Source organism: Nannocystis bainbridge, assembly GCF_028368995.1.
GTDB classification, from domain to species: Bacteria; Myxococcota_A; Polyangia; order Nannocystales; family Nannocystaceae; genus Nannocystis; species Nannocystis bainbridge.
In genome coordinates this window covers 3,219,481-3,450,166 of record NZ_JAQNDL010000001.1, presented here as the reverse complement: position 1 = coordinate 3,450,166, position 230,686 = coordinate 3,219,481, and the positions used below count along the sequence as shown (strand labels likewise).

183 protein-coding genes, 1 tRNA gene and 1 other RNA gene (2 of these 185 running past the window's edge) are annotated in these 230,686 nt (G+C 71.6%); 100 read left to right on the top strand and 85 right to left on the bottom strand.

Annotation, left to right across the window (positions count from 1 at the left end; genetic code table 11):
* A protein-coding gene (locus tag POL25_RS13525; RefSeq protein ID WP_272086402.1) for a TetR/AcrR family transcriptional regulator crosses the window boundary here: on the top strand, positions 1 to 586 show its 3' portion. It extends 170 nt beyond the left edge of the window; only the last 586 of its 756 coding nucleotides appear in the window; the start codon falls outside the window, past its left edge; it ends in the stop codon at positions 584 to 586.
* A gap of 203 nt (positions 587 to 789) precedes the next feature.
* On the opposite strand, the gene POL25_RS13520 is transcribed toward POL25_RS13525, so the two are convergent.
* Positions 790 to 1,188: a hypothetical protein gene (locus tag POL25_RS13520; protein ID WP_272086401.1), complete on the bottom strand. Its 399-nt coding sequence runs from the start codon at positions 1,186 to 1,188 to the stop codon at positions 790 to 792.
* Positions 1,189 to 1,306: 118 nt separating this feature from the next.
* Here POL25_RS13520 and POL25_RS13515 point away from each other — a divergent pair, with 118 nt between their 5' ends.
* Genes POL25_RS13515 through POL25_RS13505 form a run of 3 tightly spaced genes read left to right on the top strand, consistent with a single transcriptional unit; the run spans position 1,307 to position 4,970 of the window.
* Positions 1,307 to 3,265: a TonB-dependent receptor plug domain-containing protein gene (locus POL25_RS13515; protein WP_272086400.1), complete on the top strand. Its 1,959-nt coding sequence runs from the start codon at positions 1,307 to 1,309 to the stop codon at positions 3,263 to 3,265.
* Positions 3,262 to 3,876: an HmuY family protein gene (locus tag POL25_RS13510; RefSeq protein WP_272086399.1), complete on the top strand. Its 615-nt coding sequence runs from the start codon at positions 3,262 to 3,264 to the stop codon at positions 3,874 to 3,876. Before POL25_RS13515 ends, POL25_RS13510 begins: the two co-directional genes overlap by 4 nt.
* A 38-nt stretch (positions 3,877 to 3,914) precedes the next feature.
* Positions 3,915 to 4,970, top strand: a complete 1,056-nt coding sequence (locus POL25_RS13505; RefSeq protein ID WP_272086398.1) for a hemin-degrading factor — start codon at positions 3,915 to 3,917, stop codon at positions 4,968 to 4,970.
* 177 nt (positions 4,971 to 5,147) lie between these two features.
* Here POL25_RS13505 and POL25_RS13500 read toward each other — a convergent pair whose 3' ends face one another.
* The 3 genes from POL25_RS13500 to POL25_RS13490 all read right to left on the bottom strand — a co-directional run bounded on the left by POL25_RS13500 (position 5,148) and on the right by POL25_RS13490 (position 10,016).
* Entirely contained in the window at positions 5,148 to 6,296 is a 1,149-nt protein-coding gene (locus tag POL25_RS13500) for a hypothetical protein (protein WP_272086397.1), read from the bottom strand.
* Positions 6,297 to 6,493: 197 nt separating this feature from the next.
* The gene (locus tag POL25_RS13495; RefSeq protein ID WP_272086396.1) at positions 6,494 to 7,780 is read right to left on the bottom strand and encodes a hypothetical protein; all 1,287 of its coding nucleotides are present in this window, start codon (positions 7,778 to 7,780) and stop codon (positions 6,494 to 6,496) included.
* Positions 7,767 to 10,016 carry a type VI secretion system Vgr family protein gene (locus POL25_RS13490; RefSeq protein WP_272086395.1) on the bottom strand — a complete coding sequence of 750 codons (2,250 nt, stop codon included), beginning with the start codon at positions 10,014 to 10,016 and terminating at the stop codon, positions 7,767 to 7,769. The genes POL25_RS13495 and POL25_RS13490 overlap by 14 nt, the downstream gene beginning before the upstream one ends.
* A gap of 119 nt (positions 10,017 to 10,135) precedes the next feature.
* Here POL25_RS13490 and POL25_RS13485 point away from each other — a divergent pair, with 119 nt between their 5' ends.
* The 7 genes from POL25_RS13485 (at position 10,136) to POL25_RS13455 (ending at position 18,705) form a co-directional block, all read left to right on the top strand.
* Positions 10,136 to 10,675, top strand: a complete 540-nt coding sequence (locus POL25_RS13485) for a hypothetical protein (protein ID WP_272086394.1) — start codon at positions 10,136 to 10,138, stop codon at positions 10,673 to 10,675.
* A 302-nt stretch (positions 10,676 to 10,977) separates the two neighbouring features.
* Positions 10,978 to 11,613 carry a peptidoglycan-binding protein gene (locus tag POL25_RS13480; RefSeq protein WP_272086393.1) on the top strand — a complete coding sequence of 212 codons (636 nt, stop codon included), beginning with the start codon at positions 10,978 to 10,980 and terminating at the stop codon, positions 11,611 to 11,613.
* Between the two features lies 1 nt (position 11,614).
* A complete protein-coding gene (locus tag POL25_RS13475; protein ID WP_272086392.1) occupies positions 11,615 to 12,448 on the top strand; it encodes a hypothetical protein in 834 nt (277 codons plus the stop codon).
* A 9-nt stretch (positions 12,449 to 12,457) separates the two neighbouring features.
* On the top strand, positions 12,458 to 13,939 hold the full coding sequence (locus tag POL25_RS13470) for an esterase/lipase family protein (protein ID WP_272086391.1): 1,482 nt from the start codon (positions 12,458 to 12,460) through the stop codon (positions 13,937 to 13,939).
* Between the two features lie 111 nt (positions 13,940 to 14,050).
* A complete protein-coding gene (locus POL25_RS44300; protein ID WP_272086390.1) occupies positions 14,051 to 15,667 on the top strand; it encodes a bifunctional aminoglycoside phosphotransferase/ATP-binding protein in 1,617 nt (538 codons plus the stop codon).
* A gap of 89 nt (positions 15,668 to 15,756) precedes the next feature.
* Complete coding sequence (locus tag POL25_RS13460; protein ID WP_272086389.1) at positions 15,757 to 16,962, top strand: DUF4215 domain-containing protein; 1,206 nt, start codon at positions 15,757 to 15,759, stop codon at positions 16,960 to 16,962.
* 75 nt (positions 16,963 to 17,037) lie between these two features.
* A complete protein-coding gene (locus POL25_RS13455) occupies positions 17,038 to 18,705 on the top strand; it encodes a hypothetical protein (protein WP_272086388.1) in 1,668 nt (555 codons plus the stop codon).
* A 114-nt stretch (positions 18,706 to 18,819) separates the two neighbouring features.
* Here the strand turns inward: POL25_RS13455 and POL25_RS13450 are convergent, their stop codons facing one another.
* Positions 18,820 to 19,635: a DUF4198 domain-containing protein gene (locus tag POL25_RS13450; RefSeq protein ID WP_272086387.1), complete on the bottom strand. Its 816-nt coding sequence runs from the start codon at positions 19,633 to 19,635 to the stop codon at positions 18,820 to 18,822.
* Positions 19,636 to 19,830: 195 nt separating this feature from the next.
* The gene (locus POL25_RS13445) at positions 19,831 to 20,211 is read right to left on the bottom strand and encodes a hypothetical protein (protein WP_272086386.1); all 381 of its coding nucleotides are present in this window, start codon (positions 20,209 to 20,211) and stop codon (positions 19,831 to 19,833) included.
* Between the two features lie 234 nt (positions 20,212 to 20,445).
* Between POL25_RS13445 and POL25_RS13440 the strand changes: the two genes are divergently transcribed.
* Both POL25_RS13440 and POL25_RS13435 read left to right on the top strand, forming a co-directional pair.
* Positions 20,446 to 20,736, top strand: a complete 291-nt coding sequence (locus tag POL25_RS13440; RefSeq protein ID WP_272086385.1) for a hypothetical protein — start codon at positions 20,446 to 20,448, stop codon at positions 20,734 to 20,736.
* Complete coding sequence (locus POL25_RS13435; RefSeq protein ID WP_272086384.1) at positions 20,733 to 21,602, top strand: hypothetical protein; 870 nt, start codon at positions 20,733 to 20,735, stop codon at positions 21,600 to 21,602. The genes POL25_RS13440 and POL25_RS13435 overlap by 4 nt, the downstream gene beginning before the upstream one ends.
* Before the next feature lie 87 nt (positions 21,603 to 21,689).
* Here the strand turns inward: POL25_RS13435 and POL25_RS13430 are convergent, their stop codons facing one another.
* Positions 21,690 to 22,181, bottom strand: a complete 492-nt coding sequence (locus POL25_RS13430; protein ID WP_272086383.1) for an OmpA family protein — start codon at positions 22,179 to 22,181, stop codon at positions 21,690 to 21,692.
* Positions 22,182 to 22,259: 78 nt separating this feature from the next.
* On the opposite strand from POL25_RS13430, the gene POL25_RS13425 reads away from it, so the two are divergent.
* Positions 22,260 to 22,553 (top strand): hypothetical protein, encoded by a 294-nt coding sequence (locus POL25_RS13425; RefSeq protein ID WP_272086382.1) that lies wholly within the window; start codon positions 22,260 to 22,262, stop codon positions 22,551 to 22,553.
* Between the two features lie 92 nt (positions 22,554 to 22,645).
* Here the strand turns inward: POL25_RS13425 and POL25_RS13420 are convergent, their stop codons facing one another.
* The 12 genes from POL25_RS13420 to POL25_RS13365 all read right to left on the bottom strand — a co-directional run bounded on the left by POL25_RS13420 (position 22,646) and on the right by POL25_RS13365 (position 35,596).
* Positions 22,646 to 23,185 (bottom strand): hypothetical protein, encoded by a 540-nt coding sequence (locus tag POL25_RS13420; RefSeq protein WP_272086381.1) that lies wholly within the window; start codon positions 23,183 to 23,185, stop codon positions 22,646 to 22,648.
* The gene (locus tag POL25_RS44295) at positions 23,182 to 24,171 is read right to left on the bottom strand and encodes an AAA family ATPase (RefSeq protein ID WP_272086380.1); all 990 of its coding nucleotides are present in this window, start codon (positions 24,169 to 24,171) and stop codon (positions 23,182 to 23,184) included. The genes POL25_RS13420 and POL25_RS44295 overlap by 4 nt, the downstream gene beginning before the upstream one ends.
* Before the next feature lie 210 nt (positions 24,172 to 24,381).
* Complete coding sequence (locus tag POL25_RS13410; RefSeq protein ID WP_272086379.1) at positions 24,382 to 26,241, bottom strand: ATP-binding protein; 1,860 nt, start codon at positions 26,239 to 26,241, stop codon at positions 24,382 to 24,384.
* Positions 26,238 to 26,507: a hypothetical protein gene (locus POL25_RS13405; protein ID WP_272086378.1), complete on the bottom strand. Its 270-nt coding sequence runs from the start codon at positions 26,505 to 26,507 to the stop codon at positions 26,238 to 26,240. The genes POL25_RS13410 and POL25_RS13405 overlap by 4 nt, the downstream gene beginning before the upstream one ends.
* 8 nt (positions 26,508 to 26,515) lie before the next feature.
* Entirely contained in the window at positions 26,516 to 27,712 is a 1,197-nt protein-coding gene (locus tag POL25_RS13400) for a 4-vinyl reductase (protein WP_272086377.1), read from the bottom strand.
* A gap of 121 nt (positions 27,713 to 27,833) precedes the next feature.
* Positions 27,834 to 28,556, bottom strand: coding sequence for a hypothetical protein (locus tag POL25_RS13395; RefSeq protein WP_272086376.1), 723 nt, complete (start codon positions 28,554 to 28,556; stop codon positions 27,834 to 27,836).
* Positions 28,553 to 29,956 (bottom strand): selenium-binding protein SBP56-related protein, encoded by a 1,404-nt coding sequence (locus tag POL25_RS13390; protein ID WP_272086375.1) that lies wholly within the window; start codon positions 29,954 to 29,956, stop codon positions 28,553 to 28,555. The genes POL25_RS13395 and POL25_RS13390 overlap by 4 nt, the downstream gene beginning before the upstream one ends.
* A 471-nt stretch (positions 29,957 to 30,427) precedes the next feature.
* A complete protein-coding gene (locus POL25_RS13385) occupies positions 30,428 to 31,615 on the bottom strand; it encodes a DUF2271 domain-containing protein (protein ID WP_272086374.1) in 1,188 nt (395 codons plus the stop codon).
* Between the two features lie 71 nt (positions 31,616 to 31,686).
* Positions 31,687 to 32,550 carry a DUF4266 domain-containing protein gene (locus POL25_RS44290; protein WP_272086373.1) on the bottom strand — a complete coding sequence of 288 codons (864 nt, stop codon included), beginning with the start codon at positions 32,548 to 32,550 and terminating at the stop codon, positions 31,687 to 31,689.
* Between the two features lie 124 nt (positions 32,551 to 32,674).
* Positions 32,675 to 33,592 carry a hypothetical protein gene (locus tag POL25_RS13375; RefSeq protein ID WP_272086372.1) on the bottom strand — a complete coding sequence of 306 codons (918 nt, stop codon included), beginning with the start codon at positions 33,590 to 33,592 and terminating at the stop codon, positions 32,675 to 32,677.
* Positions 33,593 to 33,668: 76 nt separating this feature from the next.
* Complete coding sequence (locus POL25_RS13370) at positions 33,669 to 35,114, bottom strand: spermidine synthase (RefSeq protein WP_272086371.1); 1,446 nt, start codon at positions 35,112 to 35,114, stop codon at positions 33,669 to 33,671.
* A 47-nt stretch (positions 35,115 to 35,161) separates the two neighbouring features.
* Positions 35,162 to 35,596, bottom strand: a complete 435-nt coding sequence (locus POL25_RS13365; RefSeq protein WP_272086370.1) for a hypothetical protein — start codon at positions 35,594 to 35,596, stop codon at positions 35,162 to 35,164.
* 115 nt (positions 35,597 to 35,711) lie between these two features.
* Here POL25_RS13365 and POL25_RS13360 point away from each other — a divergent pair, with 115 nt between their 5' ends.
* The 6 genes from POL25_RS13360 (at position 35,712) to POL25_RS13335 (ending at position 44,384) form a co-directional block, all read left to right on the top strand.
* Positions 35,712 to 36,800, top strand: a complete 1,089-nt coding sequence (locus tag POL25_RS13360) for a DUF3570 domain-containing protein (protein WP_272086369.1) — start codon at positions 35,712 to 35,714, stop codon at positions 36,798 to 36,800.
* Between the two features lie 57 nt (positions 36,801 to 36,857).
* Entirely contained in the window at positions 36,858 to 37,349 is a 492-nt protein-coding gene (locus tag POL25_RS13355) for a TlpA family protein disulfide reductase (protein WP_272086368.1), read from the top strand.
* Between the two features lie 373 nt (positions 37,350 to 37,722).
* Complete coding sequence (locus POL25_RS13350) at positions 37,723 to 37,908, top strand: hypothetical protein (protein ID WP_272086367.1); 186 nt, start codon at positions 37,723 to 37,725, stop codon at positions 37,906 to 37,908.
* A 117-nt stretch (positions 37,909 to 38,025) separates the two neighbouring features.
* On the top strand, positions 38,026 to 39,789 hold the full coding sequence (locus POL25_RS13345; RefSeq protein ID WP_272086366.1) for a P-loop NTPase fold protein: 1,764 nt from the start codon (positions 38,026 to 38,028) through the stop codon (positions 39,787 to 39,789).
* Positions 39,790 to 40,232: 443 nt separating this feature from the next.
* Positions 40,233 to 42,695: a DEAD/DEAH box helicase gene (locus POL25_RS44285; RefSeq protein ID WP_272086365.1), complete on the top strand. Its 2,463-nt coding sequence runs from the start codon at positions 40,233 to 40,235 to the stop codon at positions 42,693 to 42,695.
* Between the two features lie 69 nt (positions 42,696 to 42,764).
* Complete coding sequence (locus POL25_RS13335; RefSeq protein ID WP_272086364.1) at positions 42,765 to 44,384, top strand: hypothetical protein; 1,620 nt, start codon at positions 42,765 to 42,767, stop codon at positions 44,382 to 44,384.
* Positions 44,385 to 44,440: 56 nt separating this feature from the next.
* Here the strand turns inward: POL25_RS13335 and POL25_RS13330 are convergent, their stop codons facing one another.
* The 3 genes from POL25_RS13330 to POL25_RS13320 all read right to left on the bottom strand — a co-directional run bounded on the left by POL25_RS13330 (position 44,441) and on the right by POL25_RS13320 (position 46,917).
* The gene (locus POL25_RS13330) at positions 44,441 to 45,604 is read right to left on the bottom strand and encodes an RtcB family protein (protein WP_272086363.1); all 1,164 of its coding nucleotides are present in this window, start codon (positions 45,602 to 45,604) and stop codon (positions 44,441 to 44,443) included.
* Positions 45,601 to 45,969, bottom strand: coding sequence for a ribosome-binding factor A (locus POL25_RS13325; RefSeq protein ID WP_272086362.1), 369 nt, complete (start codon positions 45,967 to 45,969; stop codon positions 45,601 to 45,603). The genes POL25_RS13330 and POL25_RS13325 overlap by 4 nt, the downstream gene beginning before the upstream one ends.
* 258 nt (positions 45,970 to 46,227) lie before the next feature.
* Positions 46,228 to 46,917 carry a hypothetical protein gene (locus POL25_RS13320; RefSeq protein ID WP_272086361.1) on the bottom strand — a complete coding sequence of 230 codons (690 nt, stop codon included), beginning with the start codon at positions 46,915 to 46,917 and terminating at the stop codon, positions 46,228 to 46,230.
* A gap of 308 nt (positions 46,918 to 47,225) precedes the next feature.
* Between POL25_RS13320 and POL25_RS13315 the strand changes: the two genes are divergently transcribed.
* The 4 genes from POL25_RS13315 (at position 47,226) to POL25_RS13300 (ending at position 51,509) form a co-directional block, all read left to right on the top strand.
* Entirely contained in the window at positions 47,226 to 48,032 is an 807-nt protein-coding gene (locus POL25_RS13315; RefSeq protein WP_272086360.1) for a class I SAM-dependent methyltransferase, read from the top strand.
* 133 nt (positions 48,033 to 48,165) lie between these two features.
* Complete coding sequence (locus tag POL25_RS13310; protein WP_272086359.1) at positions 48,166 to 49,452, top strand: GTP-binding protein; 1,287 nt, start codon at positions 48,166 to 48,168, stop codon at positions 49,450 to 49,452.
* Positions 49,453 to 50,466 carry a DUF2169 family type VI secretion system accessory protein gene (locus tag POL25_RS13305; protein WP_272086358.1) on the top strand — a complete coding sequence of 338 codons (1,014 nt, stop codon included), beginning with the start codon at positions 49,453 to 49,455 and terminating at the stop codon, positions 50,464 to 50,466. It abuts the gene before it with no gap.
* Positions 50,467 to 50,504: 38 nt separating this feature from the next.
* A complete protein-coding gene (locus POL25_RS13300; RefSeq protein ID WP_272086357.1) occupies positions 50,505 to 51,509 on the top strand; it encodes a beta-ketoacyl synthase N-terminal-like domain-containing protein in 1,005 nt (334 codons plus the stop codon).
* Here the strand turns inward: POL25_RS13300 and POL25_RS13295 are convergent.
* The 3 genes from POL25_RS13295 to POL25_RS13285 all read right to left on the bottom strand — a co-directional run bounded on the left by POL25_RS13295 (position 51,499) and on the right by POL25_RS13285 (position 53,943).
* Positions 51,499 to 52,305: a hypothetical protein gene (locus POL25_RS13295; RefSeq protein ID WP_272086356.1), complete on the bottom strand. Its 807-nt coding sequence runs from the start codon at positions 52,303 to 52,305 to the stop codon at positions 51,499 to 51,501. The genes POL25_RS13300 and POL25_RS13295 overlap by 11 nt on opposite strands.
* Before the next feature lie 101 nt (positions 52,306 to 52,406).
* Positions 52,407 to 53,552, bottom strand: coding sequence for a hypothetical protein (locus POL25_RS13290; RefSeq protein WP_272086355.1), 1,146 nt, complete (start codon positions 53,550 to 53,552; stop codon positions 52,407 to 52,409).
* Positions 53,553 to 53,562: 10 nt separating this feature from the next.
* Positions 53,563 to 53,943 carry a DUF4150 domain-containing protein gene (locus tag POL25_RS13285; protein WP_272086354.1) on the bottom strand — a complete coding sequence of 127 codons (381 nt, stop codon included), beginning with the start codon at positions 53,941 to 53,943 and terminating at the stop codon, positions 53,563 to 53,565.
* Between the two features lie 842 nt (positions 53,944 to 54,785).
* On the opposite strand from POL25_RS13285, the gene ltrA reads away from it, so the two are divergent.
* The 3 genes from ltrA (at position 54,786) to POL25_RS13270 (ending at position 58,696) form a co-directional block, all read left to right on the top strand.
* Entirely contained in the window at positions 54,786 to 56,135 is a 1,350-nt protein-coding gene (gene ltrA, locus POL25_RS13280; RefSeq protein ID WP_272087252.1) for a group II intron reverse transcriptase/maturase, read from the top strand.
* Positions 56,136 to 56,248: 113 nt separating this feature from the next.
* A complete protein-coding gene (locus tag POL25_RS13275) occupies positions 56,249 to 57,631 on the top strand; it encodes an FG-GAP repeat domain-containing protein (RefSeq protein WP_272086353.1) in 1,383 nt (460 codons plus the stop codon).
* Between the two features lie 3 nt (positions 57,632 to 57,634).
* Positions 57,635 to 58,696 (top strand): hypothetical protein, encoded by a 1,062-nt coding sequence (locus POL25_RS13270; RefSeq protein ID WP_272086352.1) that lies wholly within the window; start codon positions 57,635 to 57,637, stop codon positions 58,694 to 58,696.
* A gap of 45 nt (positions 58,697 to 58,741) precedes the next feature.
* Here POL25_RS13270 and POL25_RS13265 read toward each other — a convergent pair whose 3' ends face one another.
* Complete coding sequence (locus tag POL25_RS13265) at positions 58,742 to 60,832, bottom strand: SDR family NAD(P)-dependent oxidoreductase (RefSeq protein ID WP_272086351.1); 2,091 nt, start codon at positions 60,830 to 60,832, stop codon at positions 58,742 to 58,744.
* A 355-nt stretch (positions 60,833 to 61,187) separates the two neighbouring features.
* Between POL25_RS13265 and POL25_RS13260 the strand changes: the two genes are divergently transcribed.
* The 8 genes from POL25_RS13260 to POL25_RS13225 all read left to right on the top strand — a co-directional run bounded on the left by POL25_RS13260 (position 61,188) and on the right by POL25_RS13225 (position 71,856).
* Positions 61,188 to 61,781 (top strand): 4Fe-4S single cluster domain-containing protein, encoded by a 594-nt coding sequence (locus POL25_RS13260; protein ID WP_272086350.1) that lies wholly within the window; start codon positions 61,188 to 61,190, stop codon positions 61,779 to 61,781.
* Positions 61,778 to 62,884, top strand: coding sequence for a hypothetical protein (locus tag POL25_RS13255; RefSeq protein WP_272086349.1), 1,107 nt, complete (start codon positions 61,778 to 61,780; stop codon positions 62,882 to 62,884). The genes POL25_RS13260 and POL25_RS13255 overlap by 4 nt, the downstream gene beginning before the upstream one ends.
* 335 nt (positions 62,885 to 63,219) lie before the next feature.
* Positions 63,220 to 63,771, top strand: coding sequence for a hypothetical protein (locus tag POL25_RS13250; protein WP_272086348.1), 552 nt, complete (start codon positions 63,220 to 63,222; stop codon positions 63,769 to 63,771).
* 1 nt (position 63,772) lies between these two features.
* The gene (locus tag POL25_RS13245) at positions 63,773 to 65,887 is read left to right on the top strand and encodes an AAA family ATPase (protein WP_272086347.1); all 2,115 of its coding nucleotides are present in this window, start codon (positions 63,773 to 63,775) and stop codon (positions 65,885 to 65,887) included.
* Positions 65,880 to 66,143, top strand: a complete 264-nt coding sequence (locus tag POL25_RS13240) for a hypothetical protein (protein WP_272086346.1) — start codon at positions 65,880 to 65,882, stop codon at positions 66,141 to 66,143. Before POL25_RS13245 ends, POL25_RS13240 begins: the two co-directional genes overlap by 8 nt.
* A gap of 22 nt (positions 66,144 to 66,165) precedes the next feature.
* Positions 66,166 to 69,453: a DUF8586 domain-containing protein gene (locus tag POL25_RS13235; RefSeq protein WP_272086345.1), complete on the top strand. Its 3,288-nt coding sequence runs from the start codon at positions 66,166 to 66,168 to the stop codon at positions 69,451 to 69,453.
* Positions 69,441 to 70,427, top strand: coding sequence for an AAA family ATPase (locus POL25_RS13230; protein ID WP_272086344.1), 987 nt, complete (start codon positions 69,441 to 69,443; stop codon positions 70,425 to 70,427). Before POL25_RS13235 ends, POL25_RS13230 begins: the two co-directional genes overlap by 13 nt.
* A 4-nt stretch (positions 70,428 to 70,431) precedes the next feature.
* A complete protein-coding gene (locus tag POL25_RS13225; RefSeq protein ID WP_272086343.1) occupies positions 70,432 to 71,856 on the top strand; it encodes a hypothetical protein in 1,425 nt (474 codons plus the stop codon).
* On the opposite strand, the gene POL25_RS13220 is transcribed toward POL25_RS13225, so the two are convergent.
* From POL25_RS13220 to POL25_RS13200, 5 genes are all read right to left on the bottom strand, one after another.
* Entirely contained in the window at positions 71,853 to 72,812 is a 960-nt protein-coding gene (locus tag POL25_RS13220; protein WP_272086342.1) for a Rieske 2Fe-2S domain-containing protein, read from the bottom strand. The two genes, POL25_RS13225 and POL25_RS13220, sit on opposite strands and share 4 nt — an antisense overlap.
* A 614-nt stretch (positions 72,813 to 73,426) precedes the next feature.
* Entirely contained in the window at positions 73,427 to 75,049 is a 1,623-nt protein-coding gene (locus tag POL25_RS13215; RefSeq protein ID WP_272086341.1) for a leucine-rich repeat domain-containing protein, read from the bottom strand.
* A gap of 154 nt (positions 75,050 to 75,203) precedes the next feature.
* Positions 75,204 to 76,187 carry a cation efflux transmembrane domain-containing protein gene (locus POL25_RS13210; RefSeq protein WP_272086340.1) on the bottom strand — a complete coding sequence of 328 codons (984 nt, stop codon included), beginning with the start codon at positions 76,185 to 76,187 and terminating at the stop codon, positions 75,204 to 75,206.
* Positions 76,184 to 76,681, bottom strand: coding sequence for a type 2 periplasmic-binding domain-containing protein (locus POL25_RS13205; RefSeq protein WP_272086339.1), 498 nt, complete (start codon positions 76,679 to 76,681; stop codon positions 76,184 to 76,186). The genes POL25_RS13210 and POL25_RS13205 overlap by 4 nt, the downstream gene beginning before the upstream one ends.
* Positions 76,656 to 77,537, bottom strand: a complete 882-nt coding sequence (locus tag POL25_RS13200) for an SDR family oxidoreductase (protein ID WP_272086338.1) — start codon at positions 77,535 to 77,537, stop codon at positions 76,656 to 76,658. Before POL25_RS13200 ends, POL25_RS13205 begins: the two co-directional genes overlap by 26 nt.
* Before the next feature lie 424 nt (positions 77,538 to 77,961).
* Here POL25_RS13200 and POL25_RS13195 point away from each other — a divergent pair, with 424 nt between their 5' ends.
* The 4 genes from POL25_RS13195 to POL25_RS13180 all read left to right on the top strand — a co-directional run bounded on the left by POL25_RS13195 (position 77,962) and on the right by POL25_RS13180 (position 82,248).
* Positions 77,962 to 79,227 carry a hypothetical protein gene (locus POL25_RS13195; RefSeq protein WP_272086337.1) on the top strand — a complete coding sequence of 422 codons (1,266 nt, stop codon included), beginning with the start codon at positions 77,962 to 77,964 and terminating at the stop codon, positions 79,225 to 79,227.
* A 109-nt stretch (positions 79,228 to 79,336) separates the two neighbouring features.
* Positions 79,337 to 79,909, top strand: a complete 573-nt coding sequence (locus POL25_RS13190) for an RNA polymerase sigma factor (protein ID WP_272086336.1) — start codon at positions 79,337 to 79,339, stop codon at positions 79,907 to 79,909.
* The gene (locus POL25_RS13185) at positions 79,906 to 80,796 is read left to right on the top strand and encodes a hypothetical protein (protein WP_272086335.1); all 891 of its coding nucleotides are present in this window, start codon (positions 79,906 to 79,908) and stop codon (positions 80,794 to 80,796) included. The genes POL25_RS13190 and POL25_RS13185 overlap by 4 nt, the downstream gene beginning before the upstream one ends.
* Positions 80,797 to 80,865: 69 nt before the next feature.
* Positions 80,866 to 82,248: a WD40/YVTN/BNR-like repeat-containing protein gene (locus tag POL25_RS13180; protein WP_272086334.1), complete on the top strand. Its 1,383-nt coding sequence runs from the start codon at positions 80,866 to 80,868 to the stop codon at positions 82,246 to 82,248.
* Positions 82,249 to 82,302: 54 nt separating this feature from the next.
* Here POL25_RS13180 and POL25_RS13175 read toward each other — a convergent pair whose 3' ends face one another.
* Positions 82,303 to 82,851, bottom strand: a complete 549-nt coding sequence (locus POL25_RS13175; protein WP_272086333.1) for a hypothetical protein — start codon at positions 82,849 to 82,851, stop codon at positions 82,303 to 82,305.
* A gap of 244 nt (positions 82,852 to 83,095) precedes the next feature.
* On the opposite strand from POL25_RS13175, the gene POL25_RS13170 reads away from it, so the two are divergent.
* On the top strand, positions 83,096 to 83,833 hold the full coding sequence (locus POL25_RS13170) for a dienelactone hydrolase family protein (protein ID WP_272086332.1): 738 nt from the start codon (positions 83,096 to 83,098) through the stop codon (positions 83,831 to 83,833).
* Positions 83,834 to 83,870: 37 nt separating this feature from the next.
* Here POL25_RS13170 and POL25_RS13165 read toward each other — a convergent pair whose 3' ends face one another.
* From POL25_RS13165 to POL25_RS13155, 3 genes are all read right to left on the bottom strand, one after another.
* Entirely contained in the window at positions 83,871 to 84,692 is an 822-nt protein-coding gene (locus POL25_RS13165; RefSeq protein WP_272086331.1) for a PP2C family protein-serine/threonine phosphatase, read from the bottom strand.
* A 270-nt stretch (positions 84,693 to 84,962) separates the two neighbouring features.
* The gene (locus POL25_RS13160) at positions 84,963 to 85,556 is read right to left on the bottom strand and encodes a metalloregulator ArsR/SmtB family transcription factor (RefSeq protein ID WP_272086330.1); all 594 of its coding nucleotides are present in this window, start codon (positions 85,554 to 85,556) and stop codon (positions 84,963 to 84,965) included.
* A 204-nt stretch (positions 85,557 to 85,760) separates the two neighbouring features.
* Positions 85,761 to 86,015 carry a hypothetical protein gene (locus POL25_RS13155; protein WP_272086329.1) on the bottom strand — a complete coding sequence of 85 codons (255 nt, stop codon included), beginning with the start codon at positions 86,013 to 86,015 and terminating at the stop codon, positions 85,761 to 85,763.
* 573 nt (positions 86,016 to 86,588) lie between these two features.
* On the opposite strand from POL25_RS13155, the gene POL25_RS13150 reads away from it, so the two are divergent.
* From POL25_RS13150 to POL25_RS13130, 5 genes are all read left to right on the top strand, one after another.
* Positions 86,589 to 87,062, top strand: a complete 474-nt coding sequence (locus tag POL25_RS13150; RefSeq protein WP_272086328.1) for a nuclear transport factor 2 family protein — start codon at positions 86,589 to 86,591, stop codon at positions 87,060 to 87,062.
* A gap of 369 nt (positions 87,063 to 87,431) precedes the next feature.
* Complete coding sequence (locus POL25_RS13145; protein ID WP_272086327.1) at positions 87,432 to 88,313, top strand: universal stress protein; 882 nt, start codon at positions 87,432 to 87,434, stop codon at positions 88,311 to 88,313.
* Positions 88,314 to 88,366: 53 nt separating this feature from the next.
* A complete protein-coding gene (locus POL25_RS13140; protein ID WP_272086326.1) occupies positions 88,367 to 89,461 on the top strand; it encodes an FKBP-type peptidyl-prolyl cis-trans isomerase in 1,095 nt (364 codons plus the stop codon).
* A 260-nt stretch (positions 89,462 to 89,721) separates the two neighbouring features.
* Positions 89,722 to 90,675 carry a formylglycine-generating enzyme family protein gene (locus POL25_RS13135; protein ID WP_272086325.1) on the top strand — a complete coding sequence of 318 codons (954 nt, stop codon included), beginning with the start codon at positions 89,722 to 89,724 and terminating at the stop codon, positions 90,673 to 90,675.
* 140 nt (positions 90,676 to 90,815) lie between these two features.
* Positions 90,816 to 91,763, top strand: a complete 948-nt coding sequence (locus POL25_RS13130) for an STAS domain-containing protein (protein WP_272086324.1) — start codon at positions 90,816 to 90,818, stop codon at positions 91,761 to 91,763.
* A 65-nt stretch (positions 91,764 to 91,828) separates the two neighbouring features.
* On the opposite strand, the gene POL25_RS13125 is transcribed toward POL25_RS13130, so the two are convergent.
* On the bottom strand, positions 91,829 to 91,975 hold the full coding sequence (locus tag POL25_RS13125; RefSeq protein ID WP_272086323.1) for a hypothetical protein: 147 nt from the start codon (positions 91,973 to 91,975) through the stop codon (positions 91,829 to 91,831).
* Positions 91,976 to 92,568: 593 nt separating this feature from the next.
* On the opposite strand from POL25_RS13125, the gene POL25_RS13120 reads away from it, so the two are divergent.
* A complete protein-coding gene (locus POL25_RS13120) occupies positions 92,569 to 93,093 on the top strand; it encodes a DUF2505 domain-containing protein (protein ID WP_272086322.1) in 525 nt (174 codons plus the stop codon).
* 134 nt (positions 93,094 to 93,227) lie between these two features.
* Here POL25_RS13120 and POL25_RS13115 read toward each other — a convergent pair whose 3' ends face one another.
* Entirely contained in the window at positions 93,228 to 94,646 is a 1,419-nt protein-coding gene (locus tag POL25_RS13115; RefSeq protein WP_272086321.1) for an FG-GAP repeat domain-containing protein, read from the bottom strand.
* A 751-nt stretch (positions 94,647 to 95,397) separates the two neighbouring features.
* On the opposite strand from POL25_RS13115, the gene POL25_RS13110 reads away from it, so the two are divergent.
* The 3 genes from POL25_RS13110 (at position 95,398) to POL25_RS13100 (ending at position 99,088) form a co-directional block, all read left to right on the top strand.
* Positions 95,398 to 97,515 (top strand): permease, encoded by a 2,118-nt coding sequence (locus POL25_RS13110; protein WP_272086320.1) that lies wholly within the window; start codon positions 95,398 to 95,400, stop codon positions 97,513 to 97,515.
* A 160-nt stretch (positions 97,516 to 97,675) separates the two neighbouring features.
* Positions 97,676 to 98,095, top strand: coding sequence for a hypothetical protein (locus tag POL25_RS13105; protein WP_272086319.1), 420 nt, complete (start codon positions 97,676 to 97,678; stop codon positions 98,093 to 98,095).
* A gap of 549 nt (positions 98,096 to 98,644) precedes the next feature.
* Positions 98,645 to 99,088 carry a hypothetical protein gene (locus tag POL25_RS13100; RefSeq protein ID WP_272086318.1) on the top strand — a complete coding sequence of 148 codons (444 nt, stop codon included), beginning with the start codon at positions 98,645 to 98,647 and terminating at the stop codon, positions 99,086 to 99,088.
* 604 nt (positions 99,089 to 99,692) lie between these two features.
* On the opposite strand, the gene POL25_RS13095 is transcribed toward POL25_RS13100, so the two are convergent.
* The 4 genes from POL25_RS13095 to POL25_RS13080 form a co-directional block, all read right to left on the bottom strand.
* Positions 99,693 to 101,237: a hypothetical protein gene (locus POL25_RS13095; protein ID WP_272086317.1), complete on the bottom strand. Its 1,545-nt coding sequence runs from the start codon at positions 101,235 to 101,237 to the stop codon at positions 99,693 to 99,695.
* Positions 101,234 to 102,592 (bottom strand): peptidase M16 family protein, encoded by a 1,359-nt coding sequence (locus POL25_RS13090; protein WP_272086316.1) that lies wholly within the window; start codon positions 102,590 to 102,592, stop codon positions 101,234 to 101,236. Before POL25_RS13090 ends, POL25_RS13095 begins: the two co-directional genes overlap by 4 nt.
* 79 nt (positions 102,593 to 102,671) lie before the next feature.
* A complete protein-coding gene (locus tag POL25_RS13085; RefSeq protein ID WP_272086315.1) occupies positions 102,672 to 103,481 on the bottom strand; it encodes an ABC transporter substrate-binding protein in 810 nt (269 codons plus the stop codon).
* A 120-nt stretch (positions 103,482 to 103,601) separates the two neighbouring features.
* A complete protein-coding gene (locus tag POL25_RS13080; RefSeq protein ID WP_272086314.1) occupies positions 103,602 to 104,447 on the bottom strand; it encodes a hypothetical protein in 846 nt (281 codons plus the stop codon).
* A gap of 254 nt (positions 104,448 to 104,701) precedes the next feature.
* Between POL25_RS13080 and POL25_RS13075 the strand changes: the two genes are divergently transcribed.
* On the top strand, positions 104,702 to 105,625 hold the full coding sequence (locus tag POL25_RS13075) for a LysR family transcriptional regulator (protein ID WP_272086313.1): 924 nt from the start codon (positions 104,702 to 104,704) through the stop codon (positions 105,623 to 105,625).
* A gap of 109 nt (positions 105,626 to 105,734) precedes the next feature.
* Here POL25_RS13075 and eno read toward each other — a convergent pair whose 3' ends face one another.
* Positions 105,735 to 107,024, bottom strand: a complete 1,290-nt coding sequence (gene eno / locus POL25_RS13070; protein ID WP_272086312.1) for a phosphopyruvate hydratase — start codon at positions 107,022 to 107,024, stop codon at positions 105,735 to 105,737.
* Between the two features lie 203 nt (positions 107,025 to 107,227).
* Here eno and POL25_RS13065 point away from each other — a divergent pair, with 203 nt between their 5' ends.
* The 5 genes from POL25_RS13065 to POL25_RS13045 all read left to right on the top strand — a co-directional run bounded on the left by POL25_RS13065 (position 107,228) and on the right by POL25_RS13045 (position 112,436).
* Positions 107,228 to 108,823 (top strand): cellulase family glycosylhydrolase, encoded by a 1,596-nt coding sequence (locus POL25_RS13065; protein ID WP_272086311.1) that lies wholly within the window; start codon positions 107,228 to 107,230, stop codon positions 108,821 to 108,823.
* 154 nt (positions 108,824 to 108,977) lie between these two features.
* Entirely contained in the window at positions 108,978 to 110,216 is a 1,239-nt protein-coding gene (locus POL25_RS44280) for an adenylate/guanylate cyclase domain-containing protein (RefSeq protein WP_272086310.1), read from the top strand.
* Positions 110,213 to 111,409 (top strand): adenylate/guanylate cyclase domain-containing protein, encoded by a 1,197-nt coding sequence (locus tag POL25_RS44275; protein WP_272086309.1) that lies wholly within the window; start codon positions 110,213 to 110,215, stop codon positions 111,407 to 111,409. The genes POL25_RS44280 and POL25_RS44275 overlap by 4 nt, the downstream gene beginning before the upstream one ends.
* 74 nt (positions 111,410 to 111,483) lie before the next feature.
* Positions 111,484 to 111,903: a hypothetical protein gene (locus POL25_RS13050; RefSeq protein WP_272086308.1), complete on the top strand. Its 420-nt coding sequence runs from the start codon at positions 111,484 to 111,486 to the stop codon at positions 111,901 to 111,903.
* Positions 111,900 to 112,436, top strand: coding sequence for a hypothetical protein (locus tag POL25_RS13045; RefSeq protein ID WP_272086307.1), 537 nt, complete (start codon positions 111,900 to 111,902; stop codon positions 112,434 to 112,436). Before POL25_RS13050 ends, POL25_RS13045 begins: the two co-directional genes overlap by 4 nt.
* Positions 112,437 to 112,612: 176 nt before the next feature.
* Here the strand turns inward: POL25_RS13045 and POL25_RS13040 are convergent, their stop codons facing one another.
* The 3 genes from POL25_RS13040 to POL25_RS13030 form a co-directional block, all read right to left on the bottom strand.
* On the bottom strand, positions 112,613 to 113,338 hold the full coding sequence (locus POL25_RS13040) for a hypothetical protein (protein WP_272086306.1): 726 nt from the start codon (positions 113,336 to 113,338) through the stop codon (positions 112,613 to 112,615).
* A 17-nt stretch (positions 113,339 to 113,355) separates the two neighbouring features.
* Positions 113,356 to 113,937 (bottom strand): hypothetical protein, encoded by a 582-nt coding sequence (locus tag POL25_RS13035; protein ID WP_272086305.1) that lies wholly within the window; start codon positions 113,935 to 113,937, stop codon positions 113,356 to 113,358.
* A gap of 960 nt (positions 113,938 to 114,897) precedes the next feature.
* On the bottom strand, positions 114,898 to 116,148 hold the full coding sequence (locus POL25_RS13030; RefSeq protein ID WP_272086304.1) for an adenylate/guanylate cyclase domain-containing protein: 1,251 nt from the start codon (positions 116,146 to 116,148) through the stop codon (positions 114,898 to 114,900).
* Positions 116,149 to 116,692: 544 nt separating this feature from the next.
* On the opposite strand from POL25_RS13030, the gene POL25_RS13025 reads away from it, so the two are divergent.
* From POL25_RS13025 to pgeF, 3 genes are all read left to right on the top strand, one after another.
* Positions 116,693 to 116,962 (top strand): hypothetical protein, encoded by a 270-nt coding sequence (locus POL25_RS13025; RefSeq protein ID WP_096328116.1) that lies wholly within the window; start codon positions 116,693 to 116,695, stop codon positions 116,960 to 116,962.
* 9 nt (positions 116,963 to 116,971) lie between these two features.
* On the top strand, positions 116,972 to 117,937 hold the full coding sequence (locus POL25_RS13020) for an RluA family pseudouridine synthase (protein WP_276594037.1): 966 nt from the start codon (positions 116,972 to 116,974) through the stop codon (positions 117,935 to 117,937).
* A 213-nt stretch (positions 117,938 to 118,150) separates the two neighbouring features.
* Entirely contained in the window at positions 118,151 to 118,885 is a 735-nt protein-coding gene (pgeF, locus tag POL25_RS13015) for a peptidoglycan editing factor PgeF (RefSeq protein ID WP_272086303.1), read from the top strand.
* 21 nt (positions 118,886 to 118,906) lie between these two features.
* Here pgeF and POL25_RS13010 read toward each other — a convergent pair whose 3' ends face one another.
* From POL25_RS13010 to POL25_RS12975, 8 genes are all read right to left on the bottom strand, one after another.
* The gene (locus tag POL25_RS13010) at positions 118,907 to 119,158 is read right to left on the bottom strand and encodes a hypothetical protein (RefSeq protein ID WP_272086302.1); all 252 of its coding nucleotides are present in this window, start codon (positions 119,156 to 119,158) and stop codon (positions 118,907 to 118,909) included.
* Between the two features lie 614 nt (positions 119,159 to 119,772).
* The gene (locus POL25_RS13005; RefSeq protein ID WP_272086301.1) at positions 119,773 to 121,737 is read right to left on the bottom strand and encodes a TolC family protein; all 1,965 of its coding nucleotides are present in this window, start codon (positions 121,735 to 121,737) and stop codon (positions 119,773 to 119,775) included.
* A 211-nt stretch (positions 121,738 to 121,948) separates the two neighbouring features.
* A complete protein-coding gene (locus POL25_RS13000) occupies positions 121,949 to 123,337 on the bottom strand; it encodes a hypothetical protein (RefSeq protein WP_272086300.1) in 1,389 nt (462 codons plus the stop codon).
* 111 nt (positions 123,338 to 123,448) lie between these two features.
* Positions 123,449 to 124,249 (bottom strand): energy transducer TonB, encoded by an 801-nt coding sequence (locus POL25_RS12995; protein ID WP_272086299.1) that lies wholly within the window; start codon positions 124,247 to 124,249, stop codon positions 123,449 to 123,451.
* A gap of 12 nt (positions 124,250 to 124,261) precedes the next feature.
* The gene (locus tag POL25_RS12990) at positions 124,262 to 124,702 is read right to left on the bottom strand and encodes an ExbD/TolR family protein (protein WP_272086298.1); all 441 of its coding nucleotides are present in this window, start codon (positions 124,700 to 124,702) and stop codon (positions 124,262 to 124,264) included.
* Between the two features lie 28 nt (positions 124,703 to 124,730).
* On the bottom strand, positions 124,731 to 125,387 hold the full coding sequence (locus POL25_RS12985) for a MotA/TolQ/ExbB proton channel family protein (RefSeq protein WP_272086297.1): 657 nt from the start codon (positions 125,385 to 125,387) through the stop codon (positions 124,731 to 124,733).
* Between the two features lie 74 nt (positions 125,388 to 125,461).
* Positions 125,462 to 126,691 carry a tRNA pseudouridine(13) synthase TruD gene (gene truD / locus POL25_RS12980; RefSeq protein WP_272086296.1) on the bottom strand — a complete coding sequence of 410 codons (1,230 nt, stop codon included), beginning with the start codon at positions 126,689 to 126,691 and terminating at the stop codon, positions 125,462 to 125,464.
* Positions 126,688 to 127,617, bottom strand: coding sequence for an outer membrane protein assembly factor BamD (locus POL25_RS12975; protein WP_272086295.1), 930 nt, complete (start codon positions 127,615 to 127,617; stop codon positions 126,688 to 126,690). The genes truD and POL25_RS12975 overlap by 4 nt, the downstream gene beginning before the upstream one ends.
* Before the next feature lie 146 nt (positions 127,618 to 127,763).
* On the opposite strand from POL25_RS12975, the gene POL25_RS12970 reads away from it, so the two are divergent.
* The 4 genes from POL25_RS12970 (at position 127,764) to POL25_RS12955 (ending at position 132,616) form a co-directional block, all read left to right on the top strand.
* On the top strand, positions 127,764 to 129,113 hold the full coding sequence (locus POL25_RS12970) for an APC family permease (protein WP_272086294.1): 1,350 nt from the start codon (positions 127,764 to 127,766) through the stop codon (positions 129,111 to 129,113).
* A 10-nt stretch (positions 129,114 to 129,123) separates the two neighbouring features.
* Positions 129,124 to 129,909 (top strand): exodeoxyribonuclease III, encoded by a 786-nt coding sequence (gene xth, locus POL25_RS12965; protein ID WP_272086293.1) that lies wholly within the window; start codon positions 129,124 to 129,126, stop codon positions 129,907 to 129,909.
* A 39-nt stretch (positions 129,910 to 129,948) separates the two neighbouring features.
* Entirely contained in the window at positions 129,949 to 130,587 is a 639-nt protein-coding gene (locus POL25_RS12960) for a hypothetical protein (protein ID WP_272086292.1), read from the top strand.
* A gap of 181 nt (positions 130,588 to 130,768) precedes the next feature.
* Positions 130,769 to 132,616, top strand: a complete 1,848-nt coding sequence (locus POL25_RS12955; protein ID WP_272086291.1) for a sensor histidine kinase — start codon at positions 130,769 to 130,771, stop codon at positions 132,614 to 132,616.
* Positions 132,617 to 132,663: 47 nt separating this feature from the next.
* Here POL25_RS12955 and POL25_RS12950 read toward each other — a convergent pair whose 3' ends face one another.
* On the bottom strand, positions 132,664 to 134,715 hold the full coding sequence (locus POL25_RS12950; protein WP_272086290.1) for a PrkA family serine protein kinase: 2,052 nt from the start codon (positions 134,713 to 134,715) through the stop codon (positions 132,664 to 132,666).
* A gap of 167 nt (positions 134,716 to 134,882) precedes the next feature.
* Between POL25_RS12950 and POL25_RS12945 the strand changes: the two genes are divergently transcribed.
* From POL25_RS12945 to POL25_RS12920, 6 genes are all read left to right on the top strand, one after another.
* Positions 134,883 to 135,995, top strand: coding sequence for a DUF444 family protein (locus tag POL25_RS12945; RefSeq protein WP_272086289.1), 1,113 nt, complete (start codon positions 134,883 to 134,885; stop codon positions 135,993 to 135,995).
* Between the two features lie 2 nt (positions 135,996 to 135,997).
* The gene (locus tag POL25_RS12940) at positions 135,998 to 137,545 is read left to right on the top strand and encodes a SpoVR family protein (protein ID WP_272086288.1); all 1,548 of its coding nucleotides are present in this window, start codon (positions 135,998 to 136,000) and stop codon (positions 137,543 to 137,545) included.
* Between the two features lie 201 nt (positions 137,546 to 137,746).
* Entirely contained in the window at positions 137,747 to 138,565 is an 819-nt protein-coding gene (locus POL25_RS12935; RefSeq protein ID WP_272086287.1) for a PP2C family protein-serine/threonine phosphatase, read from the top strand.
* A 79-nt stretch (positions 138,566 to 138,644) separates the two neighbouring features.
* Positions 138,645 to 139,023: RNase P RNA component class A (gene rnpB / locus POL25_RS12930), an RNA gene on the top strand.
* A gap of 333 nt (positions 139,024 to 139,356) precedes the next feature.
* Positions 139,357 to 140,259: a helix-turn-helix transcriptional regulator gene (locus POL25_RS44270; RefSeq protein WP_272086286.1), complete on the top strand. Its 903-nt coding sequence runs from the start codon at positions 139,357 to 139,359 to the stop codon at positions 140,257 to 140,259.
* A gap of 87 nt (positions 140,260 to 140,346) precedes the next feature.
* Complete coding sequence (locus POL25_RS12920; protein WP_272086285.1) at positions 140,347 to 141,561, top strand: FAD-dependent monooxygenase; 1,215 nt, start codon at positions 140,347 to 140,349, stop codon at positions 141,559 to 141,561.
* A gap of 74 nt (positions 141,562 to 141,635) precedes the next feature.
* On the opposite strand, the gene POL25_RS12915 is transcribed toward POL25_RS12920, so the two are convergent.
* From POL25_RS12915 to POL25_RS44265, 4 genes are read right to left on the bottom strand one after another with little or no spacing between them, the layout of a single operon-like run.
* Positions 141,636 to 142,364, bottom strand: a complete 729-nt coding sequence (locus POL25_RS12915) for a hypothetical protein (RefSeq protein WP_272086284.1) — start codon at positions 142,362 to 142,364, stop codon at positions 141,636 to 141,638.
* Positions 142,365 to 142,403: 39 nt separating this feature from the next.
* Positions 142,404 to 143,273: a hypothetical protein gene (locus tag POL25_RS12910; protein ID WP_272086283.1), complete on the bottom strand. Its 870-nt coding sequence runs from the start codon at positions 143,271 to 143,273 to the stop codon at positions 142,404 to 142,406.
* On the bottom strand, positions 143,249 to 144,859 hold the full coding sequence (locus tag POL25_RS12905) for a serine/threonine-protein kinase (protein WP_272086282.1): 1,611 nt from the start codon (positions 144,857 to 144,859) through the stop codon (positions 143,249 to 143,251). Before POL25_RS12905 ends, POL25_RS12910 begins: the two co-directional genes overlap by 25 nt.
* Before the next feature lie 19 nt (positions 144,860 to 144,878).
* Positions 144,879 to 148,322, bottom strand: coding sequence for a sulfatase-like hydrolase/transferase (locus POL25_RS44265; RefSeq protein ID WP_272086281.1), 3,444 nt, complete (start codon positions 148,320 to 148,322; stop codon positions 144,879 to 144,881).
* A 237-nt stretch (positions 148,323 to 148,559) separates the two neighbouring features.
* Here POL25_RS44265 and POL25_RS12895 point away from each other — a divergent pair, with 237 nt between their 5' ends.
* Together POL25_RS12895 and POL25_RS12890 are read left to right on the top strand one after the other, a co-directional pair.
* Positions 148,560 to 149,381, top strand: a complete 822-nt coding sequence (locus POL25_RS12895) for a GNAT family N-acetyltransferase (protein WP_272086280.1) — start codon at positions 148,560 to 148,562, stop codon at positions 149,379 to 149,381.
* A 26-nt stretch (positions 149,382 to 149,407) separates the two neighbouring features.
* Positions 149,408 to 150,049 carry a DUF4291 domain-containing protein gene (locus tag POL25_RS12890; RefSeq protein WP_272086279.1) on the top strand — a complete coding sequence of 214 codons (642 nt, stop codon included), beginning with the start codon at positions 149,408 to 149,410 and terminating at the stop codon, positions 150,047 to 150,049.
* A 106-nt stretch (positions 150,050 to 150,155) separates the two neighbouring features.
* Here POL25_RS12890 and POL25_RS12885 read toward each other — a convergent pair whose 3' ends face one another.
* From POL25_RS12885 to POL25_RS12870, 4 genes are all read right to left on the bottom strand, one after another.
* Positions 150,156 to 150,929 (bottom strand): SDR family NAD(P)-dependent oxidoreductase, encoded by a 774-nt coding sequence (locus POL25_RS12885; RefSeq protein ID WP_272086278.1) that lies wholly within the window; start codon positions 150,927 to 150,929, stop codon positions 150,156 to 150,158.
* A 13-nt stretch (positions 150,930 to 150,942) separates the two neighbouring features.
* The gene (locus tag POL25_RS12880) at positions 150,943 to 152,583 is read right to left on the bottom strand and encodes a serine/threonine-protein kinase (RefSeq protein ID WP_272086277.1); all 1,641 of its coding nucleotides are present in this window, start codon (positions 152,581 to 152,583) and stop codon (positions 150,943 to 150,945) included.
* Positions 152,584 to 152,676: 93 nt separating this feature from the next.
* The gene (locus POL25_RS12875; RefSeq protein WP_272086276.1) at positions 152,677 to 153,621 is read right to left on the bottom strand and encodes a hypothetical protein; all 945 of its coding nucleotides are present in this window, start codon (positions 153,619 to 153,621) and stop codon (positions 152,677 to 152,679) included.
* A gap of 174 nt (positions 153,622 to 153,795) precedes the next feature.
* Positions 153,796 to 154,365, bottom strand: coding sequence for a toll/interleukin-1 receptor domain-containing protein (locus POL25_RS12870; RefSeq protein WP_272086275.1), 570 nt, complete (start codon positions 154,363 to 154,365; stop codon positions 153,796 to 153,798).
* A 39-nt stretch (positions 154,366 to 154,404) separates the two neighbouring features.
* On the opposite strand from POL25_RS12870, the gene POL25_RS12865 reads away from it, so the two are divergent.
* Positions 154,405 to 154,926: a hypothetical protein gene (locus tag POL25_RS12865; RefSeq protein WP_272086274.1), complete on the top strand. Its 522-nt coding sequence runs from the start codon at positions 154,405 to 154,407 to the stop codon at positions 154,924 to 154,926.
* A 430-nt stretch (positions 154,927 to 155,356) separates the two neighbouring features.
* Here POL25_RS12865 and POL25_RS12860 read toward each other — a convergent pair whose 3' ends face one another.
* Positions 155,357 to 156,301, bottom strand: a complete 945-nt coding sequence (locus tag POL25_RS12860) for a YkgJ family cysteine cluster protein (RefSeq protein WP_272086273.1) — start codon at positions 156,299 to 156,301, stop codon at positions 155,357 to 155,359.
* Between the two features lie 97 nt (positions 156,302 to 156,398).
* Between POL25_RS12860 and POL25_RS12855 the strand changes: the two genes are divergently transcribed.
* Together POL25_RS12855 and queC are read left to right on the top strand one after the other, a co-directional pair.
* Entirely contained in the window at positions 156,399 to 157,310 is a 912-nt protein-coding gene (locus tag POL25_RS12855) for a hypothetical protein (protein WP_272086272.1), read from the top strand.
* Between the two features lie 31 nt (positions 157,311 to 157,341).
* Positions 157,342 to 158,049, top strand: coding sequence for a 7-cyano-7-deazaguanine synthase QueC (queC, locus tag POL25_RS12850; RefSeq protein ID WP_272086271.1), 708 nt, complete (start codon positions 157,342 to 157,344; stop codon positions 158,047 to 158,049).
* 310 nt (positions 158,050 to 158,359) lie between these two features.
* Here queC and POL25_RS12845 read toward each other — a convergent pair whose 3' ends face one another.
* Both POL25_RS12845 and POL25_RS12840 read right to left on the bottom strand, forming a co-directional pair.
* On the bottom strand, positions 158,360 to 159,172 hold the full coding sequence (locus tag POL25_RS12845) for a zinc ribbon domain-containing protein (RefSeq protein WP_272086270.1): 813 nt from the start codon (positions 159,170 to 159,172) through the stop codon (positions 158,360 to 158,362).
* A 16-nt stretch (positions 159,173 to 159,188) separates the two neighbouring features.
* A tRNA-Ile gene (locus POL25_RS12840) sits at positions 159,189 to 159,262 on the bottom strand.
* Between the two features lie 170 nt (positions 159,263 to 159,432).
* Here POL25_RS12840 and POL25_RS12835 point away from each other — a divergent pair.
* A complete protein-coding gene (locus tag POL25_RS12835; protein ID WP_272086269.1) occupies positions 159,433 to 160,905 on the top strand; it encodes a lipopolysaccharide biosynthesis protein in 1,473 nt (490 codons plus the stop codon).
* A gap of 3 nt (positions 160,906 to 160,908) precedes the next feature.
* Entirely contained in the window at positions 160,909 to 162,012 is a 1,104-nt protein-coding gene (locus POL25_RS12830; RefSeq protein WP_272086268.1) for a glycosyltransferase, read from the top strand.
* A gap of 373 nt (positions 162,013 to 162,385) precedes the next feature.
* Here POL25_RS12830 and POL25_RS12825 read toward each other — a convergent pair whose 3' ends face one another.
* The 6 genes from POL25_RS12825 to POL25_RS12800 all read right to left on the bottom strand — a co-directional run bounded on the left by POL25_RS12825 (position 162,386) and on the right by POL25_RS12800 (position 167,635).
* Positions 162,386 to 163,111: an ABC transporter ATP-binding protein gene (locus POL25_RS12825; RefSeq protein WP_272086267.1), complete on the bottom strand. Its 726-nt coding sequence runs from the start codon at positions 163,109 to 163,111 to the stop codon at positions 162,386 to 162,388.
* Between the two features lie 66 nt (positions 163,112 to 163,177).
* Positions 163,178 to 163,978, bottom strand: a complete 801-nt coding sequence (locus tag POL25_RS12820) for an ABC transporter permease (RefSeq protein WP_272086266.1) — start codon at positions 163,976 to 163,978, stop codon at positions 163,178 to 163,180.
* 33 nt (positions 163,979 to 164,011) lie between these two features.
* Positions 164,012 to 164,776: a molybdate ABC transporter substrate-binding protein gene (modA, locus tag POL25_RS12815; RefSeq protein WP_272086265.1), complete on the bottom strand. Its 765-nt coding sequence runs from the start codon at positions 164,774 to 164,776 to the stop codon at positions 164,012 to 164,014.
* A 226-nt stretch (positions 164,777 to 165,002) separates the two neighbouring features.
* On the bottom strand, positions 165,003 to 166,199 hold the full coding sequence (locus POL25_RS12810) for an acyl-CoA dehydrogenase family protein (RefSeq protein WP_272086264.1): 1,197 nt from the start codon (positions 166,197 to 166,199) through the stop codon (positions 165,003 to 165,005).
* Positions 166,200 to 166,370: 171 nt separating this feature from the next.
* Positions 166,371 to 167,216: an enoyl-CoA hydratase family protein gene (locus POL25_RS12805; protein ID WP_272086263.1), complete on the bottom strand. Its 846-nt coding sequence runs from the start codon at positions 167,214 to 167,216 to the stop codon at positions 166,371 to 166,373.
* Positions 167,213 to 167,635, bottom strand: a complete 423-nt coding sequence (locus tag POL25_RS12800; RefSeq protein ID WP_272086262.1) for a RidA family protein — start codon at positions 167,633 to 167,635, stop codon at positions 167,213 to 167,215. Before POL25_RS12800 ends, POL25_RS12805 begins: the two co-directional genes overlap by 4 nt.
* Positions 167,636 to 167,717: 82 nt before the next feature.
* On the opposite strand from POL25_RS12800, the gene POL25_RS12795 reads away from it, so the two are divergent.
* The 4 genes from POL25_RS12795 to POL25_RS12780 all read left to right on the top strand — a co-directional run bounded on the left by POL25_RS12795 (position 167,718) and on the right by POL25_RS12780 (position 173,387).
* Entirely contained in the window at positions 167,718 to 168,416 is a 699-nt protein-coding gene (locus POL25_RS12795) for a response regulator transcription factor (protein WP_272086261.1), read from the top strand.
* On the top strand, positions 168,413 to 169,807 hold the full coding sequence (locus tag POL25_RS44260) for a sensor histidine kinase (RefSeq protein ID WP_272086260.1): 1,395 nt from the start codon (positions 168,413 to 168,415) through the stop codon (positions 169,805 to 169,807). Before POL25_RS12795 ends, POL25_RS44260 begins: the two co-directional genes overlap by 4 nt.
* 49 nt (positions 169,808 to 169,856) lie before the next feature.
* Positions 169,857 to 171,215, top strand: a complete 1,359-nt coding sequence (locus tag POL25_RS12785) for a monooxygenase (RefSeq protein WP_272086259.1) — start codon at positions 169,857 to 169,859, stop codon at positions 171,213 to 171,215.
* Between the two features lie 477 nt (positions 171,216 to 171,692).
* Entirely contained in the window at positions 171,693 to 173,387 is a 1,695-nt protein-coding gene (locus POL25_RS12780; protein WP_272086258.1) for a hypothetical protein, read from the top strand.
* Here POL25_RS12780 and POL25_RS12775 read toward each other — a convergent pair whose 3' ends face one another.
* Complete coding sequence (locus tag POL25_RS12775) at positions 173,388 to 174,476, bottom strand: hypothetical protein (protein ID WP_272086257.1); 1,089 nt, start codon at positions 174,474 to 174,476, stop codon at positions 173,388 to 173,390.
* Positions 174,477 to 174,820: 344 nt separating this feature from the next.
* On the opposite strand from POL25_RS12775, the gene POL25_RS12770 reads away from it, so the two are divergent.
* Both POL25_RS12770 and POL25_RS12765 read left to right on the top strand, forming a co-directional pair.
* On the top strand, positions 174,821 to 176,566 hold the full coding sequence (locus POL25_RS12770; RefSeq protein WP_272086256.1) for a WD40 repeat domain-containing protein: 1,746 nt from the start codon (positions 174,821 to 174,823) through the stop codon (positions 176,564 to 176,566).
* 109 nt (positions 176,567 to 176,675) lie between these two features.
* Complete coding sequence (locus tag POL25_RS12765) at positions 176,676 to 177,188, top strand: hypothetical protein (protein ID WP_272086255.1); 513 nt, start codon at positions 176,676 to 176,678, stop codon at positions 177,186 to 177,188.
* Positions 177,189 to 177,812: 624 nt separating this feature from the next.
* Here the strand turns inward: POL25_RS12765 and POL25_RS12760 are convergent.
* The 5 genes from POL25_RS12760 to POL25_RS12740 form a co-directional block, all read right to left on the bottom strand.
* Entirely contained in the window at positions 177,813 to 179,957 is a 2,145-nt protein-coding gene (locus POL25_RS12760; protein ID WP_272086254.1) for a hypothetical protein, read from the bottom strand.
* Positions 179,958 to 180,106: 149 nt separating this feature from the next.
* Positions 180,107 to 180,709: a hypothetical protein gene (locus POL25_RS12755; RefSeq protein ID WP_272086253.1), complete on the bottom strand. Its 603-nt coding sequence runs from the start codon at positions 180,707 to 180,709 to the stop codon at positions 180,107 to 180,109.
* Positions 180,706 to 181,932: an AAA family ATPase gene (locus tag POL25_RS12750; RefSeq protein WP_272086252.1), complete on the bottom strand. Its 1,227-nt coding sequence runs from the start codon at positions 181,930 to 181,932 to the stop codon at positions 180,706 to 180,708. Before POL25_RS12750 ends, POL25_RS12755 begins: the two co-directional genes overlap by 4 nt.
* A 106-nt stretch (positions 181,933 to 182,038) precedes the next feature.
* On the bottom strand, positions 182,039 to 182,551 hold the full coding sequence (locus POL25_RS12745; RefSeq protein ID WP_272086251.1) for a BPTI/Kunitz domain-containing protein: 513 nt from the start codon (positions 182,549 to 182,551) through the stop codon (positions 182,039 to 182,041).
* Positions 182,548 to 183,018, bottom strand: a complete 471-nt coding sequence (locus POL25_RS12740; protein WP_272086250.1) for an AgmX/PglI C-terminal domain-containing protein — start codon at positions 183,016 to 183,018, stop codon at positions 182,548 to 182,550. Before POL25_RS12740 ends, POL25_RS12745 begins: the two co-directional genes overlap by 4 nt.
* Before the next feature lie 218 nt (positions 183,019 to 183,236).
* Between POL25_RS12740 and POL25_RS12735 the strand changes: the two genes are divergently transcribed.
* From POL25_RS12735 to POL25_RS12720, 4 genes are read left to right on the top strand one after another with little or no spacing between them, the layout of a single operon-like run.
* Positions 183,237 to 186,515 carry a BRCT domain-containing protein gene (locus tag POL25_RS12735; RefSeq protein WP_272086249.1) on the top strand — a complete coding sequence of 1,093 codons (3,279 nt, stop codon included), beginning with the start codon at positions 183,237 to 183,239 and terminating at the stop codon, positions 186,513 to 186,515.
* Positions 186,515 to 193,207: a HEAT repeat domain-containing protein gene (locus tag POL25_RS12730; protein WP_272086248.1), complete on the top strand. Its 6,693-nt coding sequence runs from the start codon at positions 186,515 to 186,517 to the stop codon at positions 193,205 to 193,207. The genes POL25_RS12735 and POL25_RS12730 overlap by 1 nt, the downstream gene beginning before the upstream one ends.
* Positions 193,204 to 195,114, top strand: coding sequence for an SWIM zinc finger family protein (locus POL25_RS12725; RefSeq protein ID WP_272086247.1), 1,911 nt, complete (start codon positions 193,204 to 193,206; stop codon positions 195,112 to 195,114). The genes POL25_RS12730 and POL25_RS12725 overlap by 4 nt, the downstream gene beginning before the upstream one ends.
* Before the next feature lie 6 nt (positions 195,115 to 195,120).
* Positions 195,121 to 196,422 carry a reverse transcriptase family protein gene (locus tag POL25_RS12720; protein WP_272086246.1) on the top strand — a complete coding sequence of 434 codons (1,302 nt, stop codon included), beginning with the start codon at positions 195,121 to 195,123 and terminating at the stop codon, positions 196,420 to 196,422.
* 456 nt (positions 196,423 to 196,878) lie between these two features.
* Here POL25_RS12720 and POL25_RS12715 read toward each other — a convergent pair whose 3' ends face one another.
* Together POL25_RS12715 and POL25_RS12710 are read right to left on the bottom strand one after the other, a co-directional pair.
* Positions 196,879 to 200,100 carry a serine/threonine-protein kinase gene (locus POL25_RS12715; RefSeq protein ID WP_272086245.1) on the bottom strand — a complete coding sequence of 1,074 codons (3,222 nt, stop codon included), beginning with the start codon at positions 200,098 to 200,100 and terminating at the stop codon, positions 196,879 to 196,881.
* Positions 200,101 to 200,230: 130 nt separating this feature from the next.
* Positions 200,231 to 200,845 carry an RNA polymerase sigma factor gene (locus POL25_RS12710; RefSeq protein ID WP_272086244.1) on the bottom strand — a complete coding sequence of 205 codons (615 nt, stop codon included), beginning with the start codon at positions 200,843 to 200,845 and terminating at the stop codon, positions 200,231 to 200,233.
* 200 nt (positions 200,846 to 201,045) lie between these two features.
* On the opposite strand from POL25_RS12710, the gene POL25_RS12705 reads away from it, so the two are divergent.
* On the top strand, positions 201,046 to 202,056 hold the full coding sequence (locus tag POL25_RS12705; RefSeq protein ID WP_272086243.1) for an ADYC domain-containing protein: 1,011 nt from the start codon (positions 201,046 to 201,048) through the stop codon (positions 202,054 to 202,056).
* A 499-nt stretch (positions 202,057 to 202,555) separates the two neighbouring features.
* Here the strand turns inward: POL25_RS12705 and POL25_RS12700 are convergent, their stop codons facing one another.
* Positions 202,556 to 205,804 (bottom strand): serine/threonine-protein kinase, encoded by a 3,249-nt coding sequence (locus POL25_RS12700; RefSeq protein WP_272086242.1) that lies wholly within the window; start codon positions 205,802 to 205,804, stop codon positions 202,556 to 202,558.
* Between the two features lie 124 nt (positions 205,805 to 205,928).
* Between POL25_RS12700 and POL25_RS12695 the strand changes: the two genes are divergently transcribed.
* The 4 genes from POL25_RS12695 (at position 205,929) to POL25_RS12680 (ending at position 212,363) form a co-directional block, all read left to right on the top strand.
* Positions 205,929 to 206,654: a hypothetical protein gene (locus POL25_RS12695; protein ID WP_272086241.1), complete on the top strand. Its 726-nt coding sequence runs from the start codon at positions 205,929 to 205,931 to the stop codon at positions 206,652 to 206,654.
* A 261-nt stretch (positions 206,655 to 206,915) separates the two neighbouring features.
* Positions 206,916 to 208,379, top strand: coding sequence for an ABC transporter substrate-binding protein (locus tag POL25_RS12690; RefSeq protein WP_272086240.1), 1,464 nt, complete (start codon positions 206,916 to 206,918; stop codon positions 208,377 to 208,379).
* 180 nt (positions 208,380 to 208,559) lie between these two features.
* Positions 208,560 to 210,119: a serine/threonine protein kinase gene (locus POL25_RS12685; RefSeq protein ID WP_272086239.1), complete on the top strand. Its 1,560-nt coding sequence runs from the start codon at positions 208,560 to 208,562 to the stop codon at positions 210,117 to 210,119.
* 441 nt (positions 210,120 to 210,560) lie between these two features.
* Positions 210,561 to 212,363, top strand: coding sequence for a hypothetical protein (locus POL25_RS12680; protein WP_272086238.1), 1,803 nt, complete (start codon positions 210,561 to 210,563; stop codon positions 212,361 to 212,363).
* A gap of 347 nt (positions 212,364 to 212,710) precedes the next feature.
* Here POL25_RS12680 and POL25_RS12675 read toward each other — a convergent pair whose 3' ends face one another.
* Positions 212,711 to 213,232 (bottom strand): hypothetical protein, encoded by a 522-nt coding sequence (locus POL25_RS12675; protein ID WP_272086237.1) that lies wholly within the window; start codon positions 213,230 to 213,232, stop codon positions 212,711 to 212,713.
* Between POL25_RS12675 and POL25_RS12670 the strand changes: the two genes are divergently transcribed.
* Positions 213,210 to 214,667 carry a hypothetical protein gene (locus POL25_RS12670; RefSeq protein WP_272086236.1) on the top strand — a complete coding sequence of 486 codons (1,458 nt, stop codon included), beginning with the start codon at positions 213,210 to 213,212 and terminating at the stop codon, positions 214,665 to 214,667. The two genes, POL25_RS12675 and POL25_RS12670, sit on opposite strands and share 23 nt — an antisense overlap.
* A gap of 4 nt (positions 214,668 to 214,671) precedes the next feature.
* On the opposite strand, the gene POL25_RS12665 is transcribed toward POL25_RS12670, so the two are convergent.
* On the bottom strand, positions 214,672 to 215,757 hold the full coding sequence (locus POL25_RS12665; protein WP_272086235.1) for a hypothetical protein: 1,086 nt from the start codon (positions 215,755 to 215,757) through the stop codon (positions 214,672 to 214,674).
* A 795-nt stretch (positions 215,758 to 216,552) separates the two neighbouring features.
* On the opposite strand from POL25_RS12665, the gene POL25_RS12660 reads away from it, so the two are divergent.
* Both POL25_RS12660 and POL25_RS12655 read left to right on the top strand, forming a co-directional pair.
* Positions 216,553 to 217,827 carry a hypothetical protein gene (locus POL25_RS12660; RefSeq protein WP_272086234.1) on the top strand — a complete coding sequence of 425 codons (1,275 nt, stop codon included), beginning with the start codon at positions 216,553 to 216,555 and terminating at the stop codon, positions 217,825 to 217,827.
* Between the two features lie 46 nt (positions 217,828 to 217,873).
* Positions 217,874 to 218,965: a hypothetical protein gene (locus POL25_RS12655; RefSeq protein WP_272086233.1), complete on the top strand. Its 1,092-nt coding sequence runs from the start codon at positions 217,874 to 217,876 to the stop codon at positions 218,963 to 218,965.
* A gap of 48 nt (positions 218,966 to 219,013) precedes the next feature.
* Here POL25_RS12655 and POL25_RS12650 read toward each other — a convergent pair whose 3' ends face one another.
* The 3 genes from POL25_RS12650 to POL25_RS12640 are packed head-to-tail and all read right to left on the bottom strand — an operon-like array spanning position 219,014 to position 222,670.
* A complete protein-coding gene (locus POL25_RS12650; protein WP_272086232.1) occupies positions 219,014 to 219,880 on the bottom strand; it encodes a tetratricopeptide repeat protein in 867 nt (288 codons plus the stop codon).
* Between the two features lie 44 nt (positions 219,881 to 219,924).
* Positions 219,925 to 220,467, bottom strand: coding sequence for an SET domain-containing protein (locus POL25_RS12645; RefSeq protein ID WP_272086231.1), 543 nt, complete (start codon positions 220,465 to 220,467; stop codon positions 219,925 to 219,927).
* 28 nt (positions 220,468 to 220,495) lie between these two features.
* Complete coding sequence (locus POL25_RS12640) at positions 220,496 to 222,670, bottom strand: ABC transporter transmembrane domain-containing protein (RefSeq protein WP_272086230.1); 2,175 nt, start codon at positions 222,668 to 222,670, stop codon at positions 220,496 to 220,498.
* A gap of 136 nt (positions 222,671 to 222,806) precedes the next feature.
* On the opposite strand from POL25_RS12640, the gene POL25_RS12635 reads away from it, so the two are divergent.
* From POL25_RS12635 to POL25_RS12605, 7 genes are all read left to right on the top strand, one after another.
* Entirely contained in the window at positions 222,807 to 224,363 is a 1,557-nt protein-coding gene (locus tag POL25_RS12635; protein ID WP_272086229.1) for an aldo/keto reductase, read from the top strand.
* Positions 224,364 to 224,536: 173 nt separating this feature from the next.
* Positions 224,537 to 225,892 (top strand): AAA family ATPase, encoded by a 1,356-nt coding sequence (locus POL25_RS12630; protein WP_272086228.1) that lies wholly within the window; start codon positions 224,537 to 224,539, stop codon positions 225,890 to 225,892.
* Positions 225,889 to 226,539, top strand: coding sequence for an HNH endonuclease family protein (locus POL25_RS12625; RefSeq protein ID WP_272086227.1), 651 nt, complete (start codon positions 225,889 to 225,891; stop codon positions 226,537 to 226,539). The genes POL25_RS12630 and POL25_RS12625 overlap by 4 nt, the downstream gene beginning before the upstream one ends.
* Before the next feature lie 231 nt (positions 226,540 to 226,770).
* Positions 226,771 to 227,475 (top strand): glutathione S-transferase N-terminal domain-containing protein, encoded by a 705-nt coding sequence (locus tag POL25_RS12620; RefSeq protein ID WP_272086226.1) that lies wholly within the window; start codon positions 226,771 to 226,773, stop codon positions 227,473 to 227,475.
* A 162-nt stretch (positions 227,476 to 227,637) separates the two neighbouring features.
* Positions 227,638 to 228,750: an MBL fold metallo-hydrolase gene (locus POL25_RS12615; protein ID WP_272086225.1), complete on the top strand. Its 1,113-nt coding sequence runs from the start codon at positions 227,638 to 227,640 to the stop codon at positions 228,748 to 228,750.
* Between the two features lie 21 nt (positions 228,751 to 228,771).
* Positions 228,772 to 229,683: an alpha/beta hydrolase gene (locus tag POL25_RS12610; protein WP_272086224.1), complete on the top strand. Its 912-nt coding sequence runs from the start codon at positions 228,772 to 228,774 to the stop codon at positions 229,681 to 229,683.
* A gap of 228 nt (positions 229,684 to 229,911) precedes the next feature.
* Positions 229,912 to 230,686, top strand: partial view of a DNA-methyltransferase gene (locus tag POL25_RS12605; RefSeq protein WP_272086223.1) — the 5' portion only. Its footprint extends 179 nt past the window's final position; the window shows 775 of its 954 coding nt (coding positions 1–775); the start codon lies at positions 229,912 to 229,914; its stop codon lies off the right edge, out of view.

Here is a 230,686-nt window from a genome sequence, read left to right as displayed (position 1 = left end):
GCGCGTCGCGGCCGAGCTGGGCTACACGACGATGTCGCTCTACAACCACGTGCCGAGCAAGGACCTGCTGCTCGAGGCGATGGCGGACGCGGTCGTCGGCCAGCCGCCTGCCGATCGCGGCGAGGACTGGCGGGCCAGCGTGCTGGCGTGGGCGACCGACCTCTGGGGGGTGTTCGCGGCCCACCCGTGGCTGCTGCGCCTGCATTTCGACCACCCGCCGCTCGGCCCCAACCAGCTCGCCTGGCTCGAGCGGCTGCTGCGGGCGATGACCGCGGGCGGCCTCGACGGCCTCGAGGCGATGTCGGCCGCGATGTTCACCGTGTCCGCCGTGCGCGGCATGAGCCAGGCGCAGCAGGACATGTACCGCGGCGCCACCGACCCGGCCCGCGCCGAGGCCGAGTACCAGCGCATGGTCGTGTCGCTGGTCGACGTGTCGCGCTACCCGACGCTGGCGGCCGTGTTCGGCGGCCCCGTATTCGCGGCGGAGCCGGTCCAGGGCGGCCTCCCGCCCGAGATCGAGTTCGGCCTGCAGCGCCTGCTCGACGGCCTCGCGGCCCAGGTGCGCAGCCGCGGCCGGACCTGCTGACGAGCCGCGCCAGGGGCCGTCGCGAGCGACGCGACGCATGTCTCATGGGACATGTCGTAAAGACATCGCCGGGATTGGTATGGCTCACGGGACATGTCGCATCGACCATGTCGCCGTGGGTCAGCGCGCGATCGTCCACTCCGCCCGCGACAGCACCGCCAGCGCGCCGGATGCGTCGCGGCCCATCACCGTCGGCGTCACCGTCACGGCGGCGGCAGCGACGGGTCGTGGCGCAGCGCCCAGCGGACCACGCGCTGGACCTCGGCCGCGCTGGCGACCTCGCCGAGCACCTGCACGCTGGTCGGCTTGCGGCGGCCGTAGCCGTCACGACCGAGCGTGCGGACGGGCGGGTCGTGCCACTCCGGCACGTGCAGGCGCAGCGGCTCGAGCGGCGCCGGCGCTCCGCGAGGATCTCTCGCCTCGTAGACCGCCAGGCGGACGATTGCCCGCGAGAACATCGACGGCAGCGAGAGCGGATAAAGCTCGCGTACGATGGGCGGCACCAGCAGCAGCATCGCCACCAGGGCGAGCACGAAGCGTCGCTCCCGGCGCGCGCCCGCCTTCATCGCCGCTTCGCCGGCCGCGCGGGTTTTCTCGTGCAAATGATAATGATTATCAATGAGGAGAAACATCACGGCGCGCGGTCTTGACGCCCACGGCGTGGCTGTCGATCAATTTGAAATCAGTTTTCATTTTCCATCGGCGCTGCCGCTGCTCGCCATGCTGCTGACTGCGACCACCGCGACCCCCGTGCACGCGGCCCCGCCGCGACGGGAGCGGCCTGACGTGCGGCCGCCGAAGGAGAGCAAGACGGTGGTGGTCACCTCGGCGCGGACCGAGCAGGCGATCGGCGACGTCGCAGTGTCGACGCGGGTGGTCGACCGGGCCGCGATCGAGGCCTCGGGGGCGGAGACGCTGGCGGGCGTGCTCGAGGAGCAGCCGGGCCTGCAGATCATTCGCAGCTTCGCCGGCGCTGGCGGGGTCGGCATCCAGATGCAGGGCCTCGACTCCAAGTACGTGCTGATCCTCGTCGACGGTCAGCGCGCGACCGGCAGGGTCGGCGGCGTGCTCGACCTCTCGCGCTTCCCGGCCGAGGACATCGCCCAGGTCGAGATCGTCAAGGGCCCCGGCAGCTCGCTGTACGGCGCCGACGCGATCGCGGGCGTCATCAACATCATCACCCGCCGGGCCTCGCGGAAGCTCGAGGTCGACGCGCGGGCCCGCTACGGCAGCTTCCACACCTCCGACCTGAGCGCCACCATCGGCGGGGCGCGCGGGCGCTGGAGCACCCGCTGGAGCGCCGGCTGGCACTACACCGCCGGCTTCGACCGCGACCGCAGCACGCCCTCGACCACCGGCGCCCGCGGCCACTCCTTCAACGCCTCGCAGCGGACCGAGTTCCGCGTGCGCCGCGACGTCAACCTCGGCCTCATCGCCGACTACCAGCGGCGCGACCTCCACGGCATCGACAGCAACGCCGCCGGCGCGGTGTTCGACCGCAACAACCTGACCCAAACGACATCCGTCAGCTTCATCCCCGAGATCACCTGGGACGCGCCCGCGCGGCTGCGGCTGGTCGCCCACCTGGCCCACTTCGACGACAACTTCGTGCTCGACCAGCGCAAGTCCAGCGCGCTCGACCAGGCCCAGCGCACCAAGGACACGCTCGGCCAGTTCGGCGCCCAGTACGACCACATGATCGCCGGCCGTCACCTGTTCAGCGCCGGCATCGAGACCCAGCTCGAGTATCTCTCGACCCCGCGGCTCGCCACCGCCTCGTCCGACCGCCAGCGGTTCGCCCTCTACGCCCAGGACGAGTGGAAGATCGCCCTCAAGCCGCTGATCATCGTCGTGCCCGGCGTGCGCCTCGACCTCGACTCGCAGTTCGGCGGCTACGGCTCGCCGCGCCTGGCGTTCCGCATCGACCCGGCCGAGAGCTTCACGCTGCGGGCCAGCGCCGGCCTCGGCTTCCGCGCCCCGAGCTTCCGCGAGCTCTACCTCGCGTTCGCCAACCCGGCCGCCGGCTACCGCGTGACCGGCAACCCCGAGCTCAAGGCCGAGACGGCGCGCAGCGCCACCGCTGGCGTGGCCTGGCGGCTGTCGCCCGGCCGCACCCTGACCTTCGATTATTTCCACCACCGCCTCAAGGACCTGATCGCGCTCGACGCGACGACCTTGATGCTCGGCTCCGACAACGCGTTCCAGTACACCAACGTCGGCGCGGCGCGCAGCCAGGGCGTCGAGGCGGCGCTGGCGGTCAAGTTCACCGACATGGTCGACGCCGAGGTCAGCTACACGTTCACCGACGCCCGCGACCTCGAGCTGAAGCGGCGCCTGCCCGGCCGGCCGATGCACCACTCGAGCGCGCGCGTGCGCTGGAAGCACCCGCGCTGGGGCACCTCGGCCCAGGTCCGCACGGCGGTGTTCGGCAAGCAGTTCTACTACGGCGACAACGACGGCGACGGCGTCGAGGAGCCGCTGCGCGTGTCGCCGTACGCCAACCTCGACGTGCGCGTCGCCCAGGACATCCTCGGCGGCAAGCTGACCTTCTTCGCCGGCGTCGACAACCTGCTCAACGCCGGCGACGCCGCCTACTTGCCGCTGGTACCCCGCCTGTTCTACGGCGGGATCTCGGCCCGCATCCGCACCGACCTGCCCAAAAGGACACGTAAGCCATGACCCGCCCCCTGCTGCTCTCGTTGGCGCTCGCCGCCGCCGCCCTGCCCGCTTGCACCGAAAGCTCGGCCTCCGACACCACCGACGGCGACGAGCTGCCGACCGACGGCCCGGTCGTCACCGAGGACCTCGGCGACGGCAGCTACGAGTCGATCATCGACTCGACCAGCGAGGAGGCGTGGACGTACTTCGACTTCGAGTCGAAGGGCGCCGTGGAGCCGGCCGACGCCGACGACGACCAGGTGTGGGACCTGGCGGCGCTGCGCTTCAACGTCAAGTCGAACGGCGGCACCTCGGGCAAGGGCGGCGTCGAGGTCGCGATCCTCGACGGCACCAGCTTCGACGCCGTCACCGCCGTCCCGGCCGACGGCTGGATCGCCGACGAGGCCCAGGGCCCCGGCACCGGCGGCGAGATGGCCAACGTCGAGCCCGGCTACGCCTTCGACAACTGGTTCGACTACAACATCATGGACCACACGCTCGCGCCCAAGGCCGACCGCGTGTACGTGGTCCGCACGCCCGAGGGCAATCACTTCAAGCTCGAGATGCTGGGCTTCTACGACGAGGCCGGCACGCCCGGGTTCGTCAGCTTCCGCTGGGCAGCGCTGCCCTGATCCCGATCCATACTCTGAAAGCCGCGACGGACCCCGCCATGCAACCTGCCACCCCGACCCCCTCGAACAACCTCGCCCACGCCTGGCGTGACCTCCGCGCCAGCGAGCCGAAGCTGCGGATCCGCGACGCCGCCACCCGCCTCGGCGTCAGCGAGGCCGAGCTGCGCGCGACCGAGTGCGGCACCACCACCGTGCGCCTCATCGACGACTGGCCGGCCATCTTGCGCCGGCTGCCGCTGCTCGGCGAGGTCATGGCGCTCACCCGCAACGAGAGCGCCGTGCACGAGAAGACCGGCGAGTACACCGAGCCGGAGATCTCGGGCCCGCACGGGATCGTGCACGGCGACGGGCCGATCGATCTGCGGATCTTCCTGTCGCAGTGGGCCCACGGGTTCGCGGTCGACGAGGACGGCAAGCAGAGCCTGCATTTCTTCGACGCCCACGGCGACGCGGTCCACAAGATCTACGCCAAGGAGAAGACCGAGCTGGCCGAGTACCGCCAGCTCGTCGACATCTTCCGCGCGGAGCACCAGGAGCCGACGATCCGCCTGACCCCGCGGCCGCCCCGCAAGGCCGAGACGCCCGACGCCGAGGTCGACGTCGCGGCGTTTCAGGCCGGTTGGCGGGGCCTGCGCGACACCCACGAGTTCTTCGGCCTGCTGCGCAAGTCCGGGGTGGCGCGCCTGCAGGCGATGCGCCTCGCGCCCGAGGGCTTCGTCCGCCCGGTCGCCACGGACAGCATCGAGGCGGTCCTGAACAGCGCGGCCGCCAGCGAGCTGCCGATCATGATCTTCGTCGGCAGCCCCGGGTGCATCCAGATCCACACCGGCCCCGTGCGCAAGATCGTGCCGATGGGCCCGTGGATCAACGTGCTCGACCCGGGCTTCAACCTCCACCTCCGCCGCGACCTGGTCGCCAGCGCCTTTGTCGTCGACAAGCCGACCGACGACGGCGTCGTCACCTCGCTCGAGCTGTTCGACGCCGCGGGCGACAACATCGCCCTGCTGTTCGGCGAGCGCAAACCCGGCCGCCCCGAGCTGACCGCCTGGCGCGAACTGCTGAGCACGCTGCAGGCGGCTTCGAACCTGTCCTGAGGGCCAGGAGACGCGCGGCGCCGAGCCGCGCGTCCTCCGCCGTGAGCCTCCGGCACATGTCCGAAGGGACATGTGACGGGCCGAGCGGGCTATGCCCGAAGAGACATGTCTCCGGGCTCTGTCCGTGGTGACGTGTTCTTTATGACATGTCCGAATGGACATGTTTTTGAGAACACATCAACCGTCGAACGCGACGATCCACCAGTCGAACTGGCCGTTCTCGGCGATGAAGTCGTAGCCGGCGATCGTCACCCGGCCCGCGGCGTCGATCGCCAGCTCTCCGACGTGGGAGAGCTGGGTGCAAGCGCGGCGGCCGACCTCGGCGCCGTCGGGGCCGAAGGACACGACCACCTGCGGGCCGGTGTCCGGGAGGCCGAGCACGGCCAGCTGCCCGGCCTCGTTCATCACCAGCCCGTCGATCCGCAGCCCGAGCTCGGCCTCGGTCTTCTCCCACGCGAGCGCGCCGTCGCCGCTGAACCGCGCCAGGCCGTGGTGCTGCTCGCCGACGACGACGTCGCCGGCGCCGTCGAGCACGATGAAGCGATCGGCCAGCCCCTCCTGGCCCCATTCGGCCTGCCACAGCGGGATGCCGGCGGGATCGAGCACGCGCACGATCTTGGTCGCCAGCAACCATGCGACGCTGACGCCGGCCGCGTTGACCGCGAAGGGCTGCAGACCGTCGAGGTTGGCCTGCTCCCACACCGGCGAGCCGTCGGCGGCGAACTTGTGAAGGGAGCCCGAGCGCGAGACCAGCACCGAACCATCGGGGCCGGGCGCCGGACGGCCGACCGGGAACCCGTCGCTCTTCGCCGCGAACTCGACCTCCCACAGCAGCGCGCCGTCCAGCGAGAACTTGCGGACCCAGTCGCGGGGCCACTGCGGGCCGTCCTCTTGCACCTGCAGCACCACGTTGTCGTCGCCGTCGAGCCCGCCCCAGCGGACGAAAGCGTCGACGCTCGAGACCTCGAACGCGCCGACCTCGACGCCGCCGGTGTCGAGGTCGAGCACGCGAAACACCTCGGCGCCGCTCAGGGTGGCGCGCACGTGCCCGCGCGAGTCGACGGCCAGGTCGCTGATGGCCTGGAACTTGGCCACGTCGTAGGCCCAGCGCACGTCGGCGCAGCCGAGCGGCTCGCCCGGCTCGCCGGTGGTGGGCGTGGCCTCGGTCGTCGCCTCGGTGCCGGCGGTCGAGGCGTCCGTGCCGCTCGTCGTGGATGCGTCGGTGGAGGTCGTGGTCTCGCCGGCCGACGCCGAGGTCCCGCCTTGCTGCGGATCGCACGCCGAGAGAGCACCGAGACACAACGACAATCGCTTCGCCCAAGCCATGCCGCGACGATACGCGGCGACGCCACGCCGCGCAACACGACCTCACGGACCGGCGGCCGCATGCTGCCCCGAGCAACCTGTCTCGAAGGACATTTGCACCGAGGCGGCCCGCACGGGCGCGGAAAGGAGGGACGTTCGTCGCGGACCCGCCGCGCCGGGTCACGACAGGAGACCAGGCATGCCCGTGGCAGGGCGAATCACGGCACGGCGTCGGCCCAGTCGCAGCTGCACGCCCCGGGTGGGCTGTGGCAACTGGTGGGCACGGCGTGCGCGGCGACGAAGGCGGCGAACGCAGCCGGATCGAGCACGGGATTGTCGACGGCGATGACCTCGTCAGGGCCGGTGACGAGCGCGTCGAGGCCGGCGAGCGACTGCAACGCGGGGTTGTCGTCGAGGTGGATCGCGTGCAGCTCGGTCACCGCGTCGAGGCCGGCGAGATCGACGATCGGGAGGCCGCTGTCGGGCTCGCAGCGGCCGATCTGCAGGGTGCCGAGGCGCTCGAGGCCGGTCATGCCCGCCAACGACTTCAGGGCCGGGAGATCGTGGAGCTGCAGCTCTTCGACCGCGCGCAGGCCGGCGAGCGGCGCCAGCGAGTCGAGCTGCGGCAACGCGGACAGCTCGAGCGTGCCGGCGGCGGGCAGGGCCTCGAGGCCGGCGAGTGACCCGAGCTGCGGGAGGTCGTGCAAGATCAACATCGCGCTCGACAGATCGCCCGCGTCCCACAGCCCGCCGAGGCCGGCGATGCTGACGAGCCCGGACGAGCGCAGCAGCTGGATCACCAGGGGCGTGCCGCGGACGCCGGCCAAGGCGTCGAGGTCTTTCAGCGCGGGGCAATGTTCGACCGTCAGGCGGTCGAGCACGGTCCCGACCGGCAACGCGGGCAGCGTGGCGAGGACCGGGTCGGAGCGGAAGCTGAGCTGGCGGACGCCGGTGAGGTTCGCCAGCGGCGAGAGGTCGGCGAGGGCGTCGCACAGGTGCACGGCCAGGGACGTGGTCGCCTCCATGCCGGCGAGCGCAGCGACGTCGACCAGCGCGGGGTTCTCCTCGAGGAACAGGGCCTCGCTGCGGCGCAGGCACTCGAGCCCCGCGAGGTCGGCGAGGCCGTCGTTGGCGAACACGACCATGAATCCGCCGACCCGCTGGAGCGCGCGCAGCTGGGTCGGGAGCGGGCCGGTGAAGCCGGTCAGGTGGAGGTTGCCGGTGACCTCGCGCATGCACTCGAACTGCGCCGGGTCGAGCTCCGGGGTGATCGAGAGGTGGCCCTCGAAGGTCCAGGGCGCGTCGCACACGGCGTCGCAGTCGAGCGGCCCGCCGCCGGTGGTCGGCGCATCGCCGGAGGTGGTGACCACGGAGGTGGTGACCTCGGAGGTGGTGACCTCGGCGGTGGTGACCTCGGTGTCGGAGCCGCTGCTCTCGCCGGGCGCCGCGGGGCCGCAGGCGGCCATCCACGCGAGCGCGCAGGCGAGTCGGCTAAGTGTTGACATTGACCATGGCGCCGGTGATCGAGACGATCGCGCCGGCGGAGATCGTGACACCGCCCGGGCCGATGTCGATGGTCGAGCCGCCGGCCGAGAGCGTGATCGAGGCGGCGGTGATCTTCAGCGCGCCGGTGACGTTGAGGGTGTCGCCGCCGCCGATGTTGGTGGTCCGCGCGGCGCCGACGTTGAGGTCGTGGGCGGTGGAGAAGGTCATCGTGGTGGCGCCGCCGACGTTGGTGGTGCTGCTGCCGCCGACGCTGGTGGTGTCGTTGCCGCCGATCGTGGTGCTGCTGCTGCCGCCGATGCCGGTGGTGCTGCTGCCGCCGCCGGTCACGCTCATCGAGCCGCCGACGCTGAGGGTCATGCTGGCGCCGACGGTGGTCGACTGATTGGCGCCGATGGTCGAGCTCTGGTTGGCGCCGACGCTGATCGTCTGGTTGGCGCCGACAGTCTCGTTCTGCATCGAGCCGACAGTGAGGCTCTGGTTGACGCCGACGCTGATCGTCTGGTTGTTGCCGACAGTGAGCGACTGGTCGACGCCGACGGTCATGGTCTCGTTGTTGCCGACGCTGGCGGTGCGGTTGACCCCGACGGCGTCCTTCTGGTGGCGACCGACGTTGCTCGAGTCGTCGCGACCGCTCTTGCGCGTGGTGTCGCGGATGACGTCGGTGTTCATGTCGAGCTGACCGTGGATGAAGATCTCCTCGGCCCCGGCCGCGTCCTCGAAGCGGATCTCGTTCGAACCACCGCCGCCAGGGCTGGAGTCGGACTTCATCGTGCTCTTGGTCTTCTCCTGCGGCAGGTCGTAAGGCGGCCGGTTCTGGCCGTTGTAGACGCAACCGGTGACGACGGGGCGGTCGGGGTCGCCGTCGAGGAATTCGACGAGGACCTCCATGCCGACGCGCGGGATGAAGACGGCGCCCCACGATGGACCGGCCCACTTCTGGGCGACGCGGATCCAGCAAGAGGCAGTGTCGTCGAAGGGGGAGATCCGGTCCCAGTGAAAATGGACCTTGATGCGCCCGTGCTCGTCGGTGTGCACCTCTTCGCCGGCAGGGCCGACGACGATCGCGGTCTGCGGCCCATGAGCGCGCGGACGGGTGAGGGTGGGCTCGGGCCGCCACGGCACGTCGGCGGGGATGGCCTCGAACTCGTTGTCGTAGCGGGTCTCGCCGCGGGCGCTGGCGTACATGTCCTCCTCGGGCGCGGCGCCGCGGTGGCGCACGCGCACGAGCAGGTACTCGCGGTCGAGCTGCGGCTGCGGGTGACCCAGGAGGGTGAAGGTGTGGCCGGGCGCGAGCTCGGTGACGTCGCCTGTCCCGAGGTACACGCGGGTCTGGGCCGACTGCTGCTCGAGCTTGCGCTTGGCCCGCTTGACGCCGTCGTCGCGGTGGAGCCGCAGCTCGTCGTGGTCGTAGACCTCGCGGTCGCGGCCGCGAGGGTCCTTCGATCGCCGCTCGCGCTGGTACGGCGAGTCGCTGGGGTGCAGCCAGTCGAAGTCGCGCTGGACGATCGAGGTGGTCCGCAGCGACCAGGTCGGGGTCAGGCTGTCGATCGACTGACGCAGGGCGGTGCCGGTCTGCCGCGCGAGGTAGTCGATCTGCTCGCGCCCACCCTCGAGCGGCAGCGGCTTGCAACGGTCGCTGCCGCCGGCGAGCACGAGGACCTCGGGGCCGCCGTTCACCGGGTGCTCGAAGTAGTAGAGGATGCCCTCCTCCTGCATGAGCCGCGCGGCGAACTCGAGGTCGGTCTCGCGGAACTGGACGCAGTACTCGCGCGGCTCGTAAGCGGCGGCGTCGAGGTCGAGGCGCAGCCGCCGACCCTCGAGCTCGAGCCCGGGCTCCAACACCTGGCGCAGGATGTCGGGGACGTTCTGCTCCTGAAAGAAGCGGGTGTTGACGACCTGGCCGAGCAAGGCGAGCGCGGGCACGAGGTCGATACCGAGGACGAGGCGGTCGGTGACGACGCCGAGCTCCTGCATGCGGGCGACGACGCCGTAGACGGCCCGGGCGGCGACGTCGCGCTCGATGAAGAAGTCGCACTCGGCCCCGAGGAGGTCGCCCGGATCGACGGACAGGTCGTCGGTGAGGATCTCGAGGTGGAGGCGGTAGGGCTCGGACATCGATTCGACGAGGTCGAAGCGGCGGACGTGCCAGACGACGCCCTGGGTGCCCTTGCAGGTGAAGCTGTAGCGCGTGGCAGCGAGGAGGCCGCTGCGGTCGTCCGAGGCGTGATCGTTCATCGCGGCGCGGCAGCAGTGTTGCACGCGGGCGAGCGGCCGGCGAGTCGAAGTGAGGCGCGCGAGAGCGCGGCGCGGTCTCGATCGCGGCGGGCGCGAGGCGGCTGGTGTAGATTCGCGGCGTGGCCCGACGGGTGGCGATCGCAGGGCGCTTCGGCGAGCAATGGTGGTTCGCGGCCGGCCGCGGCGCGGGGCTGAGCCGCGAGGTCGCAGCGCGCACGATCGAGGCGCTGGCGCTGACGCCCGAGTCCGCTGCGGCGCTGCGCGGGCTGGTGTTCGCGGCGGCGGCGATCGATGCGTCGCGGCTGGAGCGGGCGGCGCTGCAGACGGTGCTGATCGATCTGCTGCGGCGCGGGCAGATCGTCCACGAGCGCGAGGCGCCGGCGCGCGAGTCCGGTCAGGCGGGCCGCAGCGCGGGCGAGCCGGCGGCCGAGGAGGGCGATACGAAGCTGGTCGAGACCGAGTGGATCGGGCTCGAGCTGGTCGACGATCACGGGGCACCAGTGGCGTGGGAGCCGTACGTGATCGAGCTGGCCGACGGCCGGCAGCTGCGCGGCTCGCTCGGCGTCGACGGCAAGGCGGTGGTGCGCGGGCTGCCGCCAGGGTCGTGCAAGGTCACGTTCCCGAAGCGCGGCGCGAGCATGTGGTCGGCCGCCGAGTGAGCGCGGGCGAGTTCGGGACCACGATCGTCGAGGTCGAATCAGCCCGCCGGTGTGGGCTGCGGGCGACGCTCGCAAGCCGCGCTGCAGCGGACGGCTGCTCTCGCTTCTGCCTTTGTGCAGCGGCGTGAGTCGGTCCGGCGAGATCTCGCAGGGCGTGATTATCGAATGTCCTCATGGACATGTCTGAAGGGACATATGATTTGCGTGCGCGGTTTCGCGGGGCGCGGAGGCGCCCCGGAGCGGGGGCGCGCGGCGGGTCCGGCTTGTCGGCGGGCGGGGCGGGCGGATACCGTGGCGGGGCGATGGCGAGTCACCGGGTGGCGCAGGGAGAGTGCGCGGGGAGCATCGCGGCGCGCCTCGGCGTCGACTGGCGCGAGCTGTGGGACCACCCGAACAACGCGGCGCTGCGCGAGCGGGCCCGCGATCCGAGCGCGCTGCTGCCGGGCGACGCGCTGTTCGTGCCGGAGCCGCCGCCGAAGTGGGAGACGCGGGCCACCGGGGCGTCGCACAGGTTCAAGCTGGCGCCGGCGGCCGCGGAGGTGCGGCTGCGGTTCGTCGAGGGCGATGCACCGGTGGCTGGCGCTTCGTACAGGTTCTTTGTGACAGGGATGGAAGAGCCCGTCCGCGAGGGCGTGACCGACGGCGACGGACGACTGGTCGAGCCGATCGGCAGCCAGGCGACCGAGGCGGTGGTCGAGTTCCCCGAGCGCAAGTTGATGTACCGGCTGCGACTCGGGCACCTCGACCCGGTGTCGGAGGTGTCGGGGGCGCAGGCGCGGCTGCGGCAGCTCGGCCTCTATCACGGGCGCGTCAGCGGCGATCTCGACGACGCGACGGCGCTGGCGCTGTGGGGCCTGCAGCTGCGCGAGGGGCTGCCGGCGAGCGGCGAGCTCGACGCGGCGACGCAGGCCAAGCTGCGCGAGCTGTACGGGATGTGAGGTGGAAGTGCTGCGACTGTGCGACCCGTACGCGGTGGACGTGCCCGACGAGCTGGAGGACCGCACCGGCTATGTGTTCGAGGAGGCCGGCGGCGGCGATGCGGACCGGCTGACGATCGAGACCGAGCTGCTGCCGGCCGACGTGCGCCCGGCCGACCTGATCGCGGCCAACCGCAGGAGCGCGGCGCGGGCCCTCGGCGGCGACCCGGGCTGGCCCGAAGGACAGGTCGAGACCGGGCTCGGGCCGGCCCACACGCTGGCGATCACCGACCCGGAGATCGTCGGCGGGGTGTGGGTGGCGGCCCTGCGCGACCCGCTGGGGCGGATGTGGACGCTGCGCTTCGAGAGCGCGCGCGAGTGGGCCGACACCGTGTTCATGGCCCTGGTCGCGGCCGTCGGCGGCGGCTCGCTGCCGCCGGGCTGGGCCGAGCGGCGGGCCTTCGGGGCCCCGCTGGCGCTGCCGACGTGGCTGCGGCCGCCGCGGGTGTACCGGTTCGCGGCCGCCGGCGAGCTCGTGATCTGTCTCTTGGACCAGGGCGCTTCGGACATGCCCGGGGCGCCCGAGTTCGAGGCGTGGGGCGGCGCCGGGCCGGACGAGCTGCTGGTGGTGGTGCCGCTGGCGGCCGGCGAGACGCTGCTGGCGAGCGCCGAGGCGGTGTGGGGCGCGTGGCGGCTCGACCGCTGCGACCCGTACGGGACGGTGCTGGGATCGACGTGGGCGCGGGTGGCCGCGGCGCCGGGGCTGTCGCTGCGGCTGGTGGTGGTCGAGCGCGAGCGCGAGGCGATCGGCGCGGCGGGGTTTTCGGCGATGGTCGCCAGCGTGGCGCGACACTGAGGAGCGGGGATGGCGGACGACCAGCTGACGGTGCGCGAGATCGAGGCGGCGCGGATCTTCGAGCAGGGCAAGGAGAACACGCTGCGCACCGGCAAGCCGCTGCCGATCGTGTTCGTGCCGGGGGTGATGGGCTCGCGCCTGCGCCTGACGGCGCACAACGAGCTGTGGGACCCGGACAGCAAGAAGAACCTGATCGGCTGGTCGATGCGCTCGGCCGAGCGGGCGGCCGAATTGCTCAGCGTGCACACCGGGATCGGCGAGGTCCTCAGCGACTCGATCGCGTGGGACAAGGAGCTCGAGAAGATCTGGCGCGCGGTCGATCCGAACGGCGACCCGGGCTTCTACGGCCGCCAGCGCGGCTGGGGCGGGGTGTCGCAGGGCTATTACTACGCGATCCTCAAGGCGCTCGAGGTCGCGTTCAACAGCGGGACCTACGCCGCCGGCGCGCACCCGGTGTACGCGTTCGGCTACGACTGGCGGCGCACGGTCTCGAACGGGGCGACGCTGCTGGCGCGGCGGATCCGCTATGTGCTCGACAAGCACGGCGTCGACAAGGTGGTGCTGGTGACGCACAGCATGGGCGGGCTGGTGGCCCGCTACGCCTGCGCGCCGGCCGGCTGCGGCGTCGCCAACCTGGTCAAGGGCGTGGTCCACGTGGTCCAGCCGTGCAACGGCGCGGTGGTGGCCTACCGCCGGTTCGTCGAGGGCCTCGGCAACGAGCGGGCGACCGGGCTCGAGGGCAAGATCTTCGCCGGGATCCTCGGCGGGACCTGGTGGGGCTACACGATGCTGATGAGCGGGACCGAGGGGCCGCTGCAGCTGATGCCGAACCAGGTCTACGAGGGTTGGCTCACCGGTCCTTCGGGACAGGTGGCCCCGGCGGCCGACATCTACGCCGAGTACCTGTCCGGCGGGCCGCGCAGCGTGGTGCCGGAGCTGCCGGCGGCCGACCTGCAGACGCTGCTCGGCGAGGGCCTCGGCGACGCGCCCGACGCGCTGACGCGGGCCTCGGAGGCGCGGCTCATCCAGCTCGACGACGAGTGGGACGGGCGCTTCCCCGAGTTCCACGAGATGCGGCTGCGGGCCGACCGGGCCCGCGCGGCCCGGGCGCTGGCGCGGTGGGACGTCTACCGGGCGACGCTGCGGGGCGGGGTCGGCTGCGCGCAAGCGCTGCACCGCATGCTGGCCGGCTACGCGCACCCGCGCACGTTCATGCTGTACGCCGGGGGCATGGCGACCGAGACGGCGTACCGCTGGGACCTGCCGCGGGGGCGCCGGGCGGTGCCGGTGGCCGGCGGGGGCGACGGCACGGTGCCGATCGTCAGCGCCCAGGGGCTCGACGCCGGCGTGAGCGGACACTGGGCCGGCGCGGCGCCGCCGCGGCTGGCGCTCGCCGAGGACGTCGGGGCGCACGAGCACTCGACCTGCTTCGTGCCCGACGTCAATCAACGGGTGGTCCGCCGGCTCGAGGCGCTGCGGCTGCTGCCGTGAGGTCGGCGTTCGCGGCGCCCGGCGAGCGCGTGAGGTCGCCGTCATCGGGCGATACGCGATCGCGGGAGCGTGCGATCGTGACACTCGCACATGGACGGGCGGGGGCCGGCCGTGGCAGCCTTCGAGGACGCCATGGAGCTCGCCGCGCTGATCGAAGCCCTCTCGGATCCCCGCGCCTTCGGGCGGGCCGAGGGGGTCCGCGTCGAGGTGGTCCAGACCCACGTCTCGGTGGTGTTCCTGGTCGAGGACGACGTCTACAAGCTGAAGAAGCCGGTCGACCTCGAGTTCCTCGACTACTCGACGCTGTCGCGCCGGCGCCACTTCTGTCAGCTCGAGGTCGAGCTCAACCGCCGGCTCGCGCCTGACGTGTACTTCGGGACATTGCCCGTCGTACAGATCGACGACGCGCTGAAGGTCGGCCGCGAGCTCGACGAGGGCGGCGACCTCGAGGTGGTCGACTGGGTGGTGCACATGCGGCGGCTGCCCGACGCGGCCCGGCTCGGCGCGCGCGTGGCCGCCGGCGAGGCCGACGCGGGGCTGATGCAGCGGCTCGGGGCGACGATCGCGGGCTTCCACGCGCGGGCGCGGCGCGGGCCGGCGGTGTCGGCGTGGGCGACGTTCGCGGCGGTGGCCGGCAACTGCCGCCAGAATTTCGTGCAGCTGGCGGGGCTCGGGGTGGTGACGGAGCAGCTGCTGACGCGGGTCGAGCGGGCCACGGAGGAGGCGCTGGCCCGCGGGCACGCGGCGATCGACGGGCGCGCGCGCCGGCACGTGCCGCGCGACACCCACGGCGATCTGCGGCTCGAGCACGTGTACTGGTCCCCGGAGCGCGAGGCGCCCGAAGACCTGCTGGTGATCGACTGCATCGAGTTCGGCGAGCAGTTCCGCTGCGCCGACCCGGTGGCCGATCTGGCGTTTTTGGTGATGGACCTGCGCGAGGTCGGCCGGCGCGACCTGGCCGACGCGCTGGCCGAGGGCTACTTCGCGGCGGCGCCCGAGGACGAGGCGAGCGAGGGGCGCGCGCTGCTGCCGCTGTACGTGGCCTACCGCGCGACGGTGCGGGCCAAGGTCGAGGCGTTCAAGGCCCGCGAGGCGGAGGTGCCCGAGGCGGAGGCGCGGGTGGCCGAGGCGCGAGCCCGCCGCTACCTGCTGCTGGCCCTGCGCGAGCTGCAGGCGCCGGCGCTGGCCCCGTGCCTGCTGCTGGTGATGGGCCTGCCCGGGACCGGCAAGTCGACGCTGGCGCGCGCGCTGGCCGGCGAGGGCTTCTCGTGGGTCCGCTCCGACGCGGTCCGCAAGCAGCTGGCGGGCCTGCCGAGCGAGGCCCCGGCCGACGCTTCGGTGTACACGCCGGCGTGGACCGAGCGCACCTACGAGGTCTGCCGCGAGCTGACCGAGGCCCGCCTGTCGGAGGGCGAGCGCGTGGTCGTCGACGCCAACTTCAAGCTCGACTCGCAGCGCGCCCCGTTCGTCGCGCTGGCCGAGGCGCTCGGGGTGCCGGCGCAGATCCTGGTGTGCACCGCCGACGAGGCGACGGTCCGCGAGCGCCTGTCCCGCAGGACAGGTGACGTGTCGGACGCGGACGTGACGGTGTACCTGCAGGCGCGGTCCGCGTGGCAGCCGCTGCGCCCCGAGCACGCGGCGATCGCCGCGGAGATCGACGGCGGGGGGCCGCCCGAAGAGGTGCTGCAGCGGGCGCTGCAGCAGCTGCGCGCGGCCGGGTTGTGGTAGCGCCTGTCCTTCGGGTCAGGCGATGGCGCGACCGCGCGCGCGCGGTCGCGAACGTTGTCAAGCCGGGCCTCGAATGGTCTAGTTGAAGCATGCGAAGGCTTTGGCTTGGGGCGCTGCTGGCCGGCGCGGCGGCGGGTGGGTGCGCGAAGGGGAGCGAGCTCGACACCGGCGCGGTCGGGACCGAGACGACGGCCCCGTCGACGACGACGACGACCACGGGCCCCGAGGTGACGACCACCGAGCCGCCCTCGACCTCGACGACGACCGGCAGCTCGACGACCGCGGACGAGACCGAGAGCACGAGCGAGGCGAGCGGCAGCCAGAACACCACCGGGGGGCCCAAGTGCGGCGACGGCCAGCTCGACCCGGGCGAGCTGTGCGACGACGGCAACGTGCTCAACAACGACGCCTGCACCAACTCGTGCAAGTTCGCGACCTGCGGCGACGGCTTCGTGCTGGCCGGCACCGAGGAGTGCGACGACGGCAACGGCATCGACGGCGACGACTGCACCAACATGTGCACCGGGGCCGAGTGCGGTGACGGGGTGGTCCACGTCGGCCTCGAGGCGTGCGACGACGGCAACGCCGACGACGCCGACGCGTGCACCAGCCTGTGCGCCCTGGCCGGCTGCGGCGACGGGATCGTGATGATGGGCGTCGAGGAGTGCGACGACGGCAACGCCGAGAACACCGACGCGTGCACGGCGAGCTGCAAGAACGCGGTGTGCGGCGACGGCATCCTGTGGCTCGGCACCGAGGAGTGCGAGGACGGCAACCAGGTCCCGGGCGACGGCTGCGAGCCCGACTGCAAGAAGACGGTGATCAACAAGTACAACGCGTTCGGGCCGCAGCAGAACGTGCAGTCGGCGTCGGTGGTCGGCTGGGAGGTCTGCTACGTCGACCAGTTCGGCCACAACGGCACGTCCATGCCGCAGATCCTCCAGCAGTGCGGCAAGGCCAACCTGATGCTGGCGTGCCGCCCGAGCGGCAGCGGGACGTACACGCTGCTGGCCCACGGGCCGCGCGCGCTGGTGACGGCCGACACCGGCCAGAGCAACACGCCGACGGTGGCCAACGGGACCGGCTGGTACTACAGCGACGCGTACTCGTGGGGCTTCGCGGTCGAGGGCGACCCGATCACGCGCAACAGCTGCGACACCGGCAACGTCAACCCGGAGCGGCGCCTGTGCTTCCACACCGGCGGCGGCACGATCAACGGCGGCTACCGCTGCGGGGCGACGCTCGCCCTCAACGGCAGCGTCGACTGGGAGCGCGTGGTGCTCCACGCCGATTAGTGCGCCCGCGCGCGCTTCGGGTCGCACGGCGCCGCGCGCGGACGAGATTTTTCGGTACGATGGGCGGGAGCGAAGATGCCAGCCCACCCCAGCCCGCGCCCAGCGCGAACCGCCCTGCTCGTCGCGCTCGCCCTGAGCGCGTGCGACACCCACGCGCCCGCGCCGGTCAAGACGGCCGCACCGACCAAGAGCCCGACCGTCGGCACCAAGCCCGACGCCGCCCTCGACGACGAGCCGATCGGCCCGCGCACGATCAAGGTCGAGCTGCAGCCCGTGGCCACCCGCCGCGGCCCGATCGGGCTGCACCGCCTCGGCGACGGCGAGGTCGTGCTGACCGGCGGCGTGCTGCTGGCCCGCGCCGCGTCCGACAACAACCTGGCCCAAGAGACATCCTGGCTCCACGGCCTGCAAGCGGCCGAGCCGGAGGCGAGCTGGCAGGTGCGCGCGATCGGCGGGCGCGACGACGACTTGTGGTTGACGGTCGCTCGCACCGGGGCCGATCCCGCGCACCGGGTGTATCGCCGGCGTGAGAATTCATGGGCGCCGCACGAGCCCGACCCGAGCGCCCCGGGGGCTTACTACATGGACTATGCGACGTGGCCCGATGGCGACGCCATCGCGCTGCTCGCGGGCGGCGACGGGGCACCGTCGCTGGTGGTGCTCGACGACGACGGCGCGCGCCCGGCCCGGCCGCGGCTCGAGGTGGCGAGCCTGCGCGAGGCGCCGCGGCCGTCGCGGGTGGCGGGGCTGCCGAGCGGCGAGCTGTTCGCGTCGGTGGCCGCCAGCCCGGCCGACGCTGGCGGGCTGCCGGGGATGTTGTCGGGGATGATGCGCTGGGGCCCGAGCGACACCACGGGGATCTTCGCGCCGCTGCCGGGGCTCGAGTCGCGGGCGCCGAAGCAGGTGGCGACGCTGGTCGAGAGCGGCGGGCAGGTGCTGGTGGGGGACGGGGTCGAGATCGGCGAAGAGATGGTGCCGTACGTGGCCCGCTTCGACGGCACGTCGTGGCACCTGCTCGACCCACCGCCGGTGCGCGGCTCGGTGGTGTCGCTGGTCGAGACGCCCGAGCCGGCGATCTTCGCCGTGGTCGACGAGAGCGGGCCCGCCGACAGTTTGTGGCGGATCCACGCCGGCGGCGATTGGGACACGTGGGAGCGCGTCGAGCTGGCGCCGGTGCAGCTGGCCTCGAGCTGGTTCTGGGACCAGACCGCCGGCACGTGGGCCTCCGATCCGGCGCCGGCCAGCGCGATGACGCCGTCGCCGCGGGCGATCGGCCGCGACGACGCCGGGTCGCTGTGGGTCAACGCCAACCTGCTGTTGGCCGATGGCACAGCTTCGCCGTACCACGCGGTCCTGCGCAGCGGCCCGGCGGCGACGGCCCCGCTGGCGCTGTACGACGACGGCCAGATCCACGCGGCCCAGCAGGACCTGCTGCCGCGCCGCAGCCCGCGGGCCGGCGACGAGACCTGCTCGCAGGTCTATGTCCAGCTCTACACGGTCGCGGAGGACAGCCCGGAGGTCGGCGCGCCCGAGCTGCGCACGGCCCTGGCCGGCGGCCTCGGCTCGCTGCTGCTCGGCGAGGTCCGCTCGCAGGGCGAGCGCCAGGTCGGGCTGCTGCTGGCGGCCGACGACTACGAGGCCCACAAGGCCGCGATCGCCGGGGTCGCCGGCAAGCTGCGCTACCGCTCGCGAGCCTCGTGCGGCCACCCGCCGCTGCTCCGCGGCTGGCGCGCCGAGGGCTGAGCGCGGGCCTTGCCATGGGGACATGTCCTTCGGGGCATGTCCCCGGCGACATGTTCACGGCGGCATGTCCCCCACGACATGTCCGTGTAGACATGGCGCGAGGTGAGGCGCCGCTCAGCGGACGGCGAAGCCGTAGGAGCTCCAGAAGCTCTCCCAGTCGGCGTCCTCGCAGCCGGCGCAGCGCTGCATGTGGACGGCGCGCAGCAGGCAGGGGCCGGCGGCGGTCACCTCGAAGCTGACGCGGCCGGCGGCGTCGGTGGTGGCGGCCTGGTCGGCGATCCGGCCGCCGGGATCGCGGGCGAACGCCTCGACCCGGGCGCCGGCCAGCGGGGCGCCGTCGAAGCGCAGCTGCACGCCGAGCCGATCGCCGGGGCGCAGGCCGGCGAGGTCGCGCTCGGGGACGAGCTCGAGGCGGTGGCCGAGGACGCGGGTCGAGACGCCGTCGATCGGGTCGCCGACGCGCACGAAGCTCTTGAGGTAGCGGGTGTATCGCTCGCGCCCGGGCCGCCAGCGCTCGCCGGCCCGCTTGCGCGCGGTGAAGGCGGCGGCGAAGCCCTCGTGGCGGAGGTAGCGGTTGAACTTGAGCGGCTTCAGCTCGATGCGCGAGGCGTCGCGCTCGAGGCCGAACAGGTAGCCGCCCTCGCCGCCGAGCCGCAGATCGAGGAACGGGGTGGCGCCGTCGCGCGCCTGGGCCAGCAGGTCGAGCTCACCGAGGGCGGTGACCTGCCGCAGCGAGACCAGCCGCCGCCGCTCCATGGCCTTCTGCGCCTCGGCGGTGAAGTCCTCGCCGACCCACAGGCTGAGCGCGAGCGCGTGCCCGGGCACGGGCGTCAGCGGCGAGAACTCGAGCCAGTAGTCGTGGGCGCGGGCAGGCGCGGCGAGGCAGAGCGCGGCGAGGAGGCCGAGAGCGAGGGCGCGGACGGACGGCACGGATCCGCAGCATACCGTGGATCGGTGACCGCCGCGATCTTCGCGCGAGCCCCGGCGCATGGCAGATGCGACTGCGGCGGCAGGACGGGTCGCGCACCGTCGGGTCGCGCCGCTCTGGCGGCACCGGAACGCCGGGCGCGAGGATCAGCATGAGCTGAAGGACATGTCTTTGAGGACATGTCCTTCAGGGCAAGATCAACCGGTCGAGGTCGTGGTGTCGGCGGTCGTGCCGGTGTGGTCGTGCTCGGTCTCGCCGTGCTCGGTGGTGGCCTCGGTCGGGCCGGTGCCGGAGCTCGTGCTGTCCGTCGAGTGGTCGTCGGTCTCGTGCGAGTGATCGTCGGTCTCGTGCGAGTGGTCGTCGGTGTCGGCGGTGTCGGCGGTCTCGCCATCGGTGCCGTGGCCGTGCGGCTCCTGGCAGGTGCCCTTGCCGTCGTGGAAGTCGCAGATCAGGCCGTCGCCGCACTGCTCGGCCTTGTCGCACGGGTTGCCGATGTTGCTCTGGCTGGTGCACCCGGCCGCGGCCGAAAGGAGCAGGACGGACAGCAGGGCGGAGAACGGGCGGGCGGCGCGGGTCATGGCGAGGATCGACACCATAGGCGCGATCTGGCGGACCTGTACATGCGTCGGCCTGTCGCACGCGGCGGCGGGCGCGGGCGATGCGACCCGATGTCGCAGGAGCCCCGTTTGCCCGCCGCGATGGCGCCGTGCGGGCGCTGGATCGGTTACACGGCGAGAGTGACGTCCCGCGGCAGACAGCGGCAGACAGCCGGCGCGAGCGGGCTCGGCGGAGTCGCCGCTGCCCTCCTCGTGGTGGCCGCCGTGGCGGGCGCGAGCGCCGGCTGCATCACCACCTTCGCCCCCAACATCCGCCGCGAGGAGCACCACGGGGCGATGAGCTCCCAGTCGACGCGCGGGTCGTGCCTCAAGTGCCACGAGCTCGAGTCGCACATGGCCAAGCGGATGTCCGGGATGGATCCCGCCATGCTCGAGCGCCACATGGTCGAGATGAACCAGGTCGTCCGCCCGCCGCTGGTGGCCGACTGGATGGCCAAGGACCGCCGCGGGTGCGTCGAGTGTCACGCGATCAAGGGGGAGCGGTGAGCGCTCGCCTGGCGGCGCGAATGCTGGCAGCGGCGCTGGCGCTGACCCCCGCGGCCGCGCGCGCCCACCACGTGCCCGGCCACGGCGCGTCCGAAGGGGTGCGCACGATCAACAGCCTCAACGGCGCCGGCGGGCGGGCCAACACCCGGCTGCTGCTGATCAACGAGTTCGTCTACACCGGCTTCGGCCTCAACCCGGGGACGATGGACTCGCTGTCGGTGGTCGGCGAGTACGCGCCGCGGCCGTGGCTGTCGATGGCCCTGCAGGCGCCGCTGCTGATGTTCCGCGCCGCCGACACGCAGGGCGAGACGCGCGTCGGCTACGGCGATACGCGGGTGCAGCTGCGCTTCACGCCGCACGCGGGCAAGCTGATCCACCGGGTGCTGACGGCGGGGCTCAACGCGTCGCTGCCGACGCGCACGGTGCGGTTCACCGTCGACCCGGGGCCGATCGTGGCGGTCGCGCCGTACGTGGTGTTCACGCGCACGTACATGACGTGGTACTGGCAGGTGCTGGCGATCGCGACGGTCGACATCCGCCGCGCAGGCGTGGCGGTCGACTTCGGCGCGAGCGGCCAGGTCGGGGCGCGGCTCGCCAATGGCAAGGTCAACCTCGGCGTGGGCCTGCTGCTCGACACCCGCCTGGCGGCCTTTTGCGCGCTGCCAGAGGGCGGCCGCGAGTTCTGCCCGGGCAACCGCGCGGGCGAGCTGTACCGCGACCTCGGCACGGCCCGCGGCACCGGCCTGATGGCGGTGGCTTACAATTTCCACCGCCGCGCCTCGCTGGTCGGCTCGCTCCAGGTGCCGTTCACGCGCCTGCGCGACTATACGATCGGCTGGAGCCTCGGGCTGCAGATCTTCTTCTGAAGTTTGGATGAATCTCGGGACATGCTCGAAGGAGCATGTCCGAAGGAGCATGCCCTACGGGGCATGCCCCTGGGGACAGGCGGAGATTCAGGGCTCCTCGCCCTCGATGATGATCGGGTCGGCGAAGCGCGACTTCAGCGGGGTGCCGTCGGGGTAATACAAGAAGAACTCGACGCGGCGGTTGGCGGCCCGGCCCTCATCGGTGTTGTTGTCGCCGGTCGGGTCGGCCGGGCCGCGCGAGCCGATGTGGACGCGGGCGGGGTCGAGCTTGCCGTCGGCCTTGAGGAGGATCGCCTCGCGCATCTCGCGGGCGCGCTGGAGGCCGAGCTCCATGTTCTGGTCGGCCTTGCCGCGCGAGTCGGTGCGGCCGATGAGCAGCAGGTGCAGGTCGCGGTTCTTCTGCAGCTCGGCGGCGGCCTGGTCGACCATGGGCCGGTCGTCGAAGGTCACGATGTTGGAGCCGGCGGCGAAGAAGGCAGGGGCGACCTCGGGCGGCGGCGGGCGCGAGGACGACAGGCCGGCACCGCCGTGCTTGCAGGCGAGGAGGAGCAGGACCAGCGCGAGAGCGGCGCGAGGCATGGCAGGGAGGGTAACACCGCGACCGCGAGGAGGTGGGTGCGCTTCCGCGCCGATCGGGCGTAGGCCAGGCTGGGCGCGGTGCTGGGCAGGTTCTGGGCGGGGCTGTTCGCGCGCGAGTCGGCGCTGTTTGCGACCGGACTGCGCGTGGCTGCTGTGCTGGCGACGACGGCGCTGGTGCTCGAGCTGGCGACGGTGCGGCTGGTGCCGCTGCCGCGCCTGCGACCGTGGCTGGCGCTGGGGCTGGTGGGGATGCACGTCGGGATCGATCGGGTGCTGCACATCGATTTCCGCCCGATGATCGCGCTGGTGCCGGTGGTGCTGCTGCCGTGGCCCGAATGGTGGGAGCGCCGGCGACGGGTGCACGAGACGTGAGATGGCCTCGAGGACATGTGTGGATGGACCCGAAGACGATGGTCGAATCCTGCGGGGGACTGAGCAGGGGGCAGGGTGTCGAGGCTCCGCGCTCAGGGCAGTCGGCGCAGCTCGAGCGCGGATTCTTCGATGGATGGCAGGTTCTTCGGCGCGTTGCTGCTGCCGTCGACCAGGCTCACGAGCGCCGCGACCGTGGGTTTCGCGGCTCTGGCCTCCTCGCCGCTGAACTTGGGATACCTCTCGGATTCGGTGACAGCGGGGCGATCGAGGAAGTGGTGGAGCCAGTTTTCGGTCTCCCAGCGCGGGACCACGAGGGCGACCGGCTCACCTGGCTGTCTGGGCGCAACCTCCTCGCGCGCGAGCGCGGCGGCGAGCTCTTGCTTGCGCTCGGCGACCGTGCGGTTGTCGGCGTCGGTGTGGACGACGAGGACGGAGGCGACCGCCTTGTCGCGCTGCTTGCGGAGCTCGCCGGGGAACCGCTCGCGCACGTACTGCGAGCCGCAACCCTCGCCGGCCGGCAGCGGCAGCACGATGACGTGTTTGAAGCGGCGCTCGTGCTTCAGGTATTGATAGAGCAGCGTGCTCGCCTGCTTGTCTTCGCAGAGGATGACCGCCGTCCGCTTGCGGTTCATTCGTCGGCCTCCTGCGAGAGGCCACCGCGGGCGATGATCTCCGAGGGAGCGAGCGCCTCGGCGGATCGGAACGGGCGGATCCTCGATGGACCGCCGCCGTCGCGCGAGATGATGAAGCCATCCTCCGGCGCGAGTTGGTCGATGTATTGGGCGTTGTGCGAGATGATGAAAAGCTGAGCCTCCGGACGATCCCGAACCCGACAGAGCGCCTCCATCAGGAATGGTTGGACTTCGTCCAGCGAGGTGTAGTTGTCCGGTTCGTCGAGAAGGACGGTCCGATCGCCGTCGATCTGGGTGTGGAGGACCACGTACAACACGATCAACGCGCGTTGTCCGTCGGACAGCTCGTCGAAGTCGAGCGCAATGTCTTTCTTTCGCCGGTTGGAGTCGGCGGGATCGGCGAAGGTCGCCCGCAGCCAGCCGATCCTGCGCTCGTCGACGCGGATCGCGAGCCCGGTGAAGCCGTCGAGGAGCTCGCTCAAATCGCGGAGCGCGGCGTTGACCTCTTGCGGGCGCTCCTGCCACATCGTGCGATACCAGCTGGCGAAGTTGTCACAACTCAGCGAGAGCGAGCGATCTTCCCGTTCGGCGCGGCCCTCGATGAGCGCCGGGTTCGGGCGCAGGACGACGAGCTCGCCGAGCCACCGCTTGAACCAGGTCAGGAGCTTGTTCGAGCTGCCCGGCACGACCGCGCCGAGACCGGAGCGGCGCACGTTGCCGGCGAAGGTGGGGCCAGGCTGTCCGTCGTCCTTGTAGAGCTGGACCTGCCCCTCGTTGAACGTGAAGAGGGGTTTGTCCGCGAGGTGCAGCGTCTCTTTGACGATGCGGCTCTCCTCGTCGTTGCTGTCGTGCTCGACGACGAGCCGATACTTGAAGAGCCCCTCAGGGCCCGCGACGTCGAGCTCGATGCGCTGCTCCTGGCGCAGATCCCAGCGCGTGCGGGTGGTGGACGGCATCGCCAGCGACAGGTTGACCTCGTCGATCACGAGGCCGCGCAGGAGGTACAACACCTCGAAGAGGGCGGACTTGCCAGTGCCATTGCGGCCGATGAGCAGCGCGACCGAACCAGGGCTCCACTCGAAGTTCTGAAAGGTCCTGAAGTTGTCGATGTAGAGCCGCTTGAGCATCGTGCACGGTCCCTGGCGCCGACCCCAGTGTAAGGGGGGAAGCACACCGAGGCCAGCGCCGCTCGGCGTTCACGTCGCGCGGACCTGGGCCAGCGCGGTGAGCAGCTGTTCGCGGTCGATTGGTTTGCCGACGTACGCCGAGGCGCCGAGCACGAGGGCGCGGGCCTGTTCGTCGAGCAGGGAGGCGACGATGACGGGGACGCTGCGCAGGCCGATGTCGCTGCGCAGCTGGACGAGGGCGTTCCAGGCGTCGTCGTCGGGGACGGCGATGCCGAGCACGATCGCCTGCGGGCGGACGGTCCGGGCCAGCGCGAGGCCCTGCGAGGCGCTGGTGCAGCTGATGACGGGGACGTGCTCGCCGACGAGGCTGCGCTGGACCTGCTCGAGGGTGGTGGGGTCGACGTCGATGACGAGGACGGGGCCCTGCGGCGGGGCGGCGGCGACGGGCGGCGGGGCGGCGACGTCGAGCTCGGTGGGGACGGTGACGGTGAAGGTCGAGCCCTCGCCGGGGACGCTGGTGGCGGTGATGTCACCGCCCATGAGGCGGCAGAACTCGCGGGCGATCGAGAGGCCGAGGCCGGCGCCGCCGTAGCGTCGCGTGGTCGAGGCGTCGGCCTGGGTGAACTCTTGAAACAGGCGCGGCAGGGCGTCGGCGGCGATGCCGATGCCGGAGTCGGTGACGGCGATCTCCAGCCAGTCGCGCTCGCCCCGGGTCGTGCGGCGCACGCCGACGCGGATGGTGCCGCGCTCGGTGAACTTGATGGCGTTGCCGACCAGGTTGAACAGCACCTGGCGCAGCTTGAGCATGTCGGTGACGACGAAGCCGACCTCGCGGGGGATCCGCAGCTCGATGCGGTTGCCGCGCTGCCCGGCGAGGGTCTCGAGCGCCGCGGTGACGCCCTGGACCAGGGCGCGGGCGCTGAAGCGCTCGGGCCACACCTCCATGCGCCCGGCCTCGATCTTGGTGAGGTCGAGGATGCTGCTGATGAGCTCGAGCAGGTGCACGCCGGCGATGCCGATCCGCTTGAGGTCGCCGACGCTCTCGTGGTCGCCGCGCGCCTCGGCTTCCTCGAGCAGGAGGTCGCTGTAGCCGATGATGGCGTTGAGCGGGGTCCGCAGCTCGTGGCTCATGTTGGCGAGGAAGCGGCTCTTGGCGATGCTGGCGGCCTCGGCGGCCTCTTTCTGGCGCAGGAGGATCTCGGCCTGGCGGCGCTCGGTGACGTCGCGCAGCGTGACGCACAGGCCGACGAAGCCGCGCACCGGGAGCTGCAGCGGGGTGACGGTGATGTCGAGCCAGCGGTCACCCCACGCGAGCTCGGCGGCGAAGCGGTCGCGCGCGGCTTCGGAGCTCTGCAGGTGCTCGGCCAGCGGGTCCAGGCCGGAGCCGTGGGCGGCGAGCAGCGGTCGCAGCGGCCGCCCGCGCAGCGCCTCCTCGCTGAGGATGACGCCGTGGGCCGAGCGGAAGCGCATGATCTCGAAGAAGGCGGCGTTGCTGTCGACGATCCGCCCCTCGGGGTCGAGCACGACCACGCCCTCGGTGCTGCGCTTGACGATGTGGGCCCACCGCTCCTGCGCCGAGTACAGCTGATAGACGAGGTTGCCGTCGGCGGTGAGCGGCTCGATGCGGGCAGCCCATTGCCGCTCGCGCGGGTACATCTGCAGGCGCGAGAGGACCTCCTGGCCGCCGATGTGGAGCGTGATGAGGAGGTCGAGGCCGGCCTCGTCGGCGCGGCTCAGGGCCTGGTAGAAGAGGCGCTGGCCCTTGCGGTCGCGCGGCGAGAACAGCTCGTCGAGGCCCTCGCCGATCAGCGCGGCGCTGTCGCAGCCGAGTCGGGCGCACAGCCGCGGGTCGACGCTGACGATCCGCAGCTCGGCGTCGAGCTCGAGCTCGTGGGCCCACGAGGTCGCGCCGACGAGGTCGCCCGTCATTCGCGGTACCCCAGGAGCGCGTGCAGCTCGGCGAGGTCGTCGGCGGTGCACTCGCGCTTGCGCAGGACGGTAATCGGGTTGCCGAGCACGGTGGCGCGCAAGGTGAACCGCGGCGCTGCGATCTCCATGGTGCGGAAGCCGGGGTTGTGGCGCGGCTCGCCCCAGCGCGCGGCCAGCTGCTGCCAGGTCGGGACGACGGCGTCGCGGTCGAGGAAGTACTTGTAGGTCTCCGGATGCACGCAGGCGGGGACCTTCTCGCGGTGCATGCGGGCGCCTACTCCACCTGCTCGACGGCGAAGTTGCACGAGGGCTCGCCGCAGCTGACGCAGCGGTCCTCGTGGGCGGCGAAGGTGCCGTAGCGGTCCTCGACGGTGCCCTCGCCGTAGACGAGCTCCATGACGCCGGCGGCGACGCCGGTGAGCATGGCGCACTGCGGGGTCGCGGCCAGGCCGCGGTACTCGCGGTAGCCGACGGCCTCGTAGCCGTAGCGCGACTCGAGCGCGAGCGAGCGCGGGGTGTGGGCGGTGACGTGCCAGTCGCCCCAGCCGAGCGCGTTGCTGATGGCGATGATGGCGTGCAGGGCGTCGGCCCGGTCGCGCACCATGGGGGCGATGAGGCCGTCCCACTCGGGCGAGTGCATGATGCCGCGGAAGGTGTTCATGCCGCAGTGCTCGGCGTCGGAGACCAGCAAGCGAATGGCGGCCTTGTCGCGCCCGAGGCCGCGCATGGCCTCGACGAAGCCGATGCAGATCCGGTTGTAGAAGTCGGCCGGCATGTTGGCGAGGTAGACGCTGAAGGCGGGGATGAGGCCGGCGTCGTCGCCGACCATCGGCATGCCGACGACGGCGTCGATGATGGCCTGCTCGTCGACGTTGGGCGAGCGCAGCCAGCCGGCGCCCGGCTCGCGCGGGGCGGCGATCGCCGGGTCCTTGCGATCGGCGGCGATCGGCTCGCGCGGGCCGTGGTCGACCTCGAAGCGGCAGCGCGCGGCGCCGCGGGCCATGCACTCGACCTCGCGCACGCGCACGGCGGCGCCGGTGACGGCGTGCACGGCCCCCTGGAGGTAGCCCTCGGTGAAGCTGCAGACGCTGCCGGCGGCGTCGCCGAGGCCGGCCAGCCAGCCCTCGACGAAGTGCGACGAATCGGCGGTGACGACGCCCGCGGCGATCTGCGACAGGTCGATGCGACCGAAGCCGAGGTGGCGGTAGAGCTGCTCGGCGACGGCCCAGCGGCGCGCTTCGTCGTCGCCCGCGCGCATGGCCTGGGCCAGCTGATCGGCGAACACGGTCTCGGCGGCGCCGACGAGGATGGCCTTGCCGTCGATGCCGCGCGCGCCCTCGATGGTCCGCTGCAGGCGCGCGTTGTAGTGATGACAGTGGATGATGACGTCGTGCCCGGCGATGCGTCGGCGATAGGTCGCGGGCTCGTACTGCATGGCCACCCGGGCGGCCAGGTCCGTGTCGATCGCCATTGTCATCCTCCTCGCGCGGTGCCCCGCGCGGCCGCCATCATACCCCGCCCGACCGCGCCGCCGCGACTCCACACGTGTGGGCAGCGGCGGGCGCGAGCAGGCTGAGGCGCAGGCGCGCGCATCACAGCGTCAGCGTGACGATGCCGGTGATCACGAGCGCCGCGGCCCACACCACGTCGAGGTTGAACCACGCCTTGCGGAGGATCGCCAGGCCGACCTTCTCGTAGACCACGACCGCGACGAGGCCCATCACCAGCAAGTAGCCGAGCGTGTGCAGGCCGGTGGCGGCCAGGCCGAGCAGCGGGGTCGAGGCGCCCAGCTCCGCGAGGTGCTGGGCGTGGCCGGCGTGACCGCCGGCGGCTTCGACGGCGTGCTGCGCGTGATGGCCCGCGTGATGCATGTGCTCGTGGTGGGTTGAAGCCTGTTCAACAGCCGGGCCGTCGCGCCAGCCGAGCAGCACCGGGGCGAGCATCAGGCCGGCGCCGTGGGCGGTGGCCATCAAGAAGCTCCACCACGTCAGGTCGAGCGAGCTGACGCGCATGCCGACCCATCGCGGGTGACGGCAGCGGACCAACTTGTAGAGGCCGAAGCCGGTGAGGCCGAGGCCGACCGGCCAGCGCACCCACGCGTCGGGCAGGACGTCCTTGAGCACGCCGATGACGAGCAGGACGACCGCGATCGACAGCGCGTGGCCGAGAGCGATCGGCAGCAGCGCGCGCAGGACGGCGGCGCGGCGCTGCTCCTGCAGGCCGAGCGCCACCGCGAACAGCCAGCCCATCCCCGGGTTGATGCCGTGGAAGGCGCCGAGGCCCAGGAGGGCCAGCCATGCCTGTGCGTCGCTCATGGGTAGCAGTAGGAGTCGGAGGAGGCGTCACCGCCCTGGAGGCGGATCTGGTGGCCGCGCAGGCCGGGCTCGAACTGCAGGAAGAAGTTCGGGTCGAGCGTCATGCCCTTGCCGCCTTCAGGGATGTCGAGCTTGACCATCCAGCCGTCGAAGCCGGCCGGGTAGAATTGCGCGTCCCACGGGGCGTACAGCGAATTGGTGAAGTAGACCCGGCGACCGTCGCGGCTGATCTCGACCATCTGCGGGCCGCCGCCGAGCTCGAGGTCGGGCCGGCTCGGGTGCGCGGCCTTGCGGACGATCCCGCCGAGGTGGACGCTGCCGGTCTTCTTGGGGTTGTGCGGGTCGGACACGTCGTACTGGAGGAACTCGCCGGTGCCCCAGCACGAGACGTAGAGGGTCTTGTCGTCGAGCGAGAGGTTGATGTCGGTGACGAGCGGGGGCACGGCGCCGAAGCCCTTGAGCAGCGGCGGCAGCAGGGCCGGGTCGGCCGGCTCGGCGGGGATCTCGATGACCTTCTTGATCTGCCACTTGCCGTTCTCGAGGAACCACAACCAGATCGAGGCCGAGAGGTCCTTGAGCGAGACGACCACGCCGACGAAGCCCCAAGGGCGGGTCGGGTTGTGGGCCGGGCGCAGCTCGAGGACCATCTGCTGCTCGGCGCCGAGCTCGAGCCGCTCGAGGTGCTTGCGCCGCCGCAGGTCCCAGATGTGCAGCGCGTGGCCGTACTTGCCGGCCAGCAGCGCCTCGGCGTCGAGGCCGTTGCGGACCATGCTCGGCGTGCCCCACTCGCTCGAGATCAGGGTGTCGTGGCCGAGGTGCCACCAGAAATCGTAGTGAAGCTCCTGCGGCCCGCGATCGATCTCCCAGCGGCCGCGGATGTCGAAGGTCTCGTGGTCGAGCATGAAGATGCCGCCCGGGCCGCCGCCGTCGGGCGCACCGAGGGCGCTGACGTAGATGCCCTCGGGCCCGCAGTGGGTCGTGTGCGGGCTGGCGTAGCCGGTCTTGCGGAACACCTCGTCGGGCTCGATGGTGCGGACGATGTGCGGCCGCTTGGGGTCGGGCTGGGTGTCGAGGATGTAGATCCGCGACGAGTTGATGCCAGGGACCACGAGGTAGCGGCGCTCGACGTGCGGGTGCGGGGCGTACGGGCACAGGCACGCGCTGCAGGCGTTCCAGCCGAAGTGGTGCAGCTCGTCGCCGATGTTCGGCATGTCGAGCTGGCCGACCACCTGGGCGAAGCTCTTCGAGGCCGGGTCGAGGTCGACCACCGCCATCGCGTCGGGCCGCTGCTTGCCGGTCGGGTCGAGCAGCACCACGTAGGCGAGCTGCTCCGGCGGGGCCTGCATCGCCATCGTCGGCGACGGATAGAAGGTCGGGTCGGGACGAAAGCGAGCGGCCATGTGTCCGGTCAGCCTGCCCCGCGCGGCCAGGCCCCGTCAAGGGCCACGGACCGCCGCGCACGCGGACTGTCGATATGTCCTTCGGGACATGTCCCCGACGCGCTTGCGAGCGCGGGGGCGGGCAAGATCGGCCGCGGGGGCGTCGGCGCCAGCGGACCGGGCCGCAGCGCAGGCGTGCAGGCAATACCTGTGCCCACATTGCTGCCACGTTGGTTACGCGGCGACCGCCGGGGATCGTCGCTCGAAACGGCGCGCCGCAGCGGGGCGCCGCGGGCGGCAGGATACAATGTCTTTTAGGACATGTCTGATCGGACAGCGACGCACTGCGTCGGATAGCGACTTGGCCTCAAAGACAGCTCGGGTGGGTCCGGCTCTGCGAAGCCGGTGGGCTTGACGAGGCCGCGCGCACGCTCGCTGTACCCGGGGCGACTCGGCGCATAGGTCCGGCTGATTGCAATCGCGGCCGTGGGGTCAGGGGACCACGAGCAGGCCGTCGGCGAATTGCGGGTGCGCGGGGACTTCGGTGAGGTGCGGGCCGCCGCCGAGGGTGAACGGGATCTCGAGCACCGGGCCGGGCGGCTGGCCCTCGTTGGAGTTGTCCTCGGTGAACTCGACCATCAGCTTGTAGTCCCCGGGCGCGGCTGGTTGGCCGAGCTGGTCCTTGAGGTCCCAAGAGAGGTCGGTGGTGCGGTGCGAGCCGCGGGTCGCCGACGTGATCGCGTCGGCGTTGTCGCCGCCCGACAGCGAGCGCCAGCGGATCAGGTGATTCTCGCGGACCTCGGCCCACACCGCCAGCGTGCGCACCAGGCCGCTGCCGCCCTGAATCCACGCGACGCCGACGTGCTCGTCGGCGTACTCGCCCCCGTAGGTCCGCGTGCGCACCTGGGCGGTCATGGTGTCGGCTGGCTCATAGGCCAGGTCCCAGACGTCGAGCTGGAGGTCGAAGCCGATGCCCGCGGCGCCCGATTGATAGCGGCGGACCTCGACGGCGACGACGTTGTCGCCGGCGAGCAGGCTGGCGTGCGGGGCGGCGAGCCGGACGTAGCGCAGCGGCTCGTTGCCCTTGAGGTCGGACTGGGCCCGGGTGTCGGCGGCCAGCGGGTCGGGCGGGAGGTTGGAGCGCAGCAGCGGGACGCCGTTGAGCCACACCGCGACGCCGTCGCCGCGGCGCAGGTAGGCGCGCAGCAGCAGGTCGTCGGCGGCCTCGGGCACGCTGAAGGTGTGGCGCAGGCGCAGGCCGAGCGGGGCGGTGGTTGCGTCGATCGGGGTGGCGTCGCCGGGGCCGTCGCCGAACGCAGCCTGTCCTTCGGACCAGGTCGCATCATCGAAGCCGACGACCTTCCAGTCGCCGGCGACGGCGGCCTGCAGCGGCTGCCAGCGCCAGGTGGCCTTGGCGGGGATCAGCGCCGCGGGGATCGGCCCGCCGCCGGTGTCGCTGTCGCTGCTGGTGGCGCCGCTCGGGTCGACGGTGGTGGGCAGCGGCGGCGGCAGGCCGGGGCCGCCGGAGGTCAGCGAGTCCTCGATCCCTCCGGTGGTGTAGGCAGTCGTCGAGGCGGTGCCGTCGCTGCCGCCGGCGCCGCTCACCGGGAACTCGAAGCGGGCCCCGCCGTCGGGCGCGCAGGCGAGGACGAGGGCGAGGACGGCGAGGCTTCGTGGCATGGCGTGACCGGGGTGGCAGGAGGCGCGAGGGATGTCGGCGTCGCAGGACGGGGGCGCGCGGCGAGGTTCGCTCAGTTGCATCCGCAACCTCCGCCGCCGCCGCCGAGGCCGCCGGCCGAGCCTTCGCGGTAGTCGAGGGCGTGTTCGGGGCCGGCGTCGAGGTCACCGTCGCCGTTGAGCTGCATGTCGGGCTGGGCCAGGCGGCCGCGCTCGTAGGGCTGGACGCGGGCGCAACCTGCCCCGAGAGACAGCACGCCGAGCAGCGCGGCGGCGCGGCGACGCCGGCGGGTCAGCAGCAGCAGGGCCCACCACGGCGGCGCGCCGCCGAGGTTGCAGCCGGTCGCGGCGGGGGGGCCGACCGGGAACTCCCAGAAGCCCGCGCCGTCGCCGGCCGGGGTGCCGTCATCGTCGGCCGCGACCGCGGCCATGTAGATCGCCCCGGGCAGGTGGGTGTCGGGGGCGGTCCACTGCACGCGCAGGCGGTGCGAGCCGCACACGTTGACCGCGACCGCCTGGCGCGCTTCGCCCTCGGCGAACTCGATCCACTCGGCCGCGCGCCCGCCCGGGCACAGCTCGTCGTCCTCGAGGATGTCGGCCGGCGGCAGGCGCAGGGTGCCGAGCGGGGCCCCGGCCGGGTCGGTCGCCTCGAGCACGATCCCGAACACGTCTTCGGGCCATGTCACTTCGAACATGTACGTCGCGCCAGGTTTGTAAGCGCCGTTCGGGCCGCCGCGGATCTCCGGGGTCGGCAGCGGGCCGCCGGTGTGGCAGACCCCGCAGGTGAAGCCGTCGCCGGGGCTGCCGCTGAAGATCCGTCCGCCCGCGCCTCCCGTGCGCGCGGGGTCGGCGGTGTACAGCGCGGGCGACGAGTAGGCGCTCGCGACGGCGGGCGCGAGGGCGACGAGGGCGGCGAGCAGCGGGGCGGGGCGGATCACCGGGTCACCTCCGGGCGCGCGGGGAGCGAGGGGATGGACAGGTCCGAGAGGACATGCTCTTTCAAGCATGTGCTTTGGGGCATGCCCTTCGGGGCATGTCGCATCGACCATGTGCTTCGAGCCATCACGGCGCCTCCGTGCCTGCGGCCCAGGCGGTGAGGATCGCCAGGCCGGGGGCGTCCGGGTCTTCATAGACGTTGCGGCCGTGCTCGTCACGGCCCTCGTGGGCGGCGCGCGGGCCGGGCTTGTGGAGCAGCGGCGGCGGCTCGTCGCCTTCGGCCAGCAGCCAGCCGCGGGCGCGGTCGTAGGCGAGGTCGACCTCGGCGCGGGTCGGGGCGTCGAGCGGCGACTCGGGCGTGCCGAGGCGGGTGCGGCCGGGGCCGGGGATGAACAGCGGGCGGCGTGGGTCGCCGTGGCAGGCCGGGAAGCTGCAGTCGCGCAGCAGCACCGGGTAGACCTCGGCGCCGAAGCGGGCGCGGTCGGGCGCGGGCACCACCCGCACCGGGTCGTCGCAGCCGAAGGACAGCAGGGCGAGGGCGGCGAGGGCGGCGCGCGGGCGCAGGGCGAGGGCGAGGGTACCTGTCACGAGGGGCATGTACAAAAGAGCAGGTCGTCCGAGGAACGCGTAGCCGGCGGCGGCCAGCAGGGTGCCGGCGAGGAAGCCCCAGGTCTCGCGCGCGAACACGCGGGCGGTCGCGGCCCCGCCGGCGACCGCGGCGGCGAAGTAGGTGCCCGAGGCGAGGCCGGCGGCGGCCACCGCCGGGGCGAACCACCACGGGCTGGCGGCGATGAAGTCGACGCTGCCGAGCGCCAGCGCGGCGCCGGCGTAGGCGACGAGCCCGAGCCCGAGCGCGCGCGGCAGGTCGCGGGCCGGCGCGCGCGACCACAAGCCGAGCGCCGAGCCGGCGAGCCACGCGGTCAGCACCAGCGCGTAGGTGGTGTGCGCGGCCGACAGCGCGCGCGACAGCGTCAGCAGCAGCCCGGCCTGCAGCAGCCCGAGGTGGACGCCGACGAGGAACGCGGAGGGCAGGGCGCGCGGCATGGCGGTCACGAGGTGCTGGCGTGCGCGACGCGGAGCGCGGGGCGAGCGGGCGTGGTGGCGGCGCGCGGCATGGCGGTCACAGGTAGCGCTCGCGCAGGCGTTCGGCGCCGCGGCGCAGCACGAGGTCGAGGTCGTCGAGGGTCAAGGGTACGGCGCCTTCGATGCGGCGGTCGAGCTCGGGGCCGGCGATCACGGCGAGCGCCCGCTCACCGGCGACCGCGACCGACTGCAGCGCCTCGGGCGTGAACGGCAGCGCGTCGGAGGCGTAGGCGAAGGCGCGGTCGGCCGTCTCGCTGTCGGCCACGACCACGGCCGGGAACTCGGCGCGCAGCGACGCGACCAGGCGGGCCGGGGTGCGGGTCGGGGCGCCGAGCGGGCCGCTCAGCTGGATCGCCAGGACCCCGCCCGAGTTGAGGCGCGCGCGGCACAGGGCGTAGAATTCGCGGGTGTGCAGATAGGCCTCGCCGAGCGTCAGCGGCGACGGCACGTCGACCGCGATCAGGTCGAAGCGCTGCTCGGTCGCGGCCAGGAATTGCTTGCCGTCGGCCAGCACCAGGCGCCAGTTGGCGAGCCGGGCCAGCGGCTCGCCCGGGGTGAAGAAGCGCGCCCCCGCGTCGACCACCGCCGGATCGATCTCCACCGTGGTCAGATGATCGGACAGGCGCGCCAGCTCGGGCACCATCGACAGCGTGCCGTTGCCGACCAGCAGCGCCTGCTTCGGCTGCACCAGCGTCGCCGGGGCGCGTGCGAGGTAGTGATTGAGCGCGCCGAGGTCGCGGTCGTCGAGGTCGCGCAGGCCGTCGAGGTAGAGCATGCGGCCGCGGCCCGGGGCGGTGACGACCTCGACCCGCTGGTACGGCGAATCGACCGACCACACCACCTCGGCGCCGGGCAGGCGGTGCTTGTGGCGATACACCAGATCGGCGCCGAGCCGCGACAGCGGGGCATGGGTGGCGCAGGCGAGGGCGGCGGCGACGGTGCAGGCGAGGGTGACGCGGCGGCGGTCGAGGCTGACGTGGACGAGGGCGACCAGGGCGGCGGCGAGCACGGCGAAGCGCAGGCCGGGGGCGCTGCCGAGGGCGAGGGCGGCGGTGCTGCCGAGGCCGAAGCCGATCAGCTCGGCGGTGTAGCCGCGACGCAGGGCGGCGAGGCGGTCCTCGGGCTGCTCGTGGCGGTCGAGCAGGGCCGGGACGATGGCGGTGAACGGGGCGGCGGCGGCGAATGTCAGCAGGGCGAGGACTACCAACAATTCGGGGCCGGAGTCGCCGCGCAGGAGGCACAGGCCGGCGACCGCGAATCGTGGCAGCGCGGGCGACAGCAGCAGCAGGGCGCCGCAGGTCAGCAGCAGGCCGGCGAGGGCCCGCGGGGACAGGCGCGCGCCGAGGCGGTAGCCAAGCGAGGCGGCCGCGAGCGCGGCGGCGGAGACGAACAGCAGCACCACCTCCTCGCCGTAGAGGAGGCTGACGAGCTCACGGACGACGAGCTGCTGGCTGGCGCCGAAGCACAGGCCAGCCAGCAGCAAGGTCGCGGCTTCGCGGACGGCCGAGGGGCGCGGTGAGGGCCCGGCGATCACAGCGGCGCGGGCAACGTGGTCGTGTCCACGTCCTTGTCCTTGTCGTCGTCCTTGTCCTTGTCTTTGTCCTTGTCCTTGTCGGTGTCGGTCTCGCCGGTGGTGAAGCTCGGCGGCAGGTCGAGCTTCGGCGCGCCGGTCGGGTCGGGCGCGGTCGTCGAGGTCGACGTGGAGGTCGAAGTCGTCGTGGTGCTGTCGGAGGTCGTCGGCTCGCCGGTGGTCGCGGTGTCGCTGGCCGAGGCGCCGGTGGTGGTCGTCGAAGGACCGCCAGGGACCACGTTGCCGCTGCCGCTGCCGCTGTCGCTCTCGCTGCCCATCCACGGCGGGACCGCCGTGGTGAAGTTGTTGTTGTCGCTGTCGCTCGGGTTTCCGAGCCCACCGCATGCGGCGAGTCCGAGGAGCAGAACGAGCGTGGGGCGTGCCTTACGGGCCATGGCGGAGACTCCAGAGTTGACGGAGAACGTCGCGGCGGATAGTCTCCGATCTGAAAATGGATTTCAAAATTAATTTCAGGGTGACGCGCGCTGTGCGCGTGATGATTCGCCGCCAATGAGGTGGATCCCCCTGAGTTTGGCTCTGGTCCAGGCGGCCGAGCCGGCCCCGATCGGGGGCCAGGTCCGTGGCGGCATCTACGTGCGCACGGACAGCGACCGGACGACGGTGATCTCGCCGCGGGCGCACCTGCGGCAGCAATTGGGCGGCCCGCAGACGCAGCTGGACATCAGCTACAGCCTCGACGCCTGGACCAGCGCGTCGGTGGACATCCGCACGGCCGCGACGCCGATCGTGCGCGAGAACCGTCACGAGGGGGTCGTCGGGGTCGAGCGTGAGCGCGGGATCACGGCGTGGTCGGCGTCGTATCGCTTTTCGCACGAGCCGGACTACCTGGCGAACAGCGCGACGCTCGGCGGCAAGGTCGACCTGGCGCAGCGCACGATCACGCTGGCCGGGCGGCTGTTCGGCGCGCTCGACCGCGTCGGCCGCTCGGGCGACCCGACGTTCCGCGAGCCGGTGCGCGCCGGCGGGGCGCTGGTCAGCGCGACGTTCGTGCTGACGAAGACGACGCTGCTGCAGCTGGCCTACGAGCTGCGCGGGGCGCTCGGCTACATGGCGAGCCCGTACCGGTTCGTGGCGGTCGGCGGCGACGGCGGGCTTTGCAACGAGACGACGCAGTTCTGCCTGCCCGAGGTCCACCCGCGCCGCCGCAACCGCCACGCGTGGGTGCTGCGGGCCCGCCAGGCGCTGCACCGCAAAGTGTCGATCGGGGCGACGTACCGCTTCTACTACGATTCGTGGCAGCTGCGCTCGCACACGGCGGCGGTCGACCTGTCGGTGGTGCCGGCCCGCGGGGCGACGCTGGCGCTCGAGTACCGCCATTACGCGCAGTCGGCGGCGTTCTTCTACCGCTCTCACTACATGGCCCCAGGGCCAGGTGGTTACTTCACCCGCGACCGCGAACTGTCGTCGCTCGGCAGCCAGCGCCTGGCGCTCCACAGCCTCTACGCCAAACCGCTGAAGCGCGGGGCGATCGAGGTCGGGGCGCTGGTCGCCGGCACGCGCATCGGCTACGACGACTTCGTCGGGCTGTCGCGGGTGTGGGCCCTCGAGCTGTCGGCCATGCTCGGCGGGCGCTACTGATACGGCCGGCTTTCTTCGGAGCACACACGCATGTTTTCACGACCTGTCCTCTTCGCCATGTTCCTCCTGTCGGCCTGCGAGCCGCAACCCGCGACGAAGGCGCCCGACGGCGGTGCGCCGGCGACGGCGGAGAGGCCGGCACCCGCGCTGGCCGGGCCGTCGTTGGCCGGGGCGGGGACGACGGTGGACCTGGCAACGATGCGCGGGAAGCTGGTGCTGGTCGACTTCTGGGCGTCGTGGTGCGAACCATGCCGCCGAGAGTTCCCGGAGCTCGAGGCGCTCTACAAGCGCCACCAGGCGAACGGGCTGGAGATGGTCGGAGTGAGCATGGACGAGCAACGCGAGGACGCGCAGGCGTTCCTCCGCGATGTGCCAGTGTCGTTCCCGATGATTTTCGATGAAGGACAGGCGCTGGCGAAGTCGTGGTCGCCGCCGAAGATGCCGACGCTGTACGTGGTCGATAAGGACGGGCAGATCGTGAAGGTGTTCGCGGGCGAGGTGAAGATCGCGGAGCTCGAGGCGGAAGTGACGCAGCGGCTCGGGGGGTGACGGGTTCTCGGCTTCGAGTCGAGTGGGCCGCGAGTGCGAGCCGGGCCGGGTGTCCTGCTTAGCGAATTGCCGACTGTGAATTCGGCTCAATTCCACGTATACGACAGAACCCGGGCTACTTACCAGCCAGTGCCAGGCGGTTGCCACGGACCGGCGGGGTCGGCCGCATCGGCACCACGGGTGCCAGCGTCGGGGGCGGGGCGGTTCCCGCCAGCATGTCCACCGCCTAGCGAGCCTTACGCAGCTTATCGAGGTGGATGTAGTACGTCATGGTCGTGGCCCTTGCCTTCGTCACCGCCGACGAAGACTCGGAAGGTACCCCCGCCGAGTGGCGCAAGCGGTGATCGAAGCCAAGCATGGCGATGGCGCGGCCGTGGTCGTGTTCAGTATCGCCAGCAAGTACGGCGGCGAGTGCAAGGACTACGACCACATTTGTCAATTTCGCGCGCTGTTCCCGTATATGTACTCGATCGGCTGGAGTGAGTCCGACTACGGGCCCGGGTTCGACGTCGCTACCAACCTCATCGGGACAGCCTGCTCGAAGTTTATTCCGCAGTAGGGCAGGTTTGGGTCAGCCCTCAACGCCGGCCTGTTGCCCCCGACTCCCTTGCCCCGGGCATGTCCCTTCGAATGGACGAGTTGACATTTGCTCGTGCAGTGGGCGATAATCCTATTCATGTCCGAGAATCCGAACCAGCACATCCTGTCATATCTCACCCACTATGCATGCTACACCACGCCGCCCCGCTACGCATTGATGATAACGGGTGAGTGGGGCACGGGCAAGACTTGGCTGATTCAACGCCACTCGTCCTCCGATAAACTCAACAAATATCTCTACATAAGCCTATACGGAGCCAAATCCGCCAATGATGTGGCCGAACGAATTTTTGCTGCACGCCATCCGTTTCTTGCATCGAAAGGAGCTGTCATTGCGGGGCGGCTGATCAAGGGGCTTGTGAAAATCTCGACAACCATCGATTTGAATGGCGACAACAAGGGGGACTTGCAAGTCAGCGCGGGGCTCCCCGGGGTCATGGATGAGGTAAAAAAGAATCCCTCAACCGACAAAGACATCCTAGTCTTCGACGACATTGAACGCTGCGCCGTTGCCGGAGACGAACTGTGGGGCCTCATCAACCAGTTGGTCGAACATGATGGCAAGAAGGTAATCCTGCTGTCAGCAGAGAATGAGATAGAGGGAAAGGACGGATCCTACCGGCGGACCAAGGAGAAAACCATCGGCATGACCCTCAAGGTGACCCCCGATGCGGCGGGCGCATTGGACTGCATGCTCAGTGAAGAAAGTGACATGTGCGCGACAGTCCTCAAGAGGCATCGAGGACGCGCGCTGCAGCTTTTTGAGCATTCCCAATGCACCAGCCTGCGTGTCCTCCGCTTTGCCATTCGCGACTTTTGCCGCATATTCACGGTGATTCCCAGCGATCTGCAGGACGAGCAGACATTGGCTTTGAGGTTGCTTGATTCCACACTGCCCCTGGCATTTGGGGTCTACTCCGGCGCATTGAAGCCCGATGAGATTGAGCCGCGCGTGGCGAATATTGTTTCGGGAAAACAGAGCGGCGATAGCTTGGATGATACTATTTACCGCCGATACTCGGCGCTCTCACTATCGCCACAGGTTCTCTCGCTGAATTGGTGGCGTGGCTTCTTTGCGCGTGGCGAGATCGAAGTAGCCGAACTCGCCTCCGAATGCAAACGCGTGGTGGAGGATGCTCAACCGCCGGACTGGCTGCGCTTGATCAACTTTGATAAGTTTTCAGACTCGGAGTTCAATGATCTTCTGGAAAATACATGGAAATCTCTGATTGATAAGAATCTTCACACTGCTGGTCAAATCTTACACGTCGCTGCTACTCATATGTGGGCGCAAGATGAGGGGGTGGTGTGTTCCGTGCGGAGCATAGCGAGCATTATCGATGCAGCAAAATGTGCAATTGCATCAATTAATCGTGACGCGGAGACTTGCGACGCCTGCTTTGTGTATCCGAAATCATACGCAGGAGTAGTGTATGCGGCCGTTGAAATGGCTGAATTTCAGGAGCTTGTGAAGTACGCTACCGAAAGCTCCAGGTCGAGCGAGCGGAGAATAATTCAGTTGGAGTCAGTGAAGCTTCTCAAAGCCTTGCGCCAAGGAGGACAAGCCTTCGCTGCTGCGCTTGGAGTCGACTTGCAGGACTGCTGGCGCCGTGAGGCGGCCGTGCCGCTCGGCGCTTTGCAAGAAGTCGACACTGATGATTTCGTCAAAATACTGCTCTCGCTTACCTACCATGATCAGATTCAGGTCGTGGAGCTGCTCCGGATCGGCGGTTCCGGAGACTGGGTCAAGCGCATGACTGCGAGACTCGAGCAACAGGCGCCGGGGCCAAGTCTGCAGAAAAAAATGCTCATCGTTCGGCTTAAGCAACTATACGGATGAGAGCGCCATGCGACGGTATCCCGGTCCGCTGTGTGCGGCAGTTGTGCATGAGCGTCGCCCTCAGGGGTCGACGAACGCGCCTCGTGCTCGGTTCGTCCGAGTCCGGCCATTCCGTCCGGGCTTCCGTCTGGCGCTTTCAGGCTGACGTTGAGCAGGGCAACGAAGTCACCTTGCGCACGCTCGAGGACCTTGATCTTGAACTTGGCGCCCGGGACTCGCAGGTTGCCGATTTCGTAGAGCCCGCAGACACGTTCGATGGCGCCGGCGCCGTAAAGATGGATGTCTCTCCAGGTCATGATGCCTCGGCTTCTCGAGCGCGATGATCGGCTGATTCGGCGAAGTTTCCCACGCTTCATTTCGAAGAGCGGACCGCGGTCGGCGCGAAGGTGTGCGCGAAAACGCGCGCTGACCTCCGAGACCGGGCGTGGTACAGCCTTGAACGCGTGTTTACCGAGGTCCTCGAACCTGTTCATCGGGCGGCGGCGCCGGCGGCGTGGCACCGGGGATTGAAGCTGGCGCGGCTGGGGGCGGCGCGGGTGCAGGCGTGCGACGCCTCAGGGTGGGTGTTTGCGATCGCGCGGCTGGCGGGCAGCGGGGTGCGGGCGGAGGTGCGGTGGGCGTGGGACGGGTGGCGCTGCGACTGCGGGGCGGGGCCGGCCGTCTGTGAGCATGTGGTGGCGGCGGCGCTGGTGCTGCACACTGCTGGCGGGCTGCTCGAGCAGATCGGGCCGCAGGTGGCGGCGGCGCTGCAGCTGGGGTACCGGCTGCAGAGCGCGGGCGACAAGCTGCAGCTGCGGGTGGTGGCGGTGAGCGCGGGCGGCGAGGCGGTGCAGGTGGGGGCGGTCGAGGCGGACGATCCGCTGCTGGCGGCGATGCCGGCAGGGGCGAAGGAGCTGATGATCTACCCGGACATCGCGGAGTTCGTGGTGGCGCGGCTGGTGCCGGCATTCGATGTGACGCTCGACGGGGCGCCGGTGGCGATCGAGGCGGCGCCGCTGCGGGTCCGGACGGCGGCGGCGATCGAGGGGCGCACGTTCGTCGGCGGGCGGCTGGCGTTGGTGGGGCAAGTGCTGCGATTCGTGGAGCGGATCGCGGTGAGCGAGGAGACTTCACAATCGCCGGAGGCAGGTTCGCCGGCGGAATCACCAGAGGCGCGCGAGCCGGAGAAGCGGACGCTCGAGCCGCAATGGACGGAGCCGGCGGCGGGCGCGGAGGCGGGCGAGCCGGAGGTGACGTTCAAGGCGCCGAGCGGGGCTTCTTCAAGCGGGGAGACGCAGGTCGACGCGGCGCGGGTGGTGCAGGCGTGGCGCTCGGGGCAATATGCGCTGCAGGCCGACGACGGCGGGCTGGTGTGGCTGCCGCGCGACTGGCTGGAGCGCTACGGGCCGATGCTCGAGCAATTCGTGGCGGCGCGCCGGGCCGACGGGAAGCGGCCGCGCTGGGCCCGGACGGCGGCGGCAGGGCTGTGCGAGGCGCTGCAGGTGCCGCCGCCGCCCGAGCTGGCAGGGCTGGCGGCGCTGTCGCGCGAGGAGATGTTCGCGACGTTGCCGGCGGCGACGCTGCCGGCGGACCTGACGGCGCAGCTGCGCGATTATCAGCGGCGCGGGGTCGATTGGTTGAGCGTGCTGCGCGATGCGGGGATCGGGGCGCTGCTTGCCGACGACATGGGGCTGGGGAAGACGCTGCAGACGCTGACTTCGGTGCGCGGGCGGACGCTGGTGGTGGCGCCGACTTCGACGCTGCACAACTGGCTGGCAGAGTGCCGCAGGTTCCGCCCGGGGCTGCGCGCGGCGCTGTATCACGGGCCGAAGCGCAACCTCGAGCCGACGGCCGACGTGACGATCACGAGCTACGCGGTGCTGCGGCTCGACCGTGAGAAGCTGTCCCGAGAGACTTGGGACACGGTGGTGCTCGACGAGGCGCACGCGATCAAGGAGCCGACGACGGCGACCGCGAGCGCGGCGTTCGGGCTGCGCGCGGGCTGGCGGGTGGCGCTCAGCGGGACGCCGGTGCAGAACCGCCTGACGGAGCTGTGGAGCCTGTCGCATTTCCTGAACCCGGGGCTGCTGGGGCAGCTGCGCGAGTTCGTGGCAGGCTACGGCAAGGCGGTCGAGCAGGGCCGGGCGGCCCGGACGGCGGAGCTGCAGGCGAAGCTGCGGCCGTTCATGCTGCGCCGGCGTAAGCAAGAGGTGGCGCCAGAGCTGCCGCCGTTGACGGAGATCGTGCTGCGCTGCCCGCTCGACGCGGAGGAGCGCCGGATCTACGACGGGCTGCGCGTGGCGGCCGAGCTCGAGCTGCCGAAGCTGCAGTCGGGCGGGGGGATGCTCGAGGCGCTCGAGCTGCTGCTGCGGCTGCGCCAGGCGGCGTGCCACACGGCGCTGGTACCGGGGCAGGAGGCGACGCGCTCGAGCAAGGTGGAGCTGCTGCTGGCGCAGCTGACCGAGGTGACGGCGGCGGGCCACCGGGCGCTGGTGTTCTCGCAGTGGACCAGCCTGCTGGATCTGGTCGAGGACGCGCTGACGGCGGCGGAGCTCGAGCACGTGCGGCTCGACGGGGCGACGGAGGATCGCGCAGGGGTGGTGGCGCGGTTCCAGGCGGAGGACGGGCCGCCGGTGATGCTGATCTCGCTCAAGGCGGGCGGGACGGGGCTGAACCTGACGGCTGCGGACTATGTGTATCTGCTGGACCCGTGGTGGAACCCGTCGATCGAGGATCAGGCCGGGGCGCGGGCCCACCGGATCGGGCAGTCGCGGCCGGTGTTCCTGCACCGGCTGATCGCGGAGGACACGGTGGAGGAGAAGATCCTCGAGCTGCACGCGCGCAAGCGGGCGCTGGCGCAGGCGACGGTCGACGAGGGCGATGTGTCGGGCCTGGGCCGCGAGGAGCTGCTCGAGCTGCTGCGGTGATCGTCGGCGCGCGCGCGAGGTCGGGTCGGCCCTGGCACCGACGCTCGCGCGCGGCAGTATGATCGCGGCATGACGCTTCGCTCGGCTTCTTGTGCGCTCTCCATCCCCCTGCTGTGTGTGACGCTCGCCGGCTGCGGCGACGCGGTGGCCACCACCGATACGCTCGGCGCGAGCACCAGCTCGTCGAGCACCACCGGCGAGCAGCCGACCACCGAGGTCGCGCCGACGACCTCGACGACGACCGGTGAGACGACGACCGGCGGGATGACAGGCACGTCGGATACTTCGGATACGACGACGACGAGCACGAGCACGAGCACGAGCACGAGCACGACGGCCGACACCGACACGGGCGTGAGCGCGACCTCGACGAGCACGACCGACGCGACGAGCACGACGACGACCGATGCGAGCACGACGAGCACGACCGACGCGACGAGCACGACGACCGGCGGCGTCGAGGTGCCGGAGACGTGCCTGACGGCCGATTTCCCGGTCAAGCAGCCGCTGTGCGGGGCCGGCGGGCCGGCCTGCGCGACGCTGCGCGACGAGGTGGTGAGCGCGAACAAGATGTTCCGCAACGACATGCCGGCCATCGCGCTGGACGGCGACTGCGAGCCGGTGGTGCTTTACTCGGAGGCGGTCAACGGGTTCCACGGGTTCTACGCCGAGCGCGTCGGGCCAGACACGTGGACGGCGACGCCGACGCCGATGGTGGTGGCGACCGGCTCGCTGGCGTCGGCGCCCGACGACGACACGGTGTTCGCGATGGTCGACAACGGGGCGTTCGGGACTTCGCTGTGGCGCCGGTTCGACGGTCAGTGGACGCAGGAGAGCTCGCTGGTCGGGATGAACCACGTGCGCGCGGCCCAGCTGGTCCACGGCAGCGCGGGGGCGCTGCACGTCGGCCACGTCGACAGCGACTTCGCGGTCCAGTACGAGGTGTTCGACGGGGCGTGGGCGAAGCAGCAGATGATCGCGGACTCGGAGATCCACGTGCGCATCGCCCTCGACGCCGGCGACGCGGCGCGGCTGACGGCGTGGGCGACCAGCGACGCGACCTGGAAGCTGCACTACTTCGCGCCGCCAGGGGTGGCGGAGGTGGTGACGCCGCTCGGCTCGAACGTGATCGAGCGCCAGCACCACGACCTGGCGCTGGCCGGGCCGGAGGCGACGCCGTGGGTGCTGCTGGCCAGGAAGCAGGCCGACCAGGTCCACCACGACATTGTCCTGGCCCATCGCACGGGTCCGGCGACGTGGGCGACAGAGACGCTGGCGGGCGAGGACTCGCCGGCGGACCAGACGTGCGGCGCGCCGCCGGCCCAGGCGGGGCTGGCGTGCGAGTTCGACTACCGGACGTATTACCCGCTGGCGCTGGTGGCGGCAGAGGACGAGGTGCGGGCGCTGTACCTGGCGATCCGTCACCAGGGGACGATGTTGTCGCAGTGCGAGCAGAACCCGCCGTTCTGCTACTGGAACGAGGTGGCCGAGGAGCGCAGCTCGGAGCTGCGGGTGGCGTGGCCCGGGAGCCAGCCCGAGGAGCATCAGGTCGCGGCGGTCGACGTGTTCACCGATCGCGCCACGGCCCGCCTCGATACGGCCGGACAGATCCACCTGACGTTCTACGACGATTCGAACGGGCTCGGCTTCGACCCGTGGGTGCGCTACTTGATGATCGGCGGCGCGTGAGGGCGAAACGATCGCGGCGCGCCCCGGGGTCGGAGCGCGCCGCGCGGGTGTGGTGATTACGCGGCCTTGAAGCTCAGCAGCGGCCGCAATCGGCGGACCACGCGGGTCAGGGCGCGCTGGGCTCGCATGACCGCGCCGATGTCCTTGTAGGCCGCCGGCGCCTCGTCGCGGAGGGCGTCGGCGGCCCGGTGGTCGAACCATACGCCGCGCATCTGGGCCACGACGTCACCGGCGCGGATGTGTCGGCGCGCTTCACCGCGGCTCATCGCGCGCCCGGCCCCGTGCGCGCTCGAGCACAGGCCCGCGACCTCGCCGCGGCCGCACGTGTGGTAGCTCGGCGCGCCCATCGAGCCGGGCACGATGCCCGGCTCGTCTGCCCGCGCCGACACGGCCCCCTTGCGGTGGACCCATAGCGATTCGTCGCCCAGCGGCTCGCGGCGGACGAAGTTGTGGTGGCAGGAGATCCACGTGTCCATGAGGACATGCGCTTTGAGACATGTCCCCAAGACCTCGGCGGCGCGAGCGGCCAGGGCGGCCCGGTTGGCCTCGGCGTAGTCGAGGGCCCACTGCATGTCGCCCAGGTAGGCCGCGCCCTCGGGGCTGGCAGCGACGAGCCCACGCAGGCCGGCGCCGACCGGGCTGGCGAGCGCGTCGTGGTGGTCGCGGATCGCCGTGCCCATCCCGCGCGAGCCGCTGTGCACCATCAACCACAGCCGGTCGTCTTCGTCGGCCTGCAGCTCGAGGAAGTGGTTGCCGCGACCGAGCGTGCCGAGCTGCAGGCCGGCCGTGCGCCGCTGCTCGGAGCGCAGCGACGGGGCGGACAGCGGGCGCCCGGCCAGCGCGGGCGGCAGCGGGTGCTGGCCGCCCGGGTGGCGCAGCGCCGGGATCGCGCGCTGGAGGCCGACCAGGACGGCGGCGGCGGTGTGGGCGTCGTCCAGCGCGCTGGCCTCGACGTCGCAGGCGACGGCCGCCATGCCGCAGCCGATGTCGCCGCCGACGGCCGCGGGCAACAGCAGGGTGCGGGTGGCGACGACGGTGCCGACGCACACGCCCTCGGCGAGGTGCACGTCGGGCATGACGGCGATGCGGGCGACGTCGCCGAGGTGACGCAGGCGTTCGAGCGCGTCGGTGACGGCGCGCGGCGGCGGCTCGGCGACGAAGCGGGTGAGGCTCGCCGGCGCGGCGCCCTCGCCGTTTGCGACGGTGGAGTTCGCCGTCATGGCTCCACCTCCTCGTCGCGGGCGAGCGGCGAAGGCACCAGCCGGAACACCAGGTTCGGGGTGCGCTTGCGGTGGATGGCGCCGGCGATCTCGGCGCGTAGGTAGGCGCGCAGGGCGTCGAGGCGGCGCATCACGACCTGCGCCTCGTCGCCGCCGGCGCCGACCGGCAGGGCCAGGACGACGACCAGGTTGCCGCTGCCGGGCTCGGGCTCGACGCCGAGCAGGGTCAGCGCCGCGACGTGCGGGTCGTCGATCTCGCCGGCGAGCACCAGCGAGAGGCGCTCCTCGACCTGCCGCGACAGCTGGTCGAGCTTGCGTCGCGCCTGCGACGGGAGGGCCGCGCCGAACAACACGGCGGGGTCCACGTCGCCCGGGAGCGAATGAGGAGACTGCGAATATTCAGTTGTGGCCGGCGCGCGACGGCGCCGGCGGTCTCGGTGACGATTCATGAGTGGCTCTTTGCGGACTCAATGCACACACACGGGACCGGACCGCCGAAGCGATCCGGAACTCAGGCTCGTGTATGTGGAGAGACACGCATGGGCCGACTCCGAGGCCACGAAGCTATGCGAACTCGTGGCCTCGCGCAAGCGGGCGTGGTCGCGCGGGGCGACCGTGCGCACTCAGGGCGCGGTGCAGATGCCGATCGGCATCGGCTGGTCCGGGACTTCCTTGCAGGTCGTGCCTTCGGGGCAGGCGTCGGCGTCACCGGGCGGGCAGAGGGCCGCGCAGTAGGTCGGGTCGCCCATGCCCATGCTCAGCACGCACTGGCCCTGCGCGTCGGCGCCGGTCGGCGGGCACGCCATGCCGTCGCACATCGGCGAGCAGAAGCTGCCCTCGATGCCCATCAGCTCGAGGCAGTCCGAACCCGCCGGGCACTCGCCCATCGCGCCGCAAGCCTGGTACTCGCCGCCGCCGCCGCCGGTGGTGTCGTCGGTGGTGCCTTCGGTGGTGGTCGTCTCCGGCTCGACGGTGGTCGAGGTGGTGGTCTCCGGCTCGACGGTGGTCTCGGAGGTGACGCTGGTCTCGGTCGTGGTGACCGGCTCCTCGGTCGTCGTCGGCGTGCTCGAGGCGGTCTCGGTCGCGGTGCTCTCGCTCGCGGTGCCGTCGGTCTCGGTGCCGTCGGTCTCGGTCGCCGTGGCGTCGGTGTCCGTGCTGTCGGTCGTGTTGTTGTTGGTCGTGTTGGTGGTGTTGGTGGTGCCGGGCGTGGTCGCCGTGGTGGCGGTCGTCAGGTTCGGCTTGCCATCATCACCGCAGGCCGCGAGGCCAAGCGCGAGGACCGACATCAGGGAGAAGGAAGTAAGCGTACGCATGGTCATGTTGTCTCCGCAGGGAAATTTCCGGGCGCAGCGTGCGACCCTGACCGCACGCTACACAACCGCGCGTCCTCGCGGAAGGCCGACTTGTCGTGCGTTGGCGGACGGGCAATCTCGAGCCGCGAGGCCGCGCGCCCCCGGTCAGGTGAAACCGGCGCGATAGCGCCCGAATTCTGCAGCGAGCGGGTCCGAGACCTGGGGTCGGAGGCGGAGCAAAGGTAAAGGGCTGTCCTCAAAGACAGATCGCAGCGACGAACCCGCGGCGCCCGCGAGACGGTCTAAATTTCGCCAGCGAGGAGACGGCGATGACGGGACAGGGCGTGCTGGGTCGACGACGACACGGGTTCGAGATCGAGGATCAGCCGTGGCTGCCGCGGGCGATCCGCGACGGCGTGACGGGCTACCTCAACTTCATCGGCAACCTCGATCCGCGGCCGTACCAGGGCTTCTGCGACGCCCTCGCGGCCGCGCTGCGCAGCACCGGGGAGCGCGAGCTGCTCGACCTGTGCTCGGGCTCGGCAGGGCCGCTGCCGACATTGATCAGCGAGCTCGACCGCCGCGGGGTGCCAGTGCGCGTGCGCCTCACCGACCTGTTCCCGAACGCGGAGGCGATGCTCGCAGCGGCCTCGACGGTGCCGGGGCGGATCGTGCACGAGCCGCGCCCGGTCGACGCGACGGCGGTCCCGGCCGAGCTCGCCGGGTTCCGCGTGCTGTGCAACGCCTTCCATCACTTCCGGCCGGCGCAGGCGCGGGCGATCCTCGCCGACGCGGTGGCGCAGCGGCGCGGGATCGCGGCGTTCGAGGGCGTCGGCAGATACCCGGCGTCGATCGCCACGTGCATGGTGACGAGCCTCGGGGTGCTGGCGACGTCGCCGTTCATCCGCCCGCTCCGCCTGTCGCGGCTGGCGTGGACGTGGCTGGTGCCGGCGATCCCGTTCGTGGCGACGTGGGACGGGGTGGTGTCGTGCCTGCGGGTGTACTCGCCCGACGAGCTGCGCGAGCTGCTGGCGACGGTGCCCGGAGCGGAGGACTACGCGTGGCAGATCGAGTCGGAGCCGCTCGGCCGCAGCCCGATGCGCGTGACGTGGCTGGTCGGCGCGCCGCGGGGGTGAGGGCGGAAAGTGGCGTAAAGTACATGTCCTCAGGGACATGTTCATGTCCTAAGGGACATGTTCGTTCGGACATGTCGCCGGGCGAAAATGACCGCGACGCCGGCGTGCTCCTGCGGCTATGATCGCGGGCCGTATGTCCGACGCTGCTCACGTCGCCCCGAACCGACCGACGCTCGCCGTCGGCACCATCGGCCATCATCAATGCGGCAAGACGTCGCTGACCTGCGCGATCACGGAGCTGCTGTCGCGCCGCACGCAGGGGGCGGTCAAGGCGGTGACGGTGCCCGAGCTCGACCGGCGCGGTGGGCTGTGGCGAGCGTGGCACGGCGACCATCACCGGGAGAAGGGCTGGCTCGAGACGCGGACGATCGCGGCGGGCGAGGTCCGCTACGCGACGGAGCACCGCGACTTCGTCCACGTCGACAGCCCCGGCTGGCGGCCGTGGCTGAAGAACGCGGCGCGGGCCCAGGCGCTGGTCGACGCGCTGATCCTGGTGGTGTCGGGGCCGAAGGGGGTGGAGCCGCAGACGCACGAGCACCTGCTGCTGGCGCGCGCGTTCGGGCTGTCGCAGATCGTGGTGTTCCTCAACAAGTGCGACCTCGTGGCCGACGCCGAGTGGCTCGACCTGGTCGAGCAGGACGTGCGCGAACTGCTGATCCGCTGCGGCTTCGACGGCGACGGGACCCGCATCATCCGCGGCGCCGCGGCGCCGCAGGCGGACGATCGCCAGCGCTGGGAGGGGTGCATCTCCGATCTGCTCGAGGTGCTCGAGCTGGAGCTGCAGGTCCCCGAACACACGGTGCAGGGCCCGCCGCTGCTGTACTTCGATCACGTGTATCCGCGCTGGTCCAACCACGAGGGGCTGGTGATCGACGGGCGGGTGCGTCGCGGGCAGGTGCGCCCGGGAGACACGCTGGTGGTCGCGGGCTTCGGCGAGCCGCTCGAGGTGCAGGTGTCGAAGCTCGAGATGAACCACCGCAAGGTCGAGCGCGCGCAGGCGGGCGAGTTCGTCGGGGTGCGACTGGTGCGGCCAGGGCAGGCGCTGAACGTCGGGCTGCTGCACTCGGGCCAGGCGCTGGTGAACCCGGGGACGAGGGCGGTGCGCTCGCTGACGGCGCACCTCGAGCTGCTGGCGACCGAGGAGCACGGCCGCCGTACTCCGATCCGCAGCGGCCACGTCGGGCTGCTGCTGTTCGGGACGACTGTGGTGGCGGGGCGCTTCGACGTGGTCGCGCAGGAGACGATCGCGCCGGGCGAGGGGGCGACGGTGACGGTCGAATTGGTGCATCCGGTGTACGTCGAGCGCGGGATGCCGTTCCTGCTGCGCGACGGCACTCAGGGGCCGCTGCTGCCGGCAGGCGAACGAGCGCGCTGGGCCGGGACGGCTGGGATGGGGCGCGTGCTCGACGTGCGGTCCTGAATGCTGCAGGTCACCAACAACACGCCGTTCAGCGCCGGGCTCGACGTCCTTCCGGATGTTCGCGGCGTCGATACGGTCTATGTGGCGGTGAAGGCGAGCTTCGAGCTCGGCAGCCCTTTGCGCGTCGCCGAGGAACAGGTACCGCTGCACGCCAGTGACGTGTATTGGGGCGAGCCCGGACAGTCGAGCATTCGCTATCCCGCAGATCGCCACCCCACCAAGCCATCCACGGACGTGCTCCTCGTCGGCCAAGCCCACGCGCCTCGCGGCGAGGCGGTGAGTGAACTGATGGTCGAATTCGCGGTCGCGGACGTTCGCCGAGCCGTCCGCGTGGTCGGCGACCGCTTCTGGACCGGGGCAGCCTCGCTGTCGCGGGCCACCACGCCGGTGCCCTTCGTCGCCATGCCGTTGGTTTACGAGCGTGCGTTCGGGGGCTGCTACGTGCCCGAGCAGGGCCCGCCGCGTGACGAGCCGCGAAACCCAGTCGGACGAGGATTCCGCGGGGCTCGCGGGCGGGCCATGAAGGGGTTGCTGCTGCCCAATTTGGAGGATCCTCGGTCGCCGGTATTGGGAGCCGGCGATGCCGCCATCCCGGCGTGTTTCGCACCCGTGGCCCCCGCCTGGTCGCCGCGGAGGGAGTGCGCAGGCACCTACGACGAGGCATGGCATCGTCACCGCGCCCCTTATCTCCCGCATGACTTCGACCCGCGGTTCTTCAACGTGGCGCCCGAGGTCCTCCGTGCCCCCGGATATCTGCGAGGCGGCGAGGCGGTGCGGCTCGAGAACGCCGCTGTGGAGGGACCGCTGCGTTGTCTCCTGCCGATCTGTCGCTTCTTCATCGAAGTGAGGATCGCTGGTGATAGGAGAACGTTGCGGCCGGAGCTCGAGACGGTGCTGATCGAGCCGGACGCGCGGCGATTGTGCATGGTCTGGCGAGCCGCGACATCGTGCGACAAGCGGGTGCTGCAGATCGAGCGAGCCACGCTGTGGCTGGAAGAGTTGAGGCTGGCATGACAGGCGCTTGGGTCCACCAAGTGGGTGTGATCACGGCCGTGGGACTCAAGGCCGCGGCGACAGCGGCGGCCGTGCGGGCGGGCATCAGCCGCCAGCGCGAGAGCTCGTTCTGGAACTCCAAGGGGGAGCCGATGATCGTCGCCTTCCTGGAGGACGAGCACCTTCCGCCGCTCGCTCCGGAGCTGGCGCGGAACAGGCGACTGTCGAGGCGACACCAGCGCATGCTGCGGCTGGCCACGCGCGCGCTCCGGGAGGCCGTGTCACCGGTCGCTCGAGTCGACACCATTCCTCTCCTGCTCGTCGGTCCCGAGCCCTACGCGGCAGAGGAAGCGGCGATCGGGGCGGAATTCTTGATGCAGCTCCGGGTCCAGACGAACGTGACATTCAGCCGCGAGCACAGCTCGACGGCCTTCCAGGGCCGTGCAGGGGGCATCGCCGTGTTGGAGCACGCCTCGCGGCTCCTGCACGAGCAGGGACAGCCCTACGTGCTCGTCGGCGGGGTGGACAGTCACGTCGATCCGGAGCTGCTGGGACTGCTGGATCGGGCGGGCCGGGTGCATGCCTGCGGGGTCACGGATGGCTTCGTGCCGGGCGAGGGGGCAGGGTTTCTGCTGCTCTCGGCGCAGCGGAGGACGCCGGAGTCGGTCGGCATCGCTCATGTCGCTGCGCCTGGCCTCGGCGAGGAGCGGGGCCATCGCCGCAGCGAGGAGCCGCATCTCGGCGACGGGCTCGCCGATGCTGTCCGTGCGGCGGTCGCGGGAGCGCCCGATGCCTCGATCAGCAGCGTATTCTGCAGCCTCAACGGCGAGAGCTTCGGCGCGAAGGAGTGGGGCGTGGCCGCGATTCGCTCGAGCTCGGCGTTCCGCGACGGCCTGCACCTGAGGCACCCCGCCGACTGCTTCGGCGACCTGGGCGCGGCGTCGGGCCCCGTGTTGTTGGGTCTCGCCGCGGTGGAGCTCATGCGGGGTGATAGCCCCGGTTCGAGCCTCGTCTGGTGCGCCTCGGAGGGAGCGCCCCGGGCGGCGGTCGTCGTCAGTCGTTAACCGGCGCCGGGGGCGTGACCTCGAAGATCACGCTGGCCCAGGTCGACAGCAAGGTACTCTTGTCGGCGACCATCATGGTCAGCTTCCGCGGCCCCGGCGTGTCGACGCTCAAGGTCGTGACGAGGCCCAGGTCGCCGGCGATCCGGAGCGTCGAGTTACGCTCCTTGATGGCGACCTGCAGCTCGCGGGGAGCATCCTCGCTTCGCATCCGGAGCCGAATCGTCAGTGGTGTACCGACCGGCACCTGCTTGAGTGACGGCTCCGCGTGCTCGATCTGCGGCGTCGCCCCCTTGACTCGTGGCACGACGTGACGGGCGAGGTGTTCTTGCATCGCTGCGGCGATGTTCGTCACATCGATGCCCGGTGCGTCCTGAGTCTTGATGGCGACGCAGACGTTCGTGTAAGCCCAGATCAGATGGGCGAAGGCGGGTGGGACGGCGAAGATCGTCGAGACATCGCCCAGATCTGCCGGACCACGGATGAAGGGTACGTCCGGGCGCATGTTCTCCGTGGCGAGCGTGACGAGTCGACGGCGCGCGACGAGTGGACCGTCGCTCGACACGAACACCGCGACGGTGAGGCGGGCGGCCCCGTCGCCCCAGATCCACTTGTGCATCGCTTCACCGGGCTCGACGGGGAGCGTGGTATCTCCCAGCAGCTCCCACTTCGCGCCCGGCAGGAAACCTCGCACCAGCGCGGTCGTCCACGCGAGTTCGACGCCTCGCGCGGGTTCGGTGAGCTCGACCTTGTCGAGCTCGAGCTTGCTCTTCAGTGTCTCGGCCTTGGGGTTCGTCATGATCGAGCGAGCTCCTCGACTGTCTTGCTGTGGATCGGGTCGATGAGGGGCGCCACATCCAGGCGCGAAGGCCAGCAGCACCAGCGCTGTGAGGCGGAGCGTCATACGATGCTGGTCACACCCGGGCAAATTTCCATGTCTGCGGCGGTGCCTGGATCGTACCCCTGCTCGCGTGTGGCGACCGCGTCGATCGTAGTTGCGACGTACTGGGGGCGCGACTCGGTCCCGATGTGCGGCCCGGCGCAGGCGTCATGGATCTTGCCGTGCTCGACGAAGGCGTGGTTGCCGAAAGCTGTCCTCTGCGGATCGTCGGGGGCGACGACCGGCTCGCTGCCGATAAAGGCGAAGAAGGGGTTGTTGCACCGCCCGACGCCCACGAGGTCCGTCGTGTGAATGCATCCGAACGGAGCGAGGTAGATCCAGGAGACGACGACACCGACCGCACCTGCGAGCGCCTGGACTGCGCCGGCCTGATCGTAACAGTTGAGGGTCGAGGTCGCCCTGGCCAGATAATTCGAGAGGTTGAACGCGCCGCCGTCGCCGGCGACATCGAAAGACGCGTCGCCGCCGAGCGTGTCGTATTTCATCTCGTGGTCCGAGTGGCAGTAGCGGGTGATGTTGGCGACCACCCTGGCTTCTTCGTCCGGTTTGAAACCGAGCACCGGCCCGCGGAGACAGACGAGTCGCAGCGCTTCGACCCATACCCCAGGTGTGTAAGCCGCGATCGGCCGGGCCAGGATGAAGAACAACTCGACCAGGCTGGCATTGAGCGCCCAGCAGCCGAACTTGTCCGCTTCCATTCCCCACTGGAGCAGGCCGCGGAGGTGGGCGATGGCTTCGGGAAGTTCCCGGATCTGCGCCTTGACCGTGTGTTGCCCGACCGCGAGCGGGCATTCGCCTTCGATGACGATGAGCCCGAGCGAGCCGACCAACTTCCCCATGCCGGAGATGTTGACGCACTTGCTGACCCGTACCTTGACCTCGACCTCTCTCGGGCCGCCAGCGCCCTCCACGAGATACACGGCGGCCTTCTTCGAGTAGGGGGCCTCGGGCAATCGGAGCGATTGGGTGAGCTTCCAGAGGTCGGACAAATCTTCGCCGATGCTCCAGTGGGGAGCTCGGATGGCAGCCTTGTCCCGCGCCGCCGCGATCCCGGAATTGAAGCTGACCTCGATCACCTCGGCCGCCCAGTCCGGGGGCGGACTGGAGGCTCCGGACACTCCCACGGGTTCACCGATCTGCACCATCTGTGCGACCTCACCCGCCGATGTTCCTCTTGTTGTGCAGCAGCGGATCGCCAAGACGGCAAACATTCTTGCCCGCGAACTTGACGTTGAAGGAGAAGTTCATGAACTCGCAGGGGCCTCGGTTGGTGCCCGAGATCACGCCCCCGGCAGTCCCCGGCTCGTCCCCGTACGAACGGCTGTATTGGGCGCCCTCGACCATCGGCATGCAACCGTCGACCGAGATGCTCTTCGGCCCTTTGGAAGTGTCCGAAGCCTTGCCCGTGTTGGGATACGGGATGGGCACCGGGCCGCCCGGCGTCGGCGTCTTGCACACGTCCGGGAACACCACGCTGACGCCTCCGCTCTGTCTGTGGACCACACCGCGCCCGTTGGCGAAGACCGTGCAAATCATGAGAACACCCTTCGTCGAGGTAGGCTATCACACGCCCCTCCGACCATCGCAAGGCCCGTCGCGCTCGAAGATGCGCCGAAGTGCACATCATGATGCGAGATCAGGCGCTGGGCCGGGATGGGGCGCGTGCTCGACGTGCGGTCCTGAGATAGCGAAGTGTGACGGATCGCTGCTGCGGTGGCGGCGAGGTGCGTAGCGCTGCAAGGAGGTTCCCGGGGCGTACTCGGGCATGGAGCCTCGTCGACGCTGCGCCCCTCGACCGCGCGGCCGGCGTCTGATAGCGTGGGGCGATGGTGCGTCCTGACGACGCGGACGAGCTCGGCCCCGGAGGGGGCGGCTCGGCCGCGTCATGCTGCACCGTTCCAGCGGGTGAAAGTCCCGCCCGGGTAGGCGCCGGAGCGCCCGGTAGCAGGCCCCAGGCGCGAGGAGAGATTCTCGCGGCCCGAGCGGGGCGTCAAGAGCCTCTGCGGAGGGAGCAAGAACGCGGGCCGCAACATCAAGTGAAGCCTGCAGCCTCGACAGATGAACAATGGGGGAGCCGAGCCGCTCATCTCACGGCGAAGGCCACGCCCACCGCGCAGTCATCCGGAGCAGAAAGCGCGATGGGTCCTCCCGGGGTATGGGGCGCAGCACGCGTTCAAGGAGCGATGCGGAACAGGAGAGGCCCGTCTGCACGGCCCGTGTCGGGGCGATGCGACTCGTATAAGCCGAAGGCGAAGTCGAGCGCTGTGCAGCGGGAGTCCGAGGGGGTCGTAGTACCGGCGATGGCGGCGCAGAACAACGCAGTCGGAGGGAAGGACCCCTGGGGTGGTCGTGTCGGAGAAGAAGGTAAGCGCGAGGGCATGGCCTGCAGGACAGGTCCCAACCACCCCACGCGGCGCAGGCCGCGTGACAAAGTGCGAGAACTTCGACGCCGACTGTGGGCCGCAGCCAAGCGGCAACCGGGTCGACGCTTCCATGCGCTGTACGACCGCATCTTCAGGCGTGACGTCCTGAAGGAAGCATGGAGGCGGGTGAAGAAGAACAGGGGGTCAGCGGGCGTCGATGCCCAGACGCTGGCCGAGGTGGAAGAGCTCGGCGTCGATCGCTTCCTCGAAGAGATCGCCGACGAACTCAAGGGCGGGACGTACCGACCGAGCGCGGTCATGCGGCGGTACATCCCGAAGGCGGACGGGAAGAAGCGGCCGCTGGGGATCCCGACAGTCCGGGACCGAGTGGTGCAGATGGCGGCGAAGCTGGTGCTGGAGCCGATCTTCGAGGCGGATTTCCTTCCGTGCTCGTACGGCTTCCGGCCGAAGCGCAGCGCGACGCAGGCGCTCGAGCGACTGCGCGTGCTGGGAGCTCGAGGTGGGAACCATGTGCTCGACGCTGACATCCGCGACTACTTCGGCAGCATCGATCACGAGCGACTGATGAAGCTCGTCGAGATGCGGATCTCGGATCGAAGGGTCCTCAAGCTGGTGCGGCAATGGCTCGAAGCCGGCGTGATGGAAGACGGCCAGGTGACGGCGATGCTCTCGGGGACACCCCAGGGCGGCGTGATCTCACCGCTGCTGTCGAACATCTACCTCGGTGTCCTCGACAAGCTGTGGCAGCGACGGCACGCCCATCTGGGCGAGCTCGTGCGCTACTGCGACGACTTCGTGATCCTGTGCGGGACCAGGAAGGCGTGCGAGGAGGCCGAGGTCAGGGTCCGCGAGATCCTGCGGCGTCTCAAGCTGGAACTGCATCCCGAGAAGACGAGGCGAGTCGAGCTGAGCTGGGGACGGCAAGGCTTCGACTTCCTCGGCTGCCACCTGCGCAAGCGCATGTCCGGGCCGATCTGGGAGAAGGAACATCGCAGGGTGTACTTCCTCCAGCGCTGGCCCTCGACGCGTAGCATGACGCGGGCACGGCAGCGCGTGAAGGAGCTGACCGGCTCGAACCGCAACGGGGCCAAAGATGTGCGGGTGATCATCCGTGACATCAACCCGGTGCTGCGTGGCTGGGGTAACTACTTCCGCACCGGGAACGCCGCCGTGAAATTCAACCGGATCGACACCTACGTGTGGTCTCGCCTTCGTCGCTTCATGATGAGGCGCAAGGGCCGGCACCTCCGCGCAGGTGAGGTCGAGAGCTGGACGCGCGACTTCTTCCACAACCACGGTCTCCACCGTCTACGGGGGACCGTGCAGTACCCGGAGGCCGCGTAATGCGGCGGCTCGAGAGACCACCGGTAAGCCGTGTGCGGGAAATCCGCATGCACGGTTTGAACGGGGGTCCTGCCCTTCCTCCGGCTCAAGCAGAGGAAGGGTAGGATCTACCAATGATCGTTCGTGATTGCTTCGCGCTCGCGCTCGCCGCGGGGCTCGCCTGTACGCCCGACCCCGTCGGGAGCGAGACCGAGGGCGAGACATCGAGCGACACTTCGAGCGCCGCGACGTCCACCAGCGACGGCGTCAGCGCTTCTTCGACAGGAGGCCCGACGTCGACCACAGCGCCGACGACGACCGCGGGCACGACGACGAGCGACGGGACGAGCACCGGCACGACCAGCACCACCGGCGATCCTGTCGAGGCCGGCTGTGGCGACGGCGTGGCGACGCCCGGTGAGCTGTGTTTCGCGGCGATCGAGCTCGATTTCCTCGACTTCATCTCGAACGTCACGTTCGTCGACTTCGACGGCGACGGTCACCTCGACATGTTCACCCTCGAGGCGCTCCCGTTGCCGATCGTTCCGGCGCCGAATCCGAGCGAGCCGCTGCCGCTGGGAGCGTCCGCCGAGGTGGCGACGATGTCGGCCATGAGCTACATCGTCCAGCTGGGCGACGGGCAGGGCGGCTTCACCCCCGGGCCCACGTGGAAGCCGCTCGGGTTCCCCGACGAGATGAGCTTCGCCGACTTCACCGGCGACGGCGTGGCCGACCTGTTCGCCTGCGGCGTCAACTCCGATCCTGAGCTGTCTCTGGGGACAGGTATGGGCGCCTTCGGTCCGGCGAGCACGATCGGCTTGCCGGTGCAGGCGCGCGGCTGCGACCACGGCGACATCGACGGCGACGGCGACCTCGATGTGGTCGCCGTCGACAACGGAGGCATCGCGGTCGCGCTGAACGACGGCCTCGGTGGGTTCACCTCGAACTTGTTCCCCGCGCCGATGATCGTGCGAGATGGCGTGGTCCTGTTCGACCTCGACGAGGACGGCAACCTCGACCTGGTGATCAAGCGCTGGCAGACCGAGGAGGATGCGATCGAGACGATGTTCGGCGCCGGGGACGGGACCTTCGCTCCGGGCCAGTTGCTGACCGGGAGCGGGGAGATCGGGCCGGTGTTGGTCGTCGATCCGGCCGATGGCGAACGGCCCGCGCTGGTGGTGCTGGTTCAGGAGGACGCGCAGGCGGTGCTGCGCTCGTTCACCGTCGAAGACGATGGCACGCTGGCCGAGCCGGAGGCGGTGCTGACCGGCGACAAGTACTCGCTCATCGTGCGCGGACGCTTCGATGGCGACGACCGCCTCGACGTGGCGCTCGGGGGCGTGTCCGGCTTCACGGCGGCGCTGGGCCAGGATCCGTGGCCGCCCGCCCCGTTGCCCCTCTCGCGTGCGGGCGTCGACACGCCGACGTACACCGCGGTCGGCGACGTCAACGGCGACGGCGTCGACGACCTGCTCTTCGGCGGCTTCCCCAACCTGCTCCTGCTCTCGGATCCGTGAGCGATGGGAGCGTTCGACATCTACTCCGGCGAAGCGAGCTGTCCGCGCTGCGGGGACCGCTTCTGGCTCGACGGACAGACGAAATTCTTCGGGCCGGAGTTCTACGGGCTGTGCAACCGGTGGTTCAGGTCTGGCGATCCTCAGCCGCTCGAGCCCGGCAGCGAGGCGATCGGGACGGCGCGAGCGTGGGAGGGGTCGTGGTGGCGGGTGCGCGAGCCGGTCGATCCGACGGTGGTGCAGCTGCTGGTCGACGAGGACGAATGGTTCGGCTGCGACTGCGGGGCTCGCTTCGCGGTGATCCTGCGGCTGCGGGTCGGCGAGGGGCCGTCGACGACGCTCGAGAGCATCTTGTTGGGGGATGCGTACGATCGCGAGGTCGCGGGCGAGGTCGACTTCGCGAACGGAGAGTCGATGCTGTGGGCCGGCGATCACGCGGCGTTCGTGGCGGCGCTGCAGGCGGTCGCCGCGGAGCCGCCGGAGGCCCGTGCCGCGAGACTTTGCGCGTTCATGACGGAGTCGTGGGACCGCCGATGCGCGTCGGAACCGGAGGACGGGTCGTCGCCGTGGACCCACGTCGCAGGCGAGTTCCAATGCGAAGCGTGCGGAGACCGGCGCGAGCGCTCGGAGATGTTGCTGCTGTCGCACCCGGACTATGCGCAGTCGTTCTTCGGGTCGGCATGGACCGGCGGGACGCTGCGGCCGGGCTGCCGGATCGCGGGCGAGGTCGCGTGGCTGGAAGAGGACGTCGACCGCGGCTACTACACGCGGCTGCGCCATCCGGTGACGCGGGGCGGGCTGACGCTGATCGGTCGGCGCGGCGATCGTGGCTGTCGCTGCGGGGCGGGCCGGGCGGCGCCGGTGCTGCGGTTCGTCCGCGATGCGGGCGGGCTGACGCTGGCGGCGCTGTCGCTGCGGGTGGTGGCGAGCGAGGCGGACCTCGACGATGTCGATTTCGCCGAGGCGCCGCACTCGACGCGCGACAGGGCGGCGAACGCTCCGCCGTTGCGAGAGGCGTGGGACCGCGCGCAGGTGCGGCGCGCGGTGTTCAAGCAGTTCATATGCTGAAAGCGGCCGAAGGAATGCTAATATGTCCCGAAGGACATATTATCATTACCAGCTGATCGGCTCGAAATCCTTTAAAAATACGCCGCGCAGGAATTCGCCGTCGCGGAGGCCGCGGACGATTGGGTCGCAGACGCGGGCGGCGGCGTCGACGAGGTCGAGGGGGGGCATGAAGCCGCGGTCGCGCATGGCGTCGGCGATCGGCGCGGGGTTTTCGTTGGAGGCCCAGCCGGTGTCGACGCTGGTCATGAAGATGCGGTCAGTCGCGTAGTCGTCGGCGGCGGTGCGCGTCATCATGTTGAGGGCGGCCTTGGCCATGTTGGTGTGCGGGTGGAAGGGGGCCTTCCAGTCGCGGTCGAACCGGCCCTCGGGGGCGCTGACGTTGACGACGAAGGCGGCCCGGTCGGCGCGGGCCATGGTGTGCCGCAGGCGGGCGTTGAGGACGAAGGGGGCGACGGCGTTGATCAGCTGGACCTCGACCATCTCGAGGGTGCCGACCTCGTCGAGGCGGAGGCGCCAGCTGTTGCGCTCGCGCAGGTCGAGCGGCTGGCCGAAGCCGTCGTCGCTGCGCTGGGGGAACAGCGGGTGTTCGGGGAGTGAGATGTCCCCGGGGACATGTGGTTCGGCGAGCAAGGACTGCAGGGCCGGCGGCAGGGCCTCGGGGCGGGCCTCGTCGGCGAGCAGGGCGGCGTAGAACTCGGGCGGGCGGTGGATGGTCTGGGCGGCGTTGTTGACGAGGATGTCGAGGGCGGGCAGCTCGGCGTCGAGCCTGGCGGCGAAGGCCTCGACGCGGGGGATCTGCCGCAGATCGAGGGCGATGATCTCGAGGCGATCGCGGAAGGCTTCGAAGTCGGGCTGGTCGGCGAAGCGACGGGCGGTGTCGCGGGCGAAGCGCGAGGTGACGAGGACGCGCGCGCCCCAGCGCAGGAGACGGAGGGCGACCTGGTGACCGATCTTGATGCGGCCGCCAGTGACGAGGGCGATCCGTCCGCGCAGGTCGACAGCATCACCGCGGCGGGCGTAGCTGCGGGCGGCGCAGGCGGGGCACAGGCGGTCGTAGAAGAAATGCAGGCGGGTGTAGGGCTGCTTGCACACGTAGCAGGGGCGCGGGGCGTGCAACTCGTGGACGGTGGGCTCGGGCGGGGGCTCGGGGGTGGCGGCGACGCCGAGGTGGCGCTTGCGAATGGCGGCCGCTTCGGCGCGCTGGCGATCTTCGGCCTCCTGGGCGTCGCGCCGCTGACGATCGCGGCGCCGCTCGCTGCGGGCGTGGCGGCGATCGTCGCGGTGAAAGTTGTAAATAGCCTGACGCAGGGCGACGAGCCGGGGGTGGTCGCCACGGAGGAGAGATGGCCGAAGGGACAGGTGCGAGAGGAGGCGGAGGGCGATGTCGAGGTCGGGCTCGGTGAGCGGGGGCGGGAGGTCGGAGGCGGGCGCGAGGGGCGGGAGGGCGCGGCGCAGGCGGGCGAGGTCGGGGACGGGCCGGCGCGTGGGGTTGCGGTTGGCGTTGCGGGCGAGGCGGGCGAGGAGGTCGGCGCGCAGGTCGGGGGCGAGGCCCTCGAGGTCGAGGACGCAGAGGCGGGAGTTGGTTTCGAGGGCGGCGAGCAGCGGGCGCGCTTCGAGGGCGGCGGGGAGGGCGAGGCGGTGCCAGCGACCTCGCGCGAGCAGCCCGGCCCACTCGGCGATCGCGGGGCCGTCGAGGGGGATGGGGCCGTCGAGGCGGAGGTCGTCGATGTCCTTGAGGGCATGTCCGATGCGACATGTCTCGTGAGGCATGAGGCCCGTGTGGCCGAGGTCGAGGCTGCGCAGCGCGGGGTGGGCGGCGAGCGCGGGCAGGAGGTCGGAGAGCGAGCGGGGGCCGAGTGGGGTCTTGCGCAGGGAGAGGTGCCCGAGGTTCGGGTGACGGGCGAGCAAGGCGGCGAGCGTCCGGGCGGCGTCGGGGCCGAGGTCGCAGCCGCCGAGCCACAGGCCGCGCAGGGCGGGGAGGTCGAGCGCGGGGAGGAGGTCGGCGAGCGCGAGGCCCTCGAGATCGAGGTGAGCGCCGGGCAGGACTGCGCCGTGAATCAGGCGCCGCGGTCGCGCGAGCTCGCGGTCGTTGCAGAGGTCGGCGAGCAGGCTCGCGCGGTCGATCGGCGTGGCCATGGACGAGCGCGGCAGCGCGCGGCGAGGATGATACACCAGGGCGCTCGCGCGTCCTCGATGCTCGCGGTCGGAGGCACGATCGCGTGGCGCGGGCCGGCAGTGCGCGGCGAGGATGCCAGGTGCTGGCGCGTCCTCGATGCTCGCGGTCGGAGGCACGATCGCGTGGCGTGGGCCGGCAGCGCGCGGCGAGGATGATACACCAGGGCGTTGGCGCGTCCTCGACGCTTGCGGTCGGCGGTGTGATCGCGAGGGCCGACCGCGCGCGGCGACGGGGATAGAGGCGCTCGTGGTCGGCGGCGTGGAGCGTGTGACGCGGGTCGGCCGCGTGTGAGGTCGTGATACGCTGGGCGCGGCGATGGCGGACGAGGCGACGATCGAGGTGGCGATGATCGTGCCGCGTACCGAGGCGGAGGGGCCGGGGGTGCGCTATGCGGTGTGGGTGCAGGGTTGTGCGCTGCGCTGCGTCGGCTGCTGCAACCCGGAGATGCTCGAGTTCGGCGGCGAGGGGGCGACGCGGCGGCGCGTGGTGGACCTGGTCGAAGAGGCATGTGATTCGGGGGCCGAGGGGGTGTCGCTGCTCGGCGGCGAGCCGTTCGCGCAGGCGGAGGGGCTGGCGCCGCTGGCCGAGGGGGTGCGGGCGCGCGGGCTGTCGGTGATGATCTTCTCGGGCTACACGCTGGCGGAGCTGCAGGCGCGCGGACCGGCGGCGGCGCGGCTGCTGGCGGCGACCGACCTGCTGGTCGACGGGCGCTTCGAGGCCAAGGCGCGCTCGCAGACGCGGCGCTTCATCGGCTCGGACAACCAGGTGCTGCATTTCTTGAGCGATCGTTATGCGCAGGACGATCCGAAGTTCGCGGGCGGCAATACGGTGGAGCTGCGGATCCGCGGCGGCGAGATCACGCTCAATGGTTGGCCGCTGCTGGGGCCGCGCACGCGGGTGACGCGATGAGCCTGTCCGTCAGCGTCGACGAGGGGCACGCGCTCGAGGTGCTCGACATGCTGATCCGCGGGCGGCCGGTCCGGATCGTGCCGACGCATCCGGTGTCGCAGCCGCGCGCGGAGGTGGCCGAGGTGGCGGGGCGAAGGATCGCGGTGACGTGCCTGCGCCTGCTGGTCGAGTCGGGTCGGCGCGAGCGCGTGGTGCTGCGCCGCGGTCGTCGCGTGCGCGGACGGATCTGGGACGCGGCCCGCAGCGAGGGCTTTCGCCTGCGCTTCACCGAGGCGACATACGAGCTGTGGGTGCAGGCGACGCAGCGGCTGGCGGAGATCGCCCGGCCCACCGAGGTGGTGGAGGGCGAGGGCAGCTCGCGGCGGGCGCGGCGGCAGATCAAGCGCATCATCAAGATCGCGGGGACCGACACCGGTGATTGGCTGGTCTACGCATTGGCGGTGCGCCACCTGGCGCGCGCCAACATGCCGCGGGAGATCCGCGAAGACCTGGGGCGCCGGCTGTGTCTGGGTTCGCCGCTGGCGACGTTGTTCGCGCTCGAGGACTGGTCGCGCCAGGTCGACGGCGAGGAGTCGGCGGGCAAGCCGGCGCTGCTGCTCGAGGGGCCGCAGGTGGTGCTGCTCGAGTGCCTCGACGACGTGCTGGCGGACCAGTGGGCGGAGCAGATCGGTCGCTGCATGCGCTGGTCGCCGGGCGAGGAGCGGGCCGAGCGGCTGCTGACGGCCGCGCGGGTGCTCGAGGAATTCGTGCACGCGATCGACTTTCGCGCGCGGCTCGACCTGGCGCGGCCGCTGGTGGTGGCGCTGGGCCGCCTGGCGACCGGCGAGTGGGCCGATCCGCCGGCGATGGTGGCGGCGCGGCTGGTCGTCGATTCGGGGCTGGCGCTGCGCTCGCAACAGGACGCGCTGCGGCGCGCCCTGGCGCGCATCGTCGGGCTGGGCGAGCGGCTGGCAGGGCTGCGCGAGGCGATGACGCGGCACGCGTTCGGCGATCGCCGCTACGAAGAATCACAGGTGTATCTCGAGCTCCACGATTCGCTGCTGCGGCCGCACCTGGGGCGCCTCGACGCGCTGTCGCGGGCGCTGACGGGGCGGCTCGGGTGAACGAGCGGTCATGTGACAAGCCCGATGAGACATGTCGCAAGGGACAGCTTTCGACGAGGCGGGCGTGAGGCGGTGCGATCCGCGAGGGGCGCGTGATGGCTTGCTCTGCGGTCCGCGAGCGAGGTCTGTCGCGGGGCGTGCGAAGGATGCGGGTGGACCCGCATCGAGGATCCCGGGGCGCGCTGGCGACGCGTCGAGCTGAGTCGCCGGCCGCCTGATGTGACGTGCGCGGTGGTGTCGGCCAGGTCGTGGTCGCTGGCGCGCGTCGATGCTGGCGTTTGGCCTCGCCAGGGCGCGCGCGGGTCGGTTAGGATGAGCGACCGCGAGGAGGCAGCGTGAGCCGAGGGTACCGCATTCGCATCAGCGATCCGAACTGGCGACCGGTCACGTATCACGACGCCTCGCGACAGGTCGAGACGACCGACGCGATCGAGATGGACGTCGGGATGCTCGAGATCCTGCCCGAGGGGGCGATGACGGCGCTGCTGCGCGAGCAGCTGGCGGCGGCCGGCTGGTCCGAGGAGCAGGACAATTCGATGGCGCGCCAGTTCGGCGAGGTCGCGGTGACGCTTTCGCCCGACGGCCGCACGGTGACGGTGCGCGCGGCGGCGTCGAAGCAGGTGACGACGCGGGCGACCAGCGAGGCGCAGGCGGCGTCGAAGCTGGACGCGGCGGGCAAGCGAGCGGAGCGCGACCTGGCGCAGGAGGTCGCGCGGCGGCTCGGCGCGCACGAGGGCGAGATCCGCGGCGAGCTGCAGGCGGCGCTGCAGAAGGTCTACGCCGAGGCGCTGCGCCAGAAGGCGGCGTCGATGGGCCAGATCGAGAGCGTGCACGAGGGCCGCGGGGCCGACGGCGAGCTCGAGCTGACGATCAAGGTGCGGGTCTAGCGTGCGCCGCACGGAGCCGATCGAGGGCCTGCCGGGCGAGGTGCGGGTCGAGGACGCGGTCGAGATGGCATGCGCGCAGGACGTGACGTTCATCGAGGAGCGGCTGCGTCGCGGGATGAGCGTGCTGGTCGAGTGCGACAAGGAGCTGGCGCTGCACGTGTATCTGGCCGTGCGCGCGCGGCTGCGCGGCGGGGCGGGCAGGGAGCGCGGGCCGCAGATCGTGATCGTCGACGGGCGCCCGCGCGAGGGCGAGGAGAGCCGCGGCAACCTGGCGGTGATGCTGACGCAGCTGACGACGGCGATCCGCGGCAGCGTCGAGCGCACGATCATCGTGCTGCTGCACCTCGACGTGCTGACGACGACGCACACGAGCCTGACGATGGAGGCGCGCGAGGCGATCCCGCTGCTGTACGAGAACCCGGAGGCGGTGCTGCTGGGCTTCCGCGACCCGAGCTTCCCGCTGCCGCGGGTGATCGAGGGGGTGTTCGCGGTCCGCCGCGAGATCGTCGGGGTGCCGCGCGATTCGCTGGCCAAGATCGTGACCCAGCGCGAGGCCAGGGCGATCGACGCCGACAAGTTCGATCCGTTCGCGCTCTACAAGTATGTCTCGGGGCTCAACCCGGTGCGGCTGCGGCGGCTCATGCAAGCGGTCGGGCTGCGGCGCGAAGCGATGCCGGGCCGCTCGCAGGCGGCGCAGGTGTACCGCGAGCTGCGGCGACAGACGGTCAGCGAGGACGTCGAGCTGCCCAACGTCGACCTCGAGCGCGACATCGGCGGCTATCCGGAGGTCAAGCTGCGGCTGCGCGAGGAGCTGCTCGACCTGCTGAGGCGCAAGGACAGCCTCGGCAGCGAGGGCGAGATCCAGGCGCTCGAGGGGCTGCTGCCGCGCGGGATCATCTTTCACGGGCCGCCCGGGACCGGCAAGACGTACTTCGCCAAGGCGATGGCGACGGCGATGGACGCGACGGTCATCATCGTGTCGGGGCCGGAGCTGAAGTCGAAGTGGGTCGGCGAGAGCGAGGAGAACCTGCGCCGGGTGTTCCGCCAGGCCCGCCGCAGCGCGCCGGCGGTGATCGTGTTCGACGAGATCGACGCGTTCGCCCACGCGCGCGGGACGTACGAGGGCTCGGGGGTCGAGCACTCGATGGTGAATCAATTGCTGACCGAGATGGACGGGTTCCGCGGCAGCGAGAGCGTGTTCGTGGTCGGGACGACGAACTTCTTGGAGAGCCTCGACGGGGCGCTGCTGCGGCCGGGGCGGTTCGAGTTCCTCATCGAGATCCCGGCGCCGGGGGTGCAGGACCGGCGCGAGATCGTGGAGATCTACGACCGCAAGCTCGAGCTGGGGCTGTCGCGCGAACTGCAGGAGCACCTGGTGCGGCGCACCGAGGGGCTGGCGGAGCGGGCGCGTGGGCTGCCGTTCACGGGCGATCACATCTACGCGGTGTGCCGGGCGCTGAAGCGGCAGGCGATCCGCACCGGCGAGAAGAAGTTCGCGCCGGAGGACATCGACCGCGCGCTGCAACGCAAGACGCGGGCGGTGGTGGTGCTGAGCCCGTCGGAGGAGCGGGTGGTGGCGATCCACGAGGCCGGGCACGCGCTGCTGGCGATGCTGGTCGAACACGCGACGCCGCCGGAGCGGATCTCGATCGCGGCCGACATGGAAGGGGCGCTCGGCTACGTGCTGCGCGCGGCGCGGGCGCGGCCGTACGCGATCACGGCGGCCGACATGCGCGCCGACATCTGCGTCGGGCTCGGGGGCATGTGCGCGGAGCGGCTGGTGTTCGGCGAGGTGTCGATCGGGGCGCATACCGATCTGCAGCAGGTCAACCGCATCGCGCGGGCGATGGTCGAGGAGTACGGGATGGGCGCGAGCACGGGGGTGCTGGTGCGCCTCGACGATACGCCGCGCCACGGGACGCCGATGTCGGAGCGCCGCCGCGAGCGGGTCGACGCCGAGGTGACGGAGATCCTCGAGAAGGAGCTGGCGCGGGCGCAGGCGCTGCTGACCGGCAACCGGGGGCTGCTCGAGGCGCTGGCGGAGACGCTGCTGACGCGCAAGGTGCTCGACCGCGCCGAGCTGAGCGCGCTGACGAAGGGAGAGAGCCATGGCTGAGGTGACGATCCGTCTGCGCCACAACCCGCGCACGGGCGAGCGCGAGGTGGTGATCCACTACGAGTCGGACAGCGACGCGCTGCCGCACGAGCACGAGCGCGACCACCGGGCGCTGGCAGAGCGGCTGATCGGTCGGCCGCTCGAGCAGGTGCTCGGCGGGATGACGGTCGACCGGGTGGTGGTCGAGAAGGCGCCGAAGGCCGGCGCGGCGGCCAGCGACGAGGCGGCGCGCGACAAGGCCAAGGCGCGCGGCTGAGGCGAGACGGGCGAGCGCGATCGTGCGGTACTGCCTGCTGCTGACAGGGACGGCGAGCGACGGGGCGACGCTGGCGGTGCTGCTCGAGGCGGCGCCGTTCCTGGCCGAAAGGACATGGTCGGTGATGCTCGACATGTCGGGGCCGGGCAGCGCGATCGCCTGTGAGGCGCTCGATGCTGTCCTCGCGGACAGGTTGATGCCGCGCGGGCTGCCGCTGGCGACGGCGGCGGAGGAGGACGAGACGCTGGTGCTCCGGCCGCTGCGCGGCGAGGGGCAGGTGCGCTGGAGCTGGTGGAAGCAGCGCAGCGCGCCGCGATTGGTGGAGGCGCTGCGATTGCGGCGGGTGCCGGGCGAGCCGCTGGTCGAGGAGGCGCTGTTCGTGATGCGCAGCGACTCGGAGGCGCCGCGGCGGCTGCTGGAGCGGCTGCTCTTGCTGGGGCGCTCGGACGCGCAGGTGGTGAGCTTCGTCGACGAGGCGGGCGCGGGCCGCTTCGCGGTCAAGGTCAAGGCGCCGCCGATCTACTTGATGATGGCGGCGCGCGACGGCGGCGACGAGGTCGCGGTGTACGGACGCAATGGTGGCAGTCCGCTATGGGTCGCCTGGTCCTTCGAACATGCGAGCCCGGGGCCGGCGGCGGCCTCGCTGGCGCGGACGAACCAGGCGGCGCTGGTCGACCGCGACGGCGCGTGGCTGCGTACTTCGGCGGAGTGGCGGGTGCGGGCGATCCTCGACGCGGTGGCGCCGGAGCTGGAGGCGCCGCGGGTGGCGCTGACTTCGATCGCGTCGGAGGTGCGGTTCCGGGTGCCGATCCGGCTGGCGCCGGCGGCGATGGTCGATCCGGATCTGTGGCTGCTGACGTCTGAGCAGCTGCTCGAGCTCGAGCCGCTGATCGAGGTGAGCACGAGCGACGAGCTGTCGCGGCTGACGGTGGGGCGACTGACGGGCGCGGACGGGACGGTGTACCTGCTGCGCGAGCGGGTGCGGCCGGGGGTGCCGCGCATGGCGGGGCGGGTCAGCGATACGCTCGGGGTACCGGGTTACTCGCAGGTGGCGGGGGCCGACAATCTTTATGTGCCGACGGGGCGGCGGCTGATGCCGGTGCTGCGGCGCGACGATCTGCGGGCGCTGCTGGGGCTCGAGCGGGCGCACGCGGTGGTGATCACGGAGGACCGCGACGGGCCGCGGGTGGTGACGATCGCGGCGGTCGACGAGCAGCCGCTGCAGCGGTGGATCGACTACGTGGCGACCGACCGCCGGCTCGAGCTCGACAAGCTGCTCGAGCGCAGCGTGTTCGAGTTCCCGGAGGTGACGATCGAGTGGCCGAAGGAGGTGCGGCAGCCGGCGCCGAAGAAGCCGGGGCCGCGCGAGGCGCCGATCAAGCGGGCGCCGCCGCCGAAGCCGAAGGTGGTCGAGGAGGTGGCGAGCGCTGTCGACTTCGACGCGGCGGCGCACCTGCGGGCGCTGCGAGAGCAGGTGCGCACGCTCGAGCGGCGGGTGGTCGCGGGCGGCTGCGACGAGCCCGAGGTGTGGCAGGAGCTGGGCGAGATCAAGGCGGAGCTCGGCGAGGGCGACGAGGCGGCCGATTGCTTCGAGATGGCGCTGCTGCACGCGGGGCCGCCGTACGACGCGCGGCTGGCCGAGCGATTGATGGTCGCGATCCGCGGCAGTGATTCGGACGACGCGTTGACGGAGTGGGTGGTGGCCGACCGGCGCACGCCGGCGGAGGCGAGCCGGCTGGGCGCGTCGCTGGTGGCCCGGGTGGCGGCGCAGCGGTTCCCGGCCGACGAGTTGATGCAGCTGGCGCTGCCGATCTTCGCCGACCCGCGGCTGCCGGTGTCGCGCCGGCTGGCGTGGGCGGTGCTGGCAGGATGGCACCGGCACGCGCGCGACCGCCTCGGGGTCACGCGGGCGAAGGAGGCGATCCTCGGCGGGATCAACGAGCGCGGGCTGAGCGAGCTGCACGACCTGCCGCGGTTCGTGCGCCACGCGCTGGCGCGCGAGGGGGAAGACGCGAGCGAGGAGACCAGCGAGGCCCGGGCCGACCGCCTGCAGCAGGGCCAGCTGATCGCGCTCGAGGCGATGTGGCACGAGGCGGTGCACGCGGGGCTGCCCGACATGGACGCGCCGACGGCCTTCTTGCGGCTGATCTTCGCCGTCGGGTTCGCGCGGCTCGGGGCCCGCGGGCTGGCGCACGAGCTGGTGGCGCCGGTCGAGCTCGAGCTCGACGTGCACGAGATCCCCAACCGCGCGCTGTTCCGGCTGTACATGGCGCGGCTGGCCCACGAGAGCTCGGGCGGCAGCGCGGAGGTGTGGGCGGCCGAGGTGGCGCGGACCGTCGAGGGCATCCGCGAGCCGCGGGCCCAGCAGGCGGTGCTGTGGCTGCAGAAGCGGTCGATGTGGCTGCGCACGGGCCCCGTGGAGGAGGCGGCGGCGAGCCGGGCGACGCGCTTCAAGCTGCCGCCGGGGGTCGACGTGAGTGGGCTGGCGGAGGTGGTGGCGCGCGAGGTGTCGGCCGGGGCGCGGTCGTTCGATTACTTGATCGCGGAGGCGGTCGACGTGTGCGTGCGCCGGGCGCTGGCGAGCGGCAGCGACGCGGTGGTGGCGGAGGTGCTCGCGAACGCGGAGCCGGGCCTCGCCAACATCCAGATCTTGAGCCACCGCGCGGAGGCGGTGGCGGCGTGCATCCACGGGGCGGCGAGCCTGGGCGACGACGCGATGCTCGGGCGCCTGCTCGAGGCGCTGGTGAACATCGCCCGCAGCGACAAGCTGGGGTCGGCGCGCGAGCTGGTGCGGGCGACGCAGCGCGGGCTGGCGGCGCTGCGGCGGTTCGGCGGGCTCGAGCCGGCGCGGGCGCTGCTCGAGGCGCTGGCGCGGGTGCACGCGTACACGTCGGGCGACCAGATCGCGCTGTCGGCGACGGTGGCGACCGGGTTCGTGCAGATCGGCGAGGAGCGGGTCGCGGACGAGGTGCTCGACACGCTCTGCACGCAGGTGCTCGGCAACGGGCTAGACTACGTGACGCGGGCCCAGGGCGGGCTGGCGGTGGCGCAGGCGCTGCGGCACTGGCCCAACTCGCCGCGGGTCGAGCGGTTCCGCCGGTTCGTCGCCAAGCTGCCGGTGTTCCGCGACACCTTCACCACCAGCCGCTATTACGATACGCACAAGATCCTGATCTTGGAGTCTGTCGTCGACAGCCTGGCCGACAGCCGCACTCGCCACAGCGACCGCGTGCAGGGGTTCCTCGACCAGGAGGAGCACGCGCTGCGGCGGCGCATCGTCACCGACTGGAGCGCAGTATGTGGACGCTAGAGGAGCTCGAGCCCGAGATCGACGACATCCGCACGCGGATCCAGCAGCACCGCCGCGGGCTGAAGGAGTACTTCGTGGCCCGCGACGAGGAGATCGATCTGGCGATCCTGTGCGCGGTGGCCCAGGAGCCGCTGCTGCTGGTGGGGCCGCCGGGCACGGCGAAGAGCGACTTGGTGGTCAAGCTGACCGAGAGCCTGGGGCTCGGGGCCGGTGATTACTTCGAGTACATGCTGACGAAGTTCACCGAACCGAGCGAGATCCTCGGGCCGATCGACATCGCAGTGCTCAAGGAGGGCCGCTACCTCCGGCGCACCCGCGGGATGCTGCCCGACTGCCGGGTGGCGTTCCTCGACGAGATCTTCAAGTCGAACTCGGCGATCCTCAACACGCTGCTGACGATCCTCAACGAGCGCAAGTTCTACCAGGACGGGCAGCCGACGCCGGTGCGGCTGGTGATGCTGTTCGCGGCGACCAACGACATCCCCGACCAGAGCGAGCTCGAGGCGATGGCCGACCGCTTCATCCTCAAGATCGAGACGAAGCCGGTGAAGGACCGCCACTTCGAGGAGCTGATCGACGCGGGGGTGATGAACGAGTCGTACCGGGCGAGCGGGCACAAGCCGTGGACCCGCGGGGCGGCGTCGCTCGACGATTTCCTCAAGCTCAAGCGGTTCATGGACCTGAGCTTCGGGATGGGCCGCGAGCCGGGCCGCGACCGGGCGCAGTGGTTCCCGCGACCGGTGTTCGCGGAGATGCGGCGGATCGTGCGGGCGCTCGAGACGGAGGACAAGGTGATGGTCAGCGACCGCAAGCTGGTCAAGCTCTACAAAGTCATTCGCACGCAGGCGTTCCTCAATCACGGCGGGGCGGTGCAGACTTCGGACCTGAACCTGCTGGCGTACGTGGGCAACCGCCGCGACGAGATCCCGGTGGTGGCGAGCAAGGTCAAGGCGCTGCTGGGGCTCGGCGGGTGACGGCGTGGGCCGGCGACTGAGCCGCGAAGAACTGCTGCCGGCGCTGAAGGCGTGGGCCTACGTGAGCGGCTACGGCGGCTCGCGGGCAGAGTCGCTGCCGCCGGCGCTCGGCTGGCTGCGCGCGCTGTGGGAGGAGGGCCACGACGCGCTGCCGCTCGACCTCGTGCACGACCTCGGGACGCTGCTGGTGGAGGGCCGGGCGTTCGCGTTCGCGTCGAGCCGCGACCTGGCCGACTGGCCGGAGGAGGAGCGAGCGGAGCGACTGGCGTACGAGGATCGGGTGCTCGGCAGGTGGGTGCTCGATGCGAGCGTGGGCGACGCGCACGTGGCGATCGCGGCGCTGTCGGGCGAGCTGCAGCCGCGGGCGCTGGCGCACGCGATCGGCCTGGCCCTCGGGACAGCCGCGCGAGACGCCGAGCTCGACGCGGGCAACCCGGCGATCCTGCGCTCGTCGTGGCGCGAGGCGCTGGCGCTGGTCGAGTCGTGGCCGGCGCGCCACGGGGCGTGGCAGGAGCCGCCGGTCGATGCGAACTGGCGCGGCTGGGCGCTGGCGATCCGGGCGGCGATCGTGGGCCGGCTCGGCGAGGGCAAGCTGTTCTCGCCGGAGGACCTGTGGGAGCTGGCGCATCTGGCCGACCTTCCCAACGAGTCGAGCCGGCTGGCGCTGCGCGAGCTGCATCGGGCGACGGCGGCGATCGGCGGGGTGAGCCCGGGGATCGCGATGGCGGTGCGCCGGCGGGCGCAGGAGGTGGCGGTCGAGGAGGAGGACGCGAGCCACTACCCGGCCGGCGGCTTCGATGCGCTGAGCACCCGCGGGCGGTTTGAAAATCTGGTGCGCAGCGAGGTGGCGTATGTCGATTCGGGGCGCGAGGAATTGGGGGAGATCGATCTCTTCGACGTGCGGTTCGCTCAGGGCGAGCTGCTGTTCTACACCCGGGATGAGAGCCCGCTGTTCGATCAACGGCGGCGCGTGACCGTGGTCGTCGAGCGGCCGCTCGACCAGCGTCACAAGCACCCGGAGCTCGACGCGCAGACGCTGGTGCTGGTCGACGCGGCGGTGCTGCGGCTGCAGGCTGACATGATGCAGGTGTTCGGGCCGGCGGGGGCGGAGCTGCACCTGCGCTGGCGCGCGAGCGGCAAGGCCGACGCGGAGGCGGCCGAGGAGGAGGCGCGGCTGATGGCGATGACGCTGGCCGACGAGCTGGCGCACCGACGGGTGACGCTGGCGACGGTGAGCGACTGGCAAGAGACGCCGCCGCGCGGGCTGGTGGTGTTCGCGGCCCATCAAGAGGATCCACGCGCGGGCGCGCGAGCATGGGTGCGGGTCGGCGAGCCGCGCTGGGCGCTGGACGGCGAGAGCTTCGCGGTCGGCGAGCCGGGCGGGCTGCGAGCGCTGCTCGACGCGCTGCTGCTGCGGCTGTTCGCCTAACGATCCGACTCGCCGGCGAACGAGCCCATCAGGCGGTCGCGGTAGAGCTTGCGGAACCGCAGGGTCGGCTCGTCGGTGCGGACCGAACGCTCTTCGCCGACGGGCGGGACCTCTCGCGGCAGCGAGGTCTCGATGACGACTCGATCCTCGCCGCCGATCTTCCGGCTGGCGAGGGCAAAGTAGCGATCGAACAGGCGCGACCGCAGGTAGTCGCGGATCGTCACCATGATCATGTGGGTGGTCGTGTCGTCGACGGGGAGCACGCTCAAGATCAGCTCGAAGATGCGTCTGCCGGAGGGGACGTGCAGATGCATCGTGTTGGGGAAGCGATAGTCGAGGGTGATCGGCTGGGCGACGCCGTCGATCGCGGTCGCTGTCCGACCGCCCCACGGCCGATCCTCCCAGGAGATGTCGAGCCGCGAGCCGGGACGGAGCGGCAGGGCGTCGCGGAGCGTCCGCCGGTGGACGAACGGGAGGTGCGGCCAGTCGAGCGAGTTTTCCATGACGCGCGTCCAGTGGACGGCGAACGGCATGGTGACGCTGTTGAGTGCGAGGCCGTCGCGCTGCAGCACGTCGGGGACGTCGGGCTCCGACGGCGCCGCGAGCCCGGGGGCCGTGTACAACCACAGGAGCCCGCCGCGCTCTAGCACGGGCAACGGCGTCGCGCCGAGTCGCTCGCGCCTGGCGTCCGGGTTCCACGGGACGAGCTGGTTGCTACCGTCGCCAGCGAAGCGCCAGCCGTGGAACGGGCACTCGAGGCATCCGCCCTCGACCTTGCCGAGCGACAGCCGCACGCCACGATGCGGGCAGCGATCGACGAGCGCGCAGGCCCGCCCCTCTCCGTCCCGGAACAGCACTACCCGTTCCTCGGCGACCTGCAGCGGGAGCGGCGCGCGGCGCTTCAGGTCCCGGGCGAGGCCGACGATCGTCCAGACATGTGCGAAGCCGCGGAACATGCTGACCTCCTGTCTCTTCTTTCTCGCCGCTTCAGCAGGCGCGCCCGACGACCGCGTGCGGTGATTGTTGGGCCCGAGGAGCGCGAGCCCGGACGAAAGCGCGCCAGCGCGGCGAAGCCGGCGCAGCCGAAGGACGAGGACGGCTTCGGCCGCCGATTCCGTGCGGTCGACAGCGCGGGCTGCGGCGATGCGCGGCGGGGACGGTCTGGCATTCGACCCCGCCCGCCGGCTGGCGAACGCCGCCGAGGAGCTATCCATCGAGGCGGCCCCGGGCGCGTCGTTCGAGCGGAGCTTCGAAGTGCGCCGAAAGAATTTTCGGACGCCCACGAAATTGCGACGGCCGGGAAATTACCTGTTCGATGTCATCCACACGTGCTGCGAAGCTCTATTTCCATCTCGTACTCATCACCTCGTTCGTGGGAGCCACGGGCTGTCCCATGCAGGCGACCCAGGAGTCTATACCGATTCGAACCCGGGGCCGGGGCCGGGAACCGAATCCGACACGACCCCGGTCACCGGCGACGCACCGACGACGGAAGGTGCGACGGAGCCCGGCACCTCGACGACGACGGAAGGTCTAGGCGCGCGGTCCAAGTCATCTTCGGCGCGCGGGCTCAGTTGTGATCGAAGCAGTCCCAGCACGGGTCGAGGCCGGTGACCTGGACGTCGACCGGGAACTCGCACAGCTGGGGGACCGTGGTCGAGAGGGTGAAGGCGTCGAGCGGGTTGCCCTCGATGCGGACGGAGTCGCATGTGCTGAGCCATGGGTCGTCGAGGATCGACGCCAGGCCGGTGATGCTGTTGCCGGCGAGGTCGATGTAGCCGAGCGATTGATAGGCAGCCAGCGGGGCGAGGTCGACGATCGCGTTGCCCGCGAGGGAGAGGTAGAAGAGCCCGGCGGTGGCGAACTCGGGCACCGCGAAGAGACCGGCGTCGTCGGCCAGGACGGACTGCAGCGCCGGGTGCGAGGCCAGGCTGTTCAGGCTGGGGGAGAACGGGTTGCGCGAGACATCGAGACTGTCGAGCACGGGCGCGCCGAGCAGCGGGGCGAGGTCGACGATCTGGTTGTCGGAGAGGTCGAGGTCGGTGAGCGCGGGCAAGGCGAGCGCGGTGACCTCGACGATGTGGTTCAAGTCGAGATCGAGGTCGGTGAGCGCGTGAAGGCCGGCGAGCGGGGTGAGGTCGACGATCTCGTTGTTCGAGAGCTCGAGGTCGACGAGCGCGGTCAGGCCGGCGAGCGGGGCGAGGTCGGCGATGAGGTTGTTCTCGGCCCGGAGCACGGTGAGAGCGCCGAGGTCGGCGAGCGGGGCGAGGTCGGCGACGAGGTTCTTTCTCAGGTCGAGGAGCTGCAGGGCGGCCATGTCGGCGAGGGCGGCGAGGTCGGCGAGCTTGTTGTCCTGCAGGTTGAGCTGCTGCAGCGTGGTGAGGCCGGCGAGCGGCGAGATGTCGGTGAGGTCGTTGGCGTAGAGGGCGAGGGTTTGGAGGTTGACGAGCGGGGCGAGCTCGCCGAGGTCGGTCAATGCGGCGCCGCCGAGGTTGAGCTCTTCGAGCGTGACGATCTTCCCGAGGCCGGTGAGGTCGGGGCCCGGCAGGCCGGCGCCGCTCAGGCTCTTGAGCGGCAGGCCGGCGAGCGGGGCGAGTGAGGCGATCGGGTTGCCGGAGATGTTGAGGGATTCGAGCTGGAAGAGGCCGGCGAGAGGGGCCAGGTCGGTGACCTGGGCGCTCGAGACCTGCAGGTGGGTGAGGTTGGTGAGGCCGGCGAGCGGGCCGAGGTCGGCGATGTCGGAGGAGTAGAAGGTGACCTCGACGAGGCCGGTGAAGCACTCGATGCCGGCCAGCGAGGCGACCTTGCTGCTGACCCCGATGCTGTCGAGCGCTGCGGCGAGGTCGACCGGGATCGGGCCCTCGGGGACTTCGAGGCGCAGGCGCATGTACTGCTCGAGCAACGGGTCGGCGAGCGCGATCTCGGTGCATTCCACGACGGGCGGGGCCGTGGTGCTGGTGGCGGGGTCGTCGGTGGTGAGGTCGGTGGTGGTGGCGGCGGTCGTGGTGGTGGCGGCGGTCGTCGTCATCGGCGAGGCGTCGGTGGTGCCGTCGTCGGTGGTGCCGTGGCCGTCGGTGCTGTCGCCGCCGCTGGTGGTGCCGGGCTCGCCGGTGCCGGCGGTCTCGCTGTCACTGGCAGTATCGGGGCCGCAGGCGAGGGCGAGGGCGAGGACGAACGGGGAGCCGCGACGCATGTTTGTCAGGATGGCGGGTGCGGCGAAATCTTGCATGCGCCACGGCGGCCGACGAATCACGACGGGGGCCGCCACGGAACGGCGGGATGCTGGCCAGGGACGGGAGAAGCCGCGCCGGATGGCGCTCGCGGCCCGTGCCGATGTCGAGGCGCGGTCAGGCTTCGCAGTCGTCGTCGTCGTCGCGGGTCAAGGCGGGGACGAGCTGGACGGTGAGGTCGGTGAGGCGCCAGTCGAGGGCGCGGGCGACGGCGCCGATTTGTAGGGTGCGCGCCAGCGGGTCGGCCTCGTCGGCGGGCACGACGAAGGCCTCGCCGACGAGGACGTGGCCGTGCTCGCGCAGGCGGACGGAGGCGCTGCGGACCCACGGGAGGGCGAGCAACGCGCCGGTGATGCGTTCGGGCAAGGGGTCGTCGCAGCGGCAGGCGACGTCGCGCGGGCGACGGTCCATGAGGTCGGCGAAGGCGGCAGCGAGGTTGCGGACACCGTCGCGGGTGATGTCGAGGGCGATCGCGCAGGCGGCCGCGGCGTCGGCCCACCACAGCCCGAGGCCGATGCCGATGACGCCGAGGATGCCGGCGGCGCCGGTCATCCAGTCGGCCTTGTTCATGAGGGCGTCGGTGTAGAGCGCCTTGTCGTGCAGCTCCTCGGCGAGGCGGAGCTTGATGCGCCCGAGGATCCGCGTCGGCACGGCGCTCCAGGCCAGGGCGGCGAGCATGAGCCAGCCGAGCCAGAGGTCGCGGCCGAACACGGTGACGGTGCCGATGGTCGGCCGCTCGGCGCGGATGAGGGTGTAGAGGCCCTCGGCGAGCAGGTAGAGGCCGAAGCCGAGGAGGGCCACGGCGGCGACCAAAAAGGCGATGGTGACGGCGCGGTGATAGCCGTAGCGGTAGGCGTCGGTGGCCTCGCGCCGGCGCAGGCGAGCGGCGATCAACACGGCGATCGGCGGGACCACGCCGAGGATGTCGTCGATCCACACCGACTTCATGGCCTGCGACTCGCCCATGACGACGGCGGTGAAGCCGATCGCGGTGGCGAAATAAATCAGCGAGACGACCTCGACCCGCACGGCGCGGCGCATCGCCGGCTCGCGGGCGGGCGAGAGCTCGTGCGCCGGGGTCCGGTCCCAGCGCTCGCTCACGTGGCCTCGCAGTCGGCCCGGCCGCGAGCGAGCGCGGCGTCGACGTCGGCGCCGGCGAGGAAGGCCTCGAGCTGCATGGTCCAGGCGTTCTCGCCCGGCGGGACGGCCAGCACGTGGTCACCGTCGTCGGCCTCGTGATAGCCGCGGGTGAAGCCGACGGTGGCGGCGTAAGGGCTGTCGGCGAGCAGGCCGCCGATCACGAGGTCGAGCTCGAAGCGGCGCAGGGCGGCGAGCAGGCGGGTCTCGCCGCCGCGCGTGAAGGTGATGTCCAGGCCGCGCATGCGGGCGAATCGACGCACGAGCTCGACCTCGGCGCCGGCCAGCGAATCGACGCCGAGCCGACAGGCCCACGGCGCTTCGAGCACGACGCCGACGCGGAGGCCGTGGGCGGCGACGCGCTCGGCGGTGCGCTCGGGATCGCGGGGCAGGCCGCAGGCGCAGGCGAGCGCGAGGGCAGCCGCGAGCCGCTCAGCCGTTGACGATCGCGCCGCCATTCGGGTGGAGAACCTGGCCGGTCATGTACGAGGCGTCGGCGCTGGCGAGGAAGACGAAGCAGGTGGCGCACTCCTCGGGCTCGCCGGCGCGGCCGAGCGGGCTGTCGCTGCCGAACGAGGCGACCTTCTCGGGCTCGAAGGTGGAAGGAATCAGCGGGGTCCAGATCGGGCCAGGCGCGACGGCATTGACGCGGATACCCTCCTTGGCGAGGTTGGCGGCGAGCGAGCGGGTGAAGGCGACGATCGCCCCCTTGGTGGCGCTGTAGTCGAGCAGGCCGCCGCTGCCGCGGTAGGCGGTGACGGAGGTGGTGTTGAGGACGCAGGCGCCGTCTTGCTCGCGCAGGTGCGGCAGCGCGGCCCGGGTCAGGAAGAACATCGAGAAGATGTTGGTGCGGAAGGTCTTCTCGAGCTGGGCGTCGTCGATGTCCTCGAGCTTGTCCTGGGGGTGCTGCTCGGCGGCGTTGTTGACGAGGATGTCGAGGCGACCGAAGCGGTCGGTGACCTGGCGGACGACGTGGTCGCAGAACTTGGAGTCGCCGATGTCGCCGCGGATCGACAGGCAGACGCGGCCCTCTTTTTCGACCTGGGCGGCGGTCTCGCGGGCGTCGGCGTCCTCGCTCAAATAGACGATGGCGACGTCGGCGCCCTCGCGGGCGAACAGCACGGCGGTGGCGCGGCCGATGCCGCTGTCGCCGCCCGTGACGAGCGCGACGCGACCCTCGAGCTTGCCGCTGCCGCGGTACTCGGGCCGGCGGAACTTGGGCCGCGGGTCCATGGCGGACTCCTTGCCCGGCGGCTTCTGGGTCTGCTCCGGCCGCTGTTCGGTCTTCTCGTCGCGCTTCGATGCGTTGGCCATGGTCTTCTCCGCGGAACTCGTGGCACACGCGCCGAGCCTGTCAATGCGCGGACGAGGAGGCGAGCGCGCGGGCAGTCGCGAGCGGCAGGGCTCGCTGCGCCGCGAGATCGGCGCGAGCTTGCGGACGACGGCGGCGCAATTGGCGCGAATGCGCGCGCGGGGAGGCTTCACGTCATGGTGGAGCTATCGGGGTCGCGGATCGGCGGTGCGCTCGAATCGGGCGAGATGATCGGTATGGCGATAGGCTCGATTGGCGTGAGTCGGAAATCGATGGTCTTCGCTTTTGTCGCCGGTCGCGAGTGCCATGATTCGCGGGTCGCCGGGCGACATGCGCGGGGTGTCGGCGGATGCGGTGATTCTCGGGCGCGCGTCGCGACTCGGCGCCGGGCGCTGGCCCGGCGCAGGTGGTACACCGCGGACGAGCGTGCGCAGCCCGCAGCAGCCCAGGAGTCGTGATCGCGCGCGTCGCGGCCGGATCGCGGCGCTGGCCGGGCTGCTCGGGCTGCTGCCGGCGCGGGCGGTGGCGATGCCGACGATCGGCTGGGAGGCGCCGGCGGGCTGCCCCTCGGCGGAGCGGGTGGCGCGGCGGATCGGCGAGGTGGTGGGCGCGCGGCCGGTGTCGCCCGCGGTGACGGCCGTGCGCGCGCGGGTCGAGAAGCAGGGCGCGGGCTGGCTGCTGGTGGTGGTGTTCTCGGGCCGCGACGGGGCGACGGAGCGCCGGCTGACGCTTCACGACTGCGAGGCGACGGCGAACGCGACGGCGCTGCTGGTCGGCATCGCGTTGGTGGGGCCGCCCGCGGGGCCGGAGGGCATGCCGCAAGCGGTGCCGGTGCCGGTGCGCGAGGGGGAGGGGGAGGGCGAGGCGGGAGACGAGGGGCGCGGGCGCGCAGCGGGGGACGGCGGCGCAGGGAGCGAGGGGCGCGGGCGCGCGGCGCAGGGGGACGAGAGGGCGAGCTATGGGCGCGAGGATGCGGCGGGGATGGGCGTGGGCGAATCGGGCGGGCGCGAGCGCGCGGCGGGGTTCGAGGCGAGGGGGCGCGAGCGCGCGGCAGGTGCAGCGACGGGCGGGCGCGAGGCGGGGGCTGACGGCGCGACGGAGAGCGATGGGCACGGGCGCGCGGGGCAGGGGAGTGAGCGCGGGGCCGACGGTGGGCCGCGTTCGGCGGCGGTGCGGGTGCGCGCCTTCGTGCACGTCGGGCCGGCGCTGGCGGTGGGTGTGCTGCCGCGGGCGACGGCGGGGCTGACGGCGGCGGTGGGCGTGGCGTGGCCGCGGCTGCGGGTGGCGCTGGGCTACGCGCGGTGGTTTCGCAGCCCGGCGCGCTGGGCCGAGGAGCGGCAGATCGGCGCCGACCTGTCGCTGCACGTCGCGTCGCTGCGGGCGGGGCCAGTGCGGCGGGTCGGGCCGGTCGAGCTGCAGGCGGGGCTCGGCCTCGAGTTCGGGGCGCTGCGGGCGGCGGGGTTCGGCAGCGAGGTCGATCTCGAGAGGAGAACCTGGTGGGGCGGGGCGCTGGTCGGCGGGGCGCTGGCCTGGGCCCCGCGGGCGCTGCGAGGCCGCGGAGCGCTGCAGGTCCACGCGGAGCTGGTGGTGCCGCTGCACCGGCCGAACCTCCTCTACAACCGCGAGCCGATCTTCCGCCTCGGCGCCGTGGGCATGCGCGCCGGGCTGCAGCTGGAGGCCCGCCTCTTTTGAAGAGGAAGGCGAGGACAGAGCGCCGCGCCTGCGCGAGGTCGCGCTGCATTCTCATTTATATTTATAATTATATTAATGGCAGCGCCGGCCGGCGGGAAAGCAGGCGCGCATGATGCCCCTGGCCGAGCCGCCTGCCGCCGACGCGCCCGAGTCGGCAGAGGCGCGCGCGCCGGCGCTGATGGAGATCTATCGCGCGCACGTGGACTACGTGTGGCGGATCGCGCGGAGCCTGGGGATCCCCGCCGACGCCGCGGAGGACGTCACGCAGGAGGTGTTCCTCTGCGTGCACCACCGACTGGCGACATTCCGGCCGGGGTCGTCGGTGCGGGCGTGGCTGTTCGGCATCACCCGCAACCTGGTGTTGCACGACAAGCGCAGCTACGCCCGCCGCGAGCGCCGGCTGGCGGCGTTGCCGGAGCCGCAGGCGACGCCGCGCGAGCCCGACGCGACGGTGCGGGTGCACCAGGCGGCCGAATTGATGCAGGCGTTCCTCGACGAGCTCGATCTCGAGAAGCGCCTGGTGTTTCAGATGACGGAGATCGAGGAGATGACCGCCGAAGAGATCGCCGAGGCGCTGGCGGTCCCGCTGGGCACGGTGTATTCGCGGCTGCGCGCGGCGCGGGCCAAACTCGAGCGATTCCGGCTGCGGCTGCACGCGCGCGACCAACGGAGGCCCGCATGAGCGACGAATGGACCACGCCCGAGCTCGTCGCCGCGTATCGCGACCGCGAGCGCCCGGCCGAGGCGGCCCGCGAGCGCATGGCCGCAGCCTTGATGGCAGCGGCGGCGGAGCGCTCGGCCACGGTGATCCCGCTGCGCCCGCCGGCACGGCGTGGTCGTACGATTCGATCTGGATGGTTGGCGGTCGCGGCGGCGTTGGCGTTGATCGGCACGTCCTCCTATTGGCTGGTCGGCGCGCGGCATCAGGCGGCGCGCGGGCCCGCCGATATGTTGATGGATCCGCAGCGCTCCGAGCCAGCGCAGGGGGTCGTCGCACCGATGGCGAACGAGCAGCACGTGCGGGCCGCGAGTGACTCGGGCGAGCGGGCCGCGAGTGACTCGAGCGAGCAGCAGGCCGCGAGTGACTCGAGCGAGCAGGCCGCGCGTGACTCGGGCGAGCGGGCCGCGGGTGACTCGCGCGAGCAGCAGGCCGCGGGTGACTCGCGCGAGCAGCAGGCCGCAGGATTGGCGGATCCGGCGCCGCGGCGGTCGGCGCGGGACAGGCGGCCCGTCGCGGCGGACCACCCGCCGGCCCGCGGGGAGCAGGGCGATCCGGTGCTCGAGGAATTGATGTTGATCCAGCGGATCAAGGACGCCCTCGACGCCGATCGGCCTGGCGAAGCGCTGGCGGCGATCGAGGCGCACGCGCGGGAGTTCGCGCGCGGCAGCCTGGTCGAGGAGCGCGAGGCGCTGCGCGTGGTGGGGCTGTGCGGCACCGGCGAGCGCGAGCGAGGTGAGCGCGCGCAGCAGGCGTTCGTGCGCGCCTACCCGCGCTCGGCCTACCGCGAGCGGGTCCGCGCGGCGTGCCCGGTGGCTGCATCGCCGGAGGGGTCGGCGACGATCGATTAATGGCAGCCGGCGCGGGCGGGAAACACACTCGCAACGAGAGACCCCGTCATGACTTACTCGCCCGTAACTTTGAACTCCCTGCGACTCCTGCTGCTGACCGGCCCCGCGTGCTTGCTCGCGGCGTGCACCTCCGACCTTCCGGTCGGCCAGTCCGGCAGCGACACCGATCCGACCACCACCACGACCATGGGGGCCAGCGAGACATCGCAGGAGCCGACCACCGCGACCACCGAAGCGACGACCGAGGCGCCGACCAGCACGACGACGACCTCGGTCGAGCCGACCGGCACGGAGACCTCGGTGGAGCCGACGACGGTGAGCACGGCGGTCGACACGACCGCGACGACCGAAGACAGCACCAGCACCAGCGATACCAGCACCAGCAATACCAGCACCAGCGACACCGGCGATTCGACGACCGGGCCGGGCGAGGGCTGGCAGCCGCCGAATTGTGATTCGGTGACCGGGACCGGCGCGGTGACCTTCAGCTCCGACCAGGGCGCCACCCTGGCGCCGATGGATCAGCAGATCAAGCCGGTGACCTACACCTTCGGGCTGGTCGCGCTCGGCAAGCCGGGGGCGATGCTGGCCGGCTCGGGCCAGCAGATCCTGGCGTCGAGCGACGCCGGCTGCTCGTGGCATTCGATCGGCGCGGCCGGCAACCCGAACGCGCCGGCGGTGCGGCTGCACGCGGCTGGCGAGACCCGGGCCTATGCGTACGGCGACAACAACGACGCGATCGTGCGGGTCGACGACGAGGTGATCCAAAAGCTGAGCTCCCCCGCGGGGCAGGAGGGGATCGTCGGCCTCGGCGTCGATCCGAGCGACCCCGATCATGTGCGGATCGGCGACTCGGCCGGGCGCGTGTGGGACTCGGTCGACGCCGGCATGACCTGGGCGCCGCAGGGGATCCCGGCGTTCGCCGGCTCGCTGGCGTACCGCGCCGCGTTCGACCCCAACGACCTCGACCACGTGCTGTTCGGCGCGCTCGCCGAGGGCGTGCTGGTCTCGCACGACGGCGGCGAGGGCTGGCAGAGCGCGACCGGGCTCAGCCCCGGCGCGGCCAACGGCTTCAACCTGGTGGTGTCGCCGGCCCAGGGCGACATCGTGTGGGTCGAGGGCCTCGACCTCGAGGACCCCGATGCCCAGACCCATCGCCACGTGTATCGCTCGGAGGACGGCGGCAAGACGTTCACCGCGGTGATCGACGCCGACGAGGCCACGCTCTACAACGGCAACCACCTGTTCGCCCACCCGACCGACCCCGACGTGCTCTACTTCGTGTTCGGCTCCAACTTCCAGGGCTATGGGACCGACCTCTACCGCTACGACCACGCCGAGGACGCGATCACGCTGACGCACAACATGTGGCACGACACGGTGATCACGTTCCTGCCGGGCGACCCGTCGGTGATCTACCTCGGGCTGTCGATCGAGCCGGGCGGCGGGTGATCGGCGTGGATGGCTCTCGGGGTATGTCTGAAAGGGCATGTCCCGAGAGACATGTCACTGCGCCGGCGGCTGGGGCGGGGCGACGGCCAGCGCCCGCTCGTCGAACACCAGATCGTTGGGGTCGTCGGGGTTGACGCCGATGGTCAGCCACGAGCCCGGCTGCACGCGCGACATCCACTCGAGGCCGAGATCGTGGGTGAGCGAGCCGGTGTAGGGCGCGGCGCCCTCGCGGTGGACCTCGAGCTCGAACCGGAGGCAGCGGCTGCGCTCGGTGCCGATCAGGCAGTCGCCGTCCTCCATGCGCTTGACCAGGGCGACGGCCGGGACGCTGCGCTCGAGCGCGGCCTGCTGCTGGCGCTCGGAGAAGTAGATGCTGCCGAGCACGAAGGCGACGAACAGGAGGATGGCGCCCCAGATCCACAGGCCGAGGCGGCTCGGGGTGACGAGGCTGCGCAGCAGGCCCTCGATGGACCGCCGCTCGTCGGCCGTCGGCGCGGCAGCGTGCTTGGCGTACAGCTTGTCGATGAGCTCGCGCGCGGCCGGCTTCTTGACGACGAACGCCTCCACTCTGGCGCGCAGCTCGGGCGGTATCGCTTCGGACATGGCGGCGCCACGGTACCACGCCGACGGCGGCCGCCACGGGCGCGAAGGCGAGCCGCGAGCATGACGCGCGCGCAAGCCGAGCGCATTTTTTATGTCTATAAAGACATGTCGTGAGAGACATGTCGAGACCAGGGCCGCGGCCTCTCGCAAGCTCGAGCTCGCCGGCGACCACGCTCGCGGGCCCTCATGGGCGGCGGGCACGCCCGGCTTGTCGCGCGGCCGCGCTTTCGGCTAGCGTGCGTGCGTGACCCATACGCAGATCCAGCTCCCGACCCAGGACGGTGTCTGTCCCGCGCACGTGTACACGCCGGAGGTGCCCGGGCCGTGGCCGGCGGTGCTCGTGTTCATGGACGGCCTCGGCATCCGGCCGACGCTCGTCGAGCACTGCCAGCGCCTCGCCGACGCCGGCTACTTCACCCTCTTGCCGGATCTGTTCTGGCGCTCCGGGACCTACGAGCCGGTCGACGGCCAGGCCTTCTTCGCCGAGCCCGGCGTTCGCCAGGCGTGGTTCGCCCGCCACTCGGCCACCACCAACAGCGCCGCCGTCATGCGCGACACCCGGGCCTTCCTCGACTACATCGCTGCCCAGCCCGAGGTGCGCCCGGGGCCGGTCGGCGCGGTCGGTTACTGCATGGGCGGGCGCATGGCCCTGACCGCCGCCGGTCACTACCCGGACCGCTTCGCCGCGGTCGCGGCGTATCACCCCGGCAACCTGGCCGACGGCAGCGCCGACAGCCCGCACCTGCTCGCCGCCCAGATCTCCGCCGAGGTCTACGTCGCCGCCGCGACCGACGACACCAGCCTGCCCGAAGAGCAGCAGCAGCGGCTGCGCGACGCGCTGACCGCCGCGGGCGTGACCTTCACGCTCGAGACCTACCCGGCGCGGCACGGCTGGGTGTTCGCCGACATCCCGGTGTACGACGCGGCCGGCAACGCGCGCCACTGGAGCACCCTGCTCGAGCTGCTGGCGCGGCCGCGCTGACGGGATCTTTCGAACATGTCCCGGAGGACATGTCCGTTCAGCGACCGGCCTCGATCTCGACGAACAGGGCGGTGATGTTGTCCTTGCCGCCGCACAGGTTGGCGTAGCGGATCGCGGCCGGGGCAGCGACGCGCGGATGCAGGCGGAACAGGTCGATCAGGGTCTCGGCGGCCTGGTCGAGGTACTCGTGGAGGCCGTCGGAGCACAGCAGCAGGCGGTCGCCGGTCTGCAGCGGGAAGGCGGTGATGTCGACCTCGACGAACTCGCGCAGGCCGATCGCGCGGGTGATCTGGCTCTTGCGCCCGCGGGCCTTGTCGGCGCTGGCCAGGCCCTGCTTGACCTGCATGTTGAGCAGCGTGTGGTCCTCGGTGAGCTGGCGGACTTCGTCGCCGCGGGCCATGTAGACCCGCGAATCGCCGACCTGGCCGACGATCGCCAGCTCGCCGGCGACCAGCACGACCGAGGCTGTGGTGCTCATGCCGGTGTAGCGGGCGTCGACCTCGGCCATGCCGTGGACCAGGTAGCAGGCGTTCTGCAGCGCGTTGCGGACCAGCCCGACGAGCCGCGCGACGGTGTCGGGGCCGACGCGGAGCTGCGGCTCGACGACCGGCGGGCCGTGCACGACGCGCCGCTGCGCCAGCCGGGCCTCCTCGTGGGCCTGCTGGATCAGCTCGGCCTCGCGTTCGACCCACTCGTGGATCAGGTGGACCGTGGTCTGCGACGCGACCTCGCCGCACGCGCGGCCGCCGACGCCGTCGCACACCACGAACAGGCCGAGCTCGTCGCTGGCGACGAACGCGTCCTCGTTCTGGCTGCGACGCCGGCCGACGTCGGTGTCGCCGTGATGTCGGGTGCGCACGGGGCGACGAACATACAGCATGCGCGGCGCGCGAGCGTCGCCGCCGACGGCGCGGTGCGGCGATTGTGGCGAGTACGGGCGCGAAGAGGTGCTTCGATCGGGGGCGGCAGCTCCCACGCGACGTCGTGCGGTGTCGCCGCGCTCTGCGATTCCGAGCGGAATCGCGCGTCAAACTGCGGCGCAGGCGCTGTTTGGCGGCGAATTCGAAATTGGCCGGTGCGCCGTGACGTGAATGATCGCGCCTTACTCCTATGATAGGAGCGCGGTGGTTCAGGCGACGCCGAGCACGGTGCGCCCGCGGGCCGCGAGCTTGTAGACGCCGGCCTCGCGCTCCATGTATCCGCCGGTGATCCACTCGCGGCGGATCGTGCAGTAGTCGGGGTGGACGACCTCGATGAAGCGGTTGAGGTCGGGCTCGCGGTACTCGCGGCGGCGCGGCAGGCGACGCAGCAGCTCCTCGAGCACGATCTCCTTCTTGCGGCGCTGGGCCGGCAGCGCGAGCAGGCGCGGGCCGTCGAAGAACGCTCGCAGCACGTCGCGTGTGTCGGCGTCGCGCGGCCCGCCGCCGAGCTCGCGCACCCGCTTGGGCGTCGAGACCGCCTTGACCGCGCCCTGCAGCACCTCGAGGTCGAGCTGAAAGAAGGTGTAGGGCGGCTGCCGGGTCTCGCGCAGCAGGCCGGCCTCGGTCAGCACGCGCAGGTGATGCGAGACGGTCGCAGGCGTGACACCGACCTCGGCCGCGAGGTCCTGGCCGCACCGCGGGCGGTCGACCATGGCCGCGATCATCCGCAGGCGGGTCGGATCGGCGAGGCCCTTGAACAGCTGGACGAGCGTCGGCTTGAGCTCCGGGTCGGCGGCGGACATGCGGCGACGATACTTGCCGATTTGATGGGTGTCAAATTGACAGGCGTCAATTTTATGGATACCTCGCAAGGGCGGGCGCCCGCGCGCCCCGATACCAGGGGAGGACGCCGACGCTCGGCCCCGCGAGGCGCCGCATCACGCCGGCTCACGCCATGGGCGCGCGACCGGGTCGCGCGCCCATGGCATGAGCCGGGCAGGAGCTCGTCACAGGGTGCCGGCGACGTAGCAGAGCGACTCGACCTCGTCGTAGACGATGTCGCCGGCGACCGGGGCGTCGGCCTCGGCCTCGTCGTCGACGCAGGTGGGGGTGCAATTGTTGCAGTACGCCGGCGGATTCTCGGCCTGGCACGGCTTGGCGCTGCAGCAGATGGCGGCGTTGGCGGTGCTCGAGCCGCCGAGAGCGATGGCACCGAACGAGAGGGCGACAGCGGCGAGAGAGAATGAACGAATGAAGCGCATGATGACTCCTTGACTCGATGTATCGAGGTGACGCACGGCCCGCGGCCGTGGCATGACGTGGGTGGATTGGACCGGGTGCCTTATCGGCGCCCTTGCCCGGTGAGTGCCCTTCGCCCGGCGATCAATTGCGCCGTCGCAAAAAAACTCGAGGCGGTCGGGCAAGCCCCCGAAGCGCCGCGAATTGGCCGGTCCCGCCGGACGTGGGGGCTTGCGACGACGTGGGCACAGGGGCGCGGGTCCGCAGGCGTTCCGATCGCGTCGGCCCTCGCGCGGGTAGGCGAGGCGGGAGAGGTCGATTGCGAATGGCGCGAGCTTCGAGCGTCATGCCATTTCGGCGCGACCCGATTGGGTCGTCTGCCAAACGTGCACGCGCCAGAGTCGGGGCGGTCACCAGCGCGGGGCGAATCGTCGCGGGAGAACGCGGGGAAGTTTTCAACAGCGGGGCATGGGGCGTCGGCCGGCCGGCGGTCGCCAGCGCCAGGAGCGCTCGCGCTGTCCGCGACATGACGCTTCGGACATTTTTTTGCGGAACCGATCGGGCCCGGGCCGGGGTCTCACCGTCCCGATATGCCCATGCCCGCGCTCGCCCTCGCCTTGCTCCTCGCCTCCGCCGCCGCGCCCCAGGCCGCAGCTCCGCCGCCGACGCCGGTGCAGCTGAACCCGATCGAGGCGAAGACCCGGGCGGCGATCGAGGCGGTCGCGTTCGACTACCTCGACGGCCAGCTGGAGGGCGACGCCGCGCGGGTGGCCCGGGCGCTGCACCCGGACCTGGCCAAGCGGGCGGTGGTGGGCGCCGGGCCGAACGCGCGCGAGGTGTTCCCGCTGCGCCGCATGAGCGCGGACGAGCTGATCGAGCTGACGCGACAGGGCGCCCTGAAGACGCCGCGCGAGCAGTGGAAGCGCTCGGTGCTGGTGCTCGACGTGACCGGCAACGCGGCGGTGGTGCGCGTCGAGACCCCATGGTTCGTCGACTATTTTCATATGGGGCGCTTCGGCGAGCGGTGGCTGATCGTCAATGCGCTGTGGTTTAATAAGGCGGGGGCGTGACCGCGATTCTCACCGGCCAGTCGCTTCGTAGGCTGCCGAGCTCGCGCCCGGCAGCTTTCGTGAGGTACCGAAGTTGACGTGTCCCGAAGGACAGGATCTCGGCGGGCGGTGTGACATGTCCCGAGAGACAGGCGTGCATGAAGGACATGTCTCGAGAGACATGTTTCTTCGTGCCGGCGAGCGGGCGGGGGCCGAAGACCTCGCGGAGCGGGATCGGCGCGAAGCGGGCGACGGGGGCCTGGGGCCGCCCGGGTGGCGCCGGCGCGCAAGGACGGGGCGCGGGCGGGCGGCCAGGCCGGGCCCGGGGTGGATGAGATCGGCGGGCCGGGCGGGCGTTGCCGGGGCCGAAAGCGCGGTCATCGTTGCGGCATGAACACGTGGATCGTCGGGGTCGATCTTCGCCACCGCAGCGACGGCGCGGTGCGCTTCGGGGCGTGGTTGCGCGAGCAGACGGGCGGGGCGATCGAGCTGGTGGGGATCCACGCCGCGCCGACCGCGGTGGTGGATCAGCTCGACCAGTTCGAGGGGCGCGTGCGGGTGCACGAGCGGCTCAAGACCGAGGCGGAGCTGGCGATGGACCGGGCGGGCGTGCGCAACGCGTTCGCGGAGGTCGAGCTGGTCGAGGCGGAAGAGCCGGCGGAGACGCTGGCGACCGCGCGGGCGGCCCGGTCGGCGGTCGGGATGATCGTCGGGCGCAAGGCGGCCACCGACGGGCGCGACCTGGTGCGGCTCGGAAGCGTGGCGCGGCGGCTGCTGCAGCGGCTGGTGGTGCCGACGTTCGTGGTGCCGCCGGACCTCGCGCCCGACACGTTGGGCAGCGGGCCGATCGTGGTGGCGGTGACGCCGGCCGACGCGAGCTCGGGGGCGGTCGAGGTCGGGGCGGGGCTGGCCAAGGCGCTGGGCCGGCCGCTGCTGTTCGTGCGCGTGGTCAGCGTGCCGGAGGAGTACACGCAGATCTACTGGTCGACCGACGCGCTGGCGCAGTTCAAGGGCCAGACCGTGGCGGCCGCCAAGGACCGGACCGCCGAGTGGCTGGCCGACCAGGCGCGCAGCGAGCCGGTGGTGGTCCGCTACGGCGATACGATCAGCGAGATCCTCGCGGTCGCCACCGAGCAGGGCGCGCCGTTCCTGGTGTGCGGCTCGCGACTGCTCAGTCGGGTGGAGCGGGTCATCGCCCTCAGCACCTCGAGCGAGCTGGCAGCCCGGGCGACGATCCCCGTGCTGGTGGTCCCGCCGGACGCGCGGCCGTGACGGGTCCGCCGGGGCGTGCGCCGGCCGCGAAAGTGGGATATAGACGCCGCGCCATGCACGTCCGCGCTCCGTTCGCGCTCCTCATCGCCTCCGCCCTGGTCGCCTGCACGGCCGGCGAGGCCCCCAAGACTGAACCCACCAAGGCCGAGCCGGCCAAGGCGGAGCCCGCGAAGGCCGAAGTCAAGGCCGAGCCCGCGAAGCCCGAGGGACCGCCGCTGCCGCTCGAGCCGAGCGCGGACATCAAGTACGACGCGCCGTTCGACGGCAAGCCGCTCAGCAGCAACAAGACCGAGAGCGGGCTGACGGTCGAGGAGTTCGTGCTCGGCGACGGCGCCGAGGCGGTCAAGGGCGGCGAGGTCGAGGTCCACTACACCGGCTACCTGACCGACGGCGTCATCTTCGACACCTCGAAGAAGCGCAACCGGGCGTTCACGTTCCCGCTCGGCGAGGGCCGGGTGATCAAGGGCTGGGACGAGGGCGTGGCCGGGATGAAGGTCGGCGGCAAGCGGCGCCTGATCGTGCCGGCGGCGCTGGGCTACGGCGACCGCCGGGCCGGGAAGATCCCACCGGGCGCGACGCTGGTGTTCACCATCGAGCTGCTGGCCTTCACGCCGCCGCCGCCGCCGCCGCAGCCGCTCACGGCGTTCGAGGCCAAGCCGCTGTCGACCAAGACGCTGGCCGACGGGGTCAAGAGCACGGAGTACAAGGTCGGCGAGGGGCCCGAGGCCAAGGCCGGCGACATGGTCGGGGTGCACTACCGCGGCACGCTCAAGGACGGGACCGAGTTCGACTCGTCGCTGACCCGCAAGCCGATCGTGTTCCCGCTCGGCCAGGGCCGGGTGATCAAGGGCTGGGACATCGGCATCGCCGGCATGAAGGTCGGGACGCTGCGCAAGCTCGAGATCCCGGCGAATGTGGCGTATGGCGAGCGGGCCAAGGGACGGATCCCGCCGAACTCGGACCTGACGTTCACGGTCGAGCTGATGTCGATCAAGCCGGCCCCGACGCCGCCGGCCGGCGCCACGGCGCCCGGTCAGGCCGCCCCCGGCGGGGCCCAGCCGGCCACGCCCGCGGGCGCGCAGCCGACCGCGACCGGCGACGGCAAGGCCGACGTGAAGGCGCCGGCGACGGAGAAGAAGGCCGGGTGAGGCCGTCCGCGGCGATCGTGGCGCTGGCGATCGGTCTGTCCTGTCGGACAGGTCCTTCGGAGCAGGCGCCCGGCGCCGCGGTGCCCGCTGCGTCTGGCTCTTCGGACATGTCCGCGGGGGCAGGCGCCGAGTCGGGGCGGGTCGCGCCCGGCGCTGAGCTGTCCTCAGGGGCCGGCACCGCGAGCGCGGGGTCATCTGCGGGCGGCCACGAAGCTGGGCTGTCCGCAGGGACAGGTGGTAGCGAAGCGGCGAGCGCCGGGATGTCCGCGAGGACAGGCGGAAACGGGGCGTCCGCAGAGACAGGTGGCACCGGGCTGTCCGCAGGGGCAGGTGGCATCGGGCTGTCCGCAGGGACAGGTGGTGCGAGCGCCGGCGATCCGCCGCCGCCCGGGGCGCCTGCGCCGCTCGCTTGCCTCGAGCCGCCGCCGCCGGGCATGGCGTGCGTCCCGGCCGGGTGGTTCGTGCGCGGCACCGACACCGGGCCGGAGCAGGCGCGGCCGCAGGCGCGGGTGTGGCTGCAGACGTATTACCTCGACGTCCACGAGGTCACGTACGCGGAGTACAAGGCGTGCGTGAAGGCCAAGCAGTGCGACCCGAAGGGCGGGCCGGCCTACTCCGACTTCGACCGGCCGAAGCAGCCGATCAACGGGGTGTCGTGGTTCCACGCCGACGGCTATTGCAAGGCGCAGGGCAAGCGGCTGCCGAGCGAGGCGCAGTGGGAGAAGGGGGCGCGCGGGCCCGACGGGGCGCTGCACCCGTGGGGCGACGAGCCGGCGACCTGCGAGCGGGCGATCCTGAAGGACGAGACCGGGCGCGGCTGCGGGGTCAAGAAGCAGGGCAGCAAGCCGGACACGGGGAGGCCGTGGGAGATCGGGTCGCGCCCGCCGGGCCGATATGGCCTTTACGACATGTCCGGAAATTCGTGGGAGTGGGTGGCCGACTGGTTCACCCGCAGCTACGCGGAGTGCGGGGCCGAGTGCGAGGGGGTCGACCCACTCGGGCCGTGCGCGAAGGACGGCGAGGTCGCCCGCGAGTGCCCGGGCAAGCTGCGCAAGATCGTCCGCGGCGGGTCGTGGTACTGGGACGCGTCGTACGCGACCGGGGTGTGGCGCCGGCCGCACTTCCCGAGCAACCAGCCGTTCCATCACTTCGGGTTTCGCTGCGCGGCGCGGGCAGACGAGGCGGCGGCGCTGCAGCGCGCGGCGAAGCCCTGAGGCCGGCGCGCCCGTGATGTAGGTGGCGCGCCGCGCGTCCCGCCGCGGACGCGAGTCGTCGATGCTGACGCTCGCCTTCGCGGGCGCCGTCATGGCATCCTCGCCGCGAGCGCCTGCGCGTCGGGCTGCGGGAGACATCGATGAATACGGACCATGAGCTCACCCAGCTGCGTCAGCGCGTGACGGAGCTCGAGCGCAGCGAGGCTCGTTACCGCAACATCTTCGAGAGCTCACCGATCTCGCTCTGGGAGGAGGACTGGTCCGCGGTCAAGCAGCACCTCGACCGGCTGCTCGCCACTGGCGTCGATCTCGACGCGCACCTCCGGCACCACGTCGACGACGTCTTGGCGTGCCTGGAGGTAGTGCGGATCCTCGATGTCAACCGGGCCACGCTCGAGCTGTGCCAGGCTCCGGACAAGGATCAACTGCTGCGGGCGCTGTCCGTCGTGTTCAACGAGAAATCGCTCGACACGTTCCGGCGCGAGCTGGTCGCGCTCGGGAGCGGGGCGATGTCGTACGAGGAAGAGACGGTCATCTCCACGCTCCTCGGCGAGGACAGGAACATCATGTTCCGCGTCGTCGTCGGCGCGGACTGCGAGCAGACGTGGGAGCGGTGCTTCGTGTCGCTCGTCGACATCACGGACCGCAAGCGGGCGGAGGAGGCGCTGCGCCTGAGCAAGGAGGAGACGATCCAGGCGCAGCGCGAGCTGCTGGCGAGGTTGTCCGCGCCGGTGATCCCGATCAGCGACGAGATCATCGTCATGCCGTTCGTCGGCCAGCTCGACCAGACGCGCATGCAGCAGGCGCTGAGCGTGCTCCTCGACGAGGTGCAGCGGCTGCGAGTGACGACCGCCATCCTCGACATCACGGGGGTCCCGGAGATCGACGCCGAGGGCACCCAGGGGCTCGTCCAGGCCGCGCAGGCGGTGCGGCTGCTGGGCGCGCAGGTGGTGCTGACGGGCATCCGGCCCGCGATCGCGCAGGGCCTGGTCTCGGGCGGCTTCAACCTCGACGAGCTCGTCACGCGCGGGACCCTGCAGACAGGGATCGCGTTCGCCATGCAGAGCGGTCGCACGCGGCGAGTCTGAAGGACGAGACGGGGCGCGGCTGCGGGGTCAAGAAGCAGGGCAGCAAAGCCGGACACGGGGAGGCCTCACCGGTAGAGCCGCGGGTGGCGGCGCTCGGACGCGGCGAGGGCCGCGGCCACCGGCGGGAGAGGCGTGTGCGCGAGCTCGATCGACCGCTCGGGCGCGAGGTCGCGGGCGGACGCGTCGGCGATCAGCTGCGAGACATCCTGCATGTTGGTGCTGCCTTCAGCTCAATGGGGTATCACATCGCGGGGGATGGCGAGCCGGTCTGCGGCGAGCTGACGATACGCAGGGAGCGCGGGAGATGCATTCGTGGCAGGTCCTTCGCGAATCCGCCGACCGTCGCTGACGGCATGTCTCATGCGACATGATGCGGACGCGATCGCTCCGAGAGGCGTGGCCACCGTGACGAGAGCTGCTCGTCCGCTGGCCCCTCGACCTGCGCCAGCCCTCGACTCAAGCCGGCCGTGGGTCGAAGCGAGATCGCGAGTTGGGAGGCCATTCGCGGAGCACGATGCAGCGGCGCGGTCGGCCGCTCGAGTCGCGAGCGTCATGGCGGTGGCTCGGGGCGCACGAATTCGTCGACGCGGGGTGGTGTCGCGCGGGTCGCCGAGTCGGCGCGCGTGAGGGCGATGACTCGGGCAGCACGCACGAATTCGTCGACGCGGGGTGGTGTCGCGCGGGTTGCGCGACACCAGGTCCGCGGACTCCGCTGCGGACGGCGTCCGCGGGCGCGTGGAGGCCCGGGCACGCGCGGGGGCCCGGCGGTTGACGCGGGGGCGGGCGCGTGAAAAAACCGCGGGCGATGAAGTTCACGATCAGGCACCCGTACGCGATCGAGCCGGAGCCGTTCTGGCGCGAGGTGTTCTTCGACCACGATTACAACGAGAAGTTGTACAAGAAGGGCCTCGAGTTCGAGGCGTTCGACGTCGTCGAGGAGACGAGCCCGCCGGACGGCCGCAAGACGCGGAAGGTGCGGGTGACGCCGAAGATCGACGCGCCGGCGGCGATCCGCAAGGTGCTCGGCGACTCGGTGTCGTACGTCGAGGAGGGCCGCCTCGAGGTCAGCGGGCCGAACACGCCGAAGTGGTTCGCCAGGGTGCTGCCGTCGAAGCTGGCCGACAAGACGACGATCAAGGCCGAGATGTGGCTCGAGCGCACGGGGCCCGGTCAGTCGGACCGCGTCGCCGAGTTCGAGATCGAGGTCAAGATGTTCGGCGTCGGCGGGATGGTCGAGAAGTTCCTCGAGAAGACGATGCGCGAGTCGTATCAAAAGGCGGCCGAGTACACGAACCAGTGGCTGCGCGCCAACGGCAAGGCCGGTAGCTGAGCGCCGGCCCGGGCCGCCCGTCGTGACGGCAGGTGGCGCGAAGGACATGTTTCAAGGGGCATGCTTTGATGAGCATGTCCCTTGAGTCATGTACGAAGGGACATCCGGTCGGGCAGCCCGGGTCGCTGCGGTCGTCAGGGGTTGGCGACGAGGACGCTGACGGTGCTGTCGCCGTTGTTGGCGGTGACGAGGTCGATCGCGCCATCTTTATTAAAATCGCCGGCGGCGACCACATACGGGGCGATGCCGACGGGGAACGATTCGGGGGCCCCGAAGCCGCCCTTACCGTTGCCGCGCAGGACGCTGACGGTGTTGCCGCCGCGGTTGGCGACGACGATGTCGGTGTCGCCGTCGTTGGAGACGTCGAGGAGGAGGATGCCGATGGGGTCGACGCCGCAGGGGTAGGGGATCGCGCCGCCGAAGCCGCCGAGGCCGTTGCCCTGAAGCACGAACACCTGGCCGGCAGCAGGGACGGTGACGACGGCGTCGGTGTCGCCGTCGCCGTCGAGGTCGGCGACGCCGACTGCGTAGATCTGGCCGCCGGCGGGCGAGGCGGTCGGCGGGCCGAAGTTGCCGAGGCCGTTGCCGAGCGCGACGCTGAGGGTGCTGGCGCCGTAGTCGGCGCTGACGAGGTCCTGGGTGCCGTCGCCGTTCATGTCGCCGACCGCGACCCAGGTCGGACCGGCGCCGACGGCGATGCCGGCAGGCGCGGGGAAGCCGACGCCGTCGCCGAGCAGCACGGTGAGGGTGTTGTCCATGTAGTTGGCGACCACGAGGTCGTCGAATTCGTCGCCGTTGAGCCTGGCAGCGACGACGTGGCGGGCCTGGGCGCCGACAGGGACGGCCGCCTGCGGGGCCAGGGTGCCGCCGCCGTTGAGGAACACGGAGAGGTCGTTGCTGGTGATGTTGGCGGTGACGAGGTCGGGCGCGCCGTCGGCGTTGAGGTCGGGCGCGGCGGCGGCGTACGGGCCCATGCCGACGCCGAGAGCGTTGAGGGCATTGAAGGCGCCGTCGCCCTTGCCGGTCCTCACGGTCACGTTATTGGTCATGTTGTTGGCGCAGGCGATGTCGTCGTTGCCGTCGGCGTTGAAGTCGGCGACGACGACGGAGACAGGTCCCGAGCCCATGCCGAGCGGGGCGAAGGGCTTGAAGCAGACCTCGCCGGGGCCGGCTTCACCGTCGCCGCAGATGATCGGCGGACCGTCGGTGGTGGCCTCGGGGCCGAAGCAGAAGTTGTCGATGCACTGAAGCCCGGGGAAGCAGGTGGCGAGCGGGAGGCAAGGACAGCCCTCCTCGCCGTCGGCGCACATCACCGCGGTGGTGCTGCCGGTGACGGAGGTGGCGGTGGTCGGCTCGAGGGTGGTGGCCGGGCCGCCCGTGGTGCTGGCAGTGCCGTCTTCCCCTTCGGTGGTGGCGGCGCTCATGGTGGCCGCGGAGGCCATCGTCATGGTCGAGGCGAGGGTGGTGCTGGTCGCGCCCGTGTCGTCGCCGTCGCCGCCGCCGCACGCCGCCAGGGTCGACAGCGCGAGGAGATACCGTGTCCAAAAGGCCATGGCCGGAGAATGGCGGGCGCCGCCACGAGCCGTCAACGCGCAGCGTCGCTCGTCCGGGCCGCCGCGAACGGCAAAGGCGGAAGGCTCCACGAGGTCGAATTGCGCGTGTGGCGCGGTCGGCAGGTTCGGGTGCGAAGGGACATGGCGCTTGGGTCATGTCTTTTTAGACAGGTTGTCGCATTGGCAGGGCCATGGCCGGTGAACGGCGGCAGCCACGGTGAGGCCCCGAGCGCGGCGAGGACGGACCCCGACCGCGCGAGGTCGAAGGGACGAGGATTCCCGGGGCGCGGCGTGGTGGCCGAGATTGCGGTCGAGAGGGAGGGAGGCGTGATGCGAGGGCGGATCTGCGGGGAGCCGCGGTGGTGAGGGCGAGTGGACGGCGGCGCAGGTCGATGCCGTGGAGATGTGTGTCTGCGAGTGCGGCGTCGGTCGGCACGACCGGGGGACGGCTGCAGCGGGGCTTGTCGATGCTGCGAGGGGGCGTCGCAGCGGGTGGTGGGCGTGGGTGGATGCGGTAGCCGAGGCACCTGCGAAGGTGCGTCGCAGGCGGGCAGCGGAGGAACTGTGGCGAGTGACTGCGATGGCGGGGCGGCGGCAGCGACGCGGACGGGCAGGGCGTGCGGCCGGGTGACGCGGGTGCAGGCCGTCCGCCGGGTCGGTCGACTCGCCCGGAGGGGGCCAGGGGAGGGCTGAAAACGGCGTCCGGTCCGGTGCCGCCGCGCGGTGATTTCAGGCTATGGTCCCGCCCGCGATGAGCGGCGACTCCCACGGCACCTGGACCCTGGCGATCAGCGTGGCGGCGCTGGTGCTCGGCCCGGTGCTGCACGCGGCGGCCCGGCGCGAGCGGGGGACGATGGCGGCGCTCGACAGCTTCGTGCTGGTGGCGGTCAGCGGGCTGGTGGCGCTCGAGATCGTGCCGCGCGCGCTGGCGATGGCGGGCTGGCCGGCGTTCCTGGCGCTGCTGGCCGGGCTGGCAGGGCCGGCGATCGCCGAGGGGCCGCTGCGGCTGGCGGCCCGCGGGACGCACCGCGCGGCGCTGCTGCTGGCGATCGCCGGCATGGCGCTGCACGCGTTCACCGACGGGCTGGCGCTGGCGCTGGCGCACTTCGAGGAGGGCGATTCGCACGGGCTCGAGGTGGCGGTGATCGCCCATCAGCTGCCGGTGGCGGTCGGGGTGTGGTGGCTGCTGTCGCCGAGCGGGTTCGTGGTGGCGGCGGGGTCGCTGCTGCTGCTGGGGGCGGCGACGGTGGCCGGTTATGTGTTCGCCGACGCGTCGTTCGCGGCGCTCGACGCCAGCTGGCTGGGGCTGTTCCACGCGGTGGTCGGCGGGCTGTTGTTGCATGTCGTGGGGCACAGGTCCCAGGAGACAGGTAGCCGCGGGGCCCGCATCGGCGCGGTGGTCGGCGGGCTGATGGGGCTGGGGGTGCTGGTGGCGCTGGCCGCCGAGACGCACGGCGAGGCGGACCCGCTGGCGCGCACGCTGGCGTCGCTGGGCGGGCTGGTGCGAGAGAGCGCGCCGGCGCTGCTGCTGGCGTACGCGCTGGCGGGGCTGGTGTCGGGGCTGATGCCGGAGGCGCCGGTGCGGTGGCTGCGACGCGGAGGGCCGGCCGGGCAAGCGCTGCGCGGGATGGTGGTCGGGCTGCCGCTGCCGCTGTGCTCGTGCGGGGTGGTGCCGGTGTACCGCAGCCTGCTGCAGCGCGGGGTGCCGGCGGCGGCGGCGATGGCGTTCTTCATCGCCACGCCGGAGCTGGGGGTCGACGCGATCTTGCTGTCGTGGCCGCTGCTCGGGGCCGAGATGACGGTGCTGCGGGTGCTGGCGGCGGCGCTGGTGGCGTGGCTGGTCGGCTGGTGGGTCGGCGGGCAGGCGCGGCGGCTCGGCGGGAGCGTCGAGGCGGAGGCGGGGCCGCGCGGGCCGGCGATGGTGCGGCTGCTGCAAGGGCTGCGCACGGGGTTCGGCGAGCTGGTGGACACGACGGCGCCGTGGATCGGGCTGGGACTGCTGGTGGCGGCGCTGATCGAGCCGTGGATCGATCCGTCGGCGTTGACGGCGATCCCGGGGCCGCTGCAGGTGCTGCTGTTCGCGGCGCTGGGGGTGCCGATCTATGTGTGCGCGTCGGGAGCGACGCCGCTGGTGGCGGCGCTGCTGGCGAAGGGGCTGTCGCCAGGGGCCGCGCTGGCGTTCTTGCTGACGGGACCGGCGACGAACGCGACGACGTTCGGGGTGCTGGCGCAGGAGCACGGGCGCGCGACGGCAGCCCGCTTCGCAGCGGCGATGCTGGTGCTGGCGGCCGGGCTGGGGATGCTGGTCGACCTGACGCTGCCGGACCTGCGCGGAGTGGCGGGGGTGCAGCCGGATGCCGGGCACGGGCCGCTGGCAGAGGTGGCCGCGTGGGCGCTCGGCGGGCTGTTCTTGTTGTCGTTCGTGCGCCAGGGGCCGCAGGCGTTCTTCGCGAGGTTGTGGGAGCGCGAGGGGCATTCGCATGATCATGGGCATGATCATGGGCATGATCATGGGCATGGGCATGATCATTCGCATGTGCACTCACATTCGTACGACGATGCGCATGTGCACTCGCGAGCGCATGAGCACGAGCATTCACACGAGCATTCACACGAGCACGGGCACACGCATGGGCACGGGCACGGGCACGGGCATGCGCACGGGCACGGGCACGAGGACTTGCACGGGCATGGGCATTCGCACGAGCATCATGCGGATGAGCATCACTCGCACGAGCATCATGCGGATGAGCATCATGCGGATGAGCATCATTCGCACGAGCATCATGCGGATGAACGTCATTCGCACGAGCATCATTCGCATGAGCATCATGCGGATGAGCACGGTAAGGGAAGAAATCGCGGCTGACGATCGCTGCGGGGCGGCTTGGTCCGCGGCGCCGGGAGTGAAGTGGGCTCTCGGGGTGGGCGGCGAGGCTGGGGACGGACCGATCGGGGGGCGAGGGGGAGGTGGCCTCCTCCGATAGGGGCGCTGCCGATCGGCGTCGCGCCGGGCTAGACTTTTTGCCGTGGCGGACCTCCTGGGCGACTTCGCGGAGAGCACCGAGCGCCGAACCGACGAGGCATGGCTCGCGCATCAGCAGCGCCTGGCGCACCTCGCGGAGGTGGCACAGGGCCTCGGGCCCGAGCGTGGGGCTGAATTGCTGCGGCGCGTGTGGGCGGCCGCGGAGTACCGCGATGTCTTTTGGCGGATCGCCAGGCTCGTCGTGGCGTGGGGCGCGGGCGGCGTGGCCGTCTTGCGCACCAAGCTCGTCGAAGATCCCTCGCGCACGATCGGCGTCGTCGTGCAGGCGAAATCTTACGGCGCGGAGGGGCTCGACGCGCTGCTGCCCGAGCTTCGTGCGCTCGCCTCGGACAACGACCCGGAGCTGGCGGACGCTGCGGCCAGCGCGTGCGACTGGCTCGACGGCGCCCGCGACGAGGACTGACTGCCGGGGCGCGGCGGCGCGAACTCGCGAGACCGGGTGCCAGGCGCCCCTCTACACATTCTCGTCATGTCGACCGTGGGCCGGGGGTGCAACACCGCGGCTTCCGCTCGGATGATTTTGCCGTGTCGGGCCGCGTTCGAGCTCGCCGTGGCTTCGCGGACCCGGGTGATTCGAGCGCGCGCGCCTGGAGCCGCACGCACGCGCGGGCCGGCAATGGATGTGGGGGACGTGAACACGGTGAGGCGGGTGAGCGCGTGGGCCAGATCGCGGGCGTGAGTGTGGCGGGTGGCACTTTTGGCGCGCGGCGGGGCAGGCGGGCGCTCCGGAGCGGGCTGGGGCGGGCTGGCGATCGCCTGCGGACCGGTGTTCTGCAGCGCACGCTCGCCGGGCGGTCGCGGATCAGGGGGGTGCGTCACAGATGCGACCGTGTGCCGAATGTCAACATTCGGCGATTGACGGTACCGCGGTGTGCAGCAGAGTTTCACACGACGACGGGGGCGGACGGACGTACGGCCCGACCCGGCTCAGCGTCGAGGAGAAGAGAGAGTCATGCTATTTCAATCTACGAGCGTCCTCGCGGCGAGCCTGGTGTTCGCCATTCCTTTCATTCAAGACTGCGATCTGGGGCCGTCGGGCGGCGGCGAGACCGACGAAGACGACGACAACGACGAAGACGACGAAGACGACGACAACGACGACTGGGAGCCGGGCAACGAGTGCGAGCCGGAGGAGGACGACTCGGAGTGCCGCTCGTGCCTGCGGAGCTCCTGCTGCGACGGGGTCCAGGCCTGCGACGACGACCGCTCGTGCAGCTGCGTGCTCGGTTGTATGTCCGACGACTCCGCCGGCCTCGCCGTGTGCGCCCGGAGCCGTTGCGAGGTCACGGACATCACGGCCGCGCTCGAGCCGTTGACCCGGTACTGCGCCGTCGACGAGTCGTGCGGGGGGCGGTGGGGCTGCGAGGGCACCCTGGGGCTGCCGAAGCCGCAGTGAGCCGAGCTCGGTGCATTCTTCGGTATGATGAATGCACCGAGGGGCATGTTCGGCGGGGAGAACAGGCGGTGGATCGAGACGCCCTGACGGACAGGCTCGGCGCTGCGGAGTCGTCGACAGAGTGGTGAAGCAAAGCCCTCGGGACGGGCTGGTCACTCGGTGGGGCTGTCCTTCGGGACAGGCTCGTCGCCCGGTGACGCGGTCTCGCGGCAGGCTGGTCACCCGGATGGGCTGTCCCTCGGGACAGGCTGGTCACTCGGATGACGCGGTCCTGCGGGGTGAGCTGGTCACTCGAGGCGGGCAGTGCTTCGGGATGGGCTCGTCACTCGGAGGGAGGCTCTCCCGAAGGAGGGCGCGTCACTCGAGGCGGGCAGTGCTGCGGGATGGGCTCGTCACTCGGAGGCAGGCAGTGCTTCGGGATGGGCTCGTCACTCGGAGGCAGGCTCTCCCGAAGGAGGGCGCGTCACTCGGGGCGGGCTGTCCTGCGGGGTGGGCTCGTCACTCGGAGGGAGGCTCTCCCGAAGGAGGGCGCGTCACTCGAGGCGGGCTGTGCTGCGGGTTGGGCTCGTCGCCGGTGACGGGGCTGTCCTTCGGGACAGGCGCGTCACTCGGGCGGTGGGTCGAACTGGATGCCCTTGCTCTCGGCGGCGATGATGCCCTTGAGGTCGGCTTCGCTGCCGACCGCGACCCAGGCCCAGCCGGGCTCGCTCTTCTCGAGGTCGAGCCAGCGGGTGATGAAGGCGGCGGCCTCGTCGGGGGTGGCGGCGAGCATGGTCTCGGCGTCGCGGGCGAGGGCGGCGACGATCTCGCCGTCGGCGACGGAGAGGTCGAGGGCCTCGCTCCACAGCGCGGTCCAGTCCTCGCCGTCGACGCTGGCGGCGACCATGCGCGCGCCGAGCCACAGCTGGGCGGCGCCGATGAGGTCCTGGGCGAGGGGGCGCTCGCGCAGGTAGTCGCGGATGACGGTGAGCTCGCGGCGGAGGCGGCGGTTCAGCGGGTCGGCCTCGGAGGGGTCGGCGGCCTCGTCGGCGGCCTCGACCTCCTCGAGCGGGTCGGTGGCCGGCTTGCCGCGTCCGGCGGCGCCGAGCGGCACGTGGATCGTGAAGAGGCCGACGTCGCCGGTGATGCTGAGGCGGATGTCGAGCTCGGCCTGCAGGTGGCGCTGGACCAGGCGGGCGAGGCTCCGGTCGCGCACGCTGGCGAGGGGCAGCGAGCGGCCGAGGACCAGCAGGCTGCGGCTGCTGCGGGTCGTGCTGGGGGGCGGCGGGTCGACGCGCTCGAGCGGGGCGATCGGCGGGCGCTTGAGGTGAAGAGCCGGCGGGGCGGCCGGGCGCGGGCCCTGGCGCAGGCGCACCAGCGCCTCCTCGGCGGGGCCGCGGGCGGCGAGCAGCTTGGTCCGCGGCTTCCAGCGGCCGGCCAGGTCGGACAGGCCGCCGTCGTGGCCGGCGAGGGTGTCGCCGGCGTGCACGATCAAGAGGGCGCTGCGCGGGTCGGTGAGGGCCTCCCAGGCGTCGCGCAAGGCGGTCTCGGAGGCCTCTTGCACGGCGTTGGCGGTGATGAGCTCGCCGGCCGCGACGTCACCGAGCAGGCGGGTGGTGAGGGCCCCGAGCGCGCGGGCTTCGGCGTCGGGCGGGCGCAGGTCGTGGGCGACCTGCTTGCGGGCGCGCACCAGCGGGCCCTCGAGCGCGGGGGCGGAGAAGATGTCGCCGAGGCCGGCGAGGATCGCCGGGAGCTCGGCGTCGACGCCGTGCACGGAGACCTCGTAGCGACCGGCGCGCGGGGTGAACTCGACCCGCAGCGACAGGCGGGCCGCCAGGGCCTCGAGCTCGAGGGCGACGCTGCGGGCGGCGATCAACGCCGGCGCGCCCTGGAGCGCGGGCTTGAGGTCGCCGGTCGGAAAGACCAGGCGCAGGTGGACCGCGGGGGTGCCCTCCTCGCGCAGCCAGTGGACCAGGAGGCCGTCGGCGAGCACGACCCGCTCGGGCGCGGGCCAGGGCGGGGCCAGGGCGCCGAGCGCCTCGGTCAGCGCCGGCGGCGGGGCGTCGTCGAAGATCTCGACCTTGACGGTGTCCTTGCGCTTGCAACCTGCCCCGAGAGACAGGAGCAGGCCGCTCAGCAGGCAGGCGGGCAGCCGGGGGCGTCGGGTCACGGCTTGGGCTCCGCGGCGCCGAGGAGGAGCGCGTCCTCGACGGTGAGGTTGAGGCCGGGGCGACCGGCGAGGCTGGTGAGGCCGAGCAGGTCGTCGCGGCGGCGGGGCACCGGGCTGTCCACCGGGACAGGTCCGGGGTAGCGCGCCGGCGAGCCGGCCAGCAGGCGGGCCAGGCCGAGCGCGGTGCGGGCGTAGAGGCGGGTCGCCTGGGCCATGAACTGGGCCTGGGCGGTGAGCAGCGGCGCGTCGGGGCCGCCGAGGCGGGCCAGGCGGGCGCGCAACAAGCCGGCCGGGTCCTCGGTGCCGACGGCCCGCATCACCAGGGCAGCGCGGCGCGGGTCGGGGTCGAAGTCGCAGCCGATCCGCGACTTGCGGGGCTCCTCAGCGGCCGGCTTCTGGCGGTTGAGGGCGCGGCAGATCGCCCCGGCCCAGGCCGAAGCGGCGCCGTCGGCCGGGATCGGCCAGGCGAACAGCGGCGGCTTGCCGGAAGCGGCAGGCGGGGCGGTCGGGAGGGCGGCCCTCGCCGGCGGCGGCGAGCGGACCGGCAAGGCGCGGGTGGCCGGGGGCAGGTCCTGGAAGCGCGCGCGGACCTGCTCGAGGATCGTCTCCGGCGGCTCGGGGGCGACGACGATCAAGGTGGCGCGGGCGTAGTTGAACTTGGCCGCCAGGACCGCGGCGAGGGCCGCCGGGGTGATGTCGGCGAGCGAGCGGTCGACGGCGCGGCCGTCGTGGCCGAGGCCGGGGGCGCCGTGCAGGGCGGCGAGGTCGGCCGGGCGCATGCCGGCGGGGCTGCGGGCGTCGCTGCCGGCCCAGCCGAGGCTGATGTCCCAGCGGCGCTTGTCGACGGTGGGGAAGCGCAGGCGCTGCGATTCGGCGAACAGGACCTCGTCGAGGCGGGAGATCGGGACCAGCGACTCGAACCGGGTCTGGCCGGCGCCGGTGGCCAGGAGGTGCACGCCGCCGGCGTCCTGGGCGGCGGCGATCGCCTCGCCGGGGCGCAGCTCGCGGTTGCCCTGGTGGAGGTGGTAGGCGAGGGCGTGCATCAGGCCCGGATGCTCGGGCGGGTCGTCCTCGCTGCCGGTCTCGACGGCGAGCACGACGGCGGCGACCGGGAGGCTGAGATCGCGGGCCGCGAGCACGCGCAGGCCGCTCGGCAGGACGATGTCGAGGACGGTGTCGGCGGCCGGGCTGTCCTTGGGGGCAGGTTCGGCGGGGGCCGGCGCGGGCTGGGTCGCAGCGGGGGCAGGCGCAGGGGCCGGAGCGGCCGGGGCGGCGCGGGCCGAGGGCTCACCGACGCCGAGCCCGAGCAGGGCGAGCGCCGCGCCGAGGGCGCGGGGGCGGCGAGGGACGAGCATGCTGGATGGTGGTATCCGCTGGCGCCGAGGAGGGCAAGGATCTGTTCGCCTCGGGCCGGCCCGGGGCGCCTGTCGGCCCTCACTGGACCGGAGTGAACAGCGGCTCGCCGAGGGTGTCGACGCCGAAGCCGCCGATCAGGCGCCGGCCGGCAGGGGAGCGCAGGAATTCGGCGAAGGCGCGCGCGCCCTCGATGTCGCCGCCGCGCTCCGGAGCGGGCTCGAGCACGGCGTGGACGTTGTCGAGGTCGGAGCCGCCCTGAAACAGGATGGCGAGCCCGAGATCGCCGCGGCGGGCGAGGAAGGTGGCACGGTCGCTGAGGGTGAAGGCGTGCTCGCGCGCGGCCTGGCGCAGCGCCTCGGCCATGCTGCCCTGGAACGGGAGGATGAAGGCGCTCTCGCCCGGGATGCCGGCGGCGGCCCACAGCTGCAGCTCGCGCTGGTAGGTGCCGGAGTCGTCGCCGCGCGAGACGAAGCGGCGGCCGGAGCCGGCGACGGCCCGCAGGGCGCCGCGCATGTCGGCCGCGCCGGCGACGATGCCGGCGTACTCGACCGGGCCGACGAGCACGTAGGCGTTGCGCATGACCGGGGTGCGCCCGCCGATCCGCCCGCTCGCCAGGGCCTGGGCCTCCTCGACCGGGCTGTGGGTGAGGGCGACGTCGGCCCGACCGGTGGCGAGCAGGTCGATGGCCCGCCGCGAGCCGACGGCGAGGACCTCGAGCGGGCGGCCGTGCGCGGCCGAGAAGGCCGGGCCGAGGACCGCGAGCAGGCCGCTGTCGTGGACGCTGGAGGTGGCGGCCAGCCGCAACGGCCGGGCCCGCTCGCGGCCGCCGCAGGCGAGCCAGGCGCCCAGCGGCAAGACGAGGCGCGCGACGGCCCGGCGGGTCCACATGCGGGCAGCATGATCGCCGTCGGGCGGGGAGACAAGCATGCGCGGCCGGAGGCGGTCTTTATGGCCTCATGGACATGTTTTTAAAGACATGTCCATGAGGCCATGTTGTTGGGCGCGCTGTCACTCCTCGACGTCGGCGACCATGCGGAAGTGGAACCGGCGCGTGCCGCCGGCGTCGACCCAGACGTTGACCCACTTGCAGCCCAAGGCTTCGTCGGCGGGGTCGTCCACGATGCAGCCGTAATTGGTGTAGACGAACGATTGATGGGTGTTGTGCTTGACGAACCACGAGCCGTCGCCGCCCGAGCCCGTCTTCAGGCGCAGGACCACGTCGCCGCGGTTGGGACAGACCGTGCCGCGGGTCTGGAAGGCGTCGTCGACCCATCCGTTGGCGCTGGTCGCGTGGTCGAGGCAGAGCTTGAAGTCGGTGTCGAGGCCGCCGCCGACCTCGCAGGCCGACTCCGCCTGTTTGTAAAAGGTCGTGTCGCAATAGCCCGAGAGCGCGGGCGAGGGGGCCGGCGCGGCGGCGAGCGGCAGGTCGCCGCGTCGGGCGCCGAGCGGCTGGTCGCCGAGGGCCTGCGCGACCTCGGCCAGGGCCGGGGGCATCGGCGCGTCGGCGGCCGCGTCGGCCCACACGGCCGACAGCGAGCGGCCGGCGAGCGCGTCGGGGCCGAACTTCGGACCGCTGGCCGGGGCTCCGGCGCTGGCGATCACGAGCTCGCCGGGCGATGGTGCGTAGATCTCGAGCAGCTCGTCGGGCTGGACTTCGACGCGGGCCAGCAGGCGCATGGTGTGGTCGCGGTCGGCGTTGGCCTCGACGATGCTGCGGGACAGCGGGCCGAGCGGCCTGCCGAGCGAGTCGAGCGCCTCGGCGGCGTCGAGGCCCGCGGCGTCGGGCTCGTCGGCGAGATCGCAGCCGAGGGAGGCCAATGTCAGTACCACGAACGCGTTGAGCACAATGCGCATGTCGACTCCGGAGCGGCGCTGGGCCGGAGGGGAAGATCGTCGAAGCGCGCCGTCGTGCGGCGCTTGCGAGGGACGCTTCGAAGTAGTCCCCGCCGAACCGCGAACGATTGGTCGGACCGGTGTTTTTTCGCCGGCTGCGGGCCACGGGCCGCCGGACTGGCGTCGGACCTGCGGGCAGCGCGGCGCGTCTGGTTGCCAGACACGTGGAAGGACCCGGACCGCGTGAAGAGAAACGGCCTTATCATCCCGGGGCCATGAACCGGCGCTTCACGATCAAGCCGACCGACCTGCCGGCGATCGCGGCCTTCGAGTGCGTCGCGCGGCACTGCAGCTTCACCCGCGCGGCCGACGAGCTGGGGGTGTCGACGTCGGCGCTGTCGCAGACGGTGCGCAAGCTCGAGCGCCACCTCGGGGTGCTCCTGCTGCGCCGCACGACCCGCAGCGTGAGCCCGACCGATGCGGGGGCGCGCTTCCTCGCCGGGATCGCGCCCGGGCTGGCGCAGCTTCACGAGGCCTGCGAGGCGCTCGAGGGCGAGGGCGAGGCGCCGCGCGGGCTGGTCCGGGTGGCGCTGTCGCGGGTCACGTACACGCTGTTCATCGCCCCGCACCTGGCCCGCTTCGGCCGCGAACACCCGCACGTCCGGCTCGAGTTCGGGCTCAGCGACGGGCTCAGCGAGGTCGTCGGCGAGGGCTTCGACGTCGGCATCCGCCTCGGCGAGGCCATCCCGCGCGACATGATCACGGCGCCGCTCGGCGGGCCGCAGCGGCTGGTGGTCGTCGGCGCGCCGGAGTATTTCGCCAGCCGGCCGCGGCCGACCGCGCCGCGCGACCTGCTCGACCACGACTGCATCCGCCTGCGCTTCGTCACCAGCGGCCGGCTGCTGCGCTGGTGGCTCGGTACCGGCGAGGACGAGGTCGAGCTCGACGTCGACGGCCGCATCATCCTCAACGACATGGTGGCGATCGCCGAGGCGGCGACCGCCGGGCTCGGGCTGGCGCAGGTGTTCGCCGGGCTGGTGCGCGCGCCGCTGGCCGAGAAGCGGCTGGTCCACGTGCTGCAGCGGCACTGCGCCGAGTTCCCGGGGTTCTCGTTCTATTACCCGAACCGCGCGCACATGCCGGTCAAGCTGCGCTGCTTCCTCGACTTCTTCCGCGCGGCCAACCGGCCGCGCGGGTGAGGACATGATTTAATAGACATGGCCTCGCGGGCGTGCGCGAAGGGGCATGTCCTCGCGGACATGCCCCTCAGAACATGCGCGATCGGGCAGGCCCGATCGGACAGGCGGCTCAGCGGCGGCCGAACAGGGTCCGGCCGGGGTACTGGGCCGACTCGCCGAGCTGCTCCTCGATGCGGAGCAGCTGGTTGTACTTCTCGACGCGGTCGGAGCGGGAGGCCGAGCCGGTCTTGATCTGGCCGGCGGCGGTGGCGACCGCGAGGTCGGCGATGAAGGTGTCGCCGGTCTCGCCGCTGCGGTGGGAGATGACGGCGCGGTAGCGGTTGTGCTGGGCCAGGCGGACGGCCTGGAGGGTCTCGCTGAGGCTGCCGATCTGGTTGACCTTGACGAGGATGCTGTTGGCGATCCCGCCGTCGATGCCGCGCTGCAGGCGCTCGGGGTTGGTGACGAACAGGTCGTCGCCGACGAGCTGGAGCTGGCCGCCGAGGCGCTCGGTGAGCAGGCGCCAGCCGGTCCAGTCGTCCTCGGCCATGCCGTCCTCGATCGAGACCAGCGGGTACTTGGCGGCCAGGTCGGCGTAGAGGCCGACCAGCGCGGCGCCGTCGAGCTCGCGCCCGCCCTCGCCGGCGAGCACGTAGACGCCCTTCTTCTTGTCGTAGAACTCGGAGGCGGCGACGTCGAGGGCGAGGCTGACCTGCTCGCCCGGCTTGTAACCGGCGGCCTCGATCGCCTGCACGAGCACCGCCAGCGCCTCGCCGTTGCTGGCCATGTCGGGCGCGAAGCCACCCTCGTCGCCGACGGCGGTGACCTTCTTCTGCGAGCGCAGGATCTTCTTGAGGTTGTGGAAGATCTCCACGCCGGCCCGCAGCGCCTCCGAGAAGCTGTCGAAGCCGTGCGGGACGAGCATCGTCTCCTGGAAATCGAGGTTGTTGTCGGCGTGCGCGCCACCGTTGATGACGTTCATCAGCGGGACCGGCAAGACGTTGGCGAGCGGGCCGCCGAGGTAGCGGTAGAGCGGCAGCTCGGCGTCGAAGGAGGCGGCGCGAGCGACCGCCAGCGAGACGCCGAGCACGGCGTTGGCCCCGAGCTTGGACTTGTTGGCGGTGCCGTCGGCGGCGAGGAGGGCCTGGTCGACCCCGAGCTGGTCGAGCGCGTCGAAGCCGACGACGGCGTCGGCCAGCGGGCCGTTGACGTGCTCGACGGCCTTCTGCACGCCCTTGCCGAGGTAACGCTTGGCGTCGCCGTCGCGCAGCTCGTGGGCCTCGTGCTCGCCGGTGCTGGCCCCCGAGGGGACGGCGAAGCGGCCGATGCTGCCCTGGTCGGTGACGACCTCGACCTCGATGGTGGGGTTGCCGCGCGAATCGAGGAGCTCCCGCCCGTGGACGCTGAGGATGACGCTCATGCGCGCGAAGGTAGCGCGCCCGCGAGGCCGCCGGCCAGGGGCGATCGCCATGCGAGGCGCTGAACGAATTGGCAGACGGGCGCACCGGCGGGGCGAAAACGCGGAGGTTTGCCGGAGAGGTCGCGCGGCTGCTCACTCGCAGAGACTTCGAGATCGCCCGCGGGCGGGCGAGCGAGGACCGCCGGGACCGCCTACGATGCGGCATGCGCAGAGCGCTTGTACTGTTGACGGCGGCGATCGGCTGCGGCGGAGATCCGTCTCCGAGCACCGGCGCGAGCGAGGCGACGACGACGACGACGGGGACCGCGGGGACGGAGGCGACGGCGCCGACCGAGCCGACCGGGACCTCGACGGCGGCGCCGACGACCACGGGGGCGCCGCTGCTCCCGGGCGAGTGCACGAGCCCGATCGAACCTGTGCTGTTGACCAGCGGGCGCGTGAGCCTCGATCCGAGCGGGCGGATGCTCGACGAGCACGGGCGCGATGTGCTGCTGCGCGGGGTCAACACCGGCGGGCGCTCGAAGTGGGCGCCGTTCGTGCCGTTCCCGATCGCGGCGGAGATCGATCCGGCGGGGTTCGCCGCCGAGGCGGAGCAGTTCTTCGCCCGGCTGCCGAGCTGGGGCATCAACGTGGTGCGGCTGCTGTTCTCGTGGGAGGCGCTCGAGCCAGCGCCGGGCGAGTACGACGCGCGCTACCTCGACCGCTACGCGGCGATGGTCGACGCGGCGTGGGCCCACGGGCTGCGGGTCGTGGTCGATTTCCATCAGGACGTGTACACGTCGACGTTCTGCGGCGACGGCTTCCCGCCGTGGACGTTGCAGCAAGACCCGATGCCAGCGCCGCACGAGTGCCCGGACGCCGACTGGGGCCTCAAGTACGTGCTCGACGGCGACGTGCGGTCCGCGTTCGACCGCTTCTGGGCCGACGAGGACGAGCTGCACGCCAAGTTCTTCGCGATGTGGGGCCAGATGATCGCGCGCATCGGCGACCACCCCGGGGTGGTCGGGCTCGAGATCGTCAACGAGCCGGGCTCGGGCACCGCGAACGACGTGCCGGCGTGGAAGCACGAGGTCCTCAATCCGTTCCACACCGAGGCGGTGGCCCAGCTGCGGGCGCTGGCCGGCGACGAGCTGCTGATCCTGTTCGACAACCCGGGCACCGACGCGGTCGGGTTCCAGCCGGTCGAGCACGTGCGGCCCGAGGGCTCGGGGCTCGTGTACGCCGCGCACATGTACGACGCGGGGCTGGTGAAGGGGCTGCCCTCGATCGGGATGATGCCGGAGCCGTACCTCGACGACGTCGCCGACTTCGCGGCAGCGGAGGGGCTGGGCGTGCTGATCGGCGAGTTCGGCTACGGGCACGGGGCGCCGGGCGCGGAGGAGTGGTTGGCCCGCGCGCTCGACCGCATGGACGCGCGCCGGCTGTCGGCCACGCTGTGGGAGTGCTCGCAGAACGAGGTCGACTGGAACGCGGAGGACCTGTCGGTGCTCGCGGCCGACGGCAGCGAGCGCGACTCGCTCGACGTGTTCGTCCGCCCGTACCTGCGCGCGGTGGCCGGCTCGGACAGCGCGTTCGCGTGGGACCAGACGACGGTCACGGCGAGCTGGACCGCGGACGGCGGGGTCAGCGAGATCGCCCTGCCGCCGCGCCGGTTCGACGGCGCGTCGCTCGACATCGAACTGGCGACGCGGACCGGCCCGGAGGGCGCATGCTGGACGCTCGACCGGGACCGCGGCGAGCTGCGTGTGCAGGCCCCGGACGGTGCGCAGGTCGAGGTGACGCTGAAGCTCGCCGACTGAGCCGTGACGACGCGCGTCGGCGAACGCGTGTCCGTATGGCTTTTGCGACATGTCCTTTCGGGCATGTGACGGCTGCGGGCGGCTCGTTTCCGCGCCAGCCGCCGGTCGGGCCCGGCGGGACGCTGGCGGGGGTTTCCGGTAAGGTGCCGGGGAAGTGACGAACGCGGGCCTGCGGGTGCGAGCGGCGCTGTCGCGGGCCGTCGCGGCGGGTGTCCGCGAGGACATGTCCCGAGAGGATGGTCAGCGGATCCGCCTGCTCAACGGGCTGGCGCTGCTCGGGATCGTGATGGCCTGCGCGGGTCACATGGGCACCGGCCGGCCGCTCGACCCGGCGCTCCTGGCCCACCTCGGGCTCACGGTCGGCGGCCTGGGAGCCGTGTTCGCGCTGCACGCCCGCGGCCGCCCGCGCGACGCGGCGCTGGTGTTCCACGTCGCGGTGATGACTTCGATCGTGGTCGGCTCGTGGACCCTCGGGCTCGACTACGGCAACTTCTTCATGCTGATCCTGGTGGCGGCGCTGCCGTTCCTGCTGTTCCCCAGCCGCGAGCCGACAGCGGCGCTGGCCACGGCGCTGGCAGCTTCGACGTGCCTGGCAGTGCTGGTCTACGGTTGGGACCTCGACGGCGACCTGGCCCGGCGCGTGGCCCAGTACGGGCCCAACCAGTACCTGCATCAGGGGCTGCTGGTGGCGATCACGCTGCTGGTCGGCTACGGCTCGCGCTCGTTCAACGCGATGGCCGCGGCAGACCTCGAGCACGAGCGGGCGAAGTCGGAGCGGCTGCTCCGCAGCGTGTTCCCGGAGGAGATCGGGCTGCGCCTGCAAGCGGGCGAGCAGGAGATCGCGGAGCGCCAGGGCGACGCGTCGGTGCTGTTCTGCCGGGTGATCGGGCTCGACCGCCCGGCCGAGGGCCAGACGCCAGAGGCGTACCTGGCCCGGCTCCACGCGGTGTTCGCCGCGATCGACCGCCGCTGCGCCGAGTTCGGGGCGGAGAAGATCAAGACGACGGGGACCAGCTTCGTCGCGGCGGCCGGGCTGCCGGTGTACCGCCCGGACCACGCGGAGGTGCTGGTGGCGCTGGGGCTGGCGCTGCGCGACGAGTTCGCGGCGACGCCGGGGATCGCGGTGCGCATCGGGGTCAACTCGGGGCCGGTGGTCGCAGGGGTGATCGGGCAGGTGCGACCGACGTACGACCTGTGGGGCGATACGGTCAACACGGCCCAGCGGATGGAGATGCACGGGCTGGCAGGCGAGGTCCACGTGTCGCCGCTGACGTTCGCGAAGATCAACCATCGCTTCGAGTGCAGCGGGCGCGAAGGGGTGGAGATCAAGGGCAAGGGGGCGATGAAGACGTACTTCGTCCGCGGAGCACGCAAGGCAGGGCGCGCGCCGTGAGCCTCCGGCGACTGCTGCGCCAGGGCCTGGCCCCGCACGCGGCGCCGCTCGAGCGCCAGCACGTGGTGTTCCTCCACGGGCTGTGCCTGCTGGCGATCGGCTTCACGGCGATCACGGTGCTGCTGAGCTCGATCTACGCGGCGGGCTCGCTGACAGGAGTGGTGTACGGGCTGTCGGCGGGGATCGGGCCGCCGATGTTCTCGCTGTGGCTGTCGACGAAGGGCCGTCACGCAGCAGCGGCGGTGATCTTCGCGCTGTACACGCTGCTCTCGACGGCCGGCGCGGTGTCGCTGTTCGGGCCGATCTACGGGCTGCAGTACTGGTACATGCCGGTGATCGTGCTGACGTTCATGCTGTTCCCGAGCGAGCGGCGGCGGACGGCGCTGGCAGTGGCAGGTCTCAACGCGGCGGCGTTCCTCGGCTTCTGCTTCGCGTTCGCGGTGGTGCCGGCGATGGGGGCGGCGCCCGAGGACGTGCGCAGCAACTTCCAGATCAACATGTCGCTGGTGGCGGCGGCGATGGCGGTGGCGACGTACTACGCGCAGCGGGTGACGGCGCGGACGCGCGACGAGCTGCGAGCGCTGCGCGGCCGCACGGACGCGCTGCTGGGGACGGTGCTGCCGGCCGAGTTCGTGGCGACGCTGCGCGAGGGCGGCGAAGGGGTGGGGCGACGTCACCCGCAGGTGAGCATCGTGGTGTGCGACATCGCCGGGTTCACGCGCCTGGCCGAAGAGGCAGCCGCGGAGGACATCGTCCGTGTGCTCAACGCGACGTTCAGCGCGTTCGATGCGGTCTGCAAGGAGCGTGGCGCGGACAAGGTGAAGACGGTCGGCGATGCGTATGTGGCGGCGGTCGGGCTGTCAGGCCGCGAGCCGTCAGCCCGCGCGGCGGTCGACCTGGCGCTGCGCATGCGCGCGGCAGTCGAGCGCGCAGAGGCCTGCCAGGCGCGCGCAATCCGGGTGCGCATCGGGGTCGGGACCGGCGAGGTGATCGCTGGGGTGGTGGGGACGAACAAGCTGGCCTACGACATGTGGGGGGCGGCGATCGAGGCGGCGTTCGCAATGGAAGAGCGAGCGACGCCGGAGCAAGTCGTGGTGGACGCGGCGACGTGGGCGGAGCTGACGGCGGAGGAGCGAGCTGCGGTGGTGCGCGGGGAGCCGGAGGGGTACCGCAGCCCGGCGACGGTGGGCTGAGAGGTCTGCTGGACAATCGAAAGGCCGCGAAGGTCGGGAGTCCTCGAGAAGGATCATAACGTGTCCCAAGGGACATGTTATTTCGACGGGTCTCGTGGTCGTCGAGTCCATGCGCGAATGCTGAGATCCGCAGCGTTCATCGCTCGTTCATCGGCCGCGTGTACGTGCTCCTGGTGGTGATGACGGCGCTCCTGTTCGAGCGCGGGCAATTTTTAGCGACGCCGTATCCGAGCGCTTCGCGCGAGCTCGCGGCGGGCTTCGAGGCGGCCGATGCAGACGAGGCGGTCGAGGATGACGACGTCCCGCCGACGGCGCACCAGGTTGCCGCGCTGCGTGACGCTCTCGCCGCGGTCGCGAGCGCTCGCTTCGCCGACGCTGCAGGGATGTTCGCCGCGTTCGCTGCGGCCGAACCGGGCGCGCCGGAGGCCGGGTGGCCCAGGTCGCTCCGAAGCGCCGGGGTGCGCTGCGCTCGGCGCTCGGGCAGGCGGCGATGATCGCCGCGGACGAGGCCATCGAGCGGCTCATCGCGCTCGAGTTCCCGGCCGACCTCGATTTCTTCGTCGAGGCGTGGAAGCGCAGCTCCGGTGTTGCGCGCTGGAAGGCGGAGTACCGCGAGCAGGTCCGCCGGCGCTCGCGGTCGGAGCGGTTGCTCCGCCGTTACTGGCGGGCATCTGCGAGCCGTCTCGAGCGGGCCCACGAGCGCACGCTCGCGGTCGCCAGACACGGCAGCGCGCCGGCGATCGTCGCGGTGTCGCTACACTTCGCGGTCGCGCTGGCGAAGCTGCAGGACGATCGCAGGTCCGAGGTCGATGTGCCCGCCGGGTTCGCAGCTTTTCCGGCGTGCATAGAAGACCTCGCGGATCCATGGGTCGAAGAGGTGCTGGCGCTGCTCGCCGGGTGTGCCCGGATGGCCCGCGCGCGTGGTGGCTCATCTCCCGAAGTTCACGCTTGCTTCGACGGCATCGGCGACTACGACCCCGCCCCGAACGACTCGCCCGTGGCCGAGCTCTTCGAGCCGCTCGGCTGAGGGTTGCATCTGGGGAATTGAGCGCTCACGAGCGACCAGCGCGGTTGCGGCGGGACGGCCTAAGGACTGACGAATTTGTGGTGATCGACAGCCGGGGGGCGAGACCGTCGCCAAGACCCACGGCGGCGACGCCGCTATGCGCAAGGTCGAGTTAGATCGGTTCCGACAGGCCGAGCTCACTCATGCGGCAGCGCCCCGGGCGAGCGCCCTGCCGTGTTGGAACCGGCGCCGCCCAACTCTGCGTTCGGCGCCCCCGCGCCGGTTTCCAGTGCCTCGGGGGGTACTTCCCCACCGGCCGGCATCGCCCTCCGGCGTTGCCACAACCCGAGGCCAAGCGAAGTAACGAGCAGAGCCAGGAATGCCAGGAGCTTGACCGGCCAGCTCGGGTAGAAGATCGCCAGCCCGAAAGCGACATTGGACACGAGCTGGGCGACGGCTGCGCCGCGCCCGAACAGCCTCTCGTACCCGTCGTCCCAGGTTTCGGCCGTCGCCACGAGCGACGGCTCTGGCCGTGGCTCGCGTGATGGCACGAGGGCGCGTGACGACGCGTCAGGAGGCTCCGGGAGGGCCCTCGATGTAGTCTCGGCGGCTGCATCCGCGGGACCTTCTGGTGGATCGGTTCGGGGGCCGGCGAGCGCCCGCACCCGCTGGCGAGCCAGGTATTTCCTGGAGTACCGCTCCACCAGCCCGCCCCAGACCCCGTAGAACGCCAGGAATCCCAGCGCCTGCTGCCACCACACGAGGGCGAAGAGGTCGAAGAGGCTGAAGAAGACCGCGGCGCCGGCCCAGAAGACGATGGAGATGGGCGTCAGCCACGCGCGAGACCAGAACTGGTTCGTCGCCAGGAAACCCCACCGCTGCGGCGGCAGGGGTCTGTACGGCGTAATTCGCTGCGAGTCCAAAGCCCCCTCCTCCTTGCTCACCCGTTCTGCGCGCCGTTGCACTTGTTCGAAATATAGTGCGAAACGGCCCCGTAGGCGCTCCCCCCGGCCTTGCCGCACGTCACCGGATTCTTGATGAAGATGCCGCAGGTCGCGCCGATCAAGATGCCTGCCGTGGCGCCGGCGATCCCGGCGGCAGCCGTGCACTTGAGGCTCCGGTCTTCGGTCGGCTCGGTGGGCGCGGCGGCGAGCGCTTCCGCGACCTCATCCTCGCGCCAGACCTGCAGGATGCTCGCCGCGACCGCTTCCACCTGCTCCGGGCGGAAGCCAGCGAGGTCGACTGTCTCCCAGACGACCGTGTCGCCTGCGAGCTCGAACTCCGCGACGACGGCGGCGCCTACGAGCACGAGCCCGTGACCGGAGCCATCGTCGTCTTCATGCGCGGCGATGGTGACCGCACCGACGCTGCTCAGATTGAAGTTGACCTCGAGGTCCACGCCGTCGTTCAGGTCGACGACGGCCGCGACTTCCTCGAGCACCACGGGCATCGCCTCCAGACGGGCGAGAAGATCGTACGCGCTGGGCGTCGTCGGGGTGGTCGTCGTGGCGAGTGCGAACATGGTAGCGATGAGAGACATTGTATCCTCCTTACAGGGTGAAGACTCAGAGAGTGAGAGTGAGCGAGTCGTTCATCACGACACGCGCTCGTCCTGAGAGTGACGCGACGATGCCTCGCGGATCATGAGCCGTAGCGCCTTAAACCGTGTGTTTTGACCGCCAAACACGCTTGGCGCCCCCCAAGCGTACTTGGTGTCCCAAAAGACAGCTCGCCAGAGATCATCCTTTACGGCCTGCGCACGCCGGTGTGGCGCAGCGCTACCCCGTTGCCGGCGAGCCCGCCAGCAAGACACAGCGCCATCACTTCCGCCGGCTCGGGAACCAAGTCGTCGTCCCGCTCGTATTTCCCGGTTATCGCCGCTCGCGGGCGGCCGCGGATCACGTCGCGCTGATAGACGCGTACACGTGGCGATGCGGCGCAACATTGCCGTCTTGGGCGTGTCGCCCTCGCCGGCGCCGTCGGCAGGCGTGGTGATGCGCCGTGCACGAGGCCCTGGCTGGCCATCGGGACCTTGGCTCCCCCGGGCCAGTGGGGATGCGCCCTCCTGGTCCTTGACGACCCAATGGGGATGCGCCCTCCTTCGACGACATCCGCAGGCACCCCGAGCGGGCTCCCCCGGGCCAGCGGGGATGCGCCGTACGAGCTCAAGAGCCGCGGGGTGGAGATCCCAGCTCCCCCGCGCCAGAAGGGCACCCTCTCCCAGCTCTCCGTTGGTGCGGGCTTCCCCGCGCCAGCGAGGATGCGCCGCCGCGCCAGCGGGGATGCGCCCCTCTGCCACGCGCCGGACGGCAGCGCAGTCAGGGCTCTCCCGCGCCAGCGGGGATGCGCCCGCCCGGAGGTTCGCCGCGACGAGGTTGCCGCCGGCCCCGCGCGCCAGCGGGGATGCGCCCTTGGCCTGGAAGATGAGGGGGTCTTGGACGATGGCTCCCCCGTGCCAGCGGGGATGCGCCGCCGCAGCCCGTCAAGCTCGGCCGTCGCGGGCTCCGAGGACGTGCCACACGTGCATTTCGCCAGTGCCCTTGACATTGACGACACCGCCGGACACGCACGCGAAATCGTCCTCGATCAGCGCATGAGTCGAGTCGGTGATCTGAACGACTCCGCCGCTCCCCTGCGATTCCATTCGGCTAGCGACATTCACCGTGTGGCCCCACAGGTCGTAGACGAACTTCTTGCGGCCGATCACGCCAGCAGTCACCGGCCCGGAGTTGATCCCTATGCGCAGCGCCAGGCGCCGTCCCTCGAACCGGTACTCCGTCATGAACGCCTGCATAGCCAGCGCTAGCCGCGTCAGTGCGTGGGCATGGTCATCGGTGGGCCTGGGGACCCCGGCGGCCGCCATGTAGCAGTCGCCGATGGTCTTGATCTTTTCCACGCCGAGCCGCTCGGCCATCCGATCGAACTCGGAGAACAGCTCGTTCAAGAGGTCGACGACGGCGCCGGGCGAGAGCTTCGCCGCTAGTGGTGTGAACCCGACGAGGTCCGCGAACAGAATGCTGGCGCTCTCGAGGTGTTCCGCGATGGTTCGCTCGGACTCTTTGAGCGTATCGGCGATCTCTCGCGGCAAGACGTTGAGGAGCAAGCGCTCCGACTTGACCTTCTCGGCCTCCAGCTTCCTCTCTGCGGCGAGGTTGAGGCGCTGAAAATAGACGAACGAGGAGACAAAAATCAGGCAACTCACCGCCGCGTTGATCGTGACGGAGAGCGAGCCCTCGAGCGGGTTTGCGTCTAATCCCGAAAGCTTCGGGATGATCGGCATCATCGTGTCCATCCCGACGAGACAGACGGCGACCCACACGATGCCGGCGATCATTTTCCGCGGCTCTTCGATGCCGAACACGAGGAGCGGCCCGGCGATAACCGACAGCAGCGCGAACTTGAAGCTGAGGAGCGGAGTGTCGCTGATGATGCCAGCCGCCGCGACGATGAAGATCGGCGGAAGAACGGTCAGCACGCCGCGCGAGAGGTCGTACCGACGCGCGCGGTTGATCAAGGGGATCGAGGCATAGGCGAGGGCCGCTGCGAACAAGACGAGGACCATGCGAACGTCGGCGCCGAGGACCCCCCAGAACAGCGAATTTCCCGTGAACACCAGGACGCCCGCAGTGAAGCCGAGCTTGTTCGTCAGCTCGACCTTTCGCCGCAGATGTTCGTCCAAGCCGGAGTCGACGCCGGCCCGGGATATCCTGCGCCAAAGGTGGACCCGCGCCATGCCAACGCTGAACGTACCATGATGATCGCGCGCGCCGGCCCGGGCGTCGACGAGCAGCCGTAGCGAGCTTCACCGCGCAGGGCTATCGTAAGCCCTCGCTGTGTACAGTGCCGCCCGAGCCGTCAGCGTCGGGAGGTCGCCAGCAGGGATGCGCCGGCGCTGCAAGTTTCCCCCTGCCGACGGGAAGCGCCCATGTAGCCCGACCCGACAGCGAGTCCATGCGCGGCTCCCCGCTCCAGTGGAGATGCGCCGTGTGTGACCGCGGGTAGGTCCACGATGAGTTGACGGCTCACCTGCGCCAGCGGAGGATGCGCCGCGGCAGGGCCACAAACTTGGTGGCATTTTGGTGGCCCTGGCGGGCCGAGCGGGCGAGCGCGTCGGGTCGCCCGCCGATGACGGCGGTCCGCCCGCGGCGCTGGCCAGGGCGGCCGGCCCGCGCAGGGGAGATCCGCCGCGTATCACGGACAAAGGGCGCTTTTACGAGGCCGTCCGGCGAAATTGCGGCGACTTGGCGGGGGCCGCGGCGCTGTGGCATCCTCGCGGGATGGCAGCCACGCCCATCGACAACGACGCCCGCGCGCAACAGCTCGCCCGCGCGATCGCCTCGGACATCCAGCTCTACAACAAGCAGAAGATCGAGGAGGCGCTGATCAACGACAACTTCTTCGATGCCCTCGGCGAGGAGATCATGGAAGGTCGTGACCTGTTCCGCGGCCGCGTGACGCCCGAGCTGTTCCGCAAGAACTACTACGACCGCGCCATCGTCGACCGCGTGATCAAGCCGATGGCGAGCCTCAAGACCCACATCTGGTAGGCTCCGGGCCTGCGACTCCACCTCGGAAACGACGCCATCGGGCGTCGCCTCGACCAGGCCCTCGTCGCCGAACTCGCCCGCCAAGGGAGCCCTTGTACGCGCTCCCAGCTGGCCCGCGCGTTCGCGGCGGGGAAGGTGTGCGCGGCCGATGGGGCGGCGCTGAAGGCGTCCCGCGTGGTCGATGCCGAGGTCGAGGTGGAGCTCGAGCTGCAAGCGCCCGAGCCGCTGCACGCGACGCCCGAGGCGCTGCCGCTCACGGTGGTGTTCGAGGACGAACACCTGCTGGTGATCGACAAGCCGGCCGGGATGGTGGTCCACGCGGGTCCCGGGCACTCGCACGGGACGCTGGTCAACGCGGTGCTGCACCACCTGGGGATCGGGGCCGAGTCGCTGCCGGTGCTGCCCGGCAACGACGCGACCCGGCCGGGGATCGTGCACCGCCTGGACCGCGATACGAGCGGGCTGCTGGTGGTGGCGAAGCACATGCGGGCGCAAGAGGGGCTGGCGGCGCAGTTCCGCCGGCATTCGCTGCGCCGCCGCTATCTCGGGGTGGTCCGCGATGCGCCGACGTTCGCCGAGAAGACGCTGCGCACGGGCCACGCGCGCGATCCGATCGATCGCCGCCGCTTCACGTGGGAGGCGCGCGACGGCCGACGCGCCGTGACGCACGTGCGCACGCTGCAGCGATTGACCGGCGCGGCGGTGCTCGAGTTCCGGCTCGAGACGGGACGGACGCACCAGATCCGGATGCACTGCCGCATGCTCGGTCATCCGATCGTCGGCGACGTGCTGTACGGCGGGCTCGGCGGGCCTGCTGCGATCCGTGGGCTGGCGGAGGGGCTCGGACGCCACGCGCTGCACGCGGCGGTGCTCGGGTTCCAGCACCCGATGTCAGGGGATGAGCTCGACTTCGAGAGCCGGCTGCCGCCCGAACTGCGCGCGCTGATCGTGGCGCTCGGCGGCGCAGAGCCGTGAGGCTCGTTCGCCAGAGGTGCCGGTCGGCGGCAGGGTGAGGCTCGCAGGACGCGACCTCGAGGAGCGCTCGAGGGCCGAGCCCACGCCGAGCGTCGCGCTCGCCGGGGCGGGAGCAGGGAGAATCAACGGGCTCGAAGTGGCGAGGCACATGCATCGAGCCGCGCGACCGCCCGGATTGTTGCGCTCGACGGCGGGGGACCCTAAGAGGTCTGGGTGCTCGCCCGCGCCGCGCTGTTCGCCTCCCCACGCCTCGTCCACGGCTTCACCGATCGCAACGGCGGCGTCAGTCGCGGGCGCTTCGAGAGCCTCAACCTCGGTCGTCGCTGGGGCGACGAGCCGGGCAACGTCGACGAGAACCTGCGCCGGGTGGCGGCGGCCGGTGACTTCGCGCCGGAGCAGCTGCGGCTGGTGCGGCAGGTCCACGGGGCGACGGCGTGGCGCGCGTCGGCGTTGACGACCGGCGCGGAGGGCGACGCGCTGTGGGCCCGCGCGGGCGACGGGCCGCTCGTGGTCGGGGTGATGACGGCCGACTGCGTGCCGGTGCTGCTGGCCGATCGCGCGGCGACGGCAGTGGCAGCGATCCACAGCGGCTGGCGCGGGACGGTGGCGAACGTGGTCGGGGCGACGGTGGCGGCGCTGAAAGACGATGGGGTCGAGCCGTCACAGCTGATCGCGGCGATCGGTCCGTGCATCGAGGTCGAGGCGTTCGAGGTCGGCGAGGAGGTCGCGGACCAATTCGCAGCGGAGCACGTACGCCGAGAGCCCGGAGCGCGGCCACACGTCGATCTGGTGGCGGCAGTCCGGGCTCAGCTGGTGGCGGCAGGTGTCCCGAAGGACAGCATCGAACGCGTCGGCGGGTGCACCTGCCAGCACCCGGAGCAGTACTTCAGCTATCGCCGCGACGGCGCGGGCATCGGGCAGATGCTCGCGTTCATCGGCATTCGCTAGGCGCCGGTCGGCGCCCGGAAGCTACTCGGCGGCGGGCGCCGGTGCGGGCGCCGGCTCCTTCTTCTTGCCGTCGACGGTCAGGTTTCCGTACTGATCGGCGAGGCTCTCGCGCTTGCTGCCGAAGATGCCCTGGAAGGTGAACAACATCATCCAGGCGAACATCAGGGTGAAAGCCCCGACGACGACGATTTGGAGGATGCCTCCGACGTCGGAGACCGGGGGCTTGGAAGCTTCGAGCTCCCACTTGTTGTCGGCGATTTCAGTAGCGGACATGGCTGCTCTCCAGGCGCCCGTGGGCGAGCACGCAGCAACCTAGCACGAGCGGCGCCGACGAAACAAGCCGAGCGCACGCCCCAGAGCCGGCGGACGCCGCGCCTGGGCGGCCCGGGCGCGGCGAGCCGGAGATCTCGCAGGCCCAGGTCCAGCGAGAGGCCAGGCCGCGGGAGATCGGACAGCGGCGAGCGCGGGGCCGGCGCTGCGCGTCTTCGCCAGCCGGCCAGCCGCCCGGGGAGGGCTCTGGAGCCCAGGCCCGCGGTCGCTGCTCCGGGACGGTTCGGGGCGACCGTCACCCGCGGGAGAGAGGTCGCAGTGTCGTCTGTCCGAAGAGACATGTGACTGTAGCGACCGTGTGCGAGGAGGCGGGGCGATTCGCTTCGCCTGTTCGAAAGACGCGGCCGCAGCCATCCTCGTCGAGGGGGATGACCGCCAGCGGTCGCGGCTCGCCGGGCCTGTCGGAAGGGACAGAGTGGACGACCGCGCGAGGCGGTGGCGGCTCGCGCGGTCTGTCCGAAGGGACGGTCGCGCGAGGCGGAGATGGTTCTCCGGTCTGTCCGAAGAGACAGGTTTTTCTGCGGCCAGTGCGCCTGTTCGAAGGGACAGGCGGAGACTCAGCGGTAGCGGCCGCCGGTGGGGCTGGAGCTCTGGCGCGGGGCGGCGGCGCCGGACAGCTCGAGGCCGTAGGACGGGAGCAGCTGGCCGGTGAGGGTCTGCAGCTCGACGGTCGCGCGCAGGTAGTCGATCTGGGCCGAGAGGGCGTTGAACTGGGCCAGGGCGAGCTCGTCCTGGCGGAACAGCACGTCGTAGCTGGTCGAGCGGCCGACGCGGAAGCGGGCCTCCTCGGCGCGCAGGTTCGACTCGGCCAGGCGCACGGCCTCGCTCGTGATCGTGAGGCGCGCGCTGGCGGTCCGCATGGCGTTGACCGAGCGGATGACCGACATCGAGATCTGCTGCTGCGACTTTTGCAGGTTGTACTCGGCCTTGCGGATCTCGAGGACCACGCGCTCGTGGTTGGCCTTCGGGGTGCGGCCCTGGATGTCGAAGTTGAAGTTGAGCGAGCCGCTGATGTTGAAGTCGGCGAACGGGCCGGTGTTGAAGTTGACCTTGGCGACGTCGGTGGCGGTGAAGAAGTTCTGGAACGCCTCGGGCCACGAGGCCCGCTTGGCGGAGATGCCGGTGTCGACGTTGGCGATCTGGTCGATGCTGCGGCCCTGGGGGGCGAACTGGAACCGGAAGTCGAGGATCGGCAGGCGAGCGTTGGCGGCCACGAGCTCGTCGACGCGGCGGCTGGCGATGCCGATCTCGAGCGAGCGCAGCTGCGGGTTGGCCTGGAACGCCTTCTTGATCTCGCCCTCGAGGTCGATCTCCCGCGGCGCGAGGGCCTGCGGGTCGGTCTGCGGCAGCACGCCGAGGACCTTGCGGCCCGAGAAGTCCTGGCCCATGAACTGCCGCAGGGTCAGGCTGCGGTCGAGCAGGGTGTTCTCGGCCAGCACGACCTCGTTCTCGCGCGCGACGAGAGACTGATAGATGGTGTCGAGGTCGAGCTGCGACTTGCGACCGGCCGCGACCTCGGCCTTGACGCGGCGGTGCTGCTCGGAGGTGGTGGAGGCGCTGCGGCGCTTGTTCTCGAGGTCGCGCGAGGCGAACAGGACATCCCAGTAGGCGAGGATGATGTCGTGGATGGCCGTCTGCGCCATCTGCAGCTGGTTGGCCTCCATCTGCGTGCGCGCGATCCGGGCCCGGTCGATGTCGGCCCGGTTGACCCGCACGCCGGCGTTGCGCAGCAGCGGATGGGTCAGCGTCAGGCTCGGCGAGACGAAGTACGCGTTGAGCGAGCGGACGCCGGCGGCCGCGTTCTGGATGTTGAGCGGCTGCAGGGTCGAGCTGCGGGTGGTCGTGACGGTGAAGTTGACCGTGCCGCCCGACTCGAGCTTGCGCTCGAAGCCGAAGTTGCCGGACAGCTGCTGCTGGCCGACGTTGAAGGTCAGCTGCGAACCACGCTGAGGCGTGACGGCCTTGCTGGCGGTCGCGCCGGCGAGGAAGAACACGTCGTAGGCGCCGAGCGCGGCGGTGATCTGCTTCTCGGTGATGGCGATGTCGATCGCGCTGTTGCGCAGGTCGATGTTGCCGTCGAGGGCGCTCTTCAGCACGTCGCTGAGCGACAGCGACTCGGCCGCGAACGACAGCGGGTAGAGGCTGGCCGGGTCGGGGGCAGGCGCGCTGGGCTGCGTCGCCTGGTCCGAAGGACCTGTCCCCGGGGGCATGTTCGTCGGGGCAGCCTCGGGCCGCGGCCGCATCAACGGGGTGCGCGGGGCGCTGGGATCGGAGGAGGTCGGGGGCCGGGTCGCCGGCGGCGTGACGCTGGTGGGCGACTGGCCGAAGTTGACGCCGGGCGCCGGACGGGCCTCGACCGGCGGCGGGTTGGCCCGCTGCTGAACATCCACGGGCATGCCGGTGTTCGGGTCGAGGGTGCCCGGCGCGGGGGCGTCGAGCAGGGCGGCGAGCACGGTTACGGTGAGGCCCAGCACGGATCCAGAGGGGAAGTAACGCCCGGGGCCGGCGGGGTCAAGCGGCACCTCCCGGGTCGGTGGCCGGGCTGGAGCCCCGCGCAGCCGTCGGCGCAGGGCCTGGCCAGGAGGCTCCTGCGGAGCCGGGCCGCAGGCGGGACGGCGGGCTGAAACTATCGGGCGCGACAGGGGGTCGCCGCGAGCGCGTGAGCCAGGTCCAGGCCGCGTGGCCGTCGATCGCGGGCCCGGACCCGGTCGGCGCCTTTCGCGGGGTCGCGGCTCAGGGCTCGACCTCGACCTCGAGCCACCACCAGTCGACGCCGAGTCGGCTGTCCCTCAGGACATAAAACAGGGTGGCGCGGCCGTCGGGCGGGAGCTCGCCCTCGTCCTGCTCGCCCTTGCGCATGGTCCATTGATTGAAAGCGACGCGGTCGTCGCTGCCGCCGGCGAGCAGGGTGCCCCAGGTGCGGTACCAGGAGCCGTCGATGCGCTCGGTCTGGATCTCGCTGCCGGTGCCGCCGACGCCGGCGTTGATCGGGACAGTATAGGTCTGGAGGTCGTGGGCCGGGGTCTCGGTGTCGACCTGGATGGTCTGGCCGCGCCTTATCGGGACGGTGGCGCCGCGCGGGAGCTCGCCGAGATCGGTGGCCTCGTCGGTGTCGGGGTCGAGGACGGTGACGCGGAAGCTGGCGATCCGCGGGTTGCGGTCGCCGTCGGGGATGTCCTTCGGGTCAGGGACCTCGCCGAGCTCGGGCGGGAGGTCGAAGCCGAACATGCCGGCGAACGCGAGCAGCTTCTCGATCGGGCCGACCGAGACGCGGGTGACGGCGTAGATGCACGCGTTCGGCAGGTCCGCGGCCTTGCTCAGCATGGCCACGGCGCACTCGCGGGTGCTCGGCGATCCAGGGGCGCGGCTGATCATGGTCAGCTCGAGGTCGCCGCCGAGCAGGAGGTTGGCGGCGAACGGGGCGACGAACTCGATGCTGCCGGGGGCGCCGCCGTCGTCGGGGAGGCGACACGGGCTCGGGTACTGCGGCAGCTCGGTGGCGTTCGGGTCGAGGTCGGCGAAGCTGGGGACGGGGCACTCCTCGAGGTCGTCGAGGTCGAGCGGGACGGCGGCGCGCAGGCAGGCGAACAGACCCTGGGCCGGACCGAGCTGGCAGGCGATCCAGATCGGGTCGAAGTCCGGGCCGGCGATGTCGAGGACGCCGGTCGGCTCGACCATGAAGGGGGTGACGCGCACCTTCTCGAACGGCAGGGCCTCGCAGCGGGCGCCCGCGTCGGCGGGCTCGTCGTCAGGGAACAGCGGGGTGACGACCTCGCTGCGCAGGGCGAGGATGCGCGGGCCGGCGACCCGCTGGCCGACGGGCAGGTCGGAGGCGCAGGCCAGTCCGAAGAGACATGTCCCGAGAGCCAGGATAAAGGGGAGCCGGGCCCGAGCGGACGCGCCGGAGGGACATGTCCGGAGGGACATGTGAGAGACCGGGGCGTGCCCGGCAGCGGCGGGCGGGCCGGAGAGACATGTCCCGAGGGACAGGCGGGAGAGCCGGGCGCGGCGGGCCGCAGCGGACGGACCGAGGTCGTGAGGACGGAGCGCGCGCGGCACGGCGGCCCGGACGATAGCGCCGATCGCCGGCGAGGAGCAATCGGCGGCCGCGAGCGCGCGCATGGCCGGGTCCAGGACGCGGCTGCGAGGACGTGCGATCGCCGGCGGGCGCGGGTCCCCAGGTCGATGCGGCCGAATCACTCGCGCCGCGGGGATGCGCGAGTCGCCGGCGGCTCAGTCGCCGAGCTGGAACTCGTATTCGTAGCGCAGCTCGAAGTCGGCGGGCTGGCCGTTGGTGGCGAGCGCGGGCCGGAATTTGGCCTTGCGCAGGGCCTTGGCGGCGATCTTGCCGCAGCCGTGGCCGATGTCCTTGGCGACCTTGACGTCCTTGACCGAGCCGTCGCGGCGGACCTGGACGGTGAGGATGACGACGCCCTCGATGCCGAGCTCCTGGACGGCCGGGCACTGCTCCTGCGGCACGTTGATGACGGCCGGCAGCTCGCGGATGTAGAGCTCGCCGCGCGGCTCCCAGGTCGGGCCGCCGTCGCCGGTGCCGCCGGGGGTGCCCTTGGGGCTGCCGCCCTTGCCCTTGGAGTCGGGGCTGCCGGTGCCGCCGGGGGTGCCGCCGGGGGTGCCGACGCCGATCTTCACGCCGCTGTTGCCGGTGGTGGTGGTCTGGCTGGCGTCCATGCGCAGCGGCGGCGGGGCCTCGTCGGCCTCGGCCTGCGGCTGCGGGTCGGCCTTGGCCTTGGGCCGCGGCTTGGGCGGGGGCTCGTCCTTGCGGACCTCGGGCACCGGCTGCGGCTCGGGCGGGGTCTCCTGCGGCTTCTCGGGCTCGGGCTCAGGCTCGGGCTCGGGCTCCGGTTCGGGCTCGGGCTCGGGGATCTCGAACTCGACGATGTCGATGCGCGGCTCCTCGGGCAGCGGCGGCTCGACCGACAGATACGACAGCAGCAGCGCCAGCACGGCGTGGAGCCCGAGCGAGCCGAACGCACCGGAGCCGGACCGAGACAGGAGGCTGCCGCCGAGGCGCATCGCAGTGCTCGCTCAGGACGGGGCGGGAGCGGCCTTGGGCTTCTCCGTGGCGATGGCGTACTTCTTGACGCCGGCGTCGCGCAGCAGGTCGACGAGGTGGATCATCGACTTGACTTGGGCCTCCTCGTCGCACTGGATGACGCCCTGGAGGTCGCGGCCCTCGGCCAGCTTGCGCGTGATCGCTTCCTTGATCGCGGCGTCGCCGTCGACCGGCTTGTGGTCGACCTCGAGCCGGCCGTCCTTCGCGCAGGTCAGCAGGATGTGGTGCTGCTTGGGCTCGAGCTTCTGCCCGGTCTGCGCGTCGGGCTTGTCGATCGACAGCGCCTCGGACTCCTGGATCTTCGTGGTGGTGACCATGAAGATGATCAGCAGCACGAGCATGACGTCGACCAGCGGGGTGACGTTGATGCTGTTGATGCCCTCTTCGTCGTCCTGATTGGTGTCGGCGGCCACGGCGTGGAGTCCCCCTGCGAAGCCCGGCTCAGTGGGCGCGCTTGGTGTCGTCGCCCGAGCCCGACAGCGACAGCACCATGTTGGTGAGCGCGTCGGCCTCGCCCAGCAGCGCCTTGACGCGGCGCTGGAAGAAGTTGAAGGCGATGACGGCCGGGATGGCGACGATGAGGCCGACGGCGGTGGCGACCAGCGCCTCGTAGATGCCGGCCATGACCGCGTTCGAGTACTCGGCGCTGCCCATCACGCCCGAGCGCTCGATGGCGCGGAAGGTCTCGATGATGCCGAGCACCGTGCCGAGCAGGCCGATGAACGGCGAGTTCGAGCCGACGGTGCCGAGGAAGTTGAGGTTGCGCTCGAGCCGGAGCTTCTCGCCGGGGCGCAGCGCGGCCATGATCGCGGCCATCGAGCCGGTGCCGCGCTGGCTGGTCTCGAGCATCTGCGCGGCGATCCGGGCCCCCGGGCCGTTGGCGCCGCGCAGCAGCTCCTGCGCCTTGGCGAGGTCGCGGTCGGCCAGCGCGGCGTGGAGCGCCCGGACCAGCGCCGAGTCGCGCCCCTGGACGCCCGAGTAAAAGATCAGGCGCTCGATCATCACGGCCACGCTCACGACGGAGAGCCCGACGAGGATCCAGAGGATCCACTCGGAGCCGACAGCCGAGAGCTCGAGGAATTTTTCCGAGAGCTTCATTGGTGGGCCGGCGAACCGTAGCCCAGCCGGCGCGAAACGGCCAGTGTTCACCGGCGACGCGGGCGCACGCGTGCTCAGACCGGGCGCTGAAGCTCGCGCAGGAGGGCCGTCGCGTAGCTCCCGGAGGGCAGCTCGAAGCTGAGGGAGATCCCGGGGCCGAAGTCGTCGCGCGCGACCTCGATGTCGACCGCGAGCGGCGCGATCTGCAGCGGCCGCCGCGTCCCCTCGAGCGTGTGACCCAAGGCTTGCAGCGTCGTCAGGTCGATCTCCGCGCGCGCCAGGATCTCCGCCTCCAGGGCGCCGGAGGGGGTGTCCGGGCCCGGCGCGCGCATCTTGCTGCCGAACATCGGCCCGGTGATGCCGAGTTCTCCGGCATCGAGCCGGGCCTTGTCGGTGGCCGGGTCGGTGCACTCGAACAGGCCGCCGGTGGCGGTCTTCTTCAGGATGTCGCCGCGCAGGACCTCGCGCATGAGGCCGCGGGCGCGCCGCTCGAGCAGGTAGAGGTTGAACAGCGCCGACTGGCCGGCGCTGAGCAGGAAGTCGGCGCGACCGCGCCGGCGCCCGCGCGCCAGAGCGGCGAGGCCTCGCGCCAAATTGTCACTGCCGAACCGCTGCTCGCCGTAGAGATTGTCGAGCCCGCCGAGCGCGCGCAGGCGCTCGACCTTGGCCTGGCAGCGGGCCAGCGCCTCGTCGACGGGTACGGCCAGGTCGCGCACGACGATGGTGAAGCGATTGCCGCGCAGGTGGCCGCGGCGCAGCTTGTTGCCGTGCGGGTGAGCTGTCCCGAGGGATATGTCCGAATGGACGAATTGCTCGAGGCGCGCGGCGGCGGCGGCCGGCAGGGAGATCCACTGCTCGGTGACCGCGTCCTTGTCCTTGAGCCCGGCGAGCCCGAGCTCGGCGCGGGGGATCGCCAGCTGGCGCGCGACCTCGGCGATCGCGTCCTCGCTGCCGACGCCGCGCTTGGTCAGCAGCAGCAGCACGTGCGCGTTCGGCCGGCCGTCGGGGTCGTAGGCCGGGACCTCGCGGACGTGAAAGTCCTCGGGCCGCGAGCGGATGGCGCCGCCGACGCCGGGCAGGTCGGCGGTCTGCAGCGGGGGTTCGCGCAGGAGCTCGAGGTCGGCCTCGGACAGGCCGCGGCGGGCCGGGGCTTCGCCTTCGCGGCGCCGGTCGGCCCGCTCGGGTCGGCTGTCCTCGGAGACAGGAGACTCCCCGCTGTCCTCGGAGACAGATGAGCTGTCCTTCGAGACAGCCGGCTCGTGGCTGTCCGCGGGGACAGGTGCGTCGTCGGGCTCGCGGCTCACAGCGAACCCGTGCGGCCCTCGAGGGCCGCCTTCGGCTTGCCGCCCTTGGCCTCGGTGTCGTCGACCTGCTTGGGCCGCGGCGGGGCGACCGGGCGCGGCGGGCTGCGGTCGGGGCGCTTGCGGCTGGCGTCGGCCGGGCCGTAGGTGTCCTGGATGTACTTGAGGTAGAGGCGGGCCTGGCGGCCGTGGTGGTGCTTCGGGTGCTGCGACTGCAGCTCGGCGAAGGTCGTCCGCGACAGCTCGATCTCGTCCATCTTCAGGTACGTCAGCGCCAGCAGGAACAGCACCTCGGCGTCGAGGCCGATGCCCGAGTACGACTTGTGGGCCGTCTCGAGCCGGCCGATCGCGGCCTCGGGGCGGTCGCGGTCGAGGTAGAACTTGGCGACGTAGAGCTCGTGCTCGAGCAGGCGGCGGCGGACCTCGTCCTGCAGCTTGAGCGCCAGCGGGTGCATCGGGCTGCTCGGGTAGTGGTCGAAGAAGTAGGCCAGCTCGACCAGAGCGTCCTGCAGCTGGTCCTGGTCGCGCTGGTAGTGCGGGGGCATCAGGAAGAAGCCCTCGGGCGCGTTCATGTAGGCCGAGACCGCCGCCATGTACGCGCACCAGCCGTTGAGCACGTGCTTGTGCGTCGGGTGCAGCTTGTAGAACTGCTTGAACTGGTCCTGCGAGGTCGTGTAGTTGCCCTGGGCGAACTCGGCGCGGGCGATCAGCAGCTCGGCCTCGACGGCGTAGCGGCTGAACGGGAAGCGAATCCGGACGAAGTCGGCGTACTGGATCGCCTCTTCGTAGTCCTTGTCGGTGAACTCACCGATCGCGAGCTCGTAGTTCTCGCGCGCAGTTTGACCGTAGTCCGTACTGAGGTTGGGACCCGTCTTGCAGGCCGCAAGGCAGAGCCCCACCGCCAGCGCCGCGCTGCAGAGCCGCCGCATGCCGAGGCGCGAAGCTAGCCGCGGCCCGGCCCGCTGTCAAAGGCCAAAGTTCGGGCTGCGCCGGTTATCTGCGGGCGGCTCGCGCGACGGGCCGGGTTTTTTGCCTCCGGACGACCGGACCCCCATCATCGGTTAGGCTGCGCCGGATGGAGACGCGACACCTCGGCCCCTGGGCGGCGCAAGCGCTGGTCGCGGGCTCGATGCTCGGCATCGGCATCTTCATCGCCCCGCCGGTGGTCGCCAGCCACGTGCAGAGCCCGTTGTGGTTCCTGCTGATGTGGGTCGCCGGCGGGCTGGCGGCGCTGTGCGGGGCGCTGTGCGTGGCCGAGCTCGGAGCGATGATGCCGCGGGCGGGCGGCGAGTACCCGTACCTGCGCGCGGCCTACGGGCCGGGCATCGCGTTCGCCACGGGTTGGCTGCAGCTGCTGGCGACGTTCCCGGGCTCGCTCGCGACCATGGCCGTCGGGACAGCCGCGTTCCAGCTGCCGGTGCTGCTCGGGCCGAGCTTCGCCGCGCCGGTCGACCTCGGGCTGGTGACGCTGGCCGGCCCGACGTTCTGGGCGATCGCGCTGGTGGTCGCGCTCACGGGGCTCAATCACATCGGCATCGTGCTGTCCGGGCGCGTGCAGCTGGTGCTGACGATGGTGCCGCTGGCGGTGCTGCTGGCGGTCAGTCTGTTCGTGGTCGGCGACATCGGCACCGTCGAGGTCTCGGCCGAGGCGCTGCGGTCGGGGCTCGACCCCAGCCCTTCGGCCTCCGCCGTGGCCCAGGCATACCTGTCGATCTACTTCGCTTATTCCGGGTGGAACGCGGCGATCTACATCGGCGGGGAGATCGCCGACCCCGGGCGCAACCTGCCGCGCGCGGTGGTCGGCGGGACGCTCATGGTCGCGATCCTCTACTTCGTGCTGTGCGCCGGCTACCTCTCGGTGTTCGAGATCGACAAGCTGGCCGGGGTCGGCGAGGCCGGCACCGCGGCCGCCGGGGCGCTGTTCGGCCACGCGGGCGTGATCGTGGTGACGCTGATGATCCTGCTGGCGATGCTCGGCTCGATCAACGGCACCGTCATGACCGGCTCACGGATCGCCTACGCGATGGCCGAGGAAGGCCACTGCTTCCCCGCGGCGGGCCGGCTGTCCGCCCGCTTCGGCACCCCGATGGTCGCGCTGTGGTTGCAGGCGGTCCTGGCGATCGCGCTGATCCTCAGCCATCGCTTCGAGCAGCTGATGGACTACGCGGCGGCGGCGATGCTCATCTCGGGCTCGCTCGCGGTCGCCAGCGTGGTCTCCTTGCGGCGCAAGGATCCAGACCACCCGCGGCCGTATCGCGTCGGCTTCTACCCGTGGGCGCCGATCATCTACGTAGGCTCGAGCGTGTTCGTGCTGGTCGCGCTGGCGGCCAAGGGCGACCTCTCGGTGTTGATGGCGGCGGGGTGGTTCGCGCTGGCGCTGCTGCTGCACGCCCTCGTCGTCGCGCCGCGGCTGCGCTTGCGCTAAGGTTCGCGCCATGAACCGGCCCTTCACGCTGCTGACGTGGAACGTCAACGGGATCCGCGCGCGCCTCGACGACGTGCTCAGCTTCCTCGCCGAGAAGAGCCCCGACGTCGCCTGCCTGCAGGAGACCAAATGCGAGGACAAGGTGTTCCCGCGGGTACCGTTCGCGGAGCTCGGTTACACCGTCCACATCCACGGGGCCAAGGGCTACGCCGGCGTGGCCACGCTCTCGAAGGTCAAGCCGACCGAGGTCGTGCTCGGCTTCCGCGGCGGCGACGCCGACTCCGCCTGCCGGATCTTGAACACCGAGATCGACGGCCTCCGCCTCTACAACCTCTACGTCCCCAACGGCACCGCGCTCGGCACCGAGGCCTTCACCTACAAGCTGGCGTGGCTGGCCAGGCTCAAGGCCGAGCTCGCCGAGCACTGCTCGCCCGCGGCGCCGGTGATCCTGTGCGGCGACTTCAACATCGCCCCCGACGAGCGCGACGTGGTCGACCCGCGCGCGCTCGTCGGCTCCACCCACTTCTCGCCGGAGGAGCACGCGGCCCTGCGCGAGCTGCTGGCTTTCGGCCTGCAGGACTGCTTCCGCAAGCACGACGACCGCCCCGGCCAGTACACCTGGTGGGACTACCGCCGCGCCGACTTCGACCGCAACCGCGGCATGCGCATCGACCACGTCTACGCCAGCGCGCCGCTGTACGCCCGCTGCGAGTCGGTGGTCCACGACAAGACCCCGCGCGGCTGGGACGCGCCGTCCGACCACATCCCGGTGATCGCGAGCTTCGGCGGGCCATGAGCTTGACGGCCGGCGCGCCGCGCGGTGAACTTGGGGCTCGTGTCGATCGGCCGCTCCGCCTGGTGGGTAGTGATGCTGTCTCTCGAGACAGGTTGTGAGCGACCCTCGCCGCCGCCGGTCCAGACGCCGCCGCCGGCCTCGCCGCCCGAGTCGCCGCCGCCGGAGGTCGACCCGGCGGCGCTGCCGGTGTGCGGCAAGGACATGATCGCGGAGCCGCTCGCGGCGATCTGCGCGCTGTCGCGGCCGGCCGCCGACGTGGCGATCGGCTGCGCCGAGCCCGAGCGGATGATGTGGTGCTCGGCGACCCGGCCGGGCTACACCAAGTGGGGCTGCAGCTTCCCGCTGCAGGAGCTGCCGGCGACGGTGGTCTTGCTGCAGACGGCGACGGAGGGCGAGCCACCGCCGCTGAACGCGATCATCGAGCCGAAGCCGATCTCCGGCAGCGTGGCGGCGGCGGAGGCCAGCATCGCGGCCGCCGATGGGGCCGCCGGGACCGCGCGGGTGGCCGACTGGCGGGCCCAGCTCGAGCGGTGGGGCTGCGTGGCGGTCGGCGAGCCGAGCCCGGAGTGGGTCGAGCTGCAGTGCGGGCGCTTCGAGGTGCTGCTCGACTACCTCGACGTCACGCGCCGCGCCTACGTCAAGGCGACGCTGCCCGGCGTGGCCCGTTGCTGGCAGTGACGGCGGAGCAGGCGTGCGGACGCCGGCATCGCCCGCCTGCCGATGAGGCCGTCCGCGCGCGGCCGCCCCGGCGCATGACTCCGCCGCGAGGGCGCGCCGGTGGCTGCGGCAGAGGGCGTCGGGGCGTCCCGGCAGTCAGCCGCGCCGCGGCGCGCCGCGGTACTCTAGTCGTCGCGCCGCCATGACCGCGACCGACGCCACCGCCCTGGAGATGATCGGCGCCCGCGACCTGTTGGAGGCGCTGCCGCAGGCGGCCTACGTCTGCGACGCGCACGGTCAGGTCGTCGCCTTCAACGCCGACGCCGCGGCGCTGCTGCGGCTGACGCCGGACGCCTCGCCGCCGTACTGCCCTGCGGACGAGCTGGCCACCCTGGCGGGCGCGCCGCTGGGGCGCGAGGACACGGCGGTCGCGGTCGCCCTGCGCACGCGCGCGAGGGCCTCGGGCCACAGCTACGCGCTCGGCTGGCGCGACGGCCGGCAGCTGCGCGTGCGGGAGAGCGCGCGGCCGGTGCTGACGCCCGACGGCCGCTTGCTCGGGGCCGTGTGCGTGGTCGAGAACCTGCGCGAGACGGCGGTCTACGAGGCGGCCAAGGCGGGCGGGCTGGCGCAGCTGGTCGGCATGTTCGTCAGCGACATGCACGGGCAGCTGGTCGAGGCCACCGACGAGTACCTGCGGATCCTCGGCTACACCCACGACGAGATCGACCTGAGGGTATTCCGCTGGGACCGCTGCACCGCGCCCGAGCACCTCATGCGCGACCACCAGGGCATGGAGGAGGCGCTGCGCACCGGCCGGTGCCGCCCGTACGAGAAGGACTACGTGCGCAAGGACGGCAGCCGCGTGCCGGTGTTGATCGGCTACGCGCTGGTGCGGCCGCGGCAGAACCAGTTCATCGGCTACGTCGTCGACCTCAGCACCCGGCTGCGCGAGTACAGCCGCATCAACGAGGCCATGCGCGCGGCCGAGACGGGCATCTGGGACTGGGACCTGCTCACCGGGCAGGTCATCTGGTCGGACACCACCAAGGCCCTGCTCGGCATGTCGCCCGACGATCAGCCGCACGGCGTCGAGGATTTCCTGCGGCTCATCCACCGCGAGGACCGCGATCGCGTCGGCAAGGCGCTCGCCGACGCGATGGCCGCCCGCTCGACCTTCCGCTCCGATTTCCGCCTGCGCGATCCCCAGGTGCCCGAACGCTGGCTGTTCTCCCAGGGCGGCGTGTTCTGCGACTACGCCGGCGAGGGCGTGCGGATGTCGGGCACGCTGGTCGACATCTCGGCGCGCAAGCAGGCCGAGCAGGTGCTGCGCGACGCGATCGGCGTGCGCGACGAATTCCTCTCCGTCGCCAGCCACGAGCTCCGCACCCCTATCACCTCGATCCTGCTGCGCGCCGAATCCTTGCTGCGCCGGCTGCCGCCGAGCTCCGACCCGACCCTCAAGGAGCCGCTGGTCGCCGCGCTGCAGCTCATCATCCGCCAGGCCCGCAAGATCGACTCGCTGGTCGCCGACATGCTCGACGCCACCCGGCTGTCGCACAAGAAGCTGTTCCTCGAGCCGCAGGAGCTCGAAGTCGCCGAGCTGCTGACGACCTTCTGCACCCAGCTGTGCGAGCACGACGCCCGCGCGCGCGCCGACCTGTCCCTCGAGCTGCCGCCGCCGGGCTCGCCGCCGCTCGTGGCCACGTGGGACCGGCGGCGCGTCGAGCAGGTGCTCGACAACCTGGTCAGCAACGCGTTCAAGTACGGCGCGAACCGGCCGGTCACGGTGCGGCTGACGTCGCCGTCCCCGGACACCGCCCGCATCGAGGTCGAGGACCACGGCATCGGCATCGACCCCGAGGCCCGCGCCAAGCTGTTCCAGCCGTTCGAGCGGGCCCACCGCGTCGGCTCGTTCAGCGGGCTCGGGCTCGGCCTCTACATCGCCCGCGAGATCGTCCAGGCCCACCACGGGACGATCACCCTCGACTCCGAGCCGAACGTCGGCTCGACCTTCCGCGTCGACCTGCCGCTCGGACCCGCGACGTCGTAGCGGGGGCGCGAAGGCCCCCGCTCGCGCGCATCACCCGTTCGGCGGGCCTACTTCATCTCGCCGCGGGCGAAGATCGAGGCGACGTAGGTGAGCACGTCGGAGGCGCTGATCTCGTCGTAGCCGTAGTTGCGGATGAGCCGCTGCTTGACCACGTCGATCTTCTCCTGCGCCTCGCGGTCGACCACCTGCGAGACCAGGCTGGTGAGCTTGATGCTGTCCTTCTGGTCTTCGAACAGCTTGAGCTCGAGCGCCTTGTAGAGCCGCTCGTTGGTGCGGTAGTCGAACTGCTTGCCCTCGATGGCGAGCGCGCCGATGTAGTTCATGATCTCGCGGCGGAAGTCGTCCTTGCGCGACTCGGGGATGTCGATCTTGGTCTCGATCGACCGCATCAGCCGCTCGTCGGGCTCCTCGTCCTGGCCGGTGTACGGGTTCTTGACCTTCTCGCGCTGGGTGTACGCCTTGACGTTGTCGATGTAGTTGCCGCAGAGGCGCGCGATGGCGTCGGCGTCGGCGCTGATGGCCCGCTGGACCTCGTTCTTGACGATGTCCTCGTACTCCTGTTTGACGACCGCGAGCAGCTCGGTGTAGCGCTTGCGCTGGTCGTCGTTGTTGATGAGGCTGTGGCTGCGCAGGCCGCCCTCGAGCTCGTTCAAGACCATGAACGGGTTGATGCTCATCTGCCCGCGCTCGGACACCAGGCAGTTGGCGATCTTGTCCTGGATGTAGCGCGGCGAGATGCCCTCCATGCCCTCGCGGATGGCCTCTTTGCGCAGCTCCTTGACCGAGTCCTGGGTGAACCCGGGCAGGGTCTTGCCGTCGAACAGCTTGAGCTTCTGCAGCAGCGACAGCTGGTGCTTCTTCGGGTCTTCGAGGCGGGTGAGGATCGCCCACATCGCCGCCATCTCGAGCGTGTGCGGGGCGATGAAGCGGCCGCGGACCTTCTTCGGGTTGTAGTCCTTGGCGTAGATCTTGATCTCTTCGCTGAGCTTCGTGATGTACGGGACGTCGATCTTGACCGTACGGTCGCGCAGCGCCTCCATGAACTTGTTCTCGAGCAGGCGGTTGTACTCGGCCTCGTTGGTGTGGCCGATGATCACCTCGTCGATGTCCGTCTGCGCGAACTTCTTCGGCTTGATCTTCTGCTCCTGGGTGGCGCCGAGCAGGTCGTAGAGGAAGGCGACGTCGAGCTTGAGGATCTCGACGAACTCGATCACGCCGCGGTTGGCGACGTTGAACTCGCCGTCGAAGTTGAAGGCGCGCGGGTCGGTGTCGCTGCCGTACTCGGCGATCCGGCGGTAGTTGATGTCGCCGGTCAGCTCGGTCGAGTCCTGGTTCTTCTCGTCCTTGGGCTGGAAGGTGCCGATGCCGATGCGGTCCTCCTCGGACAGCAGCAGCCGCTTGACCCGCACGTGGCGGACGACCTTCGACCAGTCGCCCTTGTAGTGCAGCATCAGCTCGCGGAAGATGAAGCGGCAGGCAGGATTGAGGTTGCCGCGGATGTAGGGGCGGAAGCCGTCGCGCTCCAATCCGAGCGACGTAATCGCCTGCTCGCGGACGTCGGACGGGATGAGCTTCAGCGGCTCCTCGTTCATCGGCGACGAGAAGCTCTCCTGACCGGCCGTCAGGTAGCGCAGCCCCTCGGGCAGGGTCCACTCGTAGGTATAGAGCGCGCCCTCGGGCGAGCGGCTGTACTCCTCGATGCCCTTCTTCAGCAGGCGCGCGATCGTGCTCTTGGACGAGCCGACCGGGCCGTGGAGCAGGATGATGCGCCGCTCGGTCCCGTAGCGCAGGGCCGCCGCCTTGAGCACGCTGACGAGCCGCATCAGCGGGATGTCGAGGCCGAAGATCGCGTCGCGTCCCTCGTGCACCTCGTCCTGGAAGAACCGGTAACGGGTGATCTTCTTCTTGCTGTCGACGTACTCCTCGGTCCCGTGCGACAGCACCATGTCATAGAGGCGCTCGTAGGCGGTCCGGGCGACCCGCGGGTTCTTGCGCACGAGGTCGAGGTACTCCTCGAACGTGCCGCTCCAGTGCAGGTCTTCGTAGCGCTTTTGGTCCTGGAGGGCGGCGACGCGGTCGACGAGCGAGACTGATGACATCGTAACCGAGACTGTACACGAGGGTCGCGGAAGCGGCCACCGCGGAAGCGACGCGCGGGCAGGCACGTCGGCGCGCACCGCGGCCAGATTCGCGTTTACGCCGCTGCGCGCGCGTAGCCTCGCATCCGCCTCGCTTCTGCCGCACACCTCGCATACTCTGGTTGTCCATGATTTCGCGCATCGAGCAGGACCACAGCCGCTTCCGAGAGATCATTCGCGGCAAAATTCGGCAGAACTTGCGCAAATACATCTCTCGCGGCGACATGGTGGCGCCAAAGGGCCAGGGCACCGTCGCCATCCCGATGCCGCAGATCAACATCCCGCGGTTCGTGCACGGCGACAACAGCGGCCAGGGCGTCGGCCAGGGCGACGGCGAGCCCTGCGACCCGGTCGGCGGCTCGGGCAAGGACGGCCCGGGCGGCGCGGGCAAGGCCGGCGAGCAGGAGGGCGGCAAGTCGCTCGAGGTCGAGGTCACGCTCGAAGAGCTCGCTCAAATCATGGGAGAAGAGCTCGGTCTGCCCAACATCCAGCCCAAGGGCACGCATTCGTTAGAGACCCGCAAAGACCGCTATGTCGGCCTGCGCAACACCGGCCCCGAGTCGCTGCGCAACTTCAAGGCGACCTACAAGCGCGCGCTCCGCCGCCAGGTGGCGATGGGCTCGTACGACCCGGCGCGCCCGGTGATCGTGCCGATCCGCGAGGACCGCCGCTATCGCTCGTGGCGCACCGACCCGCGCCCGCAGACCAATGCGGTGATCATCTACATGATGGACGTGTCGGGCTCGATGGGCGACGAGCAGAAAGAGATCGTCCGCATCGAGTCGTTCTGGATCGATACGTGGCTGCGCAGCCAGTACAAGGGGCTGGAGTCGCGCTACATCATCCACGACGCGACCGCGCGGGTGGTCGAGCGCGACGTCTTCTTCCGCACCCGCGAGTCGGGCGGGACGATGATCAGCTCGGCCTACAAGCTGTGCGCCGAGCTGATCGACGCCGAGTTCAGCCCCGAGCAGTGGAACATCTACGCGTTCCACTTCAGCGACGGCGACAACTGGTCGGTCGACGACACCGCGACCTGCATCCAGCTGGTCAAGCAGCAGCTGCTGCCCAAGTGCAACCAGTTCGGCTACGGCCAGGTCGAGTCGCCCTACGGCTCGGGCCAGTTCATCAAGGACCTGCGGTCCGCGTTCGCCAAGAACATCGCCCTCGTGACCTCCGAGATCAAGAGCAAGGACGACATCATGGACTCGATCCGCGAATTCCTGAAGGGGGGCCGCTAGCCATGTCACGGTCGCTCTACAGCCCTTCGGGCACGCTCCCGCCGGCGCTCCGCGATCTCCAGACGGAGATCAAGTCGTACGCCGACGAGTTCGGCCTCGACACGTTCCCGGTCGTGTTCGAGACCATCGATTATCGCCACATGTGCGAGATCGCGGCCTACGGCGGGTTCCCGGTCCGCTACCCCCACTGGCGCTTCGGCATGGAGTACGACCACATGCTCAAGAGCCACACGTACGGTCTCTCGAAGATCTACGAGCTCGTCATCAACACCAACCCCTGCTACGCGTACCTGCTCGAGGGCAACTCGTTCGTCGACCAGAAGCTGGTGATGGCCCACGTCTACGGCCACTGCGACTTCTTCAAGAACAACCACTTCTTCTCGCACACCGACCGCCGGATGATCGACGGGATGGCCAACAACGCCTCCCGCGTGCGCCGCTACATGGACCGCCAGGGCGTGGCCAACGTCGAGACGTTCGTCGACACCTGCCTGTCGGTCGACAACCTCATCGACCCGTGGCTGCCGTTCCGCCGCAAGGAGACCCGCCGCGCGCCCGAGCCCGCCCCGCCGGCCGAGGGCGGCGTCGAGCAGGTCGGGCCCGAGCCCGGTCGGCTCCACAACACCCGCAGCTACCTCGAGGGCTACATCAACCCGCCCGAGCTGCTGGCGGCGCAGAAGGCCAAGAAGAAGCAGGCCGACGAGGCCCAGAAGCGCAAGAACCCGCCGCACCCCGAGCGCGACGTGCTCGGCTTCCTCATGCAGTACGCGCCGCTCGAGGCGTGGGAGGCCGACGTGCTCGGCATCATCCGCGAGGAGGCCTACTACTTCCTGCCGCAGATGCAGACGAAGATCATGAACGAGGGCTGGGCCACCTACTGGCACTCGCGCATCATGACGACTCGGGCGCTGCGCGACGACGAGCTCATCGACTACGCCGACGCGGCCAGCGGCGTGACGGCGATGGGCCCCGGCCAGCTGAACCCGTACAAGCTCGGCGTCGAGCTCTACCGCCACATCGAGGACCGCTGGAACACCGGCCGCTTCGGCAAGGAGTACGACGAGTGCACGTCGCTGCAGCAGCGCGCGGCGTGGGACAAGAAGCTCGGCCTCGGGCGCGAGAAGCTCTACGAGGTCCGGCGCATGCACAACGACGTGACGTTCCTCGACGAGTTCTTCACCGAGGATTTCTGCCGCGAGCAGAAGTTCTTCACGTTCAAGGAGAACCGCCGCACCGGTCGGCTCGAGATCGAGGGCCGCGAGTTCAGCAAGATCAAGCAGCAGATCCTCCAGCAGCTGTCGAACTTCGGCCAGCCGTTCATCTACGTGGTCGACGCCAACTACCTCAACCGCAGCGAGCTGCTGCTCGGCCACCGCCACGAGGGGGTCGACCTCAAGCTGGATTACGCCCGCGACACCCTCCGCAACGTCGAGCGGATCTGGCGGCGCCCGGTCTCCATCCTCACGATCCTCGACGACAAGCCCAAGCGGATCCGCTTCGACGGCGCGGAGATCTCCATGTCCGACGAGCCGGCGGCCTTCCGCGTGTGACCCGGGCCCGAGCGGGCCCCAGCCGCACCTGGCCCCGAGGACTGGCTCCGTTGCCGCACCGCCCGCCGGAGCGGCCCGGAGCCGTCGGTTTACTCACGCATCGCCAGCGCCGCCGCATCTGCGCCGCCGGCCCCCTTCGCGGGCCCGGGCCGTCGCACGGAAGGGTCTCGATTCGCGGCCGTACATGGTATCGTCCAGGCTGTGCGCTTGATCGCGTGGGCATCCACCGACGTCGGCCGCGTCCGCATGGCGAACGAGGATAGCTTCCTCGTCGACAGCTCGCTCGGGCTGTACCTCGTCGCCGACGGCATGGGTGGCCACGCCGGCGGGGCGCATGCCAGTGCGATGTGCGCCGACGTCGTCAACAAGGTCGTACGGCGGGGGATGGCGCGTCTCCACGGCATGCCGCAACAGGCGTGGTCGGAGGCGATCGCGGAGATCCTGCAAGCCTCGGCGTCGGAGGCGAGCGCCCGGATCTACGACCAGGCGCAGCAGGACCGCTCGCTCCACGGGATGGGTACCACGCTCACCGGGATACTGTTCCACGGCGACCGCGGCTACGTGGTCCACGTCGGCGACAGCCGGGCCTATCTGCTGCGCTCGGCGATGGCCTGTCAGCTGACGACCGACCACTCGTGGCTCAACGAGCAGGTGCTGGCCGGCCTCATCACCGAAGAAGAGGCGCAGGAGTCCGACCTCAAGCACATCATCACCCGCTCGGTCGGCTTCGAGCGGCTGGTCGAGGCCGACATCGTGCCGGTCAACGTCAACCTCGGCGACGTGTACCTGCTGTGTTCGGACGGGTTCGCCAACTACGTGTCGCTCGACGAGCTGGCGGCGCTGGCCCGCGACCACCTGTACTCGGATCTGCCGCAGGTCTGTACCGAGCTGGCGCTCGAGCGCGGCGGCGACGACAACATCACGGTGGTGGTGGTGCTCGCCTGCAACGACCACGACGAGCGCCACGCGGTCCGTCAGCTCAGCAAGACCGCGACCGATACGCTGCCGTCGCTGCCCTGAACCCGCGCCGCTCCGCGCGCCGCGCCCGCTTGGCCGGGGCGGCCCCGCGTGCTACACCGCCCGCGGGAAGAGGAGCGGCCGAGGGGGACAAGGCGTTCGCGGGTGACAGGCCCTCACGGGCTGAAGCACTCGAGGAAAGTCCGGGCTCCGCAGGGCAGGGTGCTGGCGCAGGCCAGTCGGGGCGACCCGAAGGAAAGTGCCACAGAAAATAAAACCGCCCGCGTCCGCGCGGGTAAGGGTGAAAAGGTGCGGTAAGAGCGCACCGGGGACCTGGCGACAGGGACCGCACGGTAAACCCCACCCGGAGCAAGGCCAAACAGGGGCACGGCTGGCTTCCGCAAGGAAGTCACCAGGGGCTGCCCGTCCCGTCCCGGGTAGTGCCGCGTAGAAGAATGACCGCCACCTGGGCAAGGCGACGAACCCAGGGACAAAACCCGGCTTACGACCCCGCTCGTCCGCTCCTCCTCCCGCTTTTTGGACGTCGCGTGGGGCATGTCCTCGCGGGCATGTCGAATTGGGCATGTCGCTCTGGATATGTCTCTCTGGACATGTCGCTCGGGACATGAAGGCATCGCGCGGCTGCGCACGCGGCCAGGCGACCCGGGCGCTCGTCGACGCGCGGACTCCCGAGCCGTGGCGCGCGGCCGCTTGGCGGCGCGGTGGACAGCGCGCCGCGGGTCAGCGACAACCAAGAGTGTGTCGGGCCCGACCGGAGCAGACGAGCCGCAGGCGGACCTGCCGGTTCGGCCGACCCGCCGGGCTCCGTCGTGCTCGCGCGGCGGTGTCGCCCCGTGACGCGGGCCCCCGGGCGTGCTCCGCCGCAGGTGGTCACCCTCGACGAGATGGGGGCCGGCGGCATGCGCCTGCACGTCGCGTACGTCCCGGAGCAGGGGCCGCTGCCGCCCCGGCCGCTGGTATCGACCTTCTTTACGATCTTCGGCTTCACCGCGGGCAGCGGGCGGGGACGACACCTCGAGCCGGTCGACCTGCGCGCCGGCGACATCCACCTCGTCCCGGCAGGCGTGGAGCACCAACCGCTCGACATCGGCGATCTTCAGGGGTGGATCGTGGGCGTCGATCCGCTGCTGCTGCGCGCCCTCGGGCCGCCGCGGCTGCCGGGGCAGTCGCGGATCCACGGGGAGCCGGGGCTGACGCCGGCGCGCAGCCTGCTGGTGCGCGGGCTGCTGCGGCTGCGACCGGGGCCGGCGCGGCTGCGGCGGATCGATCAGCTGGTGGGCGAGATGGACGCGGAGCTGCGCGGGCGCCAATGGGGGGCGGAGACCGCCGCGCACGCGCTGCTCGCCCTGCTGCTGACGGAGCTGATGCGCGAGCTGCAGGAGCACGCGCCCACGACGTCGCCGCTGCTCGGCGGGCTCGTGCGTGACGCGCTGAGCTTCATCGAGGCGCGTTGCCTGGGGCCGCTGTCGCTCAAGGACGTGGCCGTGGCGGTCGGCCGCACGCCGTCGCACCTGGCCAACGCGATCCGCCAGGAGACCGGCCTGACCGTCGGCGACTGGCTGCGGGAGCATCGAATGTCCGAGGCGCGACGGCGCCTGCGCGAGACCGACGAGAGCGTCGAGAGCGTCGCCGATCAGGTCGGCTACGCCGATACCACCCACTTCATCCGCACCTTCCGCCGCGCCCACGGGATGACGCCGCGCGACTGGCGAGAGCGGCACCGCGCCGCGTCGTGAGCCCCGGCCTCATCGCCCCCAATCCGCGCCGATCATCGCCTCAATCCACGCTCTACCGGCGGCGTGGTCGATCACTAGGCTCGGGGCATGATGAAGCATGCAACGACGGGACGGCGCCGCGTCCTGGTGGTCGGCCTCGGGATCAGCGGCATCACCACCGCCCTGCGCCTGCAACGGCTCGGCTGGGAGCCCGTGATCCTCGAGCGCGCCGCGGGCCGGCGCCGCGGCGGTTATGCGGTCGCCCTGTTCGGCACCGGGGTCGCGTCCGCGACCCGACTCGGCGTGCTCGATGCGGTGGGCAACCGCCTCGGCCCGCCGATCCGGACCTTCGAGGTCGATCGCAGCGGTCGTCGGCGCGAGGGCATGGGCGTGCCGGATCTGCCTGGCGGTCCGCGCCTGGTGCTGCGCGGCGACATCGAGAACGCGCTGTTCTCCGCGCTCCCGCCGGCGGTGGAGATCCGCTTCGCGACCAGCCCCGTGGCGATCGACCAGGACGAACACGGGGTCGACGTGACGATGCTCGACGCGGCCACCGGCGCGACCGCGCGGGAGCGCTTCGACCTGGTCATCGGCGCCGACGGCCTGCGCTCGACCGTGCGGCGGCTGGTCTTCGGCCCGCACGCGGCGTTCTTGCGGCCGATGCACTACATGATCGGCGCCTGCGTGCTGCGCGGCGCCCTCGACGGCCACGCGACCAGCGACGGGCTCGTCATGGCCGAGGCCGGGCGCTCGGCCTGGGTGTTCCCGTTCGTCGATCACGCCCCCACGGTGCTGTTCTCGTACCGCGTCGAAGACGTGGCGGCGCAGCTCCGGCGTCCGGCGATCGAGTCGGTGCGCGCGGCGTTCGGGCCGGCGCCCGCGGGGCCGATCCTGAGCCGGCTGTTCGCCGACTACGCGGCGGCGGACGAACGCCTGTTCGACTCGGTCGAGCAGGTCTGCATGGATCGCTGGCACCGGGGGCGGGTGGTGCTGCTCGGCGACGCGGCGTGGTGCTTGACGCTCTACTCGGGGATGGGCGCCTCGACCGGGATGGCCGGCGGCGAGCTGCTGGGTGACATGCTGGCGCGTCACCCCGACGACCTACCGCGGGCGTTGGCCGCGTGGGAGGCGAAGCTGCGCCCGTTCGTCGTCAGCCTGCAGCGGTCGGCGACGACGATGCGGCAGTTCTTCACGCCGAGCGGAGAGCTGCCGCGGCTGCTCCGCGCCGCCTTCGTCCGCCTGAGCAGCAGCCCGCTCGCGCCGGTCCTGCAGCGGCTGCTCCGGCCCGGTGGCCTGACGGAGCGCGACATCGTCGCGGCCTGAGGGAGTCTGACCGTCTGACGATCATGTCTCGAAGGACATGTCCTCACGGGCATGTCTTCGGGGACATCCATCGCTCAGTAGCAGGTGAACAGGCAGTTGCCGCTGCAGCACTCGCCGCCGCCGCCGCAGCTCTTGCCGTCCAGCTTGCAGCATTTGCTGAAGTCGTAGGCCTTGCAGGTGCCGAGGCACTTCAGGTCGCCGCCGCCGTAGTTGCTGGGGAAGTCGGTGCAGTCCTTGCCCTTGAGGTCGGCGCCGTCGCAGGTCTCGCCGGGCTCGGCGACGCCGTCGCCGCAGGTCGGCCCGGGCATCGTCGTCGTGTCGGTCGTCGTCTCGCTGGTCGCCTCGGTCAGCGTGTCGGTCAGCGTGTCGGTCAGCGTGTCGGGCAGCGTGTCGAGCGTCGTCGTGCTCGTGGTCGTCGTCGTGTCGTCGGTCGTGCTGGTGCTGGTCGACGTGCTGGTGCTGGTCGACGTGCTCGTGCTCGTCGTCGTCGTCGTCTCGGTGGTCGGGTCGACCGTCGTCGAGGTCGAGGTCGTGGTCGTCGGCGTGCCGGTCGTCGGCTGCGTCGTCGTCGTCGCCTCCGAGGTGGTCGCCGGGCCGCTGTCGGACTCGCGCCGGCAGGCATCGATCGTCACCGGCTCGGCCACGCAGCCGTCGTTGCTCGCCTCGCACAGGTTGCAGAACGGGCGGGTCGCGTCGCGCTGGGCGCACGTGGAGTCGCCCGACTGGTTGCCGCAGTGGCTCACGTTGGGGACCGAGCACCCGGCGAAGAAGGCGAGCCCGACTGCGAATGTTCTCCAGGACATGTTCCGAATAACCTGTCTCTTAGATCTAGTGAAAATCGATCAGAACGACCCGCTCAGCAGCAGCCCGGCGCTGCCGCGGCCGACGCTGGGCTGCCACGACACCCGGCGCTTGGCGGCCTTGCGGTCGAGCGCGAGCAGGACCGCGCCGGTGACGACGGCGGCGAGGCCGATGCCGAGGGTGGCGATGCCGGCGGGGCGGGTGGAGATCTCGTAGAGCGGCATGTCGGGGTCGGGGCGCGGCTGGCGGACCGCGAGGCCGAGGCCGACGAAGAAGCCGACGCCGCCGACGGCGAGCAGCGCCACCCCGGCCTTGCCGCGGCCGCCGAGGCCCTTCGGGGGCGGCGGCTCGACCGGCTTCGGCGGCTCGGGCGGCGGCGTCGCGGCCTTGGCCCGGGCCTCGCGCTCGGCCTCCGCGAAATCGCGGACGAACGGGACCAGGCGCTCGATCTCCGAGGTCCCGCGCTCGACCGCCTCGCCCTCCGTGCACAGCCGGCACTCCGTCTCGTGCACGCTGTCGCCGACCGGGTCGTTGCCGACGTAGAGGCCCGAGAGGATCACGTAGCCCGGCTCTTCGCCTGGCACGGCGCGCACCGTCAGGCGGATCCACGGGTCCCGCGGGCCGCGGCCGGGCAGCACCTCGGCGCGGCGCAGCTGACGGTTGCCGACCTCGTCGAGGCGCTCGTGGATCACCGGCCCTGCGGGTCCGGCCCCGTTGGTGTCGATCGCCAGGCTCGCGCGGGCGATCGTCTCGCCGTTGAAGGATGGCCCGGTCGGGCTCTTCGCGGGCGAAGGCGCGGGCGTCGGGCTCGCGGCGGGTGGATCCGCGGGTGCGGCGAGGGCCGGCGCGGCCGGGACCGCGGCGACGAACAGGGCGCACACGAGGCTCAGCCCCCGACGCGTTTTTGGCACAGCTTGAGCCAACCTTGAGCCTCCTGGTCCTTGAGACCTTTTCCTACGGACATGCATCCTGTGAAGTCCCCGAGCTCCATCAGCGCCTTGGTCTCGAGCTTGCGGGCCTCGGCGGACGAGGCCCAGCACTCGCGCTGACGGCTATAGTCTCGCAAGATCGCCCAGCGCTGGCTCCGGCGGGCGTCCTCCGCCGACGTGCGGACTCGCTGGCAGCGCGGGGCGAGGTGAGCGTCGCCGCCCGGGCGCGCGCTCGTCTTCGGGTTCGGGCGCGCGGTCGTGGCCTCGGGGGGCGGGCCCGGCTCGGTCGGCGGCGGCGGCGGCTCGACCGTCGGCTCGACCGGCGGGGCGATCGCCGGCGGCGGCGGTGAGCTGTCCTTCGGGACAGGTGCCGGCTCGACCGCGGCGGGCGGGACCACGGCGGCGAGCTCGGGCGGCGGCGGCGTCGGCTCGGGCCCGGCGCGCAGCAGCCACACCACGAGCCCGAGGCCCAGCGCGGCCAGCAGCGCCAGCGCCACCGACGCCGCCCGATAGGCCGGCGCCTCGCGGCGCGTCGGCACCAGCGTGGTCCCCGGGGTCGGCTTGGCGCCCGCCATCGACGCCGAGGCCCGCATCGCCGTGAGCGTCGGCTGCAGCGAGATGGCCTCCACGCCGGGGTTGGTCGCCATCGTCCGGCGGGTCCGCAGCTCCTGCAAGATCGGCTCGAGCCGGGCCGCGACCGCGTCGCCGTCGGCCGGGCGGTCGGCGGCGTCGATCGTCAGGCAGTCGGAGATCAGCCGCACGAGGGCCGGCGGCAGGCCGGCGCGGCGGGTCTCGATCGAGGGCGCGGGGCGGTTGAGCTTGAAGGCCAGCAGCTCGAACGCGTTGCTGGCCGAGAACGGGATGTCGCCGGTCAACATCTCGAACAGCATCACGCCCATCGCGTAGACATCGAAGGTCGGGCGGGCCGGCATGTTGGTGGCCTGCTCGGGCGCCATGTACTCGGGCGTGCCCATGAGCGAGCCGGGGCTGGTGATGCGCTCGGCGCCGGCGACGATGAGGCCCGAGTTGGCGGCGATGCCGAAGTCGAGCACCTTGACGGCCTCGCCGTCGGGCATGGGCACGAGCATGATGTTGCTCGGCTTGAGGTCGCGGTGGACGATGCCGGCGCGGTGGCCTGCCCCGAGGGCCAGGGCGATCTGGCGCATGATGGTGCACGCGCGGCGGATCTCGACGCAGGTGTTCTCGATCAGCTCGGCCTCGAGGTCGCGGCCGGCCAGGTGCTCCATCACCAGGAACAGGCGGCGGTCGGGCAGGGTGCCGGCGTCGAACACTTGAACGATGTTCGGATGGCCGATCGTGCTGGCGGTGCGGGCCTCGGCGCGGAACCTGCGGACGATCGACTCGGTCTGGCTCCACTGTGGCAGCAGGACCTTGATGGCGACCTTGCGGCCGACCTCGACGTGCTCGGCCAGGTAGACCGAGCCCATGCCGCCGCGGCCGAGCACTTGCAGCACCTGATAGCGCTCGACCAGGATCGTCCCCGGGGGGAAGTCGCCCTCGGGTCCGGCGACCTCCGGCTCGGTGTCGATGGCGAGGTCGAAGCTCACGGCGCTGCGCCTCAGGCTATCACGGACCCGGCTCCGTCCTCGAAGGGAGCGCCCGCGCGAGGTCGTGATCGGCGATCGCCCGCGACACCGCCAGCGCGCGGCGGGCCCGCTGCACCAGGTCGGCGCAGGCCTCCCGCTCGGTCCGGGCGCCCGCGGCCGTGAAACAGGCCCCGCCGGGTGGGATGTCGCGCCCGGCGACCGCGAACAGGCGATCGTCGGCCACGGCCGAGCCGTCGGGGAGGGCGGCCACCCCCGGGCCGGCCCGAGCCGGGACCAGCGGTCGGCCGACAAAGGCGGGCGGCGCCGGCACGCCGAGGTAGTGCAGCCAGGTCGGCGCCAGGTCGACGTGGCTGCCGACGGCGTCGACCTCGCCGAGGACCTGTCCCTTGGGCAAGACCAGGAACCCGGGCACCCGCTCGAGCCGGAGCGGCAGCGACGGCGACCCGGCCGGCTCGCCGGCGAGCGCCGCGATCTCCGGCGTCACCCCGAGCCGCGCGTCGTGGTCGCCGTAGATCGCCACCGCCGTGCTGTCCGCGAGGCCAGCCGCCTCGAGCCCGGCGAACAGCTCGGCCAGGGCCGCGTCGAGGTGGTGGATCCCGTGGAGGTAGTTGCCGAGGTTCGTGCCCTCGAGCGGGCCCAGCTGTAGCCGGCGCAGGCCCGGCGGGAACTCGTCGTACGGGTGGTGCAGGCTCAGCGTCACCAGGAACGCGAAGAACGGCTTCGGCGCGGCCGCCAGCTCCGGCAGCATGCGGGCGAAGAACGCCTCGTCGGCCAGGCCCCAGCCGATCGTCGGCCCCGGGCCGAGCTCGCGGTCGAACAGCGAGCGCTCGAAGCCGTAGCGCGGGTGCAGCGTGGCCCGGTTCCAGAACCCGCGCTTGAACGGGTGGGCCGACAGCGTCGCGTAGCCGGCCGCCTGGAGCGCGTGGGCGACCGTCTCGAACCGGTTGCCGGCGCGCAGGAACGCCACGGCGCCCTGGCCCAGCGGGTACTGCGAATTGAGGATCGCATACTCCGCGTCCGAGGTCATGCCCTGGCCGGTGATGTCGACCACCGCCGCGTAGTAGAGCGCACGCCGGCGCAGGCGGTTCAAAAACGGCGTGATCTCCTGGCCCGCCACGCTGGCGCCGATCGTCCAGCCCTGCAGCGCCTCGGCCTGGATCACCAGCAAGTTGGCCCCGCGCGCCGCGCCGAAGCCCGGGGCGCGCGACGGCTCGCGGGCGGCGAAGAACGCCGCGATCTCGGCCTGCTCCTCGGCCGTCAATGCGCGCTGGCCGACGGCGCCGGCGAGCGTGCGGACCACGTCGAACAGGTGCGCCCCGAGCACGCCGAAGCGGCCGGCGTTGTGTTGCTCGGAGAACACGCGCGAGCCGAGGCCGCTGCGCATCGCCCCGCCGAGGCTCACCGCGATCGGCAGCGACGCCAGCGACATCGTCAGCAGGCCCGCGAGCGTCGCTCGCCTGCGGGCCCGCGCGCTCGCTCGCTCTGGTCCGCGCGCCCGCGGCCACGCGCCCGCGAGGATCAGCCCGGCCAGCGGCGCCGCGGCCAGCCAGGCGTACTCGGGCCGCAGCAGCGCCTTGACGCTGGCGCCGATGTCCCCGACCAGGTGCGCCCCGGCCAGCGCCTGCACCGGCACGATCGCCCCGAGCACGTGCATGTAAAGCAGGTCGGCCAGCAGCAGCACGGCTGTCCCGAGAGCCAGCAAGAACGCCAGCCACGGCCGCAGCCGGCCCGGCGCCAGCAGCACGATGAGCCCCGGCACCGCCGCCGCCCCGATCGCCGCCGCGCGGCCGCCCTGCCACAGCTCGATCGCCGCCAGCTCGTGGAACGTCGCCCCGAGGCTCGCCATGGCCGCCCACAGCCACAGCGCCGGCACCAGCTCGAGCGCCGCCCACCGCCACGACCCCGGCTGCGGCCGCCGGCGCCGGGCCGCCAGCACCATCACCAACGTCACCAGCACCAGCGCCGACTGCCACCAGGCCGCGCGCAACGTGACCTTCAGGACATGTTCCGAAGGACCGCCGGTCGGCGGCGGGAACCACCGCACCTGCTCGCGCACCATCGCCAGCGCCAGGGTGTAGCTGCCCGCGCGCGGCGGCCCGGCCACGCGGACCTGCACGGTCGCCGTCTCGCCCGGCGCGACCGGGTGCGGCAGCTCGGTGCGCATGCCCTCGTGCTGCAGCGGCGCGCCGTCCTCGGTGCGCCAGCGGTACGACAGGCGATCGCCCGCGGCCGGCGACCACGGCTCGGCGCCGGTGTTGCGGACCGTGACCGCGAACGCGTCGGTGCCGGTCGCCGCCAGCCGGGCCGGCCACGCGGCCTCGACCACCTGCCACGCCAGCGCCGGCGGACCGATGACCGCCGCGGCCGCCAGCTCGCGCTCGGGCGCGATCCACCCCTCGCCCTCGCGGACCAGCCGCGGCGCCAGCACGTGGGCGCCGGGGGCGTCGGGCGGGCGCACCCGCAGCTCGAGCTCGACGACCTCGCCCGGCTCGACCGCTTCGGCCAGCTCGGTGCGGATGCCCTCGAGGACATGTCCTTCGGGACCTGTCCAAACATAACTGACCTTGAGGGCATGTCCCGGGAGCCAGGTGTCCTCGCCGCGGTTCTCGAGCGTCAGCTGGCCGAGCGCCGGCAGCCCGGCCTGCAGCGGCGGCAGGCTCAGCGACAGCGCCGCGAACGCGTCGCGCGGGGCGCCGACCCGCACCGCCGCCGCGGCCTCGCCGGCGCCGGGTCCGTACCAGGCCACGCCCTCGCGGACGGGCTGCCACACCAGCGTGTACGGGCCCGGCAGCGCCGGCGCGCGCAGCTCGGCGGGCAGGACCACGCAGCCGCCCGGCTCCACCGCGGCCGGCAGGGCGGTGCGCACGCCCTCGAGCCGCTGACCCTCGGCGCCGAGCCAGTGGTAGCCGAGCGCGTCGCCGAGCTCGGCTCGCCACGCGTTCGCGCCGGTGTTGCACAGCCGGACCCGCGCAGTCGCCCGCGCCCCGGCGGCGACCTCCGCCGGCGCCTCCATCGGCTCGATCGACCAGGTCCCGGGCGCGGGCCCGACGTCGACCGCGACCGCGTCGCCGCCCCCGACCGGCGGGTCGTACCAGAACGCGTTCTCGCGCACGAGCGCCCAGCGCAGCACGTAGCGGCCGGCGCTCGCCGGCGCGGCCAGAGTCGCCGCCAGCGCGACGGTCTCGCCCGGTCCGACGGCGAAGGGCAGCCGCGTGCGCGCCCCGTCGCGCTCGAGAATCGCGCCGGCCGGGTCCTCCCAGTGATAGGAGAGGTGGTCCTGCTGGCCTTCGGACCATGTCTCTCGGCTCAGGTTCGTCACCGCCACGCGCACGGTGACCCGCTGCCCGGGCGCGAGCGCCTTCGGGGTCGCGGCCCCGTCGAGGCGCCACGCCGGGGCCGCCCGCGCCTCGCCGGCCGCGCCCGCGACCAGACCGATCGCCAGCAGGAGAGCGCGCGCCGACACGACGCGGGACCGTAGTGCCGCGGGCGGTGAAATTCAACCGCTCCGGAGCGGCGCAGCAAGACTTCGCCGAGGCCGAGCGCAGGAGGCATCCCCGCGTCGCGAGCACGCTCTCCCGCGAGCCTTCCCGGCGGACGCACCGACGAGCGCCTCGAGTGCTTTCGAGCGCGAGCGACGGCCACGCTGGCGCGTCGCCCGGCGGTCGCGTCCGCGGGCGCGCGACCTGCTACCCTCGCGGTCATGGTCCTCGCGCACCGTCTCGCGGGCGGCGACGACTACCCCGCGTTCGCCCGCCTCTTCCCCGAACTCGACACCGGCGACCCGGTCCCCTCGCCCGCGCACTGGGCCGCCGAGATCGCCCCCAACACCTGGTTCTTCGACCAGCACGGCGTCGCGGTCGGTTACCTGTTCTTCGAGCGCCTGGCCGGCGTCGGCTACATCCGCCACGTCATCGTCGCGGCCGGGCACCGCGGCCGCGGCCTCGGCCTCGCCATGTTGCGGGCCGTCGCCGCCGAGCTGCGCGCGACCGGCTGCGCGACCTGGTGCCTCAACGTCAAGCCCGGCAACCTGCCCGCCGTCGGTCTCTATCAGCGCCTCGGCATGCGCGAGGCCTATCGCTCGACCGCGCTGCGCTTCACGTGGGCCCAGACCGAGGCGCTGCCGGCTCCGCGCAAGCTGCTCACCACGCGGGCGATCGAGCCGCTCGAGGAGCCGGTGATCGAGGCCGCGTTCGCGCTGCCGGGCGGGCAACTCGCCGGGGGCCGCGAGGCCGGACGCGTCTTGATGCGCCTCGTCGACCCCGCCGAGCCGGCGGCGGTGCACCTCGGGTTCGCGTCGTTCAACCCCGACTTCCCCGGCGCCTTTCCGTTCCGCGTCGCCGAGCCGGCCTTCGCGGCGCCGCTGCTCGCCGGCCTGCGCCCGCACGCGCGGCCAGATCTGCCAGGCATGGGCATCGTCGCCGAGGCCGACCCGAACCTCACCGCGCACATGCTGGCGATCGGCGCGACCATCCACCTCGAATTTTGCCACTTCAAGGGACCTGTCCCCGACGACATGTCCTGAAAGACTTTTTTAATAAGAATATGACCATGAAGCTGATCACTGAACCTTACAACTTGCAACGCGACCGCTGGCCACGATCGGGCCGCCACATCCTGGCCCAGTTCGACGCCGAGACGATCGTGGTGTACCAGGCGTACCGCCCGGAGATCGGGCACTGGGCGGCCCAGCACCAGCGCTTCGGCGGGCCCTTCAGCCTCGAGCGCATGTCGTGGGTGAAGCCCAATTTTTTGTGGATGATGTACAGATCGGGCTGGGGCACGAAGGAGGGCCAGGAGGTGACGCTGGCCGTCCGCATCCGCCGCGAAGCCTTTAATAAAATTCTCGCGCAGGCGATCCACTCGTCCCACGAGCCCGGGGTCTACGCCGATCGGCAGGCGTGGGAGCGGCTCGGCAAGAGCTCCGACGTGCGCCTGCAGTGGGACCCGGACCACGGGCCCTCGGGCGACAAGCAGGAGCGGCGGGCGATCCAGCTCGGCCTGCGCGGCCCTACGCTCGCCGCCTACGCGCACGAGTGGCTGGTCGAGATCGAAGACATCTCGGCGTTCGTGGCCAGGCAGCGCCGGGAGTGGTTCGAGGGCGACCGCGAGGCGCTGGTCACCCCGCGCGAAGAGGTCTATCCGGTCGAGGACCCGGCGGTCGCAGCCAGGCTCGGCATCGACAAGCCCTGAGGACATGTCCCGAAGGACATGTCTTCGCGGGCATGTTCAGTGAGACATGTCCCGAGGGACATTAGCGAGGCGTCATAGCTGATGGGCCCGGCTCGCGGCTCAGCGCTCAGCGCAGCGAGGTCAGGGTGCGGCCGCCGTCGATCGTGTGCAGGCCGCCGGTGATCCAGCCGGCCTCGTCGCTGACGAGGAACGCCGCCAGGGCGGCGATCTCGTCCGGCTGGCCGGGGCGGCCGAGCGGGTGGGTCGACTTGGCGCGCTCGAGGAACGCCGCGTAGTCGGCGACCGCGCCGGTGGCGGTGTGCAGCTCGCTGACGACCACGCCCGGGCAGATCGCGTTGACCCGGACCCCGCGCGGCGCCAGCTCGAGCGCGAGGCACTGGGTCAGCATGTCGAGCGCGGCCTTGCTGACGCAGTAGGCCAGGATCGTCGGGTAGGGGCGCAGGCCGGCGATGCTCGACAGGTTGATGATCGAAGGATTGCGGCCAAGGGCCAGCGACGGGGCTGCCCTTCGGGTCAGGTCGTAGACCGCCTCGAGGTTGCAGTCCATGATCCGCCGCCACTCGTCGGGCTTCGGGCTGTCGAGCAGCGAGTCGTTGCCGATCACCCCGGCGGCGTTGACCAGCACGTCGAGGCCGCCGAGGCCCCGCAGCGCCTCGTCGACGACGCGCTCGTTGTCCTCGCCGCGGGTGTGCTCGGCGGCGATCGCCACCACCTCGGCGCCGGCCGCCCGCGCCCGCTCGGCGGTCTCGGTCAGCCGCTCGAGCCGCCGCCCGGTGATCGCCAGGCTCGCGCCCTCCTCCGCGAACCGCAGCGCGATGGCCCGACCGATCCCGCTGGTCGCGCCGGTGACCAGCGCCCGCTTGCCCGTGAGTCGCTTCATCGCCGCGACGCTATCACATCGTGAACGTGTGCCGATGCGTCGACTTGGCCCGCGTCGCCCGCAGCAGCGCCGTCTTGACCACCCGCGCCACGCAGTTGCCGAGCGTGCTGCCCGCCTGCGAACCGGTCGGCGCCGCGCTCTTGACGGTGCCGTCGGCCCCGACGATCACCTGCACCGTCACCTCCATCTTGCGCAGCGAGAACCGCGAGCACTCGAGCTTGACCCGCGCGCCCACCTTGGTCATCGCCGCCGTGAACTCGCCGGCCGTCAGCGGCCCCGGCCCGCTGCGCGGACCCTTCGGCGCGGCGGTCGGACCTCGCGGCGGCTCGGGCGCGGCGTCGGTGTCGCTCTCGGCAGCGGCGACCGAATCGACCGGCTCGACCGCCTCGACGTCGGGCACTGCGACCTCCACGGCCGCGGGCGTGGGAGCCTCGGGCGCGGGGGCCTCGAGCTTCGCCGGCGCGACGGCCGGCGCGACGGGCAGCGGCGCCTCGTTGATCACTGGTGCGGGGTTGAACGCCGGCGCCGCGACGTTCGGCGCCGAGACGACCGCGGCGGCCTCGACCTGGTCCTTCGTATAGAACCTCTTGGCCATGGTCCAAAGGACAGCCGAGAACACGACCAGGAGCGCCACGCCGGCCGCGATCGCCACGCGCGGGTGGATCCCGCGCTTCTCGGGCACGGGCGGGGGCGGCAGCGGCGGGGGCGGCGGCGCCAGGGCGGCGTCGGCCTCGGCGATCGCGGCGCGCAGGGCCGTCGAGAACTCGCCGATCGTCGCGTAGCGCTGGTCGCGGTCCTTGGCCAGCGCGCGCAGGACCACGGTGTCGACCGCCTCTGGGATCTCCGCCGCCGGTCGGGCCTGCGACGGCGGCTGCGGCAGCTGCATCAGATGGGCGGTGAGCGTCGACATGAAGCTCTCGCCGGCGAACGGCAGCCGGCCGACCATCAGGTCGTAGAACATCACCCCGACCGCGTAGATGTCGACGCGTGCGTCCGGCTTGAGCCCGCGGATCAGCTCCGGCGCCAGGTACTCCGGCGTGCCGAGCAGCCCGCTGCTCGCGCTCGACGGGTGCTCGACGTCGCTGTCTTCGAGCATCTTGGCGATCCCGAAGTCGAGCACCTTGATGAAGTCCGGGTCGTTGCCGCGGCGGATCCGGAAGCAGTTCTCCGGCTTCATGTCGCGGTGCACGATCCCCTGCGCGTGTGCGGCCTCCAGCGCCGCGGCGATCTGCAGCACGATCGCCGCCGCCCGCCGCCACGGCAGCGCCCCCTCGCGATCGCCGGTGCTCGCCAGGTCCTCGCCTTCGAGGTACTCCATCACCAGGAACACCAGGCCGTCGTCGGTCGAGCCGAAGTCGGTGATGTCGACCACGTGCTCGTGGCGGATCTTCGAGGCCGCGCGCGCCTCGTTGAGGAAGCGTTCGACCTCGCGGCGGCGCTCGCTGTGGGCCGCGTCGAGCACCTTGACCGCGACCGGCTTGCGGATCACGACGTGCTCGGCGCGGTAGACCGTGCCCATCCCGCCGTGGCCGATCGCCCGCTCGAGCTTGTAGCGGTCGGCCAGGGTGTGGCCGAGCAACGGGTCCGCTTCGGCGGGCCACATCCCGGCCCCGGGGCCGCTCGACCTGCGCGGGCCGGAAGAACGCGAACGCATCGGGCCGCCCCAGCATAGCGGAAGTCGCTGCCCCGATCCTCGCGGCCGGCGCATGAAGCGAGGATCATCTGTCCCGAGAGACAGCCGGGCGCGTCAGAACCGCCAGCGCAGGGCCGCGCCGCCGCCCGCGGGCGAGGCCACCGGCCACACGGCGACCGGCGCCGGCTCGGCCGCCCGTCCGGACGCCTTCTTGGCCCGCGCGCCGATCACCAGCAGGGCCACCCCGGCGCCGAGCGCCAGCGAGCCGAACACCCCGCCGATCACCGCCATCGCGTTGTCGCCGTGACCGCGCCGCTCGAGCTCGGCCAGCTGCGGGTCGTCAGGCGAAAGCCCCGGCATCCCCTGCACCAGCGCCGCGCCGCGGGCCTCGGTGCGCTGGCCGCGGACCAGGCCACCGACCATCAGCCCGAGCAGCGCCAGCCCGACCCCGGCCGTCACCCCGCCGGCGATCAGCAGCTTGTCGGGGTCGCGCGGCTGGCGGGGCGCCTCGCTCGGCGGCGGGGGCAGGGCCTCCTGCTTCTCGACCACCCGCGGCAGCTCGAGCGCGGCGCAGTCGAGGTCGGCCTCGCGGGCCTTGGCGGTCATGAAGTCCTTCCGGACCTCCTCACGCAGCCCGGTCGCCTTGACCATGTCGGGCGACTTGCGGCCGCGCTTGCGCTCCTGCTCGGTCTCGATGAAGTCGGCCAGGGCCCGGTCGGCGGCGCACAGGTGCGCGGCCGGGTGCTCGTTGCCGCGGCGCTCGCCGCCGGCCGTGTAGGCGCCGCGGTGGGCGTCGACGAGGTCGAACAGCACGGCGGCCCGCAGCTCGCGCTGGCTGACGGAGATCTGCGCGTAGGCGGCCGCGAACTCGCGCGCGGCCGTGGGGAACCGGCCGGCGTCGCGCTCGGCCAGGCCGCGGTCGTAGGCGCTCTGGGCGGCCTCGGAGATCGGCGCCGGCTCGGGGGCCGCTGCGACCTTCGTCGGCCCCGCCAGCGCCGCGGCGACGACCACCCCGCACCAGCGGGCGCGCGAACACGAGGTCGCCAGCGAGTTCAGCATGGAGCGGAAACGCCCGGACGGACGCGGCGAGGCGAGGATAGATCGTCGCCCGCAGGCGACACAAGCCGGGCCGCACCGCCGGCGAGCCGACCGTCGCCCGGTTCGCCGGCGCCGCCCGGGCAATGCCGCCCCGGGGCCGCCCCCGATCCTGTCCCTGGGGACATGTGATTCGGGTCAGGCCTCGAGGCTCGTCACCGGCGCGCGGTGGGCGGCGCGGATGATCTCTTCGGCCGCGTTGGCGAGGATCTCGGCGCGGCCGCGGCGGTCGAACGCGGCCACCGGCTTCATCGGGTCGTTGAGGCCGTAGAAGCTCGAGATCCGGACGCTGCGGGCCTGGTGGGTCCGCGGGTCGGCGAACGTGAACTCGACGAACGCGTCCATCGCCGGGCGCATGTAGAGGCACTGGACCGCGGCGCGCGGGTGCGGCTGCGCGGCCAGCAGCATCGGCAGGCGGTGCTCGGTGATGAACTCCGAGGCCAGGAAGCCCGGCGAGATCAGCAGCACCGTCACGCGCGCGGTCGCGAGGGCCCGCCGCAGCTCGGGGGCCGCCCCGGCGACGCGCACGTCGTCCCAGAGGTCGAGCATCCACTGCTTTTGCAGCGGCTTCAGGTGCACCTGCAGCTCGCCGAGCAGATCGCGCTCGCGATGGTTGTAACAGACGACGACCCCGTGGCGCACCGGCTGCGCCTGCTCGCGGGGCGACGACGACGGCGAAGTGGCAGTGACCGACGGCCCGCTCCTCATACCGGCTCCCTCCTGACAGTTTCCGCTACACTTTCGCGCATGCCCCTTCGGTCCGTGCCACGCGCCCTGTCCGTCTTGACCCTCGCGCTCGTCGCTTGTGGTCCCTCGCCCGAAGCAGCGCCGGCGAAGCCGACCGCCGAGCCCGTGAAGTCGACGACACCCGCGGCAGCGCCGACGCCGGCCCCGGCGGGGGGGGTGCAGCTCTCGACCAATGCACCGGCCTCGTCCGTGGCCGACCCGTCATGGTTCTCGCCGGCGTTGCTGCCGGGCGCGAGCGTGACGAAGAAGGGGCGCTCGCCCACCGATGACCAGGGCCGCTTCACGTCGCAAATTCTGTTCGCCTTTCCGGCCGGCGCCACCTTGAAAGACTGCGTCGACCCACTGGCCGCGGCGCTGGCGAAGATCGTGCCCACCGTGCAGCGCGAGGAGAAGGACGGCCGCGTGACGCTGACCGGCGACACCGCCGAGCAGCACGTCATGTTCATGTGCGGCGACGCCAACGGCACGCTCACGTCCTTCGTCAGCTACCGCTGGACGCAACCTCCGCCGGCCGCGCCCTAGGGCCGCATCGTCGGCGGAGGTCGAGAGCCCGCGAGCGCGGGGTCGACGTGCCCCGGTGCGGGGCCCGCATCCTTCTTCCAGCAGTTGGCTGGCGCCTCGCGCGGGCGAGCACTCGCGGGCCCGCGGGCCTCGCATCATCTTCGAGGTCGCGCGCTCTCACGCGAGCAAGGACCGAGGGCCTCGCATCGACTTCGCAGCCGCGCCGCGCTCACGCGAGCGAGGGACGCGGGCCTCGCGTCGACTTCGCAGCCGCGCCGCGCTCACGCGAGCGAGCGACGCGGTCTTCGCATCGACTTCGCAGCCGCGTCGCACCACGCGAGACCGCGGGGCTTCGCAACTTCGGCGCGCCGCGCTCGCGCGAGGCCGCGGGCCTCGCATCGACTTCGCAGCCGTGACGCACCCGCGCGACCGAGCGCCCGCCTGCGGGCCCTCACTTCTTCTTGCTGGGCGCGCGCCGCTGCTCTCGCGCGCGCTCCTTCTGAAATTTCTTGGCGGCCGGATTGTTGCGGTTGGCCTTCGGCGCGGGCTGGCCGTCGGGGGCGAACCGCGGCGCCGTCTCGCCGACTTCGGGGATCGTCTGCCCCTCGCAGAACTGCAGCATCTGCAGCAGGCCCGCGTTGAGGAACGGCGCCACGCCGAGCATCATCCGCTTCTCGATCTGCATCAACGCCACCTGCTGGCGCACCGGCAGGCGGATGTTGCGGGCTTGCACCTTGGCGAACCCCGGGCTGCGCGGGTCCGCGGCTTCGGGGTCGCCGACCACGAAGTGCATGCGGCACACGTTGGGTCGCACGTCCCAGACGCGGCAGCGGTGGGTCTGCGGGTCGAGCAGCGGGCACAGGTCGCCGCGCTGGGCGAACGCCAGCCGGCCCTGCTCGACCGCCGTGTCCGTCATCGCGATCTTCTCCGGGTCCTTGCCGGTGTGACGCTGCTGGATCTCCTTGAACTGCGCCTCACCGAGCTCGGCCAGGCGCTTGGCCACCTCAGCGAAGTCACGCCACGGGCGGATCGTGCGGTAGATCAGCAGCGCCTCGACCCCGCTGACGCCGACCGGCTGCTCGTGGCAGCAGCGGAACCCCTCCGGCGTGCCGGGGCGGGCGGCTGACCCGAGGTTCATGTGCTTCGAGACAGCCTCGACGTAGGCGTCGTAGGCGGCGACGAAGCGGGCGGCGGCCGCGTAGAAGCCCTTGGGGGCGCGCTTGTTCAGGGCGATGTCGGCGAGCCCCGGCAGCGCGGCGAGCTCGTCGAGGGCGGCCTGGATGGCGGCGACCTGCGGCTCGGTGGCCTTGCGGACTGCCCGTGGGATGCGGGTGATCTGGTCGCGCGGCATTGTCGGCCGGCGGCCGAGGAGGCGCTTGAAGAGAGCCAGGACCATGGGCGGCGACTTCTTAGCAGAGGGGCAGAGCTTTTTCACGGGCGTGCGCCTGCGGCCCGGTTGCACGGCCTGGCTCGCGCGGTTAGCGTTGCCGCCGATGTCGACCTCACGCACCCTCCTCGGCCGCCGTCCTGCGGTCTTCGCCCTGTTCGTCGCGCTCGCCTCGTCCCCGCTCGCCTGCAAGAAGGGCGCCGACTCGGCCGGTCCGGACGGGGCGGGCGGCTCCGGCGAAGTGGCCAAGGGGGGCACCGAGCTGCGCTACAAGGCCGGCCCGGTCAAGCTGCGGGCCGACGTCAAGTTCAGCTTCAAGGCGACCTCGCCCCAGGGCGTCAACGAGGCCTCGGGCGACCTGTCCGGCCTGCTCGACGTGAGCGACGCCGGCGGCGGCAAGCTCAAGGTCGGCCTGACCGTGGCCGAGGTCCGCGAGTTCGTGCTCGGCAAGGACATGTTGCCGCCGCCCAAGGAGGGTGAGACGCCGGTCGACCCCAAGGCCGCGGTCCAGAGCTTCACCGGCGCCTTCGTCGCCGACAACCGCGGCGAGCTCGACGAGGCCGGGACCAAGGCGCTGCCGGAGACGGCGGCCGCCAAGGAGAAGAAGGGCGTCGAGGCCGCGGTCGGCGGCTTCGCCACCGGCGTGCTCGGCCTGCCGGAGCTGCCGAAGGCCGCGCTGGTCGAGGGCAAGACGGTGGAGACCACCGAGCGCAAGGACGAGAACCTGCAGGGTCTGGTGATCCCGGTCGACACCACCAGCAAGTTCACGCTGGTCAAGATCGACAGCTCCTCGGGCAAGCGCATCGCCGAGGTCAAGTACGAGTCCGAGTCGTCCGGCGCGGTCGAGCAGGGCAAGCAGATGATCACCCTCGACGTCGCCGCCGAGGGCACCGTCCTGTTCAACCTCGACGAGCAGCTGCCGGTCCGCCGCACCTCGTCGTCGACCACCAACATCTCGGCCGGGCAGATGAACGTCGAGATCGTCAACTCCATCGACTCGACCTTCACGCCCGCGTGAGGTCGGCGGTCCTCCGCCCCTCGAGGTCGCCATGACCGAACCAGTGCGCGCCGTCGTCCTCCTCAGCGGCGGCCTCGACTCGACGACCGTGCTGGCGCTCGCCGCCAGCGAGGGGCGCGAGACCTACGCGCTCAGCTTCCGCTACGGCCAGCGCCACGAGGTCGAGCTCGAGAGCGCCGCGCGCCAGGCGGCCCGCTTCGGCGCGCGCGCCCACGAGGTCGTCGACCTGGCCCACCTCGGCCGCCTCGTCGCCGCCGGCACCTCGCTGCTGCAGGCCAGCAGCGCAGCTGTCCCCAAGGACAGCCAGCCCGTCGCCGGCGAGATCCCCAGCACCTACGTCCCCGCCCGCAACACCCTCTTCCTCGCCTACGCGCTCGGCTGGGCCGAGGTCCTCGGCGCTGGCGAGATCTGGGTCGGCGTCAACGCGGTCGACTACTCCGGCTACCCCGACTGCCGCCCCGAGTTCCTGGCCGCGTTCGAGCGCCTCGCCGCCGAGGCCACCCGCGCCGGGGTCGAGGGCAAGCCGCTGCGCGTGCGCGCGCCGCTGATCGACTGGTCCAAGCGCCAGATCATCGAAGCGGGCCAGGCCGCCGGGGTCGACTACGCCGACACGGTGTCCTGCTACGACCCGCGGGTCGAAGACGACCGCCCGCGCGCCTGCGGCCGCTGCGAAAGCTGCCGCCTGCGCCGCGACGGCTTCGTCGCCGCCGGCGTGGAAGACCCGACGCGCTACGTGTGAGGCGATCTGTCCGCACGGACAGGTCCCTTCGCGCCACCGTATCAGCCTGTCCCGAAAGACGTGTCGCTCGCTCGCAGCGAGCCGACCTGTCCGCATGGACAGGTTCGCACGTCTCAGCCTGTTACGACAGACAGGTCGGTCGCCCCGCCGGAACGACTCGAGCCGTCCTCGCGGACCTGCCTGCCCGTCTCAGCCTGTCCCGACGGACAGGCCGCCGAGCGAGTCGCTCAGCCCACGCGGACCGGCTCATGCGGCCGCGGGCTTCGACCGAGCGCTCGCGCGGCCGGGCTCCCGGCCGCGCCGGCGGCGATCAGAACTCGCGCACGCCGGGGATCACGTCCGCGGCGGGCTTCGGCTTGCTGGTGTCTTCTTCTTTCTTCGCCTCGAAGGTGTTGTGGTCCTCGGGGAAGTGGCCTGACCAGTAGAGCAGGCGGCCGCAGGACTCGCAGGCGGGGATCTCCCGGCCCTTGAGCAGGCGGGTGTACATGATGTGCGGGATGACCATCTTGCAGGCGGTGCAGCGCTCGCGGTGGGCGGCGACGAACGCCACGCCGCCGAGGCGCCTGCGGATCCGCTCGTAGGAGGCCAGCGTCTCGCGGTCGATGTCCTTGACCAGGCGGGTGCGGACCTTCTTGGCCTTGTCGATCGACTCGTTCAGGCGGCCCTGCTCCTCGCCGAGCTTGGTCTTCTCGGCATCGGCGGTCTGGCGCAGCGCCTGCAGCGCGGCGTCCATCTTGGCGATCTGGGCCTCGGTCTTGTGGACCGCCTCCTGCAGCTTGCCGATCTCGCCGGTGCGGGTCTGGACCATGCGGCGGGTCGTCTCGAGCTCGCGCTGCTGGGCGTTGAGCTCGCGGGCGGTCTTGATCGCGCCGAGCTTGGCCTTGCTGCTGCGGATCAGGTCCTCTTCGTCGTGGAGCTGCATCTCCTGCCGCTGCTGGAACGAGCGCGTGTCGTCGAGCTTGCTGCGCTCGCTGGAGAGCATCTGCTCGAGCTTGTGCAGGTCGGTGTCGAGGGTGACGATCCGGCTGGGGATCTCGCTCAGGCGCCGCTCCATCAGGGTGAGGCGACGGTCCTGACGTTGCAGCGTACGAAGGGCGGGGATTTGCGGGTGGATATCTGTCATGGGGGACGCCTGTGGGTGGGCCCACCTGGGCTTGAACCAGGGACCAACCGGTTATGAGCCGGCCGCTCTGACCGACTGAGCTATGGGCCCGTGCGACGCTGGGGGGATCGTCATCGCCAGAGTAGGTAACGGAGGGCGTGGACGTCAAACTCGACGCCATTGCGCATTCGCCGCGGGCGCGCCTTCCGCTGCTCGTCGCGGCCGCCCAGGTGGCCCGCGCTGCCGTTGCTCGGTGTGCATCGTGATAGTGTGCGCGACCCGTGGCCACAGACGCCAGCGAACTCAGCAAGGGCGGCCTTTCTCTCGGCTTTGCCAAGCTCTTCTTCCTGCTCGCCGGCTACGCCGTTTCGATCGCCCTGACGCGCCTCGTGCCTCCAGGCACGTTCGGCGATTACACGGTCGTCAGCCAGATCATCGCCATCCCGAACATGGTGCTGATCCAGACGCTGCTGTTCGCGGTCAGTCGTCCGATGTCGGCCGAGTTCGACGCCGGCCTGCCGTCCTACGACGAGCTCCGGCGGCGGGGCTTCCGCCTGGCCGGCGTGCTCGGCGGTCTGGTCGCCCTCGTCTTCATCCTCGGCGCCGACCTGCTCGCCACCCACGCGCTGCGCGACCCGTCGCTGGCCGGCGCGCTGCGTGTGGTCGGCATCATCCCGCTGATCTACGCCGCCTACGCGGTCAACGTCGGCACGCTCAACGCCGTCCGCAAATTCCAGTTCCAGGCCGGCCTCGACATCTTCATGGCGATGACGAAGACGACGCTGATCGTCGGCGCCGCGGCCATGGGCTTCGGGCTGGCCGAGATCCTCGGCGGCTTCACCTTCGCGTCGCTGCTGGCCTTCGGCCTGTCGATCGTGTTCGTCAGCCGCAGCCGCCCGCGCGCCGCCGGCGGCGCCGCCGGCCCGCTGCCGGCGATGGCCGAGTTCACCGGCCTCCTGCTGGTGTTCACCGCCGGCGTCAACCTGCTGCAGGCGCTCGACCTGGTGCTGCTCAAGCAGTTCACCACCTCGCAGGCGCAGAAGGACGCCGTCGGCTTCTACTCGAGCGCCAACCTGGTCGCGCGCGTGCCCTACAGCATGATGAACGCGGTCAGCCTGGTGATGTTCCCGCTGATCGCGACGCTGCAGGCGCAGAGCGACCGGGCCCAGATCGAGCGCTACGTCACCGCGACCGCCAAGATCAGCGTGTTCCTGCTGTGCTTCATGAGCAGCGTCGGCGCCGGCGCGGCGCCCGAGGTCCAGCGGCTGCTGTTCCCGGCCGCCTACGGCGAGGCCGCGGGCGAGCTGCGGCTCCTGGTGTGGGGCATGTCGGGCTACTCGCTCACGGTCACGGCGGCGTGGATCTTCAACAGCACCCGCCGCTCGCGGCTGGCGCTGCTGCTGATCGCGGTGCCGCTGCTGGTCGTCGGCGCGGCCGGCCTCGTGCTGGTGCCGCAGAGCTTCACCTCGGGCGCGGCCACGGCGGTGGCGATCGGCGGGGCCGCCGGCGCGGTCGTCAGCCTGATCGCGCTGGCCCGCAGCCTCGGGGCGGCGCTCTCGCCGGTCTACCTGCTCAAGCTGCTGGCGGCCGTCGCCCTGGTCGAGGCCGCGTCGCGGGCGTGGGCGCCGACCAGCAAGCTCCTCATCATCGTCAAGCTGGCGCTGCTCGCCGCCGTGTTCCTCGGCGCCGTCGCCGTCACCCGCGCCGTCACGCCGGCGGAGCTCCGCGAGCTCCGCAAGAAGCGTGCTCCTTAGGACATGTCCCAAAAGCCCTGGCTCATCATCTCCAAGCCGCTGCGGACGCCGTTCCGCGACGGCAGCACCGTGCTGCTGCGCGACCTGGTGCAGCACATGCCGGAGAGCCGGCAGCTGGCCTATCTCGGCGACCCGGCGGCGCCGCTGCGGCCCACAGGCGACCGGGTGATCGGCGCGCCGCCGGCCGGCTACGCGCCGACGATGACCGACAAGCTGCGGGCGCTGGCGGCGATGCTGCGCCACCCGGGCATGCCGGTGCACCTGTCCTTTACGCCAGGCAAGGCGACGGCGGCGGTGGTGTCGCTGCTGCGCCGGCTGCAGCCGCGGCGGCTGTTCGTGCAGAGCTTGATGTCGTCGCACGAGGCCGAGGCCTGGACCCCGCTGCTGCGCCCGCTCGACGCGGTGGTCGCCCTGTCCCACGGGACAGCCCGGCGCCTGCGCGACGCCGGCGTGCCCGAGAACAAGATCGCCACGATCCGCCCGGCCGTGGCCGCCACCGCGGCCGACCACCCGACCGAGGTCGCCGGCCGCAAGCGCCTGCTCTACGCCGGTGACCTCGATCGCGACATCGCCGCGCGCCTGGTGGCGCTGGCCCGCGCGACCGCGGCGAGCGGCTGGTCGCTGACGATCGCGTGCCGACCGAAAGCAGAGGGCGACGCGGAGGCGCGCGCAGGGATCCAGCGCGACCTGGCCGGCGAGCTGGCGTCGGGCCGGGTGGAGCTGCTGGCCGAGGTGGCCGACATGGACGCGCTGTACCGCCGCAGCGCGCTGCAGCTGTTCGCGGCCACGCACACGCGCAAGAAGGTCGATCTGCCGCTGGCGCTGCTCGAGGGCCTGGCCCGCGGGGTGCCGGCCGCGATCGTCGATGTCTCGCCGGCGGCGGAGCTGCTGCACGTGGGCCACGGCGCGGGCCTGCGCGCGGGCCTGGCCGCGCCGGCCGAGCCCGACGCGTTCGCCCGCGCGATCGCGGAGGTGGTCCACGGCGACCACGTCGCCTCGTGGTCCGAAGCCGCCGCGACCCTGGCGGCCCGCGAGTTCTCGCTGACACAGATGGCGAGCCGCTACGACGCGCTCTACAGCGATCTCGAGCAGAAGCGCCGCAAGTGAGCCGGTGATAGCGAGGCACGGCGGCCCGAGTGCTCGCGGGGATCCGCGCCTTCTTGAATCACGCCGGTATCATGAACATGTCCCCGGGGACAGGCTGATTCGGCCCGGTCGATGCCCCGCGAGCATCTCATCGATGCGCCACGCGGTCGCTGCGTTGTGCTTATGGACATGTCCTCGGGGACAGGTCTGGTTCGAGGTCCCGCGGGCAGGTTCCTCGCCACGGGTCGCCGGTGCTCACTCGCGCCACGCGATCATCGCTAGGCACGTATGGACATGTCCTCGGGGACATGTTGTGGGATGGTTCGAGGTCTCGCTGCCAGGTTGATCGCAGCGGTCCGCCGGCACGCGCCACGCGATCGCCGCGACGCACGCATCAACCTTCGCCGAGCACCGCCGCGACGTAGTCCGTCGGCGGCCGCGCGCGCAGCTCGTCCGCGGTGCCGCGGGCCGTGAGGCGGCCGGCCTCGACCACCAGCAGCTCGTCGGCGAGGGCGATCGCGTCGCGCACGTCGTGGCTGACGATCACGCAGATAGCAGCGGCCTCGGCCAGCCAGCCGGCCAGCAGCCTGCGGGCCTGCGCGCGCGCCGAGACGTCGAGCGCGGCCAGCGGCTCGTCGAGCAGGAGCAGGGCAGGGCGGCAGATCATCGCCCGCGCCAACGCGACCCGCTGGGCCTGCCCGCCCGACAGCGCGGCCGGCCGCAGGTCGCCGACCTCGCCGACGCCGAGCCGCTCGAGCCACGCCTGCGCCTCGGCCCGCGCCCGCGCCCGCGCGACCCCACGCGCTCGCGGTCCGTAGGCGACGTTGTCGCGCGCGCTCAGATGTCCGAACAGACAGTACCCTTGGAACATGACCCCGAGGCCACGTTCCTGCGGCGACAGGCGCACGCGCGCCGCCGGCCGCTCGAGCGTGCGCCCTGCGAGCACGACCTCGCCGCGCGCGAGCGGCACCAGCCCGGCGAGCGCTTCGACGAGGGTCGACTTGCCGGCCCCGTTGGGCCCGAGCACCGCGACCGTGGCGCCCGGCGCCAGCGCGAACTGCAGCTCGAGCGCGAACCCGCCGCGCCGCACCGCGATGTCGGCGACCAGGCCTGCTGTCATCGCCGAGGTGCTTCGTGATGCGCGGTCGGGTCGAGCGCGATCGCTGTGTTCCGAGTCCCGCATCGCTCACCCCCCTTTAAAAAAATGGCCGCGCAGGGCCGCGAGGAGGGCCAGCGACACCGCCAGCAGGATCAGGCTGAGGGCGACCGCGCCGTCGGGGCTGGTATGCAGGGCCTCGTAGACCGCGAGCGGCATCGTCTGCGTGCGGCCCTGCAGGTTGCCGGCGAACGTGATCGTCGCCCCGAACTCGCCGAGCGCGCGGGCCCAGCACAGCGCCAGGCCGGCGACCAGGCTCGGGCGGATCGCCGGCAGCACCACCGTGGCGACGATGCGCAGCCGGCTCGCGCCCAGCGTCGCCGCCGCTTGCTCGAGCCGTGGGTCGAGCCCTCGCAGCGCGCCCTCGACGGTGATCACCAAAAACGGCGCCGCCACGAACGTGGCCGCCAGCACCGCCGCGCCGGTCGTGTACGGCAAGATGACCCCGAGGCCATGTTCCAGCGGACCGCCGAGCAGGCCGCGGCGGCCGAACGCCGCCAGCAGCGCCGTGCCGCCGACCACCGGCGGCAGCACCATCGGCAGCGTCACCAGCGCCCGCGCCAGCCCGCGGCCCGGGAACGGCAGCCGCGCCAGCGCGTACGCCAGCGGCAGCCCGAGCAGCAGCGACAGCCCGGCCGCGGTCAGCGACACCGTCAGCGACAGCCGCAGCGCCGTCTGCACCGCCGGCGCCGTCAGCTGCCGCCACACCTCGGCGGGCGCGACCCGGACCAGCAGGCCGACCAGCGGCAGCGCGAAGAACACCACCGCCGCGCCGGCGAGCAGGCCGATCGCCAGGTTCGCGTGCCCGGGGCGACCGGGCTTCAAGGACATGTCGTCCAAGACAGGTACCTCGGGACAGCCCGATCACGGCGGGAGGAAGCCGCGCTTGCCGAGCGCCGCGGCCCCGGCCGGGCCGGCGACCAGGTCGACGAACGCGGCGGCGAGCTCGGGCTGCCGGCTGTCGGCGAGGGCCGCGATCTCGTACGCCGGCACGACGTCGTCGGCGCCGGCCAGGGTCACGGTGCGCAGCTTGTCCGCCAGCTCCGCGGTGACGTCGGTGGCGTAGACGATGCCCGCGTCGGCCTCGCCGGTGGCGACCTTGCCGACCACCCCGCGCACGTTCTCCTCGTTGGACACGACGTTGGCGAGGGCCGCTTCGCGCACCCCGAGGCGGTTCAGGGCCTCGCGCGCGTAGGCGCCGACCGGCACGGTCTCGCCGGCGAGGATCAGCCGCAGGCCGGCGCGCGACAGGTCGGCCGGCCCCTGGATCGACGGATCGTTCGCCGGCGTGACGATCACCAGCTTGTTCCTGGCGAACACCCGCGCCGGCTGCATCCGGCTCGACGCGGCCGCGCGCTCCATCTGCGCCCGGTCGGCCGAGGCGAACACGTCCGCCGGCGCGCCGGCGACGATCTGCGCGGCCAGGGTCTGCGAGCCGGCGAAGTTGAAGACCACGTCGACGCCCGGGTGCTGCGCCTCGAAGCCGGCCTCGAGGTCGGTGAAGGCCTCCTTCAGGGACATGGCCGCGGCGACATGCACCACGCGCTCGGCGGGCGCGCCCGAGCAGCCGCCCAGCGTCAGCGCCCCGAGCAGGACGACGCGGCGCGCGGCGCTTCGGGGCCTGGTCATGCCGCGAAGCGTAGCGAGGCCGCGCGCCGGCCGGCAAGCGCTTTGTCGCGCGCTCACGCGGCCGCCCGGCCGCCCGACGGCGCGACGCGCTGCGGCAGCCCGCCTGGCACACGGCTGCCGCGGCCTCGCTGTCGCATGGCGTCGAGCTCGGCCGATGCGCAGCAGCCCAGGCCGCACTGGCGGAGCCGACCTCGGCTGCCGCGACGGCCACGATCGCCGAACGGCCTCAGCCGCGCTCGTCCAGCAGCGCGCGGGCGATCACCAGCTTCTGCACCTCGGTCGCGCCCTCGTAGATCCGCAGGGCGCGGATCTCCCGGTAGAGCCGCTCCGGCACCTCGCCCACCGTCACGCCGAGGCCGCCGAAGCTCTGCACCGCGCGATCGATCGCTCGCTGCGCCGACTCCGTCGCGTGCATCTTCGCCATCGCCGCCATGTCGGACGTCGCGTGTCCGGCGTCGCGGGCTCCGGCCGCGCGGTACACCAGCAGCTGCGCCGCCAGCTGATCGGTCGCCAGGTCGGCGAGCGCGAACTGCAGGCCCTGCTGCTCCGCCAGCGGCTTGCCGAACTGGACCCGGCGCTTGAGGTGGGCCACCGTCTCGGCCAGCGCGCGGTCGGCCAGGCCGAGGGCCGCCGCGCCGACGCTGACGCGGAACACGTCGAGGTTGCCGAGCGCCAGCTTGAGGCCCGCGCCGGGCTCGCCGACGCGGTGGGCCGCGGGCACGAACACCCGCTCGAGCTTGACCGTGCCGATCGGGTGCGGCGCCAGCACGCGCGTGCGGATGACCGAAAGGCCAGGTGCGTCGCCGGCCACGAAGAACGCCGAGAAGCGCGGCTTGCCCTCGCCGGCCTCGCGGGCGAACACCACGTAGCTGTCGGCCAGCCCGGCGTTGCTGATGAAGCACTTGCTGCCGTCGAGCACCACCCCGCCGTCGACCGTGGTCGCCAGCGTGCGCAGGTTCTTGACGTCGGACCCGGCCTCCGGCTCGGTCAGGGCGAACGCGCAGATCGTCGCGCCGCTGGCCACGCGCGGCAGCACGTAGCGGCGCAGCGACTCGTCGGCGGCCAGCGCCAGCGGGAACGAGCCCAGGCCCTGCATGACGAAGGCGGTGTCGAGCGCCCCGCTCTCGCGCGCGAGCCACTGGCGGATCAGGCAGATGGCGGTCGACGACAGCGCCGACGCCCGGGCCTCGCCCTCGCCGAGCTCGGCGCCGCCCCAGGCCGCCGGCACCACCCACTCGAGCAGCCCGGCCGTCGCCAGCCGCTTGAGGTACACGCGCGCGGCGGCGTCCTCGCCGGCCTCCTCGTCGACCGGCCGGGCCCGCAGGTCGGTTACGAAGACCGCCAGCGCGTCCTCGAGCGGCCGCCAGCGCGCCGCGTCCAGCAGCCCGAGCGCCCGCTCGGTCACGTAGGGCGTGTGCAACATGTTCATCGGGACAGGCTCCTCGAGGCGGACAGGATGATGCCGGCGTGCGGGTGAAGGCGGTTCATCGGGGCGGGCTCCTCAGGACATCGGGCGTCGGCGCGGGGTGGGCTCGTCTCTCGGGACATGCTCTCGGGGACATGCTCTCGAAGACATGCTCTCGAAGACATGCTCTCAGCGCCAGGTCGGCGGGCGCTTGGCCTGGCGGGCCTGGTCGGCCTCGGCGAAGTCGGGGTGTTGCATGCACAGGGTCTGGGCCTGGGCCTCGGCCTCGATCGCCGCGGTGAAGTCCATGTCGAGCTCCTGCTGCAGCATCGTCTTGGTCATGCGGGCGGCGAAGTGGGGCCCGTCGGCCACCCGCTTGGCCAGCGCGAACGCGGCCCGGTCGACCGCGTCGCGGTCGGGCTCGTCCTCGACCACCTGGGTGGCCAGCCCGATCTGCGCGCAGCGGTCGGCCGTCACCCGGTCGCCGAGCAGCAGGATCTCGCTCGCGTGGCCGAGGCCGACCACCCGCGGCAGCAGCCAGCTCGCGCCCATGTCGGCGCCCGACAGCCCGACCTGCGGGAACAGGAACGAGAAGAAGGAGCCCTTGCCCATCACCCGCAGGTCGCTCGCCAGGGCCATCACCGCGCCGGCGCCGGCGGCCACGCGCTTGACGCTGGCGACGATCGGCAGCTTGCAGCGGCGCATCGCGTGGATCAGCTCCCCCGTCATCCGCGTGAACCGCAGCAGCGCCTCGGCGTCGCGCTCGAACAGCCGGGTGATGATGTCGTCGACGTCGCCGCCGCCGCAGAACGCCCGCCCCGCGCCCTGCAGCACCAGCGCCCGCGCCCCGCCCTCGGCGTGGGCCCGGCGGTCGATCACCGTGAACAGGTCGGTCAGCTCGCGGTAGACCTGGAACGTCAGCGCGTTGAAGCGATCGGGCCGCGTCAGGGTGATGACCCCGACGCGCTCGCGCTCCTCGTACGAAAAGCTCTCGGGGCGCGGCAGCGGCAGGGCACGCAGGTCGGGGTCGGTCACGCCCGATCTGGTAGCACGGCGAGCCCCTGGATCTCCACCTTCGCCCGCGGCTCGAGCAGCCCCGCCACCTCGACCAGCGCCATCGCCGGATAGTGGCGCCCCATCAGCTCGCGGTACGCGGCGCCCACCGCGGCCAGCTCGGCGATGTACTCGCGCTTGTCGGTGACGTAGACCGTCAGCGAGATCACGTGCTCCGGCCGCCCGCCCGCCGCGGTCACCACCGCCACCACGTTGGCCAGCGCCTGGCGGAATTGCGCCGCGAACTCGTCCGACACGAGCTGCTCGCGCGCGTCCCAGGCGATCATGCCGGCGATCGCCAGCAGCTCGCCGCGCGCCGCCATGCCGTTGCTGTAGCCGCGCGGCCGCTGCCAGCCGTCGGGGAGGATCGAGCGCGCATGCTCCGGGCCGCCTGAGGTCATCGCCGACGAGCTTCGCACGGGCTCGACAAATCCTCCACACTTCGCCGCGAGCGCGCTGCTACCGTCGAACGAGAGCCCGCGTATGTCGCCTCGTGAACGCACCAGCCCGGCGATCCTCGTCATCGAAGACGACCCCGCGATCGCGGCGGGCGTCGTGCGGGGGCTCAAGGGCGCCGGCTTCGAAGTCGAGCTCGCCCACGACGGCAGCCGCGGGGCCGAGCAGGCGCTGGCGCGCCCGTTCGACCTCGTCATCCTCGACCTCATGCTGCCCGAGCTCGGCGGCTTCGAGGTGCTCGAGCTGTGGCGCGGCCGGCTGTCGACCCCGGTGATCGTCCTCAGCGCCCGCACCGAGCTCGAGGCCCGCCTGCAGGCCTTCGCCGGCGGCGCCGTCGACTACCTGCCCAAGCCGTTCTGGTTCGAGGAGCTGCTGGCCCGCGTGCGCGCCCGCCTGCGCCTGCCCGACGCGGGCGGGCCGACCCGCCGCCTGGCCTGGGACGACGCCGTCCTCGACCTCGACGCTCGCAGCGTCACCCTCGCCGGCGAGCCGCTCGGCCTCACCGCCCACGAGTTCAACGTCCTCGCGTACCTGGTCGAAAGGCCATCTCGCGCGATCACCCGGCGACAGCTGGCCGAGGCCGCGCTGCCGGCCGGGGGCGACCGCAGCGAGCGCACCGTCGACTCGCACGTCGCCCGCATCCGTCGCAAGCTCGGCGCCGCCGGCGGGCGGATCGCCACGGTGTGGGGCATCGGCTACCGCTTCGACGCCCCGGAGGCGAAGTGAGCCGGATCCTCCGCGGCCTGTCCGGGCGGGTGTTCCTGGCCGCGGCGATCTGCGCCGGCCTCAGCGTCGCCGTGGTCGCGGTGGTGATGCCGTCGCTGTTCATCGAGCAGGCGATCCGGCGCATCGGCGTGCTGACGCCGCAGCTCGACGCGATCTCGCTGGCGCAGTGCGAGCGCGACCCGGGCCGCTTCATCGCGCAGCACGGTCCGGAGCTCGACCTCGTCGTCTACGACGAAGACCTGCGGCCCGCGGTCGCCGGCACCGAACCGATCGATCTGCAGCTGTTCGCGCGCCTGCAAGCCGGCGAGACCGCGCCGGCGCGCATGTATTTCTTCCAGCCGTGGGGCGGCGCCAGTCTGCGCCGCGCCGCCGACCACGGCCCGTGCGCTCTGGTCCAGCTGCGCTGGCGGCTCAGCCCGTCCGAGCGGCGGTTCGCCCTGCTCATCATCTTCGGCCTGCTCGCCTTCAGCGTCGCCGCGGCGGTCGGCCTCGCCAGCTTCTTCGCCGTGCGGCCGATGGCCCTGCGGCTCGAGAAGCTGCGCCGCGCCACCGAGCAGGTCGGGCAGGCCGCCGGCTACGCGTCCGCCGGCGACCCCGCGCGCGACGACCTCGGCCAATTGTCGGCCCTGCTCGACCAGGCCCACGCGCGCATCGCCGCCGACGCCGCCCGCATGGAGGCCCGCCACCGCGCGCTCGAGCAGCACCTCGCCAACATCGCCCACGACCTGCGCACCCCGCTGGCCTCGCTGCAGATCGCGCTCGAGCAGGTGGCCGCCGACGCGCGCCCGGCCGAGGATCAGGGCCTCGTCCGCGGGGCGATCGGCGATGTCGTTTACATGGGCTCGCTCATCGACAACCTCTACCTGGCGTGCCGCCTGCAAGAGGGCGCCGACCCGCTCCACGGCGACCTCCGCGTGGACCTTTGCGCCCTCGTCGACCGCGTCGCCCGCCGCTTCGCCGCGCTCGGACGCACCCGCGGCATCGAGGTCCACGACGCCCGCCCCGACGCCGCGCTGTGGGCCCGCTGCAACCCGGCGATGGCCGAGCAAGCGCTGGCCAACCTCGTGCACAACGCGGTCGCCCACGGCGAGCCCGGCGGCCACGTGGCGATCCTGCTCGAAGAGACGGGTGATTCCGGGGCCGAGTTCACGCTCACGGTCGTCGACGACGGCCCCGGCGTGCCCCCGGCCGACCTGCCGAAGATCGGCGACCGCACCTTCCGCACCGACGAGGCCCGCCGCCGCGACCCGAAGGGCGGCGGCCTCGGCCTGGCGATCTCGCAAGAGGTGTGCAGCCGCGCCGGCTTCACGCTGACGCTCGCGGGTGAGCTGCCCCGCGGCCTGCGAGCGACGCTCCGCGGCCCCATCAGCGGCCCGCCGCAGTCGTCGTAGCGCGGCGCCTCCACACACTCTCCATACCTCGCGTGCTGAACTCGAGGTCATGCAGCGCATCACCGCCATCCTCCCGCTCGGCCTCCTCCTCGTCGCTTGCGGCGACGCCCCGGGCGACGGCTCCGACACTGCCGTCGACGCCGCGAGCACCTCGACCACCGGCGAGGCCGCGGCCGTCACCTACTGGCGCGACGTCAAGGCGATCCTCGACGCCAAGTGCGTCGGCTGTCACAGCCCCGGCAACCTCGCCCCGTTCTCGCTCGCGTCGTACGCCGAAGCCAGCGCCGTCGCCAGCGCGCTGCCGGCCTCGCTCATGACCGGGACCATGCCGCCGTGGCCGCCCGACGCCGCCTGCGGCACCTATCTCCACGACCGCTCGATCGACGACGAAGCGCGCCAGACCCTGCTCGACTGGGTCGAGCTCGGCGCACCCGAGGGCGACCCAGCCGACGCTCCCGCGCCCGCGCAGGCGCCCGAGCCGATCGAGTTCGACATCGACCTCCAGTTGCCCGAGCCCTACACCCCGACGATCGCGCCCGATGAGTACCGCTGCTTCCTGCTGCCCTGGCCCGAAGACGAGGAGACCTTCATCACCGCGCTCAGCGTGACTCCGGGCGAGCGGCAGATCGTGCATCACGTGATCGCCTTCGCCGTCCCGCCCGAGCAGGCTGAGACCTATCGCGCGCTCGACGACGCCGACCCCGATCCCGGCTATCTCTGCTACGGCGGCCCGGGCGGCGATCAGGTCGGCGGACGGATCCCCTGGCTCGGCGCCTGGGTGCCCGGAGGTGACCCCGGGGACATGCCCGAAGGGACAGGAATCAAAGTGCAGCCGGGTTCGCTCGTCGCGGTGCAGATGCACTACCACACCTACCCGGGCGCCAAGCCCGATCAGTCGCGGATCCAGATCCGCACCGCCGCGAGCGTCGACAAGGTCGCGGTGATGATGCCGTTCACCAACCCTGCGTGGGTCCAGGGCAGCGAGCCGATGCTGATCCCCGCCGGCGAGGCCGGCGTCGTCCACAGCTTCACCGCCGACGTCAGCAACTACCTCCCGCTGCTGTTCCCCGACGGCGGGCTGCAGGCGGGCGATCCCTTCGTCGTCCACGCCGCCGCGCTGCACATGCACACCCGCGGCGTGCGCGGCTCGCTGGCCGTCACCGGCGGGCAAAACAGTTGTTTGCTGGACATCCCGCGCTGGGACTTCAACTGGCAGGGCAGCTACCAGCTCACCGCCCCCGTGACCGTCCGTCCCGGCGATCAGCTGCGCCTCGAGTGCGAGTGGGACAACACGGCCGCCAACCAGCCGGTCGAAAACGGCGTGCAGATGCAGCCCAAGGACATCCTATGGGGCGAGGGCACCGGCGACGAGATGTGCCTCGGCATCGTCTACGTCACCGGCGTGTGAGGCGTGACGAATTGACCTGATTTCCAGGTCGCAGCGTTCGATTTCCTTGCTGCGAGATCCTCCGCGCGGGCGGACCTGCCCGATCGCACCACCGAGCGCGCCGATGCCTCGGCGCGTCGGCGGGTGGCGAATCGACCTGGCCTTGCCGCCAGGTCGCAGCCTTCTATTCCCTTGCTGCGAGCACCGGCGGACCTGCCGATCGCGCAGGATTGACTTCGCCAGGAAGCGACCGAGCGCCCGATGCCTCGGCGCCGGCGGGCGCCGAATCAACCTGGCCTTTCCACCAGGTCGCCGCGGTCGATTCCCTTGCTGCGAAGACCCGGCCGACCTGCCTGATCGCACATGCGAGAATGTTCAGGTGGGGCCGTCGCAGGAGGGGACGAGCGCCTGCTGTCGGTTCGGCCCGGGCGGGCGCGAGGCGGCCGTCCCTGGGCTTTTCGTTCGCCGATCGAAATCGCGCATGGTACCCTGGCGGGGATGTTGCGCCTCGCGCCTGTCGTCCTCGGCCTGGGTCCGCTGATCGCCCTCGCCGGTTGTACGCTCGACTGGGATCGGGTCTCGCAGCAAGGCCACGATCTGCCGTCCCTGACGACCGGCTCGACCGGCGACGGGGCCACGACGCCGGACGCGAGCACGAGCGCCGACGCGAGCACGGCCGACGACGGCACCACATCCGGCGCGGCGACGACGGTCAGCACGGCGACGAGCGGCGGGAGTGCGAGCGACGGCGCGACCGGAACCACCGGCGACGACGACGGCAAGGCGGTACCGGTCGAGGTCGAGGTCATTCTAAATTCCCCGTCGCCGATGCTCCACGTCGGTGAGGTGCAGGTCTCGGTGTGGACGTCGCGGCCGGTCGCGTCCATCGATGTCTTCGATGGTGATGTGCCGCTGGTGCTCGGCGCAGCGCCGGCGAATCCCGTGCACGTGTTCGAGGTGACCTCGGACGTCGTCCCCGGCGACGGCACGCATACGCTCCGCGCCGTCGCCCACGCGGCCGACGGCGTCAGCGGCGAGGGCATGGAGGAGTTGATGATCGACGTCCAGCCCGGCGGCAGCGACGTCTGGCCGCCCTACGTCAAGGCCGGGCCGATCAACGGTTTTACCAGCGCGGCGATGCTCGGCAACGGGATCGCGGTGGCGGGCTTCTTCGAGACGAACGACGACCTCGAGGCCGTGGCGGTGCGCGTCGACGGCACGAAGGGCCAGCCGGAGGGCAGCCCGATCCACCTCGGCCCGGTCGCGGTGTCCGGCGGCGGGCGTGGGCCGGCGATCGCGGTCGGCGACGACGACGCGGCGTTCGTGGCGTGGACGTTCCCCGACAAGGGCTCGACGCGCTGGGCGGTGTCGCGGGTGAAGTTCGGCGAGCCGAAGGAGCAGACGTGGATCGGTCTGCTCGGGACTTCGGTAAATGCCCTGATCGTGGTGGATGACTCGCTGGTCCTCGTCGGCGCGGACGAGGTCAAGCCGGGCACGCACGACCTCAAGGTCTGGTGGGTCTCGGCCACGGGCGGCGAACAGCAGGACGAACGGACGTTCGCAGCCTCACCCGCGGAGGACAAGCTCAACGATTGGGACGAGGTCGCTCGCGGCGTGGCGCTCGTCGGCGACGAGATCGTCGTGGTCGGTGAACGAATGACCAAGAACGAGGACGACGTCGAGGTCCAACGGACCGTGGTGTTGCGCTACGGCCTGGACGGCGCGTCGCTCGGCGCGTGGACCTCGCCCGGCGAGCTGATGGACGAGGACGTGGCAATGGCCGTGGCGCCGCTGCGCGAGGGGGGGTTCGTGGTCACGGGCTGGGGTCGTGACCTCGGTTTCAAAAACCGGCTCTTGCTGACGCGCTGGTTCACGGCCGCGGGCGCGCCCGGGCCCGTGCGCATCGAGCCGTCGTCGAGTGACTCGGTCGGCTACGCTGTCGGCGAGGATCGCGAGGGCAAGATCATCGTCGCCGGCGCGGCGGTGAAGCCCCTGCAAGACGCCGACTCGTGGATCCTCGCCATCCCTGGCCCGGCGGGCGCGCCCGCATGGGAGGTGGTCCGCAGCGGGCCAGGCCAGGGACCCGACGAGGCCGCGGGCCTTGCGATCGACAGCTGGGGTTACGTGTATGTCGCCGGCAGCGAGTTCGGCGGGCTCCAGCCGCAGGCGTTCGCGCTGCGCCTGTACCCGTAGCTACTGCGGCGCGAACACTTCGCACTGCTCCGTGATTTTCGCGGCGGCGGCGGCGAAGTAGTCGCCGTAGCCCTCGGCGCAGATCGAGCCGAACACGGAGTGCGGCATGAGTGTGGTCCAGGTTCGAAGGTTGTGTTCGACCCCGATGGTGTTGCCGCACAGGGCGCCCGGGAGATCGATGTCGGTCGAGATGACGAGGAGCACGACCGCGTCCGCGTCGCCGCCCTTTGCCTCCACCAATGTGGCGGCCCAGTCCTCCGGGGTGCCGTCGCTGAAGTTGTCGTAGGTGTCCTGGATGGCGACGACGACGAGCAGGGCGTCCGCGCGGAGGAAGCCCTCGTTGCACCCGCCGGGCCCGTCGAGGTCGTCGGCGAGCGCGAGGACGGTGGTCTCGGCGACGCCGTCAGCGCCGTTGATCCCCATCGAGGCGATGCAGGTGAACGCGTCCTCGAGCATGGGCTGGCCAGCGTTGATGTAGCGGAGGCCGCTGGCGAGCTCGCAGCGCTCGTTGCTGGCGTGCTTGCCGATCGGGTAGGTGACGCCGGCGCCGCGGATGGAGTCGCAGGGCTCCGGCGATACGCCGCACGGGTACTCGGGCAGGTCTTCGCACACGTCTTGACAGCCGACGCAGCTCGGATAGCCCCAGAACCCGGACGTGTTCGAGGACAGGATGTGGTAGTCGAAGTCCGCGAATTCGCTCTCGAGCGTCGCCATGAAGCTGGAGAAGCTCGCCTTCAGGCGCGCTTGCTTGACCTCCATGGTCGGCGCGCTGCTGATCGTGAACAGGAAGTCGACCTTGCCCTTGCAACCCGGGGGCGGTCCGTCGCCGGCGTCGGGGATCGTGCCGAGGTCGGGGACGCTGCTGGAGCTCGTGGTGCTGGTCGAACTGTCGGAACTCGCCGAGCTCCCCGCGGCCGAGTCCTCCGAGCCGTTCGAACTCGACGTCGAGCTCGAAGTGCCCGAGCCGCTCGAGCTGGTCCCCTGCGGCACGGTGGTGATGCTCGAGCTGAAGCCCGTCTGCTGCCCGTCGCCGTTGTTGCACGCGGCAGCGCTCAGGGAGACGGCGATGAGGGTGACGAGGCGCACCACGACTCACACAATAGCGCAGTCCCCGGCCCAGGGCAGCTGGCAGAACCGGGGCCCTTTTTTATTGGCTCAGGAACCGCTCTTTCCCACGAGGCCGACGCGTTCGAGACGGTGGCGACGAACCGGCCGCGCATGGGCCCCAGCCGCGAGCGTCGCGCTGCGCCTCTTCCCCTGGCGGCCACTGCGGCGGGAATCGCAAGGGTCGTCGCCGTGGCCGTCAGCGCAGTTCGAGGTCCAGCCCTTGGACGGCCTCGTGCTCCGCCGCTCTCCGGGTGCATCGTTGTGGATCCGCGGATGCCGTTCACTGCACCACACATCGGCGGTGAGGCGCGGGTATGCTCCGTCGCGTGACGATCACCCGGACGCTCCTCAAGCGGACCCTCCGCGACGTCGAGAGCATCGACGTCTTCGCCGCGGTCGACGACGACGCCCTCGCCGAGTTCTCCCCGCGCGACGAGGGTGAGGGGTACGGCTTCGTCTACTGGGGTCGGGCGGCCGACGGGGCCTTCGACAGCAAGGGCGCGCTCGTGCGGCCCTTGCCGATGTGGTGGGGCGCCTCGCGGGCCGAGCTGCAGATGGCCTTTGCGCGGCGCAATTTGGTCGTGCGCATCGAGGAGAGCAAGAAGCAGCGCGACGACTACGCCGAGCACGGCACCCTCGTGCTCAGCCCGGCCTCCGAAGGCGCCACCTCCGATCTGATCGAGCTCATCGAAGTGTTCGCGGCGCTCGGCAAGCGCAAGGTGCTCGCCTTCCCGTGCGCCGGTTCGACCCAGAGCGCGGGCTGGGAGATCGTCGCCGAGCGCGAGCGCAGCCCGGAGCAGACCGCCGTGTTCTGGCACGAGCAGTCGCACGACGCCTTCGACGCCTTCGGGCGCCTCACCGGGAAGCTCCACCTCCACTGGCGCGGCGACGCCGGGCGCGTGTGCGATGCGCTGGTCGAGGCCGGCTTCGTCGTCGATCGGCCGAAGTCGGACCAGCAGTCGATCGTCGTCCGGCCGACCGGCAGCGAGGCCCCGGACATCGAGCGCTTCGCCGACGCTCTGGCTGCCAACCCGGCCCCCGTCGCTGCCAAGCCTGCTCGCAAGGCGAAGGCCCCGGCCGGCCCGTTCGCCGCGCTACACCGCTATCGCGGCCCCGATCGCACCAAGCCGATTCATCGCCTGCGCTTCGATCCGTCCGGTACCTGGCTGGTGGTCGCGCAGTCGCCCGATCGCGGCGGGCCCGATCATCTGCTGAGCCGCGTCGATATCGCCACCGGCGAGCGCCAGCGGACCTTCGCGCCCAAGTGCGACGCGTGGGAGTGCGGCGGCATCGATTTTCTGCCCGACGGCCGCATGGTGTTCAGCTTGCAAGACAGCGGCGCGCGCGTGCTGGTGTGGGAGCCGGACCGCGACGTCGAGCGCGAGGTCGCCTACGACGAGTACTCGCCCCTGACGAGCGTCTCGCTCTCGAGCATCGATGCCGCCGGCGAGATCCTCGCGCTGGTGACGGGGACCGGCGTCGCGCTGCGCACGATCTCGAAGCCCGGCGCTGCTGTCTGGCCCGAGCGCGCGCGCGTCGGCGGTCCCCCGCCGAGCACCTACCCGATCGCCCTGGTGTCTCCCGACGGCCAGCACGTGCTGTGGGGTGAATACGGCGGCAGCCAGATCCGCTGGGTCGCTGTCGCTGGCGGACGCACCGTCTGGAAGCAGGAGCCGACCCACAACGGCGGCGCGCTCGATCAACTGTGCTTCGATCCGTCCGGCGAGCACCTCGTCGTGCTGTGCCGGCTCAGCGGTTGGTCCGCCACCGCCCAGTGGTTGCAGAGCTACGCCCTCGCCAAGGGCAAGCCCGCCCACGCCGCCCTGCAGAAGGCCAGCCAGGGCGTGACGACCTTCGCCTTCCACCCCGACGGCAAGCGAGTGGCGATCGGCAAGCTCGACGGCGAGCTGGTGCTGCTCGCCTACCCGGGCGGCGAGCTGCTGGCCAGCCAGAAGGTCTTTGAAAAGAAGGGCCGCGTCACCGCGATCGCCTTCGACCCGGCCGGCGCGCGCATGGCCGTCGGCTCCGAGAAGGGCGAGATCGCCGTGCTCGCGGTGCCGGCTCCGGAGTGACGCCCTGCGCCCGTAGGATGTCTCATCGGACAGGTCGCCGGCGCGCCCCGGATGCTTCCCGGACTTCTCCCTGGACTGCGATCCGGAGCCGAGCGGCTATCATGGCCGCATGGCGCAGACGACCGTCCCGACCCGGGTGCAAGAGATGTTCGCGCGGATGCGCGTGCATCAGCAGGCGCGGTACGGGGACGAAAGCCTGCCCGCGATGGAGACGGTCTTCGGCGCCGAGGTCGAGCGATTCCCCAGCGCCTCCGTCCTCGCCGCCGCCTTCACGGTCTTTCAAGGCAGCCTCGCCGAGGGCGTGATCGTGCAACTACCGGCGCTGATGCGCCGCTTGACCTACCGCGACCTCGTCGACGCCTTCATCGAGATGAGCCACGACGACCTGGCGATCTACCACTACAGCTGGTTCTTGCCGAAGCTGTTCGGCATCGATCCGCCGGCGATGGTGGAGCGACACCCCGAGCTCCGCGAGGCCCTCGGCCACAACCTGCGCCACGTCGTCCGCGTGACGGCACGGCCGAACGAGTGGTCGCAAGAGTACCTGGCCGACCGCGGCACCTCGCAGCCGGAGCTGCTCGCGCGGATGCAGCAGCAAGGCGCGCCGATGGTCGAGCGGTGACTCGCCGCAGCCCGAGACTTCGGCGGTGAGTCGCCGCGGTCCGATGACTCGCCGGCCATTGTCGCGAGACGGTGATTCATCGAGGTCGAGACCTCGCCGTCACTGAGGCGCCGAGAACTTCGGGCGGAGATTCGTCGCGGTCGAGAACTCGTCGTCACTGACGCGCCGAGAACTTCGAGCGGTAACTCGTCGCGGTCGAAGACGCTCCGTCACTGACGCATCGAGAACTTCGAGCAGAGACTCACCGCGGCCCGAGGACGTCCCGTCACCGACGCGTCAGAACTTCGAGCGGCGAATCGTCGCGGTCCGAGGACACGCCGTTATGGTCGCGAAGAGGCGTCTGTTCGGCGGCCAGCCCTGGCCGTCGAACAGTCGCCCCACGCCTTGCTCGCAAGCACAAATCCCCATCGAAGCCGACGACGGCGAGTCGGCCCCTCACGGCTGCAGCCGTGCCAGGGGTTCGGGGAAGGGCCGGCCGCGAATTAGAGGCGGCATGGGTGCGAGGAACGAGCGTCCATGCAGCCGGTTAACTCGCGGCCGGCCCTTCCCCGGACCCCCCGCGAGGCGCAGTCGGCAATTCGCGAACCACCCCGGCCCCCCGCGACCCCCCAGCGAACCCCACCTCTACAAGCAGTTCTGCTGCGTGCACATCATCAGCGCATTCGCGAACCCTGCCTGCTCGGGCGTCGCCGGCACCTGCATCGCGCACATCGCCGCGCAAGCGTTGATCGCTCCCCCGCCGCCCACGCACTCCGCCACGCACACGATGCGATCGACGCACGCCTGCTCGTCGCTGCACGCCCCCTTCTGCGCCGGGCACGCCTGCTCCATGCAGCCCACCAGCGGCTCGAACGGCCCGATCCAGCAGTCGGCCGCGCAGCTCAGTTCGTGCTCGTCCGCGTCGCACGTCGCGTCGCCGCAGCCCGGCCCCGGCATGACGCCGCCGCCGCAGTCCTCGCCGCAGCTCACCGAAGTCTCCCACGGGTCGCACAGCCCGTCGCCGCAGCTCGCCGCGAACGGATTGCAGTCGAGCGGGCAGCTCGCCTCCTCCCCGGCTGCGCACGTCCCGTCGCCGCAGGTCTCGCCGAGCGCCGCCGAGAAGCTGCGGGCCAGCGGCTGCAGCGGCGCCTGGATCCGCCCCGCCAGCAGCTTCGCGTCCGCGACCGACAGGTTCGGCGGCTCGTAGAAGCTCGTGCGCTGGATGAACACGTGGTCCTGCGCCCCGTTGCGCGGGTCGGTCTCGGGGATCGCCGAAGTGATCCACACCCCCGACGTCCCGAACGCCGCGTCGTCGGGCGCGTCGAGCGTGTTCGAGGCCGAGCACTGGTCGTTCGGCGTGTTCAGGTTGTCCTCGAAGTAACCGACCACCGTCAGCGGCTGCGACAGCCGCGGGTCGAGCACGCTGACCACGCTGCCGTGCGGCCCGCTGACCAGCTCCCACGAGAACCGGGTGTCGTCGAAGCCGAAGTCGGGCTCGCCGTCGATCGGCAGGCCCGCCTCGTTGTGCTCGTTGTAGTACGTCATCCCGCCGGCCTCGGGCGCGTAGTCGATGAGCTCCATGATCGCGGGGATCGGGTGCACGCGCAGGAACGTCTGCACCACCTCGACGCGGTCGTAGAACAGGTGCGTGCGCTGCGTCAGCGGCCCGCTGTTGGCCCCGAAGTACGAGCGGATCGCCCGCACCGGTCCGTCGATGTTGGCCGCGAACGCCCCCTCCGACGTCGAGAACGTCAGCACGTGGCGGCCGCAGTAGCTGGGCGCGAAGCGGGCCTGGGCGATGTCGAGGATGTCCTCGCCGGTCGACTCCGGCAAGGTAATGCGCAGGCTGTCGGTCACCCACCGCGCCGAGAAGTGACGCTGGTAGTGCGGGCTCGTGACCGTCGAGTCCTCGAGGATCGGCGGGTCGCAGGTCGCGTTGCCGCAGCTGCCCTTGCCGATGAACGGGTACTCGGTCTTGTAGTCGATGTCGCCGGCGAACACGAGCTCGTAGCCGATCAGGTCGACGCCCGCGCCCGGCTCGAGCTCGCCGCCGGCGCGCGCGAACAGATAGACCCACGCCTTTTCGTCGCCGTCGAGCAGCTCGACCTCCACGCCCGAGCCCGCGACCACGCCCTCGGGCTCGTCGCCGGGCGCGGTGCGATCGCCGGCGTCGCGGGCCATGAACACGACCTCGTCGTCGAGGTCGAGCGCGGGGTCGGTGTCGGCGCCGGTGTACGTGTTCGGGTCGGCGTAGAACAGCGCCTGGATCGTCTTCGCCGTCTTGCACGGCGCGTTCTCGCCGAGCAGCTCCTCGGCGTAGATCGTGCAGAAATCGACCAGCACCCGCTCGTCCACTTGCAGCGGGATCTGCAGCCAGGCGCCGTCCTTGCGCGCGAAGCCGACGACATCGCCGGCCGCCACGCCCGCGAGGCCCGGCACCTGCCCGCCGACCAGCACCACCGGATCGCTGCCGCGCTGCGACAGACCGCCCTCGGTCACGCCCCCGGTGGTCGTGCCCTCGGTCGTCGTCGCGTCGGTCGAGGTGGAGGTCGGCCCGGTGCTCGCGGTCGAATCGGTGCTCGTGCTCGAGGTCGGCGTGCCGGTGGTCGGCCCGGTCAGCGTCTCGGTCTCGCCGCCCGTCGGCCCCGCGGTGGTCGTCGCCTGGGTCTCGCTGCCGCCGGTCTCGCCGTCCGTGCCGGTCGTGGTCGCAGGGTCGCCGCCACAGGCGAGAGCGAGCAGCGACGCGACAGACAGGATGCGAGGGAAGGTGAGAGACCGCGAGCGAGGCATGCTGCCACGGTACACCCCGCGTGCCCTCGACTTTCAACAGGACATCGTCTGCAGAGGGGTCGCGCGCTTCGAGCGCGGGCTATCGCCAGGCCTGCCCGCTGTCGGTTGCGAGAGACTTGCGCCGGGGTTTTTCGTCGGACGGGCGCCGGTCAGCGTCGACGGCCTGGGGCACGCTCGGCTTGAGCGATGCTCCGCACAGTGAGGCCAGGCAAACACTCGCCGTCGCGCGAGCATACGAGAGCGCGAGCGTGCAACCAGCGGCAGCGTCTGCGAATGCTCTCTTGCAGGACCCCGGCTCCCACGCTCTCGCGCTGACGGCGGACCTTTGCTGGGCTGGCCAGACCGGCGTGCTCGATCCACAACACCACCCACACATCGCCTTGCTCACCGGCGAGCGCGAGCCGGGCCGATCGCCAGTCCGGGTCTCGGGCCGCTCGGGCCGCACCGATGAGCCCCGCGACGGTATCGCGGACCTTCGCGCCGACGAGCTCGGCCAGCCTCTCCCCGCTGTTCTCCACTTTGTCGCGGGTCGAGCCGCGGTCCTCGCTCGTGCGGTAGTCCTTCACTTCGATGAGGAAGAGGCTCGGTTTGCCGGCCCGCACACCGACGAAGTCGACCCCGTGCGACCCAGGCACGCGATCGCGCAAGGCCAGGAACACCGACTCCTTGTCCCACTGGCGAGCGACCGTCCAGCTCGCGTCGAAGCTGAAGTCGAGGTCCTCCTCGCGAAACGTCCGGCTCGGATCGGTCATGACTTCTTCGCAGCCTTCTTGCGCGCTGAAGGCTGCTTCTTCGATCGCCCCGCTGGGACCTTCCGGGTACGGACCTTGGCGGTGACGGATCGCGCAGGAGTCTTCGCGGCGGCCCTGCGGACCTTTTTGCCCGGCTGCCTCGACGGCGGGGGCGGGGGCGCATCGGCCGTCATCTCTCGCCAGGAGTACGCGCGCTCGTCGTCGTAGTAGCGAGCGAACTCGTCGAGGATCGCGTTGTGCTCGATGTCCGCGAGGGTCGCCCCGGTCTCGACCTCGACCGGCGCGTCCGGCTTCGGCCGATGCAACGAGAAGAACCGGATCGGCACCTCCGAATCGAGCGCATGCTCGGTCGGTTGCGAGAGTCGGTGCAACAACAAGAAGTCGTGGCTGGCGAGGAACACCTGCACGCCGGCGCGTGCCAGCGCGCGCAGGAATTCGACCACCTGTACGACGAGCCGCGGGTTCAGGCTGGCCTCGGGTTCGTCCCAGAACAACGCCGTGTCACGCGTCAGCGAACCGTTGGCCACGAGGTAGGCGAGGCCGGCGATCTTCCGCAATCCTTCGGCGAGCAGATGGGCCTCGGTCTCGGCGTCGCCTTGCTGCACGTAGAAGCGATCGCCCTTCAGCAGCACCTTCCCGCCCAGGATTTTTTCCAAGGGCGCGAGCAGGTTTCGGATCGCTTCTGCACGCGCACCGCGGAGCGGGGCTGCTCCGAGGGCCTTGCAGATGTCGTAGTAGGTCTCGTCGAAGTCGAGTTCGCGGCCCTCGTAGGCGGCGACGAAGCCCTTGTACATCGCCAGGACTTCGCGCGGCGGGACGAACAGGGAGCGCTGAGGTTGCAGGTCGGAGTCCACCGACGCGAATTCGCGTCCCCGCGGCTCGCAGCGCATGTTCAGCTTGTTTCTGCGAGCATCGACGAGCTGGACCTCCCAGAGTTTGTCGCTTCCGCGGCGGAGCAGGCGACGAGGAGAGAGCGAATCTGGGCGAAAGACCCACATGAGTTTGACGAAGTACAGGATCTCAGGGCGGGTCTCGTCGGTCAGTGGACCATTCTTCGACTCGGCGACCTCTTCGGTCCCACGCAGCGCCGCGTACATCGCCTTGAGCACGTGCGACTTCCCCGTGCCGTTCTCGCCCATGAGCACGTTGATCCCCGGGCAGAACTCGAAGCTGACCTGCTTGAAGACCGTGAAGTCCTTGAGCTGGAGGCGGGCGATCGACATGAACGCCGCACAGCATGCCACCGGGGTTCGGATCTGTCACGCGAACGCGCCCCAGGGCGGCGACTGGCGCTCGCTCGTTCGGTGCCGCGATCGTGCCGACGCGTGCTCAAGCGCCGCTCGAAGAGCCTGTCGAGGTCTCACAGTCGGTCTCGCAGCCCTCGCACGCGACGAGGCAGTCCGCGAGCGTCTCGAACGGGACGACCTCGCCGCCGCACTCGCCGTGGTCGAACGACTTGCAGGTCATCGTCACTGGATCGAAGTAGTAGCCGACGAGGAAGTTGTCGCAGCGCACCGTGACGGGCTCGAGGGCACAGGCCCCGAGCGGGCCGGTCTCTACGCCCGTCGAGGTCGAGGTCGTCATCGAGGTCGTCGAGGTGCTCGGGCCGGCGGTAGTGGTCGCCGTCGACGACGAGCCCGTGGCCGACGTCGGTGCGGCAGAGGTGCCGGTGGTCGACGTCGACTCCGGCTGGGTGGTGCCCGGGTCGGTGGTCGCGCTCGCGCTGCCTTCGGTCTTTGAGCTGCAGGCGAGGGGGAGGCAGGCGAGCAGCGCGGCGCGGGCGGTCGGTATCGGCCTGTCCTCGAGGACAGGCGAGGAGATCCCCCGCGCGTCGGGCCTCATGAAAGATTGAGCGAGTAGCCCAGCGTCATCGGGTTGCCGTCGCTGGTCTTGCCGAACTTCCAGCCGCGGGCCTTCTCTTCGATGCAGGAGGTGATGCTCGCCTCCTTGATCGTGCTCGAGTCGGTGAACTTGATCGCCGACACCGTGCCGTCGCCGGCCACCGTCACGTCGATCGCCAGCTTGCCGGCCAGTTCGGGCTTGGCCGCCTTGGCCTGGGCGAAGCAGTCGGCGACATCGCCCTGTTTGGCCTGCATCGCCTCCTCGAACGAGTCGGCGGTGAGGGGCTCCTCGTTCACGTCCCCGGAGCCGCCCCCGCCGCCGCCGTTGCCCCCGCCGTCGCCCGCCGCCGCGTCACCGTTGCCGCCGTCGCCGTCGGGGGACGTCGTCGCTTCCTTCTTGCAGCTCGGCAAGGCGACGAGGGAGGCGAGGCACAGCGCGAGGGTCCACGGGGTCCGGGAGGTCGTCATGCCGAAGCTTTTATCACGGGCCGCGCGGAGGATCTCGGAGCGATCTGTACCTGCAAGGATGGCCCCGCGAGCGCCACCCAAATGCCGGGGGATGCCCCGATCGCGGCGCGGGATCGAGCGCATCACCTGTCCAAATGGACAGCCTGGGCGCGACCGCGACAGTTGAAAGCCTACGACGTATCGCGGCATGCTCCGGCTCCCCTTCTCGGGAGCAGGCGATGGCCCTCGAACTCAGCCTCGATGATATCCGCCGCGCGTGGGACAGCCGCGACCCGGAACTGTCCACCTTGATCGTGAGCCTCGCCGGCGCCGCCGACCCGCGGCCCGACAAACCGCCGCGGGAGGGCGCGCTCACCTTCGCGAGCTTCAGCCAGCACCTGACGAGCTGGAAGTTCACGCGCTCCAAGCCGCAGGAGCGGGCCCGCTACCGCATCGACAGCATGCGCGCGCTCGAGGCCAAGGAGGCCGAGACCCCGCTGCCGCCGCGGCTGCAGCTGCACGAGGTCCTGCTCGATCTGTGGAAGCGCTCGGACGGCGCCTACGAGCGGGCCGCGCTGCTCGACGTGATCCAGAAGGTCCCGCTGCGGTGGGGCCCGTGGCGCGGGCTCAAGCAGATCTTCAAGGAGGCCGAGGCCAAGGGCGACGTCGAGATCCTCGGCGCGCTGGCGGTCCGCTTCGACCACGCGTTCGCGACCAAGCAGCGCAAGGTCGGCGAGATTTCGCGGCCGACGCTCGGCTACCTGGTGCGGCGCGCGTGGCGGTACCTGCGGCGCCTCGGCGAGGCGGCCGCGCCGGCCTACGTCGACGGCGCGGTGGCGGTGCTGCGCCACTACGAGGACAGCACCACGTGGCAGAACACGTGGGTCTACAACCACATCCTCCATCACGAGACCAAGAAGTACACGCGCCGCAACTTCAAGCTGTACCGCTCGGGCCAGCCGCAGCTGAGCGAGCGCGCCTTCGCCGAGCTGTGGCGGCGGACCCCGCGGCCGGTGCTGCAGCTGCTCGAGCGGGCGCGCTCGGAGCAGGTCCGCAAGTTCACGGTGCAGGCGCTGAAGACCGACTTCCGCGCCAACCTGCGCGAGGTCGAGGCGCCGTGGGCGGCGCGGCTGATCGCGGTCGGCTCGGGCACCGTCGACGAGTTCGTGATCTGGCTGCTCGGCAACGTGCCGAAGTTCGACCAGGGCAGCTTCCGCGAGCTCGGCCTGCACGAGCCGGTGCTGCAGCTGCTCGACTCGCGCGCCGACGCGGCCCGCGCCTACGCGGCCAACTACGCCCGCACCCACGCGCGCGACCTGCCGCTCGACCGCCTGATCTTGCTGGCCAACAACAGCAACGCCGAGGTGCGCAAGCTGGTCGCGACCCTGCTCGGCGACCGTGACCCGCGCAAGGACATCGGCCTCGACGCCTGGGGTCGCCTGCTCGGCACCCAGCACGGCCACGACCTCGCCGTCGCCGCGCTGCGCAAGCACTTCAGCGCGCGCGAGCTGACCCCGGCGTGGTTCGCCGACCGCCTGCTCGATAGCCGGCAGAAGGTGTTCGCGTTCGCCTCGGAGCTGCTGACCAAGGTCCACAGCTTCAAGACGCTCGGCGCCGACTTCTTCCGCGACCTGCTCGACGACCCGCGGATCTCCGCGAGCGCCACCAGCTTCGCCCTCGACGCCCTGTCGCAGTTCCCGCGCGAGGAGCTCGGCAAGGACTTCCTCGCCCGCATGGTCCTGCACCCGCACGCGCGGCCGACCCTGTTGAAGTGGATCTCCGAGGACAAGATCAAGGCCGAGGACATCGACGCCGGGTTCTGGCGCGCGGTCGCGTTCCAGCCGACCTGGGCCGAGGACAAGTGGATCGCGGAGCTGATCGCCAGCGGCCGCCCGTGGGCCCGCGAGCTCCGCTTCGACGAGGGCCTGGCCGCCACCGCGCTGGCCTTCCTCAGCGACGTGCGCCGGTTCCGGCCGAGCCAGCTCGGGTTCGACTGGTTGATGCTGCTGGCGCTGCGGCCCGAGTCGCAGTACCGCAACTTCGCCCTCGAATACATGACCAAGGCGCTGGTGCCCGCCGACTTCGCGCCCAAGTCCGAGGAGGCCCCGAAGGCCGAGGCGGCCAAGGGCAGCAAGACCATCGACCTCGGCGGCAAGACCTTCCTCTTCACCGGCAAGCTGGCGACGATGAAGCGCGACGACGCCGAGGAGAAGGTCACCGCGGCCAAGGGCAAGAACTCCGGCAGCGTCACCGCCAAGCTCGACTACCTGGTCATCGGCGACGACGGCTCGCCGCTGTACGGCCAGGGCCGCAAGGGCAGCAAGCAGGTCGCCGCCGAGAAGCTGGTCGAGAAGGGCGCGCCGATCAAGATCATCTCCGAGACCGCGTTCTTGCAGATGCTGGCCGGCGAGCAGCGCAGCTTCAGCGGCGACTCGGTGCAGGCCGGCTGCGAGCGGCTGTGGGAGATGGCCACCGGCCCCGGCCCGGCCGACGCGCCGCAGGCCGACTTCGCCCGCCAGTACATCCGCCGCCATCACCCCGACATCAGCCTCGCCACCACCGATCGCCCGGTCGATCCGGGCGCCGAGATCCCGGCCGAGTTCCTGTCGTGGGCGCGGGTCAAGCCGCTGCTCACCGACACCCGCGCGCCCGTGCGCCAGTTCGGCCTCGAGCTCGCGCGCTGGGAGCTGGCCCGCTGGTCGCCGCCGCTGTCCGAGCTGCTCGGCGTGGTCGAGTCGCCGTACTCGGAGGTCCGCGAGTTCCTCGCCAAGGCGCTGTTCGCCGAGGACAACGCCGACAACAAGCGCTTCCGCATCGACCCGACCACGCTGACGCCGGCCGCGGTCTACCCGTTCTGCGAGTCGCTGATCCCCGAGGTGCGCGCGATCGGCATGGGCCTGGTCCGCCGCGACGCTCGCCTGGCGATCCCCGAGGAGCTGTTCCGCCTGAGCGAGAGCCCCGACCGCCACGTCGTCGCCTTCGTGGTCCGCACGATCTGGCACCTGTACCGCGACCGCGGCATCACCGATGGCTGGAAGCCGGCGCCGCGGCCCGAGCAGAAGGCCGCGCCCGGGCCCAAGGCGAGCGCGGGCGCGACTGCCAAGAAGGCGGAGCTCGAGCCGCCGGAGGGCCGGGGCGCGCCGGTCCGCCCGACCGGGCTGCCGGCCCCGGGTGAGGCGCTGCGCGACTTCATGCGCCGGCTGCTGTTCACGATCCCGCCGACCAAGCCGAGCGCGGAGGCCAAGCAGGCCGACGCCGAGGTCGTGACCTTGCCCGAAGAACATGCCCCGAAGGCCAGGAAGCTGCGGCCGCTGCCGGCGCGCAAGGCCAAGCTGGCGCTGGTCGAGGCGATGCGCGACCTGGCCGAGGCCGACGCCGTGTTCGCGGCGCTGGCCGGGCCGGTGCTGGTCGAATTCATGGGCTCGCGCGGCGCCAGCGAGCGCGCGGCCTGCCTGGTCGCCCTCGCCCGCGTCGGCGCCGCTCACCCCGAGCTCAAGCTCTCGCCGGAGGCCGCCTGATGTCGACGCCCGTCACCGACCGCTTCACGAACGACAAGTACACGCAGATCCGCGGCGACCTCAAGGCGATCCTCGCCAGCGGCGTCCAGCTGCTGATCGCCGCGGTCCACCCCGAGGGCCAGGCCACCGCGCTGTACCGGCTGAACCTCGACACCGGTGAGCTGGTGGTCGGCGACCTGCCGGCCGGTGGCGTCGCGCTCGCGGCCGACGACGGCCACGTGTTCGTCGCCGGCAGCGACGGCCAGGTCTACAAGGCCGGCCTCGACAAGGGCGAGCCCAAGCCGCTCGGCCCGGTGTTCGACCCGCCGCCGGTCGCCCTCGCGGCGGCCGCCAACGGCCGGCTCGCGGTGGTCGCCGGCAAGCAGCTCGTCATCCTCGCCAAGAAGGACGGCAAGGAGCTGCAGCGCATCGAGCTCAGCGAGTTCGCCACGGCGATCGCCTCCGACCCGTCGGGCACGTGGCTGGTGGTCGGCAGCGACCGCGGCACGCTCAGCGTGTTCGACTGCGAGAACAAGGAGGCGTTCTACGCCGGCGAGTCGAAGAAGCTGCACGAGGGCGCGATCACGGCGCTGTGCTTCGAGCCCGACGAGCTGCGCGTGATGTCGGCCGCGGTCGACCACAAGCTGCTGCTCACGCACGTGCGCGGCGACCTCGACGCCGAGGACCGCTCGGGCAAAAACGGCCACGGCGACAAGACCACCGCGATCGTCAACGGCAGCGGCGACCGCTTCTACACCTCGGGCCTCGACTCGCACGTCAAGGCGTGGGTCCGCGGCGCCGGCCAGCGCAAGCCGGCGACCCAGAAGGACGGCCTGGCCAAGGTCGTGGCGCTCGCGCTCGGCCAGTACAAGGGCAAGGACCACCTGGTCGCCGCCTGCATCGACAACACGCTGCGGCTGTTCCCGATCGACGCCGAGGGCAAGCTCGGCGACCGCGAGCTGGTCTACTACGGCGCCCACCAGTGGGCCGAGTACGAGCTCAAGCGCCGCGACCCCAAGCTGCGCGAGGCAGCCCTGCGCGCCCTGGCCGGCTGGAACGACGCCAAGTCGCTCGAGACGCTGGCGCAGCGGGTCAGCAGCGACGACGACCACGGCCTCAAGGTGCTGGCGACCGAGCTGCTCGGCGCGTCCGGCAGCCCGCGGGCGATCAAGCTGCTGGAGCCGCTGCTGCGCGCCGGTGAGGACGCGGTCCGCCTGGCCGCGCTCGGCGGCCTGCTCAAGCTCGAGGGCGCCGACTCGCTGCGGATCTTCGACCTCGCGCTGGCCGTCGGCAAGCGCGACATCGGCACCGCGACGATCACCGCGCTGACCGGGCTCGCGCGCAAGGACGACCTCGCGTTCACCCGCCTGGTCTCGGCGCTGTCGGGCCAGCCCCGCGAGGTCCGCGTCGCCGCCCTGGCCGCGCTCGAGGACCTGCACGCCAAGGACTCGCCCGAGGCCGAGCTCATCGCCCTGCGCGCGACCCAGGCCGACATCCGCCGGACCGCGCTGATCCGCTTCTACCAGCGCGACATGCTGGCGCTGCCGGAGGTCCAGGCGGCGCTGCGCCGCTTCTCCGCCGACGCCGACGCGGGGGTGCGCCAGGCGGCGTTCCTGATCTCGCTGCTGGCCCGGCCCAAGCTGGCGGCCGCGCTGCGCTGCCGCGACAAGCAGCTGCACCGCCAGCTTCACGACATCGAGACCGCGCGCTCGCCGGTCGACGAGGTCAAGGCGGCCGCCGCCGAGGCCGCGGCCGGGGCTGGCTCTTCGGGCAAGTCCAAAGAGACAGGTTCGAAGGGCAAGGTCGAGGACGAGCTGCCGAAGGCCAAGCAGGTCGCGCTGTCCGAGCTCGAGGAGGCCGACAAGCGGCCGCTGCTCGAGGCGATGGCGAGCCGCGCGCTCGACACCTGCCTGGCCGGCGCGGCCGCGCTGGCGTCGCTGCAGGACCCGCGGGCCCTCGGCACGCTGCTGCAGCTGAGCCGCGAGAGCACGCCGTCGGTGCGGGTCGACACCTGCAAGGCGCTGGCCGAGCTGGGTGACCCGCGCGGCGGGGCGCGCCTGCGCATGATGCTGCGCGACGGCGACGCCGGCGTGCGCGACGCGGCCTTCACCGCCCTGGCCGGGCTCGAAGACGGCGGCCCGCTGGCCGTCGCCGAGGCCGGCCTCTACGCCGAGCACGAAGACGTGCGCCGTCGCGGCCTCGACCTGCTGGTCAAGCAGATCAAGAAGGCCAAGACGAAGGAGGACCCCAAGGCGATCGGGCTGCTCGAGCGCGGCCTGGGCGACGCCGGCAAGACGGTCCGCAACGAGGCGTTCAAGGCCGCGCTGAGCCTCGAGGTCGGCGGCGGCGGGGCGGGCAGCCTGCGCTTCGTCCTCAAGAGCCACCACGCCGACGTGCGCCGCGAGGTGCTCAACGAGGTGATGGGCCAGATCTCCCAGTCGTGGGCCTGGCCGCTGCTGCTCGAGCTCCTGGGCGACGCCGACCCCAGCCTGCGCAAGGACGCCTTCGAGTTCGCGCTCAAGCGGACCAAGGGCATCGGCGCCGAGCCGCTGTCGGTCGCGCTGGCCGGGCGGTGGATCGACCTGCGCGTCGAGGCGGTCAAGGTGCTGGCCAAGCGCAAGGCGCCGGGCACCCACGAGCTGCTGGTCAAGGCGATCGACGACGACGACGAGACGGTCCGTCAGCTGGCCGTCGACGCGCTGCTGACCGGCGAGGGCGAGGAGGCGCTGCCGGCCGCGCTGACCAGCAAGTACCCCGACGTGGTGGTGCGGGCCGCTTGTGCGCTGGCTGTCCACGGGGACAGCTCGGTGCGGGCGCCGCTGCAGGCGATGGTCGAGGCGCCCGAGCCAGAGGTGCCGGCGCTGCGGGCCAAGTGGCTCGACCGGGTGGTGCGGGCGCTCGGCGGCCTGGCCGAGCTCGGCGACCCGACCCCGAGCCACGCGGTGCTGCCGCTGCTGCAGCACAAGGAGGCGCAGATCCGCCGCGCCGCCGCGACCGCGCTGTCGTGGATGGCCCGGCCCGACAACGCCAACGCCGTGTTCGCGCTGCAGGCCGCGCTGCAGCACTCGGACCCCGCGGTCCAGAGCGAGGCCGCGCTCGGCCTGGCGATCATCGGCGACCCGGCCGGCGCGTCGCTGATCTTCACCCCCGGCAAGGCCGCGCCGCCGCCGGCGCAGGCGCTGCTGGCCGCGCTCGCGCTCGGCAACGAGGACCTGCTGGTCTCGTTCCTCGACTCGAACGACGAGAAGATCCAGAGCCGCGCGCTCTTGCTGCTGATGATGCGCGAGATGGTCGAGGGCGACGGCGTGCCCGACCGCTGCCTGGCCGCGCTGTCGTCGGCCCACCCGCGCGTGCGCCTGCTGGCCGCGCAGGCGCTCGAGAGCTTCGGCGACGACGCCGCGTTCTCGAAGTTCGTCACCGACCTCTTCAACGACCGCGGCGAGGGCAAGGCCAAGTGGACCTTCGCCGAGGCCAACGTGCACGCGCTGGCCGAGCTGGCGACGTTCGGCGACAGCCGCTCGAACCCGCAGCTCAAGGTCCGCGCCGCGCGGCTGCTCGAGGCGCTGCAAGAGGACAAGCAGGAGACGCTCGACCGCGTGTGGGCCGTGTTCAGCAAGCGGTTCCACCGCGCGCTGGCGGCCGCCAAGACGCAGGCGGGCCAGAAGGTCGCGGCCAAGCTGGCCTACGCGCCGGCGGAGCTGCGGCAGATCGTGTTCGGCGCCTACGCGGCGCTGTCGCGCCTGCCGGGCGGCTCGGCCGAGACGCGGATCCGTCAGACGGCGCTGTCGCGGGTGCTGGCGCTGGCCGGCTACAAGTCGCAGAAGCCCGGCGCGCCGGAGCACGTCGCGGCGGCCGTCTCGGTGCTGGTGCCGGCGCTCGGCGACGCCCAGGGCTCGATCCGCCGCCAGGCGTTCGACGGCCTCAAGGCCCTCGGCGTCGACGACACCACCCTCGCCGCCGAGGCGCTGGCCACCGGCCAGAGCGACACCGGCTCGTGGGGCCTCGGCCTGCTGTCGCAGGGCGGCGGCGCGGCCTCGGGCCTCAAGGTACTCGAGGAGACGCTGCTGCAGCGCGACGACGGCCTCGAGCAGGAGGCCGCCAAGCTGCTGGCCGAGAAGAAGTCGGGGGTCCGCCCCGGCTCGCCCGAGGCCGAGACCGAAGCTGGCCAAAAGGCCAGGCGCGACGCGTGGGTGTTCGTGCACACGCTGTCGCTCGGGTCGCGCGCCGAGAAGCTGCGGCTGGCCGGCGTGCAGGGCCTGGCGGGCAGCTACGAGCCCGAGGGCAAGGGCGCCGCGGGCCAGGCGCTGCGGGGCGCGCTGGCCTCGAAGTACCGCGCGGTCCGCTTCGCCGCGGCGCTGCAGCTGGCGACGCACAAGGACGCGGCCGCGTTCGACGTGCTGGTCGAGATGCTGCGCTCCGACCAGGCCAACGAGCAGAGCGAGGCGATCCGCGCGCTGCAGCGGCTCGGTGACGGGCGCGCGGCCCAGGCGTTCCTCGACCGCATCGACCGCGACCCGGCCGGCACCGCCCGCGTCGACAACCTGCTGCAGGCCGCCGCCGGCTTCCGCCAGGTCGCCGACGTGCCGCGGATCCTCGCCTACGTCGACAACCCCAAGCGGCGCACGGCGGCCTTCGCCGCGCTGCTGGTGATCTCGGGCTACGACCAGCGCATCGAAGACCCCGAGGACGCCGGGCCGCAGAGCCCGACGTCCCTGCGCGACGCCGGCCTCGACGACGACGACGACGACGACGATGATTTCGACGACGACGACGACGACGACGACGACGTCAGCAGTGACGACGACGACGACGACGACGACGACGTGAGCAGCGGCCCGCGGGTGGCCGACTGGGAGTCGAAGCAGTTCCCGCGCCACGACGCGGTGCTGGTCCAGATCACCGAGGCCGCGCGCCGGCTGTCCGACGACCGCACGCTGCAGACGGTCCTGCCGGCGCTCCGCTGGGCCCGCGGCAAGGAGGTCGACGCCAGCCTGGCGCCGCTGTGGACCTACCCGAAGCCGGAGATCGCCAGCCGGGCGACCGAGGCGATCGGCTGGCGCCTGCGCAAACGGACCGGTCCGGCCGAGCCGCTGCTGGCGGCGCTCAAGTCGGGCGACCCGATGGTGTCGTTCCTGGCCGCCGAGGGCCTGGCGCTCGGCGGGCGCGGCGAGGGCAGCAGCGTGCTGCTCACCAGCGTCGACCTGCAGCCCGACCTCGACATCCGCCGCCGCGCGGTGCGGGCGCTCGGGGCTCTGGCCGACATCCGCGCCCTCGACACGCTGCTGCGCCTGGTCTCCGACGAGGGCCACGCGCTGCAGGAGGAGGCCGCCGAGGCGCTCGGGCACATGGGCAAGGCCGCCGAGGCCCAGCCGGGCCAGCCGCAGCGGATCTTCGGGATCCTCACGCGCCTGGCCAAGGGGACAGGTGGCGTCGCGCGTCGGGCCCTGATCGGCCTGCGCTACTTCGGCACCCGCGAGGCCTGGGACCTGATCCGCGGCCGCGTCGAGGACGCCGACCCGGGCGTGCGCCAGACCGTCGCCGCGCTGCTCGAGCACTGCGCCGACCCGACCACCGCGGACCTGCTGACCGCGCGCCTCGGCGAGGAGCGCTTCAGCGCCGTCGCCCAGGCGCTGGCCTACAGCCTGCGCAAGCACCACGGGCCCGACTCGCTCGAGCCCGACTACGCGATGGTGCTGAGCTACCAGGCCCCGCTCGAGCGCGAGCTGCTCAACCGCCTGCGCGACCGCGGCGACGTGGTCCGGCTGTTCTCGCTGCTGCCGCTGCTGCGCCGCCAGGACCTCTACATGGGGCCGCTGGTGCAGATCCTGACCAACCGCGACCCGCTGCCGATCGACGCCGCGGCCCCGCACCTGTCGCTGGCGCACCCGCGCACGGCGATGGTCGCGGCCCAGGTGATCGGCCGCGCCGGCGTCAAGGCGGCCAAGCACAAGGACGCGTTGATCGCCGCCACCAAGGCCTACCGCGAGGCCTGGCTCGGCGAGTACCGGCGCCTGGTCCACGGCGAGACGCACCGCCTCGGCGAGCTCGAGGGCCCGTACCTCGCGCTGCTGTGGGCCTGCGCCCGCCTCGATGTCGGCGGTGACGAGCTCGTCGCCGCCGCCTCGCTGGCCGCCGACGGCACCGCGCACGCGGCCCAGGGTCGCAAGATCCGCCGCCAGGCCGTCATCGAGCTGGCCGCCGGGGCCGGCGGCGCCGCGGGCGACAAGGCGCTCAAGGCGGTGCTCGCCGGCAGCGACGGCGAGCTGCGCACCCTGGCCGCGGCCGGCCTGGGTCAGCGCAAGGGCGCCGGGGCCGCGCTGGCGGCCACGGTGCTCGACGACGCCGAGCCGCTGGCGCGCCTGCTGTCTCAAGGGACAGACAAGGCCAAGCCCGCGCTGCGCGGCGCCGCCGGCGACGTGCACCGCCAGGGCGTGGTGCTGACCTGGCTGGTGAGCCAGGGCGACGTCGAGGGCCTGGCCAAAGCGCTGGCCGACAAGAACGCCAGCGAGACGGCCCGCCTGGGGCTGGTCGAGGCGCTGGGGGAGATCGGCGACGAGGCGGCGTTCAAGGCGCTCAGCCAGGTCGGCGCCGACGAGCAAGAGGACGAGGAGCTGCGCAAGGCGGCCTGGCGCGCGCTCCGGCGGGCGAAGCGGCTCAAAGCCGCCGCCGCGTCGCCGAAGGTCCGCCGTAGCCGCTGGGAGGTGTCGCTGTGAGCGAGGAAACCAAGGAACCGGAGTCGAGCAAGCCCGAGGAGCAGCTCACCGACCCGCGGACGCCGGTCCGCCTCGGCTACGCCGGCGCCAGCCAGCTCGAGGCGGGCGAGAGCTCGGCGAAGCTACAGATCTTCGTCAACACCGAGCGACCGCCGGTGCGGGCCGAGGGCACCGTCAAGCAGCCGCTGCTGGTGCGCGAGGCGCTGTCGGCGATGTACGAGGTCGTCAGCTCGGACTTCCGTTATGTCCCGAAGGACAGGACGGCCTACCTCGCCTACCAGCGGCTGAAGAAGCAGACCGCCGGGCAGAGCGCGTGGCAGGCCCAGCAGGCCTACTTCGACTGGCTGGCGCGCAACGACCCGTCGGCGTGGGTGGTGCTCGACCCGGTCGTCACCGTGCACCCCGACAAGCTGCTGTTCGAGGTGTTCAGCAAGGACGAGGGCGCCTACGCGCAGATGGCGATCGACTGGTCGGCCATCGACCGCAGCGGTGAGCTGCAGCACGGCACCACCAACGTCGACTACAGCAAGGCGCTGTTCGACGGGGTGCAGCGGATCCGCAGCTATCGTGAGACGAAGCTGTCGATCGGCGTCGACGCGGTCAGCGTCGCCAGCGACGCGACGCGCCCGCCGGTGATCGAGAAGTCGATCCAGCTGCCCGACAGCTGGCTGCGCGGGTTCTTGCAGGTGCAAGCGGCGGCGACGCTGCCGACCACCGCGGTCCGCATCGCCGCGATCGACCTCTACAACGTGCTGCGCCACCTGCGGCTCAACGCCGACAAGAAGCAGGGCGGCCGCGGCGTCCGCGTCGAGCTGGTGCCCGGCGAGCCGCCGCGGCTGGTGCTCGAGCCGTGGGAGCTGGTGCTCGCCACCAGCGCGGGCCCGTTCACCGGCCGCCAGCCGGCGCTGGTGCGGATCTGGGGCCGCCGGCGCCTGAGCCTGCTGCGCCGCCTGCTGCCGTTCGTCGAGACCGTCGACATCCACCTGCTCGGCTCGGGCCTGCCCAGCTTCTACGTGCTGCGCGCCGGCCCGGTGACCTTCACGCTCGGCCTGTCGGGCTTCACCTCGGCCAACTGGTCGCAGGCGGTCGGCTTCGACCAACTGCTGCCGCGCGACCGCGGCGAGGAGGCGGCGGCCGTGCTCTCGGCGGTGCTGAAGAAGCTCGGCGAGGTGTGGGTGGCGTCCGCGGACGAGCTGGCCAAGAGCACCAAGAAGCCGATCGCCGACGTGCGCGCGGCGCTGCAGAAGGCCTGCCAGCACGGCCAGGTGATGTACGACCTGTCCGAAGACCGCTACCGCTACCGCCCGCTGCTCGGCGGCGCGATCGACCTGAGCCGCCTGGTCTACCGCAACGCTCGCGAGAAGGTGGCGCACGACCTGGTGGCCAAGGGCGCGGTCAAGATCGCCAGCGAGAACCGGATCTACGGCGTCGGCCTCGAGCTGACCGGCAAGGTCACCGTGACCGCCGACCGCCGCGACTACCGGCCGCAGCTGACGCTCGACGACGACGGCCGCGTGCGCGGGGCCGAGTGCACCTGCGCGTTCTACCGCAAGCACAAGCTGAAGGAGGGCCCGTGCGCCCACCTGATCGCGCTGCGGATCGCCCAGGCGCAGGAGGAGGAGCGGCGCCGTCAGGCCCGCGGCTCGGAGCGCGGGACGATCACGCTCGAGACCCGGACCTACGCGCGGCGCTTGCCGGTGGCGGCCGGGGCGACGGGCGAGTCGGAGGAGATCGTGCAGCTGTCGCTGGACCGCCAGCGCCTCCGGATCCGCTGGGGCCCGCGTGGAGCGGCCAAGCTGCGGGTCCAGAGCTTCGTGTTCGGCTCGGTCGCCGAGGCGCGAGCGGCCTTCTTCGAGCGCGTCGACGACCTCGAGGCGCGCGGGTTTCTCGACGGGAGCGCGGGGTAGACCATCATGGCGAATACCAACCGCATTGATTACAGCCGCATGCTCGAGACCTGGCGCGCCGTCGAGTCGGCGGGCGGGCGCGACAAGTACATCGAGGCCCAGCTCAAGGAGAAGGGCTACCTGGTCGAGCGCAAGCCGACCGACAGCATGAGCAAGGCCGAGCTCGAGCGCTACAAGAAGACGCTCAAGGACGAGGCGGCCGAGAAGCGGCGCCTGGCCAAGGAGGCGTGGCTCGCCTACAAGGCCTCGCACCTGGTCCACCTCGGCGAGGGCGTGTTCTGGAACGACCAGCTCGACCACGACAAGTGGGACCTGCCCGGCGCCGAGGAGCGCCAGGCGGAGAACGAGCTGCCGAGGCTCGACAAGCCGAAGGAGCTGGCCGAGGCGCTCGGGGTCAGCATCGCCGAGCTGCGCCGCCTCGCGTACCACCGCGACGCGGCGACGAAGCTCAACTACTACCGGTTCGAGATCCCCAAGCGCGACGGCAGCAAGCGCGCGATCTGGGCCCCGCACCGCACGCTCAAGGCGGCGCAGCGGTGGATCTTGCGCGAGGTGGTGGAGCGCCTGCCGGTCCACGGGGCGGCCCACGGGTTCCTGCACGGCCGCTCGACGGCCACCAACGCGGCGGTCCACCGCGACTCGCAGATCCTGCTGAAGGTCGACCTCAAGGACTTCTTCCCGACGGTGACGCTGCCGCGGGTCAAGGGGGTGTTCCGCAAGGCCGGCTACCGCGAGCAGATCGCGACCCTGCTGGCGCTGCTGTGCACCGAGGCGCCGCGCCACGTGGCCGAGGTCGAGGGCACGACCTACTACCTGTCCCTCGGGCCACGTTGCCTGCCGCAGGGGGCCCCGACCAGCCCGGCGATCACCAACACGCTGTGCCTGCGGCTCGACCGCCGCCTGCAGGGCCTGGCCAAGAAGCTCGGCTGGCGATACACGCGCTACGCCGACGACCTGACGTTCAGCCTGCCCAACGAGCACAAGGGCAAGCCGCACGTCGGCGGGCTGCTCGGCGGGATCTCGATCATCGCCGCCGCCGAGGGCTTCACCGTCCACCCGGACAAGACCCGCGTGCACCGCTCCGGCGGCCGCCAGCAGGTCACCGGCCTGGTGGTCAACGGCAAGCAGGGTCCCCGGGTCACCCGCGAGTTCAAGCGCGAGGTCCGGGCCGCCGTGCACAACCTGGCCCACGGCAAGCCGCTGAAGGAAGGCGAGACGCTGTCCAGCCTGGCCGGACGGATCGCCTACATCTACATGACCGACAAGAAGCTCGGGAAGCAGCTGCTCGCGGCGCTCGACCGCGTGTAGCCCGGCCGCCGCGATGCGGCGGACTGGCTGACGATCCGCCGCCCTGGCCACGCCCGGGCGGCGTTCGCTTTTGTGGTTCCGGTGAGATGTCCTTCGGGCCAGCCGCGGCGCCGCGGCGAGACGTCCCGACTACATGTCCTGCGGGTCATGTCGCGGGCGACCTGTGCTCGCCTGTCCTTAGGGTCATCGGCAGCGCTGCCGTCCGGCGCCGCACGCACATGTCCTTGGAGTCATGTCCATACGACCTGTGCTCCCCTGTTCCTCGAGTCAGGTCGGGCCAACCTCCGTCCGCATGTCCTTTGGGTCATGTCGGCGACGACCTGTGCTCGTCTGTCCTTCGGGTCAGGCCGGCGACGACCTGCGCTCGCCTGTCCTTCGGGTCAGGCCGGCGACGACCTGCGCTCGCCTGTCCTTCGGGTCAGGCCGGCGGCGACCTCCGATCGCCTGTCCTTCGGGTCAGGCCGGGAGCGTCGCCAGCCAGCCCGCGATCGCCTGCGACTCGGGGGCGAACGCCTCGCCGCGGCGCTTGTAGGCGGCCAGCGCCGTGTCGGCCAGGTCGCGGGCCTCCGGGGTCGCTGCGCCGCCGTCGGCCAGCGCGCGGGCCAGGCTGAATTGCGTGCGGGCCAGGTCCGGGTGGTCGGCGTCGAAGCCGGCGGCCGCGAGCGTGGCGGCGCGGCGCAGGTGGGTGACCGCCTCCTCGCGGCGGCCCAGCGCCAGCGCCGACTCGCCGAGCAGCCGCAGCGTCGCCACGATCTCCGGGCTCGACGCGCCCTGCACCTGCTCGTAGAGCGCCAGCGCCCGGCGCAGCGGCTCGCTCGCCGCCTCGCCCTCACCGAGGGCCAGGCGGGCGTCGCCGGTCAAACGCGCCGCGTCGGCGCACAGCACCGCCATGTCGGGCGTCGCCTCTTCGCACTTCGCGGTCACGCGCTCGGCCTGCGGTAGCGCCTCGCGCGGGCGCTCGGCCCGCAGCAGCGCCTCGCCGAAGCGCACGCGGGCGACCAGGGCCTCGGGGTGGTCGGCGCCGAAGCGGCGCTCCATGCGATCGACGATGTCGTCGTAGATCGCCTGCGCGCCGCTCACGTCGCGCTCCGCGGCGGCCAGCAGGCCGAGCCCGAACAGGGCCTCGCGGGCGCTGGTCTCGTCGGGATCGGTGGCCAGGAACGCCGCCCGGCCGGCCTCGAAGTCGGCGCGCGCGCGCGGCAGGTCGCGCACGGTGAGCGCGTTGTAGCCGAGCCGGGCCCGCGCCCACCCGTAGGTCGGCGTCTCGGTCGCGCCGGCCTCGCGCAGGGCGTCGACCGTGGCCTGCAGCACGGATGTACTTTCGGCCAGGTGGTTCTGCATCTGCAGCGCGGTGCCGACGTTGCTGCGCACCAGCAGCACGTTCGGGTGGGCGGCGCCCAGCAGGCGCTCGCCGAGCTGCAGCGAGCTGCCGTAGTAGCGGGCCGCGTCGTCGGCGTCGCCGAGGTAGGCCGCGAGGTAGCCGAGGTTGTTGTAAGTGAACGCGTTGGCGACCGTGTCGTGGCGGCCGGCCCCGGTGCGCGCGGCCACGGCGGCCAGCATGTGCTCGCGGGCCCCGGCGTAGTCGCCGGTCATCATCGCCACGCCGCCGAGGTTGTTCTCGAACTCGGCCGTCAGCTCGACGTCGTCCTTCACCCGCACGTGCAGCGCCTGCGCCAGCTCGAGGTCCCGCAGCGCCTCGGCCGGCTGGCTCATGCGAGCCGCGCGCAGGAACATCCGCTTCGACACCGCCTGGGCCGCGGTGCGGGCGTCGTCGGCGGCGACCGCCGTCCACAGCGCCTGGCCGAACGCCGCGTCGGCGGCCGGGAAGTCGCCAGCCTCCATCTGCAAGCTGCCCCGGCGCAGCGCCACCTCGCCGCGCAGCGGCGGGTAAGCGAGCGCCGCCGTCTCGCCTTCCATCGAAGCGATCGTCGCCAGCCCGGCGTGGTAGCGGCCCGCCTGCTCCTGCACGGCCGCCCGCGCCAGCGCCTCGCGCACCGCCTGCACCCGCACCCGCGCCCGCGCATCGTCGGGCGGCGCGACCTCGGCGGTCAGCGCCGCGACGTCGCCGCAGCGCTCGATCGTCGGCAGCGACGCCAGCGCCTGCATCGCCTTCTCCATCACCACCGCGTCGGCCGAGGCCAGCGTGTCGACCAGCCCGGCGAAGCTGGCCCGGCGCTGGTCGAGGCAGGCGGTGCGCAGGTCGAACAGCGGGTCCGACTGGTGGCCCGAGGCGTGGGTCGTACACGCCTCGCCGCGCATGCCGACCCACGCGTCGGCGTAGGCCTGCAGCTGCGGCTGTACTTTGGACCAGGTGTCGGCGGCGTACGGCACCCCGGTCGCCAACATGGCCGAATGGACAGCCTCGCCGCGCTCGCCGCTCCACACCCCGGCCAGCTCGCTGGCGGCGGCGTCGCAGATCGGCGCCGCCACGGGCTGCTGCATGGCGGCGGCGCCGAAGCCGGCCGCGCCGACCAGCCCGGCCAGCGCGGTCCCGGCGAATGCACGCCGGCGCCGGACCTCGGGGTCGCGCTCCAGCTCGGTCAGCAGGTCGGCCATCGACGCGAACCGGCGATCGGTGGCGACCGACAGCCCGCGCTGCAGCGCCTTGTAGATCCGCGACGGCACCTTCGAGCCCGCCGGCGCCGGCGCGACCCGGCCGAGGATCGCGTCGCTGATCAGGCTCGCCAGCGAGTCGGTCGAGAACGGGTGGCGCTTGTAGAGCCCCTCGTACAGCGAGATGCAGAACGCGAACTGATCGCTGGCGGCGCTGGCCGTGCGGCCCTCGTGCTGCTCCGGGGCCATGTACGCCGGCGTCCCCATGATCGCGCCGGTCTGCGTCAGCGGCACCATCAGCGCGTGGCCGGCCGACTCGCCGCTCGAGGCCGTGATCGCCAGGTCGTCGCTGCCGGCGTGCTCGATCGCCCGGGCCAGGCCGAAATCGAGGACCTTGACCGCCCCGTCGTCGCCGACGAGCACGTTGTGCGGCTTGAAGTCGCGGTGAATGATGCCGGCCGCGTGGGCCGCCTGCAGGCCGCGGCCGGCTCGCACGAACACCGCCAGGACCTCGCGCCACGAGCGGTCGCGCCGGCGCATCCACGCGTCGAGGCTCATGCCGCGCACGAACTCCATCGCCACGAACACCTGGTCCTCGAAGTCGCCGACCTCGTGCACCGTGACGATGTTGGGGTGCGACAGGCGGGCCATCGCCTGCGCCTCGCGCATCAGTCGGTGGCGCCCGGTCTCGTCGACGCGGGTGGTCTCGCCGCGCAGGACCTTGACCGCGACCTTGCGCTCGAGCTTGTCGTCGTACGCGGTGTAGACCACGCCCATGCCGCCCTCGCCGAGGCGGTCGAGCACCGTGAAGCGACCGATCTTGATCGGCGTGCTGCGGGCGCGGAACAGCTTGCCCTTGATGAGGGCCTTCATCCGCTGCTCGTCGCCGCCGTCGCCGAGGCGCGGCAGCTTGTCGCCGTGCGGCGCCGCCGAGTGGCGCGTCTCGAGCAGGCCGATGTCGGCCTCGGGCGGGCGCGAGTCGAGCGGCTCGTCGCCCGCGCTCGACTCGCCGATGCGGGTCTCCTCGAACGCGATCCTCGCCCGCGAGCGGTCCGGCGGCTCGGACAGGTGCCCGTCCGCCGAGATGGCCGTCTGCTCGAGGCTGATGTCCTTGTCGGCGGTCAAAATGGGGACGCGGCGGAGAGGGACCATCTCCCCGTTTCAGTGACTCCCGGGGCCCCGGCAATTGCGCCGATCGTACGATTGCGATCGGCGCGAAATCGGGCCCCGGGCGGACACCTCGCGATGATAGCGGCTAGCGCGGCTTGAGGGCCGTGCGCAGATGCTGAGCCCAGCTGTCGAGGTCGGTCACGGTGCTCTGCAGGAGCTGAGGGGTGTCGGCGAGCGCGGCGAGCTGGGCCTCGAGCAGCTGCTTGGCGCGACGGATCCGCGTGCGGGCCGTGCCCTCGGGGACCTCGAGCACGTCGGCGATCTCCTTGGCCGTCATCTGCTCCCAGTAATACAGCTCGAGGATCAGCTGTGATTCGAGCGGGATGTGGCGCAGCGCCTGCAGCAGCAGCCGGGTCTCCTGCGCCTGCGCCATCAGGGTCGTCGGCGTCGGGCCGAGGTCCTCGACCGAGTTCTCGTCGGGCTGGAAGCGCTCGCCGTCGCGCCGCTTGCCGCGGTAGTGCTCGTAGAGCACGTTGCGGGCGATCCCGTACAGGTAGCAATGGAAGCTGGTGCCCTCGCGCATCCGCGACTTTGTTTCCAGCAAGATCAGGAACGTGCGCTGGATGAGGTCCGCGGCCCCGTCTCCGGCCTTGGAGCGGAAGAAGCGAGAGAGCCCCTCGTAGTAGTGCTCGAACAGCTGCTCGCCGGCGTCGTCGTCGCCTCGGCGCCAGGACTCGAGGAGCTGCTGATCGTCATGCATCGGCGTCCACATCATACCCCACCGTGAGTGGTCCGTCAGGCCCGGGCGGATCGCCAAAAACTGCGCGCGGGCCCGCGGGGCGCCCGAAATCAAGCCCGCGGGCCCAGGCAAAGAAAATCGTCGGGCCACGCAATTGGTCGTGGGGGCCCGATCACTTCTAAGGAGGAACGCGAAAGCGTCGCCCCGACCCGGAGCCCATGATGTCCCGCACCCAACTCCTCCTCGCCCTCGCCCTGTCCCTTTCGGCCGCTTCTGCCTGTGACGAGGCCCTCGACGACGAGTTCGGCGCACCCGGCGATGTCGACTTTCGCCCCGGTGGTTTCGGCAACGGCGGCCTGCTCCTCAACACCAGCGCGATCGGCGATCACCTGCTGCACGAGATCAACCGCAAGGGCGAGAAGCACGAGGACGTCCAGCTGCTCGGGGTCTACCTCAAGATCATGTACAAGGACCAGGTCACCTGGCTGAAGCTCGACGAGCAGTGGTCGGAGAAGGGCCAGCTGTACGGCCGCGTCAAGGGGACCGTCTACAAGGGCAAGGACTTCACCGGCTCGCGCTGGGAGCTCGCCACCTTCGGCGGCGGCCTGGGCAAGCGCACGATGTACGTCCACTCGTATCGCTTCGACAGCGCCGACCAAAATCACAAGTACGTGTTCGCGTACCCGAAGGACCCGGCCTACGGGATGCACTTCTACACCAAGAAGTACCAGTCGATCAAAAACACCTCGCTGCTGGCCGCGTGCGGCGACCTCAACGGCGAGGGCCTCGAGGCGGTGGTCTACGAGGGCCTGCACGTCGACATGGACGACGGCTACGTCGACCACAAGGAAGACCTGATCAACATCGCCTGTCTCGACGGCGGCATCGGCAAGGCCGCGCTGTGGGGCTACCGCCCGTGGGACATCGGCTACTACGAGTTCATGGGCGCCATCCGCACGATCCGCGCCGACTACTGCGGCGACGGCGACTCGTGGACCAAATCGGGCACGGCGATCGACCTCGAGGACAAGTGGGGCATCCACAACTTCGCCAACTCGACCCTCAAGACCGAGGCGATCTTCGGCCCCAAGGGCGCCGCCTGCGTGACCCGCCCGCGTCGCCCCGAATTCCAGCTGACCGGCGTCGAGTGCAACGGCGCGGCGCTGCCAGACTGCAAGAGCTCCGATCTCGATGACTTCTCCGACGGCCTCTTCTGGACCAAAGCCCCCTGAGCTCGCGCCTCGCCAGGGGTTCCTCGGGCGCGCGCCGGGTCCTGCCACGAACCGGCCCCGGCGCGCGCCGCTCTCGCGCTATGCGAGCGGACCGAAGATGTCACGTGTCCTCTATTCGTATCGCGGTCTCGATGGACGCTAACGCCTATCCATGTCCATCGAGACGACCTATTTTTTCTATAAAGTATGACGCGTCCGGGATGACATGTCGGAATGGCGTGACGCCGAGCCCGGCGGATGTCTCTCAGGACAGAACGACGCGGCTGTCTCTCGGGCCAGGTCGACGATCGACCTGAAGACAGCTACCTCTCGGGCCATGCAGTTCGGCCGTCGCGCGGCCGCAAATCGACATGTCCCTCGGGACAGCCTATCAGCGCTGGCCCTGCTTCTTGAGCCAGGCGTCGACGCGCGTCAGCGCTGACTAACGACACCTGTCTCGCGAGTCATGTCGTTCGGCCGTCGCGCGGCCCGAGATCGACATGTCCCTCGGGACATCTCGTCAGCGCTGGCCCTGCTTCTTGAGCCAGGCGTCGACGCGCGTCAGCGCCTGCGGATCGGCATTGGGATCACGGGCGTAGTTCTCGCGGGCCAGGTTCGCCAGCTCGAGCGCACGTGGGCGGTCGGCGAGGGTCCGGGCCAGCAGGAACTGGGCCTCGGCGCGGTCGCCCGGGGACACGTCGGCGGCGGCTTCGAGGATCTTCACCGCCTGTTCGGCGTGGCCAGCGGCGGCGGGGTCGTGCGCGTCGACCTCGACGCGGGCCAGGGCGATCAGCGCCAGGCCGACGTCGGGATGGTCGGGGCCGAGGGCGCGGCCGAGGATCTGCAGGGCCCGCCGCAGCAGTGCCAGCGCCTCCTGCGGCGCCCCGCTGCGGGCGGTGGCGTCGCCGAGGTTGAGCAGCGTGGCGGCGACGTCGGGGTGGTCGGGCCCGAAGGTCTTCTCGCGGATCTGCAGGGCCCGGCCGAGAGTGACGAGCGCCTGCGGCAGCTTGCCGGCGGCCGCCTGGGCCTCGCCGAGGTTGTCGAGGGTGTGGCCGATCGTCGGGTCGTCCGGCGCCAGCGTCTTCTCGCGGATCTGCAGCGCCCGCTCGTAGTAGCGGATGCTCTCGGCCAGGCGGTCCTGCTTGGTGAAGTTGCGCAGCACGAACCCGAGGTTGGTCAGCGAGTAGGCCAGCTCCGGGTGCTCCGGCCCGAGCACGCGCTCCTGGATCGCCCGCGCGGCCTCGTAGTGCTCGTAGGCGCGGTCGAGGTCGCCGAGCACGATCTCGGCGTTGCCGAGATTCATCAAAGCGCCGGCCGTGCGCGGGTGGTCGGGCCCCAGCGCGGCGCCGCGGATGGCGACCGCGCGGGCGTAGTGGTCGCGCGCGGCCCGGTAGTCGGCGGTCGCGTAGAACAGCGCGCCGAGGCTGGTCTCGGTGTTGCTGAGGTCGGGGTGGTCGGGCCCGAGCACGCGGGTCCGCAGCACCAGCGCCTGCTCGAGCGCGGCGCGGGCCTCGGCATAGCGGCCGCGGGCGTAGTCGTTGTCGCCGAGGTCGTTGAGCGCCGAGGCGACGTCGGGGTGGTCGGGGCCCAGCGCCTCGCGCCGGATCGCCAGCACGGATTGATAGTGGCCGTCGGCCTGCTCGAACTCGCCGCGCGAGTAAGCGGCCTTGCCGAGCATGGTGATCACATTGGCGCGCTCGAGCTGGCGGCCGACGTCGCCGGCCGCCGGCGCGGCCTGGCCCTCGAGCAGCGCGAGCGCGCGGATCGCCAGCTCGGCGGCGTCGGTCGAGTCGCCCTGGTTGAGGCGGATGCGCGCGAGGGCGGTGAGGAACCTGGCCTGAAGGACAGGATCGGAGCCGTCCCAGGCGAGCGCGGCCTCGGCGGCCAGACGCAGGCCGAGCGCCCGTTCGGCCTGGGCCTGGCGCCCGCCGATGTTGTCGACCAGCTGGACCCACGCCTCGGCGGCGGCCCGCGGGTGGCGACCGGCGGCAGCGGCCCGGATCGCGTCGGCGTAGGCGGCCTCGGCCTCGCGGGCCCGACCCGACATGGCCTCGAGGTCACCGAGAGCCAGCTGCGCCTCGGCGAGCAGCGGCGCGTAGGCCAGCGCGCGCGCCTCGACGGCCACCGCCTGCACCTGCGACAGGCCGGGGCCGTACTGGCCCGAGCGCGCCTCGGCGCGGGCGGCGTCGAGGCGCGAGCGCAGCTCCGAGGCCTGGGCCCGCACGGCCTCGGTCGGCGGCGGGACCACGCTCGAGCGCAGCAGCTCCTCGTCGCTGCAGGCCGCGACGTCGCCGAGGCCGGCGACCACGTTGACGGCGCGCTCGACCACCTGGCGGTCGGCGCGGGCCAGCACGTCGACGACCGAGCGCAGCTCGTTGAGGCGGCGGGCCAGGCAGGCGCTGCGCAGGCCGCCGAGCTCGTCGCCGACGGCCGCGGCGGTCTGGGCGGCCCGGCACGTGACGATCTGCGTCGAGGTCCAGGTCGCGGCGTAGAGGTCGAGCGCGGCCTCGACGCGGCGGAAGGTCTCGGCGGTGAAGGCCGGGTCGCCGGCGGCGGCGAAGGCGGCCTGGACCTGCTGCTTGCGCCCCGGGTCCCACACGCCCTGCAGCTGGTCGCGGGCCGCCTCGCACAGGGCGTCGCTGTGGGCCCGCAGCTGGGCCCACCCGGCCGCGCCGAGGGCCACGGCCGCGGCCGCGCCGACGGCGAAGATCCAGCGCCGCCGCTGCGAGCTCGGGTCGCGCGCGAGGTCGTCGAGCAGGACGGCGAGCGAGGGGTAGCGGTCGGCGGGGTCGACGGCGAGGCCGCGCAGCAAGATCTTGCGCAGCCACGGGGGCACACGCGCGGACGACTCGCGCGGGGCCTCGGCGACCTCGCCGGACAGCACCGCGGTGGCGAGGGCGGCCATGCTGTCGCCGTGGAACGGCGGGGTGCCGTAGAGCGCCTCGTAGAGGGCGACGCAGAAGCTGAACTGATCGGTGCGCGCGTCGGTGGCCTCGCCGAGGTGCTGCTCGGGCGACATGTACGCGGGCGTGCCGAGGATCGCCCCGACCTGAGTCAGCGCGGTGTTGAGGGACACGGCGCCGCTGGTGCTCGGGCGCTCGGCGATCGGTCGCTCGCCGTCCTCGGTCTGCTTGGCGAGGCCGAAGTCGAGGACCTGGGCCCGGCCCTTGTCGGACACCAGCACGTTGTCGGGCTTGAAGTCGCGGTGCACCAGCCCGGCCTCGTGCGCGGCCTGCAGCCCGCGACCGGCCTGGGCGAACACGGCGAGGACCTCCTGCCGGGTGCGCGGGCGGGCGCGCAGCCACTGCTTGAGCGTGCCGCCGTCGACGAACTCCATGGCGATGAAGATGCGCTCGTCGTACTTGCCGACGTCGTGCACGGCGACGACGTTGGGGTGGTGCAGGCGGGCCATCGCCTGGGCCTCGCGCAGCAGTCGCTCCTGGCCGTCGATCTTGCTCTGGGTCGCGCCGCTGGCCGACACCGCCTCGGGGTGCAGCAGCTTGAGCGCGACCTTGCGGTCGAGCTGCGGATCGTACGCCGCATACACGACGCCCATGCCGCCGGAGCCGAGCGGGCTGAGGACCATGTAGCGGCCGATCAGCTTGCCGTGCTGGATCTGCCGGTCGCTCGCCCGGCGCTCCCCGCCGAACGTCTCGGCCCGGGTGTCGACCAGGCTCGGCGGCCGCGTCGGCTCGGCCGGACCCGCCAGCGTGCGGTCGAAGCTGACGCTCGCGGCCAGGGTCGGGCGGATGGGCTCCTTGGACTCCAACGGGCGGGCAGTGTACCATCCCGCTCGCCGAGGACGCTTGAGCGAGGCGCCACAGCCCACCGCACCGCAGCTCGCTCCAGGACCCGCCGGACGCGCGGTTCGCAGCCTGCTCGAAGCGCTGGCGGTGCTCGCCGACGAGGGGGACGTCTCGACCGAGAGCGCCGCGATCGCGGGCCTGCAGCGACGCCTCGGGCTCGCGGTCACCGGCGAGGTCACGCCCGGGCTGCTGCGGCAGGCGCAGGCGGCCGCGCAGGCGGTCCACGCCGCTGCGCAGGTGCAAGCCGCGATCGCCGCGGAGACGGCCGCCGCGTTGTACGAGCAGATCGCCGGCGATCGTGAGCGCGAGATCGAGGCCGTGCGGGCGCGTCACCCCGCACGCCCGACCAGCCTCACCGAGGAGGAGGTCGGCGCGTCGCGCCTGGCCGCGGGCCGCTGTGCCCTCGAAGCCGCCGGTCACTGGCGGCGCGCCGCGCTCAGCCGCGACGCGGCCGCGGCGCTGGGAAGCGCGGTCCCCGAAGCGGCAGGTGATGCCTCGCGGACCGCGGGAGCGGGGCCGACAGAGGCAGCCGCGGCGCTGGGCGAGACCTCCGAGGCTTCGCGATCGACGCATGCCGACACGGCCTCGCATGCCCCCGGCACTGTCGGCGCCGCGGAGGCGTGGGTGTTCGCCGCGCGGGCGCGGGCGCGGGCCTGGCGGGCCGCGACCGCGGCTGGCCCTTGGTTCAGATCGGCCGCCGCCGGCCACCTCGCGGCCGGCGATCGCCTGCAGGGCTCGCGCGCGCTCGAGGGGGCGCTCAAGGCCGCGGCGTTGGTCGCCGAGGCCACCGCGCCGGTCGACGCCTGGCCCTGAGGGCATGTCCCTTCTGACATGTCCTCCGTGACATGCCCTTCGCGACATGCCCTCGAGGCCAGGCGACAGGGCTCGCGGCCCCGGTTCGTGCCGGCCGCCCGTGTGCGCGCGCTCGCGCCGCCGGGGGCTCAAAGGCCACGGGAGCAGCCGTCCGCGACGGTGTAAACACGGATGTTGCCCGTAAAACGGTTGACGGTCGTGCGTGCCGGGTCACGGTGGCGAGGTGGGAAGACGCTGGTTTTTTGGCATAAGATGCCGCCGATGCAGCACCTCCTCTCTCGTCGCGCCGGCCCGCCTGTGTTGGGGGCCGCGGTCGCGGCGATTCTCGGCTGTTCGGCGGTCTCCAGCGTCGACTACGCGCCCTGCTCGAGCAGCGCCGACTGCCGGGGTGCTTTCGGGCTCGGGTACGCCTGCGGGGAGCAGCAGCTGTGCGAGAAGGCGGAGGTGTTCGAGCGCTGCGACGAGGTGTACCCCGTCGACCTGTTCGAGGCCCCGGACAAGTCCCGCGACCTCATCGTGTTCGGCTCGCTGTTCGACCACACCGAGACCACCGGCGACCGGATCCTCGTCAACGCGGCCACCCTCGCGGTGATGGAGGCCAACAAGAGCGGCCTCGGCGGCCGCAACTTCGCCATCGTCCACTGCGACTACCAGCAGGACCCCAGCATCGACGACCTCACCGCCGAAGAGGCCGCGGTGGCGGCGGCGAAGTACCTGGTCGACGAGCTGGGCACGCCGGCGATCGTCGGGCCCGGCACCTCGGGCCTGGCCGAGGCCGTCTACAAGGAGCTGGCCAAGGCGGAGCACGCCGAGCGCACGCTGATCATCTCGCCCTCGGCGACCAGCCCCAGCCTCAGCGACATCGACCCTGACAAGCCGGGGCTGTTCTGGCGCACCGCGCCGCCGGACTCGGTGCTCGGCGCCAAGCTGGCCCAGTACATGGAGGACGAGGCCGTCAGCGACGCCGTCGTCGTCTACGAGGGCAACACCTACGGCAAGGGCCTGGCGATCGAGCTGCAGAAGAACTTCGGCGCCACGATCACCCTCGACGAGTACCAGAGCCCGAGCGAGATCCCGAGCAAGGTCGTCGAGATCGCCAACCAGCACGCCGGGCCCGAGGACTTCGCCATCGTCTTCATCGCCTCGGACGTCGCCCAGGTCACGAGCTTCCTCAATGCGGCCGGCGCCAACCCGTTTTATGCCGACCCCGCGGTCAAGATCTTCTTCGGTGACACGGCCTACAACGTCGACGTGATCACACAGACCCAGACCAAGGCGGCCGGGCTGTACCCCAACGTCCGCGGCGTGTTCCCCGGCGAGCCGACGGCGCGCAAGGTCTATCAGTTCTTCAACACCACCTACGACGCGACCTTCCCCGAGAAGGCGATGGACGCCTCGTACGCGTCGCACACCTACGACGCGACCTGGCTGGCCATCTACGGCGCGGCCTGGTCGTTCTTCCAGAACGGGCAGAAGATCGAGGGTCCGGCGATGGCCGAGGGGCTGACGAAGATCAGCGCCGGCGAGACCTACGACATCGTCTCGAACACCTGGAACGGCATCAAGACCGCCTTCAAGGCCAAGCGGAGCATCAACGTCAGCGGCGCCTCGGGCGAGCTGGACTACGACCCGGCGACGGAGGAGACCACGGCGCCGGTGATCCGCTGGACCATCGTTTCCGACGGGGGCGGGTTCCGCTTCGACACGGTGATGGAGGAGATGTGAGCCAGGCGGGGCAAACGTCCGCAATCGTGGCTCCATCGCCGCTGGCATACGGTTCAGGACGGTCGGCGAGGACGGCGGCGGGGCGCGGATTTTTTGCGGCGGGCTCGCCGACTTGGTTTCCTCGTGTAGGCTGAAGAGCGCCGGGAGCTGAAGGTGGCAGGTATCGAGACTCCGAAGACGATGGTCCGAACGTCGGCCTCCGGCATCGCCACGGCCATCAGCGACGCCCCCGAGGCCAGCCGCGGCGGGGGCATCGGCGCCGACCTCGTCGGCAGCCTGCTGCTCGGCCGCTATCAGGTGCTCGAGCGCATCGGCGACGGCGGCATGGGTGCGGTCTACCTGGCCGAGCACACCACGATCCTCAAGAAGTTCGCGATCAAGGTCCTGAGCGCCCAGCTGTCGCTGCGCGAGGACCACGTCGACCGCTTCATGCGCGAGGCCCGGTCGGCCTCGATGATCAACCACCCGAACGTCGTCGAGATCACCGACTTCGGCAAGACGCCCGACGGCCAGCCGTTCTTCGTCATGGAGTACCTGCACGGCAAGGACCTGGCCCAGGTGCTCGGCGACGCCGGCCCGCTGCCGTGGAAGCGCGTGCGGCCGGTCCTGCTGCAGGTCTGCAGCGCGCTGCAGGCCGCGCACGACCAGGGCATCGTGCACCGCGACATCAAGCCGGGCAACATCCTGCTGGTCAAGCGCGGCAGCGCCGTCGACCACGTCAAGGTGCTCGACTTCGGCATCGCCAAGGTCCTAAGCCACGATCCCGAGGTCAAGGGCCTGACCCAGAGCGGCGTGGTCGTCGGCACCCCCGAGTACATGTCCCCCGAGCAGGGCTGGGGCCAGTCGGTCGACCACCGCGGCGACATCTACGCGCTCGGCGTCCTGCTGTTCGAGCTGCTCACCAGCAAGATCCCGTTCTCGGGCGTCACCATGATGGAGGTGCTCAACCGCCACATGTTCGAGGTGCCCGACATCCGCCACCCGAACATCCCCGAGGAGGTCGGCGCGATCATCCTCAAGGCGATGCAGAAGGACCGCACCCTGCGGTTCCAGTCGATGAACGAGATGGCCGCCGCGGTCGAGGCCGTCGGCACCGGCGCGAGCCCGGTCACCGTCGTCGACGAGGAGATCAAGACCCCCTGGGGCCCCGTGACCGCCCGCTTCAACGCGGTGCCCACGGCGCAGCAGCGCAGCTGGGTGTGGCTCAGCGTGCTGTCGGCGGTGGTGGCCGTCGGCGCGGTCGTCTACGCGATGGTGCCGATCGACAGCGGCCTGCCCCCGCTCGCGCCGGTGGCCGCGCCGGTGATCGTGCCGCCGACCCCGGCGCCGATCGTCGAGCCCCGCCCCGCCGCGCCGGAGACCGAGCGCGTGCGCTTCAAGATCGCCACGCCGGGGGTGCAGGCGCAGATCCTCGACGCCGAGGACCAGGGCCAGCTCGGCGTGACCAATGACGACGGCGGGTTCGAGGTCCGCAAGTCCGACGAGCCGCGCAAGCTGATCCTCCGCGCGGCCGGCCACGACGACCTGGTGATCGAGGTGGTCCCCAACCAGGACAAGTCGTTCGAGCGCCAGCTCGTCGCCAAGGTCGAGCCGACGCCGACGCCGACGCCGACGCCGACGCCGGCGCCCACGCCCAAGTCGAAGCCCGAGAAGCGGCCCAACAAGCCGCAGGCCGAGGCCAAGGTCGAGCCGCAGGCCGACGAGGGCGACGAAGAGATCAAGAACCCCTTCAAAAAGTGAGACATGTCCGCGAGGGCATGTCCCTCGGGACGTGTCCCACGGGGCATGTGCTGTCGGGCATGTTCTTCGGGGCATGCCGCTCGGAGACGATGTTCGGCGGGGCGACAGCGGCGGGTGAATTCCTGGCGGTGCGAAGAGGGGGAAGCCCGAGCGGAATCGCCGGTTCGCGGCAGGTGGGCTCGGTCTCGGGCGTAAAATCGGCGAAGCTGGGGCGAGCCGATGCGACGCTTCGCTTCTCTTGCGATCCTGCTGGCCCTCGCTTGCGAGGCGTCGGCTCCGCACGTGGAAGGGCCGCTCGCGGCCTCGCAGCCGGCGCACGCGGCAAGGTCTCCCGCTTCATCACCGACGCCCGCGTCGACGGCATCGTCTCCCGCGTCTGCATCGACGCCCGCGTCGGCGGCGGCGCGTGCTCGCGGGCCGCACGAAGTCGACGAGCACGGCGTGGGACCGCTGCGCCTCGGTATGCGCGACGCGGAGCTCGCCGCGCTGGGCCTGCAGGCGAACGGCTCACAAGGCAGCGCTTCCTTCGTGCAGGACGGCGCGCCCAGACCGATCACCTTCCGCGTCAGCGGGACCTGGACGCTCGCGCAGGACGGTCAGCCGCAGGTCGTGGCCGACGTCGACCCGGCCCAGATGCGCGTGGCGTCGCTGCGGGCGGTCGGGCCGGTGCCGACCACCGCGGAGGGCGTGGGCGTCGGCACGACGCTGGAGCGCGTGCGAGCGGTCTACGGGGAGCCGGAGCACAGCTGGCAGCCGGCGGGCTTCGTCGTGTGCGCCCAGTTCGCGGCGAGGCCGGGGATCGACGTCTGCTTCCGCGCCGCTGCGATGGATCCGACGTGGAAGGAGCTGGCGCCGCAGGCTGTCGTCGCCGAGCTGCGGGTGCCGGCGTCGCGGTCGTCGCCGCTGGCGCTCGGCGAGGACCTCGCAGCGATCGCGGCGACGCTCGAAGGTCACCTGATCGACGGCGGCCTGGTCGAAGGCGCGGTGCGGGTGCGGCTTGACGGGGCGCGAGAGCCGTTCGAGTTGATCGCGCCGTGCCTGCTGCTGCTGCGCAGCGCGCCTGGCGAGCCGGCCGGCTGGTCGTATCGCAACGTGGTGGCGCGCGGCGGCGCGGTCTACGAGGTCGCCGGCGGCTGGCGCGGCGCCGGCGGCGAGCTGCTGGTGTGTGACAGCGGCGGGGTGTTCATGCGCGCGGCCGACGGGACCAGCGTGCGCTGGAAGGTGGACCCGGATCGGCGCTGGCGACCGGAGCCCGCGACGTGCGAGGTCCGCGAGGCGTTCTTGCCCCCGCGCGTGGTCTGCAAGGGCACGACCGATCCGTTCGGCTTCGACGGCGAACTCGCGGGCGAGCTGGTGGTCGCGAAGCAGTACGCGGACGGGTTGGCCGCTCGCAAGGCGGTGCATCGCGACCGCCGCGCCGGGCCGTTCACCGCGGAGGGACAGTGCCAGTTCGCGGCCGAGCGAACATGGGACGAGATGGTGCCGGCGCTGGCGTTCGCGGGAGCACCGACCGACGCGGTGGCGCGGCTCCACTACCTGCAGAAGAGCCGCGAGAAGGTCGTGCGGTGCGCGTCGCAGCCGCTGGCGCAGCGGCTGTGCACGGCGATGACGCCGGTGATGCTCGAGGCCGATCGCGCGTGTTCGCCGGCGGCGCTGGTGAGCGCGTGGTCGGACGCGGTGCGCGAGCCGATGCCGAAGCCGAGGCCGCCGACGGCGAGCGAGGCGAAGCAGAGGGGCGCGGCGCTGACGGGCACGTGGTCGAAGCGCGAAGGCCAGCCGCCCGTGCGCTGGACGATCTCGGCGAAGGGAGAGCGGCTGCGCATCGAAGGGGACGCAGACGAAGGCGAGTACGCGCTGTCGCCGGCGCCGGAGGGCTGGTGGGTGGCGCGTCGCCCGTTGCGCGAGCTGCCGATCGAGGTGGCGTTCGTCGACGCCGATCGTTTTTATGAGGTCGATGCGCGCATGAGCCGGCTGGTCGACCGCCGCCACTTCGATGTCCGCCTGTCGCCCGGCAGCGATGCGCTGCTGATGCGCGGCGAGGTCTGCAATTCGGTGACGGCGGCGGGACAACTGCGCGCGGCCCGGTGCCGGTTCGTGACGGAGGACGGCGGAGAGCGGCTCGAGGTCGAGTACACGGACAACGAGCGTGGGGCGACGACGACGAGGTTCGTGGTGGTCGACGGGGCTTATCTGGCGCCGCAGGAGCTGGAGCCGCCGCTGCCGCTGTTCGAACGGGAGCGCTGATTCGGCTCGAGCGTGTCGCAGGAGCAGGAGCCGCTGCCGCTGTTCGAGCGGGCGCGCTGAGTCGGCTCGACTGGCGCCGCATGAGCAGAGGCCGCCGCTGTGCGGGAGCGCTGAGTCGGCTTGACTGGCGCCGCCGGAGCTGGAGCCGCCGCTGCCGCTGTTCGAACGGGAGCGCTGATTCGGCTCGATTGGCGCCGCCGGATCTGGAGCCGCCCGCGGCCGCTGCTGCGACAGTCACCGAACAGGCGAAGAGGTCCCGCCGCAGTCCGGGTAGAGTACGACGCGATGGGTCAGAGGACATGTTCGATGCATCATGTCTAAAAGGGCATGTCCGAATGGACATGCTCTCATGGCCATGTCGACGTGGCGCTCGCGCGTCGGGCGGAGATCCGCATGGCCACGCTGGGGCCGATCATCGGGTGCGCCGCGGCCCATTCGCCGAGGAGGTCCGCCCCTGGCACGTCGCCCGGGGGCCCGTAGGCAGGGTTCTGGCGGCGTCTGGGCGGGGCTTGCATTTTGTGCGCGTTTTTGCGCCAATGCCCCACGAGGCCCCCGATGTCCCCGAAGCTCCCCGCGCCATGCTCCTCGCTGCTCGCTTGCGGGCTGGTCCTGTCCTCGAGCGGTTGCTTCAACGACGTGTGGGATCGCGGCCAGGCGCTGTTTCCGAGCACGGACGCCACGTCCTCGGCTGAATCCACCAGCGGCTGCACCGAGGTCGACGCCTGCTCGACCGGATCGTCGGGCGCCGCGAGCGGCTCCGGTGAGAGCGAGAACGGGTCCGGTGGCGGCACCGCGAGCACGATGACGACGACCTGGGGTGGCACCGCGAGTACGTCGAGCGTGACGATGACGACAACTTGGGGCGGCACGGGCGAGGGGCCGGGCTCGGGCGGGGAGGAGGTGCTTCCGATCGAGGTCGAGGTGTTCGTGAGCCCGTCGCCGGCGCTCGCCGTCGGCGAGGTGCAGATCTCGGTCTCGACGTCGCGGCCGGTCACCTCGATCGATCTCTATGATGGCGATGTGCCGCTGGTGCTCGCGGCTGCGCCGACAGCTCCCTTGCACGTGCTCGAGGTGACTTCTGAAGCGGCCCCGGGCGATGGTCCGCACACGATCCGCGCCGTGGCACACGCGGCCGACGGCGGGGTCGGTGAGGGCGAGGCGCCGCTGATGATCGACGTGCAGCCCGGCGGCAGCGACGCGTGGACGCCCTTCGTGCAGGCGGGGCCGATCAGCGGTTTTACGAGTGCGGCGCTGCGCAAGCACGGGATCGACACGGCAGGCTTCTTCGAGACGAATCAGGGGATCGAGGCGGTGGCGGTGCGGATCGACGGGACGACGGGGCTGCCGCAGGGCGGGCCGATCGTGCTCGGCCCGGTGGCAGCGAGCGGCGGTGGTCGTGGGCCGGCGGTGGCGGTCGGTGGTGATGCGACGTTCGTGGCGTGGACACAACCGAGCGGGCCGACGACGCGCTGGGCCGTGTCGCGGGTGGTGTTCGGCGAGCCGAAGGGTCCCGTGTGGTCCGGGCCGGCCAAGACGTCGGTCCACGCGCTCGCGGTGGTCGGGGATACGCTCGTGCTCGCGGGATCGCTGACGACCGGCGCGGGGACGCATGACCTCCGGGTCTGGTGGGTCGCGGCGGACACCGGAGAGATCGTCGCGTCGCGCTCGTTCGCGATGGCGGCTGTGGAGGATCCCCAGAACCTGCGCGACGAGGTCGCGCGTGGGGTGGCGATCGTCGGCGACGAGGTCGTCGTGGTCGGCGAGCGTGAGATCAAGAGTCTCGCTCAGGCTTTCGTCCAGCGGACTGTGGTTCTGCGCCACACGTTGGACGGAGAGCCGCTCGCGGAGTGGACCTCGCCGGGCGAACAGCTGGACGAGGACGGGGCGATGGCCGTCGCACCGCTGGGCGCCGGAGGCTTCGTGACCGTCGGCTGGGCCCGCGACAAGGGCTCGATCCGACAGGTGATGACGCGCTGGTTCTCGGCCGAGGGCGAGATGGTGGCGATGCGGATCGAGCCGACGCCAGCGAACGATGCCGTCGGCTTCGCGGTCGGTGAGGATCGAGAGGGCAAGATCGTGATCGCCGGGGCGGTGCAGCAGCCGAAGACCGACGCCAACGCCTGGATCTTCGCCGTGCCCGGGGCAGTCGGAGCGCCGACGTGGCAGGTGATCCGCAACGGACCGGGACAGGGGCCCGACGAGGCCGCGGGCCTGGCGGTCGACCCGTGGGGCCACACGTACGTGGTGGGCAGCGAGTTCGCCGCGTTGCAGCCGCGGGCCTTCGCGCTGCGCCTCTACCCGTAGGGCTTCACTGCGGCACGAACACGTCGCACTGCGCCTTGATCATCGTGGCGATGGTGGCGAAGTAGTCGCCATAGCCCGGGGCGCAGATCGAGCCGAACAGGGCATTGGGCTGCATGAGCTCGGTCCAGGTGCGCAGCTCGTGCTCGACACCTTGCGGATGGTAGCCGCACAGGCCCTCGGGATCGTCGACATCGGTCGAGATCACGAGGAGGACCACGGCGTCGGCGTCGCCGCCCTTCGCTTCCACCAGGGCGTCTCGCCAGTCCTTCGGAGTGCCCTCGCTGTCCTGGTCGTCGTAGGTGTCCTGGATGGCGACGACGACGAGCAGCGCGTCATCGCGGAGGAAGCCCTCGTTGCAGGCGCCCGGCGCTTCGTTCAGCTCTTCGGCGAGGGCCGCCACGGTGACTTGTGCGACCAGATCGGAGCCGTTGGTGCCCATCGAGGCGATGCAGGTGAACGCGTCCTCGAGGTCGGGCTGACCGGCGGTGATGTAGCGGAGGCCGCTGTCGAGCTGGCAGCGCTTGTTGCTGGCGTCCTTGCCGATCGGGTAGGTCATGCCGGCGCCGCGGACGAGGTCGCACGGCTGCGGCGCCACGCCGCACGGGAATTCGGGCAGCTCGGCGCAGGTGTCCTGACAGCCCGCGCAGCTCGGATAGCCCCAGAAGGGGGCCGTGTTGGCGGACAGGATGTGATAGTCGAAGTCGGCGAACTCGCTCTCGAGCGTGTCGATGAAGCCGGGGAAGCTGGCCTTGAGCCGCGCTTGCTTGGGCGCCATCGTCCACGAGCCGCTGATCGTGAACAGGAAGTCGACCTTGCCCTTGCAGCCGGGCGGGGGGCCGTCGCCGCCGTCAGGGGTCATGCCGAAGTCGGGGACGCCGCTCGCGGTGGTCGAACCAGTCGAGGCGGCGGCGGTCGAGCCCTCGCTCGTGCCTGCCGAGGATGTCGACGATGATGAAGCTTCGCCGCTGGACGAGGATGAAGTCGAGGTGCTCTGCGGCGCGGTGGTGATGCTGGTGCTGAAGCCCGAACCCTGCCCGTCGCGGTCGTTGCAAGCCGCGAGCGTGAGGATCGTGAGCGCGAGGCGCCGCATCGCTGGCAGTATAGCGCCGGCCGCGGGCATTTTCATCGGCGGCAGCGCATGTCTCGCGCGCTCTTGCAGGTGCGCCAGCGCTCTGCCCCATCACCGCTCGTCGTCGACGACTCGCTGAGCGTGGCGCTAACTTCCACACCAAGAGCTTGGAAGTCACTGCCAGCGCGAGGCCGGCGCCGTGCGGGCTGCTCACGGACGGGGCGAGCTGCGTCCCGGCATGCGCGGCGTGCAGCTCGTGGCATCGGCCTGCAGCGGGCCGCCGACCGGTGCAGGGAGGCATCCACTAGAACTCGTGGGCGTCGGTCATGAGGCAGAATTTGGGGTCGTCGGGCACGCCGAGGGTCGGCATGATGCGGCACTCGTAGCCCTCGCGCGGGCAGTCGCTGTTGTCGTCGCACTCGACGGCGCAGGCTTCGAAGTAGCTATCGGCGCCGATGCAGACGACGCCGCGTCCACACGTGGGGTCGTCGAACTCATAGAGAGTCTGGGGTCCGGCGCGAAGGCCCGATACTGGTCGAGGTACTTGCGAGCGTTGGAGAAGTCGCCGAGCTTTTCCCCGGTCGCAGATGTCGGATACAGGGCGAGCGATATTGCTACAGTCTCGGTCTGTGACGTAGTTGGCACAGAAGCCGGGAGCTCGCAACCGAAAACGAATCTTCAGCCCTCGCGACGAGAACTCAGCGAAGCCCCCGTGTGCCGACCCACTGAATCGGCACGGAGTTCATGCTGACAGAGAGACATCATATGATGTAGAAGTGACTCATGGCATCATCTCGCTGGTTCTTAACTCGTCGCATGCTCGCATTCGTAACAATCTCGATGGCTGCAGCCTCGTGTGATGGCTGTGACGGATGTCCCCTGGGGTGGGGAACCGACTCGGCGACAGGCGATGCATTCACGGCCAAATGGCTGAGTTGTGATGGAAACCTGCTCTGCGTGCCGCATTTGTGTGGCTATGGAGGAGGGTACACCGAGGAGGAACTGTGTGCTTATCATTATTTCGGCCATTATCCACAAGATGTTCCCGGGGGGTGGAACGCTGAATATGGCGCCTCCTGCGATTGGTACAACGAGGCGCAAATTATCACGCCTTGTGCCGAGAATTCCCATCCTCCAAGCTTGCCGAACAACGACCCCACGACCAGCGACGGCGGCAGCGAGACGGGAGGCACCGAGACCGAAGGGCCCGAGGAATCGGGGACCTGGTATTGTAAGTGGGATGAGAATCTTGAAATTGGCGCCAGAGACATGTGTTTCTACTTCATGAAGACCGATGAAATGACGGATGCCATGAAGCGCGCAGAAGCCCTTGCGGATCCCGCAAACCACCGCAAGTGCTGGCAGGAATTAGGAACGGCGATTCCATGTGGGATGGGCACGAAATCGGAAGCTGCTATGGAGTGTGCAATGGACTGCGCGATGGAGCGCAAGAACCGTGAAGACGGTCTGTTCTCGGATGAGAGCGTTCTCCCGGAGCAAGACACCTGGGACTGCAGTACAACCTTCTTCGACTCGCATGTCCATCTCCATGACCCGGACGACGGGAAAGCATTCTGCAATTACGTGATGCCCGTGTGGGGCGGCGACTCGTCGATCAAGAGCTTCACGGCGACGCTCAGTGTTGCCGGTTCGGATGGAGGAAGTTCGTCGCAGACTGGTCTTCAGGGATATCTGGCCATGAAGGCAGAGAATTGCACTGCGACGAAGTGCGATCTCGTGATCGACGCGATGGAAATGCACAGTACACCGGTGATCGGTATCTACACCGATGCGGCGGGTGCGCAGTACTCTTATGAGATTTGGGGCGCGGACTTCCAACTCGCCGAGGAACTGCAGGGTGAGTGGTACCTTGCGCGAGGGTCCGTGACATTCCCCCTGGATTCGGCGGTTCTACGGGGCTGGGCGGAAGGTGCGAGTATCCTGGACATTCCAGTTCCCGATGTCGGGCCCCTGCTGTCCATGATTCAAGTCGAACAGCTCTCCGGTACGCTCCGAGACGACGTCTTGTCGCTCACGATGAGCTACACCCATGAGGGGACTCTCGGAGTACTGTCCTTGGTGACGAACTGACTGGGTGCGGCACTCGCGCCGAGCCAGGGTGGTACAACGTTCTGCGATGCAGGGCCGGACATGTCTTCTCGCGGTCGCTCTGGTGGCGGCTTGCCACGAGCAGATGCCTGAGACGGAGGTCGTCCATGGCGACCTCGTCGACTATCACTACAGCTTGGGGCTCGAGCTCTGCGGAGGAACCGTCGCATCGTACGACGCGACGGCGCGACGCGCGGCCGAGTTGCTCGATCTGTCGGTCGAGAGGCTGAAGCAGGTCGCATACTACTGGCTGACAGAGGTCGACTATGCGGCGGTTTGGGCCGAAGATCCGTTCTGCGCCGCTGCGTTCGGATGCGCGGTTGGGCTGCGCTCCGCCGGGCATGGAGCGATGTCGCCGCACGAGATCGTGCATACCATTGCGAACCAACTGAACGTCTCGGCAGCACCGTTCCTCGCCGAAGGCTTCGCGGACGCTGTGATCGACGGTCCGATGGAGGAGGGTGACCCTCGTCCTTACATGACGCTCGATCGCAGCGGAATCACGGACGGCGCCGGCTATCCGGTGGCGTCGCGCTTCGTCAGGTACCTCCTGCAGGTCCATGGCGCGGAGCGCTTCGCGGCGCTGTACCGGGACGTGCCGGAAGCGTCTGATCTCGTCGACTGGGACAAGGCCGTGCGTGCCAGTTACGGCGTGTCGCTCGATGCGCTGAGCGAGGAGTACCTCGCGGCGACGGAGTGCCCTTCCTCCCTCCCGTCCTTGCCGCGGCTAGAGTGCGACGCGCCGGCGCTGATGGCCGACCTCGCCGGGAATTTCATCTGGACGAGCTCGCTGAGTTGCGACGACCCGGAGGTCTTGGGCGGGATGCAGCCGCCGGGGGAGCCGATCGTCTTCGGAGAGACCCATCTGGAGCTGCGTCGGACGATCGAGATCGCCGAAACCGGCGAGTACGAGATCTCGGTGGTGACGCCAGAAGGCGAGGGCACACGCGGACAGGCGCTCATCGCAGAGTGCGACGGCTGCGCCTGGCTGCGCGGCTACAACGCGGTGCTCGAAGGATCGATGACGGAGACGCACTGGCTCGAGCCGGGGCGGTACTCCGTCGTCTTGCGCGGGTTCATCGAGGCGGAGACGGTGGAGTTTCGCGCGACGCGGCAGTGAGGTCGTCGGGAGCTCGTCGGTCTCCGAGCGGACGAAGCCTCAAAGAGCCTAGAAGCGGAAGCCGAGCGCCAGGCCGGCGCCGCGCGGGCTGCCCCACGGGGTCAAGCGGGCGGTCTGCTCGCGCTTCTTGCGGGTCGCCTTGACCGCGACGATGGCGATCACGGCGATCGCCGCCGCGCCGGCGATGGCGAAGCTGATGTCGGCACCGAGCGCGCGCGACTTCTGGGCGTCGAGGAACGGTCGCGCGTCGACGTCGCAGTAGGTCTGCTCGCCGGCCGCGCTGCAGTGCTCGAGCGCCTGGTTGCGCTGGCTCTGGGCGCTGACGCCGAAGCCGATGCCGAGGCCGAGGCCGACGACGGCGACGCCGGTGAGGACGCCGGCGGCGGGGCCGAACACGCGGTCCTTCTTGGGCTCGGGCGCGGGCTCGGCGGGGGTTACGGGCGGCGGCGCGACGGGGCCGGGCTCGGCCTGCTTGGCCTCCTGCTCCTGCCGCTCGCGCTCGGCGCGGGCCCGGTCCTCTTGCTCGCGCAGGCGCTGGTCGAGGTTCTGGATCCGCCGACCCAGCAGCTCGCGCTCCTTCTCCGGCGCGAAGGCCCGATACTGGTCGAGGTACTTGCGAGCGTTGGCGAAGTCGCCGAGCTTTTCGTAGGAGTTGCCGATGTTGTAGAGGATCTCGGGCAGCCGCGACAGCTCGTAGCTCTCCTGGAACGCCAGGATCGCGGCCTCGTACGAGCCCTCTTTGAACAGCTGGCGGCCGTTGAGGAACAGCTCCTCGGCGCGCTTCAGCTTGGCGTCCTCGCCGGTGGTCGGCGCCGACGCGGCGGCGCTGCCCTCGGCGGTCGGCTTCGTCGCCGACGAGGCGGGCGCGACCATTGCGACGCTGACGAGGGCGGACACCAGGAGCTGCATCGACATGTTCGGCCGGCGATGATAGGGGCGCGCGCCCGCGCTTGGCAAGCTCAGAGGCCGGCGCGTCGGCGCAGGAACGGCGTGACGAGGGCGGCGAGCGCCTCCTGCCGGTCGCGGCCGAGGTAACGGAAGCCGCGGATGTCGCCGAAGCAACGGCCGGCGCCGCAGCGGCAGGCGAACGCCTCGGCCATGTCCCATTCGGAGGTCAGATAGTTGAAGGTGACCTCGTCACCCGGCGCGAGCGGCCGCACGGCCACGAAGCACAGCTGCTCGGCGTCGAGGGCGGCGCTCGGCTCGCAGCAATGATTGAGGAAATCGTCGATCTCGCCGGTGCCGGCCTGGTGACGGTCCTCGTCGAGCTGGATCGTGTACTGCCCGGCGGTGGCGACGAACACCGGCGCCAGACGGATCAGCAGCTCGCCGGCCGCGATCGCCTCGGTCGCGAACACGCCGCGCCCGAGCGCCGCGGCCCGCAGCTCGATCTTCGGCGAGGCGACCGACCGCGGCGGTGACTCTGCGGCGTCCCGCGACCCCGCGAGGTCCTGCAGACGCTCCGCACCAGCCACCCCATGCCCCTCTGATTCGTGCGTCATCCTCGGTCCGGTCTCCGCCGCGGCGCGCTCACGCCGTCGTCGTCACGGGGTGTACCCGGGCCCGGACCACCGAGTCGAATTCGTGGCTGAGCCGTGGGTCGCTCTGGATCAGCTCGAGGAACTGCCGGCGCTGCAGCGTCAGCAAGATGCACGGGGTCAGCGTGCGGATGGTCGCGTTGCGCGGGGCGTCGCGCAGGAGCGCGACCTCGCCGAAGTAGTCGCCCTCTTGCAGCGCGGCGATCTGCTTGTCGCTGCCGTCCTCCTGGCGCTTGAGCACGGCGACCTTGCCGCGAGCGACGATGTAGAACTTCTCCACGGTGGTGTCGCCCTCGAGGATGACGGGGCGGCCCTCGCTGAAGCGCTCGCTGAGGAAGGTGCGCGCGACCGCGGCGAGCATCGTGTCGGACAGGGTGCTGAGGATCGGGATCGCGCGCAGGCGCTCGGGCTCGACCTCGGCGCGCGTGCCGTCCTCGGACACGACCAGGCCCTGCTGCTTGTTCCACAACCGCCGGTAGAGGCCGTCGACCGCGAGCAGCTCGCGCTGGTTGCCCTGCTCGACCAGGCGGCCCTTGTCGAACACGAGGATCAGGTCGGCGAGCCGCGTCGAAGCCAGGCGGTGCGTCACGCCGATGACGGTGCGGTCGCGACCGAGGCGCTCGAGCGTGCCGTTGATCGCGGCCTCCGTGGTCGGGTCGAGCGCCGACGTCGCCTCGTCGAGCAGCAGGATCTGCGGGTCGCGGAGGATCGCGCGGGCGATCGCCAACCGCTGGCGCTGGCCGCCCGACAGCCGGCTGCCGCGTTCGCCGACCACGGTGTTGTAGCCCTCGGGCAGGCCGGCGACGAGGTCGTGGATCTCGGCCGCGCGCGCGGCCTTCTCGACCTCGTCGTCGGTGGCGGTGAGGCGGCCCATGCGGATGTTCTCGCGGACCGTCGTGTCGAAGAGGAAGCTGTCCTGGAACACGATGCCGAGCTGGCCGCGCAGCGAGTCGAACGAGGCGGCGCGGATGTCGGCGCCGTCGAACGCGACGGTGCCGTCGTCCGGATCGTAGAAGCGGGCCAGCAGGCCGAGCACGGTGCTCTTGCCCGAGCCGCTGGCGCCGACGATCGCCACCGTGGTGCCGCGAGAGATCCGCAGGTTCACGCGGTCGAGGTTCTTGTGCTCGCCGGTGTACGAGAACGACACGTCCTGGAACGTGATCGCCTCGCGCAGCGGCCCGAGCGTGTTGGGGCTGAACTTCTCCTGCACCTGCGGGCGCGCGCCGAGCAGCTCCTGGATGCGCTTGATGCCGCCGGCCGCCATCAACAGCGGCGGCATCACCCGCGTCAGCGCGGTGACGTAGGTGCTGAGGTAGCCGAGCAGGATGTTGAAAGCGACCAGCGAGCCGAGCGTCAGCTCGCCGTGGAAGGTCTTGACCGCGCCGAACCCGAACACGGCGATCTGCAGCAGCAAGAAGGTCAGGTTGGGCGTGCGCTCGACCAGATAGGTGCTGAGGTTGAAGCGCACGCCGATGCGGTAGAGCGAGCGCAGCTTGTAGCGGAACCGGGCGGTCTGCTCGGGCGCCAGCTGGAACGCGCGCACGACCGCGTGGGCGCCGAGGTTCTCCTGCACGGTGCTGGCGACCTGGGCCTCCTCGTGGCGCACCAGGTAGCTGTCGCGCTCGGCCCGGGGGCCCAGGAGGTGCGGGCCGAGGGTCGCCAGCGGCAGGCCGACCAGCGTGAGCAGGGCCAGCTGCCACGAGAAGATGAACAGCAGGATCGAGATGGTGGTGACGCCGAGGATGCCGAGGATCGTCTCGGGGATGGCGAGGATCACCGCGTTCTGGACCGCGGCGAGGTCGGTCGAGAAGCGGGCGAGGATGTCGCCGACCTGCATGCGGGTGTAGAAGTTGTGCGACAGCCGCTGCAGGTGCTCGAACATCCGCAGGCGCAGGTCGTTCATCACCGCGGTGCCGAGGCGGGCGTAGAGGTAGTCGCGCATGATGGCGACGCCGGCGGCGACGACCACGGCGACCAGCAGGGCGACGAGGATCGCGTAGAGCAGCGCCTCGTCGTGCTTGGCGATCGCCTCGTCGATGACGTACTGGAAGCTGAGGCTGAACAGGACGTTGAACGCGAGGTCGATCAGGAGCCCCGCCAGCAGCAGCGACACCTCGAAGCGGTAGGGCCGGAGGTATTCGAGCAGGTGGCGCAGGGCGCTGAACATGGGCGCGAATTCGGGCGGACGGCCGAGCCGGAGCCGCATGGTCGCCCACCGGCGCTTGCACGTGCAAGCTGCGGCGCGCCCCGCGGCCGACGCCGGCGTTGACGGTGCTCGCGGCCTGTCGTACTGCTCGCCGCCGATGAGCGAGCAAGAGCGACCTCTGTGGCCCGGACGCGCGGCGCCGGCGGCGAGCGCCGAGCGGGCGCGTCGATTCGGCATGGACGCGCGCCAGCTCGGGCGCACCGGCCTCCACGTCGCGCCGGTCGGTTTCGGCGCCTACCGCGTGCACGTCGAGTCGGGGCTGCACCGTCAGGCCTTCGAGGAGGCGGTGCGCGCCGGCGTCAACCTGGTCGACACCAGCGCCAACTACGGCGACGGCGGCAGCGAGATCCTCGTCGGCCAGGTCCTGCGCGAGCTGTTCGAGGGCCGCGTCGCCGGCCGCGAGGACATCGTCGTCGTCACCAAGGCCGGGTACCTGCAGGGCACCGCGCTCGAGCTCGCCCACGAGCGCCAGCCGCCGTACCCCGACCTGGTCCGCTACCAGGACAGCTGCTGGCACTGCCTGCACCCCGAGTTCCTCGCCGACCAGCTGGCGCTCAGCCGCCAACGCCTCGGGCTGCAGACGATCGACGTGTTCCTGCTGCACAACCCTGAGTACTTCTTCATCGACTGCGAGAACCGCGCCGACGAGGTCACGGCCGAGGATCGCGAGGAGTTCGAGAGGCGCCTGCGCGAGGCGTTCGGGTTCCTCGAGCAGGCCGTGCAGCGCGGCGAGATCGCCTGGTACGGCGTGTCGGCCAACAGCTTCGTCGAGCCGGCGGACAGCGGCCAGTACGTCTCGCTCGGCCGCGCGCTGGCGCTCGCGCGCGAGGTCGGCGGCGCGCTGCACCACTTCGCCGTCGCCGAGCTGCCGCTCAACCTCTACGAGCTCGGCGCCCTGACCGAGGCCCAGCCCGACGGCGCGCCCTCGGTGGTGGCGCTGGCCCGCCGCGAGGGCCTGGCGCTGCTCGTCAACCGCCCGCTCAACGCGTTCGTCGACGAGGGCGAGGGGCCGCACATGATCCGCCTGGCCGATGCGCCAGGTCCCAAAGACCAGGCGAGAGATCCGCTGCCGATCCTGCGGGCGCTGCAGCGGCTCGAGGGCGAGTGGGCCGAGGGCCTGGGGGCGCGCCTGGCCGCCGAGTACGGCGACGGCATTCGCGACCTGCTGCGCTGGGGCAGCGAGCTGCAGTCCGGGCTCGGCCAGATCCGCGACCTCGGGCACTGGCTGCACCTGCGCAACAACGTGATCGCGGCCCACTGCGCGCAGATCGAGGCCAGCCTGACGAGCGACCTCGACCCGGCGCTGCAGCCCGAGTTCCGCGCGTTCTGGGACGAGTACGGGCAGCAGATGCTGGCCGCGCTCGACGCCATCGAGGACGACTTCCGCGCCCGCGCGCAGGCCCTCACCGACGCGATCGGCGACCGCCTGGCCGCCGCCACCCCCGACGCGTGGCGCGGGCTGCCGCTGTCGCGCCGGGCCGTGCTCACGCTGCTGGCGCTGCCGGTCACGTGCGTGCTGGTCGGGATGCGCCGCCCGGCCTACGTCCACGACATGGCCTCGCTCGGGATGGTCCGGCCGAAGCCGGGCGTCGGCCCCGGCCGGGTCGAGCCCGAGGCGCTGGTGGCCGCGTTCCGCCGCCGCGCGCAGCACTGACGCGCGGCGCGTGAGCGCGGGCGGGTGCCGTCGCGGGGCCCGGCCCGAGGCGTCGGCGCGGCGAGACCGGCCGGAGGCCGCGCGTAGCGATGATTCAGCGCGCGGCGCTGACGAACGCGCGCACTTGCGAGCGCCGCGCGCCGGGGCCTACACTGCGGCCGGTTCGGCGATCGATGCGGATTCATCGGCTGCAGCTCGAGAGCTTCCGCGGCTTCGCGTCGCTGGAGCTCGACCTCTCGCGCGGGCGCACGACGGCGCTGGTGGGGGTCAACGGGAGCGGCAAGACCTCGGTGCTCGACGCCGTGGCTTACTTGCTGGCGCTCGCGGTGGCCCGCACCGGGCTCGGCGAGGACGCGTCGCGGCTCAGCCTGGCCGACGTGCGCGCCGGGGCCGAGCGCTGCGTGGTCCACGGCGAGTTCGTGTGGACGCCGCCGGCGATCACCACGAAAGACGAGCTGTTCGCCGACCCGGAGCCGGGCGAGGCGTCGTTCGTGCTGCGCCACGAGCTCGCGCACCGGTGGGACCGCTGGCACCACGCCCAGCCCGACACGCCGCAGACCGCCAGCTGGGCCGCGCGCTGGGCCGACGCGCTGGCCCGCGGGGTCGTGCTCGACGCGCCGATGCTCGCCACCTACTCGCACGAGCGCTACGTCGAGGCCGAGGTGGACGACGCCCGCGGCGAGCTGCCCTCGGGGCCCGCGGGGCTGTACGCCGATCACGGCTGGTCGCGCGGGGCCCGGCGCGAAGACTTCTTGCGGTGGTTCTTGCTGCGCGAGGACCTCGAGAACGAGCTCATCCGCGAGCACCGCGACCACGTCGACCCGCAGCTGGCCGCGGTGCGGCGGGCGATCCTCTCGTTCCTGCCCGACTGGACCGACCTGCGGTTCCGTCGCCGGCCCACGCGCGAGCCCGGCGCGGCCCACATCGATTTCGTGGTCGGTCGCCGGCCCGCGCTGATCTTGCGCAAGCGCGGCACCCAGCTGGCCTTCTCGCAGCTGTCGGGCGGCGAGCAGGGCCTGCTCGTGCTGGTCGGCGACATCGCCCGCCGGCTGGCGATCACCCACCCGAACCTCGCCGACCCGCTGCAGGGCCGCGGGATCGTGCTCGTCGACGAGGTCGAGCTGCACCTGCACCCGCAGTGGCAGCGCACGCTGATCCCCGACCTCGAGCGCACCTTCCCCAACCTGCAGTTCATCGTCACCACCCACTCGCCGCAGGTGCTGTCGCTGGTGCCGCGCGAGCAGGTCAAGCTGCTGCGCGACTTTCAATTGGTCGACGAGCCGCCGCACACCCTCGGGCGCGACAGCAACGCGATCCTCTACGATGTGATGGGCGTCGATCAGTACCCGCCCTTCTCGGCCGCGAAGGTCCGCGCGGTGGCCCGCCTGATCGACGAGGAGCGCTGGCCCGCGGCCCGGGCGGCGCTGGCCGAGCTCGTCGCGGACTTCGGCCCGCACGACGCCGAGGTGGTCCGCCTCGGCAGCATGATGGAGTTCCTGGCCGAGGACGACGACGAGGCGGCGGGATGAAGAACATCCGCAAGGGCCGCGAGCCGGCGGCGCTGACGGAGCACCGCCAGGCCGGCGGCAGCTTCGAAGATCCGGGCCCGTGGAAGCAGGAGCTGCGGCGGGCGCTGGTGCGCGAGCAGGGCGCGATCTGCTGCTACTGCATGAACCGCATCGCGGTCGAGTCGCTGCGCATCGAGCACCTGCGGCCGCAGCACGAGCACCGCGGGCAGCAGCTGACGCACCGCAACCTGCTGGCCGCCTGTCCCGGAGGACAGGACAACCCGACGCACGAGCAGCGCGACATCCGCCACTGCGACGTGCGCAAGGGCGCGAGCCCGCTGGTGCTCGACCCGATCGCGGGGGTCGAGCACCGCGTGCGCTACGGCTTCGTCGAGGGCCGGGTGTTCGGCGCCGACGCCGAGGCCGAGCGCGACCTCGACCAGGTGCTCGGCCTCAACGCGCCGCACCTCCGGCAATTGCGGCGCCGGGTGATCGAGGGCCTGGTGGCCCGCCTGCGCAAGAAATACAGCGACACCAAGACGTGGTCGCGCGCGGCGCTCGAGCGGGAGATCGATCGCTGGTCGAGCCGCGACGGGCAGGAGTTCCGCCCGTTCTGCCAGGTCGCGGTCGAGTTCCTGCGCAAGCAGCTGCCGAAGGCCCGCTCTTGAGGGGAGCGGCGGCGAGGCGAGGCTGTCCCCGAGGACAGGTGATTTTGGTGGGTCCGCGGAGGGCGCCGGCGGGGCGAGGCTGTCCTGGGGGACAGGTGATTTCGAATCGAGGTTCGCGGGCGCGCGCCCGGGCGTCGGCGAGGCGGATGTCCCGGGGGACAGGTGATGGTCCGCGCGGGCCGTCACGGCCCACCGGCGCGATCGTCGGTTGCGCAGCGGCGATTGTCGCCCATGCAAGCTGAGGAGACGGGACATGACGCGACGCGCGAGGGGCAGGGCATGACGCGGCTGGGTTCGGCGGTGGCGACGGCGGCGCGCTTCGGGCTCGGCGGGCGCGTGGGCGTCACGGGGCCGCGACCGACGGGCGAGCTGGTGCTCTACGAGTTCGAGGCGTGCCCGTTCTGCCGCAAGGTCCGCGAGGCGCTGGTGTGGCTCGACCTCGACGTGCTGATGCGGCCGTGCCCCCCGGGTGGCACGCGCTTCCGCCCCGAGCGGGTCCCGCCGTTCCCGCAGCTGGTCGACGGGGGGCAGCTGATCCGCGAGTCGTCGGCGATCGTGCAGCACCTGGTCGACCGCTACGGCGACGGTGAGGTGCCGTGGGCGCTGCGGCTCGGGCCGCTGACGACGCTGTCGAGCGGCCTGGCCTCGCTGGCGCTGCCGCGGGTGCGCGCGCTCGCGTCCGCGGCGCCGAATCAGCCGCTCGAGCTGTTCGCCGACGAGACCTCGGCGGAGGCGCGAGAGATCCGCCAGTGGCTGTGCGCCCGCGAGATCGCCTATCGCTGGCGCACCTGCGGCCGCGGCAGCGCCAAAATGGCGGAGCTGGCCGAGCGCACCGGTCGCGCCGAACTGCCGGCCCTGCTCGACCCCAATCACGGGGTCGATGTGCGCGGCGCCGGTGCTGCCGTCGCCCACCTGCAGCGGACCTACGGGCGCTGACGCGAGCGGGTCGCCGCCGGGCGTGAGGCTGCCGCTACGCGCTGAATTTCTGGCGTGGAGCGTGAGCGTCGCCGCCCTGGCGAGCGCGCGCCCATGAAGCTGCGTGCGGCCCATGCCTCTGCGCCGCTGACGGCCGCTCGCCGGCGCGATAAGGTGGCCGCGATGCCGTTCGAGAGCTCCACCGTCCCGGCGCCGCGCGCGGCGGAGCTGCCCGCCAACTTTCGCGCCATCCCCGAGCTCGACGACGGCTGGCGCGAGCAGCGGCCCGGGTTTCGCCTCGAGGACATGCGCGCCCGCGGCGAGGCCTTCGCCCGCCAGTTCCGCGGCGACGGCCCCGTCCGCGGCTTCCGAACGATCGACCTGCTGCCGTTCCCGTACCCGGTCGCGTTCGGCTTCTGGCAGGCGCCGCCGACCCGGGCGAAGTACCTGCTGATGCGCAACCGCTGCAACCTGATCGAGTTCGAGGACTGGAGCGGGCAGGCGCGCACGATCTTCGTCAACCCGAGCGAGGCCGACCTGTCCGCGAGGGCAGGTTTCTTCGACCAGCTGCGCCGCGACCTGCTGCCGGTGCTGTCGCCCGAGCTGCTGCGAAGGGCCGACGGCCCGGCAGCGCTGGCGCGCAAGCGGCTCGGCGTCGACCCGGCCAAGATCGACTACGTCACCTTCGACCACCTGCACGTCCAGGACCTGCGGCGCGGCCTCGTCGGCGAAGACGGGCGGCCGCCGCTCTATCCGAACGCGCGGCTGATCGTCAATCGCCGCGAGCTCGAGACCCTGCAGGCGCTGCACCCGCTGCAGCGGCCGTGGTGGATCGAAGAGGCGCTCGACGGCGTGCCGGCCGAGCGGATCGTCGTCGTCGAGGGCTCGGTGTGGCTCGGCAAGGGGCTCGCGCTGGTGTGGACCCCGGGGCACACGCTCGGCAACCACTCGATCGTCTTCCACGCCGCCGGCCGCGGCGTGTTCGCCATCTCCGAGAACGGCCTCTGCCCCGAGAGCTATTTGCCGCGCGCCTCCGGCCTCCGCAGCCTGCGCGAGCACGCCGTCAAGTACGGCGCCGAGGTCGTCCTCAACGGTAACGCGCTCGAGAGCAGCATGTCGCAGTACACCTCCATGGTGCTCGAGAAGGCGATCGTCGATCGCGGCGACGCCGGCGGCGAGGTCCCCAACATCTACTGCTCCTCGCCCTTCGTCCGCTCTCCGCTGGCCTGGGGCATCGGGCCGCGCTACACCGTCGCCCCGATCGACACCGGCGCGCTCGTTCATTCTCTGGCCTGAAGAACATGTCTTGAGGGACACATGGCAAGCCTGCAGAGCCACCTCCTGTACCAGATGATCCGCTACTGGCGCCGCCGCCACCCGATCGGCGAGTTCACGCCGGACAGCTACAAGGGCGTGCGCAAGACCATCGAGCGCGGGGTCCGGCAGGGCCGCTTGCCGCCTGGCGTGTACGTCGAGCCGGCCGAGGTCGGCGGCGTCCCGGGCGAGTGGATCCACGCCGTCGGGGCCCGCGCCGACAAGGTCCTGCTCTACCTCCACGGCGGTGGTTACGTCGCCGGCTCGCCCGCCTCGCACCGGATGCTGACGGCCGCTCTGAGCCGCGAGGCCCGTGTCCGCGTGCTCGCCCTCGACTACCGGCTCGCCCCCGAGTACCCGTACCCGGCCGCGCTCGACGACGCCATGTCCGGATACACATGGCTCCTGGACCAGGGCTATTCGCCCGGCTCGATCGCCATCGGCGGCGACTCGGCGGGTGGGGGGCTGACCGCGGCCACGCTGGTGCGCCTGCGCGACGCCGGGACGCTGCCGCTGCCGGCCGCCGCGTTCATGCTGTCGCCGTGGACCGACCTCGCGGCCACGGGCGAGTCGGTGCGCACGCGCGCCGCTCTCGACCCGATGCTCGGCGGCGACATGGCCGCGTTCGGCCGCTACTACGTCGGCCCCGACGGCGACCCGCGGCACCCGCTGATCTCGCCGATCCACGCCGACCTGCGCGGCCTGCCGCCGATCCTGATCCAGGTCGGCACGCGCGAGGTCCTGCACGACGACTCGATCCGCCTGGCCGAGCGCGTGCGGGCGGCGCAGGGTCGGGTCGAGCTCGAGATCTGGGACGGCATGATCCACGTGTTTCAGGCGTTCCCGAGTCTGCTCCCCGAGGCCCGGCGGGCGATCCGCAAGATCGGCGAGTTCCTGCGCGCCGAGTTGGTCTGAGGGGCAGGCCGAGCACCTTTGCAAGGCCCGCGGGTCGCGCTCGCCCGAGGCGGGCCGCGGTCTCGTGGCCCGCTCGGCGCACGTTCGCGGGCTGAGCGAGCGCTGGGCTCGACTGGGCGTCGTGAGGCGCTCGGCGAGCGTCCGCAGGTCGCGCGCGCTGGCGAGGCTCGCGGAGCCAGCGGACCGCGCGTCGGTGCGGGCGCCGGTGCGTGGTAGGCTCGCGCGCGCGTGGTCGCGACCGACCAGGAAAGCTTCGTCTCGAGCTCGCACCGGCTCGGCGAGGCCGCGTACACGCTGGTGCGGGCGGACGGCCTGCGCTGGATGGCCGCGCAGCCCGAGAGATCGATCCACGCGATCGTCACCGACCCGCCCTACGGCCTCAAGGAATACACCGCGCTCGAGACTGCCAAGCTGCGCAGCGGTCACGGCGGGGTGTGGCGGATCCCCCCGACCATGGACGGCAGCACCCGCAGCCCGCTGCCGCGCTTCACCGTCCTGTCGGCCGACGAGCGTGACGCCATGGCCCGGTTCTTCGCCGACTTCGCCGCCCGGGCCATGCGCGTGCTGGTCCCTGGCGCGCACGTGTTCATCGCCGGCAACCCGCTGCTCTCGCACCTCGTGTACGGGCCGTTCCTCGCGGCCGGGTTCGAGAAGCGGGCCGAGATCATCCGCCTGGTCCAGACCTTGCGCGGCGGCGACCGGCCGAAGAACGCCCACGAGGAGTTCGCCGACGTCACAGTCATGCCGCGGTCCGCGTGGGAGCCGTGGGGGCTGTTTCGCAAGCCGTGCGAGGGCCGCGTCCAGGACAACCTGCGCCGGTGGGGCACCGGTGGGTTGCGGCGGATCTCCGCTGACCAGCCGTTCGCCGACGTCATCGCCTCCGCGCCGACCCGGCCCGAGGAGCGCGCGCTCTCGCCTCACCCCTCGCTCAAGCCGCAGGCGCTGATGCGGCAGCTGGTGCGTGCTGCCTTGCCGCTCGGCCGCGGCGTGGTGCTCGACCCGT

What these genes read in the sequence shown, in the direction of transcription:
- POL25_RS13515 (WP_272086400.1), top strand. Translation starts at nt 1,307, where the DNA reads ATGCTGCTGACTGCGACCACCGCGACCCCCGTGCACGCGGCCCCGCCG.
- POL25_RS13510 (WP_272086399.1), top strand. Translation starts at nt 3,262, where the DNA reads ATGACCCGCCCCCTGCTGCTCTCGTTGGCGCTCGCCGCCGCCGCCCTG.
- POL25_RS13505 (WP_272086398.1), top strand. Translation starts at nt 3,915, where the DNA reads ATGCAACCTGCCACCCCGACCCCCTCGAACAACCTCGCCCACGCCTGG.
- POL25_RS13500 (WP_272086397.1), bottom strand. Translation starts at nt 6,296, where the DNA reads ATGGCTTGGGCGAAGCGATTGTCGTTGTGTCTCGGTGCTCTCTCGGCG.
- POL25_RS13495 (WP_272086396.1), bottom strand. Translation starts at nt 7,780, where the DNA reads ATGTCAACACTTAGCCGACTCGCCTGCGCGCTCGCGTGGATGGCCGCC.
- POL25_RS13490 (WP_272086395.1), bottom strand. Translation starts at nt 10,016, where the DNA reads ATGAACGATCACGCCTCGGACGACCGCAGCGGCCTCCTCGCTGCCACG.
- POL25_RS13480 (WP_272086393.1), top strand. Translation starts at nt 10,978, where the DNA reads ATGGCGAGTCACCGGGTGGCGCAGGGAGAGTGCGCGGGGAGCATCGCG.
- POL25_RS13470 (WP_272086391.1), top strand. Translation starts at nt 12,458, where the DNA reads ATGGCGGACGACCAGCTGACGGTGCGCGAGATCGAGGCGGCGCGGATC.
- POL25_RS13460 (WP_272086389.1), top strand. Translation starts at nt 15,757, where the DNA reads ATGCGAAGGCTTTGGCTTGGGGCGCTGCTGGCCGGCGCGGCGGCGGGT.
- POL25_RS13455 (WP_272086388.1), top strand. Translation starts at nt 17,038, where the DNA reads ATGCCAGCCCACCCCAGCCCGCGCCCAGCGCGAACCGCCCTGCTCGTC.
- POL25_RS13445 (WP_272086386.1), bottom strand. Translation starts at nt 20,211, where the DNA reads ATGACCCGCGCCGCCCGCCCGTTCTCCGCCCTGCTGTCCGTCCTGCTC.
- POL25_RS13430 (WP_272086383.1), bottom strand. Translation starts at nt 22,181, where the DNA reads ATGCCTCGCGCCGCTCTCGCGCTGGTCCTGCTCCTCCTCGCCTGCAAG.
- POL25_RS13420 (WP_272086381.1), bottom strand. Translation starts at nt 23,185, where the DNA reads ATGAACCGCAAGCGGACGGCGGTCATCCTCTGCGAAGACAAGCAGGCG.
- POL25_RS13410 (WP_272086379.1), bottom strand. Translation starts at nt 26,241, where the DNA reads ATGACGGGCGACCTCGTCGGCGCGACCTCGTGGGCCCACGAGCTCGAG.
- POL25_RS13405 (WP_272086378.1), bottom strand. Translation starts at nt 26,507, where the DNA reads ATGCACCGCGAGAAGGTCCCCGCCTGCGTGCATCCGGAGACCTACAAG.
- POL25_RS13400 (WP_272086377.1), bottom strand. Translation starts at nt 27,712, where the DNA reads ATGGCGATCGACACGGACCTGGCCGCCCGGGTGGCCATGCAGTACGAG.
- POL25_RS13395 (WP_272086376.1), bottom strand. Translation starts at nt 28,556, where the DNA reads ATGAGCGACGCACAGGCATGGCTGGCCCTCCTGGGCCTCGGCGCCTTC.
- POL25_RS13390 (WP_272086375.1), bottom strand. Translation starts at nt 29,956, where the DNA reads ATGGCCGCTCGCTTTCGTCCCGACCCGACCTTCTATCCGTCGCCGACG.
- POL25_RS13385 (WP_272086374.1), bottom strand. Translation starts at nt 31,615, where the DNA reads ATGCCACGAAGCCTCGCCGTCCTCGCCCTCGTCCTCGCCTGCGCGCCC.
- POL25_RS13375 (WP_272086372.1), bottom strand. Translation starts at nt 33,592, where the DNA reads ATGCCGCGCGCCCTGCCCTCCGCGTTCCTCGTCGGCGTCCACCTCGGG.
- POL25_RS13365 (WP_272086370.1), bottom strand. Translation starts at nt 35,596, where the DNA reads ATGGCCCGTAAGGCACGCCCCACGCTCGTTCTGCTCCTCGGACTCGCC.
- POL25_RS13360 (WP_272086369.1), top strand. Translation starts at nt 35,712, where the DNA reads ATGAGGTGGATCCCCCTGAGTTTGGCTCTGGTCCAGGCGGCCGAGCCG.
- POL25_RS13355 (WP_272086368.1), top strand. Translation starts at nt 36,858, where the DNA reads ATGTTCCTCCTGTCGGCCTGCGAGCCGCAACCCGCGACGAAGGCGCCC.
- POL25_RS13345 (WP_272086366.1), top strand. Translation starts at nt 38,026, where the DNA reads ATGTCCGAGAATCCGAACCAGCACATCCTGTCATATCTCACCCACTAT.
- POL25_RS13335 (WP_272086364.1), top strand. Translation starts at nt 42,765, where the DNA reads ATGACGCTTCGCTCGGCTTCTTGTGCGCTCTCCATCCCCCTGCTGTGT.
- POL25_RS13330 (WP_272086363.1), bottom strand. Translation starts at nt 45,604, where the DNA reads ATGACGGCGAACTCCACCGTCGCAAACGGCGAGGGCGCCGCGCCGGCG.
- POL25_RS13320 (WP_272086361.1), bottom strand. Translation starts at nt 46,917, where the DNA reads ATGCGTACGCTTACTTCCTTCTCCCTGATGTCGGTCCTCGCGCTTGGC.
- POL25_RS13315 (WP_272086360.1), top strand. Translation starts at nt 47,226, where the DNA reads ATGACGGGACAGGGCGTGCTGGGTCGACGACGACACGGGTTCGAGATC.
- POL25_RS13310 (WP_272086359.1), top strand. Translation starts at nt 48,166, where the DNA reads ATGTCCGACGCTGCTCACGTCGCCCCGAACCGACCGACGCTCGCCGTC.
- POL25_RS13305 (WP_272086358.1), top strand. Translation starts at nt 49,453, where the DNA reads ATGCTGCAGGTCACCAACAACACGCCGTTCAGCGCCGGGCTCGACGTC.
- POL25_RS13295 (WP_272086356.1), bottom strand. Translation starts at nt 52,305, where the DNA reads ATGACGAACCCCAAGGCCGAGACACTGAAGAGCAAGCTCGAGCTCGAC.
- POL25_RS13290 (WP_272086355.1), bottom strand. Translation starts at nt 53,552, where the DNA reads ATGGTGCAGATCGGTGAACCCGTGGGAGTGTCCGGAGCCTCCAGTCCG.
- POL25_RS13285 (WP_272086354.1), bottom strand. Translation starts at nt 53,943, where the DNA reads ATGATTTGCACGGTCTTCGCCAACGGGCGCGGTGTGGTCCACAGACAG.
- ltrA (WP_272087252.1), top strand. Translation starts at nt 54,786, where the DNA reads ATGGCCTGCAGGACAGGTCCCAACCACCCCACGCGGCGCAGGCCGCGT.
- POL25_RS13275 (WP_272086353.1), top strand. Translation starts at nt 56,249, where the DNA reads ATGATCGTTCGTGATTGCTTCGCGCTCGCGCTCGCCGCGGGGCTCGCC.
- POL25_RS13270 (WP_272086352.1), top strand. Translation starts at nt 57,635, where the DNA reads ATGGGAGCGTTCGACATCTACTCCGGCGAAGCGAGCTGTCCGCGCTGC.
- POL25_RS13265 (WP_272086351.1), bottom strand. Translation starts at nt 60,832, where the DNA reads ATGGCCACGCCGATCGACCGCGCGAGCCTGCTCGCCGACCTCTGCAAC.
- POL25_RS13260 (WP_272086350.1), top strand. Translation starts at nt 61,188, where the DNA reads ATGGCGGACGAGGCGACGATCGAGGTGGCGATGATCGTGCCGCGTACC.
- POL25_RS13255 (WP_272086349.1), top strand. Translation starts at nt 61,778, where the DNA reads ATGAGCCTGTCCGTCAGCGTCGACGAGGGGCACGCGCTCGAGGTGCTC.
- POL25_RS13240 (WP_272086346.1), top strand. Translation starts at nt 65,880, where the DNA reads ATGGCTGAGGTGACGATCCGTCTGCGCCACAACCCGCGCACGGGCGAG.
- POL25_RS13230 (WP_272086344.1), top strand. Translation starts at nt 69,441, where the DNA reads ATGTGGACGCTAGAGGAGCTCGAGCCCGAGATCGACGACATCCGCACG.
- POL25_RS13220 (WP_272086342.1), bottom strand. Translation starts at nt 72,812, where the DNA reads ATGTTCCGCGGCTTCGCACATGTCTGGACGATCGTCGGCCTCGCCCGG.
- POL25_RS13215 (WP_272086341.1), bottom strand. Translation starts at nt 75,049, where the DNA reads ATGCGTCGCGGCTCCCCGTTCGTCCTCGCCCTCGCCCTCGCCTGCGGC.
- POL25_RS13205 (WP_272086339.1), bottom strand. Translation starts at nt 76,681, where the DNA reads ATGGCGGCGCGATCGTCAACGGCTGAGCGGCTCGCGGCTGCCCTCGCG.
- POL25_RS13200 (WP_272086338.1), bottom strand. Translation starts at nt 77,537, where the DNA reads ATGGCCAACGCATCGAAGCGCGACGAGAAGACCGAACAGCGGCCGGAG.
- POL25_RS13190 (WP_272086336.1), top strand. Translation starts at nt 79,337, where the DNA reads ATGATGCCCCTGGCCGAGCCGCCTGCCGCCGACGCGCCCGAGTCGGCA.
- POL25_RS13185 (WP_272086335.1), top strand. Translation starts at nt 79,906, where the DNA reads ATGAGCGACGAATGGACCACGCCCGAGCTCGTCGCCGCGTATCGCGAC.
- POL25_RS13175 (WP_272086333.1), bottom strand. Translation starts at nt 82,851, where the DNA reads ATGTCCGAAGCGATACCGCCCGAGCTGCGCGCCAGAGTGGAGGCGTTC.
- POL25_RS13160 (WP_272086330.1), bottom strand. Translation starts at nt 85,556, where the DNA reads ATGTCCGCCGCCGACCCGGAGCTCAAGCCGACGCTCGTCCAGCTGTTC.
- POL25_RS13155 (WP_272086329.1), bottom strand. Translation starts at nt 86,015, where the DNA reads ATGCGCTTCATTCGTTCATTCTCTCTCGCCGCTGTCGCCCTCTCGTTC.
- POL25_RS13150 (WP_272086328.1), top strand. Translation starts at nt 86,589, where the DNA reads ATGCCCGCGCTCGCCCTCGCCTTGCTCCTCGCCTCCGCCGCCGCGCCC.
- POL25_RS13145 (WP_272086327.1), top strand. Translation starts at nt 87,432, where the DNA reads ATGAACACGTGGATCGTCGGGGTCGATCTTCGCCACCGCAGCGACGGC.
- POL25_RS13140 (WP_272086326.1), top strand. Translation starts at nt 88,367, where the DNA reads ATGCACGTCCGCGCTCCGTTCGCGCTCCTCATCGCCTCCGCCCTGGTC.
- POL25_RS13135 (WP_272086325.1), top strand. Translation starts at nt 89,722, where the DNA reads ATGTCCGCGAGGACAGGCGGAAACGGGGCGTCCGCAGAGACAGGTGGC.
- POL25_RS13130 (WP_272086324.1), top strand. Translation starts at nt 90,816, where the DNA reads ATGAATACGGACCATGAGCTCACCCAGCTGCGTCAGCGCGTGACGGAG.
- POL25_RS13125 (WP_272086323.1), bottom strand. Translation starts at nt 91,975, where the DNA reads ATGCAGGATGTCTCGCAGCTGATCGCCGACGCGTCCGCCCGCGACCTC.
- POL25_RS13120 (WP_272086322.1), top strand. Translation starts at nt 92,569, where the DNA reads ATGAAGTTCACGATCAGGCACCCGTACGCGATCGAGCCGGAGCCGTTC.
- POL25_RS13115 (WP_272086321.1), bottom strand. Translation starts at nt 94,646, where the DNA reads ATGGCCTTTTGGACACGGTATCTCCTCGCGCTGTCGACCCTGGCGGCG.
- POL25_RS13110 (WP_272086320.1), top strand. Translation starts at nt 95,398, where the DNA reads ATGAGCGGCGACTCCCACGGCACCTGGACCCTGGCGATCAGCGTGGCG.
- POL25_RS13100 (WP_272086318.1), top strand. Translation starts at nt 98,645, where the DNA reads ATGCTATTTCAATCTACGAGCGTCCTCGCGGCGAGCCTGGTGTTCGCC.
- POL25_RS13090 (WP_272086316.1), bottom strand. Translation starts at nt 102,592, where the DNA reads ATGCTCGTCCCTCGCCGCCCCCGCGCCCTCGGCGCGGCGCTCGCCCTG.
- POL25_RS13085 (WP_272086315.1), bottom strand. Translation starts at nt 103,481, where the DNA reads ATGTGGACCCGCCGGGCCGTCGCGCGCCTCGTCTTGCCGCTGGGCGCC.
- POL25_RS13080 (WP_272086314.1), bottom strand. Translation starts at nt 104,447, where the DNA reads ATGCGCATTGTGCTCAACGCGTTCGTGGTACTGACATTGGCCTCCCTC.
- POL25_RS13075 (WP_272086313.1), top strand. Translation starts at nt 104,702, where the DNA reads ATGAACCGGCGCTTCACGATCAAGCCGACCGACCTGCCGGCGATCGCG.
- eno (WP_272086312.1), bottom strand. Translation starts at nt 107,024, where the DNA reads ATGAGCGTCATCCTCAGCGTCCACGGGCGGGAGCTCCTCGATTCGCGC.
- POL25_RS13065 (WP_272086311.1), top strand. Translation starts at nt 107,228, where the DNA reads ATGCGCAGAGCGCTTGTACTGTTGACGGCGGCGATCGGCTGCGGCGGA.
- POL25_RS13050 (WP_272086308.1), top strand. Translation starts at nt 111,484, where the DNA reads ATGTTATTTCGACGGGTCTCGTGGTCGTCGAGTCCATGCGCGAATGCT.
- POL25_RS13045 (WP_272086307.1), top strand. Translation starts at nt 111,900, where the DNA reads ATGATCGCCGCGGACGAGGCCATCGAGCGGCTCATCGCGCTCGAGTTC.
- POL25_RS13035 (WP_272086305.1), bottom strand. Translation starts at nt 113,937, where the DNA reads ATGTTCGCACTCGCCACGACGACCACCCCGACGACGCCCAGCGCGTAC.
- POL25_RS13030 (WP_272086304.1), bottom strand. Translation starts at nt 116,148, where the DNA reads ATGGCGCGGGTCCACCTTTGGCGCAGGATATCCCGGGCCGGCGTCGAC.
- POL25_RS13025 (WP_096328116.1), top strand. Translation starts at nt 116,693, where the DNA reads ATGGCAGCCACGCCCATCGACAACGACGCCCGCGCGCAACAGCTCGCC.
- POL25_RS13010 (WP_272086302.1), bottom strand. Translation starts at nt 119,158, where the DNA reads ATGTCCGCTACTGAAATCGCCGACAACAAGTGGGAGCTCGAAGCTTCC.
- POL25_RS13000 (WP_272086300.1), bottom strand. Translation starts at nt 123,337, where the DNA reads ATGCGCGCGCTCGCGGCCGCCGATTGCTCCTCGCCGGCGATCGGCGCT.
- POL25_RS12995 (WP_272086299.1), bottom strand. Translation starts at nt 124,249, where the DNA reads ATGCGCCTCGGCGGCAGCCTCCTGTCTCGGTCCGGCTCCGGTGCGTTC.
- POL25_RS12985 (WP_272086297.1), bottom strand. Translation starts at nt 125,387, where the DNA reads ATGAAGCTCTCGGAAAAATTCCTCGAGCTCTCGGCTGTCGGCTCCGAG.
- POL25_RS12975 (WP_272086295.1), bottom strand. Translation starts at nt 127,617, where the DNA reads ATGCGGCGGCTCTGCAGCGCGGCGCTGGCGGTGGGGCTCTGCCTTGCG.
- POL25_RS12970 (WP_272086294.1), top strand. Translation starts at nt 127,764, where the DNA reads ATGGAGACGCGACACCTCGGCCCCTGGGCGGCGCAAGCGCTGGTCGCG.
- xth (WP_272086293.1), top strand. Translation starts at nt 129,124, where the DNA reads ATGAACCGGCCCTTCACGCTGCTGACGTGGAACGTCAACGGGATCCGC.
- POL25_RS12955 (WP_272086291.1), top strand. Translation starts at nt 130,769, where the DNA reads ATGACCGCGACCGACGCCACCGCCCTGGAGATGATCGGCGCCCGCGAC.
- POL25_RS12950 (WP_272086290.1), bottom strand. Translation starts at nt 134,715, where the DNA reads ATGTCATCAGTCTCGCTCGTCGACCGCGTCGCCGCCCTCCAGGACCAA.
- POL25_RS12945 (WP_272086289.1), top strand. Translation starts at nt 134,883, where the DNA reads ATGATTTCGCGCATCGAGCAGGACCACAGCCGCTTCCGAGAGATCATT.
- POL25_RS12940 (WP_272086288.1), top strand. Translation starts at nt 135,998, where the DNA reads ATGTCACGGTCGCTCTACAGCCCTTCGGGCACGCTCCCGCCGGCGCTC.
- POL25_RS12920 (WP_272086285.1), top strand. Translation starts at nt 140,347, where the DNA reads ATGATGAAGCATGCAACGACGGGACGGCGCCGCGTCCTGGTGGTCGGC.
- POL25_RS12915 (WP_272086284.1), bottom strand. Translation starts at nt 142,364, where the DNA reads ATGTCCTGGAGAACATTCGCAGTCGGGCTCGCCTTCTTCGCCGGGTGC.
- POL25_RS12895 (WP_272086280.1), top strand. Translation starts at nt 148,560, where the DNA reads ATGGTCCTCGCGCACCGTCTCGCGGGCGGCGACGACTACCCCGCGTTC.
- POL25_RS12890 (WP_272086279.1), top strand. Translation starts at nt 149,408, where the DNA reads ATGAAGCTGATCACTGAACCTTACAACTTGCAACGCGACCGCTGGCCA.
- POL25_RS12885 (WP_272086278.1), bottom strand. Translation starts at nt 150,929, where the DNA reads ATGAAGCGACTCACGGGCAAGCGGGCGCTGGTCACCGGCGCGACCAGC.
- POL25_RS12880 (WP_272086277.1), bottom strand. Translation starts at nt 152,583, where the DNA reads ATGCGTTCGCGTTCTTCCGGCCCGCGCAGGTCGAGCGGCCCCGGGGCC.
- POL25_RS12875 (WP_272086276.1), bottom strand. Translation starts at nt 153,621, where the DNA reads ATGCTGAACTCGCTGGCGACCTCGTGTTCGCGCGCCCGCTGGTGCGGG.
- POL25_RS12870 (WP_272086275.1), bottom strand. Translation starts at nt 154,365, where the DNA reads ATGAGGAGCGGGCCGTCGGTCACTGCCACTTCGCCGTCGTCGTCGCCC.
- POL25_RS12865 (WP_272086274.1), top strand. Translation starts at nt 154,405, where the DNA reads ATGCCCCTTCGGTCCGTGCCACGCGCCCTGTCCGTCTTGACCCTCGCG.
- POL25_RS12860 (WP_272086273.1), bottom strand. Translation starts at nt 156,301, where the DNA reads ATGGTCCTGGCTCTCTTCAAGCGCCTCCTCGGCCGCCGGCCGACAATG.
- POL25_RS12855 (WP_272086272.1), top strand. Translation starts at nt 156,399, where the DNA reads ATGTCGACCTCACGCACCCTCCTCGGCCGCCGTCCTGCGGTCTTCGCC.
- queC (WP_272086271.1), top strand. Translation starts at nt 157,342, where the DNA reads ATGACCGAACCAGTGCGCGCCGTCGTCCTCCTCAGCGGCGGCCTCGAC.
- POL25_RS12845 (WP_272086270.1), bottom strand. Translation starts at nt 159,172, where the DNA reads ATGACAGATATCCACCCGCAAATCCCCGCCCTTCGTACGCTGCAACGT.
- POL25_RS12830 (WP_272086268.1), top strand. Translation starts at nt 160,909, where the DNA reads ATGTCCCAAAAGCCCTGGCTCATCATCTCCAAGCCGCTGCGGACGCCG.
- POL25_RS12825 (WP_272086267.1), bottom strand. Translation starts at nt 163,111, where the DNA reads ATGACAGCAGGCCTGGTCGCCGACATCGCGGTGCGGCGCGGCGGGTTC.
- POL25_RS12820 (WP_272086266.1), bottom strand. Translation starts at nt 163,978, where the DNA reads ATGTCCTTGAAGCCCGGTCGCCCCGGGCACGCGAACCTGGCGATCGGC.
- modA (WP_272086265.1), bottom strand. Translation starts at nt 164,776, where the DNA reads ATGACCAGGCCCCGAAGCGCCGCGCGCCGCGTCGTCCTGCTCGGGGCG.
- POL25_RS12810 (WP_272086264.1), bottom strand. Translation starts at nt 166,199, where the DNA reads ATGTTGCACACGCCCTACGTGACCGAGCGGGCGCTCGGGCTGCTGGAC.
- POL25_RS12800 (WP_272086262.1), bottom strand. Translation starts at nt 167,635, where the DNA reads ATGACCTCAGGCGGCCCGGAGCATGCGCGCTCGATCCTCCCCGACGGC.
- POL25_RS12795 (WP_272086261.1), top strand. Translation starts at nt 167,718, where the DNA reads ATGTCGCCTCGTGAACGCACCAGCCCGGCGATCCTCGTCATCGAAGAC.
- POL25_RS12785 (WP_272086259.1), top strand. Translation starts at nt 169,857, where the DNA reads ATGCAGCGCATCACCGCCATCCTCCCGCTCGGCCTCCTCCTCGTCGCT.
- POL25_RS12780 (WP_272086258.1), top strand. Translation starts at nt 171,693, where the DNA reads ATGTTGCGCCTCGCGCCTGTCGTCCTCGGCCTGGGTCCGCTGATCGCC.
- POL25_RS12765 (WP_272086255.1), top strand. Translation starts at nt 176,676, where the DNA reads ATGGCGCAGACGACCGTCCCGACCCGGGTGCAAGAGATGTTCGCGCGG.
- POL25_RS12760 (WP_272086254.1), bottom strand. Translation starts at nt 179,957, where the DNA reads ATGCCTCGCTCGCGGTCTCTCACCTTCCCTCGCATCCTGTCTGTCGCG.
- POL25_RS12755 (WP_272086253.1), bottom strand. Translation starts at nt 180,709, where the DNA reads ATGACCGATCCGAGCCGGACGTTTCGCGAGGAGGACCTCGACTTCAGC.
- POL25_RS12750 (WP_272086252.1), bottom strand. Translation starts at nt 181,932, where the DNA reads ATGTCGATCGCCCGCCTCCAGCTCAAGGACTTCACGGTCTTCAAGCAG.
- POL25_RS12745 (WP_272086251.1), bottom strand. Translation starts at nt 182,551, where the DNA reads ATGAGGCCCGACGCGCGGGGGATCTCCTCGCCTGTCCTCGAGGACAGG.
- POL25_RS12740 (WP_272086250.1), bottom strand. Translation starts at nt 183,018, where the DNA reads ATGACGACCTCCCGGACCCCGTGGACCCTCGCGCTGTGCCTCGCCTCC.
- POL25_RS12735 (WP_272086249.1), top strand. Translation starts at nt 183,237, where the DNA reads ATGGCCCTCGAACTCAGCCTCGATGATATCCGCCGCGCGTGGGACAGC.
- POL25_RS12730 (WP_272086248.1), top strand. Translation starts at nt 186,515, where the DNA reads ATGTCGACGCCCGTCACCGACCGCTTCACGAACGACAAGTACACGCAG.
- POL25_RS12720 (WP_272086246.1), top strand. Translation starts at nt 195,121, where the DNA reads ATGGCGAATACCAACCGCATTGATTACAGCCGCATGCTCGAGACCTGG.
- POL25_RS12710 (WP_272086244.1), bottom strand. Translation starts at nt 200,845, where the DNA reads ATGCATGACGATCAGCAGCTCCTCGAGTCCTGGCGCCGAGGCGACGAC.
- POL25_RS12705 (WP_272086243.1), top strand. Translation starts at nt 201,046, where the DNA reads ATGTCCCGCACCCAACTCCTCCTCGCCCTCGCCCTGTCCCTTTCGGCC.
- POL25_RS12690 (WP_272086240.1), top strand. Translation starts at nt 206,916, where the DNA reads ATGCAGCACCTCCTCTCTCGTCGCGCCGGCCCGCCTGTGTTGGGGGCC.
- POL25_RS12685 (WP_272086239.1), top strand. Translation starts at nt 208,560, where the DNA reads ATGGTCCGAACGTCGGCCTCCGGCATCGCCACGGCCATCAGCGACGCC.
- POL25_RS12670 (WP_272086236.1), top strand. Translation starts at nt 213,210, where the DNA reads ATGACGACAACTTGGGGCGGCACGGGCGAGGGGCCGGGCTCGGGCGGG.
- POL25_RS12665 (WP_272086235.1), bottom strand. Translation starts at nt 215,757, where the DNA reads ATGCGGCGCCTCGCGCTCACGATCCTCACGCTCGCGGCTTGCAACGAC.
- POL25_RS12660 (WP_272086234.1), top strand. Translation starts at nt 216,553, where the DNA reads ATGCTCGCATTCGTAACAATCTCGATGGCTGCAGCCTCGTGTGATGGC.
- POL25_RS12655 (WP_272086233.1), top strand. Translation starts at nt 217,874, where the DNA reads ATGCAGGGCCGGACATGTCTTCTCGCGGTCGCTCTGGTGGCGGCTTGC.
- POL25_RS12650 (WP_272086232.1), bottom strand. Translation starts at nt 219,880, where the DNA reads ATGTCGATGCAGCTCCTGGTGTCCGCCCTCGTCAGCGTCGCAATGGTC.
- POL25_RS12645 (WP_272086231.1), bottom strand. Translation starts at nt 220,467, where the DNA reads ATGACGCACGAATCAGAGGGGCATGGGGTGGCTGGTGCGGAGCGTCTG.
- POL25_RS12640 (WP_272086230.1), bottom strand. Translation starts at nt 222,670, where the DNA reads ATGTTCAGCGCCCTGCGCCACCTGCTCGAATACCTCCGGCCCTACCGC.
- POL25_RS12635 (WP_272086229.1), top strand. Translation starts at nt 222,807, where the DNA reads ATGAGCGAGCAAGAGCGACCTCTGTGGCCCGGACGCGCGGCGCCGGCG.
- POL25_RS12630 (WP_272086228.1), top strand. Translation starts at nt 224,537, where the DNA reads ATGCGGATTCATCGGCTGCAGCTCGAGAGCTTCCGCGGCTTCGCGTCG.
- POL25_RS12625 (WP_272086227.1), top strand. Translation starts at nt 225,889, where the DNA reads ATGAAGAACATCCGCAAGGGCCGCGAGCCGGCGGCGCTGACGGAGCAC.
- POL25_RS12620 (WP_272086226.1), top strand. Translation starts at nt 226,771, where the DNA reads ATGCAAGCTGAGGAGACGGGACATGACGCGACGCGCGAGGGGCAGGGC.
- POL25_RS12615 (WP_272086225.1), top strand. Translation starts at nt 227,638, where the DNA reads ATGCCGTTCGAGAGCTCCACCGTCCCGGCGCCGCGCGCGGCGGAGCTG.
- POL25_RS12610 (WP_272086224.1), top strand. Translation starts at nt 228,772, where the DNA reads ATGGCAAGCCTGCAGAGCCACCTCCTGTACCAGATGATCCGCTACTGG.